178 protein-coding genes, 2 tRNA genes and 2 pseudogenes (2 of these 182 only partly in view) are annotated in these 230,686 nt (G+C 46.7%); 102 read left to right on the top strand and 80 right to left on the bottom strand.

Features of this window, described 5'->3' with window-relative positions:
- The 4 genes from D9Y29_RS05240 to D9Y29_RS05225 form a co-directional block, all read right to left on the bottom strand.
- Positions 1-1,710, bottom strand: partial view of an ABC transporter permease gene (locus D9Y29_RS05240; protein WP_127125708.1) — the 5' portion only. The gene continues 657 nt to the left of window position 1, outside the view; 1,710 of the gene's 2,367 nt are visible here — the first part of the coding sequence; it begins with the start codon at positions 1,708-1,710; its stop codon lies off the left edge, out of view.
- A 70-nt stretch (positions 1,711-1,780) separates the two neighbouring features.
- Entirely contained in the window at positions 1,781-2,458 is a 678-nt protein-coding gene (locus tag D9Y29_RS05235) for an ABC transporter ATP-binding protein (protein WP_127125706.1), read from the bottom strand.
- Positions 2,459-2,481: 23 nt separating this feature from the next.
- Positions 2,482-2,706 (bottom strand): hypothetical protein, encoded by a 225-nt coding sequence (locus tag D9Y29_RS05230; protein WP_127125704.1) that lies wholly within the window; start codon positions 2,704-2,706, stop codon positions 2,482-2,484.
- 11 nt (positions 2,707-2,717) lie between these two features.
- Entirely contained in the window at positions 2,718-3,974 is a 1,257-nt protein-coding gene (locus tag D9Y29_RS05225; protein WP_127125702.1) for an efflux RND transporter periplasmic adaptor subunit, read from the bottom strand.
- 333 nt (positions 3,975-4,307) lie between these two features.
- Here D9Y29_RS05225 and D9Y29_RS05220 point away from each other — a divergent pair, with 333 nt between their 5' ends.
- Together D9Y29_RS05220 and D9Y29_RS05215 are read left to right on the top strand one after the other, a co-directional pair.
- On the top strand, positions 4,308-5,666 hold the full coding sequence (locus D9Y29_RS05220; RefSeq protein ID WP_127125700.1) for a sigma-54-dependent transcriptional regulator: 1,359 nt from the start codon (positions 4,308-4,310) through the stop codon (positions 5,664-5,666).
- A 2-nt stretch (positions 5,667-5,668) separates the two neighbouring features.
- Complete coding sequence (locus D9Y29_RS05215; RefSeq protein WP_127125698.1) at positions 5,669-7,015, top strand: sensor histidine kinase; 1,347 nt, start codon at positions 5,669-5,671, stop codon at positions 7,013-7,015.
- Positions 7,016-7,141: 126 nt separating this feature from the next.
- Here D9Y29_RS05215 and D9Y29_RS05210 read toward each other — a convergent pair whose 3' ends face one another.
- Positions 7,142-7,651: a hypothetical protein gene (locus D9Y29_RS05210; RefSeq protein ID WP_127125696.1), complete on the bottom strand. Its 510-nt coding sequence runs from the start codon at positions 7,649-7,651 to the stop codon at positions 7,142-7,144.
- Between the two features lie 20 nt (positions 7,652-7,671).
- Positions 7,672-8,451, bottom strand: a complete 780-nt coding sequence (locus D9Y29_RS05205; protein WP_127125694.1) for a (Fe-S)-binding protein — start codon at positions 8,449-8,451, stop codon at positions 7,672-7,674.
- Between the two features lie 195 nt (positions 8,452-8,646).
- On the opposite strand from D9Y29_RS05205, the gene D9Y29_RS05200 reads away from it, so the two are divergent.
- From D9Y29_RS05200 to D9Y29_RS05185, 4 genes are read left to right on the top strand one after another with little or no spacing between them, the layout of a single operon-like run.
- Positions 8,647-9,147 carry a DinB family protein gene (locus tag D9Y29_RS05200; protein ID WP_127125692.1) on the top strand — a complete coding sequence of 167 codons (501 nt, stop codon included), beginning with the start codon at positions 8,647-8,649 and terminating at the stop codon, positions 9,145-9,147.
- Positions 9,135-9,863, top strand: coding sequence for an NRDE family protein (locus D9Y29_RS05195; protein ID WP_127125690.1), 729 nt, complete (start codon positions 9,135-9,137; stop codon positions 9,861-9,863). Before D9Y29_RS05200 ends, D9Y29_RS05195 begins: the two co-directional genes overlap by 13 nt.
- Positions 9,863-10,927 (top strand): ATP-grasp domain-containing protein, encoded by a 1,065-nt coding sequence (locus D9Y29_RS05190; protein WP_127125688.1) that lies wholly within the window; start codon positions 9,863-9,865, stop codon positions 10,925-10,927. The genes D9Y29_RS05195 and D9Y29_RS05190 overlap by 1 nt, the downstream gene beginning before the upstream one ends.
- Positions 10,928-10,970: 43 nt before the next feature.
- A complete protein-coding gene (locus D9Y29_RS05185) occupies positions 10,971-11,615 on the top strand; it encodes a LysE family translocator (RefSeq protein WP_127125686.1) in 645 nt (214 codons plus the stop codon).
- Between the two features lie 4 nt (positions 11,616-11,619).
- Here the strand turns inward: D9Y29_RS05185 and D9Y29_RS05180 are convergent, their stop codons facing one another.
- Positions 11,620-12,936: a 4Fe-4S dicluster domain-containing protein gene (locus tag D9Y29_RS05180; RefSeq protein ID WP_127125684.1), complete on the bottom strand. Its 1,317-nt coding sequence runs from the start codon at positions 12,934-12,936 to the stop codon at positions 11,620-11,622.
- A gap of 68 nt (positions 12,937-13,004) precedes the next feature.
- On the opposite strand from D9Y29_RS05180, the gene D9Y29_RS05175 reads away from it, so the two are divergent.
- The 4 genes from D9Y29_RS05175 (at position 13,005) to D9Y29_RS05165 (ending at position 15,131) form a co-directional block, all read left to right on the top strand.
- Entirely contained in the window at positions 13,005-13,499 is a 495-nt protein-coding gene (locus D9Y29_RS05175; protein ID WP_127125682.1) for a phosphoribosyltransferase family protein, read from the top strand.
- A 66-nt stretch (positions 13,500-13,565) separates the two neighbouring features.
- Positions 13,566-14,270, top strand: coding sequence for a DUF1016 N-terminal domain-containing protein (locus D9Y29_RS26750; protein ID WP_241237854.1), 705 nt, complete (start codon positions 13,566-13,568; stop codon positions 14,268-14,270).
- Entirely contained in the window at positions 14,271-14,714 is a 444-nt protein-coding gene (locus D9Y29_RS26745; RefSeq protein ID WP_277601112.1) for a PDDEXK nuclease domain-containing protein, read from the top strand.
- Positions 14,715-14,750: 36 nt separating this feature from the next.
- Positions 14,751-15,131, top strand: a complete 381-nt coding sequence (locus D9Y29_RS05165) for a response regulator (RefSeq protein ID WP_127125680.1) — start codon at positions 14,751-14,753, stop codon at positions 15,129-15,131.
- A 9-nt stretch (positions 15,132-15,140) separates the two neighbouring features.
- On the opposite strand, the gene argS is transcribed toward D9Y29_RS05165, so the two are convergent.
- Positions 15,141-17,030: an arginine--tRNA ligase gene (gene argS, locus D9Y29_RS05160; protein WP_127125678.1), complete on the bottom strand. Its 1,890-nt coding sequence runs from the start codon at positions 17,028-17,030 to the stop codon at positions 15,141-15,143.
- Positions 17,031-17,136: 106 nt separating this feature from the next.
- Here argS and D9Y29_RS05155 point away from each other — a divergent pair, with 106 nt between their 5' ends.
- On the top strand, positions 17,137-17,637 hold the full coding sequence (locus D9Y29_RS05155; protein ID WP_164735262.1) for a GtrA family protein: 501 nt from the start codon (positions 17,137-17,139) through the stop codon (positions 17,635-17,637).
- Here D9Y29_RS05155 and D9Y29_RS05150 read toward each other — a convergent pair.
- From D9Y29_RS05150 to D9Y29_RS05140, 3 genes are all read right to left on the bottom strand, one after another.
- Positions 17,634-18,080 carry a VOC family protein gene (locus D9Y29_RS05150; protein WP_127125676.1) on the bottom strand — a complete coding sequence of 149 codons (447 nt, stop codon included), beginning with the start codon at positions 18,078-18,080 and terminating at the stop codon, positions 17,634-17,636. The genes D9Y29_RS05155 and D9Y29_RS05150 overlap by 4 nt on opposite strands.
- An 80-nt stretch (positions 18,081-18,160) precedes the next feature.
- A complete protein-coding gene (locus D9Y29_RS05145; RefSeq protein ID WP_127125674.1) occupies positions 18,161-18,574 on the bottom strand; it encodes a helix-turn-helix domain-containing protein in 414 nt (137 codons plus the stop codon).
- 9 nt (positions 18,575-18,583) lie between these two features.
- Entirely contained in the window at positions 18,584-19,057 is a 474-nt protein-coding gene (locus D9Y29_RS05140) for a DUF456 domain-containing protein (protein ID WP_127125672.1), read from the bottom strand.
- A gap of 104 nt (positions 19,058-19,161) precedes the next feature.
- Between D9Y29_RS05140 and dnaK the strand changes: the two genes are divergently transcribed.
- On the top strand, positions 19,162-21,075 hold the full coding sequence (dnaK, locus tag D9Y29_RS05135; protein ID WP_127125670.1) for a molecular chaperone DnaK: 1,914 nt from the start codon (positions 19,162-19,164) through the stop codon (positions 21,073-21,075).
- 78 nt (positions 21,076-21,153) lie between these two features.
- Here the strand turns inward: dnaK and D9Y29_RS05130 are convergent, their stop codons facing one another.
- Entirely contained in the window at positions 21,154-22,053 is a 900-nt protein-coding gene (locus D9Y29_RS05130) for a hypothetical protein (RefSeq protein ID WP_127125668.1), read from the bottom strand.
- Positions 22,054-22,428: 375 nt separating this feature from the next.
- Positions 22,429-24,360, bottom strand: a complete 1,932-nt coding sequence (locus D9Y29_RS05125; protein WP_127125666.1) for a TonB-dependent receptor plug domain-containing protein — start codon at positions 24,358-24,360, stop codon at positions 22,429-22,431.
- Between the two features lie 117 nt (positions 24,361-24,477).
- Between D9Y29_RS05125 and D9Y29_RS05120 the strand changes: the two genes are divergently transcribed.
- The 9 genes and pseudogenes from D9Y29_RS05120 (at position 24,478) to D9Y29_RS05085 (ending at position 43,783) form a co-directional block, all read left to right on the top strand.
- Positions 24,478-25,050, top strand: coding sequence for an RNA polymerase sigma factor (locus D9Y29_RS05120; protein WP_127125664.1), 573 nt, complete (start codon positions 24,478-24,480; stop codon positions 25,048-25,050).
- A gap of 72 nt (positions 25,051-25,122) precedes the next feature.
- Positions 25,123-26,154, top strand: coding sequence for a FecR family protein (locus D9Y29_RS05115; protein ID WP_127125662.1), 1,032 nt, complete (start codon positions 25,123-25,125; stop codon positions 26,152-26,154).
- A gap of 56 nt (positions 26,155-26,210) precedes the next feature.
- Positions 26,211-29,453 carry a TonB-dependent receptor gene (locus tag D9Y29_RS05110; RefSeq protein WP_127125660.1) on the top strand — a complete coding sequence of 1,081 codons (3,243 nt, stop codon included), beginning with the start codon at positions 26,211-26,213 and terminating at the stop codon, positions 29,451-29,453.
- A 43-nt stretch (positions 29,454-29,496) separates the two neighbouring features.
- Positions 29,497-31,026 carry a hypothetical protein gene (locus tag D9Y29_RS05105; RefSeq protein WP_127125658.1) on the top strand — a complete coding sequence of 510 codons (1,530 nt, stop codon included), beginning with the start codon at positions 29,497-29,499 and terminating at the stop codon, positions 31,024-31,026.
- Between the two features lie 71 nt (positions 31,027-31,097).
- Positions 31,098-31,892, top strand: a complete 795-nt coding sequence (locus D9Y29_RS05100; protein WP_127125656.1) for a hypothetical protein — start codon at positions 31,098-31,100, stop codon at positions 31,890-31,892.
- Between the two features lie 96 nt (positions 31,893-31,988).
- Positions 31,989-35,300 (top strand): AsmA family protein, encoded by a 3,312-nt coding sequence (locus D9Y29_RS05095; protein ID WP_241237853.1) that lies wholly within the window; start codon positions 31,989-31,991, stop codon positions 35,298-35,300.
- A 412-nt stretch (positions 35,301-35,712) separates the two neighbouring features.
- Positions 35,713-39,195, top strand: a complete 3,483-nt coding sequence (locus D9Y29_RS05090) for a DUF5977 domain-containing protein (RefSeq protein ID WP_127125654.1) — start codon at positions 35,713-35,715, stop codon at positions 39,193-39,195.
- Between the two features lie 49 nt (positions 39,196-39,244).
- A pseudogene (locus D9Y29_RS27015) lies at positions 39,245-39,841 on the top strand (DUF6443 domain-containing protein); the annotation flags it as partial.
- Between the two features lie 48 nt (positions 39,842-39,889).
- Positions 39,890-43,783, top strand: a complete 3,894-nt coding sequence (locus D9Y29_RS05085) for an RHS repeat-associated core domain-containing protein (RefSeq protein WP_127125652.1) — start codon at positions 39,890-39,892, stop codon at positions 43,781-43,783.
- A gap of 723 nt (positions 43,784-44,506) precedes the next feature.
- On the opposite strand, the gene D9Y29_RS05080 is transcribed toward D9Y29_RS05085, so the two are convergent.
- Positions 44,507-44,923, bottom strand: coding sequence for an RNA polymerase sigma factor (locus D9Y29_RS05080; RefSeq protein ID WP_127125650.1), 417 nt, complete (start codon positions 44,921-44,923; stop codon positions 44,507-44,509).
- Positions 44,924-45,036: 113 nt separating this feature from the next.
- On the opposite strand from D9Y29_RS05080, the gene D9Y29_RS27010 reads away from it, so the two are divergent.
- Positions 45,037-45,276 (top strand): hypothetical protein, encoded by a 240-nt coding sequence (locus D9Y29_RS27010; protein WP_420902507.1) that lies wholly within the window; start codon positions 45,037-45,039, stop codon positions 45,274-45,276.
- Positions 45,277-45,296: 20 nt separating this feature from the next.
- On the opposite strand, the gene D9Y29_RS05070 is transcribed toward D9Y29_RS27010, so the two are convergent.
- Positions 45,297-47,078 (bottom strand): MutS-related protein, encoded by a 1,782-nt coding sequence (locus tag D9Y29_RS05070; protein ID WP_127125648.1) that lies wholly within the window; start codon positions 47,076-47,078, stop codon positions 45,297-45,299.
- 18 nt (positions 47,079-47,096) lie between these two features.
- A complete protein-coding gene (locus D9Y29_RS05065) occupies positions 47,097-48,365 on the bottom strand; it encodes an aspartate kinase (RefSeq protein ID WP_127125646.1) in 1,269 nt (422 codons plus the stop codon).
- 149 nt (positions 48,366-48,514) lie between these two features.
- Between D9Y29_RS05065 and fbp the strand changes: the two genes are divergently transcribed.
- Both fbp and D9Y29_RS05055 read left to right on the top strand, forming a co-directional pair.
- A complete protein-coding gene (gene fbp / locus D9Y29_RS05060; protein WP_127125644.1) occupies positions 48,515-49,531 on the top strand; it encodes a class 1 fructose-bisphosphatase in 1,017 nt (338 codons plus the stop codon).
- A 66-nt stretch (positions 49,532-49,597) separates the two neighbouring features.
- Positions 49,598-50,146 (top strand): CAP domain-containing protein, encoded by a 549-nt coding sequence (locus D9Y29_RS05055; protein ID WP_127125642.1) that lies wholly within the window; start codon positions 49,598-49,600, stop codon positions 50,144-50,146.
- A gap of 52 nt (positions 50,147-50,198) precedes the next feature.
- Here the strand turns inward: D9Y29_RS05055 and D9Y29_RS05050 are convergent, their stop codons facing one another.
- Positions 50,199-52,547, bottom strand: a complete 2,349-nt coding sequence (locus D9Y29_RS05050) for a hypothetical protein (protein WP_127125640.1) — start codon at positions 52,545-52,547, stop codon at positions 50,199-50,201.
- Between the two features lie 239 nt (positions 52,548-52,786).
- Here D9Y29_RS05050 and D9Y29_RS05045 point away from each other — a divergent pair, with 239 nt between their 5' ends.
- The 4 genes from D9Y29_RS05045 (at position 52,787) to D9Y29_RS05030 (ending at position 56,005) form a co-directional block, all read left to right on the top strand.
- The gene (locus D9Y29_RS05045) at positions 52,787-54,037 is read left to right on the top strand and encodes a hypothetical protein (RefSeq protein ID WP_127125638.1); all 1,251 of its coding nucleotides are present in this window, start codon (positions 52,787-52,789) and stop codon (positions 54,035-54,037) included.
- A gap of 84 nt (positions 54,038-54,121) precedes the next feature.
- The gene (locus D9Y29_RS05040) at positions 54,122-54,883 is read left to right on the top strand and encodes an ABC transporter ATP-binding protein (RefSeq protein ID WP_127125636.1); all 762 of its coding nucleotides are present in this window, start codon (positions 54,122-54,124) and stop codon (positions 54,881-54,883) included.
- 33 nt (positions 54,884-54,916) lie between these two features.
- Entirely contained in the window at positions 54,917-55,441 is a 525-nt protein-coding gene (locus D9Y29_RS05035; RefSeq protein WP_127125634.1) for a YfiT family bacillithiol transferase, read from the top strand.
- A 15-nt stretch (positions 55,442-55,456) separates the two neighbouring features.
- Positions 55,457-56,005, top strand: a complete 549-nt coding sequence (locus tag D9Y29_RS05030; protein ID WP_127125632.1) for an NUDIX hydrolase — start codon at positions 55,457-55,459, stop codon at positions 56,003-56,005.
- Between the two features lie 42 nt (positions 56,006-56,047).
- Here D9Y29_RS05030 and D9Y29_RS05025 read toward each other — a convergent pair whose 3' ends face one another.
- The 7 genes from D9Y29_RS05025 to D9Y29_RS04995 all read right to left on the bottom strand — a co-directional run bounded on the left by D9Y29_RS05025 (position 56,048) and on the right by D9Y29_RS04995 (position 62,948).
- On the bottom strand, positions 56,048-57,340 hold the full coding sequence (locus D9Y29_RS05025) for a bifunctional folylpolyglutamate synthase/dihydrofolate synthase (protein ID WP_127125630.1): 1,293 nt from the start codon (positions 57,338-57,340) through the stop codon (positions 56,048-56,050).
- 131 nt (positions 57,341-57,471) lie between these two features.
- Positions 57,472-58,338, bottom strand: coding sequence for a hypothetical protein (locus D9Y29_RS05020; protein ID WP_127125628.1), 867 nt, complete (start codon positions 58,336-58,338; stop codon positions 57,472-57,474).
- 89 nt (positions 58,339-58,427) lie between these two features.
- Positions 58,428-59,180 carry a sulfite exporter TauE/SafE family protein gene (locus D9Y29_RS05015; protein WP_127125625.1) on the bottom strand — a complete coding sequence of 251 codons (753 nt, stop codon included), beginning with the start codon at positions 59,178-59,180 and terminating at the stop codon, positions 58,428-58,430.
- A gap of 143 nt (positions 59,181-59,323) precedes the next feature.
- Positions 59,324-60,625, bottom strand: coding sequence for a radical SAM family protein (locus D9Y29_RS05010; protein WP_127125623.1), 1,302 nt, complete (start codon positions 60,623-60,625; stop codon positions 59,324-59,326).
- Between the two features lie 55 nt (positions 60,626-60,680).
- Positions 60,681-61,289 carry a hypothetical protein gene (locus D9Y29_RS05005; RefSeq protein WP_127125620.1) on the bottom strand — a complete coding sequence of 203 codons (609 nt, stop codon included), beginning with the start codon at positions 61,287-61,289 and terminating at the stop codon, positions 60,681-60,683.
- A gap of 34 nt (positions 61,290-61,323) precedes the next feature.
- Positions 61,324-61,890 carry a hypothetical protein gene (locus tag D9Y29_RS05000; RefSeq protein ID WP_127125618.1) on the bottom strand — a complete coding sequence of 189 codons (567 nt, stop codon included), beginning with the start codon at positions 61,888-61,890 and terminating at the stop codon, positions 61,324-61,326.
- Positions 61,891-61,904: 14 nt separating this feature from the next.
- Positions 61,905-62,948: an agmatinase family protein gene (locus D9Y29_RS04995; RefSeq protein WP_127125616.1), complete on the bottom strand. Its 1,044-nt coding sequence runs from the start codon at positions 62,946-62,948 to the stop codon at positions 61,905-61,907.
- Between the two features lie 168 nt (positions 62,949-63,116).
- Between D9Y29_RS04995 and D9Y29_RS04990 the strand changes: the two genes are divergently transcribed.
- The 13 genes from D9Y29_RS04990 (at position 63,117) to D9Y29_RS04930 (ending at position 85,231) form a co-directional block, all read left to right on the top strand.
- Positions 63,117-63,671: an RNA polymerase sigma factor gene (locus D9Y29_RS04990; RefSeq protein WP_127125614.1), complete on the top strand. Its 555-nt coding sequence runs from the start codon at positions 63,117-63,119 to the stop codon at positions 63,669-63,671.
- 85 nt (positions 63,672-63,756) lie between these two features.
- On the top strand, positions 63,757-64,917 hold the full coding sequence (locus D9Y29_RS04985; RefSeq protein ID WP_127125612.1) for a FecR family protein: 1,161 nt from the start codon (positions 63,757-63,759) through the stop codon (positions 64,915-64,917).
- A gap of 232 nt (positions 64,918-65,149) precedes the next feature.
- Complete coding sequence (locus D9Y29_RS04980) at positions 65,150-68,533, top strand: SusC/RagA family TonB-linked outer membrane protein (protein ID WP_164735261.1); 3,384 nt, start codon at positions 65,150-65,152, stop codon at positions 68,531-68,533.
- A gap of 14 nt (positions 68,534-68,547) precedes the next feature.
- Positions 68,548-70,017, top strand: coding sequence for a RagB/SusD family nutrient uptake outer membrane protein (locus tag D9Y29_RS04975; RefSeq protein WP_127125608.1), 1,470 nt, complete (start codon positions 68,548-68,550; stop codon positions 70,015-70,017).
- A gap of 20 nt (positions 70,018-70,037) precedes the next feature.
- On the top strand, positions 70,038-70,751 hold the full coding sequence (locus D9Y29_RS04970; protein WP_127125606.1) for a DUF4843 domain-containing protein: 714 nt from the start codon (positions 70,038-70,040) through the stop codon (positions 70,749-70,751).
- Positions 70,752-70,773: 22 nt separating this feature from the next.
- Positions 70,774-72,294, top strand: coding sequence for a PKD-like family lipoprotein (locus D9Y29_RS04965; RefSeq protein ID WP_127125604.1), 1,521 nt, complete (start codon positions 70,774-70,776; stop codon positions 72,292-72,294).
- A gap of 99 nt (positions 72,295-72,393) precedes the next feature.
- On the top strand, positions 72,394-73,326 hold the full coding sequence (locus D9Y29_RS04960) for an ABC transporter ATP-binding protein (protein ID WP_127125602.1): 933 nt from the start codon (positions 72,394-72,396) through the stop codon (positions 73,324-73,326).
- 18 nt (positions 73,327-73,344) lie between these two features.
- Entirely contained in the window at positions 73,345-75,651 is a 2,307-nt protein-coding gene (locus D9Y29_RS04955) for a Gldg family protein (protein ID WP_127125600.1), read from the top strand.
- Positions 75,651-78,347: a MutS-related protein gene (locus D9Y29_RS04950; protein ID WP_127125598.1), complete on the top strand. Its 2,697-nt coding sequence runs from the start codon at positions 75,651-75,653 to the stop codon at positions 78,345-78,347. The genes D9Y29_RS04955 and D9Y29_RS04950 overlap by 1 nt, the downstream gene beginning before the upstream one ends.
- Positions 78,348-78,362: 15 nt before the next feature.
- Positions 78,363-81,164: a M16 family metallopeptidase gene (locus D9Y29_RS04945; protein WP_127125597.1), complete on the top strand. Its 2,802-nt coding sequence runs from the start codon at positions 78,363-78,365 to the stop codon at positions 81,162-81,164.
- Between the two features lie 461 nt (positions 81,165-81,625).
- A complete protein-coding gene (locus tag D9Y29_RS04940) occupies positions 81,626-82,051 on the top strand; it encodes a cytochrome c maturation protein CcmE domain-containing protein (RefSeq protein WP_127125595.1) in 426 nt (141 codons plus the stop codon).
- A gap of 4 nt (positions 82,052-82,055) precedes the next feature.
- The gene (gene ccsA, locus D9Y29_RS04935; protein WP_127125593.1) at positions 82,056-84,479 is read left to right on the top strand and encodes a cytochrome c biogenesis protein CcsA; all 2,424 of its coding nucleotides are present in this window, start codon (positions 82,056-82,058) and stop codon (positions 84,477-84,479) included.
- A gap of 92 nt (positions 84,480-84,571) precedes the next feature.
- Complete coding sequence (locus D9Y29_RS04930) at positions 84,572-85,231, top strand: DUF4294 domain-containing protein (protein ID WP_127125591.1); 660 nt, start codon at positions 84,572-84,574, stop codon at positions 85,229-85,231.
- A 128-nt stretch (positions 85,232-85,359) separates the two neighbouring features.
- On the opposite strand, the gene rfaE2 is transcribed toward D9Y29_RS04930, so the two are convergent.
- From rfaE2 to panC, 4 genes are all read right to left on the bottom strand, one after another.
- Complete coding sequence (gene rfaE2 / locus D9Y29_RS04925) at positions 85,360-85,854, bottom strand: D-glycero-beta-D-manno-heptose 1-phosphate adenylyltransferase (protein WP_127125589.1); 495 nt, start codon at positions 85,852-85,854, stop codon at positions 85,360-85,362.
- A complete protein-coding gene (locus tag D9Y29_RS04920; protein WP_127125587.1) occupies positions 85,769-86,857 on the bottom strand; it encodes a lysylphosphatidylglycerol synthase transmembrane domain-containing protein in 1,089 nt (362 codons plus the stop codon). The genes rfaE2 and D9Y29_RS04920 overlap by 86 nt, the downstream gene beginning before the upstream one ends.
- A gap of 26 nt (positions 86,858-86,883) precedes the next feature.
- Positions 86,884-87,228: an aspartate 1-decarboxylase gene (gene panD, locus D9Y29_RS04915; RefSeq protein ID WP_127125585.1), complete on the bottom strand. Its 345-nt coding sequence runs from the start codon at positions 87,226-87,228 to the stop codon at positions 86,884-86,886.
- Positions 87,229-87,336: 108 nt separating this feature from the next.
- Positions 87,337-88,194, bottom strand: a complete 858-nt coding sequence (gene panC / locus D9Y29_RS04910) for a pantoate--beta-alanine ligase (protein WP_127125583.1) — start codon at positions 88,192-88,194, stop codon at positions 87,337-87,339.
- A gap of 107 nt (positions 88,195-88,301) precedes the next feature.
- Between panC and D9Y29_RS04905 the strand changes: the two genes are divergently transcribed.
- The 11 genes from D9Y29_RS04905 to D9Y29_RS04855 all read left to right on the top strand — a co-directional run bounded on the left by D9Y29_RS04905 (position 88,302) and on the right by D9Y29_RS04855 (position 102,675).
- Entirely contained in the window at positions 88,302-89,114 is an 813-nt protein-coding gene (locus D9Y29_RS04905; RefSeq protein WP_127125581.1) for a glycogen/starch synthase, read from the top strand.
- Between the two features lie 47 nt (positions 89,115-89,161).
- Positions 89,162-90,613, top strand: a complete 1,452-nt coding sequence (locus D9Y29_RS04900; protein WP_164735260.1) for a DUF4270 family protein — start codon at positions 89,162-89,164, stop codon at positions 90,611-90,613.
- Between the two features lie 43 nt (positions 90,614-90,656).
- Entirely contained in the window at positions 90,657-91,910 is a 1,254-nt protein-coding gene (gene metK, locus D9Y29_RS04895) for a methionine adenosyltransferase (protein ID WP_127125577.1), read from the top strand.
- A 300-nt stretch (positions 91,911-92,210) separates the two neighbouring features.
- A complete protein-coding gene (locus D9Y29_RS04890; protein WP_127125575.1) occupies positions 92,211-92,771 on the top strand; it encodes an NUDIX domain-containing protein in 561 nt (186 codons plus the stop codon).
- Positions 92,755-93,531 carry a 23S rRNA (guanosine(2251)-2'-O)-methyltransferase RlmB gene (gene rlmB, locus D9Y29_RS04885; RefSeq protein WP_127125573.1) on the top strand — a complete coding sequence of 259 codons (777 nt, stop codon included), beginning with the start codon at positions 92,755-92,757 and terminating at the stop codon, positions 93,529-93,531. The genes D9Y29_RS04890 and rlmB overlap by 17 nt, the downstream gene beginning before the upstream one ends.
- Positions 93,532-93,555: 24 nt before the next feature.
- Entirely contained in the window at positions 93,556-94,422 is an 867-nt protein-coding gene (locus D9Y29_RS04880) for a hydroxymethylglutaryl-CoA lyase (RefSeq protein WP_127125571.1), read from the top strand.
- Positions 94,423-94,429: 7 nt separating this feature from the next.
- A complete protein-coding gene (locus tag D9Y29_RS04875) occupies positions 94,430-95,443 on the top strand; it encodes a GSCFA domain-containing protein (protein WP_127125569.1) in 1,014 nt (337 codons plus the stop codon).
- 201 nt (positions 95,444-95,644) lie between these two features.
- A complete protein-coding gene (gene glk, locus D9Y29_RS04870) occupies positions 95,645-96,712 on the top strand; it encodes a glucokinase (RefSeq protein ID WP_164735259.1) in 1,068 nt (355 codons plus the stop codon).
- Between the two features lie 33 nt (positions 96,713-96,745).
- A complete protein-coding gene (locus D9Y29_RS04865; protein ID WP_127125567.1) occupies positions 96,746-98,857 on the top strand; it encodes a carboxy terminal-processing peptidase in 2,112 nt (703 codons plus the stop codon).
- Between the two features lie 67 nt (positions 98,858-98,924).
- Positions 98,925-101,459 carry a TonB-dependent receptor gene (locus D9Y29_RS04860; RefSeq protein ID WP_127125565.1) on the top strand — a complete coding sequence of 845 codons (2,535 nt, stop codon included), beginning with the start codon at positions 98,925-98,927 and terminating at the stop codon, positions 101,457-101,459.
- A 439-nt stretch (positions 101,460-101,898) separates the two neighbouring features.
- Positions 101,899-102,675, top strand: a complete 777-nt coding sequence (locus D9Y29_RS04855) for a Fic family protein (RefSeq protein WP_127125563.1) — start codon at positions 101,899-101,901, stop codon at positions 102,673-102,675.
- 27 nt (positions 102,676-102,702) lie between these two features.
- Here D9Y29_RS04855 and D9Y29_RS04850 read toward each other — a convergent pair whose 3' ends face one another.
- Positions 102,703-104,961, bottom strand: coding sequence for a patatin-like phospholipase family protein (locus D9Y29_RS04850; RefSeq protein WP_127125561.1), 2,259 nt, complete (start codon positions 104,959-104,961; stop codon positions 102,703-102,705).
- A gap of 58 nt (positions 104,962-105,019) precedes the next feature.
- On the bottom strand, positions 105,020-106,993 hold the full coding sequence (locus D9Y29_RS04845; protein ID WP_127125559.1) for an ABC-F family ATP-binding cassette domain-containing protein: 1,974 nt from the start codon (positions 106,991-106,993) through the stop codon (positions 105,020-105,022).
- Between the two features lie 84 nt (positions 106,994-107,077).
- Between D9Y29_RS04845 and D9Y29_RS04840 the strand changes: the two genes are divergently transcribed.
- The 3 genes from D9Y29_RS04840 to D9Y29_RS04830 all read left to right on the top strand — a co-directional run bounded on the left by D9Y29_RS04840 (position 107,078) and on the right by D9Y29_RS04830 (position 110,282).
- Entirely contained in the window at positions 107,078-107,674 is a 597-nt protein-coding gene (locus tag D9Y29_RS04840) for a DUF3347 domain-containing protein (RefSeq protein ID WP_127125557.1), read from the top strand.
- Positions 107,675-107,677: 3 nt separating this feature from the next.
- Complete coding sequence (locus D9Y29_RS04835; protein WP_127125555.1) at positions 107,678-110,026, top strand: TonB-dependent receptor; 2,349 nt, start codon at positions 107,678-107,680, stop codon at positions 110,024-110,026.
- 67 nt (positions 110,027-110,093) lie between these two features.
- On the top strand, positions 110,094-110,282 hold the full coding sequence (locus tag D9Y29_RS04830; protein WP_127125553.1) for a hypothetical protein: 189 nt from the start codon (positions 110,094-110,096) through the stop codon (positions 110,280-110,282).
- A gap of 1 nt (position 110,283) precedes the next feature.
- Here the strand turns inward: D9Y29_RS04830 and D9Y29_RS04825 are convergent, their stop codons facing one another.
- Positions 110,284-111,144, bottom strand: coding sequence for a hypothetical protein (locus tag D9Y29_RS04825; RefSeq protein WP_127125551.1), 861 nt, complete (start codon positions 111,142-111,144; stop codon positions 110,284-110,286).
- Between the two features lie 132 nt (positions 111,145-111,276).
- Positions 111,277-112,413: a hypothetical protein gene (locus D9Y29_RS04820; protein ID WP_127125549.1), complete on the bottom strand. Its 1,137-nt coding sequence runs from the start codon at positions 112,411-112,413 to the stop codon at positions 111,277-111,279.
- Positions 112,414-112,608: 195 nt separating this feature from the next.
- Here D9Y29_RS04820 and thrS point away from each other — a divergent pair, with 195 nt between their 5' ends.
- The 6 genes from thrS to D9Y29_RS04790 all read left to right on the top strand — a co-directional run bounded on the left by thrS (position 112,609) and on the right by D9Y29_RS04790 (position 119,538).
- Positions 112,609-114,546 carry a threonine--tRNA ligase gene (gene thrS, locus D9Y29_RS04815; protein WP_127125547.1) on the top strand — a complete coding sequence of 646 codons (1,938 nt, stop codon included), beginning with the start codon at positions 112,609-112,611 and terminating at the stop codon, positions 114,544-114,546.
- Between the two features lie 60 nt (positions 114,547-114,606).
- Complete coding sequence (gene infC / locus D9Y29_RS04810; protein ID WP_127125545.1) at positions 114,607-115,197, top strand: translation initiation factor IF-3; 591 nt, start codon at positions 114,607-114,609, stop codon at positions 115,195-115,197.
- A gap of 196 nt (positions 115,198-115,393) precedes the next feature.
- Complete coding sequence (locus D9Y29_RS04805; protein WP_127125543.1) at positions 115,394-115,726, top strand: ArsR/SmtB family transcription factor; 333 nt, start codon at positions 115,394-115,396, stop codon at positions 115,724-115,726.
- 241 nt (positions 115,727-115,967) lie between these two features.
- A complete protein-coding gene (locus tag D9Y29_RS04800; RefSeq protein WP_127125541.1) occupies positions 115,968-116,543 on the top strand; it encodes an RNA polymerase sigma factor in 576 nt (191 codons plus the stop codon).
- Positions 116,544-116,640: 97 nt separating this feature from the next.
- On the top strand, positions 116,641-117,726 hold the full coding sequence (locus D9Y29_RS04795; RefSeq protein WP_127125539.1) for a FecR family protein: 1,086 nt from the start codon (positions 116,641-116,643) through the stop codon (positions 117,724-117,726).
- Between the two features lie 945 nt (positions 117,727-118,671).
- Positions 118,672-119,538 (top strand): DUF6089 family protein, encoded by an 867-nt coding sequence (locus D9Y29_RS04790; RefSeq protein WP_127125537.1) that lies wholly within the window; start codon positions 118,672-118,674, stop codon positions 119,536-119,538.
- Positions 119,539-119,551: 13 nt separating this feature from the next.
- On the opposite strand, the gene D9Y29_RS04785 is transcribed toward D9Y29_RS04790, so the two are convergent.
- Positions 119,552-119,941 carry a response regulator gene (locus tag D9Y29_RS04785; protein WP_127125535.1) on the bottom strand — a complete coding sequence of 130 codons (390 nt, stop codon included), beginning with the start codon at positions 119,939-119,941 and terminating at the stop codon, positions 119,552-119,554.
- 413 nt (positions 119,942-120,354) lie between these two features.
- On the opposite strand from D9Y29_RS04785, the gene D9Y29_RS04780 reads away from it, so the two are divergent.
- Genes D9Y29_RS04780 through D9Y29_RS04770 form a run of 3 tightly spaced genes read left to right on the top strand, consistent with a single transcriptional unit; the run spans position 120,355 to position 124,813 of the window.
- The gene (locus tag D9Y29_RS04780; RefSeq protein WP_127125533.1) at positions 120,355-122,199 is read left to right on the top strand and encodes a sensor histidine kinase; all 1,845 of its coding nucleotides are present in this window, start codon (positions 120,355-120,357) and stop codon (positions 122,197-122,199) included.
- Positions 122,196-122,858: a response regulator gene (locus D9Y29_RS04775; protein WP_127125531.1), complete on the top strand. Its 663-nt coding sequence runs from the start codon at positions 122,196-122,198 to the stop codon at positions 122,856-122,858. Before D9Y29_RS04780 ends, D9Y29_RS04775 begins: the two co-directional genes overlap by 4 nt.
- Positions 122,859-122,884: 26 nt before the next feature.
- Complete coding sequence (locus D9Y29_RS04770; RefSeq protein ID WP_127125529.1) at positions 122,885-124,813, top strand: menaquinone biosynthesis decarboxylase; 1,929 nt, start codon at positions 122,885-122,887, stop codon at positions 124,811-124,813.
- Between the two features lie 8 nt (positions 124,814-124,821).
- Here D9Y29_RS04770 and D9Y29_RS04765 read toward each other — a convergent pair whose 3' ends face one another.
- The 7 genes from D9Y29_RS04765 to chrA form a co-directional block, all read right to left on the bottom strand.
- Positions 124,822-126,798, bottom strand: a complete 1,977-nt coding sequence (locus tag D9Y29_RS04765) for a DUF3857 domain-containing protein (protein ID WP_127125527.1) — start codon at positions 126,796-126,798, stop codon at positions 124,822-124,824.
- A 38-nt stretch (positions 126,799-126,836) separates the two neighbouring features.
- A complete protein-coding gene (locus tag D9Y29_RS04760) occupies positions 126,837-128,750 on the bottom strand; it encodes a DUF3857 domain-containing protein (protein WP_127125525.1) in 1,914 nt (637 codons plus the stop codon).
- 7 nt (positions 128,751-128,757) lie between these two features.
- A complete protein-coding gene (locus tag D9Y29_RS04755) occupies positions 128,758-130,677 on the bottom strand; it encodes a DUF3857 domain-containing protein (RefSeq protein WP_127125523.1) in 1,920 nt (639 codons plus the stop codon).
- A 131-nt stretch (positions 130,678-130,808) separates the two neighbouring features.
- On the bottom strand, positions 130,809-131,324 hold the full coding sequence (locus D9Y29_RS04750) for a hypothetical protein (protein WP_127125521.1): 516 nt from the start codon (positions 131,322-131,324) through the stop codon (positions 130,809-130,811).
- A gap of 8 nt (positions 131,325-131,332) precedes the next feature.
- Positions 131,333-132,361: a glycosyltransferase family protein gene (locus D9Y29_RS04745; RefSeq protein WP_127125519.1), complete on the bottom strand. Its 1,029-nt coding sequence runs from the start codon at positions 132,359-132,361 to the stop codon at positions 131,333-131,335.
- Between the two features lie 29 nt (positions 132,362-132,390).
- A complete protein-coding gene (locus D9Y29_RS04740) occupies positions 132,391-133,755 on the bottom strand; it encodes an oligosaccharide flippase family protein (RefSeq protein ID WP_127125517.1) in 1,365 nt (454 codons plus the stop codon).
- 219 nt (positions 133,756-133,974) lie between these two features.
- Positions 133,975-135,090, bottom strand: a complete 1,116-nt coding sequence (gene chrA, locus D9Y29_RS04735; RefSeq protein ID WP_127125515.1) for a chromate efflux transporter — start codon at positions 135,088-135,090, stop codon at positions 133,975-133,977.
- 147 nt (positions 135,091-135,237) lie between these two features.
- Between chrA and D9Y29_RS04730 the strand changes: the two genes are divergently transcribed.
- Positions 135,238-136,143 carry an SAM hydrolase/SAM-dependent halogenase family protein gene (locus D9Y29_RS04730; RefSeq protein WP_127125513.1) on the top strand — a complete coding sequence of 302 codons (906 nt, stop codon included), beginning with the start codon at positions 135,238-135,240 and terminating at the stop codon, positions 136,141-136,143.
- A 113-nt stretch (positions 136,144-136,256) separates the two neighbouring features.
- Here D9Y29_RS04730 and D9Y29_RS04725 read toward each other — a convergent pair whose 3' ends face one another.
- Entirely contained in the window at positions 136,257-136,943 is a 687-nt protein-coding gene (locus D9Y29_RS04725) for a uracil-DNA glycosylase family protein (RefSeq protein WP_127125511.1), read from the bottom strand.
- Between the two features lie 61 nt (positions 136,944-137,004).
- Here D9Y29_RS04725 and D9Y29_RS04720 point away from each other — a divergent pair, with 61 nt between their 5' ends.
- Positions 137,005-138,351, top strand: a complete 1,347-nt coding sequence (locus tag D9Y29_RS04720; RefSeq protein WP_127125509.1) for a Gfo/Idh/MocA family protein — start codon at positions 137,005-137,007, stop codon at positions 138,349-138,351.
- A 4-nt stretch (positions 138,352-138,355) separates the two neighbouring features.
- Positions 138,356-139,408 carry a phosphotransferase enzyme family protein gene (locus D9Y29_RS04715; protein ID WP_127125507.1) on the top strand — a complete coding sequence of 351 codons (1,053 nt, stop codon included), beginning with the start codon at positions 138,356-138,358 and terminating at the stop codon, positions 139,406-139,408.
- Here the strand turns inward: D9Y29_RS04715 and D9Y29_RS04710 are convergent.
- On the bottom strand, positions 139,405-140,016 hold the full coding sequence (locus tag D9Y29_RS04710) for a MiaE family protein (protein ID WP_127125505.1): 612 nt from the start codon (positions 140,014-140,016) through the stop codon (positions 139,405-139,407). The genes D9Y29_RS04715 and D9Y29_RS04710 overlap by 4 nt on opposite strands.
- Before the next feature lie 170 nt (positions 140,017-140,186).
- Between D9Y29_RS04710 and D9Y29_RS04705 the strand changes: the two genes are divergently transcribed.
- From D9Y29_RS04705 to trhO, 4 genes are all read left to right on the top strand, one after another.
- Positions 140,187-141,278 (top strand): aminotransferase class I/II-fold pyridoxal phosphate-dependent enzyme, encoded by a 1,092-nt coding sequence (locus D9Y29_RS04705; protein ID WP_127125503.1) that lies wholly within the window; start codon positions 140,187-140,189, stop codon positions 141,276-141,278.
- Between the two features lie 328 nt (positions 141,279-141,606).
- On the top strand, positions 141,607-144,066 hold the full coding sequence (locus D9Y29_RS04700) for a penicillin acylase family protein (protein ID WP_127125501.1): 2,460 nt from the start codon (positions 141,607-141,609) through the stop codon (positions 144,064-144,066).
- A 12-nt stretch (positions 144,067-144,078) separates the two neighbouring features.
- Positions 144,079-144,432 carry a hypothetical protein gene (locus D9Y29_RS04695; RefSeq protein WP_127125499.1) on the top strand — a complete coding sequence of 118 codons (354 nt, stop codon included), beginning with the start codon at positions 144,079-144,081 and terminating at the stop codon, positions 144,430-144,432.
- Between the two features lie 121 nt (positions 144,433-144,553).
- Positions 144,554-145,594 carry an oxygen-dependent tRNA uridine(34) hydroxylase TrhO gene (gene trhO, locus D9Y29_RS04690; RefSeq protein WP_127125497.1) on the top strand — a complete coding sequence of 347 codons (1,041 nt, stop codon included), beginning with the start codon at positions 144,554-144,556 and terminating at the stop codon, positions 145,592-145,594.
- Between the two features lie 67 nt (positions 145,595-145,661).
- On the opposite strand, the gene D9Y29_RS04685 is transcribed toward trhO, so the two are convergent.
- Both D9Y29_RS04685 and D9Y29_RS04680 read right to left on the bottom strand, forming a co-directional pair.
- On the bottom strand, positions 145,662-146,768 hold the full coding sequence (locus D9Y29_RS04685) for a lactonase family protein (protein ID WP_127125495.1): 1,107 nt from the start codon (positions 146,766-146,768) through the stop codon (positions 145,662-145,664).
- 372 nt (positions 146,769-147,140) lie between these two features.
- A complete protein-coding gene (locus D9Y29_RS04680; RefSeq protein ID WP_127125493.1) occupies positions 147,141-148,067 on the bottom strand; it encodes a phosphoribosylaminoimidazolesuccinocarboxamide synthase in 927 nt (308 codons plus the stop codon).
- A 103-nt stretch (positions 148,068-148,170) separates the two neighbouring features.
- Between D9Y29_RS04680 and D9Y29_RS04675 the strand changes: the two genes are divergently transcribed.
- Positions 148,171-151,047 carry a TonB-dependent receptor gene (locus tag D9Y29_RS04675; protein ID WP_127125491.1) on the top strand — a complete coding sequence of 959 codons (2,877 nt, stop codon included), beginning with the start codon at positions 148,171-148,173 and terminating at the stop codon, positions 151,045-151,047.
- 81 nt (positions 151,048-151,128) lie between these two features.
- Here the strand turns inward: D9Y29_RS04675 and D9Y29_RS04670 are convergent, their stop codons facing one another.
- A complete protein-coding gene (locus D9Y29_RS04670) occupies positions 151,129-152,520 on the bottom strand; it encodes a carboxypeptidase-like regulatory domain-containing protein (RefSeq protein WP_127125489.1) in 1,392 nt (463 codons plus the stop codon).
- Positions 152,521-152,690: 170 nt separating this feature from the next.
- Complete coding sequence (ychF, locus tag D9Y29_RS04665) at positions 152,691-153,788, bottom strand: redox-regulated ATPase YchF (RefSeq protein ID WP_127125487.1); 1,098 nt, start codon at positions 153,786-153,788, stop codon at positions 152,691-152,693.
- A 191-nt stretch (positions 153,789-153,979) separates the two neighbouring features.
- Between ychF and D9Y29_RS04660 the strand changes: the two genes are divergently transcribed.
- Complete coding sequence (locus D9Y29_RS04660) at positions 153,980-155,221, top strand: nucleoside recognition domain-containing protein (RefSeq protein WP_127125485.1); 1,242 nt, start codon at positions 153,980-153,982, stop codon at positions 155,219-155,221.
- A gap of 186 nt (positions 155,222-155,407) precedes the next feature.
- On the opposite strand, the gene D9Y29_RS04655 is transcribed toward D9Y29_RS04660, so the two are convergent.
- The 9 genes from D9Y29_RS04655 to D9Y29_RS04615 all read right to left on the bottom strand — a co-directional run bounded on the left by D9Y29_RS04655 (position 155,408) and on the right by D9Y29_RS04615 (position 167,492).
- Positions 155,408-156,199, bottom strand: a complete 792-nt coding sequence (locus tag D9Y29_RS04655; RefSeq protein WP_127125483.1) for a DUF4397 domain-containing protein — start codon at positions 156,197-156,199, stop codon at positions 155,408-155,410.
- A gap of 16 nt (positions 156,200-156,215) precedes the next feature.
- A complete protein-coding gene (locus tag D9Y29_RS04650; RefSeq protein WP_127125481.1) occupies positions 156,216-157,814 on the bottom strand; it encodes a SusD/RagB family nutrient-binding outer membrane lipoprotein in 1,599 nt (532 codons plus the stop codon).
- A gap of 25 nt (positions 157,815-157,839) precedes the next feature.
- Positions 157,840-160,932 carry a SusC/RagA family TonB-linked outer membrane protein gene (locus D9Y29_RS04645; protein ID WP_127125479.1) on the bottom strand — a complete coding sequence of 1,031 codons (3,093 nt, stop codon included), beginning with the start codon at positions 160,930-160,932 and terminating at the stop codon, positions 157,840-157,842.
- Positions 160,933-160,976: 44 nt separating this feature from the next.
- Positions 160,977-161,726 (bottom strand): DeoR/GlpR family DNA-binding transcription regulator, encoded by a 750-nt coding sequence (locus tag D9Y29_RS04640; RefSeq protein WP_127125477.1) that lies wholly within the window; start codon positions 161,724-161,726, stop codon positions 160,977-160,979.
- 178 nt (positions 161,727-161,904) lie between these two features.
- Entirely contained in the window at positions 161,905-162,363 is a 459-nt protein-coding gene (locus D9Y29_RS04635; protein WP_127125475.1) for a hypothetical protein, read from the bottom strand.
- Positions 162,364-162,461: 98 nt separating this feature from the next.
- Positions 162,462-164,453, bottom strand: a complete 1,992-nt coding sequence (locus tag D9Y29_RS04630) for an OstA-like protein (protein WP_164735258.1) — start codon at positions 164,451-164,453, stop codon at positions 162,462-162,464.
- Between the two features lie 4 nt (positions 164,454-164,457).
- Positions 164,458-165,450 (bottom strand): MlaD family protein, encoded by a 993-nt coding sequence (locus tag D9Y29_RS04625; protein WP_127125471.1) that lies wholly within the window; start codon positions 165,448-165,450, stop codon positions 164,458-164,460.
- Positions 165,451-165,550: 100 nt separating this feature from the next.
- Positions 165,551-166,429 (bottom strand): N-acetylmuramoyl-L-alanine amidase family protein, encoded by an 879-nt coding sequence (locus tag D9Y29_RS04620; RefSeq protein WP_127125469.1) that lies wholly within the window; start codon positions 166,427-166,429, stop codon positions 165,551-165,553.
- Positions 166,430-166,460: 31 nt separating this feature from the next.
- Positions 166,461-167,492 carry an N-acetylmuramoyl-L-alanine amidase family protein gene (locus tag D9Y29_RS04615; RefSeq protein WP_127125467.1) on the bottom strand — a complete coding sequence of 344 codons (1,032 nt, stop codon included), beginning with the start codon at positions 167,490-167,492 and terminating at the stop codon, positions 166,461-166,463.
- Positions 167,493-167,792: 300 nt separating this feature from the next.
- Between D9Y29_RS04615 and D9Y29_RS04610 the strand changes: the two genes are divergently transcribed.
- Complete coding sequence (locus tag D9Y29_RS04610) at positions 167,793-170,258, top strand: putative LPS assembly protein LptD (protein ID WP_241237850.1); 2,466 nt, start codon at positions 167,793-167,795, stop codon at positions 170,256-170,258.
- Positions 170,259-170,604: 346 nt separating this feature from the next.
- On the opposite strand, the gene D9Y29_RS04605 is transcribed toward D9Y29_RS04610, so the two are convergent.
- The 3 genes from D9Y29_RS04605 to D9Y29_RS04595 form a co-directional block, all read right to left on the bottom strand.
- A complete protein-coding gene (locus D9Y29_RS04605; protein ID WP_127125463.1) occupies positions 170,605-171,354 on the bottom strand; it encodes a lysophospholipid acyltransferase family protein in 750 nt (249 codons plus the stop codon).
- A 21-nt stretch (positions 171,355-171,375) separates the two neighbouring features.
- Complete coding sequence (gene ung, locus D9Y29_RS04600; RefSeq protein ID WP_127125461.1) at positions 171,376-172,050, bottom strand: uracil-DNA glycosylase; 675 nt, start codon at positions 172,048-172,050, stop codon at positions 171,376-171,378.
- A gap of 335 nt (positions 172,051-172,385) precedes the next feature.
- Positions 172,386-174,836 (bottom strand): outer membrane beta-barrel protein, encoded by a 2,451-nt coding sequence (locus tag D9Y29_RS04595; protein ID WP_127125459.1) that lies wholly within the window; start codon positions 174,834-174,836, stop codon positions 172,386-172,388.
- Between the two features lie 237 nt (positions 174,837-175,073).
- Between D9Y29_RS04595 and D9Y29_RS04590 the strand changes: the two genes are divergently transcribed.
- From D9Y29_RS04590 to D9Y29_RS04570, 5 genes are all read left to right on the top strand, one after another.
- On the top strand, positions 175,074-176,114 hold the full coding sequence (locus tag D9Y29_RS04590) for a sensor histidine kinase (protein WP_127125457.1): 1,041 nt from the start codon (positions 175,074-175,076) through the stop codon (positions 176,112-176,114).
- Positions 176,114-176,824: a LytR/AlgR family response regulator transcription factor gene (locus D9Y29_RS04585; protein WP_127125455.1), complete on the top strand. Its 711-nt coding sequence runs from the start codon at positions 176,114-176,116 to the stop codon at positions 176,822-176,824. The genes D9Y29_RS04590 and D9Y29_RS04585 overlap by 1 nt, the downstream gene beginning before the upstream one ends.
- A gap of 206 nt (positions 176,825-177,030) precedes the next feature.
- The gene (locus D9Y29_RS04580) at positions 177,031-178,836 is read left to right on the top strand and encodes a UvrD-helicase domain-containing protein (RefSeq protein ID WP_127125453.1); all 1,806 of its coding nucleotides are present in this window, start codon (positions 177,031-177,033) and stop codon (positions 178,834-178,836) included.
- Between the two features lie 107 nt (positions 178,837-178,943).
- Positions 178,944-179,510 carry an NfeD family protein gene (locus D9Y29_RS04575; protein ID WP_127125451.1) on the top strand — a complete coding sequence of 189 codons (567 nt, stop codon included), beginning with the start codon at positions 178,944-178,946 and terminating at the stop codon, positions 179,508-179,510.
- An 8-nt stretch (positions 179,511-179,518) separates the two neighbouring features.
- Positions 179,519-181,039: a flotillin family protein gene (locus D9Y29_RS04570; RefSeq protein ID WP_127125449.1), complete on the top strand. Its 1,521-nt coding sequence runs from the start codon at positions 179,519-179,521 to the stop codon at positions 181,037-181,039.
- A 191-nt stretch (positions 181,040-181,230) separates the two neighbouring features.
- On the opposite strand, the gene D9Y29_RS04565 is transcribed toward D9Y29_RS04570, so the two are convergent.
- Both D9Y29_RS04565 and D9Y29_RS04560 read right to left on the bottom strand, forming a co-directional pair.
- Entirely contained in the window at positions 181,231-182,037 is an 807-nt protein-coding gene (locus D9Y29_RS04565) for a hypothetical protein (RefSeq protein ID WP_127125447.1), read from the bottom strand.
- Positions 182,038-182,136: 99 nt separating this feature from the next.
- Entirely contained in the window at positions 182,137-182,559 is a 423-nt protein-coding gene (locus D9Y29_RS04560) for a secondary thiamine-phosphate synthase enzyme YjbQ (protein WP_127125445.1), read from the bottom strand.
- Between the two features lie 64 nt (positions 182,560-182,623).
- Here D9Y29_RS04560 and D9Y29_RS04555 point away from each other — a divergent pair, with 64 nt between their 5' ends.
- The 4 genes from D9Y29_RS04555 to D9Y29_RS04540 all read left to right on the top strand — a co-directional run bounded on the left by D9Y29_RS04555 (position 182,624) and on the right by D9Y29_RS04540 (position 185,594).
- On the top strand, positions 182,624-183,127 hold the full coding sequence (locus D9Y29_RS04555) for a cupin domain-containing protein (RefSeq protein WP_127125443.1): 504 nt from the start codon (positions 182,624-182,626) through the stop codon (positions 183,125-183,127).
- 35 nt (positions 183,128-183,162) lie between these two features.
- A complete protein-coding gene (locus D9Y29_RS04550) occupies positions 183,163-184,458 on the top strand; it encodes an MFS transporter (RefSeq protein ID WP_127125441.1) in 1,296 nt (431 codons plus the stop codon).
- A gap of 134 nt (positions 184,459-184,592) precedes the next feature.
- A tRNA-Ile gene (locus tag D9Y29_RS04545) sits at positions 184,593-184,665 on the top strand.
- Between the two features lie 170 nt (positions 184,666-184,835).
- A complete protein-coding gene (locus tag D9Y29_RS04540) occupies positions 184,836-185,594 on the top strand; it encodes a hypothetical protein (RefSeq protein ID WP_127125439.1) in 759 nt (252 codons plus the stop codon).
- Positions 185,595-185,596: 2 nt separating this feature from the next.
- On the opposite strand, the gene D9Y29_RS04535 is transcribed toward D9Y29_RS04540, so the two are convergent.
- Entirely contained in the window at positions 185,597-187,405 is a 1,809-nt protein-coding gene (locus D9Y29_RS04535; RefSeq protein WP_127125437.1) for an alpha-L-fucosidase, read from the bottom strand.
- Positions 187,406-187,519: 114 nt separating this feature from the next.
- On the opposite strand from D9Y29_RS04535, the gene D9Y29_RS04530 reads away from it, so the two are divergent.
- The gene (locus tag D9Y29_RS04530) at positions 187,520-188,158 is read left to right on the top strand and encodes a class I SAM-dependent methyltransferase (RefSeq protein ID WP_127125435.1); all 639 of its coding nucleotides are present in this window, start codon (positions 187,520-187,522) and stop codon (positions 188,156-188,158) included.
- 80 nt (positions 188,159-188,238) lie between these two features.
- Here the strand turns inward: D9Y29_RS04530 and D9Y29_RS04525 are convergent, their stop codons facing one another.
- Positions 188,239-188,631 (bottom strand): VOC family protein, encoded by a 393-nt coding sequence (locus D9Y29_RS04525; protein WP_127125433.1) that lies wholly within the window; start codon positions 188,629-188,631, stop codon positions 188,239-188,241.
- A gap of 115 nt (positions 188,632-188,746) precedes the next feature.
- Between D9Y29_RS04525 and D9Y29_RS04520 the strand changes: the two genes are divergently transcribed.
- Positions 188,747-188,820: transfer RNA gene (locus tag D9Y29_RS04520), tRNA-Arg, on the top strand.
- Positions 188,821-189,550: 730 nt separating this feature from the next.
- On the opposite strand, the pseudogene D9Y29_RS27005 reads toward D9Y29_RS04520, so the two are convergent.
- Positions 189,551-190,330, bottom strand: a pseudogene (locus D9Y29_RS27005) (recombinase family protein); the annotation flags it as partial.
- 364 nt (positions 190,331-190,694) lie between these two features.
- Here D9Y29_RS27005 and D9Y29_RS04505 point away from each other — a divergent pair.
- A complete protein-coding gene (locus D9Y29_RS04505) occupies positions 190,695-191,414 on the top strand; it encodes a hypothetical protein (protein ID WP_127125429.1) in 720 nt (239 codons plus the stop codon).
- A 25-nt stretch (positions 191,415-191,439) separates the two neighbouring features.
- Here D9Y29_RS04505 and D9Y29_RS04500 read toward each other — a convergent pair whose 3' ends face one another.
- Positions 191,440-191,958 carry a helix-turn-helix domain-containing protein gene (locus D9Y29_RS04500; RefSeq protein ID WP_127125428.1) on the bottom strand — a complete coding sequence of 173 codons (519 nt, stop codon included), beginning with the start codon at positions 191,956-191,958 and terminating at the stop codon, positions 191,440-191,442.
- A 561-nt stretch (positions 191,959-192,519) separates the two neighbouring features.
- On the opposite strand from D9Y29_RS04500, the gene D9Y29_RS04495 reads away from it, so the two are divergent.
- The 5 genes from D9Y29_RS04495 to D9Y29_RS26845 all read left to right on the top strand — a co-directional run bounded on the left by D9Y29_RS04495 (position 192,520) and on the right by D9Y29_RS26845 (position 195,640).
- Positions 192,520-193,302 carry a sensor histidine kinase gene (locus D9Y29_RS04495; protein ID WP_127125426.1) on the top strand — a complete coding sequence of 261 codons (783 nt, stop codon included), beginning with the start codon at positions 192,520-192,522 and terminating at the stop codon, positions 193,300-193,302.
- 94 nt (positions 193,303-193,396) lie between these two features.
- A complete protein-coding gene (locus D9Y29_RS04490; RefSeq protein WP_127125424.1) occupies positions 193,397-193,774 on the top strand; it encodes an ArsR/SmtB family transcription factor in 378 nt (125 codons plus the stop codon).
- Positions 193,771-195,039 carry a mercuric transport protein MerTP gene (gene merTP / locus D9Y29_RS04485; RefSeq protein WP_127125422.1) on the top strand — a complete coding sequence of 423 codons (1,269 nt, stop codon included), beginning with the start codon at positions 193,771-193,773 and terminating at the stop codon, positions 195,037-195,039. Before D9Y29_RS04490 ends, merTP begins: the two co-directional genes overlap by 4 nt.
- An 11-nt stretch (positions 195,040-195,050) precedes the next feature.
- Entirely contained in the window at positions 195,051-195,416 is a 366-nt protein-coding gene (locus D9Y29_RS04480; protein ID WP_127125420.1) for a glyoxalase superfamily protein, read from the top strand.
- Between the two features lie 8 nt (positions 195,417-195,424).
- Positions 195,425-195,640 carry a GDCCVxC domain-containing (seleno)protein gene (locus D9Y29_RS26845; RefSeq protein WP_127125418.1) on the top strand — a complete coding sequence of 72 codons (216 nt, stop codon included), beginning with the start codon at positions 195,425-195,427 and terminating at the stop codon, positions 195,638-195,640.
- A 14-nt stretch (positions 195,641-195,654) separates the two neighbouring features.
- Here the strand turns inward: D9Y29_RS26845 and D9Y29_RS04470 are convergent, their stop codons facing one another.
- From D9Y29_RS04470 to D9Y29_RS04440, 7 genes are all read right to left on the bottom strand, one after another.
- The gene (locus tag D9Y29_RS04470) at positions 195,655-196,191 is read right to left on the bottom strand and encodes a hypothetical protein (protein ID WP_127125416.1); all 537 of its coding nucleotides are present in this window, start codon (positions 196,189-196,191) and stop codon (positions 195,655-195,657) included.
- A gap of 19 nt (positions 196,192-196,210) precedes the next feature.
- Positions 196,211-197,263 carry a relaxase/mobilization nuclease domain-containing protein gene (locus D9Y29_RS04465; protein WP_127125414.1) on the bottom strand — a complete coding sequence of 351 codons (1,053 nt, stop codon included), beginning with the start codon at positions 197,261-197,263 and terminating at the stop codon, positions 196,211-196,213.
- The gene (locus D9Y29_RS04460) at positions 197,260-197,640 is read right to left on the bottom strand and encodes a plasmid mobilization protein (protein ID WP_127125412.1); all 381 of its coding nucleotides are present in this window, start codon (positions 197,638-197,640) and stop codon (positions 197,260-197,262) included. Before D9Y29_RS04460 ends, D9Y29_RS04465 begins: the two co-directional genes overlap by 4 nt.
- A gap of 119 nt (positions 197,641-197,759) precedes the next feature.
- Positions 197,760-198,707 carry a toprim domain-containing protein gene (locus D9Y29_RS04455; RefSeq protein ID WP_127125410.1) on the bottom strand — a complete coding sequence of 316 codons (948 nt, stop codon included), beginning with the start codon at positions 198,705-198,707 and terminating at the stop codon, positions 197,760-197,762.
- Between the two features lie 166 nt (positions 198,708-198,873).
- Positions 198,874-199,125 (bottom strand): DUF4143 domain-containing protein, encoded by a 252-nt coding sequence (locus D9Y29_RS04450; RefSeq protein ID WP_127125408.1) that lies wholly within the window; start codon positions 199,123-199,125, stop codon positions 198,874-198,876.
- 492 nt (positions 199,126-199,617) lie between these two features.
- The gene (locus D9Y29_RS04445; protein ID WP_127125406.1) at positions 199,618-200,934 is read right to left on the bottom strand and encodes an ATP-binding protein; all 1,317 of its coding nucleotides are present in this window, start codon (positions 200,932-200,934) and stop codon (positions 199,618-199,620) included.
- Between the two features lie 372 nt (positions 200,935-201,306).
- On the bottom strand, positions 201,307-202,263 hold the full coding sequence (locus D9Y29_RS04440; RefSeq protein ID WP_127125404.1) for a winged helix-turn-helix domain-containing protein: 957 nt from the start codon (positions 202,261-202,263) through the stop codon (positions 201,307-201,309).
- Between the two features lie 171 nt (positions 202,264-202,434).
- On the opposite strand from D9Y29_RS04440, the gene D9Y29_RS04435 reads away from it, so the two are divergent.
- The 3 genes from D9Y29_RS04435 (at position 202,435) to D9Y29_RS04425 (ending at position 206,255) form a co-directional block, all read left to right on the top strand.
- Positions 202,435-203,118: a YceI family protein gene (locus D9Y29_RS04435; protein ID WP_127125402.1), complete on the top strand. Its 684-nt coding sequence runs from the start codon at positions 202,435-202,437 to the stop codon at positions 203,116-203,118.
- Between the two features lie 151 nt (positions 203,119-203,269).
- Positions 203,270-203,818: a YceI family protein gene (locus tag D9Y29_RS04430; RefSeq protein WP_127125400.1), complete on the top strand. Its 549-nt coding sequence runs from the start codon at positions 203,270-203,272 to the stop codon at positions 203,816-203,818.
- A 235-nt stretch (positions 203,819-204,053) separates the two neighbouring features.
- Positions 204,054-206,255, top strand: a complete 2,202-nt coding sequence (locus D9Y29_RS04425; protein WP_127125398.1) for a B12-binding domain-containing radical SAM protein — start codon at positions 204,054-204,056, stop codon at positions 206,253-206,255.
- A gap of 195 nt (positions 206,256-206,450) precedes the next feature.
- Here D9Y29_RS04425 and D9Y29_RS04420 read toward each other — a convergent pair whose 3' ends face one another.
- From D9Y29_RS04420 to D9Y29_RS04395, 6 genes are all read right to left on the bottom strand, one after another.
- Positions 206,451-208,760, bottom strand: coding sequence for a Gldg family protein (locus tag D9Y29_RS04420; RefSeq protein WP_127125396.1), 2,310 nt, complete (start codon positions 208,758-208,760; stop codon positions 206,451-206,453).
- Between the two features lie 24 nt (positions 208,761-208,784).
- Positions 208,785-209,702 (bottom strand): ABC transporter ATP-binding protein, encoded by a 918-nt coding sequence (locus D9Y29_RS04415; RefSeq protein ID WP_127125394.1) that lies wholly within the window; start codon positions 209,700-209,702, stop codon positions 208,785-208,787.
- Between the two features lie 142 nt (positions 209,703-209,844).
- Positions 209,845-211,206: a RagB/SusD family nutrient uptake outer membrane protein gene (locus D9Y29_RS04410; protein WP_127125392.1), complete on the bottom strand. Its 1,362-nt coding sequence runs from the start codon at positions 211,204-211,206 to the stop codon at positions 209,845-209,847.
- A gap of 11 nt (positions 211,207-211,217) precedes the next feature.
- The gene (locus D9Y29_RS04405) at positions 211,218-214,772 is read right to left on the bottom strand and encodes a SusC/RagA family TonB-linked outer membrane protein (RefSeq protein ID WP_164735257.1); all 3,555 of its coding nucleotides are present in this window, start codon (positions 214,770-214,772) and stop codon (positions 211,218-211,220) included.
- 211 nt (positions 214,773-214,983) lie between these two features.
- The gene (locus D9Y29_RS04400) at positions 214,984-216,177 is read right to left on the bottom strand and encodes a FecR family protein (RefSeq protein WP_127125388.1); all 1,194 of its coding nucleotides are present in this window, start codon (positions 216,175-216,177) and stop codon (positions 214,984-214,986) included.
- Between the two features lie 122 nt (positions 216,178-216,299).
- Positions 216,300-216,884, bottom strand: coding sequence for an RNA polymerase sigma factor (locus tag D9Y29_RS04395; RefSeq protein WP_127125386.1), 585 nt, complete (start codon positions 216,882-216,884; stop codon positions 216,300-216,302).
- Positions 216,885-217,095: 211 nt separating this feature from the next.
- On the opposite strand from D9Y29_RS04395, the gene D9Y29_RS04390 reads away from it, so the two are divergent.
- The 3 genes from D9Y29_RS04390 (at position 217,096) to D9Y29_RS26635 (ending at position 220,142) form a co-directional block, all read left to right on the top strand.
- Positions 217,096-218,217, top strand: a complete 1,122-nt coding sequence (locus D9Y29_RS04390; protein WP_127125384.1) for a TlpA disulfide reductase family protein — start codon at positions 217,096-217,098, stop codon at positions 218,215-218,217.
- A gap of 140 nt (positions 218,218-218,357) precedes the next feature.
- Positions 218,358-219,566, top strand: a complete 1,209-nt coding sequence (locus D9Y29_RS04385) for a hypothetical protein (RefSeq protein ID WP_127125382.1) — start codon at positions 218,358-218,360, stop codon at positions 219,564-219,566.
- Between the two features lie 225 nt (positions 219,567-219,791).
- Positions 219,792-220,142: a hypothetical protein gene (locus D9Y29_RS26635; RefSeq protein WP_206513713.1), complete on the top strand. Its 351-nt coding sequence runs from the start codon at positions 219,792-219,794 to the stop codon at positions 220,140-220,142.
- A gap of 64 nt (positions 220,143-220,206) precedes the next feature.
- On the opposite strand, the gene D9Y29_RS04375 is transcribed toward D9Y29_RS26635, so the two are convergent.
- Positions 220,207-220,623, bottom strand: coding sequence for a hypothetical protein (locus D9Y29_RS04375; protein WP_127125380.1), 417 nt, complete (start codon positions 220,621-220,623; stop codon positions 220,207-220,209).
- A 242-nt stretch (positions 220,624-220,865) separates the two neighbouring features.
- Here D9Y29_RS04375 and D9Y29_RS04370 point away from each other — a divergent pair, with 242 nt between their 5' ends.
- A complete protein-coding gene (locus tag D9Y29_RS04370) occupies positions 220,866-222,050 on the top strand; it encodes a TlpA disulfide reductase family protein (protein ID WP_164735256.1) in 1,185 nt (394 codons plus the stop codon).
- A 533-nt stretch (positions 222,051-222,583) separates the two neighbouring features.
- On the opposite strand, the gene D9Y29_RS04365 is transcribed toward D9Y29_RS04370, so the two are convergent.
- Positions 222,584-223,399: a hypothetical protein gene (locus D9Y29_RS04365; protein WP_127125376.1), complete on the bottom strand. Its 816-nt coding sequence runs from the start codon at positions 223,397-223,399 to the stop codon at positions 222,584-222,586.
- A 496-nt stretch (positions 223,400-223,895) separates the two neighbouring features.
- Here D9Y29_RS04365 and D9Y29_RS26475 point away from each other — a divergent pair, with 496 nt between their 5' ends.
- From D9Y29_RS26475 to D9Y29_RS04350, 4 genes are all read left to right on the top strand, one after another.
- A complete protein-coding gene (locus D9Y29_RS26475) occupies positions 223,896-224,102 on the top strand; it encodes a hypothetical protein (RefSeq protein ID WP_164735255.1) in 207 nt (68 codons plus the stop codon).
- On the top strand, positions 224,089-226,932 hold the full coding sequence (locus D9Y29_RS04360) for an RHS repeat domain-containing protein (protein ID WP_127125374.1): 2,844 nt from the start codon (positions 224,089-224,091) through the stop codon (positions 226,930-226,932). The genes D9Y29_RS26475 and D9Y29_RS04360 overlap by 14 nt, the downstream gene beginning before the upstream one ends.
- A 12-nt stretch (positions 226,933-226,944) precedes the next feature.
- A complete protein-coding gene (locus D9Y29_RS04355; RefSeq protein ID WP_127125372.1) occupies positions 226,945-227,274 on the top strand; it encodes a hypothetical protein in 330 nt (109 codons plus the stop codon).
- Positions 227,275-227,487: 213 nt separating this feature from the next.
- The gene (locus D9Y29_RS04350; protein WP_241237849.1) at positions 227,488-227,691 is read left to right on the top strand and encodes a transposase; all 204 of its coding nucleotides are present in this window, start codon (positions 227,488-227,490) and stop codon (positions 227,689-227,691) included.
- Positions 227,692-227,747: 56 nt separating this feature from the next.
- On the opposite strand, the gene D9Y29_RS04345 is transcribed toward D9Y29_RS04350, so the two are convergent.
- A protein-coding gene (locus D9Y29_RS04345) for a ligand-binding sensor domain-containing protein (RefSeq protein ID WP_127125371.1) crosses the window boundary here: on the bottom strand, positions 227,748-230,686 show its 3' portion. The gene runs 118 nt beyond the window's last position; only the last 2,939 of its 3,057 coding nucleotides appear in the window; its start codon lies off the right edge, out of view; the stop codon is at positions 227,748-227,750.

The following is a 230,686-nucleotide window of genomic DNA, read 5'->3' as shown; positions in this document are numbered from 1 at the left end:
ACCGATGGGATCTTTGAAGCCCATTACTTTGGCGGCGGATTCATTCACGAGTGCGGAAAGTGAATCACCGGGAAATTCTTTGAGGTTGATGTCGCGCCCTTTGAGTAAGGTGAAGCCGGCAGTTTTCACGATGTTGCCATCGGAACAAAAACGGTCGAGTACGATCTTGGCGCTCTTATCTTTTCCTTCCCAATCGATGCCCCAGCTATTGCTCCAGTTTTGCGTGAGGGGGGCGCTGGTTTTGCTCATAGACAGTACGGCGCCGGAACTGAGCAGGGATTGAGAGATCACTTCATAATTCCTGTTGATCTCCTGTGTAAGGAAGAGATAACCAAGATCGCTCTTGTTGTAACCGGCATCGCGGTCCTGCGCATGTTTGATCTGCTGGCGGATGATGATGGTGGATACGATCAGTACAATGGCAATGGTGAATTGTGTTACCACCAGTAATTTTCTTGGTGTGATCAGCGCCTGCACTTTATGTACTGTTCCTTTCAGCACACGAATGGGACGGAAGGAAGATAGATAGAAAGCAGGATAGCTGCCTGCGAGCAGTCCGGTGAACAATACAAACCCCAGCGCCATCAGCCAGAAATAAGGATTGCTGTAAGGAACAAAGAGCGCTTTGCCCACAAGTGTATTGAAGGAGGGGAGACTCAGTTGCACTATGATCAATGCTACCAGGCCAGATGCGAGGGTGAGCATTACAGACTCTCCGAGGAATTGTCCGATCAGTGAACCGCGCTGTGCGCCCACCACTTTCCTGATGCCTACTTCGCGGGCCCTTTTCTCACTGCGGGCAGTGCTGAGATTCATGAAATTGATACAGGCGATCAGCAGGATCAGTCCTGCAATTACCAGGAATAATCTTACCAGTGCAATCCTTCCTCCCGTGTTCACACCATTCTCGAACGTGCTCCAAAGCCTTTGTTTTGAAAGGGGGTGCAGGAACACCTCTGTGTCTTCTTGTTTGTTGGAATGATTGATGGTTATATCCTTTATTTTCTCATTGAGCGATTGTGCATTAACGTTGGTTTTCAGCTTTACGAAAGTGGCTACAGAATTGTTGCCCCACCACTCATCGTCCTGGTCAAGCACTTTCATGAATTTCCAGGGCAGGAGGAATTCAAAATCGAACTGGGTATTGTAGGGAAGGTCTTCCAGGATGCCGGTAACAGTGAAGTTGCCGGGTTCGGTATAAGGGTTCATGGCAATCACTTTCCCCATGGGGTCTTCATCGCCAAAAAGTTTCTTTGCCAGTGTTTCGGTGAGCACTACAGAGTAAGTGCCGTCAAGCGCTTTGTCGATATTTCCGGCTTTGAGTTTGAAACTGAACATGTGCAGGAAATCCGGGTCTGCATACATGCCGCCGCTGTTGAGTTTTTTATCGCTCACTTTCATCAGCATATGAATATCGTTGGCGCGGCTCATGTATTGGATGTCCGGGTATTCCGCTTTGAGTGTGGGGCCAAGGATCTTAGGCGTAGAACCCCATACCTGGAGCTTACCATCAAAATCAGCCCTGTTCATGGCTTTATAGAGGCGGTCCTGGTCCTGGTGGAACCGGTCGAAGCTAATTTCATGTTGTGCCCAAAGGAGAATGAGGATAGCAGCGGCCATCCCGATGGAGAGTCCCAGTAGATTGATGGCAGAGAATCTTTTGTTCTTCCACAGATTGCGGAATGCAATGGTAAAGTAGTTTCTCAGCATGGTGGTCCGTTTGTTTAGTTCAGGGCAAAAAAATCATGGCTATACAGGTATGATCAGATCCCCTTGGTGATCATACCATAATGTTCTCTGTAACTGCCTGTCCGTCCAGCATACGGATGATGCGGTGACTGAAGCGGCTATCGTGTTCCGAGTGCGTTACCATCACGATGGTAGTACCTTGTTCGTTCAGGTCTGTCAGCAATGTCATTACTTCATTACCGTTGGAGGAGTCCAGGTTTCCTGTGGGCTCATCGGCGAGGATCAGTTTGGGGTTGTTCACCACGGCGCGGGCTACGGCTACACGCTGCTGCTGGCCACCTGACAATTGCTGGGGATAGTGTTTGCGGCGGTGCATGATCTGCATTTTGTCAAGCACTTCGTCCACACGTTTCTTGCGGTCTGCAGATTTCACGCCGGTATAGATGAGGGGCAGTTCCACATTTTCGTAAACGGTGAGCTCATCGATGAGGTTGAAGCTCTGGAATACGAAGCCGATATTGTGTTTGCGGAGATCAGCCCTTTTTCTTTCATTGAAATGCGCCACCTCGATACCGTTGAAGAGGAAGCTGCCTGCATCGGGATCGTCAAGCAGTCCCAGGATATTCAGCAAGGTTGATTTACCACAACCGGAAGGCCCCATCACTGCTACAAATTCCCCTTCCTTTACTTCGAGGGTGAGTTTGTTGAGGGCAACGGTTTCCACTTCTTCCGTGCGATAAACCTTTTCGAGATTGGTGATCTTGATCATATGATTTTGTTTGTATAAACGGTTTAGTGAATTACAAGGTTACAGGATGGCATTAAGTTCATCAGCGGCTCTATCAGATTCATTTCTTCTTTTTCTGTTTTTTCTTCTTCCATATCCGGCCGGATAATGAATGATGCCCTGGCAGACTGCTGCCCGTCGCATACAACTCCTGCAGTATTGGGCCATGCGAACAGTACGCAGCCGATAACGAGGAGGGAGGTATAGATGATCCTGCTTTGAATTTTCATAACAAGAGGCTTTATTCTTTTTTCAATATCAGTTCCTGCATTTTGTCGTAGTTCTCATAGCTGCTCGTGATCACTTTGTCGCCGGGCTTGAGTCCCTTCAGTACTTCATAGTAATCGGGATTCTGTCGGCCGAGCTGGATGTCTACCTTGTAGGCAGTTCCGCCATTATCGCTCAGTTTGAAAATGGAATTACCACCGGTCTGTTGATAGAAACCGCCTTTAGCCAGCAGCAGGGCTTCGGTTTCATCGCTGAGTGCGAGGCGGATCTGGAGTGTTTGTCCGCGGCGGATACCCTGGGGCTTTTCACCATCGAATTCCATATCCACCTGGAAGCGGCCATTGGTTACCTGCGTAAAGACCTTGATGATCTTCAGCTTATAAGTCTTGTTGGCGAAAGTGAATTCACCGCTGAGGCCGTTGTAGATGCGGGAAATATAGTGTTCATCGATATCTGCGCGTACCTTGAAACCGCTGAGCACATCTATCTGTCCAAGCCTTTCGCCCTTGTTCTTGTTCTGACCGATCTCTGCTTCGAGGGAAGTGAGCTGGCCGTCTACCGGTGCGCGTACGATCAGGTCGCCCACTTTCTTGCGCGTAAGATCGAGCGTGGCTTTGGAGCGCTGGTAGAGCTCGCGTGCCTGTTCAACGCTCTGGCGGGTGGTAACACTGTCCTGGCGCATGATCTCATCCGTTAGTTTCTTCTTTTGTACCTGGTAGATATAATTGTTTTCAGATTTCTTGAATTCCTGTGAGCCGATCACTTTCTCCGCGAAGAGTTTTTTGTTGAGATTGTATTCCCGCTCAGCTTCTTTCAGGGTATTCTCCACATCGGTGAGCTGGTTGAGTTTGGTAACTGTATTCTGTTGAGCGGCGTTGTTGGCGATCTGCATTTGGGTGAGCAGGTTGTACACGGAGGTTTCCTGGTTCACGAGGCTGAGGGCCAGGTCTGTATTGGAGAGGCGGAGGATCGGCTGACCTTTTACCATCACGGCGCCATCTTCCACGAACTTCTCTTCCACGCGGCCGCCTTCGAGGGCATCCAGGTAAATGGTAGTGATGGGCAGCACCACACCGTTCACCGGAATGAATTCCTGGAATGTGCCTTTACGGACCTCACTGATGGTGATCCTTTCCACGTTCACGTTCAGACGGCTTTTGCCGGAAGTAAAATAATAACTGGCGGTGATTAGAATAAGGATGGCTGCAATGCCCAGGATGGTCAGCAGCTTTTTAGTGGTCCATTTCTTTTTGGCAATAACTCGATCCACGATATGAAAGTTTTAGATTATCACTGTTTGAAAAAAGCCGCCCGGTGGTTCAGGCCGGGCGACCCTGAGTACTTAAAAAAACAACTTAGAGATAAAAACAACTGCATCTCCATTATCACAACGCTGTGCCAGTTTAAAAGGGTGATGAAAACCAGTTAGTTAGTGCCTGGGTTCAGGGCGCCATGTACAGTAGTGTTACACTTTGTGTCCGCTTTTGATACAGTGGGTGAACTCTGTCTTTCTGTTGTAAAAAATTGTTTGCCATGGCTTTGTATTTATGGTATAATTGTAGTTGTGTTTTGTTGCATAAAACAGAATATTTATTTTTTTACCATGTCGCTGAAGAATGCCTCGATATTAGTTATAGATGACGACCAGGATGTATTAACTGCTGTAAGATTGCTGCTGAAAACGGAAGCCAAAGAGGTGGTCACTGAAAAGAACCCTGAAAATATCCGCAATATTCTATCCAAACAGTCTTTCGATGTGATTTTGCTGGATATGAACTTCAACAGTTCCATCAATACCGGCAATGAAGGCATCTACTGGCTGGGAAAGATCAAAGAATTCAAATCCGAGGCTGCAGTGATCATGATCACTGCCTATGGCGATATCGATCTGGCCGTGCGCTCGCTCAAAGAAGGCGCAGCCGATTTCGTAGTGAAGCCCTGGCATAATGAAAAATTGCTCATCACTATCCGCGAAGCCCTCAAAAGGAAAGGGAAAGCCGCCGCCACACCCAGTTTCAGAACAGACTCCGTAGTAGGTTCCGAACTGTTGGGAGAATCCGAAGTGATGCAGGATATTTTTTATAAGATCGAAAAGATAGCGCCCACCGATGCGAATATCCTGATCCTCGGAGAGAACGGAACAGGGAAAGACCTTATCGCGAAAGCTATCCATCAGCAGTCACTCCGCTCAGACAAAGTGTATGTGAAAGTGGACGTGGGTGCGCTTACTGAGAGCCTCTTCGAAAGTGAATTGTTCGGCCATAAGAAAGGAGCGTTTACAGATGCGCGTGAGGACAGGATAGGAAGATTTGAAGCCGCCACCGGAGGCACTTTGTTTTTGGATGAGATTGGAAATATCGGCTTGCACCAGCAGGCCAAACTGCTCAGTGTGTTACAGAACAGGCAGGTTGTGAAATTAGGTACCAATACGCCGGTGGACATCAATATCCGCCTGATCTGCGCCACCAATGTGCCACTGACGGAGCTTGCCAATGAAAGCCGATTCCGGAAAGACCTGATCTATCGTATCAATACTGTAGAGATCATGGTACCGCCGTTGCGTAAACGCGGCAACGATATCATTCTCCTGGCCAAACATTTCTGCAGGATCTATAGCAACAAATACCTGAAACCTGTGCTGGAATTCGATTCCAAAGCAATGGACAAATTACTGAGCTATCATTATCCCGGTAATATCAGGGAGCTGCAATACACCATCGAGAGGGCCGTGATCATGGCTGACGGGAATGTGCTGCAGGCGCAGGACCTCATCTTTTCACCCATCGAATCTTCATCCGCTGCATCGCAGGATGAGCCCGATGAACTCAAGCTGAGCGCGGTGGAAAAGAATACCATCCTGCGTGTGATAGAAAAACATAATGGCAATATCACCAAGGCCGCAAAAGAACTGGGACTGACGCGCACTGCATTGTACCGCCGCCTGAGCAAATACGATATCTGACAATGAGCTTTTTCAATAAAACGGAATGGAGGGTGCTTTACCGCGTGCTGGCATTGTTCGTGACCATCACCATCACCTGTTTGATCGTCCTCAAGGGATGGTATGTTTACCTGGTACTGGCATTACCCGTGATCATCGCGCAACTGGTGGATTTTTATAAACTGCAGCGCAAAGCGCATGATGAACTCGGGCAGTTCGTGGAGTCCGTTCATTACCGCGACTTCTCCCGTTACTTCGACGTAAAGCATGCTCCTGTTGACTTACAACCATTGCGTAAAGGTTTCAATGAGATCAATACTACCATTAAGGATATCAGTCGTGAGCGCGAAACGCAGTACCAGTATCTTCAAAAAATTCTGGAGCTGATCGATACAGGTATCCTGATGTATCGTGAAGACGATGGTACCGTTGTATGGATGAATGAAGCATTGAAAAATATGCTGCAGCTGCCATATCTCAAAACCATTCATAGCTTGAATCGTCGGGATGCTGATCTTTATTCACAGGTAACAGGGCTCAAGCCCGGCGAAAGTAAGATCGGAACGGCACATCTTGAGAAATCGCCGTTCAAGGTATTGCTGTCTGCTACTGCATTTCAGACCGATGGCGCCAAATATAAACTCATTGCTTTCCAGAATGTGAATGAGGCATTGGATGAAACAGAATCCAAAGCCTGGCAGAAACTACTCAGTGTGATGACGCATGAGATCATGAATTCCATCGCCCCCATCTCTTCACTGGCGGCCACTCTGAAGAACAGGCTGCATGAATCGGCCCATGAGATCGATAATAGTTCCGGTGTGCTGGAAGACCTGGAACTGGGAATAGATACCATCAAAAGAAGGAGTGAAGGACTATTGAAATTTGCGGAGACCTATCGAAACCTCAATAAGATCACTACGCCGAACCTGCGCAAAGTGTATGTGCGCGATTTGTTCGAGAACCTGCATCATCTGATGCAACCTACATTGCAGGCGAAGAAGATCGAAGTGGAAGTGATCTTAAAAGATCCCGACCTGATGCTTGATGCAGACACCAACCTGGTGGAACAGGTGTTGATCAACCTGGTGGTAAATGCGATGGAGGCAGTGAAAGATCAACCCGAACCACATATTATCTTATCGGCATATCTGGCTTCCAACCGAAGGACCGTGATCCGTGTTTCGGATAACGGTACAGGTATGAGTGAGGAAGTGGTGGAGAAGATATTTATTCCATTTTTCAGTACCAAGAAAAGCGGGAGCGGAATTGGGTTGAGTTTGTGTAAGCAGATCATGATGTTGCACCGCGGACATATTACGGTGCAGAGTGTGGAAGGAGAGGGGACTGCATTTATTTTACAGTTTTAGATTAGCGGGGACCCCACTCGCTCGCCTCTGGCGAGTGAGGATTATTTGTTCGCCTCCGGCGAACACTGTGTCGCCGGAGGCGACAAAATATAAGTCACTCGCCGGAGGCGAGCGACTGGCAGCCCTCTACGCGTTTTTCAACACGCGCTTCCCCAGCCAGCTGTCTTTCAGCGGCACCATCCAGTTATTTTCCAGCTCTTCTTTCGTTTGTACAATATTGTTGAAGAAGATGGTATTCTCATCTATGAATTTATTCTCCAGCGCATATTTCACCTGCGACTGCGGTAACAACTGCACTTTGTCTTTGATGACAAACGCCAGGTTGAGCCTGTCGAACATATGTACTTTGAAAGCTTCTTCGATATTCTTGATAAGCCTTACAGAACTGTCTGTGCTGCAGCCGCTCACACCGGTAGCGCTTTCATCGGCCATCAATATGATAAACTGACCGAAGAACAGGGTACCGAATCCTTTCACGGGTGTGCCATGTGATTTCCAGGTGGAGGCAAAATGATTGAGCAGGTCTTCCAGTTGCAAAGCTTCACCCATAGAAAAGATCCTGCTGCTCTGGTAGATCCATACTCTTGACTCCGGGGCAAAATCTTCCGGCAGTAATTCTTTGTAATTCCAGTTCATGGGAGCAAAGATACGAAATGCTATTCCATGGATTGCGCAACCAGTTCGGCAACGTCCAGCACCTGAACATCATTCTCTTTTTCCTTGTTCTTGACGCCATCGGTGAGCATGGTATTGCAGAAGGGACAGGCGGCTGCGATAACGGCAGACCCTGTTTCGAGGGCTTCGTTGGCGCGTTCGAAGTTGATGCGTTCTGTGCCTTTTTCCTCTTCCTTGAACATCTGGGCGCCACCGGCTCCGCAGCAGAGACCTTTGGAGCGGCAACGTTTCATTTCCACCAGCTCTGCATCCAGGGTTTCCAGCACTTTGCGGGGTGCTTCGTAGATATCGTTTGCGCGGCCGAGATAGCAGCTGTCGTGGAATGTAATGCGTTTGCCTTTGAAAGCCCCGCCTTCTTTGAGACGGACCTTGCCCTCGTCAATCAGTTGCTGAAGGAGGGTGGTATGATGGACCACTTCGTAGGTACCGCCGAGTACGGGGTACTCATTCTTGAAGATATTGAAGCAATGGGGACAGGTAGTAACGATTTTCTTAATGCCGTAGCCATTCAGTATCTGGATGTTCTGGTAAGCCATCATCTGGAACATGAATTCATTCCCGGCTCTTCTGGCGGGGTCGCCGGTACACAATTCTTCTTTTCCGAGGATCGCGAAACTGATACCGGCCTTGTGCAGAATAGTGGCAAATGCTTTGGTGATCTTCTGTGCGCGCTGATCAAAACTACCTGAACACCCTACCCAGAACAGGATCTCCGGGTTCTGGCCATTTGCCATCATTTCGGCCATGCTTGGTACATGCATTCAAAAAAATTTTTGTAAATCTACAGTAAAAGTTCAAAAGCCGGTACATATTGCATAACATTGAGGCACAAATCAAAAGCTGGCACGTTATTTATAGAAGGTAGCTGAGGCTACAACCCCCTGTCCTCCGGAAAACCGCTGAATCCCCATGCCCGAGTTGTAGCAAAATAAACGCTAATACAAACTATCGAACCGATGCAATTACAACAGGCTGTCAACAACATTTTTGTTCAGCTTGCCGGGACGTTGAACCAATTGTCCGGGCAAGAGTATGTTCAGCCCTGCAAAACACTTTCTGATCATACCATTGGTCAGCATGTAAGGCATATCATCGAACTGTTTCAATGCCTGGAGCAGGGTTATGAGAGCGGGACCGTCAACTATGAAAAACGAAAAAGGGACCTCCTGATCGAAACCGATAAAGAACTGGCAGGCTCCCTGCTTCAATCTATCCACCGGAATCTTGCAAGGGCAGACAGGATGCTGGTACTGGAAGCAGCCTACGACGAGCATTCAGAAATCCCTGTTCGGATCGGCACCAATTATTATCGCGAAGTAGCCTATAACCTCGAACATACCATTCACCATATGGCATTGATCAGGATCGGCATCAAGGAAGTAGCGGATATTGTACTGCCCGAGAATTTCGGGGTGGCATCATCCACCGTTAAGCATAAGCAACAATGTGCACAGTAACTTTTGTACCCACAGGCGACCGCCTGTACATTACCTCTAACAGGGACGAGAAGAACTGGCGACCCTCCGCTGCGGCGCCCGCCATTACAGAATTCCCTTCAGGACATATTCTCTTTCCAAAAGACCCGCATGCTGGCGGCACCTGGATCGCTGCCCATGAGAACGGTAATGCACTCGTATTCCTCAATGGCGGCTTTGTTGCGCATTCACCACAACCTCCCTACAGGAAAAGCAGGGGACTGATTTTGCTCGATCTGCTCGACAGCAGTTCTCCCATCAACAGTTTCATGGCCATCAACCTGAATAATATCGAGCCCTTTACAGCTGTGCTCTGGGAAGATAAACTGCTCTTCGAATGCAGGTGGGACGGCAAACGAAAACACCAGCGGGATATGAATGACGCGAAATCACATATCTGGAGTTCCGTTACTCTCTACGATGAAACAGTGATCAATAAGCGCAAATCCTGGTTCGAAGACTGGTTGAAACGAAACGGGCAACCCGATGGGGAGTCCATCATGCATTTCCACCAGTTCACCGGCGATGGTGATCAGCATAACGATCTCCTCATGAATCGCGATGGCAAAGTTGGCACCGTCAGCGTAACTCAGCTGCAACTCGGTAATTCCGATACACTGATGCAGTATCTGGACCTGCAAAGCAATAAGACTGTATCCGTATCTTTATCACAGGAAAAAATAATGGCAGGCAGATAATGAATTCCTTTCAAAGGTTCTTCCATCAACCATTCTTCATCAGGCTTTTCAACTGGGAGTACTGGAGCTTCGGCGCAGTGTATGCCTGCATCTATCCCGTGTGGCTCCTGCTTTGTTTGCGCGCCCGTTCCTTTTTCTTTTTCGCAGCCGCCAATCCACGTATACGGAACGGAGGTTTTTTGAACGAATCGAAAGAAGAGATCGTTCCGATGATCCCTGCAGCATGGCATCCGCGCACTGCGTTTTTTGCCCTGCCCTGTAATGCCGATCATATACTTGCCGAATTGCAACGAAAAGGATTATCCTATCCGCTCATGGGAAAGCCCAATGTTGGCGGTCGTGGGCGGGGCGTGAAAGTACTTGGTTCGGATGATGACGTGCGCGCCTATGCGCAAACTTCATTTCTCGATTTCCATATTCAGGAATTTGTGCCTTACAAGAATGAAGTTGGCATCTTTTATTGCCGCTATCCAGACCAGGAGCGTGGAAGCATCACCGGTATCGTAGAGAAAGAATTCATGAGCGTTACCGGCGACGGTATTCACAGCATGCGTGAATTATTACTGAAGAACAAACGGGCCCTGATGTATATGGAAAGCTATGAAACCATCCATGGTGATTTCCTGGATACCATATTGCCCAAAGGGGAGAAGCATGTTGTATCACCATTCGGCAATCATGCACGTGGTGCTATGTTCCTGGATGTGAGCCACCGTACGGATGAAACGCTTACTGAAACCATCGATGCACTTTGCAGGCAGATCCCGGATTTCTATTATGGTCGCCTGGATGTCAGGTACCAGAGCTGGGAAGAGCTCAAAGCGGGAAAGTATTTTGCTATTATTGAAGTGAATGGGGCCGGCTCGGAGCCTACACATATCTATGATCCGAAACATTCCCTTTTCTTTGCATGGAAGGAGATCGTGCGGCACTGGATCATCCTGAACCGTATCAGTCGAATGAACAGAAGAAAAGGGCATCCGTATTTATCGCTTCGCGAAGGCATCGAAATGTTCAGGGAGAACAAAGCGCTTTCAGAGAAGCTGAACGCGATGACGGAGTAGAACGACTCATATCTTTTTTCAAATATCACATTAATTATCCTGCATGCAGTTACTCCGCATTTTTTGTGTTGGGCTTGGCATCAGTTTCCTGGGCACATTGCCGCTGGGAACCTTGAATGTTGCTGCCATGCAGATTGCTGTAACGGATGGGGTCCGCCCTGCGCTTGGTTTTTCGCTGGGGGCTTTATTGGTGGAGATCTGCTATGTGAGATTGTCGCTGGTAGCGATGGATTGGGTTCGGCAACAGGAAAGGATTTTCAGATGGCTCAACTGGATCACACTGCTGATCATCGTTGCGCTGGCAGTTTCCTCTTTTATTGCAGCTGCGCATCCTTCCGGTGAAGGAAAGAACGTGATATTGAGTAATACGATGCCGAGGTTCTTTTTAGGGATCACGATGAGCGCTATCAATCCCGTGCAGATCCCTTTCTGGTTTGGTTGGAGTACTGTGTTGTTTGCAAAGAATATTTTGTTGCCGAAAGTATCGCATTACAATGCATATATCGGCGGGATAGGATGCGGAACATTTATCGGCAATGCCGTTTTTATTTTCGGAGGAAGATTAATGGTGAATACGCTGAATGGAAATCAGAATGTGTTGAATTATGTGATCGGGGCTGTGTTTGCGATTACCGCCATCGTACAGGCGTATAGAATGATGCGGAAGAAGGCCGTAATAAATCAATGACCCTCTACATCGTCTCTGTCCATTTATCCCGGTCTTCAGGACTCATCTTCCAGGGAGCGAAATTGTTCTCGATATTACCGAACATGGTGTTCCATTCCTGCGGTGCATTACTTTCGTCCATTATCAGGTAACGGCGCAGTTGCAAAATGATCTCCAGCGGACTGATACTTACCGGGCATTCCTGTACGCAAGCATTGCAGGTGGTGCAGGCGCGGAGTTCTTCAGTGGTGATATAATCGTGAAGGAGAGATTTGCCATCATCAGTGAAGCTGCCATTCTTATCGATATTCTTTCCTACTTCTTCGGCGCGATCGCGTGTATCCATCATGATCTTGCGCGGAGATAGAGCTTTACCGGTTTGTGTGGCAGGACAGGCTGCCGAGCAGCGGCCGCACTCCGTGCAACTGTATGCATCCAGGAGATTGCGCCAGCTGAGGTCCATTACATCTTTCGCTCCGAATTTATCAGGAGCAACGGCATTGGCAGGAGCCAGTTCCGGCTGCATGGCATAGAGTACTTCGTTCTGAATGCTCTGCATGTTTTCCATTTTGCCTTTGGGTTCCAGTCTTGCGTAATACGCATTGGGAAAAGCAAGAATGATATGCAGGTGTTTCGAATATGGCAGGTAGTTCAGGAAGGCAAGTACACCCAGGATATGCAACCACCAGGTGGACCTTTCGAGCGCAACAAGTCCTTCATTGCTCATTCCGTTGAGTAATGGATGCATCCACTGGCTGATCACGAAATTACCGGTTGGATGCTCAGCAAAATGTCCGTATCCGCGCTGTTGCAACAATGTATCGGAAGCGTTTAGCGTAAGGAAAAGCGCCATGAGAACGATCTCGGTAATGAGGATGTAATTGGCATCGCTCCGAGGCCATCCATCCAGGTCATGGCTTATGAATCTTTTCAGTTTGATGATATTGCGGCGGATGAGGAACACGGCGCAGGCGAGCAATACGCCCAGGGCGAGGAGCTCAAATGCATCGATCAGGAAATTATAGAAACCGCCCAGCATGGGAGCGAAGAGACGGTGGGTACCGAAGGCGCCATCGAGAATGATCTCCAGCATCTCGATGTTGATGATCACAAATCCGGCATAAACCACAAAGTGCAATACGGCCACCAGGGGATTGCGGAACATCTTTTTCTGTCCGAATGCCAGTAAGAGCAGGTTACGCCAGCGAGCGGAGGGATTATCGGAGTAATCTTCATCTTTTCCCAGGAGGATATTGCGGCGGATCTTGCTTATATTTTTTGCAAAGAACCAGATAGCGAAACCTGTGATCAATACAAAAAGTATTTGCTGGATAATTGACATACGAACAAGTGTTAATACCTGCTAAGATACAAGTTTTCAGTTTTTTATTAGATTTGAAAAAAAATCAGATGGAAAGGAATTATATACTGGACCAGGAAACGGCTAAAAAGAAACTCCAGCGCATGGCCTATGAGATCGTGGAGAACAACCTCGACGCCAACAGGATCATCCTGGCTGGTATCCGTGAAAACGGCAGTGTGATAGCCACGATCATGCAGCAATTGCTGCAGCAGATCCATACTGCTACTATCGACCTCATCCATATCTCTCTCGATAAAAGGAATCCCGGGGAAGTTGTACTAAGTGAAACACCCGACTTCAATAATCAGGTGATCATTCTGATCGATGATGTGGCCAACTCCGGCCGCACGATGTTATATGCCATGAAACCCTTCCTGGCATTTCATCCCGCCAAAATGCAAACCCTCGCACTGGTGGACCGCACACATAAGACCTTTCCGGTTAATACGGATTATATCGGAATGAGTCTGGCAACAACATTACAGGAACATATATACGTAGAAACAGACGGAAAGAACGTAACAGGAGCATACCTGGAGTAACTTGCATTGAACTGGCAGCAGCACTAAGACAAGACGGGAAAAATTATTCACGTAAACTCACCATTTATGGAAGAGAAAGCTGCGCCATTTGAATACAGGTTAATGTTGAATGAAATTAAGGCAAGGATAAAAAGCAGTCAGTCAAAGGCTGCGCTTGCTGTTAATAGTTCGTTGATCCAATTGTATTGGCATATTGGAAAATTGATCTTGCAGAAACAAACTGAACACGCCTGGGGATCACAAATTATTGAGCGTTTGTCGAACGATTTGAAAGCTGAATTTCCAGGGATTTCAGGTTTTTCTATTAGGAATCTGAGAGATGTCAGACGATTCTATCTCTTTTACAGTAATGAAATTGTGCGACAAGCTGTCGCACAATTAGAACTGCCAAAAGGCATAACAGAAAATGTGACTAATAATGTTGGCGAAGATTCTGAAAATGAGGATTTTATAATTGTGCGACAACTTGCCGCACAAATTCCCTGGGGCCATCATCTTCTCATTTTGAATAAGGTAAATGATCCTAAAGCAGCACTATTTTACATCTGCCAGATCATTGAAAACAACTGGAGCCGATCTGTTCTTTCCCTTCATATCGAACAAAAATTATTCGACAGGCAGGGAAAAGCGCTTTCGAATTTCAAAGAGACCTTACCTGCACAACAAGCGCTATTGGCTCAGCAGATTTTAAAGGATCCCTACAATTTCAGTTTCTTAGCACTAGAGTCGCAGGTTCAGGAACTCGACCTGGAAAAACAATTAACGGAGTAGATCACCCGATTTTTATTAGAGCTTGGAAAAGGATTTGCTTTTTTAGGCAGACAATTTCCGATCAAGGTAGGAGAGAAGGAATATTTTATCGATCTTCTGTTTTATCATATCCGGCTTCGTTGTTTCATTGTGATCGAACTTAAAGTCAGGGAATTTGAACCGGAATATGCAGGTAAAATGAATTTTTATCTTTCTGTGATCGACGATCTGTTGAAAGATGCCAGTGGCCAGCCTACCATTGGGATCTTACTTTGTAAGAACAAAACATCCTTAGAAGTGGAGTACGCGCTTAGAGGTATCAACAAACCAATAGGAGTAAGCGAATTCACTTTAACAGAAGCTTTACCGGAGGAATTGAAATCCAGTATACCTACCGTGGAGGAATTTGAGGACGAGATCAATCGCATATCCGGCCAACAACCAGATGATAAGAACCTGGCATAACATTTTTATATCCTGCCTGTATAAACCAAGCAACGTATGAAAGCACAGCCCACGAAGACCAATACACGCAAAGTATTGATCATTGAAGATGAAGGCGATCTCTGCTTCTTGTTGAACCTGCTGCTGGATGGTCAGGATATGGAAATCGATCATGTTCCCAGCCTTGCCAAAGCAGGGGAATATCTTCTACAGGAACAGCCTGCACTGGTATTACTGGATAACCGACTCCCTGATGGTTTCGGGATAGATTATATTGGCGATATTAAAAAGCAACATCCGGCAACAAAAGTGATCATGATCTCCGGTCTTGATGCTGCAGCGAGAGATGTGGCTTTGGATAATGGCGCCGACGATTTTATTGAGAAACCGTTTACAAAGGCGGATATTTTCAGGTCCGTGAATCGATTGATAAATTGAAGAAACGATTTACATCCTCTCCGGCACCTTAATTCCCAAAAGCTTCATCCCTGTTGCAATGATCTGTGATGTGATGGCCGCCAACTTTAATCTCAGTTGTTTTTTCTCAGGCGACTCAGCATTCATCACGGAATGTTCCGTATAGAAAGAATTGAATGTTTGCGCTACCCTGAAAATGTAATTCGCTATTACGGAAGGGTTATGCTCTGCGTTTGCCTGCGCAATAATGGCAGGGAATTGTTCTGCCAGGGTGATCACGGACTTCTCTAACGGAAATAACTGACCGCTGTTCACAGCATTGCCTGTAAATCCAGCTTCCTCTTTACGAAGAATGGATTTGATCCGGGCATGCGTATACTGAATGAACGGCCCCGTGAATCCCTGGAACTCTATAGACTCCTCAGGATTGAACAACATTTTCTTCTTCGGATCCACACGCAGCAAAAAGAATTTTAAAGCACCAAGCCCAAGCGTATCATACAATTCCGCCAGTTCAGTTTCATTGAAGTCTTTTACTTTGCCGAGTTCTTCTGTTTTAGCCGCAGAGATCTTCACCATTTCAGCAATGAGGTCATCGGCATCCACCACAGTTCCTTCACGACTTTTCATTTTTCCACTGGGCAGTTCCACCATACCATAGCTCAGATGATAGATACCATCGGCGGAAGGCAACTGTAATTTCTGCGCAATCAGCTTCAGCACTTTGAAATGATAGTTCTGTTCATCGCCCACAACATAAATGCTCTGGTCGCATTTGTATTCTTCGTATTTCTGAACGGCCAGTCCAATGTCCTGCGTGATGTACACGGATGTGCCGTCTTTTCTTCTTACAATTTTTTCATCGAGGCCATCGGCGGTGAGATCGATCCAAACGCTGCCATCTTCCTTGGCGTAGAATACGCCTTTCTGCAAGCCGGATTCCACCAGGTCTTTACCTAATAAATAAGTATTGCTTTCGTAGTATGTTTTATCGAAATCGGAGCCGATACGTTTGTAGGTGGCATTGAAACCTTCATACACCCAGCTGTTCATTTTTTCCCAGAGTGCCATCGTTTCCAGATCGCCCTGTTCCCATTTGATCAGCATCTGGCGAACGGCTCGCATGGCTTCCGTGCTGTTGCGGGCGATCTCTTTGATCTCGTCTTCTGCTTCTTTCTTTTTCTCTCCGCTGAGCTCTGGTAATTTATTCAGGATGGCTATGAGCTTCGGCAACTCACTGGCATCCACATCCGAAGTGTCGTTTTTAGAGAATTTTTCAAGAATGGGAGCTGTTTGTTCTTTCAGCAGGTTCTCGAATTTCACATAGTAATCACCTACAAAATGATCGCCTTTGGTTCCGGTGCTTTCGGGAGTGGCGCCATTGCCAAGTCGTTGCCACGCCAGCATGCTTTTACAGATATGCACGCCGCGATCGTTCACGATACAGGTTTTCACCACATCAAATCCATTGGCTTTCGCGATCTCGGCAATACTCCAGCCGAGAAAGTTATTGCGGAGATGACCCAGGTGCAGTGGCTTGTTGGTGTTGGGGGAGGAGTACTCCACCATCACTTTTTGTCCATTGGCAGGATGGTATCCGAATTGGGCATTGGTGGCCTGCTGGTCCAGGAATTCAAGCCAATATGCTTCAGCAATGGTGAGGTTCAGGAAACCCTTGATCACATTGAATGCGCTGAACAGTTCCGGGTGGGCGGCCACCAGTTGGGCGCCGAGCTCCTGTCCGAGCCCTTCAGGGCTCTTTTTCAATGGTTTCACCAGCGCAAAGAGCACAACGGTGTAATCTCCCTCAAATTCAGGCTTGGTTTCGTTTACCAATACTGAAGCGGCAGGAAAATCTGCCTGGTATAATTCCTTTATCTGCTGATGAACGGCCGATTGAATTGCTGCAACAATGCCCATTTACATGATTTAAGGGGGCAAATTTAATGTAATAATCAACAAGACCCAGCCAGATGCGTATAATCCTCTCAGCTCTTTCCCCTAACTTCGCAGCGCGAATTCAAACATGATGCTGAAAGACTGGGTAAATAGTATTATCAATCTTTTCTATCCGCCATTCAAAAAGTGGATGCCCCTGCAAACCTTCAGATATGCCGCCTGTGGTGGTGGAAATACATTGCTGGACATCTTTATCTATTATATCAGCTACAATTTCATTCTCGATAAACAGGTAGTGCACACATTCATGGGGGCCATCAGCCCGCATATCATGGCATTCCTGATATCTTTTGCCGTGAGTTTTCCCACCGGTTATCTGTTGAACAGGTTCATCGTTTTTCCCGGCTCCACGCTGAAGGGACGGGTGCAATTGTTCCGTTACTTCCTGCTGGTAGTGGTATGCATCGGTCTTAATTATATCTTCATCAAACTCTTCGTGGAGCAATTCCATTTTTATCCCACAGTAGCCAAGATCTTTACTACAGTGATTGTGGTAAGCTTCAGTTATCTCACACAAAAACAATTCACCTTCAAAGTGGAAACGGTGAAGGGTAACGAGAATGCTTAGTGGGCTTTGGGTTCCGTCATACTGAACCAGTTGCCGCAACCATCAGTCATTATGCATTCGATGCCGTAGAATTGTTCGCGCGGCTCGGATTTGAATTCAACGCCTTTCGCTTTCAATTCTTCATAAGTGGCAATACAATTGGATGTATAGAAGACGCCGCATCCCATTACACCTTTGCTGAGTAAGTGTTCCAGCGCTTTTTTGTCGTCCGGCTCGAAGCTGTCAGTACTCATGAGTATGATCTCGAAATCCGGCTGGTCGGGCGCATTGAGCGTAAGCCAGCGGAACATTTTCGCGTCCGGTGGCGCTTCTCCTCCTTCACACCCATGCGGTGGCATAGTCACATCTGTGTTCACTTTGAAGCCGAGCTTGTTCACGTAGAAATCATAGGCTTTGTCCTGGTCAGTTACGAACAGGGAGGTATGCGTCATTTTTGTGATCATAAACGTTGATTTTAATAAGGGATAAAGCTAGGGAAGGGGCGGGCATTCCATTTCTCGGATCTTGCTTTTCAGAGTATGGGTTATTTCTTTTCTACCAGTTGATGAATGAAACAGTGAGGGATGAACGCTTTTGGTTGCTCCCGGGCTTTCTGTTTCCGCATGAGCATCATGTTGCGGAACATTTGAGGCCCCATGCCGGTTTCTTTTTTGAACAGAACACTAAAGGAGCCGATACTTTCGAATCCCACTTCGTTACAAACTTCAGTTACGGAAAGATCCTGCTGCAGCAGTTCCTGTGCTTTGAGCAGCCGCTTGCGCGTCAGGTACTGGTGTGGCGTTTTCCTGTATACGCGACAAAAGAGACGGTGAAAATGGAAACGGGAAAAGAAAGCACGTTCGGAAATGCCTTCCAGGTTGATGGGTGCATGAAAATTATCATCCATGTACATTTTGGCGGCAACGATGCGCTGGCAGGTATCCCTTGTCAGTTCCATGATTGTAATTTACCAAATAGATTTGATGAGATACCAGAGCATCATGAAGCAGACCACAATTTTCAGGAAGGAGCCAACGAGAAAACCGATAAAGGAGCCGAAAGCGGCTTTCAGGGAGCGGTTGGAATCCTGACCGCCGATCATCTCGCCCACGAATGCGCCGATGAAGGGACCGATGATCACGCCCCAGGGCCCCATCCAGAATGCCAGGAGGAAGCCGAGTGTACAGCCCCAGGCCCCGTACCTGGTGCCTCCGAATTTTTTGGTGCCGTAAATGGGGATCACATAATCGAGGATGATAGTCACTATCACAATGCCTGCCCAGATCACCAGGAATTGGGTGGAGAAAGGATTGGGATCGCGGAGATTCTGCAGCAGGAGCCCGAACCAGGCAATCGGCGGTCCTGGCAGAACGGGGAGCAGACTGCCCAGGATACCCAGAATAATTAGCACAAAACCCAGTATGATCCACAGCCATTCCATCAGAAAATGAATTTGAAAACGGAAGATACTGCCAATTTTTCACCTTTCCGCCAATGGGCATAATGATTGATAACCAATAAGCGAACATTAAATTCAGCACAATTATGGGAAAGATAATAGGAATTGACCTGGGTACAACCAACTCCTGCGTAGCAGTAATGGAGGGCAATGAACCTGTGGTTATCGCCAATGATGAAGGACGTCGTACCACTCCGTCTGTGGTGGCTTTTTTGAAGAATGGTGAAAGAAAGGTAGGAGATCCGGCCAAAAGACAGGCCATTACCAACCCGCACAACACCATCATGAGCGTAAAGCGTTTCATGGGACGCCGCTTCGATGAAGTGTCGGAAGAGATCAGCCACTGGAGCTACAAAGTTGCCAAAGGTGACAATAATACCGTACGTATTGACATAGACGGACGTTTATATACCCCGCAGGAAATTTCTGCCATGATCCTTCAGAAAATGAAGAAGACTGCAGAAGATTACCTCGGACAGGAAGTAACAGAAGCGGTGATCACCGTTCCTGCCTATTTCAATGACGCACAGCGCCAGGCTACCAAGGAAGCCGGTGAGATCGCTGGTCTGAACGTACGCCGTATCGTGAACGAGCCTACAGCAGCCGCGCTGGCCTATGGTCTCGATAAAGCCAAACATGACGAAAAGATCGCAGTATTCGACCTCGGTGGCGGTACCTTCGATATCTCCATCCTCGAACTGGGCGATGGCGTATTTGAAGTGAAATCCACCAACGGTGACACCCACCTCGGTGGTGACGATTTCGATAAAGTGATCATGGACTGGCTCGCCGATGAGTTCAAAGCTGATGAAGCTGTTGACCTCCGCAAAGACCCGATGGCTTTGCAACGTCTGAAAGAAGCTGCTGAAAAAGCAAAAGTGGAACTGTCTTCTTCCAGCGAAACAGAGATCAACCTCCCTTATATCACCGCTGTGGATGGCGTTCCCAAACACCTGGTGAAAAAACTTACAAGAGCAAAATTCGAGCAGCTGTCAGACAAACTGTTCGAGCGTTGCCTCAAGCCCTGCGAGCAGGCCCTGAAAGATGCAGGCCTCAGCACTTCACAGATCGATGAAGTGATCCTCGTAGGTGGTTCTACACGTATCCCCAAGGTTCAGGAGATCGTTGAGAAATTCTTCGGAAAGAAACCCAACAAAGGTGTAAACCCCGATGAAGTTGTAGCGATCGGCGCTGCTATCCAGGGAGCCGTACTCACTGGTGAAGTGAAAGACGTACTGCTGCTGGACGTAACCCCGCTCTCTCTTGGTATCGAAACTATGGGTGGCGTTATGACCCGTCTGATAGACAGCAACACTACCATCCCTACCCGAAAATCAGAAACATTCTCTACTGCCAGCGATAACCAGCCAGGCGTACAGATCCATGTTCTGCAGGGCGAGCGCCCGATGGCCAATCAGAACAAGAGCCTCGGTACCTTCAACCTCGATGGAATTCCACCAGCGCCACGCGGCGTTCCGCAGATCGAAGTGATCTTCGATATCGATGCCAACGGTATCCTGCACGTAACCGCTAAAGACAAAGGCACTGGCAAAGAACAGAAGATCCGTATCGAAGCCGGTTCCGGTCTGAGCAAGGACGAAGTGGAGAAAATGAAAGCTGAAGCCCGCGCCAACGAAGCTACCGATAAGGAAGCCCGTGAAAAAGTTGACAAAGTGAATGCAGCAGACAGCCTGATCTTCCAAACCGAAAAACAATTCAAAGAGTTTGGCGATAAGATCCCCGCTGATAAAAAAGCGCCGATCGAAGCTGCCCTCAATAAACTCAAAGAAGCACATAAATCACAGGATATTGCCGCTATCGATGCTGCCACAGCTGAGATGAACAATGCCTGGACAGCAGCTTCCGAAGAGATCTACAAAGCACAGCAACAAGGTGGCGCCCAACCTGGTGCTGACCAGGCTGGTGCTAACGGAGCTGGTCAATCGAATAACGGTGGTGGTGAAAATGTAACCGATGCCGAGTTCGAGGAAGTGAAGTAATTCAGACTTTCATTCTAGAAAATAAGAAAGCCGTCTTCTTTTGGAGACGGCTTTTGTTATGTTTATGCGAATCCTTCATTACTTCTTCACGCAGGTGAACCGCAATAAAGTATGCTCGGTATAACCATCTGCCACATGCCCATTTTCTTTTCTCTGGTAGGAGTATTTCAATCCGGTCTCTTTCAATGCTCCATTGGTATCAAAAGAATTGGTGAATTCCGAAGTGTAGCTGTTCTCAAGACTGTAAACAGGTACATCATTGTCTGCAATGATCGTATGGCCAAGCGTGGTTTTGGCATATACGGGATTGTTTTTGGAAAGCAATTGATTCACCAGGAAAGGCTCGTTGAAGTACACGGAGAAAACGTAGAGCCCAAGCCCCTTCGATGCAAATGGATTGGGTTTGTTATCGTAACGGAAATCATAGCTGTAACTGTAAACTTCATCATCGTTGATCTCCTGCAGATCATCAGGCATGAAATTGCCGCGTGCATCATATGAGTAGGCGTGATAATTCTCTCCGCTGAATTCAACACCCACGAGTTGGCTGCTGGCATTGAATGTGAACTCAACGGTATCTTTCCTGTCTACATTTCCATTTTCAAAATATAATGTCCTGGCTATATAGGCGATCCTCTTTTGCGCATCAGCCACGTATTTACAAGAAGTTCTTTTGTAGAACAGATTACCGGATTCGGATCTGTCGTAAAGATCAGCTTTGGTAACGATGCCATTTGTCCAGGTGAAGTTGGTATATTGATAAGGTTGGAAGACTGATCCATCGCCGATACGTTCCAGTTGCTCCACTTTGGTCAGCTGGTTTTGTTCATTGTATTGAAATCGGATGAGGCCGTTTTCATGTTCCATTTGCTGAAGCTGGATGAATTCCTCTTTGGGAAGATCTGAATGTTTGTCGCTTTTTTTACAACTGCCGGCAAAAGAAGCGGCAAAAAGAATGAGTAAGAGTTTTGTTTTCATGACTTGTTTTTTGCGCAAAACAAATCATTGGATTCTTAATATAATGCTAAAGGAAAATGACGCTGTTTGTCTGAAATGCTTTTCCAGACTGCATTTTACGGATCAGGTAGCCGGAATTACGGTTGATTCCCCGGAATTGACTGATCATACAGTATCTGGTATTTGTTTCTTTTCTTTTAATTATGGGGCTGACTAAAATGTTACCCTCTTAGAATTTCGGGGAGCCCACTCGCTCGCCTCCCGGCGAGTGAGCTTTATTCAGTCGCCTCTGGCGACGCGGTGTTCGCCGGAGGCGAACAAATACAAGTCACTCGCCGGGAGGCGAGCGACTGCCAGCTCTCTGACTTTTTAGTCAGACCCGTATACTATTTTCATTTATTTACGCCATCTCACCTGCAATCCGCCCATCAGCCATCTTCCCGGCATGGGGGTGCCCAACAGATCACTGTAACTTTGATCGAAAGCATTATCAACCTGTACAAACACACCCAGTCTTTGCTTCCAGAAAGCATATTGTGCGCGTCCGTTGATCAGGAAATAATCCCTGCTCACTGTTGCATTGATGGCAGGCAGGTTCTGTTTTTCTCTTTTCTTATACATGCCATTCACGCTGAGGCTGAGATTATTCAGGCTCCAGATTACAGAGAAATTCGTCAGCAGTTTTGCATGTGAAGAGATATAGAAGCTCGGTTTGCTTTCACTGCTTTCGCTGCTCAGCCAAACCAGGCCAAGGCTGGCCGTTAGTTTATGATGTGCAGAGAAAGGATGAATGTATTGCACATCGGTTTCCCATCCGGTTGTTTCAACCTCGGAGATATTCTTTGCCAGTGCGTATGTGCCTGAGGGTGAGAGATTATCTTTCCTCGGCATATCAGCATAAGCTGTATTGCTATAATCGATCAGGCTTTTGTGATAGCGCTGGAAAAAAGTGGCGGAAATTTTCAGGTGCTCGCCGTAAAACCAGTCTGCGCCTGCTTCATAACTCACCGATGTTTCTGAATTGAGATCAGGGTTGCCAATGCGTCCGCTGGTCACCAGCGCTTTGTTATAGTTGTTGTATCGCTCTGTGAAATCTGCATCGCGGATGGTCTTGCCTACACTGCCGCGGAGCTGGAATTGTCCTGCTTTCTGTGAGATATCGATCTGTGGCGCCAGTTCATTGGAGATGCTGCCGAAGAAAACCCATTGCAAGGAGGGTCTTACGGTAAATCCTTTCCAGAGTGACTGCGATATGGAAACAAAAGGAGAAACGATGAGGAGTGAGTGATTGCCCCTGTCGTTGCTCTCGATGTTCTTATCCATCAGATTTCCACCAGCCACGAGACTTGTGGAAGAAGAAAGTTTTCGCTGATAAATGAGACGGCTCTGGAATAACCTGGATGTACTGTTATTGGCAATGGACACCTTATTGTATTGGTAATGGTCGCTCACGGATTTGAAACCTGCGTCCAGGGAAAGACTTTGTTGTTCATCCTGGTAACCGATGCGCAGCTGGTGCCAGCGCGATGTAACCTCTTCGTTGGCTGTATCAGAGAGGAAAGTGGTGTAATAGTTCTGCGCGGCAAAATCGCGGTTATCGTATGCGAATCGATAAGCTACATTCCATTTGGAGCTGAGATGATAATTGGCAGAAACGCTGGCGGTAGTGTTGTTGAAGAAGCCTGTAGTACCACGTTGCTGCACGCCATCAGCCTGGTTATGAAGAAAACCTCCTGCGAGTGTAAGTTTATTTTTGCTATACAGGAATCCTGCATCGGCATTCCAGAAGCCATATTCGCCTGTTCCTGTGCCGGCAGACAATTGCAGTGCTTCTGCACCTTTTTGCGCTGCGAAAGATTTGGTAATGATATTGATCACACCGCCAACGGCATCGGGACCGTGAATGGCGGAAGATGCGCCTTTGAGTACTTCGATGCGCTCGATCTCTGCAGGTGCGATGGGAATATAACTATTGAAATGACCGGTGTTTGGATCGTTCAGTCGCATGCCATCAAGGATCACCAGCACTTGCTGGAAAGTGCCGCCACGCAGCACGATATCGCTTTGTGAGCCCATCGGCCCGCGGGCCTGGATCTCTACGCCCGGAAGATAGCGGAGCAGTTCATCCAGCGAATGCACTGGCAGTTGTCTGAATTGTTCGCCTTTGATAACGGTGATATTGCGGCCTGTTTCAGATGCACGCTGCCGGATCATGGAAGCAGTGACGGTTACAGGGTTCAGTTCATTCTCTTTTTCTACTTCCTGTGCGTTGAGTTGCAGACCACAGGCGCCGGTTGTAATGGTTAAAAGCAGGGCAATCTTTTTCATAGCGCGCAAAATTAGTAAAATCCGCATTAATCCTTAATGTATTGGTAATGCGTACACATACTGCTCTTTGGAAAAAGCGGCTACTTTTATAGGCACCAAAGATTCATCCAGCATTGTATGCAACAACTGGCTTTGAAAATAAAAAAAGGTGATGAGCAGGCATTCCAGACCTTCTTCAACCAAACGCACCATGCCGTGCTCAGGTATCTCAACAAACAATTGCCAGACAATCGTTTCATTGATGATATCATCCAGGAAGTATATATCAGGGTCTGGCAAAACAGGTTACAGATAGATCCTGAGCGTTCACTGGAAGGATGGCTCTTTACTATCGTTTACACCACTATGGTGAATCATCTGCAGAAACTTGTTGCCGAAAAAAAAAGGATCAATTCACTTACCTGGGCCATGGGACCTGCTCCGCCGGCAGATCATAATAAAGGGCCGGTACAACTGCTGCAAAAAGAAAGCGACCTGCTCTATCACCACGCACTTCAATCCATCAAACCGGCACAAAGGCAACGCTGTTTCCGTCTTCACCGGGAAGCAGGACTTACTTATCACCAGATCGCAGACCTGGAAGGCCTGGCTGTAAAAACAGTGGAAGGCCATATCAGTGCTGCATTGAAAGAACTGCGCAAACTGGTGTCACTTACACATTGTGTCTTTTTCTTCTTTTCTCTTTTTTGATGGTAACAATTCCGTAACCTGGTTTACTCAGGGTACAGGTTCTTCAGCTTTGTAATAGTAATAAAGGATATTTTGGAAAAGCGAGAACTGGACCTGTTACTGAAAAAACTGGCTGAAGGCAGTCTGCTGCCGGAACAGGCTTCTCAATTACAGGAAGCCCTGGCGGAGGAAGCTGCAAAACAACAAGGGAATTTGTATGCACCTGAAGTTTGGGAAAACCTGTTGAATGGACCTGCACCATCTATAGAAGAGAACTTGCGTGCTGCGCAGAATTTAGAAGCCATCTGCCAGCAATTGAATATGGGGCAGGATGCAAATGTTATTCCGCTGAAAAGCCGCCGCTGGTGGCAATCTGCAAGGTTCAGGGCCGCTTGCCTGGTGGGAGTGATTGTAGCCTGCGGAGCAGCCGGTGGGTACTGGTCTTACCGTAAACTCATATCTCCTGAAAAAGAACAACCAATTGCCTGGAATGAAGTGAATACACGAATGGGCGAAAGAAACAAACTTACGCTGGGAGACGGAACTGTGATCTATATCAACGGAGGTTCCTTGTTAAAATATCCTTCAGTGTTTGCGGGAAACAGGAGGGAAGTGGAATTGATCAAAGGAGAGATCTTCCTGGAAGTAGCACCCAATGAAGCTATGCCATTTCTTGTAAAGACAGATAGTCTTTCCGTTCAGGTACTGGGCACTTCCTTTACAGTCAGCAACCGGCCGGATGGCGGCCAGGTGAATGTAGCTGTAAAAACGGGAAGGGTATCGTTCGGTATGGGCAACAAATTACAGTCGCTTTTATTGACCCCGGGAAAGGGAGGCATATTCCACAAGAAAGATGGGCAATTGAAAGAAGTAACCCGCAATGCGGATGCCATTGCAGGCTGGACGAAAAATGAATTCATTTTTGAAGATGCAACCCTGGATGAAGTACTGTCTGCACTGGAAAGCAGTTTCGGATACCATTACAGGATCATGAACAGGGAGGCCGGCAGCAAACTGTACAGGGCAAGTTTCAATCAACATACACCACAACAGATCTTACATGCGTTGAGCATGTTGGGCGATTTCAAATACGTGATCAGGGATTCAACCATCATCGTTAAATAAAAAAGACCACGCTGGTTACATTATGTGATCTTTTCAAAAAGTAAAGCGTAATTATAATGTTCAAAACTATCAAAAGTTCCCTTGAAAGAGGGAAGAGGGGATTGTTTGCCCCGGGCCGATTCATTAAAACCTGCTTCCTGAGTACAATTTATTTGCTGATACTTTCACAGGCAGGCGCCCAGGCTCCCGCTAAAAAGATCAGCATCAGTTTCTCCAACACCGCACTCAAAGAAGTGTTGGTGGCTATTGAAAAACAATCCGGATATCGTATCAATTATTCCATCCCGGATGTGAACGACGCAACAAAGATCAATGTAAATATCAAAGATGCAGGCATCCGCGAAACGCTGAAAGCAACATTGCGCAATACCAGTTATCAATACATCATTGACGGCACCATTGTGATCATAAAACCCCAACCCAAACCGGCAGCAACGGCTGTTCCGGTTCCGGCCCCCGGCCTGGTTTCAGGTAAGGTGATAGACCAGGAAAGCGGGGAACCGATAGCAGATGTAAGCATCAGTTTCGGCAAGAAAGGCACCACTACAGCCATCGATGGCTCATTCACCATCAGCTTATCCAAAGGAAGATATGAAGCGGAGATCTCAGCCATTGGTTATGGAAAAAAAGAGATCACAGATATAGAGGTAAAGGAGAACCAAAATTTCAATCTGAATATCACCTTGAAAAAAGAGAAAGGATCATTGGAAACCGTTGTAGTGAAAGCCTCCGCCAGAAGAGAAAGTGTTGCCGCATTGTATGCAAGGCAGAAAAACTTTGCTTCCATCAGCGACGGCATCAGCGCAGAGCAGATCCAGAGAACGCCCGATAAGAATCTCGGTGAAACATTGAAACGCATCAGCGGCCTGGCTACCATGGAAAATAAATATGTGGTGATCCGTGGAATGAGTGAACGATACAACCAGGCCATGCTGAACGGACAGATCATGCCCAGTACCGAGTTGAACCGGAAGAATTTCAGTTACGATATGATCCCCACCAATGTGGTAGACAATATTGCCGTGATCAAATCCATCACTCCGGATCAAAGCGCTGAGTTCGGCGGTGGTTTGGTACAGGTAAACATCAAGGATATTCCTTCACAGGCATTCACTTCAATATCAGTGGGAGGAAGTTATAACGACAGAACAACGGGCAAATCATTCCATACCCTGAAACTGGAAGGGAAGGAGTATTTCGCAGCCATGTCTGATCATAGAAAACTCTTCGGCAGATCAGATTGGAACAATGTAAAAGAAGTGGCCGACTATTTTGATAATAAAGGAAAATCGCCTGCATCATTTGGTAATAACTGGGCAGTGCACCAGATGAACGCACAGCCTTCGCAGAATTATTCAGTTTCCACCGGCAGAAGCTATATGTTGGGAAACGAGAAAAAGTTCGGATTTGTGGCGGCCATCAGTTACCGGAATACACAGCAGACGCAGGACGTAGTATCGGGCAGAAATGGATTTGATGGGAATATGATCAATGGGAACCTGGATTCTGCCGGACTGCTTGGCAAACAATACGGGTTCATTACAAATATCGGTGCGCTGGCAGGTGCAGGTTTTAGCGGAAAAAAAATCAAATTGTCATGGCAGAACTTTTATTCGAGAGTGTTGGACCAACAACTATTGACAGGAACCGGAAAGCATGCGGATAATGCCCGGAATGCTTTATCGATGGGCTTTTTTGAGAATATGCAACATTCGTCGCTCTTTCAAAGCCAGCTGAGAGGTGAACATGCGATCGGTAGCAAAGGCATTAAAATCAACTGGATGGGAAGCTATATAGATCTGGACCGCCAGCGCCCGGATAACCATGCATTGTGGGGAGAAATTCAACAAACTTCCGGTAAAAGATCAGAGCTGCAGATCTACAATATCATCGATGCAAAAGGCCCCACTACTTCTTCTGCAGGAGATGGCGTTACCGGAGTATTACGCAGTTGGAGCAGGGTGAAAGAAAAGAACTATGCCTGGGATGCATCGGTTCAGGTCCCTTTCACCTGGAAACAAACAAAGAATATTTTTAAAGCCGGTACTGCAGGATGGTATAAGGAACGAAATTTTTACGTGATCAGGAGTGGTCATGGCGCCAGTGATGCAGGCGTTTATCCGTTCATCGGCAACTTGTTCACACCTGAATTTGATCATAAGGCAAACATTGCTTCCTATGGCGATGAATTCAGGAAGAAAGTGCCCTTGTATGCGGGTTATGGCATGTTCGATAATCGCATAGGTTCAAAGCTAAGGCTGGTTTGGGGATTAAGGGCAGAGTTCTTCGATATGGATAAAGTGAATGACCAGATCAGGGAAATAGCCAGGCAATATCCTGATAAAGATGCCTCCTCCCTGCACAACCGGGAAAAGAACTGGCAGTTTTTCCCATCTGCCAACTTAACCTATTCTCTTACCCCACAGATGAATCTTCGCCTGGCATTTTCCAAAAGTATTATCAGACCTGATCTCAGGGACCTGTCTTTCTTCGAAGAATATGATTTTGAATTAGGCGGCATGTATATCGGGGGGCTTGTGAGATCAACGATCCTGCACAACTATGATTTCAGGTACGAATGGTATCCCGGACCTGGAGAAGTGATATCAGCTTCTTTGTTCTATAAAAATTTCAAATACCCGATGGAGATCTACCAGCAGGCAGGTAACAGGGTATTTGAATTGAAGAACAACTATGATTCCAGGAATTACGGAATTGAGCTGGAAGTAAGAAAAACACTCGCCTTTACTGATCTTCCTGTGATCAGGAACATAACGCTGTATGGCAATTTTACTTACATGAACGCGAGAGTGCGACAGATGGTGGAAACAGCTTCGCTGAATCCTGCCGGAGACACCATCATCATCAAGCGCGAAGTGAAGCCGGAAGAAAAAAGACCATTGAGCGGACAAAGCAATTACACTTACAATGCCGGCATCTTCTATGATCATAAATTCATGGGACTTTCGCTCACCTATAACCGGACCACCAACAGGGTTTTCCGGCCTGCAGTAGCCTATTTCGACAGTTATTTTGAAAGACCGATAGAAGCATTGGATTTCCAGGTATCCGGTTATTTTTTACAGAAAAAACTGGAAGTAAGATTGTCTGTCAGCAACCTCCTGGATAGCTACAATGTAGTTTACCAGAAAGTACTCACCGCAGAAGAAGCGGAAAAGGCAATTAAGAATGAATTACCAGACAAAAACTATTTATTCGATAAGAACGGCAACGATATTATTAATCTCTTAAACAAACCTGGTAGAACATATTCTATTTCCCTCAATTACAGTTTCTGATACCCGCTTCATTTTTTCCTTATTCTTAAATAAAAATTGGGTTATGAAAAAAAGAACAAACATTCGCTTTGTTTCGGCTATGGCTATGTGCGCCCTGGCGGTGCTGGCTATTGCGTCCTGTAAAAAAAATGCAGACAAAGAAATCAGAAATGACCAGCCTGTAAGAGCTATGGTGGCATCCTGCGACACTTGTACGTATGCCAATGTAGACACACTTCGTGGAGTGATTTCTGCAAACAAGACACTTGATTGCAACACTATCTGGTATCTTGATGGATTGGTGTATGTGTCAGGCAACAGTACACTGACCATTCATCCCGGAACCATCATTCGTGGTCTTCCCGGTAACCTGTCAAGCAATCCCCGTGTCCCTGGTGGTGGCCTCATCATTACCAAAGGTTCTCAGATCAATGCTGAAGGTTCAGAAACCTGCCCCATCACCTTCACTTCTTACAGGGAAGATGGCGTTCAGACCCCTGCTTCCGGCGACTGGTCCGGTGTAGTTCTCCTGGGCCGTGCTTCCACCAACAACGGAACAGGTAACATTGTGGAAGGTGTTCCCAACAATCCACCCGCCGATGCTACTTATGGCGGCACCACAGACAACGACAACTCAGGGATCCTGAAGTATGTGGTGATCAAGTATGCCGGTTTCCCGCTGTCAGACAACAACGAGATCAATGGTCTCACCATGGCAGGTGTAGGTTGCGGCACTACTATCGACTATGTGGAAGTATTCAAAGCCAATGATGATGCATTCGAATGGTTTGGCGGCACTGTGAACGCAAAGCACCTGATTGCGGTAGACCCGCTTGACGACATGTTCGATTTCGACAATGGCTTTAAAGGTCATATCCAGTGGGCGCTGGGTCTGGCAGATCAAAGCCGCGCGGATATCAGCACTTCAAATGGTATTGAATCTGATAACAACTCCGGCGGTACTGTAACTACTATCGAAACACGTCCGGTAATTTCCAACCTCACCCTCATTGGCTACAGCAGTTCAACACTTGCCAATTCAAGCAACAGGGGAAGGGGTAATCACTGGCGCAGGAATGCAGGCTTCATGCTGCAGAACTCTATTGTTCTCGGATTCAGGGAAGGTTTGTACCTGGATGGTTCCGCTACCCAAACCAAATATCTTGGGACCTATCCAACACAGGTACTGGATTCTCTGAAAAGGAACCTGGTGCATGCGTATAACAGCCTCGGCGCTTACACAACCAGCGGTACTCCGTTCTCCAGCGCACAGTTCCGTACAAAAGCATTGTATACTTCTTCAACTGGTTGCAGTGATACACTCTTCCAGGAAAACAAAGAGTATATCAATGCCAATGCAAATCTGGACATCAAGCTGGTTAGTCCGTTCCTGCGCAGCACAACCGGGTTCTACCGCCCTCAGTCCACATCTCCTGCATTGTCTACCTCAGCAGGGTTTGGTTTCACCAATTGCGGTTTCCCCGGGTTGCCCAATGTTTGTTCCTTCTCCTTCAGTAACCTGAACTATGTTGGTGCATTCAGCAACAACTCAGGTGATGACTGGGCAGTGAACTGGGCCATTTTTGAAGATTAATCTTTCAGTTCCGCTTTATTCAGGTGGTTGGGTAGCGATACCCAACCACTTCATATCAACCCAAAACTTTTATGTACAAGAAATTTTTTCTTTTCACTTTTCTTTCCATTATTATTGTTTTTGCCGGATGCAAAAAAGGGACCGAAATAGAAACGCCTGCTTATACAAAAGTGGCTGTTGAAAGCATGCTCTTCTCCGATGTACCACAAATGACCGTTTTCATCAATGATGCGGAACTTGGTTTGCTGGATCCGGGCGTGTCTGTAAGTAAACTGCTGCAAAAGCAGGCCGGTGGCAATGCCATGACACTGCACATCAAAGATGCCGTCAGTGGTGAACTTTACCTGGACTCTACCTTTCAGCCGCAGAACCTGAACTCCTTCAAAGTACTGGTGGATAATACTCTTGGCATCAGGCAATTCATTGCTCAGGAGCAGGGCAATACAGAGCCCGTACCCACCGATTATCTTCGTATCCAGCTTGTTAACAAGATCAGGAAGAATGGTGTGGAAAGAAGAGTGCATTTTAAACTGTTCAGGGATTCTGTGAATACTTTTATAAACCTGAAAGAGCTTGAAGAGAAATTTGAAAATGTCGGATATGGAGAAATGAGCCAGCCTTTGGATATCCAGATCCTTTACTTCAAAAGAAGCCCGAGCCCGGTTGCTCCCAAATTTGCGAGGAATATCCATATTCAGGCAGTGGATGCCGTTACTGGAGAAGTGTTGGTTGAATTACAGCCCGAAGGTTATCTGGCGGCCAATAAGAACAAGCATTCCATCCTGGCCCCGGTTACAATTGAAGATCCGCAAACCGGCTCGCTTACCTGGGAATTGGCGCTTTCTTGGCCCAGGGTTGAATTGTAACCGGCAGGAAATGTTATTTTTAATTGAATCCTAATGGTTTTTTGAACATAAACCGGGCGATGCAACGTTATACATTGTTAAACAGTCCCATAACGTATGTCCATGCCCGAAAAGAAAAAGAGAAGCATAGCGAAACGTATACTGAGAGCACTGATGATTGTTTCCGGCAGTTTCCTGTTGCTCGTGATCATTGCAGTAGTGCTGCTGTTCACACAGCAGCAGCGCATCACCAATATGGCTGTTGAGGAACTCAACAAACAATTCAAAGGAGCGTTCGCTATCAAAAAAAGCAGTATCGATCTTTTCAGGAACTGGCCCAATGTGTCCATCGCTTTGCATGAGCTTCGATTCTTCCCGGATAAATCACGAACCGGCACACCCATTTATGAAGCCGAAAAATTATACGTGGGCTTCAGCCTGCCGGATCTCTTCCGGCAACAATACAATGTGCGCCGCATCTTTTTGAAAGGAGGGAAGCTGAACCTGGTAAGGGAAAAAAATGGACAATTCAATTTGATGGAGGCAAAGGATCCCGGTTCAGACTCAACCACTTCTTCTGAACCTGATACAGCAGCTGCATTGCAGATCGATCTAAAGAAAGCAGTACTGAAAGACCTGAATATTTCTTTCCTCGATAAAACCGATGGCCGCTACTACAATGCCATCATCAGCAAACTCAGTTCCAGTTTCAAGACCGATAGCGCCGCCATTCAGGTGGGCCTGGAAACCAGCCTGGAACTGGATCTTACCAGTCCAACCGATACTACATTCTTCCGACATAAGAAAATAGCACTTGATTTTCTGGTCAGCTATGATAAGCAAAAGAAATTCCTGCAACTGTCAGAAGGGGGCATCAAACTGGAAGAAGCGGAACTGTCCCTCACCGGCACTGCAGCTGCACTCAACAAAGCGCTGGAGCTGGACCTGGCCGTGAAAGGTAATAAGCCGGATATGGAATTTGTGTCTGCTCTGATTCCAGACAATATCAAAGAAATATTGAAACCATTCAAGTATGATGGCCGGCTTTATTTCGATGGAAAAGTGAAAGGCATTTTCGCAAAAGGGCAACTACCCCTCATTGAACTCAACTTCGGATTGGAAGACGCCTGGTTCCACAATACCAATGCTGATAAAAAAGTGGACAAATTCGGCTTTGCCGGATTCTATACAAATGGAAAAGAACACAACCTGAAAACCTCCGAGCTGCGCATGGCCAATGTGAGTGCAAGACCGGGGAAAGGGGTGTTCGATGGCAATTTCGTAGTGCGGGACTTTACCGATCCGCATGTGATGATGCAGCTGAAATCGATTCTCGAACTGCAGTTCGTGGGTGAATTTCTCGGCATCCCCGATCTCAAACATATCACTGGCACCGTTAAGCTGGATATGAACTTCAAAGAGCTCACCGATCTCAACCTGCCGGAAAAAGCTTTGCATAAACTGAAAGAAGGCGTACAGAGCGAACTAACCGTAACCGGTCTTAGTTTCCGCATCCCCAACTACCCGCATCCTGTGCGCGACATGAACCTTCATGCAGAGATGCGCAATGGAAAAATAGTCCTGGATACGCTCCGTCTGAAAGTGGGTAATTCCGATCTCCGCGCCAATGGCATGCTCAGTGATCTGCTGGCTGTATTACACGAAAACGAGAAACCTGTAACACTCGCACTTAATTTGCACAGCAATAAAATTGCGATGAAAGACCTGTTTGCGCACGATACAGCAAAGGCCAACAGGGTGCAGGAAGAGATCAATGGATTTGGCATCTCCGTGCAGCTGGCCACCACCGTGAAGGAGCTGCGCCATCCCAGGCCGCTGCCGCGCGGCGTATTTGAGCTGAGAGAACTGAAAGCATCTTTCAAAAAATATCCGCATGTATTTCATCACCTGGGCGCTACCGTTAGTATCAATGACACGGCGCTGCTGCTTCGTAATTTCACGGGCATGATCGATAGCTCTGACCTGCTGCTCAAAGGCAGGGTATTGAACTATCCCATCTGGTTCCAGCCGGTGAAGAAAGGAAAAACGCAGGTGGCATTCGATTTCAAATCTACCCGTCTGGCGTTGAAGGATCTTTTGGGCCCCGTGAGCAAAACCTGGGTGAGCGAGAGCTATCAGCAGGAGATCGGTAGCAATATCTGGCTCCGCGCCAAAGCCGATCTCCGGTATGATTCCGTTTTCAAATTTGCAAAAGTGAAAATCGCGAATATATCCGGCTCCCTGGAAAAGCATCGCCTCAAACTGGACAGCATCAGCGGCGGCCTGATGTATGGCAGTAAGATCCTCAAACTGGATACATTCAAAGGAAAGATCGGTAGGACTGATTTCGATCTCAATCTCCGCTACTACACTGGCGATAACCCCAAATTCAGGCAGAAGACCAATTTTCTTTATTTCAAATCACGTCTGCTGGATGCCAATGAACTGATGCGCATGGATTTTGAATCCATGGCAGCTTTCAGGTCTGCACCAGCACCTGTTTCCGATGCACCGGTGGTCACCAATGCGGTACTCCAGCCTGGTGTTCAAAAACCAGTAATCAGCCAGGCAGGCAATCCCGATACTACCGGCCATGCAAAGGCATTCAATATTTTCATGATCCCCTTCTCTGATTTTGAAGTGAAGGCGGAAGTGGGAAGACTCCGTTACAAAAGACTGGGCATTTCAAAGATCACTGCGCACCTGCGTATGCAGGAAGATCATATGATCCATATAGATACAATGGGTATGAATGTAGCGGATGGGAGCATGGGCATCAGGGGCTATCTCAATGGAGCTAATCCCAATAAGATCTTTTTCAGAAGCAGGATCACCGTGAATGACGTGGACCTGGAAAAAATGATGATCCGGCTGGATCACTTCGGGCAGGACCTCGTGATCAACAAGAATATCAAAGGCAGACTAACGGGCAAGATCAGGAGCCATGTACAGGTACACCCGGACCTGGTGCCGCTCATCAACGATTCCAAAGCCGAACTGGATGTGGAGATACGCGATGGCACGTTGGTTGACTTTGCGCCCATGCAGGCCATGAGCGGATATTTCAAAGACAAGAACCTGCGCATGGTGCGCTTCGATACACTGAAAAATGTACTCACCTTCACCAATGGAACACTGGATATTCCCAGTATGAATATCAACTCTTCGCTTGGGTTCATGGAAATATCAGGTAAGCAATCGCTGGACATGAAAATGGAATATTATATGCGCATCCCGCTGAAAATGGTGACGCAGGTGGGTTTCAGAGCGTTGTTCGGCGGAAAGAAACAGGAAGAAGTGGATCTTGATCAGGTGGATGATATCGAGTACAGGGATAAAGACAAACGGGTTCGTTTTATGAATATTAAGATCACCGGAACGCCGGATGATTATAAGATCGGGTTGGGGAAGGATAAGAGGAAGAAGTAATTGTTGCTCAACTAATAACAAATCGATTTAATAAGACCATAGGAATGATCCTGTGGTTTTTTCTTTGATAGAAAGCAGGGAATCACTAAATGGTTTTATGTATTTTTCAGAAATGAAAAATTTATATTAAGTGAAATTTACTATTTTACTTACATAAACCTAAACCTATCGTTATGAGAAAAAAATCCCTCTTCCTGGCAATATGCTTTTCCCCAGGTAAACAAGCGCTCCTTGCAAAGAAATCATTGTCCGGATAAGCCTTCCACATTATTCTTTCAAACTACAAGAACCAGCCCTGCAAATTCCAGTTCGATGTAAATGTTTAACAATCAGCTGGACTTACTCTAAATATTCCGCATGCTTTGTATGCGGAAGGATGCTATTATTCCATTGACATGTTAATTCAATTAAGATGTTTAATAAGTCATTCTATTTAGTAGGATTGATAACTTTTTTAACGATTTCCAATTTAGTTCAGGGCCAGCAATCAGTAAAGTTTGGAAGCGTTATTCCTCCATCGCCGAATGCAGCTGCCATAGAAAGGTTTGGTGAAACGCCGGTTGACTTATTCACAGGTATTCCTGATATAAATGTTCCCTTGTTTAAGTATGAAGGGAGTACAAATAAATTGAAGTTGAATGTTGCCTTGCGTTACCATGCTGGTGGTGTAAGAGTGGCAGATGTTGCATCGAATGTGGGTTTGGGTTGGGCATTGAATGCAGGAGGAGTTATTTCTCGAACGATCTATGGGTTGGCAGATTTCAATCCTTTGGGCTCAAGCTTTCCAACTTCTGACACACTACCAGACGGATCGGGCCCGGTAATGAAAGTCAGAGGATGTACGCAATGGTTTAGTGTAGGGAGTTATGCAGGTCACTCTGATAATTTGCCTTGCAATGGCCAACCAGATTGCATAGAGAATGTATCGGAATTCTATAAAATAGTGGATTTGTACAAGGGGGTATTTGATGGTCAATTTGATGTATTCTCATACAGTTTTGAAGGCTATTCAGGAAAGTTCATAATCGGAAAGAATGATAGCATTTTACAAATGCCACAGACTAATTTACGAATATCCCGGATAGCTGGATATAATCTACCAGGATTTATCATAACCACACCCGTGGGCGCTCAATATGTTTTCAAGGACCAGGAGTTTAATAATTATGAGATCAAGACTTGTTCGTGGCAGGCGGTGAATCCTTTAGGTTGCCCTTTGGGCGGGTTTAACAAAGATGTAAGCTCATGGTATTTAACTAAGGTTTATTCTCCTTCAGGAACAGATAGCATGAGTTTTACTTATGAGGGTGCAGTGTTGAGATATCAAGCGGATATGGGAGAGTCTTTTTATTATGGGCCTATTGGTTCTCCTCTTAATACTTATTCTAAATCGACCGCATATCATGGTGATGTAGGAGGGTATATTCCCAATGAAATGAGAGTGAGAACTGTAAAACTTCCCAATAATACTTCGATAGAGTTTGAATATGATAGTGAGATTGCAAGGCTTGATATGGATATCAATGGTAACCCGCGTGCGTTAAAGAAAATAATTGTAAAGAACAATAATAACCCGGTTTGTCAATATCAACTGTTTCACTCTTACTTCGGAACATCGGGCAGAGTTGCTTATGATGCAGCACGCACGAATGATTATTATAATCGTAGGTTGGTCCTGGATTCAATCAGGAAAGTAAGTGGATCTCAAATCTTACCCTTGTATAAGTTTGGTTATGAAAGCAACCCGCCGGGCAGATTCTCCAATGCTCAGGATCATTGGGGTTTTTACAATGGAGAAACTGGTAATACCACTTTAATACCTGCGCAATACTTGTTGACTGCCAACAGAAGTTCAAGTCAGTATTATGCAAAAAATGGCACGCTCAATAAAATTACCTATCCAACTGGGGGCACCACCAGTTTTGAATATGAAACCAATTTTGGGTCTATCGGTTACGTCGGGGGTATCAGGGTTGCAAAGACCATTGATTTTGATGGGATATCTCATGTCAACGATATAACAACAGAATATACTTATTCATTGGCAACCGCTACTTCTCCAATGTATGTATATGGTTTTGCAATGAGGGACGAACTGACCGGATTAACTTATTCTCAGGCTTATTCCAGCTTTTCTAATGTTACATTAGGGCAGGTTCGTGGTAGCCCTGCCACTTACGATGAAGTTACAGTATCCAGGATCAGGGGTACAACAAAGTTAGGCAAGGTTGTAAGTAATTTTCAAAACGAAGGAAGAACATTGTACAATGGTGGCTTTGATCCGGAGTATGTTAAAGGTTATCCTTATTTGCCAATACCTTATTTAGACTGGGCAGACGGTTTGATCAAAAGGCAAAGATACTATGATGATCAGGACAATCTTTTAAAGGAAGTTACCTATGATTATGATATCAAAAAGATAAAAGTAAAGAGCCCCTACTTTAAGGCAATGAAAGTAGCAACTCTGGCAGGGCCTTATGAATGCGGGAGTGGCTTTTGTAATAGTGATTGCCATATTTCACTTATTACATCGCCAACTGGCCAAAAAAACGAGGAGGATTACGTTATATATACCAGAAGAAATTATTATCCATATACAGGAAGAACGGATCTGATAAGGACAACAGAGATTGTTTATAGCGGAGGTGGAAACAGTATTACAACCGAGACCAATTTTACTTATCACGGAACCTATTTCCTGCCGGTAAAAAAAATAGTTGTTAACAGCAAAAATGAAGCTTTAAAAACTTCTTTTAAATATCCTTTTGATTTCCTGTCCACTACGGTTTACCAGAGTATGTTTCAGCGGAATATGATCAGCCCGGTTGTGGAGCAAAGGGATAGCATTGATAATAATTTATTACAATTCACAAGAACAAATTATTCCAACACAACAGGAAATGTGTTCGTGCCAGGTTCAATAGAGTCGAATTTAAAAAATTTTCCTTTAGAGACCTTATTGAAGTTCAATCTCTACGATAAAAAGGGAAATATACTGGAACGGCAATCTGCTACGAATGTAAAGGAGGTATTTGTATGGGGGTATAATGCTCAATACCCGGTTGCAAAGATCATAGGATCAGACTGGAATACAGTCAAGTCATTATTTGATACTTCGATACTTAATAATGGTTCGGAATCCCAGATCATTACACAGCTTACGAATTTAAGGGCAGCGCTCAACTCCAATCCTTTGGTTCAGATTGAAACCTATCTTTTTAATCCGCTCTCAGGAATAACAAGGGCAACAGACATAAAAGGATTGAACACTTATTATGAGTATGATCTGTTTAACCGTTTGCATTTGGTGAAAGATCACAATGGAAATATCCTGAAACGGATCTGTTATAATTATGCAGGTGAGGTGGAAGACTGTGGAATGCCGGTTTTTACCAATCAGGAGCAGAGCGGTTTTTTTACCCGTGACAATTGTGGAGCCGGTTATACTGGAAACGGCGTAACCTATACTGTTCCTGCCGGAACGCATGCTTCTACTATCAGCCAGGCTTATGCGAATCAGTTGGCGATCGACGATGTCAATGCAAACGGCCAGAATTTTGCCAATGCCAATGGTAGTTGTATACAGGTTTGTGGTATTAATATGGCAAACGGCTATTCCGCTCAAATGGTAAATGTTACCAAATCGGGGAGTACTGTAACATTCAATTGGGTTTTTTCCAGTACGTCTTTAATGTATCCCCTTACTACCTATACTATTGGGATATTGAATGGCTGCAAGCCGGCGCAGAATACCACGTTTACATATACGATAGCTGGGCGTACCTATCAGATCATTTTTGAGCAAACGGGAATCATTACCGGAAGGATCACCGCGGGTACAGCTTTGCCTATTGGTCAAACTCTGTATTTATCCGGATCCTATACCGGTATGTAGAGATCGTGAAATATATTCTGTTAGTCATCGAATAAATAATTGAATTACTATGACTAGTCAAAGATTTGTTCTGTTAATGTTCGCAATAGGTATGCCCGCGTTTTTATTTGCTCAATCGCCCCGTACGTTACCAGCGGCGTACAATACCGGCATTTCGGTGAACTATGTGCGAACATGGGATGCTGTAAAACCTGTAACGAGCCCTCATGACCTTGTGATAACTGCGGATGTAATGGTAGCTAAGATTACAACGCAATATTTGGATGGGTTGGGCAGACCGATACAAACTGTTGTGAAGAAAGGCTCCCTGATTACGGATCCTGGAAATCCTTCTTCAGCTGCCAATGCTGTTGATATGGTAAGCATGATCGAATATGATGAATTTGGAAGGGAACGATTTAAATACCTGCCTACTCCGGCCAGTATAACCGGTATCAGCACAATAGCTAATAACGGGCTTTTCAAAATTGACCCCTTCCAGCAGCAACAGGCTTTTTACAATGCTTATCTCGCTGAACAAACAGGTGAAGTAACTGCCGGTAAAAATTGGGGGTATGCCCAGGTTAATTTTGAAGCATCTCCATTGAACAGACCATTGGAACAGTTTGCACCGGGAGTTAGTTGGGTTGGCACTGAAGCGCAAATACTGGAAACAAACAGGAGATCGGTTAAAACAAAATATTGGACAAATACTGTGAATGATGATGTACGATTATGGAATGTTACACCCAATGCAACAATAGGGAACTTCAGTGCGTATGCAAGTCCTGCCGCATATCCAGCCGGCGTATTGCATAAAAATGTAACGGTGGATGAGCACAATACACAGATCATCGAATTCATGGATAAAGATGGAAAATTGATCCTGAAGAAAGCCCAGGTTGGCGGAACAGGTGATGCAGGAACAGGAGTAGGGCACACAGCGGATTGGTTGTGTACTTATTATTTGTATGATGACCTGGGTAACCTGAGATGCGTGGTACAACCCAAAGGTGTGGAAGTTATCAAAAGCAACTGGCTGCTGACTGATCCTACGATATTGGCAGAACAATGTTTCAGGTACGAGTATGATGAACGTAACCGGATGATCGTAAAGAAGGTTCCGGGTGCTGGAGAAGTGTATATGGTGTACGATAGCAGGAACCGGCTGGTAATGGTGCAGGATGCAAAGATGCGTGCAGCCACACCCCAGGCAAAGTGGATGGTGACTTTATATGATAATCTGAATCGCCCTGTGATGACAGGATTGATGACTAACAATAACACGATCGGAGGTGTTGCCAACCGTACCTTTGCGCAACATCGTGCAGCTGCATCGCCCACGCCAATTCCCGCTTCATTTTCAGACTATCCATTTGCTTCCACAGCAACACCTTCAGCCACTTACTGGGAACTGATGACACAAACCTTTTTTGATAACTATGATTGGCTAAGCAGTCATAGTAATCCATTTAGTGCTTCAAGAAATACAACTCATGATAATTATTTACTCACTGCCAGTAATACTACATTTCCATATCCGCAGGCTGTTACACAGAGTGCTGCAATAAAAGGGCTACCTACCGGTACAAAGGTCAAAGTGCTCGGCAGCAGTACTTATTTGTACAGTATCAGTTACTACGATGATAAAGGAAGAGTGATCCAGTCGATCAGTCAGAATATAACAGGCCCCAACGATTACGTAACCACACAATATGATTTTATTGGAAAACCTTTGCTGCGAATTTCTCTATCCGAAACAAATTTTGGGACTCTTCGATCAGAACTGGTCAGAACGGAGTTGATATATGACGAGCTGGGCCGGTTGATCAGTACAAAAAAGACTCCTTACAGTAAAATTGCCGGCGCCTGGAAAGGAGGCGTACAAAATGAAATTGCAAAGTTGGAATATGATGCACTAAATCAGGTAAAGAAAAAGAAACTGGCCCCCGGGTATAATTCAGGAAATGGCCTGGAAACTCATTCATTCGACTATAATATCAGGGGATGGTTATTGGGAGCCAACAGGGATTATATAAGGAACACAGGCGATGCGAACTTTAGGTCCTCCTATTTTGGTTATGAGCTAAGCTATGATAAATCCCAAAGTTTTGGAGGTTCTGCATATTCTCACCCTCAGCAATTTAATGGTAATATCCTGGGCACAGTTTGGAAGAGTGCAGGAGATCAGGTTCGCCGTAAATACGAATTCCGGTATGATGCGGCTAACAGGCTCGGGACTGCCGATTATACACAGAATATCAATGCTGCTTCCGGTGGAAGTTATGTAAACTCGGAAATGGACTTTACTGTCAGTGGTAATACCGGAGCAAATAATGGTTTTATTCCTTATGATGCTAACGGTAATATACTTGAAATGACGCATAAGGGATTTGTTATCGGCCAGACGCCCGTCGCAATTGACAAACTAACTTATACGTACAGCTCCAATAGCAATAAGCTATTAAGGGTTACTGATGCTATTACGGCGGATTATAAATCAGCCGATTTTAGAGATGGAGATAATGCTGCCAGCAACGACTATATCTATGATGTCAATGGAAGCATGATTAATGATCATAATAAGAATATAGGTAATCAATCCAATGAGGGGATCATATACAATCATCTGAATTTACCAACTGTTATTACGGTTAGATTCGGCTACGGAAATAACGCTACCAAAGGAACGATTACTTATTCCTACGATGCAATGGGGAATAAGCTGAAAAAAACAACGCTTGAAAATAATGCAACGGTCAATGGTTATACCACTAATATCACTACCACCACTACTTATATTGGTGGAGGGGTATATGAGAGTAAGGAATATAGTCATGCATCATTGAGCACCCTGAATTATTCAGGAAAACTGCAGTTCATCGGAATGGAGGAAGGAAGGATCCGTTTCAGAAACCCAGACGAAACATTTCAGTATGATTACATGCTGAAGGATCATTTGGGAAATGTAAGGATGGTATTGACGGAAGAACAAAAGCAGGACTTATATCCCGCTGCTACCCTTGAAGCAGCAACAATTACGGGAGAGGAAGTGTATTATGGAAACCTGAACAATACGCAATATCCTAAACCTTCCTGGTTCAGTGATCCGTTGTATAACACCAATGCAAAAGTGGCCCAGGTAAAGAATACCACCGGCATTCAAAAGATTGGTCCTAATATCGTGCTGAAAGTAATGGCCGGTGATAGTTATAGTTTCCGGGTAGCGAGTGGTTGGAGTAGCGCCAGTACAGCAATCAATAATAGTTCCAATGTATTGATAGACCTTTTAAGCTTGTTGAGTGCGAGTGTTTCAGGAGCCAGCGGAGGAAAAGTAGCTGCTGGTGAATTGCAGGCAACTAGTAGCGGGTTGAATGCAAGCCTCTTATCCTTTCTTGGTACTCAAACTACCGCTGACCCCAAGCCCAAGGCATATGTTAACTGGGTATTACTGGATGAACAGTTTCAGGTAGTACCAGGGGAATGTGGATTTGAGCAGGTCGGCGCCAGCGGTACAACTCAATTCCACACGCGAACAAATATGAATATATCCAGGAGCGGATATTTGTATATTTATACCAGCAATGAGGCAACGAATATAGACGTGTTCTTTGATAATTTACAGGTAACGCATAATCGTGGGCCTATACTGGAGGAAACGCATTATTATCCGTTTGGATTGACGATGGCAGGGGTTAGTTCAAAGGCAATTGGAACTCTGGATAATTTGTTTGAATACAATGGAAAAGAAAAGCAAGAAAAAGAGTTTAATGATGGAAGTGGGCTTGAATGGTATGATTATGGGGCCAGGATGTATGATGCGCAAATAGGAAGATGGCATGTGGTAGACCCTCTGTCAGAGAAATATAAGATGTGGTCTCCTTATTTGTATGCAATAAATAATCCTGTTAAATATCTGGACCCAGATGGTAAACAAATAGTTTTGGGAAACATGTCTGAAGCAGATCGAGACATGATAATTGCGGCTTTGCAGATGTTAACCAGTGATAGGATTAGCTACAATAATAAGACTGGAGGTGTTGATATAGTTAAACGAGTTAGTGATAGCAAAAATAAACAGTTGGAAGGTACGGGACTGCTTAGGGCGCTGATTGACAATAAAGATTTTACTGCAACAATAAATTTGGATAATAGAAAAGCTGGGTCAGGTAGTTCGCCAGAAAATGATGAAAATGCTGAAAATGGAATAGGATCAAATAGCAACATACTAATGTCAACAAATAACCCTCGGGTCCAAGTGGCCTCGTCGGAAACTGAAACTGAATCAGAAGCTCAGCCTTTTTTCCTTGTCTTGGGTCAGGAGTTGATTCATTCCCTTTCATATTTCGACGGAGTACGTGTATCAGATAAGAAAAGGAAAGGGGTCAATACTTATTTAGGATATGATGGAAATGGACATTATGAAATTGTATCCAAAGAAGAATTGTATGCGCACGGGATTGGCAAATGGATCAGGCCAGCAAGCAATAAACGAGCAAAGTATCCAACAGAAAACGGACTTAGAGCAGAACATAAAATGCGAAGGAGAGTAGCTTATGAAATAGTAGTAGGACAATTACAAATTAATGAACCATATGATACACCATAATGAGTTTTCTAAAATGAGATTATCTGGATTGGTATTGGTTTTCTTTTTATGTGTTGCATGTACTGACACCGTTAACTCGAAGAATAGCAATTCAGATAAGAATGAAATGAAATTCCATCTTCTTATTAAGAGCCCTTTCTCATGCAATAACATCATACAAATAGATGGAAAAGGGACCGGAACAATCGTTGTGGGTACCCCAAATGGAGATCAGATAGACTCGGTCTTAGGAAGAAAAGAGTTTGTTATCAGCTCTGAGAAAGACTTGAAGGTGCTTAAGAAAGCGGTTGATTCGATTCGCGCTAATCAATCAAAAAAAACTATTACAATGAGTGACTCATACCGGTTTGTTCTTACAATCGATAATAAGGAGGTATTAGACACGTATAACCAGGATTCTTTCCTGGGTGAAATTCTCATTATTTTACTTCCGTATGTTGAAGAACCTGAAAATGGACAATGCAACTTCTTTAATTTGTACCGGAAAGTGTATGATCAGTATATTAAATAAGAAGGGATGCAACGATATTGATAAATGAGAATAAGATTCCGGCTTCACCGAAAACATTCAGCAACATGGCAGCAGCCAACCGGCGTACTACTACAGACGCCGGCCACTTACTTACCATTGATACCACCCTTAATACCAGTTGAGAAATGTGAAAATTGAAATGTTTAGCCTCCTATCAGGAAACAGGTCAAAACTACACTCCAATCAAGTCGTCATTTCCCAAAACCTGGGTGAACAACGGGATTTTGTATGTGAACAACAAATCTATTGCGAACTACGCCTGAAATCGAGTTGCTCTTCAGTGAAGTTGGCATCAGTTCCTGCGAAATGGTGCTGCTAATATTCGATGATAGAACCCTGTGGTGCTTGCGCATCCAGTCGATGGCCTTGTGCAGCGTCATCCGGTTGAGGTAGGCGGCAGGGTTCTCTACCTGTGTGAGATTGGCGCGACTAGTCCATATTTGCAAAAAGATCTCCTGCACCACTTCTTCAGCCCATGCGGGGGATTTCAGCAGCTTCAGCGCATAAAAATGCAATGTACCTGCATACTTCAGGTAGACGGCAGAAAATGCGCCCTGGTCGCCTTTAGCAATACGGCCAAAGAGTGTATTATCGCTGACTGTTCTCATAATGTTGTTGGGACAGGAATGACCTGTTGGCTAAATTGAACAGGGATACCTGGGCAGGAAAGGTGATAATGGTAGGTATTAAGAGCCCGGTAAATATAAAACTTCCGAAGGGAATGGCCAACTGGTTCACCTTTCAGGCGGGATCATTTGAAATTGAACTGTTTCAAAAAATCTTCCTTGTAGCTTCTTCCGATGGGCAATTGCATTTTCGGCAGGTTCACTTCCTGGTCGGAAAAGGATTGGATCAAATTGATGTTGACGGCATAGGAGCGATGGGTGCGTACAAGCGGTTTGTAGCTGATCTTTTCCAGCAGTTGACTGAGTCTGTATTAGAATATGATAAGAATGGTTGAAAACACCCTCTAAACTATACCTAAATGATCTCCATCTTCTTCATCAGAAAGCTCGCATTCTTATTCTTGGCTACTCCGCGCTGCAATGTATAATCAAAGATCAGTTCTCCATCCCTAATGATACTTTCAAAGCAATAATTGCTGAGCTTCCCAGGCAGTTCATCTTCCAGCACACTCAGCGCCAGGTCATGTGTTGCGAAAAGTGTTAAACAACGGTACTGCAACAATTTCCGGATGAACTGTTCGGAGCCGTGGGTCTTATCTTCTGAATTCGTTCCCCTTAAGATCTCATCGATCAGGATCAGTGATGGATTGTTAGCCGATTGTAAGAATTTAATGATCTGTTGCAGTTGCTTCAGTTCCGCCATGAAGTAAGAAGTATGTTCCTGCAGTGAGTCACTGACTCGTATGGAACTGAGGATATTCATCGGCATGAACACAAACTTTCCGGCACATACCGGGGCGCCGCATTGCGCCAGTAACAGGTTAACGCCGATGGTGCGGAGGAAAGTGGTCTTACCACTCATATTGCTGCCTGTCACCAGCATCAGCTGTTCCTGTTCGCCGATGGTGAAATCATTGGCCACACGCTCATTGGCGGGGATCAATGGATGCGCCAGCGCTGTAGCGGAGATGATCATCTTTTCCGTTTGCACTTCCGGCCAGCTGAAATCAGGATTGTTGAAAGTGAAGCTGCTGAGCGAATTCAGGGTTTCGATGGTGCCTACGCCATGGACCCAGTGATCGAACTTCTCCTTGTTTACCATTTTCCATTTGTCCAGCGCATACATGCACTGGATATCGTACAAAAAGAAACTGTTCAGGAAGAAGTTCACCAGCAGGTTGAGCCGCTGATCGAAAAGCCCGGACAGTTTGGACAATTGTTTGATGGCTTTGTTCGCTTCCTGTGCTGTATCTTTTTCTTTTATCAGAACATTGGAATCTCCGGCCTCTATTTCGCTGAACAATTGCAGGATGCTGCCGTATTGATCAAGGATGCTTTGTTTCTTGCTGAGCAGGTTGTGTTGGTGGAGGATCCTTTTGGCAAAATTGCCTGTTATGATCCAGGAAATGATGATGCCGGGAAGGAGCCATTGGTAGATATCGGTTATTAGAAAAGCGATCACACCTGCAACGCTGATTGCCGGCATAATAAAACGAATAGCGCGTACCCATTTCAGTTGGTAGAGCAGGGTGGGCATTTGTAGCCAGCGTTGTACTTCGTGCAGGTTCCCCTCTTTTTCTCCGTGCAATAAACCATGTGCAGTGAGGAGTTGACGCGTTTCGGTTTGACCAGACAATTGTTTGATGGCTGCCTGGTTGTTGCGGATCACAAGCGGGTCCAGTTCTGGTGTTTGCAAGGCTGATTGCAATGCAGCAGCGCCATGCGTAGTGGTGGTGCGGTTCAGCAGGTGAAATAATGAGTTGGGGCCGAAAATATCCAGGTCTGCCGCATAACCCGCTTGTGCTGCGGCTTCCCGGCCATCGGGGAATTTGCTTTGCTGTTGTAGAAGGATACCCGCTTCATTGTGGTTGACGAACAATAGTTTACTGGTAAGGGCTTTTTCTTCATTCAACCTGAAGGCATTCTTTACAAAAAAGATGAACACCACCAGCATCAGCAATGCCAGGCCACCCAGTAATGCGGTATCGGATTTGATCCAGTAATAACCAGCTATCAGTACGCCGAGAAAGCTGAGCAGCCTTGCCACAGAAACGCCGATCAGTTGCTGCTGTACTTTTTTCAGGTGTTCCTGTAATTCCTGGATCCTTTGCTGGTAGTATGCTGCGGGGGATTGCATAGAATAGGTTTAAACGGATCAGGCGGGTTGCATGAGCACCTGCACTGTTTCCGGTGATTGTTGTTTCAGTTTGATACGATGGCCATTGGTGAGCTTCTGCAATTGCTCTTCCTGGTAATGGCGAACGGTGAGCAGCGTCAATCCTTTTTCCACCTGCACCTCGAAAAATTCAGAAGCATCGAGCGCGAGCTTCTGGATCTTTTCCGGCTTATCGTCCAAACAGACCTGGATGCTCACCGCGCCGGTCTGGATGATATTGGGTTTGATCTTGATATCGCTGAGCAGTTGGTAAAGATCGGCTACTGGTTTTTCGCCTACGAAAGAAAAATCGCGGGATTGCAGGGTTAGCAATGCCTGCTCTTTTTTCATCACGATGATGGGCGGCAGTCCGTGTACTTTTTTATTATGGATCACGGTGCCGGGCAGGTCTTTATCGAGAAAGCATTTCACGAAAAGTGGAATGCTTTTGTTTTGTAAAGGCTTGATGGTTTTGGGGTGGATCACCTGTGCGCCGTAGTAGGCCATTTCGATCACTTCTTCATAATTGAGCTCTGCAATGAACTGTGCATCGGGAAATTGTTTGGGATCGGCATTCATTACGCCTTCCACATCTTTCCAGATGGTCAGGCTTTCGGCATCCAGGAGATTGGCGAAAACGGCGGCGGAGTAATCACTGCCTTCGCGGCCCAGGGTGGTGCTCTCATTCTCGTCCGTTGAACCGATGAAGCCCTGGGTGAGTACAATATTAGTTTCCCTGAAAAGTGGAATAATGGAATCTTGTACACGCTGGCTGGTATATTCCCAGTTGATGGCCGCATCGCGGAAATTATCGTCGGTGCGGAAGATATCGCGTACATCCACCCATTGTGTGGGGATGCCTGCTTCATTGAGGTAAGCGCTCACGATAGCGGTGGAGAGGAGTTCGCCGGCGCAAACGATCTGGTCGTAGTAATAATCGTATTCGCGCACAGGCTTATCATGTAAGAGCCATTCCACTTCCGTGAAGAAATTGGCGAGCTGCTCCATCAGCGCGTTGAAATGCGTTACCAGCAAGTATTTCGCGGTGGTGATATGAGATTGTTTGATGAGGTCGAAGAGTTTCAGGGCTTCTTCCTGCCGTCCTTCGAAGAAGGCTTTGGTCACTTTTTCCAGGGCATTGGTGGTTTTGCCCATGGCGGACACCACTATCAGGGTCGGCTGATCAGGGTAGGAGCGGATGATATTGGCTACATTCTGGATCTTTTCTGTCTGCTGAACACTGGCTCCCCCGAATTTGAACACCTTCATAACTGGAACGATAAATAATGAGTTGGAATGTTTTAACCGTGGCAAATGTCGGTAAACCTTTGATAAAAACCCTTTCGTCAATCCGGAAAATGCCAATTAGCGGCCACTCCCTATATTTGTGGCCGACAAACCTTTAAAACTTGCCATCTATGAGTATTGTCAGCAGGAAAGTACTGACCCTTGACGAATTTACGATCCAGCAGTTGCGCGATTTCCCGCATGCCACGGGAGAGCTGAGCGGATTGCTGCGGGATATGGGCCTTGCCGCCAAAAGAGTGAATGTAGAAGTGAACAAAGCCGGACTGGTAGATATCCTCGGGGATGCCGGGGCCGTGAATGTTCAGGGTGAAGACGTGAAAAAGCTGGATGTTTTCGCCAATAACCAGTTCACCGGCGTATTGCAGCATGGTATCAGTTGCGCCGGTATCGCTTCCGAAGAACTGGACGATTTTGTAGCCTTCGACGACGCAGTCAGTAGAAATTCCAAATACGTTTGTTTATATGATCCGCTGGACGGTTCAGGAAATATCGATGTGAACGTTAGCATCGGCACCATCTTCAGCGTTTACCGCCGTGTAACGCCGCAGGGCACGCCGGTTACCAAAGAGGATTTCCTGCAGCCCGGACGCATGCAGGTAGCCGCCGGATACATGGTATATGGGTCATCCACCATGCTGGTGTACGCCACGCGCCGTGGCGTGAACGGCTTTACACTGGATCCAAGCATCGGGGAATTCTGCCTCAGTCACCCCGATATCAAATGCCCTGAATGGGGAAAGATCTACTCTGTGAACCACGGTAATTTCTTCCAGTACTCCAAGGGTGTACAGCAATATATCGATTCCTGCCAGCGCAGGACCAAAGATAACGGCGGCCCCTATACGCAACGTTATATCGGCAGTATGGTGGCAGATGTTCACCGCAACCTGATCAAGGGCGGCATTTTCATGTACCCCGGCACAACAGACAAGCCCAAAGGCAAGCTGCGCCTGCTTTATGAGAGCAATCCATTTGCGTTCATCGTAGAAGTGGCCGGCGGCCGTGCAACCAATGGCAAAGAGCGTATCCTGGACATCGTGCCTACTGAACTGCACCAGCGCACGCCGCTGTTCATCGGCAGCAAGGGCATGATGGACGAACTGGATGCCTGTATGGCGCAGTACTGATAGTTTTGTAACTTGTTGTTGTTTTCTGGTATGAAATTGGAATGGTGAGCCTTAAAATCAGTATCAATGACAAATAAACTGTTGAATGTGCGCCTGATCCTGTTTTTGTTACTGGGCTTCGGTCTGGTGGCAACTTTTGCCTGTGCAAGTAAACCTGCAGCTACTTCCAAATCCGGCGCAAAATCTACTTCGGGTAGTAGTACAACTGCTTCCAAACCCGTTGGCACCGCCAGCACCGCGCCCAAACTGGAAGAGGAAATACTGGTATTGATCAACAAACACCGGGTATCGAAAGGACTGTCTGCCCTTACCAATAACCTGGCGATAGAAGCTGAAGCCCGCCGCCACAGTATGGCGATGGCAACCAAAAGGATCAGTGTGGGGCACGAAGGGTTTAGTATCAGGAGTAAGATCGTTACCAGCAAAGTGCCCGGCACCAATGCCGTTGCGGAAAATGTGGCTTTCGGCAGCAACACCGCCAAAGAAGTGGTGGATGGTTGGCTGAAAAGTCCCGGACATAAAAAGAATATCGAAGGGAATTATAAGCTTACAGGAATTGGTGTGGCGAGGGACCAGCAAAGCCAGCTGTATTTTACGCAGATCTTTGCGAGATAAAGACTGTAATTCTATATTGTATTACCCGGAGAGATCAGCGATCTTTCCGGGTTTATTTTTTCTTCTGCCTTTTTTTTACTGCAGCTTGTGATAAGACATTCTTTTGTTCATGGCGCTCCCTGATCGCTCGAACCAACTCTTCCACTTTTCTGAAGGCTGGACTGGACTCATTTTGTAATTCCCTGATTATTCCCCCCTCATTGAGCAAGGGATATAATGAACCGTTTTCTCCTGCTTCAGTCTCCAATAATCTGATATTATTGAATCCATGCAGGAAAGCCTGGTAGAGGTGGGATACCGTATTGTTGATATTATTTTGTTTAGCCTGGTAACAGGCCGCATAAAAATGGATATTTACGAAGTCTTCCTGGTACATCCTGGTGCTATAAATCTTGTTCGGACTCCCGGGCGCTTTAAAAAGTCGGTCGTACCTGCCACCAAGCCAAGTAAGCAGGCCTCTCAAAGACTCATCTTCATGTTTAAATTCAGGGCTGCCTATTCTGAATGCAGACCAGACTTTTTTTATTCCTGAGCTAACAGGAACAAGTATCTTAATATGCGCTGAAGGGATATTATCAGGCGCAACCTGGGTGGAAACTCCGAAAGCATGCTGGAGCTCATTTTTGTGATAGGCCTGAATGCTGAATAAATGATGGGATACCGGAAAATTCGATTCTGCATCGAATCCTGTAAGCGCTAGGAATTTTTCATTCTTATAATGGGCAGTACCCAGGACCGTATGCTGGTTCTTTTCACTCCTGCCAGTCTGCATCACGAAATTTCCATCCGGAAAGATCTCTACTGGTATCCTGTTAATATGCGTCTGATTGTGAGACAGCTCATAGATATGATATTTCCCCGAATAAGAAAATGGTTGATTGCGGGCGTGATTCACTGCAGGCATGTTATGTTTGGTCACCAGCGTGTCAACGAAATCGAAATTTGGGTCCATGCCAGAAAACAATTGTACAAGATCTTCGTCATGCTTCAAAATGGTTTCTGTGATTGGCTCGGCTTTAACCAGGGAATTAATTTCCTCTTCTCTTAATGGAGACCTGGATTTTTTTGTCAACCTGATCCTTCCTGCCACCAATTCTTCTGAGCTATACTCGACGCCGGCATAAACACCATAGTACTGCGGCTCTTTGAGATGTGAATGTTCTTTTAGTCGCCTGTAAATATACATGGTGAAACGACTAACTCTATACTCGCTTGAAATGTCAAAAGAGCCAATGAGGTTATTATTGAATGGTTTTACAAGCCTTATTCTACCATGATACTTTCGTGTTTTGGTTTCTGGTTTGTCTGGGTCGGGTACGTGGATCACTGCCATAGTATTGGAGAATACTTCCACCACAATAGATTCAAGGAGTGGCTTCTCCGATTTTGATTTTGAAAGGATATGTCCTAAGTAAACGCCTGCATAGTCTTTCAGCTCATTCGTCTCCTGTTGTATCGAGTAAGAAGTCTTTTGAACTTTTGTGGACGGGCCAATTACCAATTTGGTGCCGAACAGGAAATGATATACTTCATCCGGCACCTGGTGGGTGGGGTCACTTATAGCAGCCATGGCTTCGTCAGGAGATTCCACCTGCTTCAGGTAGAGCAGTCCTGCCATGGGTTCACCGGTGGCAGACATATGTGCTACTGTGCTGTAAGTACCTTTGATACTTTTAGGTAAGTCTTTTCCCATGCTCATTTTCTGATTCATGGAAAAAGTGAACTGCGCTTTTATATCGGTATTATCCAGTCCTTCCATGCGCACGATCATCGATTGACCGAAGTAAGATATATCTGGTTCATTAGTGACCAGGGTGGTGGATAGCTCCGGTGCATACCTGAAGGATGGGTTTTTCTTCAATTCTTCATAGAACTCCATCCAGGCAAATTGCGGGTATTGTTTATCGTTATAATGGAAACTGAAATAAGAGGTAGAAATGCCGTGACGTTCTTTCTCTGCATAATTATCGTGCAGCCAGTAATAACAGAGATAATGGGAAGCGTGGAGATACCTGCTCCTGCTGTCTTGCAATGCCCGGAATGTTCCATCCCTGTTGTCTATAAGTTTCCATTCTCTTGAACCTTGCTCCATCAGGTCGTTGAAAAAAAGCGTAAGCAATTCCTGGTCGTCCTCTCCTAATTTGTTCCACCTTTTCAATGCACTATAATATCTCGCAAAGGTTGATTTGTTGAAGGATTCTCCGTTCTTTTTTCTGCCAGTTGAAGTCTTCAACTGGCTCTTTCTTGTATCGGAAGCAGGAACTTTTCTCCTCTTGATTTTGCCAATCTCTTCAGTCCAGTTTTGTTTCCGCTTCTTCAATACTTTGTCAGCTTCTTTCCTAAAGTTCTCAAATTTTTGAGGCAGGGAAATTTCTTTCCGCTCACTATTGTGAGTACCCATAAGAGCGTAATGGTTTGGTGATTAGTGACTGTTAATAAAGGGAGTAGGAGTTGGACTTTACAACTGAGTTCCCAAACATAACAATTTAATTCCCAAATGAAAACCCACATGAATTGGGGTAATTCTCAAAATGTGGTTATAGTTATAATTATCAGCAAGTTATACTCAATTAAATTTTTTCTGCGAATGTAGGTTTTATGAATTTTATCATGAATTGTGAACCCTCAAAAACGATTCTTATGAGCCATTATAATCAAAACCAACCGCAAACATCGATCGACAAAGTCGGCTTTTTGATGGAGTGTTTGAATGTCTTTGACCTGACTTATCGTAATTCGTCCAGAGCTGTTCCCTATCGCAGGAACAGCCTCGATCTTTCTGCTCCTGCCATGAATCTTCTGGTCTTCGGCGCCTCATTCTTTTTGCTACTCAACTATCTACCTTTATTTTCTTCGCCCAGCGTAGAAATCAGTTTGCACCAAACTTATTTCAGAACCAGTACATACCTGGAGCAGAATTCCATTCAATCGATCTTTGCCAGATATTGGACATCGATCATGTTCACAACAGCAGGCTGGGTGATCATCATTTTTTCTTTGCAGGCGGGTGACCGGGAACAGCAAACTTATATGCTCGGTGTTACTACACTCGCATTTAGTGTAATCCTGAATTATATTGCATTCCGTTACCTCGCAGGATTGTTTCTGATCAAACTTGAGCAGGTATTTCATGTGCCCAATTACCTGGGAAAGAAAAGCATTTTCGGTCTCCCGCTTTCCGAATATCTGTTCCTGGTAGCTTTATGGCCACTCCGGGGATTTTCCAAAAGGGTTTATAAAGAAGTGGGTGCAAGAGGACTGGTGACCTTACTGTTTTTCTTCATATTGCTTATGGGGGCTTATAAGATTACCAGGTATTATAACAATGGAATGGTTGTTGGCGCAGAACCCACAAAAGTTAAGAGCCAGCTTGTTCATAAAAATAAAAAGCCTGAAGTGAAGGAACCTGGAGACCTGGTTGTTATTGGATCAGGCATCACACCGGGCGCTGCAATTTTGTTCAGGACAAAAATTGCCGGTAAGAAAAAATACATAGTTAAAACAGCGATCGCCATTAGTAATAATTCTACATTACCACTGAACATGCCTTATTATCAATCGCTCCGGCTGAACCTGAATGCAGATTCTATAAAGTTGTTGCAGCAGGTCCAGGGATTTCCGGGAGATTTTGTGTTCAATATCGATGCAGGAAAAAAATGGAAAAATAAACAACTGACCATTCTGCCCGGCAAAACGCAGGTAGTACGCATATATTCTGTAATATCTGATTCCACCTACGATTACCTGCTCCGGTACCTGCGGGACCACGATGTAAATAAGTTTAGAGTAAGATTCATACTCGCAATGGACCATAAATACCAAACTTACGATGTAATAGAAGGTTGCAACTGGCGAATGAAATTTGTGAATGGACAAGAATTCGGAATTTGATAAGGATCCGCAGAGGAAACGTATTGCCTGGTACAATTGTGCCAGGCTTTTTTTCCCTAACTTGTGCCCTCAAATCCCCGCATCATGAGCAATGTGATCATCTCGGTAAAGGACCTGGTGAAGAAATACGGACAATTTGAAGCAGTGAAGGGCATCAGTTTCGACGTGTATGAAGGGGAGATCTTCGGCCTCCTCGGCCCCAACGGCGCCGGTAAATCCACTTCCCTGGAGATCATCGAAACCCTCCGCGATAAAACCTCCGGGCAGATTACTGTAGCTGGTTATAACCTGGACACGCATCCCGAAGAGATCAAAAAAATCATCGGCGTGCAATTGCAGACCTCCGGTTTCTATCCCGGTCTCAATCTCATGGAGCTCATCGGGCTTTTCGCAGGACTCTACAACCGTAAAGTGGACCCCAAAGTATTACTCCGCAGCGTGAACCTGGAAGACAAGGCCAAAGCCAAATTCAAAGACCTCAGCGGCGGACAGAAACAAAGGTTCTCCATCGCCACCACCCTGATCAATGATCCGCGGATCATTTTTCTTGACGAGCCCACTACCGGCCTCGATCCACAGGCCCGCCGTAATCTCTGGGACCTGATCAGGCAGATCCGCGCCAAAGGCACTACCGTGATCATCACTACCCATTATATGGACGAAGCAGAACTGCTCTGCGACCGCATCGCCATCATCGACTCAGGAAAAATTGTTGCTCTTGATACCACAGATAATCTCATCGATGCACTGGTAGCTACCGGTTTCGAGAGACCGAAAGATATCAAGAAAGCCAACCTCGAAGATGTATTCATCCATCTCACAGGCCATGCGCTGCGTGATCAGTAATCCACCATTCTCAAATTATCAACAAATCAAAAAATGGACCTTCGTTATCCGATCGGTAAATATGAGCCACAGCCATTCTCTTCCAACCAGAAAAGACTTTGGTTACAGGATATCCAGTTCCTTCCCGGACTACTGGAAAATGCAATCGAAAACCTGGATGAACCGCAACTCAATACACCTTACCGGGATGGGGGATGGACAGTGAAACAGGTTGTGCATCATGTGGCCGACAGTCATATGAATGCCTATATCCGTTTCAAACTTGGTCTTACTGAAGATAATCCAACTATCAAACCCTACGAAGAAGCCCGCTGGGCGGAGCTCAAAGATGTACAGGCCGTTCCCATCAATATGAGCATCACTTTGCTCTACACCCTGCACACACGCTGGCATGCAGCCATCCTCCACCTTACAGACCAGGAATGGCAACGCACAGTATTCCATCCTGAGCATAAAAAAGAAATGAGCCTCTGGCATTTGCTCGGCATGTACGCATGGCATGGCAAACACCATGTAGCGCATATCACTTCACTCCGTGAAAGAAAAGGTTGGGAATAATTAAAAGCAAAAAGAATGAAAGACCTGCGCTGGAAAAAGATCTCCTCGGAATACCTCTTCAAAGACATATGGTTCACGGTTCGCAAAGATGTTTGTGAAAGACAGGATGGCGCCATCATCGATCCATATTATGTTTATGAATTCCCTACATGGGTTACTGTTTTTGCATTAACGGAAGATGGAAAAGTGATCATGGAAAGACAGTACCGCCATGCACTCGAAGTTACTGCCTGGGAATTACCCGGTGGCTGTGTGGACGATACCGATCCATCTTACGAATACGCGGCTTCAAGGGAATTGCTGGAAGAGACCGGTTACGAATTCTCCAAATTTGAATACCTCGGCAAAACCTCCGCCAATCCATCCACCAACAATAACTGGATGCATATGTATCTCGCCACTGGTGGAAAGAAAGTGAAGGAGCAGGAGCTGGACCACAATGAAGAGATAGAAGTACAACTATTTACCATCGATGGATTGAAGGAATTGCTGCACAGGCAGGAGATTGTACAGAGTATGCATATCACCACCATCTTTTATGCAATGAAAAGACTCGGCTTATAGACCTTTAACCGGTCTCCAGTCCGCTGATAAAACAATTTTCAGCTACAATTCAGGCACTTCACCTACAACAAACACACTTCCGCAAACCAGTATTACATCATCCGGGTGTGCGTTCAGTTTTGCAGCCTGCAATGCATCCGGTACGTTGGGGTAGTGATGACCGTTAAGTCCGTAACCCGCTGCTCTTTCAGCCAGTTCCTCTTCAGGCAATGCTCTCGGGATCTGTGCGCGTGTAAAATAATAAAGAGCTTCTCTGGGCAAAAGCGCCAGTGCATGATCGATCTCTTTATCCTTCACCATACCGATCACGATATGCAGGTGACGGTATTGTGTCAGTTCCAGTTGCGCAACAATTTGTTTAATGCCATCCTCATTATGTCCCACATCCAGTACTATCACCGGCCTGGTGTGCACTACTTCCCAGCGGCCATGCAGCCCCGTTAGTTTCTTTACATGAGCCAATCCTTTCTGAACGGCTGCTGCAGGAATATTCCAATGTTTCAATTGCAGTTGATGGACTGCTTCCAGGATGGTCATCAGGTTCTTTGTTTGATAGAATCCCGGCAGGTCAAGTGTATAGCTTGTTCTGTCTGCGCTGGTATGGTTGGCTACCTGCACCACCAGTTGATGATGTTGGTATTGCCAGTCGGCCGCGTAGCGGAGGTGATCTGCGAAGTGGAGTGGAGATTGTTTTTCCGCTGCTACTTTTTCAAATACCGGTTTGGTGTCAGCATTGGTTTCGCCCACTATCACAGGTATGCCGGGCTTGATGATTCCTGCCTTTTCGAAGGCGATCAGTTCCAGTGTATCGCCCAGCAGGTTCATATGATCATAGCCGATATTGGTGATGATGCTGAGCTCGGGGCTGATCACATTGGTACTGTCGAGGCGTCCGCCGAGACCGGTCTCTATAACGGCAATGTCTACCTGTGCTTCCTCAAACCAGTCGAATGCCATGGCCACTGTGATCTCGAAGAAGCTGGGCTCTATCTGATCGATAGCGGGTTTGATTTTCTCTGTGAATTTCATCACAAATGCTTCGCTGATCATTTCCCCGTTGATGCGGAAACGCTCGCGGAAATCTTTTAAGTGGGGCGAAGTGTAGAGTCCTGTTTTATAACCGGCACTCTGGAGAATGGCGGCCAGCATATGACTGGTGCTGCCTTTCCCGTTGGTTCCGGCAATATGGATGGTTTTGACGCGCTGTTGCGGATTGCCCAGGAATTCACAGAGGGCAATGGTATTGTGCAGGTCTTTTTTATAGGCCGCAGCTCCAAGGCGGCTGAACATAGGCAGCCGGTTGAAGAGGTAGTCGATCGTTTCCTGATAAGTCATTTTCAGTATTGGATCACAAAACTAAGGAACCTGCAAAGCTGGCAAAATTTTAGATGCGCTACAAAATCAAAAGCCCGTCTCATCGGAGGCGGGCTTTTATAATAAAAATTACTGTGGTATATGAGTGAGGATTAGTTTTGAACCCTGAAATTGAATTTGAGTGTTCCAACTGATTCGCCATCCCCTGAATTGAATTTTACTTTTTTTGCTTTTTCTATGGCGATGCTTTTGTATTTCGCTTCCAAAGTAGTGGAACCTTTTGGCTGGAAAGTGGCGGAGATTACTTTCCCGGTCTCGTCGATACGGATATCAACGTATACTGTTGCGTTCTCATTGAAATCATCTGTGAAAGAGGGAAGGCTGATAGGTCTTCTTCCATTTAATCCTTTCGAAACGGTGATGCCATTGCCTCTGCCGCCACCGGTATAGCTGTCTGAGTTGGGATTGCCACCAGGTCTTCCCTGATCGCCGGTACCGCCTGCAACTCCCTGGTTGCCGCCTTTCTTGTAACTATCTGCTTCATTACCGCCTGTACCGGTGCCGCCGATGCCACGCATCGTTGCTTTTGGTTTGGGAGGTGCGGGAGCAGGGGGAGCTTCAACAGGTTTCTTTACAGGAGGCGTTTTTACTGTGGCCTTCTCAGGAATTTTCTTCACGGCTGTTTTGGTAACCTCGGGTTTCTTCACTTCCACAGGATCACTGGGAGCATCATCTGCTTCCACTTCTTTATCTGGTGCATCGGGGGTGGGTGTGGGAGGAGGAGGTGTGTAGCTTGCCTGTTCTGCCGGCGCAGGAGAGCCGGGCTCGAAGGGCTGGTCGTCGCCAAAGCCCTGATCACTACTACCGAGATTCACTTCAATACCTTCTTCAACCGGAGGTTCGGGTATCGGTGGCAGGGACCATCGTACAAACAGGAAGATCAGTAACAGTGCGCCGCAAATGATGGCAGTGTAAGTGCCCGCCTGCATGTTCTTCTTCGATTCAAAATTTTCTGTCATACGCCGGGAATTCTAAGTACGAATGTACCAATGTTTCGGCTAAACGTTGCAAATACTATGCTAATTGTTAAACGAACTCCTGAAATCGCCTATTTGAAAAAGATGTCATAGGCAAATCGAAGAATGGTGGCGCATACAACAACGAGGAAGAAGACCCTGATGAAGGTATTGCCTTTGAGCAGTGCCAGCTTTGCGCCGCACCAGCCGCCGATCATATTGCAGATGGCCATGGGAATAGCAACGGCAAAGATGATCTTACCACTTAATAAAAAGAAAAGGATAGAGCCCAGGTTGGTGCTGAGGTTCACGAATTTCGCGTTGGCGCTGGATTGCAGAAAATCGAAACCGAGTATGCCGATAAAGGCCAGTACAAGAAAGCTGCCTGTGCCCGGCCCGATAAAGCCATCATAGAATCCGATCACCAGGCTGAGGATAGCGGCATACCACCATTGCCGTTGTTGGGAATGTTGTTTTTCAGTATGGGAACCAAACTTCTTGTTGGAATAGGTATAAATGGCTACCACCACAAGCACACAAAGCAATAACGGTTTCATGAAACTGTTACTCACCATTGTCAGCAATTTGGATCCGCAGAAGGCGGCGCAGAAAGCGATGCCGGCCATCAGGGCCAGCATGGGATAATTCAGTTTTACTTTTTTCGCATATTGATAAGCAGCTACGGAAGTGCCGCTGAATGCCGGTATTTTTAGGGTACCGATCACCGTTGCTACGGGGTATTGCGGCAGCAATACCAATGCGGCGGGCGTCTGTATCAGTCCTCCTCCGCCAACAATAGCGTCAACAAATCCTGCCAGAAAAGCAACAATGCAAAGTGCGATCATGAGTGCTACAATTAATCAGGCTGTGCCCAGTCGCTCGCCTCTGGCGAGTGACTTTTATTTAGTCGCCTCCGGCGACGCGGTGTTCGCCGGAGGCGAACAAATATTACTCACTCGCCGGGAGGCGAGCGAGTGCTCTCCGCAGTTCAGTGTGCAAAATCAACTGCATAATCTCCCCTGATCCTTTCCATCGGTGGATTGAAATATCCGAATTTCAGATCGGGGAATTCTTCGCGGATCAACTCCTGCATCTGCTTTACACCGATCATTTCCACTTCGCCATGGAACCCGATCTTGCCCAGGTACCAGTCCGGATCGATATTGAAATTCCTCCACTGGATCATATTGAGACCAGTATCGATGATCAGTTTGCGCAGCGCTTCGTATTCTTCAACAGAGTCTGTCATGCCCGGGAATACAAAGTAGTTGATACTGGTCCAGCCGCCGAAGGAGCGGACCACTTTCAGGCTTTCGATGATGTCTTCGAACTGGTAATTATTGGGGCGGTAATAAGCTTCGTAAATATGTTTGCGCGCGGAGTTGGTGCTCACGCGGATGGAGTTGAGCCCTGCTTCGCATAAGGCTTTAACTGCATCTGGTTTTGAACCATTCGTATTGATATTGATGGAGCCTTTCTGCGTATGCTTGCGCATTTCGATGATGGAGCGGCGGATGGTCTCCCACATCAGCAAGGGCTCGCCTTCACAGCCCTGTCCGAAGCTCACGATGGGGTAGGGAGCGCTTTCCAAATGCGGCACCGTGAACTCCACGATCTCTTCAGCAGAAGGTTTGAAAGTTAAGCGGTCCTGCGTGCTCACGATCTCCTCATCGCCTGGCTGGAAAGAAATGCAACCAATGCAATTGGCGTTACAGGCCGGAGAACTGGGGATCGGGCATTCCCATCTTCCCATAAAATAATTTCGCGCGGCCGGGCAGTTGTATGTGAGACAACAATTCTCTGCCAGGTGTTTCACCAGTCTGTTATGCGGATAGGCTTTGAGGAATTCGGCAACACCGCCCTGGATCTTCACATCGTCGAAGCCGCCACATTCCTGGCGGATATCCTGTTCGATGCGAACAGCGGGAACATAGAATTTATCGTTATGCCAGGCGGCAGCAGTATAACAAAACAGGGGAAGCGTGGGGGCATCATGACCAGTCTCATATGCGGCCAGGTAAAGGCCTGTATGCGCGGGAGGAATGAAAGCGGCGGTAGCCCACCCCAGTTCACACAATCTCATTTCGCCGGTTTTCACATCGATGCCAATACCCCGGCGGCCGGGCAGCTCGTACAGGGTGCCTCCTTCGGGCAGTGGGATCCAGTCTTCCACGGGAATGGGAAATGCGTCCCATCCTGCACGGCCTACTGCGTAAAGGGAGGTATCTTCGAAAATATTTCCCTTTCCATCGGAATACAATAAATACGGACTCTCTTGTAATGCAGCCATCGGGATCCTTGTTTTTAGCGGGCGCCGGCAGGCCGGGCCATCCCGGGTCCATCGCTCAGAACCTGCTTGTTCCTAAATAATGCCTGCAAAATTCGTGAATTTGATCCAGTTCTTCGAATTCAAGATTCTTCCGGAGCTCGAAATGGTACGATTTATTGGAGGATGTTTGTACTGTAATGCTGTCGTACCGCGCATTTACCCCGTTGATATTGCTCCAGATAAAGAATTTCTGCTCAGGCAGATCGGGGATACTGATACCGGTATGGTGAATGGCGAGGTATTCTTCCGTGAGGAGTTGTTTTTCCAGGTAAAAAAGATAAAAATAGGCGGCGCTCAGGATCACATGCACGGAGCCGAAAAGCCAGGCTTTCTCCAGCAGGAGCGTGATGCCGATGCCGAGAAAAAAGAAGAACTCCACCAGCCGGAAGAAGAGGTTCACTTTGGGCATCGCCTTGAGGATATTGGAGCCCGCAAACACGAGTATCAGGATGTCCGCAGCAATCAGCAGCAGGCAACCGAGGTAAAAATAATTGGCATGATGAGAGAAGGCATGGGTCAGCGCATGAAGAAGGATAAAGCCCGCAGCCGCTAAATGAAGGAATTTACCGGAGCGTTTCAGTCTCTGGAAATCTGGATGCACTACCGGGAGGGAAAGGGAATTCATACAGTGCAATTTGGGGTGAGATGCAAAAATGGAATTATTCCACAGGGACCTGTCCGGCTTTTTTTAATTGTTCCTGGCAGTACTGATTGAACTCGTCTTCATCGGCTTCGTCCTCTTCATCATCTACCACTTCACGTTGGAGCAGTTTATTATTGGTAAAGTCAAGAGTTATAAGACCATCTTTCAGTACGATATTGTTGAACTGGTTCCAGGCATATCTTTTTTTGAAGAGGGAATTGATCACCACCTGGTTGTCTGTAAACCCGATTTCCAGCGAATATTTTGCCTGGTATTCCAGTAATGCAAGGATAATAAAAAGAAAACTGATCCATTGGAAATAGGGCATCTTCATCCAAACGAGCGCGGCCAGGAGCAGGGCGCGGCTGTAGTAGACCTTTCTGCCTTTGGAAGAAGCCCAGATATTGTATGCCAGTACTCCGGTAACAACAATGGAGCCAATGAAGTAAGCAAAACTGATATGTTGCTGAAGGATCAGCTCCCATACAAAGAACACTACTGAGCCGGCGCTCAGGAGGATGCCGAAAATATCGATGGTTCTGCTGTGCTGGTTCTTAAGGCTGACTACATATTGGTAAACCATGGTTGCCGGATAAGTTATGAATTGCTTGCCACCAGCAAATTACATAACTTCCACAATACACGGGCACTTACATTGGCATCCCATTCATTATCACCAACCCCTGTTTCGCAGAGATCGAAACCAATGATGGTGCGGCCGCTTTGCATCACTCTTTTCAAGAGATAGAACACATGGGCGGCTTCGAAGCCGCCGGCCACCGGTGTGCCGGTATTGGGACAAAGCTTGGGGTCCAGTCCATCAATATCGAAACTAACGTATACCTGTGAGGGCAGTTTGTCTACTATCTCATCTGCGATCGTCTTCCAGGTTTCGCCTTCGAACAACCTTTCTTTGATGTTTTTGTCGAAGTAAGTGGTTACGCGGTTGGTGTTGGCGCGAACGAAATCCCATTCTTCCTCGCAGTAGTCGCGCACACCTACCTGTACCAGTTTGCTGAGGGAAGGGACTTCCTTCAGAGCATTATACATGATGCTGGCATGACTGTAGGTGAAGTTCTCATAGCCTTTGCGGAGATCGCAGTGGGCGTCTACCTGGAGGATACCGAAATCATTGTGTTTTTCAGCGATGGCTTTGAAATAGCCGAGTGGCGTGCTATGGTCGCCGCCGAGCAGGGCTACCAGTTTGCCTTGCTGGAGCAGGCTGCGGGTTTGTTCGTATACCCAGTTGTTGAGGTAAACGGCGCCTTCGTTGATCTCCTTGAGGGATTTGCACATGAAGCTGTTCTTCTCCACCAGTTCTCCCTTGCTGGTATAATCGATGTAGAGCTCAGCTTCTTTGCGGAGATAATCGCTTTTCAGCAGTATTTTCTTATCCGGGCTCCGCATGAAGAAACCCTGTTTCCATGCCTGCCTGCAGTCTGCATCGAACAGGTCTACCTGCATACTGGCCTTGAAGATATGATCAGCTGCCCTGGCTGTGCCGGCGTTATAACTTACTGTCACTTCCCAGGGAACCGGCAGGATCACCAGCCTGGAATCCTCTTCGTTGGTGGGTAAGCCAAATATGTTGTTGTTCGGATTACTTGCCCCATTGGGATCGAAATGCGATAGGTCTGTCATGATTGAAGGAAACTCCCGTTTAAAAAGCCGTGCAAGTTAGCACAGTTCCTTTAAGATGCAAAATTATCTGAATAAGTTGCAGAATGGTGGCAAGTGGGCATCCGGGATATACACAATATTTCTTTATTATTGTACCCTTAACTGCTTAATCCCTAACCCGGAGACCCGATGTTATTGGAAAAGGAAATCATAGAAGCCTTCATACTGGGCGAGGAGGCCGCTTTTGAACAGGTGTACAAAACTTACTTCAAAAGGCTTGCTTATTTCGCCAATAAGCTGATCGGTGACCCGGAACAGGCGGAGGATATTACCACAGAGGCCCTGCTCAAATTGTGGGACCGCCGCCGGCAGTTCGATAATCCCTCTCATATCAAATCCTGGCTTTACCTGACCGTCCGCAATGCCTGTGTCAATCATTTGCAGGAAACCGAAAGACATAACCGTTCGCATCAGGAGATCGGTTACCTCACCACCGTTAATGAAGAAGACCACGACCGCCATCGCATCGATGCCGAACTGATCAACGAAATATACCAGCAACTACAAACCTTACCCGGACAATGCGCTCAGGTATTTGAGCTGATCTACTTCAGGGGGAAGTCTACCAGCGAAACCGCAGAGCTGCTCAACACCAGCACCAAGAACGTGCTGAATCAAAAGCTGAAAGCCATTAAGATCCTTAAAGCACTCCTCCTTAAACGGGGATTGATGCTCTTATTATAAGCATCGAAAAAAAACTTTGCCTTTCGCGATGGAAAAACCTTCCACTGCCTGTAATAGTATTAGAAACCTGCCTTAACACAATAGAATGGCGTATCAACCATCGATAGAAGAGTTATTAATAAAGCAATTGCAGCAGCCGCTCACCGCTGTTGAAGAGGAAATGTTGAACCAATGGTTGGAAGCATCCCCGCAGAACAGGGAACTGTACAACAGTTTTCAAAACAAGGAACAATTGGAATCGAAGCTGAATGAATTACAGCAGTTCGATGAAAATGCAGCCTGGAATAAAATGATCGCTGCCGGTAAATGGGAGCCTGTGAATAAGAAGAAAGTTCACCGCTTATTTTCTCAACGCTGGCAATATGCTGCAGCAGCTGTGCTGTTCCTGGCAATTGGTTCGGGTGTTTATTATCTGGTTGCAAAAACAGACAGCACAGAACAGCCTGTGGCGGTTGTGGAGAATACAGAGATACTTCCCGGTAAGAACCAGGCCATTCTTACCATCGGGGATTCCGTGATCAATCTCAGTGATCAGAAAACGGGCATCGTTACGGCTGGCAATGCCATCACGTATAATGATGGTGAAAAGATTGCCAAATCAAACAAGCTGATCACGCTCTCCACGCCGCGTGGCGGTCAGTTCCAGGCGGTGTTGCCCGATGGATCGAAGGTGTGGCTGAATGCTGCTTCGTCTATTGAGTTCCCTTCGAAGTTCAGCAGTAAGGAACGCGCAGTGAAAGTTTCGGGTGAAGTGTATTTTGAAGTGGCGCAGAACCAGCAGGCGCCATTCATGGTAATGGCCGGCAACACAACAGTACAGGTGCTGGGCACCAGTTTCAATATCAATGCCTACAATGATGAAAGGGTGGTAAGAACAACGCTGGTCAACGGAAGCGTTCGTGTGTTACCGTTAGAGGCCAATGGCCGGAATGTAATTTTGAAGCCAGGGCAGCAGGCTGTTTCATCTGACAATGGCGAGATCACCGGCGTGTTCAGTCCTGAGTTAGCCAATATCCTGGCCTGGAAGAATGGCTTCTTCAGTTTCGACAAGGCAGACATCGAAACAGTGATGAGGCAAATGGAAAGATGGTACGATATCAAAGTACAATACCGCGGTACAATACCCACAGTAAAACTGAATGGTGATCTCGACCGGCAGATCCCGTTGTCAGATGTACTCAAGTATCTTTCCCGCTTGAATATAAAGTTCGAAAGAGAAGGCAGGACCATTACAATCCTTCCGTAAACCAAAACTATGAGATGGCATTAAAAAACGAAACCGGAAGTGTTTGCGCCACTCCCGGTAGAGTTCAGGTTCATTAACTAAAAACAGGTCTCGCGAAAGACTGCTTATTACTTCACCCAAACGTACCAAAGTTATGCAAAATGTGGTTTCCTCCTCCCATAGAAGGGGGGAATCCGCTGCGTGCCGGAAACTGCTGCCGGCCGGGCGGAAATTAAAGCCAATACTATTAGGTATGAAACTGACTGTACTCTTACTGACTGCTGCTTTCCTCAACGTAAGCGCCAGGAGCTTTTCACAGAACATTAGTTTTACAGGAAGCAATGTGCCGATCGAAAAAGTATTTGCCGAGTGCAAAAAACAAACTGGCTACAGTTTCCTTTACCCCAGTTCCTTACTGACCATTGCACACCCCGTGACCATTCACGCCAGCAATGTTCCCCTGGAACAGTTCCTCAAAGAGCTGTTCAAAACCCAACCCATCGGATACGAGATCAACAACAGGAGCATTCTCCTGTTCCAGAAAACGGATATCCCTGCACCATTAAATCCTAAACCTATTGAAAGTATTAATATCGGTAATGCCGAACCCCAGGCATTCCCGGTAAAGATCAAAGTGATAGACTCACTGGGCGCTCCCATGGCAAGGGCATCCGTGATGGTGAGGAACAGGAAGATCTCCAAAGTCACCAATGCCGATGGAATTGCAGACTTACAGTTGGATATCGGGGATGTGGTTGAAGTGAGTTATGTAGGGTATGAAACCAGTACGATCACTATCAGGAATATGACGTCCGTGTTCATTGTAAATCTAAAACTATCTGCCAAAGGCATGGATGAAGTAGTGACCGGTTATACCAAACTCCGCAAAGAAAGTTTTACCGGCAATTCTATCCGGATCACCCAGGAAGAGATACTGAAAGTAGGCAACCGCAATGTGATCAGCGCCCTGCAGGTATTTGATCCTTCTTTCCGTTTGGAAGCGAACAATATCATGGGGTCCGATCCAAATACGCTGCCGGAATTCTATATCCGGGGGCGCTCAGGCATAGGCGTGAAATCGCTTGACCAGGTAGATGTGTCTGAGGCTGCGCTGGTGAATAATCCCAACCTGCCCATCTTCATCCTCGATGGATTTGAAATACCAGTTGAGCGTGTGTATGATTATGATATCACCCGTATTGCCAGCGTCACCATCCTGAAAGATGCAGCAGCTACGGCCATCTACGGTTCACGCGCCGCCAATGGCGTGGTAGTGATACAAACAGTGCCGCCTGCTCCCGGCAAACTTCGTATAGACTATGGCGTACTTACTTCCCTGAGTGTGCCCGATCTTTCCGACTATAACCTGATGAATGCAGAAGAAAAGATCAGGGCCGAAGAACTGGCCGGTTTTTACAAAGATGTGGGCGGGATCTCCGGCTACTGGATCACAAAGGAATTGCTGGCTAAAAAGAACCAGGTGGCCCGTGGTGTGAATACAGATTGGATCGCGCAGCCTCTGCGCAATGCCCTCAACCAGAAACATACGCTTGTTTTTGATGGCGGCTTCGACCAGTTGCGGTTCAGCGCCAGGCTGGCTTACGATCTTGAAAAAGGAGTGATGAAAGGAGCGCAGCGCGAGCGCAAAGGGGCCGCTCTTCAGATCGATTACCGCGTGAAGAATATCCAGGTAAGGAACGATTTCAGTTACGATATCATCCGCTCAAGGGAATCACCTTACGGGAATTTTTCGGACTATGCCCTGAAGAATCCTTATGATGAACCCTTCGATGCCAATGGGAATCCGGTGAAAAATACGAAAGAATGGAGCATCAATCAGAGCTTTGGCAGTCTGGTAAACCCATTGTATGAAGCACTAACCACCATGAACTTCAAAACAGGAGGATACCAAACCATCACCAACAATACCGGCCTTACCTGGAGACCATTCAATAAAGTGACCATCAGGGGAGATATCGCATTGACGCGTACCTCACGCCGGTCAGATGATTTCATCGATCCTGCTTCCGGCACACAGTCGTATGTGCTGGATCCCAATATGGCAGGAAAACTCACCATCAACAGAACAGAGGAATATTCATTCAATACCAACCTCACTGCCAATTACGTGAACAATATCGGCGGCCATAACATGAACTTTTCAGGTGGCATCAATATCAAGGAAAACAAAGCCACGCAGATCTCGGAATTCTATGCCGGTTTCCCTTCAGGATTTCTGAATTCCCCGAACTACGCCAGCGCCATGGAACGGAAATCAACGTATATAGATAATATCAATCGATTGATCGGCTCTTTTCTCGCTCTCAACTATACTTACAGGGATGTATACCTGCTGGATGTATCGGGCAGGGTGGATGGTAATTCAAGCTTCGGAGCGGAGCGGCGGTTTGCACCCTTCTGGTCTGTGGGTGGCGGTATCAATTTCCACAACTATGATTTCCTGAAAGGCAATGCCATTTTCAGCCGGGTGAAGCTGACAGGCTCTTTCGGTCAGCTGGGCAAAACGAATTTTCCTCCCTTTGCCGCCAAAGGCACCTACGGTGTGCAACAGGCCAGATACAGTACCGGTACCGGTGTACTGCTGAAAGCGATGGAGAATCCACTGCTCACCTGGGAGGTCACCAATACCACCGACCTGATACTTGATCTGGGATTGTTTAAAAATCGTTTGAACATCAACGTGAACTGGTACGATAAACTGACCAGGGACCTGGTAAATGATGTAGATATGCCCATGTCTTCCGGCTTTCCCACCTATAAAGACAATATCGGCAAGATCAGGAACCGGGGGATCGAATTCAGGTTACAGGCCGAACTGGTAAGGACGAAACAGTTTTATTTCAGCGTGTTCGGCAATATGGCCTCCAACAAGAATACACTCGTTGAATTGTCTAATTCCCTCAGGCGGTACAATGAGCTGGTGAACCAGGAATATGATGGCTTTACCGATGCCATTGCTGTACTGCAGAACCTGGATACCAGGAAGCGTTATTCAACGGCACATACCAAATTCATTGAAGGCGGATCTGTAACATCCATTTTCGGCATGCGCTCGCTGGGTGTGAATCCTGCCGATGGAAAGGAGATCTATATGCGCCCTGATGGCACCATCACTTATATATGGTCGGCGGGAGACCAGGTGGTGATCGGTGACGCGACGCCGAAAGGGCAGGGAAGCGCGGGCTTCAACGCAATGTACAAGGGCTTTTCATTATATCTGGCCTGCATGTACCAGTTCGGTGGTCTCGATTACAACTATACCCTGCTGAACAAAGTGGAGAATGTAGACCTGTACAGTCATAATGCTGATCGCCGTGTGATTGAACAGCGCTGGCAACAGCCCGGCGATCTTACACAACTGAAGGATATTGCTGACAGGATGTATATTACCAGGCCCACTTCGCGCTTCATTCAGAAAAATAATTCCATAACGCTTAGCGCCCTGACACTTGGCTACGAGTTCGATCAGAAAAAAATGGCCAGATACGGGCTCACCCGTTTCAAGATACAGTTCACCGGCAATAACCTGGTCACCATTTCTTCCATTCAACAGGAACGGGGTCTGAATTTCCCCTTTGCCAGAACCTTTGAAATGTCATTAAAAGTTGTACTCTAAAAAAGTTCCCGATCATGAAAAAAATCATTGTGCTTTTTTTTATCGCTTCCGCTTTTACCGGATGCAAGAAGTGGTTGGACGTACAGCCTTCGGACCAGATCGTAGACAGCGAGCTGTTCAGCAAATCGCTGGGTTTCCAGCATGCCCTGAACGGCATTTATATACAGGCTGCCACCAGGGATCTTTATGGACAGAACCTGAGCTTTGGCCTCAACAGCGCGCTGGGGCAGGAATATGCGATCGGCAGGATGGGCACCGGGCAACAACTGGTGCAGAACTACGACAAAACGCATTCAGAAAGCCAAACGCTTATCGACAATATCTGGAGCCGGGGATACAATACCATTACGAACTGTAATAAACTACTCAAAGAGATCGAAGCGTTGCCCGAAAGCGAATTCCGGCAGGGCCGTTCCGAGCGCAATATGATCATCGGCGAAACCATGGCCATGCGTGCCCTGATGCACTTCGAAATACTGCGTCTGTATGCCCCTGCGCCTGCGAAGGAACCGGGCGGAAAATATATTCCCTATGTAAGCAACTATCCTGCAAAATTGAACCTGCCGGTGGCTACCAGCCAGGTGCTGAAACAGGTCACGGCCGACCTGGAAAAAGCACAGGCACTGGTTGCTGAGAACGACACTATCGTGAACAAGAATGCATTCACCGGAAAACTGATGGTGATGCTCAATGGACTTGGTAATAAAGAGTACGGTGGTCCATTTTACAGCTTCAGGATGCATCGCATCAACTATGCGGCCATACATGGATTGCTGGCGCGCGTGTACCTCTATGCCGGCAACCATGAAAAAGCCATGCAACACGCCAAATACCTGTACGACAATTATGGTCCGCATGGAAGACTGAAGTACTGGGAATTCACTCCTGAAGCCAACACCAGCGGCAACTCCCAATATTACAAGATGGCCAATGACCTGCTGCTGGCTGTTTATGATGCCGATCTCATTGCAAACCTCAACACCGCCAACCATGCGAGATACCGGATCTCTCCTGATGTTGATCAATGGTTTCCCGCATCCGACCGCGATTACAGGGCCGGGTTACTCAGGGAATTTGAAACGGATATCATTACAGAAAAAGGAAAGATCACGGAGAAATGGATGGAGAACCGGTCAACAATAGCCGAAATAAAGAATCAGAACACCATCATTCCTGTACTGCGGCTGAGCGAAGTTTATTATATCTATAGTGAAACCTTGTACAAGAGCGGCAAAGTGATGGAAGCACTGGACGTGTTGAACCAGGTAAGGAATGCCAGGGGTAAGCTGACCACTTTTTCCCAAACCGATGAAGCGGCATTTTACGAGGAACTGCTGGCAGAATACCGCCGCGAATTCCTCACGGAAGGCCAGACCTTCTTTGCATTCAAACGCCTGCAGCGAAACCTGATGCGCGGCACACAGGTGATCACACTCGACGATCGCTTCATTTTGCCGGTTCCTCAGAACGAGCAAATTTTCTAGCACAAGGAAAAAAAGACTTCATGAAAAAAACACTCACCAATAAACTGATCACAGGAGCGCTGGCCTCCACGGCGCTTTTCGCTTCCTGCAAGAAGGATTCGATCGATCTGTACAATAGTGGACGCTATGTTCAATTCGTATCCGATATCAGGGATTCCATCCCCTTCTCTTTTTTCTATCACCTGGGAAAAGATGAAGTGGATATTCCACTGCCTGTTAAACTGGTAGGGCAACTGGCGCAACAAGATCAATCCTATCGCATCGAAGCTGTTGCCAGTGAAAGTACCGCTGCTGCCGGTAATTACAGCCTGCCTGAAGCGCAGGTTTTCAGGAAAGGCGTCAACCGCGACACTGCTTGGGTTACAGTGAAAAGAACCCCGGACCTCGACACCAAAGACCTGCGACTGGTGCTCCGCATCACAGGAAGCAATGCGCTGACGCCCGGCCAGACGGATTGCATTTACAAGATCATTCGCATAACCGCGCAGGTAAGTAAGCCTACCTGGTGGGATAACAATATGAACACCTTCTACCTCGGCAGGTACAGCGAAAAGAAGTTCCGCCTGTTCATGGAAGTGACAGGTGTGGGCGATCTGGGTCCTTACGACAATAACCAGCGCCTGGTGCTCATGCTTCAGTTCAAATATTACCTGATCCGGGAAAAGGAAAATGGCACACCCGTGTATATGGAAGACGGGGCAGATATGCTCAGCACCATCCCATTGATCGGATAATCATTCAACCCAACTCACTACAATGAAAACAATTCATATCACCCGGTTGCTGCTGTTGGCAGGCATGATCTGCCAGTTTTCCTGTGTGAAAGACAATAGCAACTTCGATTATAAAAAAGGCAATCCTGTAAAGATCACATTTGACGGCAATATGCAGGCCGTGGTTGATGAGCCACTATCGCTTACGCCTATACGAGAATATGAAAAGCCGGGCATCAGTTCCGGTGATTATGATCATGAATGGTACCAGGATGGCGTATTGATCTCGAAAGACTCCAACCTGGTCTACAATGCTACGAAGCCCGGATATTTTCTGCTGCACTATTATATGATCGAAAAAGCTTCCGGGATCAGGTTCGACTTCGGGGCAGGACTGACTGTGATCTCGCCTTATGAAACAGGCTGGGGTATTCTGTACGAAAAGGACGGCGTATCTGAAATAGCGCACGTTCGAAAAACGGCAACTGGGTATAAGGACCAGCTTGCTTTGTACAGCGATAAGAACAAAGGTGAGAGCCTGGGTAGTCAGCCGCTGCGGATCAAGGATTACTATGTGAACGGAGGAAGAGGACTGGCCGTTATCCAGCAGGGTGGGCAAGGCACTGTGGAAATGGATGGACGCAGCTTTGAAAAGAAGCTGGTGTTGAACGAATCCTTTACGGGGGGGACGCCGCAGGGCCTCAAGCCCGTCAATGCCGGCTATTACGAAACTTCCGATCTGCTGTTGAACGAAGATGGAAAATTATATGCCCGTCTCTTTCAGGCAAATCCTATCGCATTTACAGTCCCCTGGCTGAACATTCCCCTGGAGATCAGTAAAGGGATGAAAATAAAACATCTCTGGGATGTATGGACTACTTACACAGCTTTCACGGTAATGTATGATGAATTGAACAACAGGTTGCTCTATGCTTCCCTGAAGCTGGCGCAGACGATGCAGTCGGGCGGCGCCCTGAAGATCGATACTTTTCCTCCTCCGCCTCCCTTTATGCCGGCGCTGCCTGGGTATATCGATCCTTCCAAACCGTTGACCGGTTATGATTATATCTGGGGCGGCGCTTTCAAAGATGATGCCGGCTTCAGTGCTACCTGTATGTTCCTGGTGCGTGACCAGGCAACGGATGAGTTGTATTTGCAGCCATTCAATTTTTTCAGCATCCTGGGCATTCAAACCATCCATACTCCGGCTATGCGCCAAACATTTACGGGTAAACAATATATCACGCCAGCCTCACACTATGTGGCTGTCAAAAAAAGGAATTTCCTCTTTTTCTCAGGCAACTCCGATAACAGGGGATTGTACTATTACGATGTAAGCATCGGTGGTCCAACAAAAATGTACCATACCCTTCCTGCCGCCATCACGGTGCTGCGGCAGAGTGATGATGGCCAGGAACTGGCCGTTGGCATGGCAGATGGCACTGTGATCTTCTATGATATTTCTAACCAGGCAATGCTCAGCGGAGGACCGGTGGAACTGCACCGCCTTTCCGGACTGGGCCGCGTTGCCGATATCACTGTCCGGGGAGGGCTTCCGTTATAGCAATGTTCCGTTAACGAAAAAATGCTGTTCCTCTGTTGAAACGCCTGTTTATACAGGTGCAGGGGGACCGTTTGCTCAAAAAAAAACAAAAAGAAAATAATGAGTGAATCAATTGTAAAAATCGAAGGGCTTTCACACAGGTATAGTGTGCAATGGGCTGTTCGCGATATCAACCTCGAACTGAACAGGCGTGGCATCTTCGGATTGCTGGGCGCCAACGGCGCAGGAAAATCCACCATCATGAATGTTGTTTGTGGTGTGATCAAACCTACACGGGGCAGCGTGCAGATCAAGGGTATCGATATCCAGAAAAACCCTGTGGAAGCAAAAAAATTCATGGGCTTTCTTCCTCAGCAACCACCATTGCAGGGTGAATTCAACGTGGAGGAATTTCTCAGGTATGCCGCCAGTATTCGCCTCGTGCCAGATAAGGATATACCTGCCGCCGTTACGGAAGTGATGGAACGATGCGGACTTTCGCATATGCGGGAACGTTTGATCAAGAATCTTTCCGGCGGCTATAAACAACGCGTGGGTATTGCACAGAGCATCATCCACAAACCTGAATTTGTGGTGCTGGATGAACCTACCAATGGCCTGGACCCCAACCAGATCCTGGAAGTAAGGCAATTGATCAGGGATATTAGTGAATACTGCACCGTTATCCTTTCCACCCATATACTCCAGGAAGTACAGGCCCTCTGTGATCATATCTGGATGATCAATGATGGTTCCGTGGTCTTTTCAGGCGGTATCGATGAATTTGATAATTATATCGCACCCAATTCGCTCCTGGTCTCCTTCCTGGCGAAACCTCCGAAAGACGAACTGCTGGCCGTACCAGGCATTACCGCTGTGGAGGAACTGGATGGCAGCAAAGTGCGCGTGAGGTTCGCATCCTGGCCGGAATCAGCTGAAGCCCTTATCGGGACCAGTCAAGCCAAACGTTGGCGGCTTGTGGAGATCAATCTCGAAAAGAGCTCGATGGAAGCCATCTTCAACGAATTGTCCAACAAACAATCACAATCCTAACCTACAACGATTACAAAAATGAAAGTCATTTGGAAAATAGCAAAGGCGGAATTGCAGGCAATGTTCTATTCGCCTGTGGCCTGGTTGATACTTATTGTTTTTACCTTCCAGGTAGGCATAGGCTATTGCGGTAATTTCGATAACCTCATGCGCAGCGTGTCGATGGGATATATCAAATTGAGTCCGCCCACGAGCCAGACCCTGGCCATCTGGTCTTCGGCTTCAGGCCTGTTCAATAATGTACTCAATTATCTCTACCTGTACGTGCCATTGCTTACTATGGGCGTGATCAGTCGCGAGCTGAGTTCAGGCAGTATCAAAATGCTGTATTCGTCTCCCGTTACCAACAACCAGATCATCTTCGGCAAATACCTGTCGCTGCTCGTGTATGGATTACTGTTAATGGGCGTGCTTGCCATATTTGGTATCCACACGGCTATCAGTATCAAAAATGCAGATATTGCAGTGGTCCTCTGCGGCATCCTGGGTCTTTACCTGCTCTTCTGCACTTATGCCGCCATCGGTCTGTTCATGAGCTCACTCACTTCCTATACCGTAGTGTCTGCCATGGGAACGCTGGCCCTGCTGGCTTTACTGTCTTACACCAGGAGCCTCTGGCAGGACATTGAAGGAGTTCGGGAGCTTACCCTCTGGCTATCGATCTCGGGAAGGGTAGGACCTTTCATCGCCGGTATGATCACCACAGACCGTATCATCTACTTCCTCCTGATCATCCTCATGTTCATCGCCTTTACTGCTATACGCATGAATTCCATGCGGCATAAAAGTTCTTTCATTGTTTCATTCAGCAAATATGCCGGCTTGCTGGTGCTGGTGTTCGGGCTGGGCTATCTCACATCTCAACCCATCTTCAAGGGGTATATAGATGTAACGCGCACGAAGTTGAACACGCTTACCAAAGCCAGCCAGGAAGTAGTATCCAAACTGGGAGATGATGACCTCACCATTACCACTTACGCCAATATGCTGGATAAAAATTTCTTTTATGGATTGCCTGCCATGTACATGTTGGAAAGAGACCTGTTTGAGCAATATACCCGATTTAAGCCCAGGATCAAACTGAAGACCGAGCGCTATTACGAACTGGTGCCCAATCCTGTTTTCGATAAGCAATATCCCAACCTCAACGGGAAACAGCGTATGGACACCATCGCCAAAATAATGAACTTCAATTTCGATATCAAACCCTATAACGATATCAAACAGCAGGTGGACCTCTCCGGCGAAAAATTCCGTTATGTGAAACTCCTGCAGAAAGGCGATGGCAAACAAACCTTTCTCCGCGTATTCGAAGATAACCAGGTAATGCCCAGCGAAAGAGAGATCTCGGCGGCATTCAAACGACTGGTGATGGACCTGCCCACGGTAGGTTTCATTACAGGTCACGGAGAGCGCCAGAGCACTTCTTTCCAGGACAGGGGATACAATCTCATTGCACAGGAAAAAACTTTCCGTTACGCATTGCTCAACCAGGGCTTCGATGTGAAAGATATTCCATTGACCAATGATGTGCCCGATGATATCCGCATACTCATCATTGCCGAGCCGCGTTCTCCATTGAGCCAGGAAGAACTGGACCGCATCAACCGGTATATCGACCGCGGAGGAAATATGATCGTGATGGGAGAACCCGCATCGAGGGAGCATATCAATCCTTTGCTGGCCCCGCTGGGCGTACAGCTGGAGCCCGGTATTCTGGTGGAGCCTTCCACTAAATACCAGCCTGACCTGCTGACCGTGAAACCAACTGCTGCAGGTGCCGCATTCTCTTTCTACCTGGATGAAGTCAGGAAAAGGAATGCAGTGGTTACCATGCCCGGCGCCAGCCCGCTCTCAGTAAAACCTGCACAGGGATTTGCATCAACCATCCTGTTCACTTCCGATTCCACCAATTCATGGAACGAACTGGAAACAACCAATTTCATCGACGATTCAACCGTGCTCAACGATGGGGCTGGGGAGAAGAGTGAACCATTCCCAACAGTAGTGGCGCTCAGCAGATCTGTGAAAGGTAAAACACAGAAGATACTGGTAACCGGCGATGCTGACTGGATCAGCAATGGCGAACTGGGAACGCAGCGCTATGAACTGATGGCTTCCAATTTCAGCCTGATCCTTGCCAGCTTCTATTGGCTGTCTGACAATGAAGTGCCGATAGATATGACGAGGCCCGATCCCACCGATAACGATGCACGAACAGGTACAGGCGCCTGGACCGTATTCAAGATCTTCCTCAAATGGGTATTACCCATCGGACTACTTGCATTCTGTTTGTTACTGTGGATCAAAAGAAGAGGTAAATAATGAATTTTTATACAGACCAGCAAACGCTGAGCGATATCAGCATATTCAGCAAAAGCGGAAAGCCTTCCATTTATGCGTTCTTTAATCAGACCCATACGGCAGGGGGCGCGGAACTATTGGAACAAATGTTCCGCGCTCCCCTGTCTGACAGGGAAGCCATTAACCGCAGAAGCGCTATTTTCCGGCATTTCCAGCAAAGGAAACCGGAGCTGCCCTTTCAGCCCATGTGGTTTGATGCTGCCGCTCACTACCTGGAAAATTCGGATGCGCGTACACGTTTGACACATGAAGACAATAGCCTTAAACGGAAATTCTCCACCCTTATCGGGTCCGATACAGGTTATCAATTTGTGGTGAATGGAGTGGATGCTGTGTCTAACATCGTTACGGGTATCTATGCCTTTGCGAATTCGGATATACTGAAAGGAAATGAAGATATTGAAGCGGAAACTGCGCTTGTTCTTGAACGTATGGAAGACCCCACATTTGCACAGGTACTGCAACTGGCGGCATTGAAAAAAAGATCCTTTGAGGATACGGCGCTGCTGGACAGGTTCTACCGGTTCACCCTACGCGAAACCATTATGAAGATCGTGCATTACTGTTACACGATCGATCTCTACCATTGTGTGGCCAATGTTGCTTCCAAACTGGATCTTGCATTTGCAGAAGCCACCGAAGGAAGATCGGAACTGATGCTGGAAAAAGCTTATCATCCACTCGTGGATAAAGCAGTGCCCAATAACTTTGAACTCCTGCCCGGACAGCAGGTGATTTTCCTTACAGGGGCCAATATGGCCGGGAAATCCACTTTCATGAAAACGATGGGCATCTGCATGTATCTTGCCCATATGGGATTTCCCGTTCCGGCAAAAGCCATGCGCTTCTCCGTTAGGGACGGGATCTTTACCACCATCAACCTGGCCGATAACCTGAACATGGGGCATAGTCATTTTTATGCGGAAGTGTTGCGGGTGAAGCATATTGTTGAACAGGTCAGACTGGGGCATAATCTCTTTGTGATCTTCGATGAATTGTTCAGGGGCACCAACGTGAAGGATGCAGGCGATGGCACCGTGGCCATCACACATTCCTTTGCCATGCAAAAGCAAACATTGTTTGTGGTGTCTACCCATATTATCGAGGCGGCAGACGAATTGAAAAAGCGCTGCGATAATATCCGGTATGTATTCATGCCAACCTATATGGAGGGATCAGTTCCGCGTTATACCTATACGCTGGAAGAAGGTGTAACGGCCGATCGTCATGGCATGCTGATCATTCAGAACGAAGGTATGCTGGATATGCTGCGTGAGTCATCCGCTGTTCAGACCGCTGTAGAGCAGGAAGCATTCAAAACTGACCAGCAAACGATGGAAGATTTGAACATTACCGGCAAGTACAAACAAAATTCCATCTTCAGTATTTTCAACGCCACTAAAACCAGGGAAGGTGAACGTTTACTGGACCAGCTCTTCACGCATCCGCTCACCAATGCCACAGCTATCAATGATCGTGCTGCCATCTTTTCTTTCTTCAGCAGCCGTTCAATTCAGTTTCCCGTGAGCCCTGCACAGTTTGTACGCATGGAAGATTATGTGAAAGACCGGCCTTTCGATACAAACATTCAACTGTTATTGCGCGGCACGCGGCGGCAGGCAGTGAACCTGCTGGGAGTGAAAAAAGAAATGGCAGCAGCAGCCGAAGGACTATTTGCCACATTGCAGGTGCTGGAAGCGGTGCGCGTATTCCTCGATGACGGATGGGTGAAGGATGCACCGGTTTCTGTAAGATCAGCCATCGAATCAAAAGGAAGTTTTCTTTCCGGTCCCTTACTGAAAAAAGCAAAGTCCATCAAGAGCGCCTCAGAGATCGGGTGGAGGAAATTGATCAGCTATGAGATCTGGCTCTTTAATAAAATGAATAAGTCCATTGCAGGCCTGCTTCAGCTCCTGTATGAACTTGATGTATATATTTCCGTTGGCAATACTGCCAGGCGTTTGAACCTATCGTTCGCCAATGCATTGGATGATCAGGGAAATGAACTCGATATCTCCGGCGCCTTCCATCCAGCCATTGTCAATGCCAAAGGGAACGATATCCATTTTGGGGAAGCATCCAATTTCATGTTCCTCACCGGGGCAAACATGGCCGGCAAATCAACACTGATGAAAACGACCGGTGTTTGTGTTTATCTCGCTCATATGGGTTTTCCCGTACCCGCGCGCAGCATGCGTTTCAGCCCGATGGAAGGATTGTATACCAGCATCAATGTGGCCGATAACCTCAACATGGGCTATAGCCATTTCTACGCAGAGGTACTGCGTGTAAAACATATTGCAGAGCAGGTGTCTGCACAAAAAAGATTGTTCGTCATGTTCGACGAATTGTTCAAGGGAACGAATGTAAAAGATGCTTATGATGCCACGCTGGCATTCTCCAAAGAATTCCACGCATTCAACCGCTGCATCTTCATCATCTCCACCCATATCGTGGAAGTGGGAACAGCGCTGGGCCTTCATACAGCAGGCATACAATTCAAATTCATGCCAACCGTGATGCAGGGGAATACTCCTGGATACACCTATGAGCTCACCAACGGAATATCCAACGACCGTCATGGTATGGTGATCATCCGGCAGGAAGGCATCATCAATATGTTGTCTGAAATAGAAGAATATAACACTCATCCATAAGTGATATTGAAGATTATGAAATTACCATTGAAAAAAATATTACATTATTCCTGTTTACTGATTTTGACCGGACTTATCGGCTCTTGTAAGGAAACGGTGAATCCGTTGCCTGTTGACGCTTCAGTACGCACGGGTGTGTTGCCAAACGGACTCACTTATTATATCAGGAAGAATGCCGAGCCCAGGCAGCAGGCTTACCTCATGCTGGTGAACAAACTGGGTTCACTGGTTGAAACCGACAACCAGCGCGGACTTGCCCATTTTACCGAGCATATGGCTTTCAAGGGAACCAAAAATTTCCCGGAAAACAGTCTCATTGATACCCTGCAGAAAATGGGGGTGCGCTTCGGCGCAGACCTGAATGCGTACACCTCATTCGATCAGACCGTTTATAAACTCGACATCCCTGTAAATGATACGGCTTCGCTTAACCGTGGTATGCAGATCCTGCGGGATTGGGCCGGAGGCGTGGAAATGGTGAATGAAGACATCGAATCAGAAAGAGGCGTGATCCTGGAAGAAAAACGGCAGCGGAAAGGAGCAGGGGAGCGGATCAGGGAAAAGACCTTTCCCATCCTGCTTAATAATTCAAGGCATGTACAACGCCTTCCCATCGGAACGGAAGAAGTACTGACAACATTCAATCCCGATACCCTGCGGAAGTTCTATCATGATTGGTACCGTCCGGACCTTCAGGCAATCGTGGTGGTGGGTGAATTCAATGTGGAAGAAGTAGAGAAACAGCTCAAACAACTATTCGACGATCTTGTAAAACCCGCTGCTGCGCCGGATTTACCTGAATATCCCATTACACTCACCGGGAAGAAAACATTCAATGTGGTGCGCGATGAAGAGATCAAAACCGTTTCGTTGCAATGGTTCAGCAAGGAAAAAATATCGCCCTTACACACCGATAAAGACCTTCGTGATGGGATCGCTATCCAGCTTTTCAATGATATGCTGGGAAAAAGAATTGCTCACCTGCAACGCCAGAGCGATCCTCCATTCCTCAAGGCCAGCGCCGGAATCGGTCCGATCGCAGAAGGACTGGGCGGTCCCACTGTTCAGATCAGTTTTCTGCCTGACGGCATAGAGCGCGGATACAAGGCAGTAATGACTGAGCTTTACCGTGTTAAGGAATATGGATTTTTAGAGGAAGAGCTGAATCGCGCAAAGACCGCATTGGGAGAGGCGCAGAACAACCGTTACAATAACCGGGAAAAGATCAGCTCCGAAGCCTATGCTAACCAGTATGCACAAGCGTTCATGCAAAAAACGCCTTATCCTTCAGAGGAATTCCTCAACAAAACGATCCGCGAACAACTGAATTTGATCCGTCTCTCCGATGTAGACAAACTGATCGAATCATTTTTCACGTTGCCCGATCAGGATATGATCTTACTCGCCCCGGCAGATGACAGAGAAGCATTACCATCGGAAGCTGCAATAAAGAACTGGAAGACTGCCGTGGAAGACGGTAAGATCGAAAAATACAAAGAACCTGAAGTAGCTTCTGAACTGCCTGCGCCTGTTGCAAAACCGGGGAGCATAGTGGAAGCAATGCAACATGAAGAGATCGGCGTAACCGAATGGATACTGAGCAATGGCGCGAAAGTGATCCTGAAACCCACCAGTAACCAGGAAGACAAGATCCTGATCAATGCTTTCAGCTTTGGTGGAACTGCTTTATATGATCAACAGGATTATGATGCCGCATCGCTGGCGGCGCCCATTACATTGCAAGGCGGCGTGGCAGGACTGGACCCTGAGTCTTTGTCTAAGCTGCTTGCCGGTAAGATGGTGCAATACCAGCCTTTCATCTCGGATTATTCTGAAGGTTTCAGTGCCGGCAGCAGCAAGAAAGATCTCGAGACCTGTCTGAAACTGATCCATCTTTATTTCACAAAAACAAGCCTCAATGAAGGAGCTGTTACCGGCATGTTGCGCAATACGAGACTTGAACTTGAAAAGAGGAACCAGGTACCCGGAAATATTTTCATGGATAGTGTGAATGCTTTCATGACCGGCGGCCACTGGCGCAAACAACCGATGTCCGTTCAAAGGCTGGATGCCGTGAAACCTGCACGCGCCGTGGAGATCTACAAAGAAAGATTTGCAGACGCGGCTGATTTTACATTCCTTATTACCGGCAGTTATCAGCCTGATTCCATCAAAACTTTGGTAGAGCAATATATTGGCAGTCTGCCTGCATTGAATAAGAAAGAAGCAATAGTGGATATGGGCATTCATTTCGCTGACAAGAGCCATACCATCATGGTGAAGCAGGAGCTGGAGAACAAAGCCACTGTGCAGATCGTAATACCCGGCGATTACAAAGGCAGTCCCTGGGAGAATGTGCAACTGAATGCGCTACGTACCATCTTACAATACCGCATAACCGAAGCATTGCGTACAAAAGAGAGCGCCACCTATACGCCTTCAGTGAATTTGCAGAAATCGAATTATCCCGGGCCGCGTTTTGGTTTTGTCATTTCCTTTACCTGCGATCCGCTGAGAGCAAAAGCACTGACGGCAGATGTGAAGTCCGTGCTGGCGCAATTGGCGCAGCAGGGGCCAACCGATGATGAGCTGAGTAAGTTTGTGGCGGAGAGCAGGGCGAGTATTGCAAAAATGTCGGGGACTACTGATTACTGGCATAGCGTTCTTTTTGCGAGCCTGCAGAACGGATATGATCTGCATGAAGTGAATAGTATCGAGAAATATATCGGCATGCTGAGTACAGACCGGATCAAAAATGCCGCGAATGAATTCCTGACCACTAAACCCTTTATGGATTTTTATTTACTGCCTAAGTAGCGCCTTGAAAGATCAAAAGTAAAATGCCACCTCCCGTTCAATGTCATGATTGGTTGAATGGGATGGTGGCTTTTGCATTTGAGGGCTGGTTAATTGCCTGTTAGTGGTCTGATAGTTGCCTGTTAGTTGCCTGTTAGTTGCCTGTTTATTGCTGTGGGGGTGCTGCCGGAGGTATTGGAGAAGGTAGTAGGAGGTATTAGTCCAGGGATCGAATTGTTTGGCTCAAATTACCTTTTTTGCATTTCCAGTCCAGGACTGGGCAGGAATATTCAAAAAATATCTCCCATTCCCACAACAAAATCATCCACGGCTTGTTAAGTGCAGCGGAATCCCGCCTCTTCACCTAAGAGCCTGATAATAAACCCCCATTTATCCCCAGGTTAAAAAGTGGAAGGCTGATTAAAATCACCACCGGAATAGGTCTTTTTTGAGCTAACTTTGCCCGGGAATTGTTCCACATTATGAAAAAAACACATATCGTTATCCTGGTGGCTATCGCAGCCGGTATCATGATCCTCCTCAGTTTTATGGGAGATCTGTCTACTTATGAAACCCTCGCTTCAGCTCGCCAGAAAGAAGGAAAGACCGTTACCGTGATCACGCAACTGGACAGGTCCTTTGCCAATCCCATCGAATACGATGCAGTAAAGAACCCTAACCTGACCCGCTTCCACGTGATGGACTCTCTCGGCAATAAAGCCACCGTGCACTATTATTTCGAGAAACCTTTCGATATGGAAAAAAGCGACCGCATTGTGCTGAAAGGAAAAATGAAGGGTGATATTTTTGAGATCTCGCGCAAAGACGGCATCCTTATCAAATGCCCATCCAAATACAAGGATGATCCCAAAGCTGCCTACAATAATCTCACTACAAAAGTAAACTGACATCATGAACTATATCGGTGAACACCTGTTTCCCGGGCAGCTTGGTCATTTCCTGGTTGTGCTCTCTCTGATCGCGTCCCTGATTGCTACCATCGCTTATTTCAAAAGTGCGCAGGCTGTTGTACCCGATGAGGCCGCCAGCTGGAAGCGCATCGGACGTATCGCTTTCATTGTCGATTTCGCTTCTGTAGTGGTGGTGTTCGCACTCATCTTCTTCATCATCTGGAACCACTGGTTCGAATATTATTACGCATACAATCACTCAGATGTTTCTCTTGAACCCAAATACCTGATCAGTAGTATCTGGGAAGGGCAGGAGGGCAGCTTCATGCTCTGGACCGTTTGGCATGGCGTACTCGGCATGATCCTGATGAAGACTTCCAAAAAATGGGAAGCCCCGGTAATGACGGTGATCAGTTTTGCACAGCTCTGCCTGGCTACCATGGTGCTGGGAGTTTACATTTTCGATCTCAAGATCGGCAGTACGCCTTTCATGCTCACCCGTAACCAGTTCCAGGATGCACCGATATTTCAACGCGCAGATTACCTCAGCCTGCAAAGCATGCAGGATGGCCGTGGTCTCAACCAACTACTTCAGAACTACTGGATGGTGATCCACCCGCCGATACTTTTCCTGGGTTTCGCTTCTACCATCGTTCCCTTTGCTTACGCCATTGCCGGCCTCTGGAAAAAAGATTTCGGTGGCTGGATAAAAGACGCATTGCCCTGGAACCTGTTCTCCGCAGGCATCCTGGGCCTCGGTATCATGATGGGCGCCAAATGGGCCTATGAATCACTCACTTTCGGTGGCTACTGGGCATGGGACCCAGTTGAAAATGCTTCGCTGGTGCCCTGGCTGATCCTGGTAGCAGGCATCCACACACAGCTCGTGTACAATTCCACAGGCCATTCACTCAGACCAACCTATTTCTTCTTCATACTAACGTTCATCCTTATCCTGTATTCCACCTATCTCACGCGTAGTGGCGACCTGCAGGATACTTCCGTACACGCTTTCACCGGCTCAGGCATGAACTGGCAACTGCGATTGTTTGTGGCGGCATTTACCATTCCGGCTTTTTGGCTGTACATAAAAAGATACAAGCTCATTCCCTCAATCAAAAAGGAAGAAAGCACTTACTCTCGCGAATTCTGGATGTTCATCGGTTCGCTGGTGCTCTTCCTGTCTGGCATGTTCATCATCACCGCCACTTCATTGCCGGTGATCAACAAGATCTTCGGAACCAATTTCGTGGTGGGGGAAGACAGGGAGTTCAGCTACAACCGCATCCAGGTTTTTGTTGCCGTGATACTCGGTCTCCTCACTGCCTGTACACAATATTTCAAATACAAGAACACTGCAAAAAAGGAATTCGGTAAAAAGATCCTGGTCCCTACTGTAGTTGCGCTGCTTGCGAGCCTTGCCATCAGTCTCTGGGGCGGCATCGATTACGATAAATATGGACTGGGCTTCCTCATTGCCATCCACCTTGCCATTTTTGCCAATGTGTATGCAGTAGTGGCCAATGCCGCTTATATCCGAATCGGCCTCAAAGGCAAACTGAAAGCAGCCGGCGCCTCCGTTGCGCATATTGGTTTCGGTTTGATGGTTGCGGGAATGCTCATCTCATCTTCCAAAACCACTGTACTTTCCAATAACTTTCTCAACCCGCTGAACTTCGGACCCGAAGCAAAAGAAAAAGGCGTGGAGAACATGACGCTGTACCAGGGTGTAAAAATGGACATGGGCAAATACTGGGTTACTTATACGAAAGACTCTTCCACGGTAAAAGACAAGAAGATCTTCTTCTTCGTGGACTTTGAATCGAAAGATGGAAAAGAGAAATTCACCCTGAAGCCTGACCTGATCAAGAACACGAAAGGGCAGGAGCAGTATTCCAACAACCCCGATGCCAAACATTACCTGCATCGCGATGTATTCAGTTATATCAGCTATGCCGATAAAATGGTGGAAGGGCCGGATACCGCTCAGTTCAAGAGCCATATCGTGAAAGTGGGCGATACCATTTTCTATTCCGGCGGCCTGATGAAATTCGACAGTGTTACCGTAAACCCCAATAACGAAAAGCACAAATTCACGGCAAAGGACACCGCTGTTATGGCCAATTTCACACTCATCACCGGTGATCAGCGCAAGCTCGGCGCTTACCCTGTTTTCTATTTGGAAGACAGTCAGCCGCGTTATGTGATAGACACCGTGTATGCACAGGGAATGGCAGTGGCGATGGGGCCCTCCGACAAGGAAGGGTATTTCAATATCGGCGTAAAGGAGTCCAGCCGTATGGTGCCTTTCGTTGGATTGAAAGTATTACAATTTCCATTTATAAATCTCGTTTGGATCGGTACCGTGATCATGGTGATCGGTTTTGTGATGAGCATGTTCTGGAGGATGCGCCTGCTGAAATAGAATTTTCACAATTCTTTTACAGTCTTCCACTATCATTTCGAACCCATGCAGCTATATGCTGTGGGGGAATTGTCTTACTTTAGTAACCGGCAATGAACCCCGTGCGAAACATATCATTACATAAACTGGCTGTATCTGCATTTGTGTTATTCCTGGGCACTACCGCCCTGGCACAAACGCCGGATACTGCCGGGGTCCCCCCCACTGTAAAGCAGCCCGAACTGGGGCCGAATGATACCATCGTTGTACATGCCATGATCATCAACAATGAGCTGGTCCCTTCAGGATTTATGGACTGGTGCTGGATAAAGGCGCCATACCCCAAAGATAAACTGAGGAAGCGGCAGGAATGGACAAGGCTCCGCAATGCCATCTACGTTACCTATCCATATGCAAAGAGAGCTGGCGCGATCATGAACGATATGAACGCCAAACTCGCAAATATCTCCGACAAGGAGGCAAGAAAGAAATACATCAAGAGCCGCGAAGGTGAATTGAAGAAAGAATTTACCAAGCCGTTGTCTGATCTCTCCGTATACCAGGGCAAAGTATTGATGAAGCTCATCAACCGGCAAACCGGTAATAACTGCTACGAGATCATCAAGGAATATAAAGGCGGGTTCACTGCCCGTTGCTATCAGACAGTTGCTTTCTTTTTCAGCAGTAATCTCAAACAGCCATACAATGCCCAGGGCGACGAGCGCGAAATGGAATCCATCGTACTGGAGATGGAGCGGATGTACAGACTTTAACAAGGTGACGCCACTCGCTCGCCTCTGGCGAGTGAGTGCTATTTGTTCGCCTCCCGGCGAACACAGTGTCGCCGGAGGCGACGGAATATAAGTCACTCGCCGGAGGCGAGCGACTGCCAACACGCTGATTATTTACCCGACTTTAATTTTTCGATAGTGCTGGTGGTGGAGAATCCTTCCACGATGGGATTGATCACTACACGGCCACCATTGGCCATCACTTCTTTAGCGCCGGCGATCTGTTCAACGGTATAATCGCCGCCTTTCACCAGTACATCCGGCAATAAAGCTTTGATCAGTTCAAGCGGTGTATCTTCTTCAAAGATCACAACTGCGTCTACCATTACCAGTGAGGCCAGCACCAGTGCGCGGGAATGTTCATCGTTCACAGGTCTTGTGGGGCCTTTGAGCCGTTTACAACTGGCGTCGGAATTGAGGCCAACGATCAGGAAATCCGCTTCCATTGCGGCTTGCGACAAACTGAAGATATGTCCGCGATGGAGGATATCGAAACAACCGTTGGTAAAGGAAACGGTTTTACTGAGCAGTCTCCACTGGGCTATCTGTCGCTTTGCTGTTTCCAGGCTGATGATCCTGGTGTCTATTACCTGAGGTGATTTCATGATCGTCTTTTTGTTTGTTCAGCCAGGGCAGGAGTATGAGGGCAACAACACCGCAGAGCAGCATCTGGAAGAATTGAACAGTCCAGAGCAGCCATCCGAATGCTTGTCCATATGCTTCGTTCAGTCCGTACAGTTTCATCGTTTTCGATACCAGGATGGGGTAGGCGCCGATGCCGCTGGGTGTGATGATCATGGCGATACTTCCGCTGAAAAGTACGGCCATGGAGGCTTTGATGCCGAAGCCGGCAGTTTCTGTGAGGGCATACATTCCAATTTGAACACTCATCAGGTACATGGCCCAGATGAAGAGGCTATGGAAGATGAACCAGCCCTTCTTCTTCACGAAGCGGACGCTGGTGAGTCCCTGCCAGATACCATCGATCACTTTGCGGACCTTCTGGATGAAACCAATATGAGCGAATTTTTTGAATATGAAAATGGCGCCTGCACCGAGTGCGGCAAGGATACCAACGAGGATCAATATGCGCGAAATGGAAATGCCCTGCGTTTTGGAACCGAAAGTATCGGTCATCATCCCGTAGAGGAAATCGCCGATCAGATCGGTTTGGGTGATGATGGTGATCACCATTACGATCACCAGGCAAACCAGGTCGAATGCCCTTTCCGCCACGATGGTGCCCACCATCTTGTCTGCAGGGACCTTCTCATAACGGGCAAGCACAGTGCATTTTAGCACTTCGCCCAGACGGGGTACGGCCAGGTTGGCCATATAGCCGATAAGTACGGCCATATATGTATTGGAGAGACGGGGCTTATAACCCAGCGGCTCCATGAGGATCTTCCAGCGGATGGCGCGGCTCAGGTGACTGGCCAGCAGTGCAATCACTACGGGAAGCAGTAACCAGTAATTGGCGTTGGTAAGGGAATGTTTGATCATTGGCCATTGGTCAGGCTTGATGCTGGCCAGTGACCACCAAACGAGAAAAACCACCAGGGCCAGAATGATTGCGTATTGTATAAGGCTCTTGATCTTCTTGTTCATACGATGCAGACCCTGCTGTGTTTTTTTTACAAGATATTACCTTCCTTCGGAAATACGATCCAGGGTTTGAAAGTTTTTGCCTTTTCAAAATCCATTCTCGCATAGGAAATGATAATAACTGTATCGCCAACGGCACCCTGGCGGGCGGCTGGCCCGTTGAGGCAGCAAACGCCTGAACCCCTTTTACCTTTGATGAGATATGTTTCTATGCGGGTACCGTTATTAACGTTCACCACCTGTATTTTTTCATTCTCAATCATATTGGCTGCTTCCATCAGGTTTTCATCCAGTGTGAGACTGCCTACATAATTGAGGTTAGCTTCTGTAATTACTGCCCTGTGAACCTTAGATTTGAGCACTTCAATATCCATGATCGGTCTGTTTGTTGTTAGGTGTTGGCGGCATTTTTTGAAAACCGCCAATAATAAAACGGCCGCAAGCTAAAAAAGTTTGTTGAATATAAACTAACGAACGATCAATTATCCGTCAATTTCCGTGATAATCATATTGTCTATTAATCGAATATCCCCCAGGAAAGCGGCAACCAGGGCCACCAGCGGCGTTTTGCCATCCCAGGTTTCAACGGGCTCAAGGGTATCTGCATCGCAGATCTCCACATAATCCACTCTGAAGCCCGCCTGTTGCAGTTTTTCTGTTCCGGCTGCTTTAAGAGCGGGGAGGGATTCACCAGACAGATTATCTTTTATGAATTTCAGCGTTCCGGAAATCGCCACTGCTTCGCTGCGCTGGTCTGCACCAAGCCGCATATTGCGGCTGCTCATGGCCAGTCCGCTGCTTTCGCGCACTGTGGGAGAGGGCACCAGCTTTGTTTTCGATCCCATGATGGCCAGTAAACGTTTTACCACCATGCATTGCTGGTAGTCTTTTTGTCCCATGAAAAGTTGATCAGGTTGTACCAGTTTCAGGAGTCGGTACATTACCTGGCAGACACCCTGAAAATGCCCGGGCCGAAATTTTCCTTCCAAAATGGTTTCTAAATAGCCAAGATCGTATTGTTCAAGACTTGTTAAACCCTCCGGGTACATTTCGTTAACGGATGGTAAAAAAAGTATATCCGTGCCTGCTTTTTCCAGCAAAAGGATGTCTTGCTCAAGTGTGTTGGGGTATTTGTCGAAATCCTTCGGGTCATTGAACTGTGTGGGATTTACGAAGATGCTGCAAACCGTGATGTCAGCGTGTTTGCGGCTTTCCGCGATGAGACTGAGATGACCCTCGTGAAGGGCTCCCATGGTGGGTACGAAACCTGAAAGGAGGCCGCGGCTGGCTTGTTGCTTCAAATATTCCTGTAAGCGGGATGCTTGCTTGATAATGATCATTCGTTCTTGTGTTATGGGCTACGGTCCGGCTGTGGAACCTTGTTTAATTAAAAAACCTTAACTTTGCACCCTGTTTTTCAAGGGTGGCTTAAACAATTAATATCATAATGCTGACAAAGAAAAGAATTTTATTTATTGCCAACGAAATGTCTCCTTACCTGGAAATGACTGAATTTTCTGAAACGGTCAATCGTCTGGCGATAAAAGCAAATGAGAATGGTTATGAAGTACGTTGCATTATGCCCCGGTTCGGTGTGATCAATGAGCGTAGACATCGTTTACACGAAGTTGTACGTTTATCAGGGATCAATGTGAGTGTTGATAATGACGATTATCCGCTGCAGATCAAGGTTGCTTCTCTCCCCAATGCCCGCTTGCAGGTTTATTTCCTCGACAATGAAGACCTCTTTAAACGCAAATATATCTTTAATGATGAGCAGGAAAAATGGTTCGACGACAATGGTCTGAGATCTGTTTTCTTCTGTAAAGGCGCACTGGAAACCGTGAAAAAATTCGGTTGGCCGCCGGACATCATTCATTGCAGCGGCTGGATGACCGGCCTGATCCCGCTCTATCAAAAGACAGCATACAAGAAGGAGCCTGTTTTTGCCCACAGCAAAATGATCTACACCATGGGCAACAACACCTTCAAGGAGAAACTGGGCGCTGATTTCCTCAAGATCGCCAATATCAATCCCAACATCAAAGAGAAGGACCTTGAACCTTTCAGGGAAGCCAATAATCTCGCAATGTTCAGAGGTGGCGCTACCTATGCCGATGCCATCACATTCGGGGCAGATAAGGTAGACAAAAAACTGGTGGAGGAATTTGGTAAAGTGAAGGGAAAGAAAGTGTTGACCTATAACGCTGAATCTGATTTAACAGACTATTTACAATTGTATTCCGACCTTGCTAAATAAGCGTCCGAAATTCTGTAACCTACTTTACTTAAATAACTAACCACTGCGTGAATCGGAAAATCTTTGCTTCAGCTATTACGGTTCTTACCGGCATTTTCGTCTATAGTTCCTGTACAAAAGTTGATTCTACTGACCTGGGCAATGATCTGATCCCCGTGGTAGATAATGTTCATACGTTCGAAACCGTGCTGGATGTGGTTACGGACAATTTCCTGTATCCCGATTCCACCAGGACCAACGGAGGTGATCTGCATGCACTCGGTCTGATCGGTAATGATCCCGAATTTGGCGCCACTACCGCCAACATGTACACGGCATTCACTTACGGTTCGCAAAAAGTTCACCCCTTTGTGAACAAAGATTCCGTGGTGATCGATTCAGTGGTGTTATCGCTGGGATATGTAACTGCTTACGGAGATACCAACTCCGTTCAAACAGTGGAAGTATCGCAGATCGACAATTCAACGCCGGGTAATTTCAACGATACCTTTACTTATAAGTTGGACCATCCCCCTTTCCCTGAAATGGGTGGCGTGCGCGGTACAAGGAACTTTGCCATTAAAGACCTGAATGATTCACTGATGTATGTGAATAATGGAACGGATACCATCAAGTCTAATAATCAGCTACGGATCAAACTGGATAATTCTTTTGCGGACCAATTTGTGGATGGCGATACTACCAATATGTATATCAACGACAGTAGTTTCCGATCAAATTTCAGAGGACTGGCCATCAAAATGAGCGCTGCTTCTCCTACAAAGGCAGGACTTGCCTACTTCAACCTGCAGGCGGAAAACAGTCGTTTGACAGTGTATTGCAGGGTTACGGTGAACGGACAGGTGGATACGATCTCCCCTTATTTCCAGGCCAACCCTGTTTATACCGCCAACCTCATTAAGAAAACACCGGCCAATAATTACCTGGCATATCTTAACAATGGCAATCCGGATGATGATAAAGTGTACCTCCAAAGTTCTCCCGGTTCTTTTGCCACTATCAAGATCAAAGGACTGGATACTTTCCAGGCTAAGAACCGTGTGATCCACAGGGCAGAGCTCATAATGGAACAGATTGCATTGCCATCCAATGATACTTACGGACCAGTGCCCTTACTCTTCCTCAACGCCGTGAATGAACTGGGAGATTCATCCATCACCATCCGCAGTGATTTCACCTATACCGGCGACGGCAGCAACAACTATGATGTTGCAGGTTTCGGAGGAGTGTTCCAGACCAACAGGTATGTTTTCAATCTCACCCGTTATATGCAAACCGGGGTATCGAAAGGCTACAGGCTTTATAAAACCCTGCAGGTATATGCTCCCTTCTACACAAGACCCTACCTGGAGCAACCCAATGGGACCGTTTTGGCAATCCCGCCGGGCGCACCATCCTTCAATGTGAATTCACCTGTCGGTTACGGACGGGTAGTGCTCGGAGGTGGTAGTCATCCTACCCAGAAAATGAGGGTCAGAATAATTTATTCCAAAATTTAAGCCTGCCGCTTATATTTGCGGCCTACTAACAATAAAATTCAACATGCCTTATTTATTTACTTCCGAAAGTGTGTCTGAAGGTCATCCTGATAAGGTTGCCGACCAGATTTCCGATGCGTTGATCGATAACTTTCTTGCGTTCGACCCCCAGTCAAAAGTTGCCTGCGAAACACTGGTAACAACAGGTCAGGTGGTGCTGGCAGGTGAAGTGAAATCCTCTGCTTACCTGGATGTTCAGGATATTGCAAGAGGTGTGATCCGTAAGATCGGTTATACCAAGAGCGAATACATGTTCGAAGCGCATTCCTGCGGTGTGCTGTCTGCTATCCATGAGCAGTCTTCAGATATCAATCAGGGTGTAGATAAAAAGAAGAAAGAAGAACAAGGCGCAGGAGACCAGGGCATGATGTTCGGATACGCCACCAATGAAACAGAAGATTATATGCCACTGGCGCTTGACCTGGCACATAAACTCCTGCTGGAACTGGCTGTGCTCCGCCGCGAAGGAAAACAGATCAAATATCTGCGTCCTGACGCCAAGAGCCAGGTAACGCTCGAGTATGACGATAACAACAAACCCGTTCGTATCGACGCTATCGTGATCTCCACCCAGCATGACGATTTCGGTACCGAAGCAAAAATGCAGGAGAAGATCAAGAAGGATATGATCAATATCCTGATCCCGCGTGTAAAAGAAAAATACAAGAAATACGCACACCTCTTTGCAGGTAAGATCAAATACCATATCAACCCCACAGGTAAATTCGTGATCGGCGGACCACACGGAGACACTGGTCTTACAGGCCGCAAGATCATCGTTGATACCTACGGTGGAAAAGGCGCACACGGTGGTGGCGCATTCAGCGGAAAAGATCCTTCCAAAGTGGACCGCTCTGCTGCTTATGCAACCCGCCATATCGCCAAGAACCTGGTTGCTGCCGGTGTTTGCGACGAAGTACTGGTTCAGGTTTCATACGCTATCGGCGTTGCACAACCGATGGGCCTTTACATCAATACCTACGGAACTTCAAAAGTGAAGAAGACAGACGGACAGATCGCAAAGATCGTTTCCGGGCTTTTCGATATGCGTCCTTATTTCATCGAGCAGCGCCTGAAGCTCCGTAACCCCATCTATAGCGAAACTGCAGCTTATGGCCACATGGGCCGTAAACCTGAAGTGGTGGAAAAAACCTTCAGTACGCCTGATGGAAAAACGATCAAGAAAAAAGTGGAGCTCTTCACCTGGGAGAAACTGGACTATGTGAGTAAAGTGAAGAAAGCCTTCGGTATCAAATAATTTTTGTCGGCACAAAAGTAGAAAGCCTCTTCCGTTGTGAAGAGGTTTTTTCGTTTGGTGTGCCCAGTCGCTCGCGTCCCCGCGAGTGACTTTTGTTCCGTCGCCTCCGGCGACACGGTGTTCGCCGGAGGCGAACAAATATGGATCACTCGCCGGGAGGCGAGCGATTGGCCACACGCTGTGCATTCCAGCCGCCACACACGCTGCACATTCCAGCTGCCACACGCTGCACATTCCATTTGCCACACGCTGCACATTCCAATTGCTCCCTGATCGCATTACTTATCTTACTTTTGCGCCATGAATCAATCCGAAAATCCCTGGAAAATTCTTTCCTCGGAAGAAAAATACCTTAACCCCTGGATCAGGGTCACGGAATACAAAGTGATCAATCCATCCGGTGGCAATGGCATTTACGGTAAAGTGGGTTTCAGGAACCTGGCAGTAGGCGTAGTGCCTCTGGATGCCGGGCTCAACACCTGGCTGGTTGGGCAATATCGTTTTACACTCAACCAATACAGCTGGGAAATACCGGAAGGCGGAGCACCCGAAGGCACTGATCCCGTTAGCTCCGCTCACAGGGAACTGCTGGAAGAAACGGGTCTGGTGGCCGGATCCATGGAAAAGATCCTGGAAATGCACTTGTCCAACTCCGTTACTGATGAGTATGGAGTAATTTACCTGGCCAGGGACCTTACCCAACAATCCGCCTGCCCGGAAGAGACCGAGCAATTACAGGTAATCAAATTACCTTTCGAAGAAGTATACAAAATGGTGGAAGATGGCCGTATTACAGACTCCATGTCTGTGGCCGCCATCCTCAAAATAAAACTCATGATCGCAGATGGAAGGATTTCATAGAAGACAGGGACCCGGTATCAAAAAATCACAACTGATCATCGGCAGACAACCGGTTATCGAAGCCATCGAGTCCGGAAGGGCCATCGATAAGATATTCTTTCAGCGTGGTGTTACCGGCGATGCCATCGGCAAGATCAGGACCCTGGCCCGCGATAACAATATTCCCATCCAACAGGTGCCGCCTGAAAAACTGAATGGACTCACCAAAGCCAATCACCAGGGAACTATTGCTATTGCAGGACTGGTACAGTACATGGACCTCCAGCAGGTGATAGATCATATCGTCAGCGCCGGCGATACACCGCTGATGGTAATGCTGGATGGCGTTACCGATGTGCGCAATATCGGCGCTATCGCCAGGACTGCCGTCTGCTGCGGCGCACAGGCACTCATCATTCCTGACAAGGGAGTGGGGGCCCTCAACGAGGAAGCTATCAAGTCCTCCGCAGGAGCCCTGGAAAAAATCCATGTCTGCCGTGTCAACAGCCTCATGAAAGCGGTGGACACACTCCACCTCAATGGCATCAAAGTATACGCCAGCGAAATGACAGCCAATGAAACTGTTTTCGAACTGGAATACCGTGATCCTTGTTGTATCATTGCCGGCAGTGAAGACAAAGGGGTTTTTTCAGGATTACTGAAGATCAGCGACAGCATCTTCAAAATCCCCATGGCAGGGAATTTTGAATCGCTGAACGTTTCCGTGGCCACCGGCATGATCCTGTATGAAGCAATGAAGCAACGTATGCTGAACAAATAGTATCGTTAATACAAATCATTATCCATGTCAACAGTGCACCTCGTAGAATGCCCGCGCGACGCCATGCAGGGCTGGCCCGTGATCATTCCCGTTGAACAAAAGATCGAATACCTGAACAGCCTGCTGCGTGTAGGTTTCCAGACGCTCGACTTCGGCAGTTTCGTTTCTCCCAAAGCGATCCCGCAAATGGCCGATACCAGGTTCGTGATCCCGCAGCTCGACTGGCGCGATACTGATACCAAACTGCTGGCCATCGTTGCCAATCTCCGCGGTGCGCAGGATGCAGTTGAATATGAAGCCGTGCGCTATCTCGGATTTCCTTTCTCTGTCTCCGAAACATTCCAGCAACGCAACACCAATAGCTCCATCAAGCAATCACTGGAAACCGTGGCAGGTATACAACAACTTTGTATCCGCAAACGAAAAAAACTGGTGGTATATCTCTCCATGGGATTCGGAAATCCTTATGGCGATCCCTGGTCTGAACAGATCGTCTTCAAATGGGCAGAACAACTGGTGGAGATGGGCGTAACCATCATTTCTTTGGCCGATACGGTAGGGCTGGCAACGCCGGACCAGGTAGGCACCATCACGGAATATCTTGTGAAATCATTACCGGATACAGAGATCGGTGTACACCTGCATTCCACAGCCGTCAACTGGAAACCCAAGATAGACGCAGCTTTGCAGGCAGGATGCCTTCGCTTCGACGGTGCACTCAAGGGCATCGGCGGCTGCCCCATGGCTAATGATGAGCTGGTAGGAAATATGAATACGGAACTGATGGTCCAACATTTTGAATCACTCGGCATTTTGCCGCCTCTCGATAAAAAAGCATTGGTGGAAAGCCTGCAATTGGCAGACCAGATCTTTACCACTGCGCATAGCTGATACTGTTATGAACTTCATGGTTGATATAAATATTCCTGCGCCGGCCCAGACCGTAGCTTACCAGCAACCCCTCCTGCTGGTGGGATCATGCTTCACCGAGCATATGGGAAACAGCCTGCAGGAAATGAAATTCGAAGTGCTGCAAAATCCTAACGGCATTCTCTTCGACCCCCAAAGCGTGGCTGCCAGCCTGGTTTCTTATGTACAGAATAAGCAGTACAATGAGGATGACCTTTTTTTGTTGAACGAAGTCTGGCAGAGCTGGCAGCACCATAGCCGCTTTTCAGGTATGAACAAAGCTGAAGTGGTGCAAATGATCAATGCCTCACAACAGGCCGCTCATGATTTCCTCAAAAAAGCTGAATGGCTGGTGATTACTCTCGGCAGTTCCTTCAGCTACCGGACTACAGAAGCTGTTCCGGAAGAACAACGCGCCAATGCAGGGCCGGAAGGGGCCGTAGCCAATTGTCATCGTGCGCCTTCGCAGTGGTTCAGGAAACATATGATGACCATCGAAGAAACGAAATCTGTACTGGACAACGCCCTTCACCAGGTACGATACTTCAATCCGAAGATCAAAACCATCTTCACCATATCTCCGGTCAGGCATCTCCGTGATGGAGTGATCGATAACAACCGCAGCAAGGCAAGGCTGCTGGAGGTAGTGCACCACCTGGTGAACAAATTCGACAGACTTTACTATTTCCCTGCTTATGAACTGGTGATAGATGTGCTGCGCGATTACCGCTTCTATGATATCGATATGGCGCATCCGAATTATCCCGCCACTCAGTTTGTGCTGGAAAAATTCATGACAAATTTTGTGGATGAGCCATCTCAGCAACTGGCCGCGGAACTCAGGAAACTGGCCATCGCCCGCAGGCATAAACCTTTTCATCCGCAAACGGAAGCACATCAGAAATTCCTGCAATCGCAATTGATCAAAGCACAGGAGTTGCAAGCGCAGTACCGCTTTCTCGATCTCTCGGATGAGCTGAACTATTTTTCCGGAAAGCTTTGAGTGTGGCCCACAAACACAGGGTGTGCCCAGTCGCTCGCCTCCGGCGAGTGACTTCTATTAGTTCGCCTCCGGCGAACACCGTGTCGCCGGAGGCGACGGAATAAATCTCACTCGCCGGAGGCGAGCGAGTGGTCCCCGATGTTCAGCCACTCAACCATTTTACAGATATCCTGAAATAAATAATGCCGTATCTTTAATACGATGAATGTAATTAGTAAGGCACTGACGATCCCGCTTCATTTACCGGCAAAAGACAATATCCCCGCAGAGGGCATCACGATCCTCGCAGGAGATATTGGCGGAACTAAAACACATCTGGCCCTTTTTCGCGCAACCGCGGATGATGTACAACATCTTCATGACCAGAAATTCAGATCGCCCGCCTATGCCGGTCTTCATGAGATCATTACAGAATTCCTGCAGGTAAAACCCGGGTTAGTCCCGGACAGGATTTGTCTCGGCGTTGCCGGGCCTGTTCTCAACGGTGTGGTGGAGCTTACCAATCTCAACTGGACGCTCAGTGCGAAAGACCTTCAGAGTAAAACCGGTGTGAAAGACATCCGCCTCATCAACGACCTCGAAGCCACGGCCTATGGACTTGCCGCGCTGAAGCCCGATGATTTCCTGACACTCCATGAAGGTAGTCAGCCTGCCCGCGGCAATATTGCCATCCTCGCCCCAGGCACCGGTCTCGGTGAAGCAGGACTCTACTGGAACGGCAAATCCTATTTCCCATTCCCCACAGAAGGCGGACACTGCGATTTTTCACCCAGAACACCCTTCGATTTTGAGCTCAGTCAATACCTTTCCGAACAATATGGCGTTGTAAGTTGGGAGAAAGTGGTGGCCGGACCGGGTATCTACGATATTTACCGGTTCCTCCGCGATGTGAAAAAAGTAGCAGAGCCACAATGGCTTACTGATCTCTGGCCCTCAGAAACACATCCCAGTGCAAGGATCAGCAATACGGCAGCAGAGAACGGCGCTGCCATCTGCGTGGAAACCATGCAGCACTATGTGCGCTATCTGGGCCATGAAGCAGCCAACCTGGTGCTGAAAATGAAAGCCACAGGCGGCCTGTTCCTCGGAGGAGGCATTCCACCCAAGATCAGCGGCTTGCTGCAGCGGGAAAATTTTTATAGTCATTATATGGATAGCGACCGAATGCAACATCTGTTACAAACAGTACCTGTCCGCATCATAAGAAATGAACAGACCGGCCTGCTTGGCGCTGCCTGGTTCGGCGCTTACGGTCAGGTTACATTATAACGAACATCAATAACCGCCTAAAGAGGGTAGAGCATGAAGAGCACTTCTTTTTTTAACCGTACATTCCTGGCAGGCTCCGCTATTTGCCTGCTGTCCATTCCCGCCATAGCACAGAAAAGCAAAGTGGTGGACAATGTAGACCTCGTTTTCCATAACACCACCGGTATGTTGCAGCAGATCCATTACGCGCCACAGCCACTGAATGATCATTTCTCCGGGCAGGTGTTCACGGAATATCTTCAGCAGCTCGATGGCGGCAAAAGGTTCTTCCTCAGAAACGATATTACCCGGTTCAAGGAATTCGAATGGCAGCTCGATGATGAAATGCGCGGCAAAATTGTGCAGTTCTACAAAGTGGTGAACAACGTTTACAAACAACGAGTGAAAGAAGTAGAGCAGATCATCAAAGACCTGCTGGCCCAACCCTTCAGCTTCAATAACGACGAATATTTCAACGACTCTCCCAAAAATATCCTCTACTGCAGGAACAGCGATGAACTGAAAACACGCTGGAAGAACTACCTGAAATACCAGGTGCTGGTGCAGTACGACGATCTGCTGGAACAAAGAAAAAAAGATACAGCCAATCACTTAACAGATGCGCAACTGGAAGCTAAAGCACGCGAAACTGTTGCCCGCATCGAGAAGAGAAGTATGGAAAATATCCTCAAGCTCACCGCTGATGAGGAAGCATTCAATCTTTATCTCAACTCCATCATCAACCTCTATGATCCGCACTCAAGCTACTTCCTGCCGGTTGACCGCCGCGAATTCCAGGAAGGTATGAGCGGGATCTATTACGGTATCGGTGCATTGCTGCAGGAACAAAATGGAAAAGTGAGCATCGCTGAACTGATGATCGGAGGGCCCGCATGGAAATCAGGACAAGTGGAAAAAGGAGATGTACTGGTGAAAGTGCAACAGGGTGGAAGCACCGAAAAGGCTGACCTGGCAGGACTGGCCATGAGCGAAGTGATCAAACTCACCCGCGGTCAGAAAGGCACCACCGTTACCATCACTTTCCGCAAGAATGATGGCTCACTCAAAGACGTTACCATTCAGCGTGAAGCCCTGCAGCTCGAAGACACTTTCGTGAAATCTGCTATCATCAATGATTCTTCCGCGAAGATCGGTTATATCACTTTCCCTAAATTCTATACCAATTTCGGCGATGCCAATGGCAGAAGCTGTGCTACAGATATGGCGCTGGCACTGGAAAAACTCAAAGCGGAAAATGTTGAAGGTATTGTGATCGATATCCGCGACAATACCGGTGGCAGTCTCGGTGAAGTGATCAATATGGTGGGCCTCTTCATCAAGCAGGGGCCTGTAGTGCAGGTGAAAAGTTCTATCGGTACCCCTTATGTGAGTACGGTCAACAATCCTGCAGTGCTTTATGACGGGCCGCTGGTAGTGCTCGTGAATGAAATGAGCGCATCTGCCGCCGAGATCTTTGCAGCCGCCATCCAGGACTATCACCGCGGCATTGTGATTGGAGCTGCCTCCACTTACGGCAAAGGATCTGTTCAACGCGGTTTCGGTGTGGGCGAAACGAAGAACCAGATAGGTCCTGATAATCTCGACCTCGGCACTATTCACATCACCCTGCAAAAATATTATCGCATCACCGGCGCAGCTACACAACTGAAAGGTGTATCCCCTGATATCAAACTCCCTGGCATCTATGAGCCTTACAAGATGCAGGAAAAAGATAATCCTACCGCACTGAAATGGGATACCATTGCCGCCGCACCCTTTGCCCTGAGCAATCATAGTACGGAAGTGAGCAGGACCATTGCTGCTGCCGGGGGCAGGATCGAAAAAGATTCATCACTTCTGGCGCTTCGCAAGAATATTCACTGGCTGCAAAACAGGAGCAACCTGCATTCAATGAAACTGGACAAATACCGTTCGGAGAAAAAGCAATTGCAACAGACCATCGCCACCATCCGTAAACAGTTGATCACTACAGACAGCCTGCCCGTGATCAATACAGCCGATGTGCAGGAAGAACTGAAACACAAAGAGCAATTCCGTAACGACAGCAACAAGGCATGGCTCAACAGCCTGAAGAAAGATCTTTTCCTCAGTGAAGCCATCCTTGTGATGCAAACCTGGTTCAGGAACAGAACAGGACACAGCTGATGCGTTAATTCCAGCCCAATATTTCCAAATAGCGCATACTTTATAACTCATCGACGTCAAAAGCCAGATGAAGAAGCTACTATTACTCATTCCCTGTTTGTTTTTTGTATGGCAGGCTTTTAGTCAGGCTGTTACACATAGTGAAAAAAGTACAGGAAGATTATACGGAAAAGTGATAGATCCAAAGACCGGCAAGGGCGTGGAGGCTGCCAGTATCCGTCTTTACTTCGCAGCCGGGGCCGGTGATAGTCTCGCAGGTGGCATGCTTTCCCGCCAGAATGGCGATTTCTCTATCGATCAGTTACCCGTAAAAGCATCGTATAAACTCCAGATCACCGCTATTGGTTACAAAGAGGTCAATCAAACCGTTTCTTTTCCCCCTGTAAAAGGTAAGGGCGAAGGCCCGGTTGAAAAGGATCTCGGAAATATCAAACTGGAAGCTGAATCTCAAATGCTCAATACTGTTACAGTAGTGGGCACGAAGCCAGCCCTGCAAATGGGAGTGGACCGTAAGATATTCGACGTTGAAAAAAGTCTTACAGCCACCGGCGGTACAGCCATCGATGTGATGAAGAATATCCCCAGTATCAGTGTGGACGTTGATGGTAATGTAGCGCTGCGCAACCGCTCACCACAAATCTTCGTGGATGGCCGTCCAACTATTCTGACACTGGAACAGATTCCCGCAGATAATATCGAGAGAGTGGAACTGATCACCAATCCATCTGCGCAGTTCGATGCCAGCAGTACCGGTGGCGTGATCAATATCATTCTTAAAAAGAACCGTAAACTCGGATTGAACGGACTGGCGTCTGCAGGCGTAGGTACCCCGGGCATCCTGAACGGATCGCTCAACCTGAATCTTCGCCAGAACAAATTCAATTTCTTCGTAAGCGGTAATTATAACAAGAGAGGCGGTATCGCCAAAGGCGAAACTTATCGTACCAACAAAGAGAATGGCGAGCCCAGCAATTATTTCAACCAGTTCTCCCGGGCCGACAGAACAAGGGCTTTTGCCTCAGTGCGTTTCGGCGTGGATTATTTTCTCGACAATCGCAATACGCTTAGCTTCTCGCATAATTTCACGGACGGGAGATTCAGTACCGATGAAAACCAGGACCAGGTGTACCTGACAGCCGCAAAGCTGACTGATCACTTAGGGTATCGTACATCGGATAATGATGCCGATTTCCAGCGTAATCAGTCGCAGTTCCTTTTCAAACATAAATTCGCAAAACCCGGTAAGGAGCTGAATGCCGATGTGAACTATGCCTGGAGCAGGAACAATGATTTCACGCGCATTCTCAATACTTATCAAAACCCCGATGGCAGCCAGTTTGCGCCTGATAACCTCGTACATAATATCGGTAACAGCAAGAACAACCAGGTGACCATCCAGGTGGATTACACAGATCCGAGAGGCGAGGATGCCAAACTGGAAACAGGGATACGCACTTTCATCAACAATTACAGCAGTGTGTTCGATGCGTTGAGCCTCAACAACGGCAATTCCATCAAACTCCCGCTCAGCAATAATTACAAGTACCAGGAAATGATCAATGCCGCTTATTTCACGTATACAGATAAGATCGGCAGCATTGGCTACCAGGTTGGCTTACGCGCAGAGTATTCCAAATTCGACGGCAACCTGGTGGACAGCGCTTTTAAATTCGGTTATGAGTACCCGAAAGACTTCGGCAATCTTTTCAACGCACTTTTCCCCAGCATTTTCCTGAACAAGAAATTAAGTGATGATGATGAATTGCAGTTGAACTATACTCGCAGGATCCGTCGCCCGAACTTCTGGCAGATGAACCCTTTTGTGGATATCAATGATCCTTTGAACCTGCGTCAGGGTAATCCTTCACTTACGCCGGAGTTCACCAATTCCTTCGAGCTGAATTACAATAAGACCTATACCGGTGGTAATTTCCTGGGTGTGCTGTATTATCGTTTATCTACTGATGAGATCACGCAATACAGCGATACCATTACTACCGCGCAATTTGAGCAACTCAATAATGCGGCGGTTGATCCCAATGCGATCCTGAACACTTTCATCAATGCCAACAGTGAGCATAACTGGGGCGCGGAATTTACGCTACAGCAAAAGTTTGGAAACAATTTCGATATTACTCCCACTGTGAATATGCAATACACCAAAGTGAATGCAAAAGTGGAAGAGACCGATCTCAGTAATGAAGGTTTCAACTGGGAAGCCAAGCTCACTACCAATTACAGGATCATCAGTCCGTCGCCTGTATGGAACAAACTCGGGTTCCAGGTGGTGGGTGAATACGAATCGCCCGAAGTGATCCCGCAGGGCAAGCGCAAAGAGCGTTATAGCGTGGATGTGGCTTTGCGCAAGGATTTCCTGAAAGACAACAAAGCCTCTGTAACAATAGCCGTGAATGATGTTTTCAACTCGCACCGCTTCGGCGCCATCTATGATACTGAAAATTTCTACCAGGACTTCTATAGAAGAAGGAATGTGCGCTCCGCCAGGATCACCTTCACCTGGAAATTCGGTAAGAGTGATTTCAACCTCTTCAAGAAAGAAAGAGGTAACGGGGGAGGAGAGGAGATGTTCCGGGATTCCTAGATTTTTGTATTTTGGGGGGTATGAATACTTCTTTACCTTCTTGTGGCTGATGGCGATTAGTCAGCAACAGATTTCTGCGCAGGGAAGGCTGTTGAGGCTCGGAAAGGAAGATTGTTTTTTCGGATTAAGGGTTGAAACCAGTCATTTTTTTTGCCTAATTAAAAATCTTTAAATTTGTTAGGGCAAGCGGCCAAGCTGCTAAAATGGACAATATAAATATCATAACAAGGAGGCTGGAGGGGCTAATAAGTCTCTTAGAAAAGGACACAATTTATCTCGATGATTTAAGGGATGAATTTCGTCCCGACCTACAAAAATTTATTATAGGTGAGACATTGTCTATGCGGAGCGGAAAACCGGTGATAGGGAAATATCTTTATAGAAAATGGATTACCAAAATAAGTAAGATAGGATTTGACTACGAAATCGATTTCAAGAAATGAGCATTGAAGAAAAATTAAGTTTGATTGATTCGGAAAATGCCGAATTGAATAAGTTTAATTCATTAAAGGAATGGGATGATGACTTCTTCAAAAAAGTCAAATGGGATTTTACCTACAATTCAAATAAATTAGAAGGAAACACTCTTACTTATGGTCAGACAATTAAATTGCTAAGAGAACTTATAACTCCCCAAAATGCTTCTTTACGGGATGTATTGGATATGGTGAGTCATCAAAAAATCCTTGACACTGTTTTCAATAACTATCGATCACAACAGATTTCCGAGGAAAAGATTAAGGCATTGCACAGGGAATTAATGAAGTCTCCCTCGCAATGGGTTGAAGAGGGACTTTATAGTCCTGGATTATATAAGTCATTTGAAAATATGACGGTCAGGGCTTCCGGAAAGATACACTACTATTTGCCTCCAAATAAAGTTTCTCAGGCCATGGAATCTCTTATTGAAAAAACGAATCAATCTTTGGAGAGTCCCAGGGAACATGCGTTAATTATTGCTACCAGGTTTCATCAACAGTTTCTCAATGTTATTCATCCTTTCAGTGATGGTAATGGCAGAATTGGAAGGATATTAATGAATCTTATCCTGATGAAAAAAAAGTATCCACCAGTTTTTATAAAACCTGTGGACCGCAATTCATACCTGTCGATATTTGAATTGTCTGATAATGAGCTTGAACCAATGTTAGACTTTATGGCCGATAGACTATTAGAAAGTCTTGAGGAAAAAAAACAGTTTTTGAAGACGCTTTAGGGCGATAGTTGAAACCAGCCCACATCATCAAAAAGGTATCCCCAAATTAATATAGCTCTGTACTCTCTTCGTCTGATCACAATACATTGCCGAGATCTCCAGCGGCCCCAATGCAAAATTATATGCAAACGTCAATGCATAACCGGAGAAGAAATCCGGATAATCGAAATACTCACTTTTTGTGAATAGATTATTGAACAGCACATTGGCTCTTGCAGTGATATAGGTATTGCTGAACATCATCACGCGTGCGCCGCCCTGAAGTGCAACCAGGCTGGGGCTGTAGATAGTGCCTTCCTGCAATCCTGCAAATGTAACCTGGTTGCGGAATGTTTTGGTGAGTCCTCCCACAATGAATTCGTTCAACACATTTTGTTCATATCCGAAATTGGCGCCTCCCTGAACGTTGATCAAGCCTGTGGTTCTGCGGCTGAAAGGAATATAGCTTTCTAAATTGGCTGTGACCCTCGGATAGGAATCGCCTGAGATCATGTCTTCCGTGGCAGGAATGGTTTGATCGCCAACAATGAATTTGATGCGTGGGCTCTGCCTGGAAACATACCCAGCCTCGGCTTCAAACTTCACGCCCCTGCGGGGATATACGGCTTTATCAAGTGAATTGTGTGCTAAATAGGCGAAATTGGTGACCCAGCTGTTACTTCCCTTGAAATTGAAATCAGTTGAGATGGTGGGTGTATATCGAACCCAATCCCAGCGAGAACCTACACCGATAGAGAAAGTCCGTTTGGCAGAGAACTGGAACCGGCCACCCGTGCGGAAGAGGTTCTGTTTATACAACCCGTCCTGTTTGTATTTGTCGTAGGTGTAAGTGGCTACATCGAAGCGGTCGAATTGTAGATCGGCGATGAGCGCAAAGTTCTTGAGTCTTCCGAAATATTGCAGATGCTCACCTTTCACGCGCATGCTCTCGCCGATATTGAGCGATACCATGCTGCGCGAGTTTGTGAAGAAGAAGTTCCTTGTCGTAAGATTGGCGATCACACCGATGCCGCTGAAGCGATTGTAATGCAGGCCCAGTTTCGCAAAGGTTAGTGGGTTCTCCGTAACATCGAAAATGATCCGGGCAGTGCCATCGGGCTGTGCTTCCAGTGAATAGGTTACGCGTTTGTAGTAGCGTGTGCCAACTGCCTGACGGATCATATTGGCCAGTCGTTTCGCTGAATAATTTTGGTTGGTAACAAAGTTCATGGTATGCGTGAAGAAGTCGGGAGAAGTTTTCTCCGTTCCTCTTACTTCATAGGAACTGATCTTCACATGGTCAACATGCGGAAGACGGTTGGTTGTTGGAAGTTCAGCTCCGTAGATGGCGTCCAGAGAATCTTTCAGTTGTTTGAGACGCGGATAGAGCGCCCTTCCTTCTTCGATCCCCAGGTTGATGATGGCGCCGGCATCGGAGAAGCTGCCCATGCTGAACTTATCCATTTTGAAAGGGATGTAAATATCACATTGTGGCACTTCATGTTTATTGTCTTCCGCTTCGCGAAAGAATGCCACCTGCATCAGGATCTGGAAGGCGTTCCGCACTTTATCGGAAGGAAGTAGGCCGCTGGCCACATTGCTGCCGATCACATAATCGGCGCCCATTTCCTTTACATCGCGAACAGGGAAATTGCGGATAAGGCCGCCATCAATCAGTCTCTTGCCATTGTAGTCAACCGCTGTGAACACGGAGGGGATGGCCATACTGCTACGGATAGCCGAAACTATCTCGCCTTCTTTCATCACTACTGCTTCTCCATTGCCTACATCCGTTCCGATACAACGGAAAGGGATACTGAAATGATCGAAGTTCTTGATATTGTAAACAGGGAAAAAGAGCTCGGAGAATTTGATCCAGAGTTCCTGGCCTTCCAGTACGCCGCTGGGCAGGCGGAACCGGTGGTTCACCCAGGGAAGCTCGAGGATGTATTTCGAATATTCGTCTTTTTCTTCCATGAAGATGCTGCGGAGGGAGCTTTGATTACTGAGGAGCAGGTCCCAGTCGATACTCCTGGCGATCTTTTCGATGCTGTCTGCAGAATATCCGATAGAGTAGAGGCTGCCGATGATACTGCCCATACTGGTACCTGTTATATAGTCCACTTTGATACCGGCGGAATCGATGGCTTTGAGGATGCCGATATGCGCCAGTCCTTTAGCGCCACCACCACTGAGGGTGACGCCGATTTTCGGGCGTCCGGTGCGGGTCTGGGACTGGGCTAACAACAACGAACATACGCAGATTATCGTCAGCACGAATTTCCTGGCTAAGAGTTTCCACAGCATATCACCAATTTAAGAAGGAATGGGTAACCTTCAATGTACGGATGGCGAAAAATTTATGTTATTTATTCGCCTGTTCCTCCAGTTCCATCACTTTCTCGAATGCGGTCTCATATTGAACATTCAGGTCTTTCAGTGATGCATTGATGGTTTTGAGACTGCTTTCCGTTTCTATGAATTTGTTTTTATCTCCATATGTAGATGGATCGGCCAAAAGGGCTTCTTTTTCAGACTTCTGCTTGTTGAGGGCATCGATCTTCTGTTCCAGCTCACTGAGCGCCTTCTGTTGTTTCTGCAGTTCCTTCTTCAGTTCCTTGTTGATAGGTGCGTTCACCACGGGTTTTGCTGCCACGGGCTCGGGTTTGGGAGCAGGGGCGGGTTCGGTTTTTTTCTCCTGTTTTTTTTCGGTCTGACCTTTGCTTCCGGCAGCATTGCGCGCCATTCTTTCTTTCCATTCCACCCATTCTTCATAACCGCCGTCGAATACCTTGATGGCATGGTCGTCTATCTCCCAGATCTTATTGGCAACTTTGGAAATGAAATACCTGTCGTGGCTCACCATGATGATGGTGCCCTGGTAGCGATTGAGTGAATCGATCAGCAGATCAACCGAGTGCATGTCAAGGTGGTTGGTGGGCTCATCCAGCATGAGGAAATTGGCCTTGCTCACGATGGTTTTGGCGAGGGCCACACGGGCTTTCTCACCACCGCTGAGTACTTTGATCTTTTTGTCTGCATCGTCTCCGCTGAAGAGGAAACAACCGAGCAACGTGCGCAGTTCCAGTTCTGTTTTCTGCGCGCCGCAGGTTTTCATTTCATCCAGTACGGTATTGTTGAGATCGAGCGATTCCAGCTGGTGCTGTGCATAGAAACTTTCTTCCACGTTATGGCCCCAGCGGCGGTCACCTTCGAATGGTTCGATGCCTGCGATGATGCGCAACAATGTTGATTTACCCTTTCCGTTGGCGCCGATCAGCGCGATCTTATCGCCCCGGTCTATTTCTGCAGCCGTATGTTCAACAATGGTATTGTCGCCGAATTTCTTTGTAATATCTTTCAACTCCACCAGCACTTTACCGGGTATTTTGTCTACCTGGAAATTGATGCGGATATCAGGGCGCTCGATGATCACTTCTTCCACACGCTCGAGTCTGTCGAGACGTTTCACGATACTCTGCGCCTGTGCGGCTTTCGAAGCCTTGGCCTTGAAACGTTCGATAAATCTTTCCTGCTGGCGGATATAATCCTGCTGGTTCTCGTAAGCCCGTTGTTGCAATTCAGTACGGATCTCTTTTTCTTTCTGGAAGAAATCGTAGTTACCGTTGTAAATATGCAGTTGACGCTGGTAAACTTCCACGATCTTGGTGACCATTCGGTTCAGGAAATATTTATCGTGGCTCACGATCACTACGGAACCCTGGTAATGCACCAGGTATTTTTCCAGCCATTCGATGGAGGGAAGATCGAGGTGGTTGGTAGGTTCGTCCAACAGCAGCAGGTCCGGCGCCATAAGGATCATCTTGGCCAGGAGCACACGCATCCGCCAGCCACCGGAAAACTCTTTGTAGGGGCGTTGAAGAGAGGCATTGTCGAAACCGAGGCCCTGCAATACTTCTTCAGTCCGGTGGTGAATGGTGTAGCCGTCCAGGGTGTCCATTTCATGGAGCCTGTCTGTATAAGCGATGAGGGTGGTTTCGTCCCCGGTCTTTTCCAGTTCGATGCCCAGTTCTTCGATCTCCTTTTCCAGTTGCAGCACGCGCTCGAAAGCGCCAAGCGCCACCTGGAGGATGCTTTCATTGGTGTCGAAGCTCAGGAGGTCCTGGTGCAGGTAGCCGATTGTGGTGGTGCGGCTTCTTTCAACGGTGCCTTCAGAAGGGGAATACTGTCCAACCAGCAGTTTGAGCAAAGTAGATTTCCCGGTTCCATTGAATCCTACCAGCCCGATGCGTTCATTGGGCTGAATATGCCAGGTGGCATTTTCAAAAAGGATCCTCGCTCCAAATTCAAATGTTACATTTGTCAGTCCTGCCAGCATAAAGATGTTACTTTTTACGCCGCAAAAGTAACACAATCATGGCGTAACATGCAGAAATGTTACCTTTGAGAAATTTTTATTCTGATGAAAAAAGGAGTACTCGTAATTCTGGTCCTGGTGATCCTCGGCATTGCTGGATGGATGATCTGGGGCGGTAGCAAAGAAACCAGGCCCGAAGAAAAGCAAAAACCACTCAAACTGGCTGAAAATACCAATGCCTTCAACAGTTCCTTCGGTGTGATGCTTGATGCCTATTTCAAGCTGAAAGACGCGCTGGTGGCCAGCGATACCGCTAAAGCCTCCGCAGCCGCAATGGAACTGGCAACCGCTGCCGACAGCCTGAAAATTGATGAGATCAAGGCCGATACGATGGGAGTACTCAAACTTACGGCACAGGAATATGCCGGCACTATCAACGGCTCAGCAAAAGGACTGGCAGGCGAGAAGACCCTCGAAGCCAAGCGCCAGGAATTCAAAATGATCACCGATGCGCTCTATGTGCTCTTCCAGACCGTTCGCTACAATGAACAGAAAATATACTGGATCCATTGCCCCATGGCTTTCAACAATACAGGCGCCTACTGGATCAACCAGGATTCCACCGTTCGCAATCCTTATTTTGGCGACAAGATGCTCACCTGTGGAACAGTGGAAGGCCAACTGGACTTTACCCAACAATAATATGTGAAATCAGCCCTGTTCCTGGTATATGCTCTGATGACCTCACTGGCAGCCTTAACGCAAACAAAATATACGTTGAGCGGATTTGTGAGAGATTCCCTGTCAGGTGAATCCCTGATCGGAGCTACTGTTCAGGTGCAGGACGATGGTTCGGTTTCCAGCAATCAATACGGATTCTATTCCCTCACTTTACCCGCGGGGAATTATACCATACTCGTTTCTTTTGCAGGCTACCAGTTGCAGCAGTTGAACCTGAAACTGGATAGAAATATCAGTCAGCATTTTCAACTGCTGCCACGCGGCGTTTTGCAGGAAGTGATAGTCAGTTCCAAAAGAAAGGACGATAATGTGATGAATGCCCAGATGGGCAGGATCGATCTCAGCATGCAGCAGGTGAAAGCAGTGCCTGTGTTGCTCGGAGAAGTGGACCTCCTCAAAACACTGCAACTTTTACCCGGCGTGCGCAATGCAGGCGAAGGAAATACCGGCATGTACGTGCGCGGCGGCGGCCCTGATCAGAACCTCATTCTGCTGGATGACGCTATCGTATACAACACCGGTCATCTCTTCGGTTTCTTTTCTATTTTCAACAGTGATGCCATAAAAAATATTTCGCTGATCAAAGGAGGTATGCCCGCGCAATACGGAGGCAGGCTCAGTTCCGTGCTGGACATTGCCATGAAAGAAGGTAATATGAAACACTGGGAAGTGGAAGGAGGTATCGGCGCCATTGCATCGAGAATAAGTGTACAGGGACCATTGAAAAAAGATAAAGCTAGCTTCATCATTTCAGCACGCCGTACCTATGTAGACATGCTGGTGAAGCCCTTCATCAAAAAGAGCAGCAATTATCATGGATCAGGATATTATTTCTACGACCTGAACATGAAGGCGAACTATAAATTCTCGGATAAGGACCGCCTTTATCTCAGCGGTTATTTCGGAAGGGATGTTTTCGATTTCAGAAGTGCGCAGCGCGCATTCAGCGCCAATATCCCCTGGGGCAATTCCACTGCCACATTGCGATGGAACCATGTGTTCAACCGGAAATTATTCGCCAACACAACACTCGTATACAATGATTACAAATTCGCCTTCGGCGCTTCGCAGAATGATTTTGCATTGAACCTTTCATCCGGTATCCGGGATCTCACCGGTAAATTCGATCTCGATTTCTATCCTTCGCCTGTGCATAAGATGAAGATGGGATTCATGTACACCAGGCATCGCTTCACACCCAATATCCTCACCGGCAATCAGGGGGAAACTGACCTGGAACCCAATAACGAAAGCCCTAAATACGCTATCGAAACAGGCGTTTATGTTCAGGACGACTGGGCCATCAGTGATCGCCTGCAGGCCAGCGCCGGCCTTCGTTTCAGCAGCTTCACGCAAACGGGGCCTTACAAAATATTTCAAACCGATGAGGACGGTAACAAACTCGACAGTACTGTTTTCGGCAAGGGCAAAACTGTAAAAACATACGGAGGATTGGAGCCGCGGCTCACCCTTCGATATACCATCGATGATGCTACCAGCATCAAGGCTTCCGCCGGCAGGAACCTTCAATATATCCATCTCGTCAGCAATGCGGGTTCCACGCTGCCTACGGATCTCTGGGTGCCCAGTACCTACCGCGTGCGGCCACAGATCAGCTGGCAATATGCAGTAGGATTGTTCCGCAATTTCAACAACAATATGTTCGAGACTTCAGTGGAGCTCTATTATAAAAAAATGGAAAACCAGATCGAATACGGTGAGGGATATACGCCGAGCCTGAAAGATCCGGAAAGTGAATTCGTATTCGGGAAGGGATGGAGCTATGGTTCGGAATTCTTTTTCAATAAAACAAGGGGAAAGCTCACCGGCTGGCTGGGGTATACGCTCAGCTACACCTGGCGGCAGTTCCCCGGCCTCAATGATGGAGAAAAATACCCGGCCAAATATGATCGAAGGCATGATCTCTCTGTTGTGGGCATGTACCAGGTGAACCCCAGGTGGAAGCTATCCGGTGTGTTCGTATATGGCACCGGCAATGCCACTACTTTGCCTGAAAGATTTTACGTGGTGAGCGGTGTGCTTACCCAGGAATATGGGAAATTAAACACTTACAGGCTGCCTGCCTATCATCGTCTCGATCTTTCGGCAACGCTCACCCCAAAAAAGAAGGCTGGGCAAAAATGGGAGCAAAACTGGGTGTTCAGTATCTATAATGTGTATAGCAGGCTCAATCCTTATTTCATTTATTTCGACCAGGAAGGCAGCGCCTACAGTGGCGAGCTGAGCATCCAGCCAAAACAGGTTTCCCTGTTCCCCATCATACCCGCGGTGACCTGGAACTTCAAATTCTGATTTTTTTCGAAAGGCGCTAGTACAGTGATGACTTCCGGTTGTTTCTAAAGTATGTAAATGCTTACCTATGGAATACGTGATTCAGTCGAAAGCTGAGTATGATGCAGCTATGGAAACGATCAGGGAAATGATGCAGAGGGGAGAGGATAATTTGACGGATGCTGAGCGAAGTTCCTTTTTCCGGATCGCGGTTGCGCTTGAACGTTTTGAGAATTATTTCCTGGAAAAGAGTTTTTATTCTCCTTATATCTGCTGAGTTACAGATCATACCTGAAGCGCACTACAGCGCTCTTCATTTCATTGCTCGAGATCCTGATCTCATATTTTTTGCTGCCTGCCGTTACGATCATCAGTGAAGTATTTGGCGGGATGCGTCCCAGGTTTTCAGCATACATCATCAACTCATAATCAGTATTAGGCATGGCATTGATGTGCAGGGTGAGGGGTCGGTCGGTCAATCTTTTTTTGTGTAATAGCAGGGCGCCATTGAGGAAGATGCTAACTGTATCGTCATCTATTTCAGCATTGTCGTACAGATCGATTCGGATAAGTGATGTATCTACTTTGAGTGTTTGCACCAGGTCTTTTTCCCTTTGTTTAAGAGGGAGTTGTTGCTGGAGCCTGGCGAGACTATCATCCTGCTGGATCGTAACAGGAAAGATCGGTTGTGCTTCACGGTGAAGATCGATATTACCTGGCACGCAGGCGTTGTTATTACCCATTTCGTGACCACTCCATTGGCCTGTAAGCAGTTCATCTGCGCCCTGTTTCGCAAAACTCAGCTGATAGGTTTTGATACAGGGGATGCATTGTGGCGGCACATTGTAACTGAGCACACTGCTTTCTATCAGTACCAGTCTTTTCGTTTGTGCATTGTATCTGCCTTTGAAGATGGTTTTGGTGAATTGCTCCCTGCTCACGTAACTGTAGGCATTGCCCATGATCAGTTGCTCATTGCTGTAGTAGATATGCAGCTCCAGTCCATATTCCGGGAAACATCCCTGTGCGCCCTGCGTACGTTTGCCGCGCCAGATGCCGGTAAGGTTCTGGGCGATGGCCAGTTGGGAAATAAGTACCAGGGATAGAAGGAGAGCAGCCCGCATCAGGAGTATTTCCATTAATTTCCAACATCTCTATCAATTCCGCCATCAAAATTATGTAAGCGGTAATCAGGGTGTGGCCAGTCGCTCGCCTCTGGCGAGTGACTTGTATTTGCTCGCCTCTGGCGAGCGGGTGTGGACACGCAGTTCTTATTTCGGCTTTTCATATTTGAAAACCACCACGGCATTTTTTTGTTCGGTGGACGTGATGCGCACTTCGTAATATTTCTTGCCTGCATTCACTACCATCAATGATGTGTTCGGCGGGAATTCCCCGAGGTTTTCAGCCACCATCACCAATTCATGAAGGTCATCTTCTTCACTCAGTTCGATCTCGATGGTAAGCGGCTTGTCTGTCAACCGCTTTTTGGATAGCACCAGTTTTTTATTGTGGTAAACGGAAATGGTATCGTTATCGATGGTGCCGTTATCGTAAATATTGATAATAAGTTTTCTTGCGTCAGTAGTAATGGTTTGCACCAGTTCATTCTGCCTGCCGGAAATTACTTTCGGTGTGGGAAGCGTAATGCGGGGTTTCACATCCACTTTTTTGATGGTGTCCAGTTTCGGTTGAGGTGGAAGGCTGGTCAGTGGTTGCGGAGTAGCAGGTTTCACTACAGGCTGCTGCGTCTTTTTTGTAGTGTTGCTACTGGTTGTGGGCGTACTTTTTTTAGTACCTGAACTTTTTGTGGTAGTGGTGGTTTTGGCAGTTCCGGTGTTCGGTTTTGCTGCCGGATTTGATTTGGGTGCAGGTTTTGCAGGTGCAGCTTTGACTATTGGCGGTTTTTTCTCCGCTTCTTTTTTCAGCAGAAAGGGTTCCTTGTAGAAATCGGAAGTCTGCACTTTTCGCAGGAAAACCCTTCCACGTCCACAACTGGTGGAATCGGTAGTGTTCATGCTGCTGTAGGAACCTTCCAGGAATTCTTCATTGCCTATTTTGGAATACTGCAGAAAATACGTCATGATACAAGCATCGGACCGGCCGCTCATGCGGACTTCCACAATTTTCAATTCTTCAAGGAATACTTTGCCGGTGGAGGGATTCACTGTGCCCCGGCAGGTGGCTTTACCATAGAACACTGTAGTGAGGTAGGAGTAAGTGACCCCCTTAAAAGCTTTGGCGGACTGATCTACCTGTAATTCGATCTTGTACCGGCTTTCCTGTCCGAGCGCTTCCAGGTAACGTGCCTGCTCACCCTTAAAATTACCTCTCCAGATACCTGTAAGGTCCTGTGCAGATGCTGAAATGCCAATACCAATCAGAAGAAAGAATATAAATCGCTTCATGAATGTTCCCTCACTGTAGCAAATTAGTTAAAACCTTAGTTTACGACAAATATCGTAAGTGGCAGTCTGCAAATTCTTAGTTAAATTTGCAGACCCCGGTAGTGTTCAAGGGCAGGCTACGAAAAATCAAAGCCGCCAAGATACAGTATTCCGCGGGATCGGCCTCATAAAAAAAGATACACGGAGTTAAACATTATGATCAGGATTACATTCCCCGATGGAGCAGTACGGGAGTATCAAGAAGGAATTACTGCACTGGAAATAGCGAAATCAATCAGTGAAGGGCTGGCCCGAAAAGTGCTGGCTGCCAGCGTGAATGGCCAGGTGTGGGATGCCACGAGGCCGATCAATGAAGATGCAACGGTAAAATTGCTCACCTGGGATGATAAGGATGGGAAAGCTACTTTCTGGCATTCATCAGCGCACCTGATGGCTGAAGCCGTTGAAAGCATGTTCCCCGGCGCCAGGTTCTGGGTGGGGCCTGCACTCGATAACGGAGGTTTCTATTACGATATCGATCTCGGTGGCAGTTCCATTACAGAAGAGGACCTGGCAAAGCTGGAAAAGAAAATGAATGAACTGGCGAAGCAGAACAACCAATACGTTCGCAAAGCCATGCCCAAAGCAGAAGCCGTATCTTACTTCACTGAAAAAGGAGATGAATACAAACTCGATCTGATCAGCAATCTGAATGATGGCGAGATCACTTTCTATACCCAGGGCAATTTCACCGATCTCTGCCGTGGACCGCATATTCCCAGTACTGGCCCCATCAAGGCCATCAAGCTCACCAATATTGCCGGCGCCTATTGGAAAAATGATTCCAGCAACAAGATGCTCACCCGCATCTATGGTATCACTTTTCCGAGCCAGAAAGAACTGGATGAGCACATTCAAATGCTGGAAGAAGCTAAGAAGCGCGACCACCGCAAGCTGGGCAAGGAACTCGGCATCTTCACCATGGACGATGATGTTGGTCCTGGTCTTCCACTCTGGATGCCCAACGGAACCATCATCATTGAAGAGCTGGAAAAACTGGCCAAGGAATCGGAACAGGCTGCCGGTTACAAACGTGTGGTAACGCCACATATCGCAAAAGAAAGCATGTACCTGACTTCTGGTCACCTGCCTTATTACCAGGACAGTATGTATCCGCCCATGGAGCTGGATGGTACCAAATACTACCTGAAAGCGATGAACTGCCCACATCACCACAAGATCTTTGCGGCGGAGCCACGCAGTTACAAGGACCTGCCTTTGCGCCTCGCTGAGTACGGGACCTGCTATCGTTATGAGCAGAGCGGTGAACTTTTTGGACTGATGCGCGTGAGATGCCTGCACATGAACGATGCGCATATCTATTGCAGCCGCGAGCAGTTTGCTGCCGAATTCCGCGCCGTGAACGACATGTACCTGAAATATTTCAACATCTTCGGAATCGATAAATATGTGATGCGACTCAGTCTGCACGAGCCTTCCAAGCTCGGTCAGAAATACATCAACGAGCCGGAGCTCTGGCTGGAGACCGAAGAGATGGTTCGCCAGGTACTGAAAGAAAGCAATATCCCTTACGTGGAAGTTCCCGATGAAGGCGCTTTCTATGGCCCGAAGATTGATGTACAGATCTGGAGCACCATCGGACGTGAATTCACTCTCGCCACCAACCAGGTGGATTTTGCCCAGGGCAAACGCTTCCAGCTGGAGTATACCGGAACAGACAATACTCCCAGCACCCCGCTGATCATCCACCGTGCACCACTGGGTACCCACGAGCGGTTTATCGGCTTCCTGCTGGAACATTATGCCGGTAAGTTCCCAACCTGGCTGGCGCCGCTGCAGGTGAAGATCCTGCCGATCAGCGACAAGTTCCTGCCCTACGCAAATACTCTTTTAGAATCTCTGAAAAATGCGGATATTCGTGCAGAGGTAGATGATCGCAACGAAAAGATCGGTAAGAAGATCCGCGACACTGAGCTGATGAAAGTTCCGTATATGTTCGTTGTAGGAGAGAAAGAGATGAATGAAAATAAAGTATCCGTGCGCAGACAGGGTAAAGGTGACCTGGGAGCGATGGATATTGAAACCATGATCAACCAGCTCAGGCAGGAGATCAAAACGCGGAAATCAGAATAGAAGTGGCCCGCGACCAAAGTCCACTTTGAAACTTTAAAATTGTAAACGTAAAAATTGTAAATGGCATTTCCACCAAGACCACCGAGAGGTAACTTTAATCCGCGTTTCAGAAAAGAACAGCAACAGGAACATCGTACCAATCACATGATCAGGGTACCGCAGGTGCGGTTAGTAGGAGATAATGTGGAAGTTGGCGTCTATAACACGCAGGATGCTCTGCGTATGGCGCAGGAACAACAACTTGATCTGGTTGAGATTTCCCCGCAGGCGGATCCCCCGGTGTGTAAGATCATTGATTACAATAAATTCCTCTACGAAAAGAAGAAGAAGGAAAAAGAGATGAAGGCCAAAAGTAAAACGGCTGAGGTTAAAGAGATCCGTTTTACACCAGGTACCGATGATCACGATTTCGATTTCAAAGCACGCCACGCAGAATCCTTCCTGAAAGAAGGCAATAAAGTAAAAGCCTATGTTCAGTTCAAAGGCCGCGCCATCATGTTCAAGGAAAGAGGTGAACTGGTACTGTTGAAATTTGCAGAACGTCTTGCCGAAGTTGGCCAGCCCGAAGGGCTTCCCAAACTGGAAGGTAAGCGTATGCTGATGATCATCGCGCCGAAGACCGCCAAGAAGAAGAAAGAAGGTCAGGAATAATCCTGATCCCTTCCAATCAATGTATAGAAGGTTGTACCTGTTTCCAGGTGCAACCTTTTTTATGCTGCGGGCAGTCGCTCGCCTCCCGGCGAGTGACCTGTATTGGTTCGCCTCCGGCGAACATTGTACCGCCTGCTGCGAAATACTGCTTAAGAATCCGATCGGTTACATTTATTTTTGCAGCAAATACAGGAGCATGAGACGTGATGTTTTTCAGGCCATCGCAGACCCCACCCGCAGACAGATCCTTCAACTGCTGAGCAGACAACAACTGACGCTCAACGGTGTTACCGAACATTTCGATATGAGCAGACCCGCCATTTCCAAACATATCCGCATCCTCACTGAATGCGGACTGGTCACCATCAAACAACAGGGCAGGGAAAGATACTGTTATGGAGAGCTCAACAAACTCAAAGAAGTGGCAGACTGGCTCAAACCTTACCAGATATTCTGGAATAACAAAATGGATGCGCTCGAAAAATTCCTCCACAACACCAATGAAAAAAAGCCCAGATACAAAAAGTAAGAAACTTACTTCCTGATTTTGCAAATTTTTTTCTTCATTCCCGTAGTTAAACCGGCAGAAATTACATAGCAGAATTTTACGGGATTCTTCTTAGCTTCCATAGGTTATTAGCAAACTTTGATTACTTTTATTTCGTTGTAATCAGCCATTCACTTTCCCTTCATTCAAAATGCATCGCATCATTGTGCGATAACGGAGATCCTTATCCGTGTTGAATTTTATAAACTAACATGATTCTCTCATGGTCTATTCTGATGATGAACTCCTGCAATTGTTCAATGATGGTACGGAGCGGGGATTCAATGGAGTGTACGAAAAATTTTGCCTGAAAGTATATCACTATGTACTTCGGATGGGCATCGGTAAAGACGATGCAATGGATATTACAACCGAAACCTTCATCAGGCTGTTCAAAAGGAAAAAAAAATTCGAACGGCTCAATAATATTCTTGCTTACCTGCTCACCACTGCCCGGAATGCTACTATAGATATGGTCCATCAAAAAATGAAAATGGGACAAATGAAGGCAGACTTGCATGCATTAAGAAATGAAGACGCATCTGCAGAATTCTGCGAAGAAGTGACACAGGAAACCCTGAAAGCTGTGCTGGATGAAATAGACAGGCTGCCCAATCAGTGCAGGACCATTTTCATTCTAGCCTTCCTGCACGGAAAAAGCAACAGTGAAATTTCCTCTCAGCTTAATATCGTGGAAAAGACCGTGAGGAACCAGAAACATAAAGCAAGGCAGCATCTTCGCATGACGATCCCGCTGAAAAACTGGCTTAAGAACTGGGTACTCGGTCTTGTTGCCTGATAGTTATCCACTTTTCCAATTTTCCTTTTTGAAAAAACGGGACAAACGGCCCATTTCCCGGTTTTATATATGAGAGCATCCTTCTCAATGATACTTTATGCCGGAAACTGTAAAAAAGATAGCAAGCCTCATTTTGAAATACTGGAGGCAGGAACTGGAAGAAGATGATCTGAATGAACTGCTTGACTGGGCCAATCATACGCCCGCCAATAAGGAAGCATTTGCCAGGCTCATCAATCCGGACTTCATTGTTGGCAGGCTCCGTGAACTGACCCTGGTGAAGCAGGAAATGAAGCAAAGGGTCCGGACAGCACTGCAGCTCAGTGAACCGGAAGTGCAGGAAGAAGAGGAGATAACGGAAAAGGACAAACGACAATTTCGAATCTTTGATTTTCACTGGTGGAAATGGGTAGCTGCAGTAATCCTGCTGCTGATTGCCGTATTGTTGTTCTTATGGTTCAACCAGTCCTCTTCCCGAAGTAAAGTAAGCACTGCAGAAGCCAACATTGCGGTGGAGGCAGAAACCGCAGAGCTGCCGGCACGAAGCCAGGTCAGGTTTGAAGATGGCAGGCTCTTATATCCCGATACCATGCGTTACGGCACTGTGCTGGAATATGGTCGATTGAAGCTGACCAGGGAGCCAGGTGGTGTTCGCTTCATAACAATTGCTGCAAACGATATTGCTGACAGCGCATTGTTCGCTACCATTACCACACCACCGGGGGAGAAACTTACCGTTTGGTTGCCTGATGGCACGGAAGTGAAATTGAATGGAGCCTCCCTGCTGCGATTCCCTGAAAGGTTCAGTGCCCGGGGCCGTGCTGTGGAAGCCAGCGGCGAACTTTATTTTGATGTGTTGCAGCAGGGTGCCGGCGGAACCAGTAATCCCTTTTTCGTGCATACCTCAGGCATGAATATGGAAGCCCGGGCGGCCCGCTTTAACGTGCATGTATATTCGCAGGAAAAGCTGGCTGCAGCAACGCTGGAAGCAGGCAGCCTGCGTGTATGGAAACAGGTTTTGCATACAGGCCCGGGTTTAAACAGAAAAGACAGGCTTGATGTGGTCCTGGAGCCCGGACAACAGGCGCAGGTCAGCAACAGTACAGATGGATCGGATATGGGTGGGATCCGGGTGGACAAAGCAGACCTGAAGGAAGTATTATCATGGAAAAACGAACAGTAGAATAAATAAAAAAACACCGTGTAGCCGGTTAGCCATTGCAGGCAGCTCCGGTACACAGAGTGAAAACCAGGAAGGGGCTAATCATTGAATTAATTGCACATTGGTTCCGGAGGCGGAAGAGGCGGGAACGGTCTGTATATAACGCGGGTGCCGGTAGCACAGGGCAATTTTAACCACCCATATTTGGTTTGCCGGAGCGACAGGGCATTCCAATGTATAGCCCATGAATACCGGAAAGACATTTGATTATGCTGACCCTCTGCATCCTGAACATAATCAAAGAATCCCCCGTGCTTCATAGTTACGCACTACCAGCAACCCGGTTATTACAGCTACTTCTCAAGGGCCTTATAGTGTGATCGACATAAATGACAATATTGCTGAAAGCTCACTTTTCATATATGCTTCATTTCAAATTTACCTCCGTAGTTTCTGTTACCTTTATGAATTCGGGATAAAAACTTTCGTAAAAAATAACATTGAAACTCAGTGGCGTAGGAGGGATGTATGTAAGTGGTAACACGTAGATATTCGTATATGCTTAGACGTAAAGCCGGGTATTTACTGCATTTTTATTGGTTGATTCCCTATAGGTTCAGTAGATTTATAACCATTAGCATTCTTTGTTCCGGTCCCAGGCAAAACTTTTGGTTAAGGCTCTACTTTTTTCATTCTTCCGCTTATTGGTTTTTTCCCAACTTTTTTCCTGCTTTCCACGTACCTGTTGGTAATCTGAGATGAGTAACAGAAATCAGGTACTATGAACATTGGAACTTGCGTTGTATCTTGCCGCCAATTTCCCTCAAACGGGGTATTATTGGCGCGAATATTGCGTAATATGCCCGGATCCGGAAACGGAACTTCCCCCAATCTCCTTTGACCGAAATTGTCCAGGCCCTTATCGGAAAACTGCTTTACACTTTTCTGAAACCAAAAAATCTCTGTATGCGCAAGCTATTGCTATGTTGCTTACTCTTACCGTTGGCAGGTTACTCCCAGCAAAGACTTCATCTTACGCTCCTGGGTGGATTTTCCAATTACCAGGGTGATCTTCAAACAAAGTATTTCACACTCAACCAGGCCAACCTTGCTGTTGGCGCCGGTCTGCAATATGATATCACTCCTCATATTGCCGCCAGGATTGGTTTTCATTACGGCAGCCTGGAAGCAGACGATAAACAGAATACCGGCCTGCTCCGCGCACGTAACCTCAACTTCCACACAAAGCTTGTGGAAGGCAACCTGCTGCTGCAATACACCCTGTTCGATCTTTCAGAAAGGCGCCTCTCTCCATATGTTTTCGCCGGTGCGGCCATCTATCATTTCGATCCATACACTTACGATACCCTCGGTAATAAGATCTTCCTGAAACCCCTGAGTACAGAAGGGCAGGGGCTTTCTCAGTATCCCAACCGCAAAGAGTACATGCTCACTCAATTCGCCATTCCATTCGGTGGAGGCGTGAAGTTCCGTGTGTCTGAAAATGCCACGCTGGGTTTTGAAGTGGGTATCAGGAAACTCTTCACAGATTACCTGGATGATCTGAGCACACGTTACGTTGATCCCATGGTACTGGCATCGCAGCGCGGGTTGAAAGCCGTTGAAATGTCTTACAGGGGAGGTGAACTGAAAGGCGGTAATCCCAATTATCCTGCACTCAATACTGTGCGTGGAGGAGAAAAGAACAAAGACTGGTATTATATCACTGGTATTACACTCACCATCGGACTGGGAGGTAAAGGTGGCGGTGATTCCTATTCCGGCTGGAATGGAAAAAGGTCGCAACTGGGCTGCCCCAGGGTACGACAGTAGAAAAATACTGAACTCAATAATAGGTTGAACCATCTTGTATCGCATGCAGGGCTGTGATGATCTCACGGGTATCTGCATGCGATTTTACTATCATGCCTTCAACGCCCAGTTCCTTCAGTTCACCGGAAGGAATCCGTTCGCCAAACAAAGTGGTCACCAGTATTTTTACGGCAGGGAAATTAGTTCGAAGCCAGCGGAGAACAGTCATACTGTTATTGCGGCTGCTCTTAAAAGCGATGATGGCTATATCCGGAATCCCGGAATGATTCAAAGCCGTTTCAAAGCCTTCTTCCATCCTGATTGTGTTGATCACAGAAAAGCCGTTTCGATTCAAGAAATCTCTCAGCACTTCCCGATAAAGGTCATGATCATCCGCAATCATGATTTTGATCATGGTTAGCATACATTAATGGTTAATGATCCCGGAAATTTTAAAATAGGGTACGGATCATTTATGCCGATCAATCAACTGTGGATGATAAATAAGGATCAGTAATTAAATAATGGGATTATAAGAAGGAGAAGGTTTGCAATAGAAATGATGCACTGGAAAAAAAGGTCCGTGTAAAAACGGATACCAGATTGAAATTACTATTACTTTGGTAATCAGAAAAATAATATGTCGTTAATTGCATCAGTTCATTGTATCATGGTAATTCAAACTACATCGTCTGCTAACTGTTCAACATAATTATTGAACATGTTCAGGTATGGCCCAAATTCCTTAAATTGCCATACGCATCATCTTACTGTACAGGTCCAGGCTCTGGTAATAGGCATTAAACCTTTTTTACCATACTTACCAATTAGGAACCTATGAGATCATGGCTCCCTGTGACTCTTATTCTATCTGCATTGCTTTGCCGCCAGGGTTCAGCTTCCGCCAGCGATAAGGACAGCCTTCAGGTATTCTTCCGCCGTATATTGCTCCAGAACCAGCAACAAAAACTTCCGGATTCCAGCTACATCAAAAAAATGGATTCCACTGTTTTCCACTGCTTCGACAGACCGGATTTCCCACAACTCCTGGAACAATACCGGCATATCGTTTTCAATGACACTGCATTCAGAGAAAGACGGATCATTTATTTTCAATACCGGGGAATTCATAGTGTAAACAATAATAGTACCGGGCAGAGTATTTTCTGGTTCGGTAAGATGGCTGAAGAGGCAAAAGCCCAGCACAACACTGCACGCGAACTGGCTGCCAACCGCGCCATGATCACCATATTTGCCGATAATGAAGACTATGAAAAATGTTACCAGCGTTTCGATTCCATAGCTCCGCTACTCAAAACGCAGGCCGATTCTGCTGTCTGGGGAAAAGCCAAAGGCATCATGATCGAAAATGTTTGCGGTATCCTCGGAGCCATGACCAGTCTTTTTTATGAACAAAGGAAATACACGAAGGCATCAGAAGCCGAAGCGATGCTCCATCGGGTAATGGAAGCAGTGAGCAGTGCTCCTGCGAAATATGAGCCCTTCCTCAGTAAGATACGTATCTCTGCTACCGAAGCTGCTTTTGCCAAAGCACGATATGAACAGGAAGATCCAAAGCTGGCAGATTCAGCCTTCCATCAAACCCTTTACTGGATCCGTTCTTCCACCACCATGAGTGAGGCCATGAAACCATTCTTCGAATATGATGCTTACAAAGCAGCGATCGAATATTTCATGGAAACGGGGAGAACAGACAGCGCCGCCAAATACCTGGCCCTGTTGCACCAGATGGACCTGCCCATCATCCGCGCCCGCAAGCAACAGTTCTATCACGAACAAATGGCCCTGCTGCTGCGGGGCAAAGGAAAACTGGCGGAAGCCTATTCGCACAACCAACTGGCCCTGTCGCTGAAAGACAGTGTGCTCAAAGCCACCCTCACTGACAGGGATAATAACGTATACGCACAAACGCAAATGGAATATAGTCGAGCTTTGCTGAACGAGGCGGAAGATGCCCGCGCCAAAGCGGAGCAGAAGAATATCTATCTCATCCTGCTGATCGTTTCCAAGCTGGTGCTTTTTACAGTACTGTTCTTCTGGCTGAGGCAAAGGCAGCGAAATAAATTCCTGAATGCCAAACTGCGTATGGCGCGCAATATCCATGATGAGATCGGGCCTCAGCTGCTCTACATCAAATTGCTGGCGAGAAAGGAAAAAGAAAGCGTGGCCGCTGCTTCGCCCCACCTGGTGCAGATGGAAGGGGCCATTGGCACTGTAATGGAAACGGTGCGCGGCCTATCACACGATCTCAAGTCGGACCTGGAACTTTCCACCACGCAATTGTATGAAGATGTACGCGCGCTGCTTGAAAAAACGGAAGCGCTCACAGGCATCAATTATCAATTCTATTTCAATAAGAAAGACAAGCCCCTGAATTATTTTCAATACCAGCATCTGCGCAATATTCTCTCGGAACTGGTGAACAATACGTTGAAGCATGCAGAATGGAGCCGGATAGATACCATGCTGCAGGTATTATCCCGCAGGATCAGGATCGTATACACCGACAATGGACAGGGCTTCGAACCTGCCTACGAACAAAAGAACGGCATTGGTCTGGCCAATATCAGGGAGCGGGTACACAAGCTCCGTGGTGAACTGAGCCTGCGCAACAATTATCCCGAAGGTTATACTATCGAAATAAATATCCCATTTTCATGAAACCACCTTATCAATCAGTACTTGTGATAGATGATCATAAAATGATCATCAATGGCATCAGGGTAACCATCCAGCATCTCTTCGAACAATTTCACGAAGCTTATTCCGGTGAATCCGGCGTGGAGCAGGCAGTGAAGCACCAGCCGCAACTGGTGATCGTGGACTTCCGTTTGCCGGACATCGAAGGGAATATGGTAGTGAAAGAAGTCAGGTACAAATGTCCGCAGAGCCGGATACTGGCCTATAGTTTCAACTTCGACGAAAATGCCGTGAACAAGATGTTCTCCGTAGGTGTAAACGGCTATGTGCTCAAGAACGAAGATGAAGGCGAATTCCTTAAAGCCATTGAAACCATCATGCTGGGCAGGGACTATTATTGCCGCGAGGCCCGCAATCATATCATCAACCGCATTTCTTTCCAGGACGATAATACAAAGCACCTGATCCAGGACATGGAGTTCACCAGCAAGGAAGTGGAGATCATCCGCCTGATCTGTTACCAGAAAACCGCCAGGGAGATCAGTGACCAGGTCTATCTCTCCGAGCGCACCGTGGAACAGTACCGGAGCAATATCAATAAAAGGATCGGGGCCCGCAACCTGGTGGGCGTGATAAAATTCGCCCTGAAAAACGGCCTCATCCGGATCGAAGAGTTGTAGTAACTTGCGGGCCATAATCTGGAACCATGGCATTCAGCAATCAGCAGCAATTCATCAATGAACTGGAAAAGGCAGGGGAACTGATCCGCATCAAAACCTATGTGGACCCCAAACTGGAGATAGCAGAGATCACAGACAGGATCAGCAAAGAGCCCGGTGGCGGTAAAGCACTCCTGTTTGAAAATACCGGGTACGATTTTCCCGTGCTGATGAATGCCTATGGCAGCGAACGCCGCATGTGCCTGGCGCTCGGCGTGGAAAAACTGGATGATATCGCCGCAGATATCGAACATCTTTTCAAACTCCTCACAGGCCCCAAAGAAAGCCTGCTCGACAAGCTTCGTCTTCTTCCCAAGCTCAGTGAATTTGCCAGCTGGATGCCCAAAGTGAAAAAGGGCAGGGGCGCCTGCCAGGAAGTGGTGATGGCAACGCCTGATATCTCCAAACTACCCGTGATCACCTGCTGGCCCAATGATGGCGGCCCCTTCGTTACACTTCCCGTGATCCATACAAAAGATCCCAATACCAATATCCGCAATGTTGGTATGTACCGGATGCAGGTATTTGGCCCTACGCTCACTGGTATGCACTGGCATCGCCACAAAGTAAGTGCAAGACATTTCAGCGAATACAAAAAACTCAATAAGAGAATGCCCGTGGCAGTGGCGCTGGGCGGCGACCCCGCATATGCTTACGCTGCCACTGCTCCTTTGCCTGATAACGTTGATGAATACATGCTCGCCGGTTTCCTTCGCAAGAAAAAAGTGGAACTGGTGAAATGTATCACCCAGCCTGAAATTGAAGTACCCGCTGACGCAGACTTCATCATCGAAGGATATGTGGACCCCAATGATGAGCTGATCTGGGAAGGTCCTTTCGGAGATCATACCGGCTATTATTCGCTGCCCGACTGGTATCCTAAATTCCATATCACTGCTATCACTCATAAGAAGGATCCTGTATATCCCGCTACCATCGTGGGTATTCCGCCTCAGGAAGATGCATGGCTCGGGAAAGCGACAGAACGCATTTTCCTGGCTCCCATCAAAATGACCATGGTGCCGGAGATCCTGGATATGGATATGCCGGTGGAAGGCGTTTTCCATAACCTGGTGATCACGAAGATCCAGAAAGATTACCCCGGACAGGGGTTGAAAGTGATGAATGCCATGTGGGGGGCAGGTCAAATGATGTTCAACAAGATCCTGGCGCTCACTTCAGCCAACGAGTTCCCTTTAACTGATTACAAGAGACTGGCGCAGGATGTGTTCAGTAACCTGAACCCCGCAACAGACCTGAGCTTTACACAGGGGCCAATGGATGTGCTCGATCATAGCTGCAGCAAGCTTGGCTTCGGTGGTAAGATGTGCATCGATGGTACTTTCAAATATGAAGAAGAAACGGATACCAGGTACGCACTTGCCAAAAAGCAGGTGAGCATCAACGTTGGTGATCTCAAAAAATCATTCCCTGAGATCAGCAGTATCAATACAAAACTGCTGGCAATAGATATTCCCTGCATTGTGGTAAGTGTGAAGAAGAACCGAAAGGGGCATGTGAGATCCCTGCACCAGGAACTATGCAGCAATCCTGCACTCCAGGGAATCAAGATGGTCCTGTACGTGGAGCATACGGTAGACGCGAATGATCTGCCGGTAGCGCTCTGGCGTTTCTGCAATAATCTCGATCCCAAAAGAGATCATGTGCTTTCCGAACAACCATCTGCAGCGGAACCCGGCAAGGTCTGGGCCTGCATGGGCCTCGACGGTACGCTGAAAACGGCTGAGCTGGATGATTTCCACCGCGACTGGCCGAATATCATCGTAGCGGCAGACGAGACCATCGCTGCGGTAGACAAAAAATGGAATGAACTTGGCATCGGCAAATTCATTCCATCTCCATCTTTAAAATATAAAGACCAGGTTTACGGCCAGGAGGCTGTTGCCAGATCCTGACCAACTGATCATGCTTTCTTCTTGAATACGAACTGCTCACTCAGTTTGTCGAACAGGAGCTTGTAAAACTCCCTGAATGCAGGGTATTCCTGTACGTCATAGTAGGGGCGCTTGAATTCCAGGGTGATCCTGTATCCTGCAGTATTGCCTTTCACTTCTATGAAGCGACGGAAAATAATACTGGTGTCTGGCATGATCATACCAATATTCTTCGGTGGCGTTTCAAATTCGTAGCCCTCAGGTATGGTGATATTCCCGGTGAAAATATAATGCTGGTTATAACCGAAATCGATATTCGTCTGGCGCTTGTCGGCTGTGAATGGATTCTTGCTGAACCCGCCAAAGAGATTGGGTGAAAAGAACCTGTATTCACCGGAAGAATTCACCGGCAGCGAAAATTTCAGGTGCTGGTTCAGCGGCAGTGAATCCTCGGATTCTTTATCATTCTCCACAACAAGGTCTGTTACTTTCACATCGCCTTCACTGAAGAATTTTGCAGTAAATTTATCTTTTCCCTGCCTGTAGGTCCGTAACCTGGATACGCGTCCATAATCGAAAGAGTTTACCTGGCATTCGCCGGTGAGCAGCCCATCTTCATCGATCTTACCATTCACATTAATGAAGTGGCGTAAAGTGTTCCTGCTTGTCCAGAGCTGAATGAATTGCCCGCTCTGGCCTTCCAGCATATAGGCTTCCGTTCCCAGCACATCTTCCGGAATGAGATAGGGAGTGTTGGCTTTGTCCGAAGCGTCCAGCAAATAGTTGTTATCCCCGATGAAAACCAGTACCAGCACATTGTTGAACTGCTCCATGAAAGGGTAGGTGGCGTTCACCTGCCCGTGGTCCCTGGTGCTGGCCAGTACGGGTCTGGCGTCGAAGTCTGCATCGCGCAGGAGATTGAGCAGAATGAGGTTGATATCTCCGGAAGAACCCGCTTTCTTCGCATAGCTTTCTTTCACGCTGGTGCAGTAGAAATCGTTATGTCCGTCCCATGCCATGCTCTTCTGCACATGATAGAAAATGGCGCTCATTTTCTCGAAAGGTGTATTGGCTTTGGCTGTGATGGTGTTCATGGCATCATTCTTCAGCAGGTTCTTTTTGATCTGCTGACCAAATGCGGGGTGTTCCATCAGGTTCTTTGTAAGTCCAGCCCAGGTATTGGTAAGGTTTTGCGGCATCTGGTTGGGGAACTGTACGCTCGACAACTGGAAATTCACACGCTGGAGATAATCCCTTACTGCGCCCATATACGGTTCATCTTTCAGGGCGGGCACATTCTTCATTTTATAGAAGTATTCATGTGTGTTGTACTGGATGATCTCCCTGTTGTATTGAATGCTCTGACGGAACTCATCCCTTTTCTGTTCAACGGGATGACTCATATGTGCATTGGTGGTGAATTTGAAATATTCGGGTATAGCAACCCGGTAGGCGCTCACTTTAGTGGGGATCCTGTCCTGGAAGATCCAGGGCTCGATATTGGTAACGCTTTCACGGATGATGGTGTAACGGTATTCGAGAATGCTTTCGCCGATTTTCACATCAGGGAATGTGAATTTGAGTGCGGAAACATTCGAATTCACTTTTTCCCTGTACATGGATTTTTTGTCCACTTTTGTTTCCCTGATCTTTCCGGATGGGTCCAGGTTGTAAGTAACTGCATCTACGTCCAGCAGCTTTTCGTAGTTGTCGTCCGAATAATAAAGGAGCTTGATGGTGGCGCGGTCCATGCCTTTGTCTTTGAAGATCTTTAGTCTTACCCTTTTTTCGATCTTCATGGCAAATATCCAGTGGTTGCCACGCTGGAATTCTATCTCGCCGGATTCCAGCAGTATCATGGCTTCTGCATCTTTTTCCAGGTCACAGGCTTTGAGCTCCAGCTCGGCTTTGTCTATTTTTCCAAAACCGGGCAGGTCTTTGTCTTTCTGCGCATGCAATGCCAGTACCGGCCAGCAGGCGAAAGCCAGAAGTAATAATTTCTTCATGAGGTTTAATTTGTTTTAAGAGTACAGGGCTGGTACACTTATTCGCCGATGATCACCAGCCTGGCGCCATCGGTCTTGTTTACCGACTGAAAGAAATCAGCCAGTGCATGGTATTCCTTTGCAGGGATAATATGTTTTTTCAGGTTAAGCTGTGAGATGATGGTGATGCCGTTACCGGAGGCGTTTTTGATCACTTCTTTGCGATAGTAGCCATATGGAGTATCCAGCTCTTTCACGGGTGGCAATCCTTCCACGGTGAATCCATCTGGTAGCAGGTAAACGGTGGTATCGGTTTTTTCGTAAGGGAACTCGAAGATGAAATCTTTGGTGCGGTTGCTGTCAGGCTTGATGTTTTCATCGCAGATATTGTACATACGAGGGCGGAAGAAGAACTTGTTGCCGGCTTTGAAATCGTATACCTGGTCGTACGTAAAATTGATCCTGAAATTCTTGTTACCTGTTGCTGGCAGCTCTTCGAATTTGAAGTCTTCCGGTGATTTGTATTCGAGATACTGTACCAGGAATCTTTTCAGTTCTTCCCTTTCCAGTTGTTGAGCGTAATGGAAATGTTCCGAGAAATTGCCGGAGCAGGTGATATTGGCCGTCATTTCAGCTTCGCCATCCTTGTTCACTTTTATCTCGGATCTGGTGATGAGTTTGTTTTGATTGCTTTTGCTTTTGGGTGTTGCTACCAATTTCCCTCCTTCGGGCAGGAGCAGCAGCGCATACTTGTTTTCTGTGAAGGAACCCAGGTCATTCATTTCCCGCGTATTGCTGGTACATTCAAGCCACACGGTATCCTGCTGAAATGGCACGCAGAGGATCACGTGGTTGAAGCGGTTGGCGGCGAAGTTGGGGTCAACGGGTGGGTTATTGTATTCGGCATTGATCAGGGCCGGATAAGAATTGATGTCCACGGCTTTCAGCATGTAGCGCATGTAATTGGTAAGGGCCTTGCAATCTCCATACTTCTTGTCGTCCACAAAGGATACAGCAAAGGGTTTGAAGCCTCCGATACCCAGTTGGATACTCACATAGCGGTTATTCTTCTGCAAATGCCTGTAGAGTATTTTGATTTTTTCACGGGGATCAGTAACCGGAGCGATCATCTTTTTGATCTCTTCCATGCGAGAAGCGGTAAATGGTGTTGGGTCCTCGTATAACGGCCATGCCCATTGCCCAAATTCTTTCCATGTGTTGGAGCTGCCCTTTGTACCATCATATTCGAATTTGCCGGGAGCTACCTGGATATGCGGGTAATTGACAAAGGAACTCCAGCTATTCCTTTCCGAACGCATGGCTTTCAGGTTCTGCGCCTTCCATTGATAGGTGATGGCGTCGGCAGTTTTAGTTACTTCCGGCTTCAGTTGGGTATTACCGATTTTGTAATGAATATCCAGGTCCTTAGGCACTTTGATCTGGTAACTGAAATTTTCAACCGAACGGTTGGGCGACTGGATCACGGAAGCGGGCAGTCCGATATAGCTTGTCACTTTCCGGGTATAGCTGACCTCGATAGTACAGGGGTAATCTGCGGAAGGCACATAGAGCCGCATCAGTTTATTGTCTGTATGCAGGCTCACGTTATCATTGTAGGCAACGGTTTCGAAGTCTTTCTTTTTGAATTTCTTTATTTCCAAACCCAACGCATTGTAAAGTTTCACTTCGATATCATCGATCTTTTCGAACTTGTCGAACGCGTATTGCTGGTGCAGGTATCCTGCCGCATCTTTGTTCAGCAGGGTGATGATCTGGTGGCTGCTGAGATTGTAACGTGAAGGTGAAAAGATCTCGATGGATTCTTCATCGAGCCTGGAAACCGCGTCTGCGCCTTTTTTGAGGCTGTCCGGAATGGTGAGCGCAGAATAGCGCACCAGGTCAGCGGGTGTTTGAGCGGAGGTTCCGGTTGAGAAGGCAGCTAATATAAGGGCTGCCGCCAGGATTTTCTTCATAGTGGTTTTACTGATTTTTTTCTTTTAAGATGACCTGTTCATTCAACATATTGGTCATCTTCTTGAAGAATTCTTTCAGGGTGCTGTATTCGCCGGAATCGAATACGCTTCTGTTGAATTCTATCCTGAACAGTACGTTCAGTTTATTATTCGCAAATGTAATATATCTCGCGCAACTGATGCTATTATCCTGCGTGATCAGCCTGGTATCTTTGGGCAGGCTTTCCGGTACCCATCCTTCCGGCAGCGCAACCAGTTCCAGTATCTCCTGATGCTGCAGGTAGCCATAATTCACATCTGTGAACCGGATATCTGAAATAAAAGGATTGGAATGCAGCCCGGAGAACATATTCAGGTTCAGCAGGCGGTATTCGCCGCTGGCGTTGATAGGGACCTGGTAATTGAATCTCTGCTCCAGTGGCAGTGAATCATTGTCTGCATTCCTGACTTCGAAACTATCTGTTTTGATACCGGGATGCTCATTGGTAAAATATTCGGATAGCAGGAATTCCTTGCTTTTTTGCAATGCCTGTTTTCTCTCAAGCCTTGCATAGTCGTAACTCCTGGCTAACACTTGTCCATTGATCATTCCGTCTTCAGAAACGGTAGCAGTTAAAATGATCTTATTCCTGTTTTTCTTTTGCGTTTCTTCGAGATCGATAATGCCGCCTTTCTTCCTGTCTACAAGATATGCCTTCGAGTTCACTACATCCGGCGGGTACATATCTGGTGGTGTATAGATGCCTGCTGCATCCAGTACATATTTTTTATCGTTGATCACTACCCAGGCCAGTATTTTGTTGAACTGGTCGAGGAACGGATAGCCCTCCCTTACTTTACCGTGATCACGTTCGCTGACCAGCAGGGGATATACTTCCAGATTGGCTTCTTTCAGCAGGTTGATCAGCAGCAGGTTTACTTCAGCGCTGTTGCCTACTTTGTTTTTCCAGGCATCTTTCACGCCGTCCTGTATATAAAGCGTGCTGGCGCCTTTGCTGAAAATATTTTTATGAACGTATTGATAGATCAGGGACATCCTTTCATAGGGATCGGAAAGCAATTTTGCCTTGTTCAATAAATCATCTGCTCCCACATTGCGGTTGAGCTGTCCGCCAAAGTTTGCATCGCTTAACAATTCCCTGCTCAATTCAGCCCAGGTTGTCATATAACGGGTCCGCCCGCCGAATCTGCCGGCATAACCGGCGAGCTGGAATTCCACTTTCTGCAGGTAATCGCTTTTGGCATCCATGAATGGTTCATCGCGCAGTCCGGCAATATTCTTCATTTCAAAATAGGTGGTGCCATTGGCCTTATCAGTCTTCACAACAATTGGAAGCGATGGCGACTTGCTCACTTTGTAGGCGAACTCATAATTGGGAAGGATCGCCAGGTCATAACTGCTGAGCATGGTGGGTAGTTCAGTTTGGAAATACCAATCCCGAAGTCCGTTGTAATTTTTTGAGATCCTGCCGTATTCATATTCGATGATACTGCCCACGCGGACGCCGGGCAGTGCGAACTTCTTTTCGGACCATTTATCATTCACTTTGCTGTCGAAGATGGCAGAACTGGCCAGTTCTTTTCTTTCTTCACCACCATCGGGGTTTACGTTCACCACCACGGCGCGGATATCGAATAAACTTTCAAAAGCTTCTTTGGAATAATAATAGATGCTCACATCTGCAAGGCGGATCCCTTTTGGTTTCAGGATCTTCATCCTGATCCTTCTTTTGGTGATCAGGTTATGATCTTCATTGTGATTGGATTCAGCCTTGTCCAGGATGATCACTGCTTCTGCTTCGGGATCGAAGTCGCAAACTGTGATCGCTTTTTCATCCGCCATGAATTGCCCGAATTCAGGAACCTTCGTCTGACCTTTTGCATTTTGGACCAATGCAAAAAGCAAGATGGGAAGCACAAATCTCATAAGATGGTCTTTTAGTAGTTAGGGTCAGGGCTGATGACCGCAAGCTTAGGGATTAATTTACGCAAGTATAGTAAAAAAAATGTGAGGGTTCAATACAGGGGTGTTTGTGATTGACCTGGATCACTGTTTTTTCATCTTTTTAGGAATTTCAGCAATTTTCTGGCCCTGGATTGGAATGCCGGCGTTTCCTGGCTCCACCTGCCTTCGATGATAGTTATCAGCTCCGGAGCAATCTCCGGGTAATCCTTTGCCAGGTTTTGAAGAATAGAGAGTGAAAAAGCTTTCACGGCCGCTGCTTGATTGGGATCTGCAATGAAATCGAAGCAAATGCTCATCACGGTTCCCTGGTACTTTTCAGGAATGGTTACGTATTGCAAACTGCGAACAATATTACGTGTAACAGCATTATGTGTATCCGGCTCCTGCAGTTTGCGGAGTAGTTGTGCATACCAGGGTTTTATCAGTTCCGGGTATGCCTCCACGCAGCAGCTGAGTGGCCAGGCGGCCCTTTGCGTTACGCGGTATTCTCCATTGAGGAACAGCTTCATGAGTTGGGCAAATCGTTCCCTGTCATTACCGATATAAGCGGTAATGCGCATGCATTGGGCTTTGGAATGTTCTGCCAGTATGCTTTGTTCCAGGTCCATGGAATGATTTAGCTGTTGGCGAAATCCAGTAATTTCTTTTTCAGTTTTGCGCGTTGTTTGGCAGGGATCACACCTTTGAGCCAGAGCTTCATACGACCACTGAAACTGCTTTTCATTTTCTGTGTTACATGATTGTTATGCAGTTCCACATAATAGCAGCTGTAAGGATTGGTTTGAAGATAACCTTCGTCCAGTACCAGCTGGCGGTAAGCCATGAAAAGCTCCTTGTTCAGTGGAAGATCAGCATCGGTATACCTGTTCTGCTGTTTATGGAAGAGCAGTCCCTGCTTGATGCCCACACTGCTGAAATGGTAGATGCTGAGCGGGTATTGCTGGTTGATGAACCAGTTGTTATTGTTCTTGCTCAATGTTCTTTCCTGCAGGTTCCAGTAAGCCACATTATAGCCCGGATGTTTGATCACGAAAACTGATTCGAAGAACACAGGTACAAGGTTCACCCATTTCTGGTCTACGAACAATCCGGCCGGGAAATCGAAATAGCAGAAATGGCGCAGGCGTTCAGCCCACCAGTCGAGGAATGCCGTTGTATTGGGGCCCTGGCGCAAGGAGAGGAAACCAAGATTGAAAGTGCCGGTTGAAAGATAGGAGATCTCCGTAGGATGCTTGCCATCCAGTTCCATGGGATGCAGGATATGGGGTGTAAGCAGGATCTCGTAAGCCTTGTGACCATCTTCCAGTTCCTGGAGCTTACGATAGATAAGCATGTCAGGATCCAGGAAGGTGATGTATTCCGCGTCAGGGTATTGTTTGAAAAGATGCTGAAAATAGAAAGGTTTGAGCGCTGTATTGAATTCCGCGATGCTGTATTTGATCGCAATCTCTTCCAGGTCCGGGATCCCGATCTGATCGCAGGGGAGGATGGTAACATCTTTGTACCAGTCGGCCAGGCGATCATCCATTTTGTCTACCAGTCCGATGATGAAATGATAATCATTGCCGGTTGCTGCCAGTGATTTGGCCAGCGCACGCGCCAGGGAAAGGTAGTTGTTGGAACAGATTGTAAAAGCGATCTTCATACGTCTAAGTTATAATTATTTGAATGGCTTTAAGCCACTGGTTGTCTGATCAGTTTTTTCCGGAAAGCCCAGATATCTTTATAGCACTGTAAAGTGTAGCGGATAATATTCCTGCCTTCGAGTTGAATTTGTTTTTTCAATACGAAATACATGATACTGCCGCCAATGATACTGTTGAGCACAGTGGCGTAAGCAGCGCCGATACCATCCCATTTCAAAAGACAGAGCCAGGTGGTTACCAAAGCAATTACCATCATCACGGCGCTTGTCCAGAAGTTCACCACCGGTTTCCCGATGGCATCTAACGTTGATCCATACTGGTAGCCGATAGGTTTTACCAGGCTCGCGAAAATAGTGATCTGCAATATGGGAATAGCGTCGTAATAATTGGGGCCGGCAATGATGAAGATGATGAATTTCGGGAACAGGAAAATGAAAATACAGATAGGGATGATAACAGCCAGGATGGTGCCCACCATTCTCTCGAAATAGTATTTCACTTTTCCAATGCCATGCTCTTCCAGGCTTTCCACGTTTTTGGGAAAAAGTACATCTGCTGCCGCCAGTGAAGGCACATCGATCATATTGTTGATACGGGCCACGGTATTGTAGTAACTCACATACTGTTTGCCGCTGAGCGGGTTCAGTGTATTGGCCGTGATGAAATGATCGAAGCTGCGGGTAACATTGGAGCAGAGATTGGTGCCGAAAATATATTTACCGAAGTGGAACATCCTTGCGATAATACTTTTATCGTAATGGAATTTCTTCATGAGGAACTGCTTCGCTGAGTTGAACAGGATAACAGTACCAGCCAGTAATGATACCAGTTGCAGGATCATCAGGTTCATCAAGGTAAAATGTTCCTTCGCAAAGAAGAAGAGGATGAGAATACCGATGAAAAAACTTCCCTGTCTTACGAAATACGCCCAGAAAATTTGCTGGAAATGATAACGGGCCTGCAATAATATTTCAAAGTGATTGAATGGCACCAGCAATATGATAAAAGCTGCGCTCCAATGGAGCAGGGGAATGAGATCGGGCGATTTGAGCAGGTTGCTGATCAGTCCGCTGCCGGCCACCAGTCCAATGAGGGCCAGGGCAGAGAAGAGAAGATTGATCACCATGGAAGAAGACTGCACTTCCGCTTTACGGTTGGCGTATTCTGACAATCCCAGGAATTTGATGGTAGGATTACGCAGCAGTCCCTGTTTGACGGTTTCGAAGAGTGAGAGTATAGTGAGGTACAATGCCCAGATGGCCATCGATCCGCTGGCTGAAAGTCCCCTGGCCAGCACCATATAAGCTACTGCGCCGAAAAAGAACAGCGAAAACCGCTGAAGCAGGGTATAAAAAATGGAATGAAGCCAAAAGGATGATTTCAACAGTTTCAAGACATGTGCTTTGGGGCGTTATTGGTTTTTTGTGCCGGTTTGCTACCGGATAACGGTCAAAATCATAAATTATTGGATGGGAGGATATGGGAGCGGATATGGGATGTGGTTGGTAAGTACGCCCGATTTGTAATTGTGATTTCTGGTGCAATATTACACAATATTATGGGAAGATGAAAGCCTGCCACCAAAGTTATACTGGAAGATAACCTTCCTGCCTCAGATCGGGTAGAGGAGATAACCGCTGACAGCCCCGCCCAGTATGATCCAGGCGGTATTGAGTTTTTTGAAACGCCAGGTGATGACAAAACCGGCAACAGCTATCAGGATGGTTTTCCATCCCGTGATCGAGCCTTTGCCAAGTTCCACGCATACAGCCAGGATGATGGCTACAGACACGATATTCACCGTATCCAGGAATGCAGACATCAGTGCCGATCTTCTTAAAACTGGTATCAATGGATGAAGAAAAGCCACAAAAAGAAAGGAAGGGAGGAAGATGCCGGCAGTGGCTGCCAGCGCGCCTTTCCATCCGCTTATCTGCCAGCCCACAAAAGTAGCCGATGAAAAAACGGGACCGGGCGTGAACTGTCCAACCGCAATGGCATCCGTGAGTTGTTGTTTGTTGATCAGGCCCCGGGTAACAAGTTCTGCATCCAGGAAGGCAAAAAGCGCATAACCGCTACCGTAAAGTATGGAGCCGATCTTGAGAAATGACCAGAACAATTGCCAGTTAAGCACAGTAGCCGGCACCTGCAGCAATACCACCGGCATGAAATTATAGGTCTTTTGTTTTCCGGACTTCAGCAGATGTAGCAGAATGCCTGCCAGGCCTGCGAGGTAAAGTACAAGGATCTCATTGGCCCCGGCCAGTGTAAAAATTGCGGCCAGCGCCCCGATAACGCCAAGTTCCAGGTTCTTTAGCGATTTCTTCCCCAGCGAGATCATCAGGGCAACCACCACGGCGAGGATGGCTGGTTTGATCCCATAAAGGAATGGCTCCACCTCCGGTAATTGTTCATATCTCTGGTAGGCATATGCGAAAACAGCCGTTATGATCACGGCAGGCAGAATAAAACAAAGGCCCGCAACGATCAGCCCTTTCCAGCCCGCGCGAAGATAGCCGCAATGCATCGTCATTTCCGTGGAATTCGGACCAGGGATCAGATTGGTAGCGCCAACCAGGTCAAGGAAATGTTCTCCTGTCATCCATTTTCGTTTTTTCACCACTTCCTCTTCCATCATGGCAATATGTACGGCAGGGCCGCCAAAGCCTGTCAGCCCCAGTTTCAGGAAAACTGCAGCTACTTCTTTCAGTTCTTTGGAATTTTTCATCGCCGGTTTTATTGATGGACATTGCTCATTACCAAAACAAATATCAGCGATTATTCATTACGCTGACAGGAATTCGATGTTACACAGTTGCATCTCCCGGTCCTGAAACTGCTCATATTTGATTAATTTAAAGCCTCAAACAGATCTATGCGGACCCGCTTTCATTCCATACTGCTTGTAGTAATTGTAGTTCTTATTTGTTCCTGCACTCAAAAAAAGCCGCCGGCGCTTGTCTTCCAATCCGATTTCGGATTGAAAGACGGTGCGGTCAGCGCTATGAAAGGAGTAGCGATCGGCGTATCGCCTGATCTCGGTCTGTACGACCTCACCCACGAGATCCCGGCCTTCAATATCTGGGAAGCGGCTTACCGCCTGGAACAAACAGCGCCTTACTGGCCTGCCGGCACCGTATTCGTTTCGGTTGTAGACCCCGGCGTAGGCACCAGCCGGAAATCAGTGGTGATGCGCTCCAACAGCGGTCATTACTTTGTAACACCTGATAACGGAACGCTCACGCTCGTTGCAAAATCCCTCGGCATCAGTGAAGTTCGCGAAATAGACGAAGCCATCAACCGCCGACAGCAATCCGGACAATCCTACACTTTCCATGGGCGCGATGTATATGCTTACACCGGTGCAAGACTCGCCGCCGGCATCATCCGTTTCGAAGAAGTTGGAAAGCGGTTGCCCGATTCCGTTATCAGTATCCCATTTCAGCAAGCCATCAAAAATGCCGACACGCTCTCTGGAATGGTCCCGGTCCTCGATGTGCAATACGGCAATATCTGGACGAATATCCCGCAGAGTCTCCTCAGCAGTCTTTCCATTCATCCCGGGGATTCAGTACTGGTCCGTATCAATCACAGAGACAGCACTGTCTTTCAGCAGCGCATCCCTTTCGTTCATACGTTCGGCGATGTTCCCGAATCCCGGCCCATGGCCTATCTCAACAGCCTCATGCAATTCTCCTTGGCTATCAATATGGGGAACTTCGCAAATACTTATGGCATTCAGAGCGGGCCAGATTGGGTCGTAAAAATCTCAAGGCCGTGAGAGATAGGTAAGTCAGGCTGCGAAACGAACCAGCGCATTTGAATAATATTTGAACAGGGTTTGGTTGGATGGGGCGGTGTGGGTGCAAGGGCACCCACCCAAAACCAATAAGATCAAACTTCTCTCAATCTCCTCACATATTCATCCGTAAATTCTCCCACCTGCTTCCTTTTGTATTGCATGATGAACCTCGGATGTGGCAAAGGAATGATCTTTTCAAAGAGCTGATGCTTTTTGTTGAGTTGCCGGAATATTTTGAAGTTGGTGCCTTCGCCGAGACAGAAGCAGGTATTGGTTTCCGTTAGTATTTCTTTTTTTGTTTTCAGAATGGTATCGATGATAAAGGGCTCGCTGGCTTTCAGGAGCTCTTTGTCGTCATAGTAGTTGAGGTTGAGGCCGTTCTTTGTGAAACCGAGCGGGGAGAGGGCAGTGATGAAGAAATCTTTATAGAAGGCGTGGACGCCGCCATAGCGTTTGATCACATCATAAATGAAGATGGAGCTGAGCTCTGCTTTTTTAGGGAGATCATTTGGGATACCGCAATCTTCCTGTAATCGGATGGGATCTGTGAAGGGGACACCTGTAACACCGGCGCCGAAGCGGCCGGGGTTGATACCAAAAATAAATTTTCTGGGATGATGATCGTTGTAGAATTTGTTGTAGAAGATGGTGGCTAGTGCGCTGGAATCGTTGTTGGTAAAGGGATTCATGATGGCCACACCTTCCGGTAAATGGAAATCCGGACGAAGATTTTTCAGGAATTTAAGTATCGCATACGATTGCGTAAGTTTTGCTGTCATGACGCTGGTATCCTCAATTATGGTTATTATTGCCTCCTACAATTTTACTAAAATTTAAAGCATGGATCGCAGGTCATTTGTAAGAAATACCGGGATCGCTACCGCAGGGTTTGCCATACTTCCCGCTTCGCAACTTTTTGCTCAGCAACAAACAGTAAAGATAGGCATGATTGGTGTCGGCCTGAGAGGACAAAATCATCTTTCCAATCTTCTTCGCAGAAAGGATGTGGTATTGGCAGCGATCTGCGATATAGATGACAATATGTTGAAGCGTTCGCTCGACATGATCAAAAAAGCGGGCAAGGCAGAACCGAAGATCTTCAAAACGGACCCCTATGCCTGGAAGAAGCTCCTGGAGTTGAAAGAACTGGACGCCGTGATCATTTCCACACCCTGGGAATGGCATACGCAGATGATCATCGGATCGCTGGAGGCAGGTATCAAATATGTAGGCACAGAAGTGATGCTGGGTATTACGTTGCAGGACCACTGGGATGTGGTGAAAGCTGCAGAGCACCACAAGGGGCATGTGATGATGCTGGAAAATGTCTGCTACCGCCGTGATGTGTTGGCAGTTTTGAATATGGTGCGGCAGGGAATGTTCGGCGAGATCATTCACCTGCAGGGCGGCTATCAGCACGATCTTCGTGCCATCAAGTTCAATGATGGCAAGAGCAATAATACAGGCGTCGGGTTTGGTGAGAAAGGATATTCCGAAGCACGCTGGAGAACAGCGCATTCCATCCATCGTAACGGTGATCTGTATCCGACACATGGCATCGGGCCTGTTGCTGAAATGATCGATATCAACCGCGGTAACCGTTTCATCTCCCTTTCATCTTTTTCTACCAAGGCAAGAGGATTACATAATTATATTGTTGATCACAGCAGCGAACAACATCCCAACGCAAAAGTGAAATTCAAACTGGGGGATGTGGTCACTACCATGATCAACTGCGCCAATGGCGAAACCATCCTGTTGCAGCATGATACCAACCTGCCGCGTCCGTACTCTCTCGGTTTCCGCGTTCAGGGAACGAAGGGGATCTGGATGGATGTGAACGATAGCATTTACCTGGAAGGCACCAGTCCGAAAGGACATGTTTGGGAAGCGGCCCAGCCATACCTGGAAAAATACGATCACCCGCTCTGGGCACGCTGGAGCAAGGATACGGAAGGCGCTGGTCATGGTGGAATGGACTTCTTTGTGCTGCATGCATTTGTGGAATCCATCAAACGTAAAACAGCCACGCCGATGGATGTATACGATGGGGCCGCCTGGAGCGCTATCACCCCGCTCAGCGAAACCAGTATCGAACTGGGAAATCAGACTGTTGAATTCCCCGACTTCACAAGCGGCCAGTGGATGTTAAGGAAAAATGATTTTGCTTTGACCGACCAATATTGATCTGATGGAAAATATGCAGGCGATGGAGGCTGCCCTTCAGTTTGGCAAGGGCAAGCCTGTGATACAAGTTTTGAAAGGCGGTCTGATACACCACACTTACAAGGCTTCTTACGATGGTCAGGAGGCGCAGGTGGTGCTGCAATGCATCAACCGGACCATGTTCCATCATCCGGAAGATATCATTCATAATTACCAGCTCGTGTACGAGGCAGTACATGGAAAGGAAGGCATCACCATTCCTCCCATCATTCCCGCAAAAGATGGAAAACTGTACTGGATCGATAAGCATAACCAGTTCTGGCGCGCCATCCATTTTGTGGATGGTTCCTATACGGCGCTGGTGCCCATAGATGCGGCAGCAGCAAGACTTACGGCCAACTGCTTCGCCAATTTCACCAGCGCACTGGCATCGGTGGAGCTGAACCAGCTCCGCCCGGTGATCCCGCGCTTTCACGATCTGGCCATGCGCTACGAACAGTTCGAAAGGGCTGTACTAACGGCCACGCAAGACCGATTACTAACGGCCACGCATGTGATTGCAGAACTAAGGCAGCGTTATCACCTGGTGGAATTTTATAACGAAGTGGTGCGCAGGCCGGACCTCTTCCTGCAAAGAGTGATGCACCACGATTGCAAACTCAGCAATATCCTCCTGGATGTGAACACGCACCAGGCCATTTGTCCGGTTGACCTGGATACCGTGATGCCGGGCCTTTACTTCTCTGATCTTGGCGACATGATCCGCAGTATGGCCTGTTCGGTTGATGAGAACAGCACAGACTGGGAAGCCATCGCTATCAGGCCGGATTTTTATGACGCCATTGTGGAAGGTTATGCCAGCGGGATGGGAGACCAGTTAACGTCCGAAGAATTGAAACATCTTCATAAGGCAGGTTTGATGATGGTGTACATGCAGAGCCTTCGCTTCATTACCGATCATCTCAATAACGATGTGTACTACCAGATCAGTTACCCGGAACAGAACCTGAACAGGGCGCTGAACCAGCTGTTACTCCTGGAAAAACTGGAAGAATATGTGCCTGTAATGGTTGATTAGTGCATCCTGTCGCCTCGTACTTCGAGGCGTTGCATCAGGTCTGCCTCATAGGTCAGCCATTCTTCCCAGCGTTTTCTCACTTTATCTTTATTCACGTAAGTATCTGCAAGATCGATGAAGAGGCGGTAATGACCGGCTTCGCTTTCCATGAAGCGGCGGTAGAAATTGCGCAGGTATTCATCGTCCAGGCCCTCGCTTAATCTTTTGAAACGCTCGCAGCTGCGGGCTTCAATGAGGGCGAAGATGAGCAGCCTGTCGAGCAGTACATCTTCCTGGTTTCCTCCTTTATTCTGGAATACCATCAGTGCGTTCACGTATTCGTCCTTGCGTTGCTTGCCCAGGCGGAGTTTGCGCTTATCGAGCTCTGCGATCACAAGGCGGAAATGTCCCCATTCTTCCGTAACGATCGGGCTCAGTTCCCGCACCAGTTTATCTTTATCACTGTAACGTTGTATCAGCGAAATACAGCTGGTGGCTGCTTTCTGTTCACACCAGGCGTGGTCAGTAAGGATCTCTTCCAGGCTCATGCCGGCCAGGTCCACCCAGCGTGGATCGGTGGGCAACTGCAGGCCCAGGATATTTTTAGTATCTGTAAGCGGCGTACTCATGATGCAAAGGTAGCACAGAAGCCTGAAACCACAGACTGTGGCTGTCGCTCGCCTCCCGGCGAGTGACTTCTATTTGTTCGCCTCCGGCGAACACCGCGTCGCCGGAGGCGACTAAAAAAAAGTCACTCGCCGGGAGGCGGGCGACTGCCATCACCCTATACCTTTGTTGCATGCGCCAGGAAAACTTCCTCGAAAAAAAATTGCAGGAGCGGAAAGACCAACAGGCTTTCCGCTCATTGAAACTGCCTTCCGGTAAAACGGATTTCTGCTCCAATGATTATCTCGGCATCATTCATTACGGATTGCTGGAAACCTCCGAAGCGCACTGGCTGAAGCACGGTTCCGGCGGTTCCCGCCTGCTCGCGGGTAATGACGCATTAACGGAAAGCACGGAACAGCAACTCGCCGGTTTTCACCAGTCCGATGCAGCCCTGCTCTACAATTCAGGATACGATGCCAATCTTGGATTGCTGAGTGCTGTACCACAACGTGGAGACACTATCATTTACGATTCCCTCAGCCATGCCAGTATCCGCGATGGCATCCGGCTCAGTTTTGCACGATCATTTTCTTTTCGCCATAATGATCTGGCTGAACTGGAAAAAAGGTTACAGGCGGCCAGCGGCAATGTTTTCGTGGTAACCGAATCTGTATTCTCGATGGATGGGGATCAGGCGCCGCTGGAGGAAATGACAACCCTTTGCGAAAAATACAATGCTCACCTGATCGTTGATGAAGCCCATGCCACCGGCGTGATAGGAGAGCGGGGTGAAGGACTGGTGCAGCCCCTGCAATTGCAGCACCGCATTTTTGCAAGGGTGGTCACTTTCGGAAAGGCAGTGGGGTGTCATGGCGCCGTAGTCCTTGGCAGCCGCCTGCTGCGCGATTATCTCATCAATTTTTCCCGTTCGTTCATTTATACAACGGCGTTGCCGCAGTCGAGTGTGCGTGCTATCAGAGATGCCTATGCGCTTTTTCCGCAGATGAAAAAAGAGCGTGTCCTGCTGGCATCCATGATCAAAATGTTCCAGGAATCTACGCTGGCTTTTGAGAAGCTCTTGTCTTCCACACCTATCCAGGTGGTGGTGGTCCCCGGCAATGACGCAGTGAAAACTATCGCAGGCAAACTCCAGGATGCGGGTTTGGATGTCCGTCCGATCTTATATCCCACGGTTCCTAGAGGTGGAGAAAGGCTGAGGATCGTATTGCATGCTTTCAATACGGAGGCTGAAGTGAAGAAATTGCTAAGTCTTTTGCAGTAACATGGTGCTGCAGTCGCTCGCCTCCGGCGAGTGACTTTTATTTAGTCGCCTCCCGGCGACGCGGTGTTCGCCGGAGGCGAACTAATATGAGTCACTCGCCGGAGGCGAGCGACTGTCCGCATCCCGCTGCCCGACCTCCGCATCCCGCATCCCGCATCCCGCATCCCGCACCCCGCACCCCGCACCCCGCACCCCGCATCCCACACTCCGCATCTCAAGCAAATGCATTATATTTAATACGTGTATAAAATTCGGATAGTGATGATGGAGAGAACATCTACCAAAAAATTGATTACTTTTATCCGATTCTTTAAACCCTTCCGAGTTTATGCGACTTGTTCCCTTGCTGGTATCCGGCATTATTACGATTGGATTGATCGTTGCATTGAACAGACCATGGGGCCCTGTGCCGCCACTGGGAAGTTTCCTCAGCCCACAGCACGGCTGCTGGCAAAATGCTGAACCTGCCGATCAGTCTTTTTCCATCGACCTGAATTTTCCTGCGCTGAAAGAAAAAGTGAATGTGTACCTGGACGATCGCATGGTCCCCCATGTGTTTGCTCAGAATGACCACGATCTCTATTTCGTGCAGGGATACCTGCATGCCAAATTCCGCCTCTGGCAAATGGAATTCCAGACGCATGCCGCAGCAGGACGCCTCAGCGAGGTCCTCGGAGTAGGCCCGGACTCAGCTATCCTGAACAATGACCGCAATATGCGCCGTATCGGAATGGTTTTCGGCGCAAAGAACTCACTGAAGGAAATGGAAAGCGACCAAAGCACCAAAGAAGTGCTGGACGCCTACACAGCCGGTGTGAATGCTTTCGTGGAAAACTGTACTTACTCCGAGCTCCCGCTTGAATACAGGCTGCTCGACTATACTCCCGAAAAATGGAGCAATCTCAAAACAGCTCTTTTCCTGAAATACATGAGCTATGATCTGTCGGGAGAAGAAAATGATATCGAATACACCAACGCCAAATCCGTTTTCCCGAAAAATATTTTCGATAAACTTTATCCTGTTCAACCGGATTCGCTCGATCCCATCATTCCGAAGGGTACGCATTTCCAAACGCCTTTGGTGCATTCCGTTCAACCGGTGAATGCAGATTCCCTTTACTTCAACTGGAAGACGCCCGCACCAGTGCAACCGTTGAACAAGCCCGACAAAGACAATGGCAGCAATAATTGGGCAGTCAACGGCAGCAAGACCGCCAGCGGTTTTCCCATTCTCTGCAGCGATCCGCACCTGGGCCTCAACCTGCCTTCGCTCTGGTTCGAAATGCAATTGCATACGCCACAAAGCAATGCTTATGGCGTGAGCTTCCCCGGGGCGCCGGCCATCATCATCGGCTTCACAGACCAGATAGCCTGGGGCGTTACCAACAGCAGCCGCGATGTGAAAGATTATTATACCGTTCAATTCAGGGACGCATCCAAACAACAATACTGGTTCGACAGTGCCTGGAAAAGCTCCCTGATAGATGTTGAAGTGTTCAAAGTGAAAGGAGGACCTGATTTCAGGGATACCGTGGCTTACACCACCTGGGGGCCTGTGCAGTATGATGCCAGCTTCACCGGGGGACATCGCACATCAGGTGAAGTGAATTTAGCTGTAAGATGGAAAGCGCACGACGGCTCCAATGAGCTCAAAACATTCTGCCTGCTCAACCGCGCTACCAACTACGATGAATATCTTGCTGCCATCAAAAACTTTACCTGTCCTGGCCAGAACTTCGTGTTCGCGGCCAGGAACAATGATATCGCCATCTGGCAACAGGGAGAATTCCCTGATAAATGGGAGCGTCAGGGAGATTTCGTTATGCCGGGAGCTGATAGTACCTATCGCTGGCAGGCAATGATCCCGCAGGACCAGAACCCGCATATGCTGATCTCCGGTATGGTGCCGGAACGCGGCTTCGTGAGCAGCGCTAACCAACTGCCTGCTGATTCCACCTATCCCTGGTATCTCGGTGGCAGCTACAATCTCTACCGCGGACTGCTGATCAACCGGTATCTCCGCGAAATGAGCGGCATCACGGTAGACCAGATGAAGGAATTGCAAACGGAGAATTACAATGTGATGGCTGAAATGGCCATGCCATTGCTGTTGAAGAATATCGATGAAGAAAGCCTGATCGGGGAGGAACTCACTTATCTCAACCTCATCCGCAGCTGGAACCTGCGCAATGATCCAAAAGAAAAAGCAGCGTCCATTTTCAGTGACTGGATGGATCTGCTGGAAGCAGAAGTATGGAGCGATGAATTTGCGGCGGTCCCCAAGCCCTACAATTTCCCTGAACGCTATACAATGCTGGAAGGTATGTTGAAAGACACGGCCTTCCCGTTTGCCGACAATATCATTACACCGCAGGTGGAAACCATCCGCGATGTGGTTACTTCCGCTTTCAAAAAAGCTGTGCCCCGGCTCTCCAAAATGGAAAAAAATGGAAAACTGGAATGGAGTAAATACAAGGATTCAGGCATCAGGCACCTGCTTCGCCTGGGAGCGCTGAGCCGTTTCCATTTGACAACCGGCGGTGGCGCAGACATCATTAACGCCACCAAACAATTCCATGGACCGAGCTGGAGAATGGTTGTGCATCTCACTGAGAAAACAGAAGCCTATGGCATCTATCCCGGTGGACAAAGCGGCAATCCCGGCAGTAAATACTATGACAACATGGTAGACGATTGGGCCAAAGGCGCGTATCAGCCTCTCTGGATCATGAATGCCGAAGAAGCTAAAAGCAAGCAGGTTAAACACAAAATGACATTTCAAAAATAATTCACTCAGCGTATGAAACTCATTATCTCCATTCTGATCACTGCATTGCTGAGTTTTGTGGCAGGGCTTTTCCTGCCCTGGTGGACCATCGCTCCGGCCGCACTGGTAGTGGCTTTGTGCATCCATCAATCTCCATTCAAATCCTGGCTCACAGGTTTTCTCGCACTCTTCCTGTTATGGGGTGGACTGGCACTGGGCATCGATACAAAGAACCAGCATGTGCTGTCCGCCAAACTGGCTGAGATCTTTTCATTAGGCGGATCATCTTTCCTGCTCATACTGGTAACGGCCCTGGTAGGTGGGCTGGTAGCTGGTTTCGCAGCACTTACGGGAAGCTATATCCGTAAAAGACCAGCCGGGGAATAATGAAATAATGGAATGAAGGATTGCTGTGCCTTCTTATGATTAAAACTTTTCACAACAGTTCGTATCTTTGCCCTGTTTCAAAATTTTGACTGTCAGGCAAACGGTCGCAAAATTTTAAAAGATGGCATTACTACACAATCGCGTCTCCCAGAAGGAGTTGAAAGAATTATTGTATCAGGAAACTGATCCCCGCACCACCATTTCATTTTACCATTATTTTCCCATTGAGGACCCGCAAACGTTCAGGGACGAGCTGTATAAGGGATTGCATGCGCTGAAAGTGTTTGGAAGGATCTATGTGGCCAATGAAGGCATCAATGCCCAGATCAGCGCGCCTTCCGGCAATTACGGCGCTTTACAGGCTTATCTTTATTCCATTCCCCACCTGGATGGCCTGCGATTGAATATTGCCGTGGATGACGACGGAAAATCTTTCTGGGTACTCAAGATCAAAGTGCGCCCGAAGATCGTGGCGGACGGGATAGAAGATCCCTCTTTCGATATGCGCAATAAAGGGAAATATGTGACCGCAGAGCGAATGAATGAACTGCTGCAGGACCCCGATACCATTGTGGTGGATATGCGTAACCACTATGAATTTGAAGTGGGTCATTTTGAAAAGGCCGTTGAAGTGCCCAGTGATACTTTCCGGGAACAATTGCCAATGGCGGTGGACATGCTGAAAGACCAGCGCGATAAGAATATCGTGATGTACTGCACCGGCGGCATCCGCTGCGAAAAAGCCAGCGCCTACATGCTGCACAATGGATTCGACAATGTGTTCCACCTGGAAGGCGGCATTATCAATTATGCCAAACAGATCAAAGAAAAAGGACTGGAAAGTAAATTCATCGGAAAGAATTTCGTGTTCGATAACAGGATGGGAGAGCGTATCACGGAAGACGTGATTGCACATTGCCACCAGTGCGGACAACCGGCAGATGTTCACGTGAACTGCGCCAATGATGGTTGTCATCTTCTCTTCATTCAATGCACTGCCTGCGCTGAAAAATACCAGGGCACCTGCAGTGATGCCTGTCATCAAATGATCCAGCTTCCGGAAGAGGAGCAGAAAGCGGCCCGGCGCGGCGTGGAAAAAGGTGTACACACTTTCAATAAATCACGCTCAAGATTACGGCCACGTCTCAACGAAAAAGAATAAATAAGAAAGCTGTTGCCAGTCGCTCGCCTCCCGGCGAGTGACTTCTATTTGTTCGCCTCCTGGCGAACTACCTGATCCATTTCAGGCAAACAGGGTTTCCCACACTGAACTCATTACCGGTTGCTGTGAGCAGTCCTGTTTTTGAATTCCTGTTGTACACTTCCACTTTATCTGACCGTTGGTAAGCAACCAATAGAAAACGGCCTGTTGGATCGATAGTGAAATTGCGCGGGCCTTTGCCATTCAATTTTGCATTATCGATCAGTGTGAGCTTCCCGGTGCGCTGATCTATTTTGAAGATGGCGATATCATCCGATTGCCCCCGGTTAGACGCGTAAAGGAATTTTCCATCGGGGGAAACATGGATATCCGCACTGCCGATATCGCCTGTATAACTTTTAGCAATAGCCGAAATGGTCTGGAAAGTGTCCAGAATGCCGTGATGGTATTTCAAGGCCACCACATTGCCGCTCATTTCTTCCATCAGGTAGGCCCAGGGTTGGGTAGGATGGAAGTCGAGATGCCTTGGGCCTCCGCCGGGATTGGTGGTGGTGAAGGGATCTGCCGCCGGATGTACTTCCCCGGTTATTGGATCGAAATTATAGTTGAAGATCTTATCGAGTCCCAGGTCCTGAACAAAAAGATGTTTGTTGTCCGGAGAGAAAACGGTGGAATGCACATAAGGCTTTGTCTGTCTTTTGGGATCGATACCCCTGCCTTCATGCTGAATGGTTTGCGATGCAGGCTGCAGCGAGCCGTCTTCATTGACAGGAAATACAGAAAAATTTCCACCTGAATAGTTGCCAGCCGCCACCCACTTGCCTGTTTTATCAACTGAAATATAACAGGGATGGTCACCCCGTGTATTCTGCTGGTTCAGCAATTGTAAAGTGCCGGATTGATTGTTGAATGTAAAGGCGCTCACATTGGGTTTGTCTTTCCCCTCTTCATGCACGGCATATACATGTTTATTGTCGGGGCTCACTGCCAGGTATGAAGGATTATTGCAAGCTATTTTGCTCACCGGTTCACATTTGCCGTTGTCGAAACTATACACGTAGATGCCTTCGCTCTTGCCGGACGTATAAGTTCCGATGAGCAGGTATTGTTTGGCCTGGGAAAATCCCTGTATGGAGGTTGACATGATCAGCGCTGTTGTGAGTAGGTGTTTCATAACCGTAAAATACATAAAAAAAGCCGCTCCGGAGTTATGAAGGGCGGTTGTCGAAACGAACCGGCGCGGGAGGATCTTTTAGGGGCTTTTGGTTGGAGGGATTGGGCGGTTGTGCAGGGATGAACTGCTGTGCTTACGTTTCGAAGACCGGACCTTCGTAACCCATTCGCTAAGAGAAGCCGCGGGTGCAACTTTCGTTCTTGAATATTTTTTTGGACAGGGATCTGATTAAAATAAAATAGGGCATGGCTGATCGAAATTTTCATTTCGGGTAGCCATGCCCGCGCTTATGTTTTTTGTTCCATTTTATCAGGCGCATTAGAAGCTCAGGAGGAAAGGAATAGTTACAAACGAAACTGTTTCATTTTGTACTTACGCGTATTTTTTGAGGGCTTCCTCTGTTTTCTCAAAAGTGGCAGCCTCGCTGAGATTGCCGGGAATGAATTTTTCACCGATCACCTGCTCATATAATTCGATATAACGTTTGGAAATGGTGTTGATCCATTCGTCGGACATGGTGGGCACTTCCTGTCCTTCCTTACCCATGAAGTTGTTGGCGATCAGCCATTCCCTTACGAATTCCTTGCTGAGCTGCTTCTGGCGTTCGCCGGTCTGCTGGCGGGCTTCAAAGCCTGTAGCATAAAAATAACGGGAAGAATCGGGCGTATGGATCTCATCCATCAGGTAGATGGTATCACCGATCTTTCCGAATTCATATTTCGTATCCACAAGGATCAGTCCGCGCTCTGCGGCAATTTCCTTTCCTCTTGCGAATAACTGCAAGGCGTAACCGGAAAGTGCTTCCCATTCTTTTTCTGTAGCGATACCCTGGGCAATGATCTCCTCCTTGGAAATATCTTCATCATGTCCCGCCTCGGCCTTGGTGGATGGTGTTATGATGGGGGTGGGGAAGTAGTCGTTCTCTTTCAGTCCCTCAGGCATCTCAACGCCGCAAAGCGTGCGCTGGCCGCTACTGTAGGTTCTCCAGGCATGTCCTGTAAGGTTGCCTCTTACCACCATTTCAATCTTGAATGGAACGCATTTTTTACCAATGCTCACATTCGGTGCAGGAACTTCCAGTAACCAGTTTGGACATATATCTTTGGTTGCATTCAACATCCATGCAGCGATCTGGTTCAATACCTGTCCTTTATAAGGGATGGGCCTGGGAAGAATAACATCAAACGCAGAGATCCTGTCGGATGCAACCATCACGAGTAGTTGATCGCCGATAGTATATACATCACGGACCTTGCCTTTATAAAAGTTTGTCTGACCTTTGAATTCATACGCTTTCATGGCGCGAATATACTGACGATATTAACATTGGGACCACAAATAAAATTTTCGATTGACAAATACTATTGTTATTTTCAGGTATACGCTCACAAAATCTGCCATTATGAGAAGATTGCTATTTTTTCTGGCGGTACTCACCTTTCTAACGACCATCTCCATTGCCGCCGAAGCTCAACAAACTTATACAATTAGCGGAATTGTTAAGAACAGCCTGAGTAAAGACATTGTTCCTGCCGTTTCTGTGATTATCAAAGGCACCAATATCGGAACCTTCACTGATGAACGCGGGAACTTTAAGATCACCAGCAGTCAGGCGCCGCCATTTACGTTGGTGTTTACTTCCATCGGTTATGAACCACAGGAAGTGATAGTAACCAGTACCAGCGCACCGTTGCAGGTGAGCTTCGAACCTGCTTCTTCGCTCGGCGCTGAAGTGGTTGTATCTGCAAGCCGTGTTGCTGAAAGGATCCTGGAGTCTCCAGTTTCCATCGAGAGGATGAGTGCCGCTAATGTGCGCGCTTCCGCTGCTCCCAACTTCTACCAGGGCATCGCCAACCTCAAAGGTGTGGACATGACTACTTCGTCCATCACTTTCAATACCATCAGCACCCGTGGTTTCAATGGTAGCGGTAATCTCCGCTTCAATCAACTGGTGGATGGAATGGACAACCAGGCGCCTGCCCTCAACTTCGCCGTAGGTATTATCCTCGGGCCTACTGAACTGGACGTGGATAATGTTGAATTGCTGCAAGGCGCTTCCTCCGCACTCTATGGGCCGGGCGGTATGAACGGCACCCTGCTCATGACCAGCAAGAACCCTTTCAAATACCAGGGCCTCAGCTTCCAGGTGAAACAGGGTATCATGCATACAGACCGTAAACAACGCAGCGCCGCTCCGTATTACGACTGGGCCTTCCGGTGGGGAAAGAAATTGTCTGAAAAATTCGCCTTCAAGATCGGCGGCCAGTTCATCCAGGCCAAGGACTGGCAGGCGCAGGACAGAAGAAATCTTAACCGCAATAACGTACTGAGCTCCGTAAAAGAAGGCACACGTGCTTCCGATCATAACTATGATGGTATCAATGTCTATGGTGATGAAGCCAGCGCCAGCATGGCCGGCGTTTCCCAACTCGCCATCCTGAATCCCGCTTCCAATCCATATTTCAACACAGCCGTAACGGAGCTGGTTGGTATGCTTGGCAGGGCGCCTACTGCACAGGAGATAGTGGGTTACTTTGCCCAATATCCGCTGCAGGGCAGCCCCCGTGACGCTTTTAAAATGATGGGCGTAGGTCTCGTGAATGGTTTTTACGGAAATCAACTCGTAAGCCGCACGGGTTATGACGAAAGTGATATCGTGGATTATAATTCATACAGCGTAAGATTGAATGGTGGATTGTATTACAAGATCACCAACGATATTGAAGCTTCACTGGTGGCTTACTGGGGAACCGGTACCACGGTATATACCGGCGCCGACCGTTATGCACTGAAGAATTTCAAACTCGGTCAGTACAAAGCTGAAGTGAGAGGAAGGAATTTCTTTGTGAGAGGTTATACCACACAGGAAAATTCAGGCGACTCTTACACCGCCACTACCGCTGCACTGGCAGTGAACAACGCATGGCTCAGCAACTCTGAATGGTTCGCTACTTATTCAGCAACCTATGCCGCAGCCAGGGCGCAGGGGGCGCCGGATGCAGTGGCGCATATGACTGCCCGCGCCGGGGCCGACCAGAACAGGGCGCTACCCGGCTCTGACGCCTTCAAAGAATATTTCGATAAAGCCATCTCCACTGATATCAATTCCGGGGGTGCAAAATTCGCAGATAAATCATCTCTCTACCATGTGGAAGGACAATACAATTTCTCTGAGCATATCAAATTATTTGAGCTGGTAGTGGGAGCCAACTACCGTTCCTATCATCTCAACTCCAATGGCACCATCTTCGTGGATACTGCCGGAACCATTAAAATAGATGAATACGGTGGTTATGTTCAGGTAGCCAAAAAGATGTTCAACGATGTGCTGAAACTTACTGCCAGCGGTCGTTACGACAAGAGCAAAAATTTCGAAGGCCGCTTCACGCCCAGGGTTACCGCCCTGATCCAGGTAGCCAAAGACAATAATCTCCGTTTGTCTTATCAGAATGCTTACCGTTTTCCATCCACGCAGGACCAGTACATCAACCTGAAAACGCCCGGCGCCAGGCTGATAGGTGGATTACCTTCTTTCCAGGACTATTTCAATTTCGATACCAATCCGGTGTATACAGCAGAAAGCATCGGCGCTTACCGCGCTGCGTTAGCTGCAGGTCAAACACCCCCTCCGCTGGAAGAAGCGCCTTTTGCTCCGCTGAAACCTGAGACTGCCAATTCATATGAATTCGGTTATCGTGGTTTACCGGTCAGGAAACTGCTGATCGATGCGTATGTGTATTACTGTGAGTATAAGGATTTCATTGGCCGCCGCGCCGTAGGCCGCGCTATCATTCCCAATGGAATTGGTAATCCCCTGACCACAGAGAATTTCTCTTATCCCGAGAATTCATTCCAGAAGGTGAAAGCCATCGGCTGGGGCTTCGGATTCGATTACCTGTTACCGAAAAGATACAGCCTGAAGGCAAATATTTCCGGCGATCAACTCAATGATGTGCCCGCCAATTTTGTTACCTTCTTCAATACACCGAAAGTGCGTTACAATATCGGCCTCAGCAACGATGGGATCAACAACAGCAACTGGGGCTTCAATGTATTGTTCCGCTGGCAGAGCAAGGTTGACTGGGAAGGAACATTTGCATCCGGACAAATCCCTGCCTTCAGTACCCTGGATGCACAGATCAGTTATAAATTCCCTGCTATCCGCAGCATGATCAAGCTCGGCGCATCCAACCTTTTGAACAAATATTATGTAAGTGCTTTAGGTAATCCCGAGATTGGTGGCGTATACTACCTGAGCTTCGGGTACAATGTTTTTTAAATAAGTTTCTGAGTACCTTAACCAATAAAAAAGCCTCAGTGTAATGCTGAGGCTTTTTCTTTTATGCGATAAATGCTTCTTTTACGGAAGGCAAACTTTAATGGGATCAACTGTAACGTTTCCTGTTGTTACCGTTTCATTGATTTCTTTGAATTGTGAATCGGAAAGATCTACAACTTTGATAGTGGCGTTGGTGCTGGTTCCGCTGCAACGGATGATTTGCAAACTGTAATTGCCATTGGTTACTGCGGAAGTGTAAGTCTGGTTGTCTAACGTAATGTATACCTGACCGTTAGCAACAGGATTATCGCTGCAATTCACGGCAGTACCGGTGAAGGTGACAGCTCCGGGAGCATAGGCAATCCGGATAGTGTCCAGCGTTTTATTGACGCCCGTTTTACCAATATTGGCTTCATGCAATACATCTCCGCAACGGCTTTTGATCATCAACTGGGTGATAGCATTTCTTGGTACGATCAGTTTTGCAACACCTGCCGTATCAGAATAGCCATAGGTAACGCTATTCCTGCCTTCGAATTTGTATGCAAGTGAAACGAATGCATGCGGAACAGAAATGTTATCCGGAGTTTTGATAATAGCCGTTATTTCTGCATAGTTGAAGTTGGTATGGAAATTCCAGTAGGAAAAATGATTGACCTTTCCCACGTAGCCATTCAATTGTTTCAGCATAACGCTTTCTTCCTGCCACACACCGGTGGAATCATTCAGGCTGCTGATGGTCAGTGTTGCAGGAGCAGTATCGAATTCAGCAGGTGCAACAGGCAGGGTAAAAGTAGCAGGCATTGCTTCGTTCAATTTCAATTTCTCACCACTGCTGCCGGTGAGTTCCACATATATCAGGTTGCGTGCAATGGCGCCATAGAGGTTACCGGCCTTGCTTCTTGCCAAAACAGATCCTGGTTGGTTTTCAGCAAAATCAGGACCGGTGGGATCGATGACCTGGAAAAGAATAGTCACAGTTCCTGTATAGTTGGCATTGTTGCCGGCTATGAGAATGGAACCGGGCTCGAATTTGAGTGTTGTTCCATCAGTTGCAGTGATCGTTCCTCCTGATCCTGCATTGAAAGTTTGCGTTGCTTGTTTTTTGATCAGGCGGATGCTTACATAATGCTGGTCTTTGGCTTCTACCTGGAAAGTTCTTTTACCGGTTAAGTAGCCAGTTTTTTCTACACTGATGAATCCGCCTGATTTATAGAGGGTGGCATCCTTGAAACTGAATGAACCGTTGATATCGGTTGTGGCAGTACTGGTACCCGCGGTCACAACAGCGCCGTTCACCGGTAATCCGGCTTCGTCTAAGATCCTGCCGGAAACACTGGTCACTACTTTCTCCCAGGGAGAAGGAGGTGGTTCTACAGGGGCCGGATTGGCAGCGGAATCGGATTTGTTACAGGCGATCCCCTGTATAAGGGTATAGGCGAGGAGGGCCGGGATTAACAGTTTACTTTTCATGGTAGTTTAGGAATTATGATAATGATGGTGGTACCTTGATTAACAGGTGCCGGGGCCGGTTCATCGTTCGCAAAATTGCGAAAGTTCGCTGGTATAGAAAAGTTTGTTTTGGTAATAAAACAAAACCCCGGCCAACGGGCCGGGGTATGCGAATATAGTTGTAATTGTTTTTATACGTTGAAACGGAAATGCATCACATCTCCATCTTTCACGATGTATTCTTTTCCTTCGATCCTCAGCTTACCGGCATCGCGGGCTGCTGATTCGGAACCATACTGGATATAATCGTCGTAACCGATCACTTCTGCCTTGATGAAGCCTTTTTCAAAATCGGTATGGATCACACTGGCGGCCTGTGGCGCTTTCCAGCCTTCATGAATTGTCCAGGCCCTTACTTCCTGCACACCTGCCGTGAAATAGGTATAGAGGTTAAGTAATTTGTAAGTGGAGCGGATCAGCCTGTTGAGCGCGGGTTCAGTCATTTTATATTCTTCCATGAACAGGGCGCGGTCGCCGGGATCTTCCATTTCCGCGATCTGTGCTTCGATGGAATTGTTCATCACAATCACCTGCGCATTTTCATTGGCAACGGAAGCCTTGAGGGCTTCTGAATATTTGTTACCGGTGTGCATGCTGGCTTCATCTACATTGGCCACATAGAGAACAGGTTTTTCCGTGAGGAGGAAGAGATCGGCAATGGCTACACGCTCTTCTTTGGCGAGATCCAGTCCGCGGATGCTTTTGCCTTGTTCCAGGTGAGCTTTACAACGAAGGAGCACTTCCAGTTCAGCTTTCATTTTTGGATCGGTGCGCGCCATTTTTTCTGTGCGCTGGATCTTTTTTTCCACGCTCTCGAGGTCTTTGAGCTGGAGTTCGGTATCGATGATCTCTTTATCGCTTACGGGGTTGATAGCGCCTTCTTCGCGCAGCACATTCTCATCTTCGAAGCAGCGGATCACGTGGATGATGGCGTCCACTTCGCGGATATTGCCGAGGAATTTGTTACCAAGACCTTCACCTTTGCTGGCGCCACGCACCAGTCCGGCAATGTCTACAATTTCGATCTGTGTAGGAACGATCCTGTCGGGGATCACCAGTTCCGCCAGTTTGGAGAGGCGATGATCGGGTACATCCACCAGACCAACGTTGGGGTCGATGGTACAGAAACGGTAATTGCTGGCCTGCGCTTTGGCGCTGGTGCTCACCGCATTGAACAAAGTTGATTTTCCTACATTCGGCAATCCTACGATACCTGCTTTTAAACCCATGATTATTGATTTGCTGTTTTTAGCCGCGCAAAGATACATTAATGCATCGATTTTACATTTTCCTGATGCTAAATGCCTGTATTCCGGGGGTTTCTACTATCTTAGGCAATAATTCCGGAACGGTCGTCACCCGCACTCAGGGCTGTTCCGCAGCTCCTTTAACCAAACCGTAAACAACAAACCACCGGCAAATGGTATTAAACTTTCTCTGGATCGCATTTTTCCTGATTGCTTTTATTGTGGCTTTGATCCGGTTGCTTATGGGCGACACGGATGTGTTCAAGAACCTGATGGACGGCGTTTTCGAGTCTGCCAATACCGGGGTGCAGATCTCCATCGGGCTGATCGGCATCATGGCGCTTTTCCTGGGATTCATGAATGTAGGGGAGAAGGCAGGCGCTATCCGTTTCCTGAGCCGCATTGTAGGACCTTTCTTCAATAAGTTATTTCCTGAATTGCCGAAGAACCACCCGGCGATGGGACATATGATGATGAACTTCTCGGCCAATTTGCTGGGCCTCGATAATGCAGCCACGCCCTTTGGTTTGAAATCGATGGAGAGCCTGCAGGAAGTGAACCCGCAAAAGGATACCGCCAGCAATTCACAGATCATGTTCATGGTGCTGCATGCTTCCGGGCTTACCATTATCCCGGTGGCCATCATCGCGCAGCGCGCTATCCTCAAATCGAATAATCCCACAGAGATATTCATTCCGGCCATCATCTGTACATTCACGGCCACCATGGTGGCGATCTGCGTTACAGCCATCTGGCAAAAGTTCAACCGCAAACAATGGACTACCATCATCATTGTAGGAGCAATCGGTGCGGTGATTCTCGGAGGACTGGGATTCTATCTCCGTTATTATCTTAGCAATGAATCGGCCACAGCATTCTCGAAGATCATCAGTAATGGACTGATCATGCTGTTCTTCATCATCATGATCCTGGGCGGGGTCTGGAAGAAAGTGCATGTATATGATGCCTTCATTGAAGGCGCGAAACAAGGCTTTGAAGTGGCGGTGAAGATCATTCCTTATCTCGTGGGCATGCTGGTTGCCATCAGCGTGCTGCGTAATTGCGGCGTGTTTGAATATATGGTGGATGGATTGAGGTACATCGTGGAGTCGATGGGCTTCGATTCCAAATGGGTGGAAGCGATGCCCACTGCGTTGATGCGTCCATTCAGCGGTAGCGGATCCAGGGCCATGATGATCGATGCGATGGCGGTGAACGGCGCCGATTCATTTATTGGAAGGCTGAGCTGTTTGTTCCAGGGTTCTGCCGATACTACTTTTTATATTGTGGCATTGTATTTTGGATCGGTGGGAATAAAGAAAACGAGGTATGCGATCCCGGCTTCATTGATTGCGGACCTGGCAGGGATCATTACAGCGATATTTTTGGCGTACAACTGGCCCTGGAGTAGTTGAGACTAAATTGCATATTTGATCATATTCATCCCGGCTTTGCAAGAGCCGGGATTTTTTTTCTTTCGTGTAATCCTGCTAGCTAGAATAAAGTTGGCCGTTTCGAAAGTAGAAGGCCGCCTCTGTGAAGGCGGCCCGTTTTCTCATGTTACCGATGAATGTAGTGTGTCTAACCAGGAAATTTTATCATTATAAATTAAATACGAAAGAAAGGTATGGCCTTCTTGTATCAGGTGATGCAAGTCCTGCATAACCTGAAGTGAAAACCGTGAATACCCGCTGATTGGATTGTGAACTGTTGACGCCGGAACTTGAAGTGTAAGACACGAGTGCCGGAGCCGATGTGCCGGCATTGGCGTCTCTTACCCACCATCCTTTGGCCGCTGCTGTTGTGCCGGAAGGCTTGGAGAACTCAACAGTCCCTTTATATGGGACCTTTTCAGCCATCAATGTAGCGTCATAATAAAGATTCAATTCAGGAGAATTGGGGATCAGGTTGATGAAACGATAACGTACCTCACCTGAATCCGGTCTTGTGAGATCGTCCACCACCAACGTGCTATAAGTGTTTTCAGCGGTATCGGTGATATGTAGTGTCTGGTACTTGCCTGCCTCCAGAGAGATATTTGTCTTGTACAATTCCAATGAGTCCAGGTTGGTGATTTTGGATGGAACCATTACTTTAAATTCATGGCTGCCAGCATTGAACACCATATAGTTTGCCGTGGAGCCGCCACCGGTATTCAGGCCGCCACCGGGAAATGGGGTACGGGCCGATATCGGGTTATTCACCCGTTTGCCATCGATAATGAAAACAACACTGGGGGCAGATTTGTATTGCGACAAATAATTCACTTTAAACAGGGCCTGATTGGCGCCCACCAGGTCAAACTCTCCGTATTTGATTTCATTCTTTTTACAACTGCTGAACAGCATAATGCCGGCCAGAACGCTGCATGATATTTTGAGTATATGCTTCATGATGATGTTATTTTGGTTACTGGTCAGGAGTCATTGCCCAGGTAGGATAGGTGTTATAGTTAGGATCAGTTCCTTTCCATTTCGCAAGCTCTGTTTTATTCCAAACTACTTCGGAATTGTACCGGGGTCTGAAACGATAACAGAGTTTTCCCAGGTTGGTGGGGTACAGGTCTTCAGGCTGATAAAAATACAGGTTCTTGAAAACGGCCGTATCATAATCGTATTTGCGAAGGTCATTGAAGGTTTCCATGCCTGCCCAGCCCCATTGTGCGATGTACTTCTGCGTCATGATATCGGAGAGTTGTAGTTCTCCGTCAGTTTGCGCCACTTCAGAGCTGCTCATATAATCGTCGATCTCCGTTTGGGTGATCTTCGGATCAACTGGCGAACCATAAAGGTTTACGAATTGCATATGACCATTGATGCCATTGATGTATGCCTGATGAGCCGCTCCTGTTTCGTTCTTGATAAAAAGTGCTTCAGCTTTTGCAAACTGGAGCTGGGAGTAAGAAAGGATTGGGTAGGGGCTGGCAGGGTAGTAGAGATATTTGCCATCATAAGTGTTTTTTTCAGGTGGGATGTATCCCCAAACCAGCGGCACTCTTTTTCCCGCAGTTGCATCTCCCATTGTAGGTACGATTGCTTTGTAAATGCCATCAACAGGATCTGCAGCTATCATTCTTTTTAGCCTGGGGTCTGTGGATGCTGTGGGTGAAGGAGTGGGGGTGCCTCTTACACCTCCGGTAAGCATGCTCAGGATCGGTTGGCTGATCCTGCCTGTCAGGGTTTGCACTGCTGTAGGGTTTACCAGATTCAATGCGGCGCCTGGTGAAAAAACATTCATATCGCTGGAGCTGGTATTACCGGCCAAAATGGTGGCGTCTTCCTGTGCACTGGTGAAAGAAAGATCTACGTATTTCACTACGCTGTCTGCATACTGCGTGGCAAAGTTTGCCTTCTTAACCAGGTGGCTGTATTGCTGCGCCAGGATTGCATATGCAAACTTTCTCCACTTATCGCGGTCTCCTTTATAGATGAGATCTGCTGAAGCCAATGAAGAAGAGTAATTCAGAGCATCGGTCCTGGTGAAACAGGCAATGGATGAATCTACCCATTCACGAACGCGTGCATAAACTTCGGGCTGATCCTGGTAGTTGAAGAAAAGGCGCGTTGTATCGAAAGCCTGATCCAGGATGATGGGGCCATGTAAGTCAGTGGCAAGCTGAAAGCCAAACGCTTTGAGCGCATAGCCGATACCTGCAAATGTCCACTTTTGATTTTCTCTTGCTTCTTTGATCAATAGTTCGAGGTTGGGACCGCTGGTTATGTACAACATTCTCCAGATGGCGCCGCCATTATCCAGTGTTGGTTCGTAGCCATGTGTTTCCCAGTTATTGTCAGCGCTGATGCTGGACCAGTTTTGAACGGTTTTGAACAAAAAGCGGTAGTCATTGGCGGTAGTAGCTGAGATCTGCCATTGGATGGGAGATAGCAGCATCTCGGCCGTAGCCACCTGCGGGTTCGACGGATCGGTATTGATGTCGAGCCATTTCTTACAACTGCCTGCAGTAAACAGAACGGCTGTGGTAAGTATAATGAGATGTATCCTTTTCATAACAAAGTACTTTAATACTGAGGAATTAGAGTTTTACGCGCATTCCGAAATTCACACCCAGGGGCCTGCCCATGTTCCCGAAATCGATACCATAACCTCCAAGGCCGCCTGTTGAAGGATTAGTTCCGTTACTGTCCGGGTCCATGCCGGAATAGTTGGTAACCAACAGCACATCCGTGGCAGTTATATACAGGCTGAGGTCTTTCACCCATTTTACTTTGGTAAGTGATTTCTGTGGGAAATAATAACTAAGTGTTATATCCCTTACGCGGAACGCATTGATATCCTTTTCTACAAAATTTTCAGGTGAAATACCATTGGATGTGGAGGTATAAAAGGCGGAATTGTTATAAGGCGTTACAACAATTGTATTCTGGGTAGGTGTTTTTGTATTTTCCAGTCCATCTTTCAGCACTCCTTTGACAATACGGGGTGTTTCCCTGTCGAGGGTTTTGGTACTAAGGCCGGTTGTATACAGCGTATATTGGGTAGCGTTATATACATCGCCTCCTTTCCTTACATCTACAAGGAAAGATAATGACCAGGATTTGTAATTGAATTTGTTCACAAGGCCCACCAGGAAATCCGGCGTTCTGTCGCCAATTGGGTAAAATGTACCATCAGTAGTCAGTAAAGGAAGGCCATTGGTTGGACTGATCAGCAGGTCGCCATTTTCGTTGCGCTGGTTAACCCAGCCCCCGATAGCGCCCGTGCTGGCGCCGGGATAAACTGACCCGCGCACGCCGTTCTGCAGCCAGGTGTCGGAATTATAGTACTCCGGCAGTTCATCGGCCACGCTGATTACTTTACCTCTATTTCGTGTAAAGTTCACTGTTATGTCCCATGAAAGATCTTTCTGCTTGAGGGGGGTACCTGTGAGCTGGATTTCCATGCCCCTGTTCCTTACCTCACCTCCATTCAGTGCTTTGATGATAAACCCTGTTCCATAGCTGAGCCTTGGAGAGATGATCTGGTTTTCAGAAAGCATATTATACCAGGTGAAGTCCACACCCAGCCGGTTGTTCAGGAACTGTAATTCAAAGCCGGTTTCGAAGTTCTTGGAAAATTCAACTTTAAGCCTGTCGTTTCCACCAACAGCCGCGTTGAAAGCAAAGCCGCCGCCGGTTCCTGACTGAGGCTGAAGTGCTGTTTTAGTAATATAGGCCGATCTCGGTTCTTTACCTGTATATGCGTAGGATGCTCTCAGCTTGCCGAAACTGAGCCATCCCAGGTCTTTTACTGCTGAGAGTTCACTGAAATTGAAGGCAAAGCTGGCTGCGGGATAATAGAAATAAGGAGTGTTGGGCATCAGCCTGGAAGATGCATCCATACGACCTGTAAGGGTCAGGTACAATAAAGACTCATATCCCAATACCGCCTGTGCAAATACGCCCAGTCCCCTGTAACGTGTAAGCGTTGTTTTGGTACGCTGGGTGGTAGGCGTGGTATTGTTCATACTGTAAAAGTTCGGATCATACATTTTTTCACCGAGCTGTGCAGTAGTGGTGTGATTATAATCGTTGAAATTGGTACCAACGATATAGGTGTTATTGAATTTACCAAAATTATGCGTAGCAGTAGCTGTAAGGGCTCCGTTCAGGATCCTTCCCTGAACCTGGTAGGCTTCAATGCGGCCGCCTGTTGGCGAGCCTGCGCTTCCTGAGCCTTTGTAGGATTGGGCATGGTATACCATCATCCCAGTGTTGGTAGAAACGTCTGCGCCAAAAGTACCGTTGATGGTCAGCCATTTTAACGGCTTGAGGGTAACCGTGGAATTAGCCAGTAAACGATTCACTCTTTCATCCTGCGTATTCCTGTAAACATCCCAGAATGGGTTATCGGTTTCATTGTAAATGGTGCCGGTGTTAATGACGCGGTTACCAAATTCATCCACCCATTTGTTTATATCGTAAATAGATGGAAAAGTGAGTAACCCCATCAGGTAACCCCTGTCTCCTTTGTTTGCTTTCTTATTATAGGTATTGATATAATTGAAACTGGTAGTTACGGAAAGGATGGGATTGATGGTGGCAGTGGCAGACAAACGGGAAGAGAATCTCCTGTATAATGTATTGGGGATGGTTCCGGTGTTGTCTGAATATTCATTGGCCCAGCGATAGCTCAGGCCGCTACTGCCTCCTTCAAGCGCCAGGTTATGTTTTTGGCTGAAACTGGTTTGAAAGAACTGGTCTACGTTATCAAATCGCTGCACGGTATCTGCATATTTGGGACCAAAGTAGTTGCGGGTGCCCCCGTTGTAGATCCCATTGCTGATCCCCTGGCTGTATACATTTTGTACTTCAGGGAAATTCAATTGTTTTTCGAGCCTGAACGCATTGTTATAAGTAACGGAACCGAATCCCGCTTTTGCTTTCTTAGTGGTGATCACGATGGCGCCCGATGCACCGAGGTTACCATAAAGTGCAGTGGCTTCGGGGCCTTTCAGGATCGTGTAAGTTTCAATGTCAGCCGGATTGATATCGATGGCGCGGTTGGAATAATCCTGGTCGCGGTTGTTACGGTTCCCAACGAGCGCGCTGCCAGACATAATGGAGTTGTCGATAGGTAGACCGTCAATTACGATCAGGGGAGAGTTATCTCCATCCAGCGAAACGATACCACGGAGTATGATCTGCGTGGAAGCGCCGGGGTTACCTGAGGTCTGGTTCACCAATAAACCAGGTACGCGGCCGGCGAGGCCATTGATGAAGCTCTCGCGCTGTGTTTGCGTTACTTCATCGCCAGCCACGGTGGGGGTGGAGTAACCGAGGCTTTTCTTTTGACGTGAGATACCATGGGCAGTCACTACCACTTCACCCAGTTGTTTGTCGGAAGACAACAATTTTACATTCACCACATCACTGCTTACCGTTACTTTCTGTGGCGTGAAACCAACATAGGTAAACAGCAGTACCTGCCCGGAGCGGGCAGCAATCTGATAATTACCATTGGCATTGGTGAGTGTTGATCTCTGAGTGGTTTGGTTTGTTACCGTAACACCCGGTAATGGGGCGTTATTTGCATCAGTAACGGTTCCCTTGACGGAACCTTCCTGGGCAAAAAGGGTACTGAATGGCAATACGAGTAGCATTACCACCAGCCGGAGTTTTTTTCTCATAGCGAGTTAGTTTGTCGTTAATTAGTCAGCAATATGTATGGAACCTAAAGTACTTCTATGCCAGCGTCTTTGTATGGTTTAAGCAGAGGATCGTCGGGTGGTAATTCAGTGATCAGCGTGTGGATCTTGCTGATGTCGTCAATGTGAATCGGCTGCAGTGAATTGATCTTTTCGGCAATTGTCAGGCAAACCACTTTCTGTGCCGATTCGATCATCGCCTTCTTCAAAGTGACCACATCCCAGTCGTTATCTGTAATTCCGTTCTTGATGTCGATAGCATTGATGCCGAGGAAACAGAGATCAGCACGGATCCTTTTGATCTGCGCTATCGCTTCCGCACCTACCGTGATCTTGGAGTTCTTGTTCACTTTATCTCCAATCAGGATCACTTCAATGGAAGGGTGATGCATGTATTCAAGCACCACTGGAATGCTGCCGGAAATGAAAGTGGCTTTCAACTGTGGAGGCAGGGCCCGGGCCAACTCAATGATGGTGGTGCCACCGGTGGTCAACACAAACATACCATCCTCGATCAGCGATGCCGCTTTCTGGGCAATGATTTTCTTGTTATCGAGAGAATAAACGTTGTTGGAAGGATAATAAACCTGGCTGAAGCTATGGGAAAGCGCCCCGCCATGTACTTTGATGATCTTGCCTTCATCCGCCAGTTCCTGCAAGTCTCTGCGGATTGTATCTTCAGACACACTGATCTCCTGGCTCAATGATGAAGAGAGCACCTTGTTATGGAGATTAACCTGATGTAAAATGTACGCCTGTCTTTCTTTCTTGAGCATAGCGTTAGTTGGTTACCAAGTAAAATAAAGTAAATTCCTGCATAAAACCGCATGAAGTGTTAAAATTATTGGCAAAATCGGCATTATTTTTTTTGCTACCGCAAGTAATTGCAGGTATTTTCTGGAATAGGCCGTCTTTTTGCCGGTACGATTGCAGTTTGTTGCAGACTGAAGGTACTTATTTTAAGGTAAACCGCACAGTAATGGCAAAAGCGTCGGGAACAAAGTTGATATCGGGGATGATATCGAGTTCGGGTTTCCAGTCTGCGGAAATATTGATCGGGGCTTTCGGGAAGGTATACTCGATACCGAGAATACCGGTTGGCCCCAGATAGGTTTCTTTATCCTGCCATCCGGCAAAGAAACCGGCGCCATAGAACCAGCGCAGCCCGGGAGTTGAGAAATTCTGGTGCAGTTCAAGCAATGCACCCAGTCCAAAACGTGATCCGAAGGAAACCATTCCTTCCACAGCGCTTCTCTCAGTTACATTGTACTTGCCGGTGATGGAGTTATTGAGTGTGGGAGTGGAGTTGCTCAGGCGAAGACCGATCCCAAACCTGTAGTCCTGTGCTTTCGCATGCTGGCTGCTGATCACAAAAGCGCCCGCCAGGAGCAGGGTTACAATGATCCTTTGCATATTTTCAGTTTATATGGAAAAAACGAAAATGATGCCAGTGTGCAGATGTATGCCCTGTTAAAGTTGATGCAAAGGAAAGTGAAAAAAATGTGAAGCGCTTAGTTACCGAAGAGCTCGAATTTTGTTTTGGGCCTGCGTGCATCACGCCATTTGAAATTGCGCAGGAATTTTTCCTGCTCGGAAGCCTGGCTAACGGGCAGCATCACACCTTTCGGTTCACTGATCACCACCACTTTGTCAAGCTCCTTATTCAGGAAACGAAGATCGATAATATCTCCGGTCACATTATTTACCCCTACCAGCGCGCTGTCTTCATCCTTCACCCAATACACGCTTTCTGCATTGCCTTTGGCACGCATATAATCGAGCGTTCCATCGATGAACATCCCGGTGAGGCGGTTGCCTTTAAGCTGGTTGTACATATCGATACCCGTCTTGTTTACGGCCAGTGCATTCTCCCATACAAAAAGTTTGTCGGCCTTCTTGTTCTTCGTATAGAGGAAGATAGTATCCCCGGTCAACTGATTGTCTCCGGACCAAACGATGGGATCAGTAAACAGCCGGAATATGGAATCCTTTCCGGAATAGAAAAGACTATCTGAAACAGCCTGCAGCGAATCGGAGAAGATCCGCACATTGTGATATGCCTGGAAATAGCGGTCAGTGCTGTCATTGGCATTGGCGGTATCATTGATCACAACGGGATTGGCTGGTTTCTTTGAGGGTGGTTTGGTTACCGGAGTATCTTTTTCCGGAGCAGTGGCAACAGGAGGGACCCTGGTTATTTGTGCCGCCTGCGCCGTATCCGGTGGCAGTTTTGCTACGGTGTCCGCAACAGCCGCGGCCAGGGTGGAATCTGCCATATCCCGCAATCGCTGCACATGCGTTTCCTGATCTGAAGCTGTATCTTTCAGCGGGATCTTTTTCGTGGCGCTGTCCGCCACAGCCGCCATGGCGCTGTCGATCATATTGGAGGCAGGGACCAGCGCAGAATCCTTTCCGGTATCTTTTCGAACATTGATCTGCGTTAGTGCCGTGGAATCCCTGATTGCTTTCCTGCGGGCAGCTTCTGCGCGAACCAGGCTATCCCTTTTCGCATTCACGGCTGCGATCGAATCCAGGTCTTGCTGCAATTTGCTCAGTCTTCCCGAGAACAAAGTATCAGCTGCAATATATATGGAGTCGGATTCCTGTTTTAAGATCATTAGTGGTTGCCGGGTGGCGAAGAATGTTCCTTCATTTCCGTTGGCCCTTATGTAGTTTGCCAGCACGGAAACGCCCTGTGCTGAATCGATGTACACTGCGTTACCAGTGAGGGTGCTGATGCCGGTTTCATCGTTCCGGTCTATCTGGTTGGCTACAATACGGGTGCGGGCCCTGGCGTCTGTGATCACGGGGCGGCCTGAAAAATAAGCCTTCCTGTTCTTCACATCGTATGTGCCTTCCCGTGTTACAATATTCTTATCGGTTGTGTCAGTGATAGTGGTCTTTGTAATGAAGGTGGCGATCTCTGTTTCCGTATTGTAAAGGAGCGAGTCTGACCTGAGTGTGGATCCGGGATCTTTCAGCACCACATCCTTTTTGAAATATACGTCTTTCATTTCACCATAATAAGTGCCTTCCTTGCTGGTGAGTACGGTCTTGCCATTCTCTACGCGGCCACCATTATAATAGTCGCCGATCTTTTCATTGGCATCGTAGCGAAGCTCTTCTGTATGGAGTGTGATCTTGCCGTCTGTGAGCTTTACTTTTTTCTTCAGGTTGGCAATTCGTGTATCGATGTAGTAGAGCAGGTACTGGCTATAGGTATGTACGCTGTCGGCATCATTGATATGTACGTTCCCAAAGGCTTCCAGGGTCCTGTTCCTTTTATTGAAGATGGCAGAGTCGCAGTAAAAAGTAGTGTTGTTCTGTTTTACGATAACATTTCCTACCCAGATATTGAGTTCAGTAACGGAGTCTTTCTTTTCAAAGCGGAATTTTTCGGAGTTCAGCCATTCCACCATTTTACCTGTAGTATCGGTGGACTGAGCAAAACCTTTGAAGCAAAAAAGCAGCGTCAATACCAGCAGGGCTGAATATTGCTTCATGAGTTTAGTTGCCTTTATTGGAGACAGAATCATAAATAGGTGCCTTTAACGGTCCGCTTTTGTCCTTACGGCCGAACACGGAAATGTTCACGTAACGCTTGGGATGAGTGCGGAAATCGTCGAGCAAAGTAGTCAAACTCCTGTTGGTCTGGCGAAGCTCGTCGTACAATTTGCGATCATTTAACAGGAGGCCCATCGTATTGTCTTTCTGGGTGGTTTTGCTCACAGCCGTGCTGAGTTTGCTGGTAACAGACTCCAGGTTGTCGATGGTTTCTTTGATCTTCGCATTGGCGAGACTGTTAGAAGTCTTTTCCAGGTTATCTACAGTAGCAGTGATCTTCTCATTGCTTTTGGCGAGATTACCGGTTACAGATTCAACATTGGAGAGGCTTTTGGCCAGCATGCCGGTTTGCGCGTCCAACAGTTTGTTGAGGTTTTGCGTGGAGCGGGTGAGGTTGGCGATGATGGCAGCCAGGTTATTTTTAGTATGGGGATCGAGGAGGCTGTTAAGATTATTGACCAGTGTATCCAGTGAATGCAGCGTTTGAGTGGCGCTGGCGAGAGCAGGATCGAGGCTGGCCTGGAGCTTATCGGTGAGTCCTTTGATGGGCCTTGTGCTCAGCGTATCCCCATCGTTTACCAGGGTGGAAGAATTACCGAGGAACACTTTCAGGGTAGTGGAAGAGCCCAGCAGGTCAGTACTTAAAGACGCTACAGAATTGTTGGGGATATTCACTTCCTGTGTAAGGGTGATGCCTACGATGATGCCGGTCAGGCTCTTGTCTTTCGCCTCAATGGAGGTAACTTTTCCTACCTGCAGTCCATTCACGGTTACAGGGTTTGAGATCATCAAACCTTCTACGGCAGGAAATACGGCGAATAATTTATGCTTGGTGGTATTGAAATCTTTTCCCTTCAGGAAGTTAAATCCTAGGATCAGCACGGCAATGGCAATTGCTGTAAGCGATCCAACCTTAGTCTCATTAGAAATTTTCATGCTAGTGAATTTTAGCGCTATATCCTTTCAAATCAGGCAGCAAGATGCGTTTTTTTGATGGCCGCAGCAAAAATAAAACAATTGGAACAACTGCCGGGGCCTATTTGGCATCCATCGAGGATTTGTAACGCTTTACAGCCTGATAAATTTGTTTGGCAATGGCTTCCTGTCCTTTGGCGCTGCTCAGGTAGATCTCTTCATTCCTGTTGGAGATGAAGCCGGTTTCCACAAGGATACTGGGCATTGCCGTGGCCTGCAGGATCCAGATGCCTTCATTGTTCCTTTGTTTCACTCCACGACTGGTCCGGCCTCCTTTCACGAATTCCTGTTCCACCATCGTGGCCAGGCTAAGGCTTTTATCGAAATATTTTTTCGTCCACAACATCGATTTCACCCTGAATTCCGGGCTTTCGATATCCGGCGTATATTCTTCATCGGAAGAGATCCGTTCGCCCACATATTCTCCTTTAGCATCTGTACGGTCAGCGGCCCAGATATAGGTTTCGGTACCGCTTGCAGCATTAGGGTACTTGTAGGTCTTGTATGTAGGAACGATCTTCGTTCTTTTCTTCCTGTTCTTACCTTTTCCGGTGTAGTAAGTTACTTTCCTCGAACCTACTTTTTTCTTCACTACTCTGGGCGGGGCTGAATTGGCATGGATGGAAATATAAAGATCCCCCTTATGCTTATTGGCCAGTTCCGCCCTGTAACGGTTATCCACATATACATCTGTGGTTCTGGTGTATACCACTTTCACACCCGGGATTTGGCTCAGGAGTTTCCCCAGTTTGAGGGAAATGGAAAGACAAACTGCTTTTTCTGTTGAAGTTTTTCCACGCGCACCGATGGCTTTTCCGCCATGGCCGGGATCAACTATGATAGTTTTGAAAGATGGCTTCTGCTCCTGAGCCTGCTGGAATGAGGTGAGTGCCGTAATTACAACACAAATGGTAAGGCCTTGAAGGATTGTTTTCAACATGCTATACTCATCGGTTTACAAACGGGGAAATTTATTTCAGACTGTCTTTAACAGGTGCTGACTGTGACTGGCTTTCCGTACCGGCCGGAGCGTTCTGCTCGCTTGACGGATGTTGCTTGCCTTCCAATGCAGCTTTGTAACGGACCAGCGAAGCGAGAATGCTGTTCACGACCTCCGCCTGGCCTTTTTCGCTTATGATATATTGTTCTTCTTCAGTATGTGTTACAAATCCTGTTTCGATCAGCACACTGGGCATGCCCGTTGCCTGCAGCACCCAGATGCCTTTTTCATTTCTCTGTTTCACACCGCGGCTAACACGTCCGCCCTTCACAAATTCCTCTTCAACAAAAGTGGCCAGCGTCAGACTCTTGGCGAAATATTTCTTTTCATATAACTGGGCGCGGATACGCGCTTCAGGAGAATTCAGGTCCAGGATATTCGTGCTGTCCTCCACATTCTCACCACCTTCTTCCTGGCTTTGATTGATGGCTTCACCCTTGAAGCCGCCACGGTCGGCTGCCCAGATATAGGTCTCGGTGCCATGTTGCCAGTTCTTTACATAATAACTTTCATATATAGGAGACTTCACCACTTTCTTTCTTCTCTTCTTTCCTTTTCCAACATAAATGGTCTTGTTCTTATGTCCCACCACGCGCTTGGCATACCAGCCCCCGGCTTTGACGCCGGCGGCATTGCAGTGGATGCTCACAAAGAGATCACCCTTTGCTTCATTGGCCATATTGGCCCTGTAGCGGAGACTCTGCTGAACATTGGTGCCGCCACCAGCCAGTACATCGGTGGTACGGGTATAGATCACCTTCACACCGGGCATCTCTTTTTCGATGGCTTTTCCCAGCTTGAGGGAGATGCTCAATGCGATTTCCGCTTCGGTGGAATGCTGCCCCAATGCGCCGGGGTCCACGCCGCCATGACCCGCATCGATAATAATAGTACTCAGTGCAGGCTTCTGCTGTTGCGGTGTAACGGGGGGATTAACCGTGAATGCCGCAAGGGCAATCAGCGAAACGAGAAATAACGATACATAATAAACTCTCTTAATCATTACATGTTCAATTTTTCAGGAAACGAAACCTTCACAACATCTTAATGCTTTTCTGTTTATTTTTGCTCCCACTGCATTATGACTAACGGACGCAAAAATAGCTTAAAACAGAGTTCAGCATGGATTTTATTCGTATCACTTTTGCTAATAACGTCCAATCTACGCGCGAATTACAATTCAGATTATGATTTTTACAATTCATTAACTGCTTTTCAGGACACATCTAAGGTTCCGAAGAGCGATACGATCCCCCAACGTAAGGACTCTCTCATAACAAAGACGGATACTTTCAGTATAAAGATGTCAAAGGACTCGCTCGATGCCCCCGTGAATTATGCCGCATCCGATTCCATGGTGATGGAGGTGAAAACAAAAAAGATCATCCTCTTCAGTAAGGCATCGGTGAAGCAGAAAGATATGGAGCTGACGGCAGACAGCATCGAGCTGGACCAGCCCAGTAATATGGTGATTGCCGTATTCCGTCGCGACTCTACCGGTAAGATGATCGGCCGCCCCAAAATGGTGCAGGCAGATACCAAGATGGAGTCTGACATGATCCGATACAATTTCAAGACCCAGCGCGGTCTTACCAAATCCACCACCACCGCCCAGGGGGAAATGTTCGTGCACGGGGAAACCATCAAGAAGATCAATGAAACGGATTACTATGCACTCCGTGGACAAATGACAACCTGTAACCTGGACACACCGCACTTTGCCTTTCGAACGAAGAAGATGAAACTCGTAAACAAGAAACTGGCAGTGTCTGGCCCCATCCACCCGGAATTCGAAGGGGTCCCTGTACCTATTTACCTGCCATTCGGATTCTTTCCCATCTCACAGGGAAGGCATTCCGGTTTGCTCCCGCCACAATTCGCGGCCAGTGAACAGTTCGGTATCGGACTTGAAGGTCTTGGTTATTATAAGGTACTCAACGATAATTTCGATGTTACCCTCCGCACCAATATCTATTCCTACGGAGGATATAATATTTATTTATCTCCCACTTACCGTAAGCGTTACCGTTATAACGGAAGTATGAACCTATCGTTCCAGAATACACGAATTCTCAGTAATACGGCAAAACAGGAGTATACTACTTCGCAAACCTTCAATATCAACTGGAGCCATTCGGTAGATAGCAGGGCCAGGCCGGGAACATCATTTTCCGCCAACGTGAATGCAGGATCTACCAAGTACAACCAGTATGTGGCCAATAACCCAACGCTCAATTTCCAGAACCAGCTGAGCTCTTCCATTTCTTATCAGAAGAACTGGGACAATAAGTTCAACCTCACCCTGAGCGCCAACCATAGCCAGAACAACGTATCCACACTCATCAACATGAGCCTGCCTACGGCTGCATTCACAGTGAATACTTTTTATCCTTTCCAGCCGAAGGAAATGGTAGGCACACCAAAATGGTACCAGAAGTTGGGTATCGGTCTCAATACCAATTTTGCCAACCAGATCAGTGTATATGAAAGGGATTTCAACGTGAGCAAGATCCTGGACACCATGCAATGGGGTGCACAGCACAATATTCCTATTCAATTGTCATTGCCTCCGCTGGGACCTATTCAGATTGCACCGGGCATTAGTTATTCAGAAAAATGGTATTCGAGAAGACTGATGAAGAGATTAGACACGGTTACCAATAAGGTGGATACCGTTACCAATGCTAATGGTTTTTATCAGGCGCGGGATATATCATTCAGTCTTGGTTTGAATACAGCCCTTTTTGGTAAATACGAAGGTTTTGGAAAGAACAGCAAGTTCCAGGCGATCCGCCACGTTATTCGTCCTAACATTTCACTGAGCTATAAACCTGATCTCGCCGCAAATGACTGGTATGATTTCAATGTTGATACTGCTTCCAAAAGAACGGTTCGTGCGTCTTATTACGAGGGCAGCATTTATGGTCCATTTTCCGAAGGTGTGTTCGGCGGTATCGGTTTCGGAATCGATAATAATATCGAAGCTAAGGTCCGCAGCAAAAAAGATACAGCCAATGGCGGTATCAAAAAGATCAGGCTGATCGATGGTTTCGGTTTCAACAGTAGCTATAACCTGGTAGCCGACTCCTTCAAACTGGCGCCATTCAGTCTCTATGCGCGCAGTACCCTTTTTGAGAAGATCAATATCACAGCGGGCGCCGTACTGGACCCTTACCAGGTAGACAGCTCAGGTTACAGAATTAATAAATACATGTGGGCCGGTGGCGGTGGCTTCAAACCCGGTCGCATCACCAGCGGCAGCGTATCTATCTCCACTACTTTCCAGAGTAAACCGAAAGATGAGAAAAAGGCCAAGGAACAGGAAGAAGCCGAAAAAGACCTGGGCCTGCCGCCACTTACACTGGAAGAACAACAGGCGCAACTTGAATATGCCAGGCGCAATCCTTCCGAGTTTGCCGATTTCAATATTCCCTGGTCAGTGAATCTTTCATTCTCCTATAATTTCTCACGACAGTTCCGTCCGGATTACAAAGGCTGGGAAACGGTTTCCAATGCCAGTATCAACGTGAACGGAGACTTCAACTTAACGCCCAGATGGAAAATGGGCGCAAGCAGCTATTACGATTTCAAGTCTTCATCCATTCAGTCGCTAACCCTCTCGCTTAGCCGAGAAATGCACTGTTGGCAGATGTCCATCAACGTTACACCCGTTGGTTTGTACAGGACCTTCAATATCACCATCAATCCGAAGAGCGGATTGCTGAGGGATCTGAAGATCAATAGGACGCGCTTCTTCTACGGACAATAAGCGGGGAGGGGGTGTGCTGTAGCAAAGAGGTATTGTTTTGCGTTTTCGCAAAGGGATATTGTCTTTGCCGGCTGTGAAACGAACCGCGCGTTTGGTTGATTTTATGGGCAGTGGATTGGTTGGATGGGGCTGTGGTACAAAGATGAGCTGTGGGGCTTACGTTTCGGAGGCCCGGAAAAGACAATATCCCTTTGCTACAGCACACTGAGAGGGGGAGGGAAAGGTGAGGGTGCGTCAGTGTTTGTGAATGGGAACAGTGGGGTGCGTGATGTTGATGCTGACCGTTTATAGGGAGAATGTTTGTTGGTGATGCTTCTGTTTATTTTTTTTCAATTCCACTTTTTTATTATCTGTTTTTATAGTGCTGCACGTAATGGGCTTCCATTACCTGGTGGACGCGGTCGCGGAACTCAGCGGTGCTTTCGGAGGGGAGTGCTGACATGGGGGGAAGGAAATCGAAATAGAGACGATGAGGCATTACGTAGAAAGTAGGTGAGCTGGGGAGTACCTTACGGGTGTTGAAGATGAGAGCGGGAATGATGGCTTTGCCTGTTTCGATACTTAGCCTGAAAGCGCCGTCGTGGAAGGCTTTGATGGGTTGCTCAGTTTTGTTGCGAGTGCCTTCGGGGTAGAGACACATGTGAAGTCCCATCGCTAAAACATTCTTCATTTTTGTATAACTGCCTTTACGGCTTTGCTCACTTTTGCGGTCTACCAGTACACTGCCGGTTTGATAGATAAGACCGAAGATGGGGATCTTCTTCATCTCGATCTTCGCAATGGTCTTATTACCGCCGGGAATGAAGGGAGAACTGATGGGAACATCCATGAAAGAATTATGATTGCAGACTACGATGTAATTCTCTCCGTTCTTGAAATGATGCTGGCCGGTCACGCGGAGCGGACAACCGATACCGTTAAGGAATACCTGCATCCATACACGCGCCATCTTCAGAAAGCGATAGGTTTTCTTTGGGTCCGGAAGGAAATAGCAGAATAATAGAAAGGGGATCATGAAGATCAGCAGGGTTACTGTAAATAGTAAAGCGGCCCAGGCGGCCATGATCCTTCCTATGATGGCTTTGAGAATATGCATAAGTAAAAGGGCAAAGATAGATCAAAGCGCCCAATCGATTGGGTCGATACCGTTTTGCACAAGGAACTGGTTGGTTTTGGAAAAATGCTTACAACCGAAAAAGCCGGAATCTGCTGAGAACGGCGACGGATGCGCAGCTTTCAATATCAGATGATGACGCGTTACATCTATCAGCTCCTGCTTCTCCTGCGCAAACTTTCCCCAGAGCAGGAATACCACATTCTTTTTTTCATCGGATATTTTCCTGATCACGGAATTAGTGAATTGCGCCCAGCCGATCTTGGCATGGCTCATCGGTTCGCCGGCACGCACTGTGAGACTGGCATTGAGCAGCAACACACCCTGCTCCGCCCATTTGGTGAGGGTGCCATGATTGGGGATGGGCAATCCCAGGTCTGATTGCATTTCCTTGAAAATATTCACGAGCGAAGGAGGCGGCTTGATGCCCGGCGCTACCGAAAAGCATAAGCCATGCGCTTGTCCGGCACCGTGATAGGGGTCCTGCCCCAGGATCACCACTTTCACATTGTCGAAATGGGTCAGGTTGAAAGCATTGAAGATCTGCCCGCCCGGAGGATAGATGGTCTTTCCGGTCATCTTTTCTGTACGCAGAAAAGTAGCGATCTCAAGGAAATAGGTCTTGGTGAACTCATTCTTCAGTGCAACCTTCCAGCTTTCATCGATTTTTACATCCATGCGAAAGTAAGTTTCGGGTAAAAATAGAAAATATTATTTACTCCCTGAGCAATCCTGGCATATGCACAGGCGTAATCACAATCGGATATTTCTCTGCTGTTACATTGCTTGGGGGCCAGTCCGAAGGGCGGAGAGTTGGCAGTCGCTCGCCTCCCGGCGAGTGACTTCTATTTGTTCGCCTCCGGCGAACACCGCGTCGCCAGAGGCGACTAAACAAAACTCACTCACCGGGAGGCGAGCGAGTGGGCACAGCGAAATAAAATGTAACAACCTTTTTAGCCAGCGCCATCGTGTTTTCGAGAGCGGGAACAAAAAAAATGGAATCAGGAAACCCTTTACTGCGCCCGCTCTTTCAATTCATCGGCCGCATCATCATTGTATTTACGTTTACGACTAAAGATCTCCTTGCCGAAATTATAGCTGAAGGAAATGGCTATGCGCCTTGTATCGGGATCATTGGTGCGGAAGGAATATGCATTCACCAGGCCTCTGTTCTCTTCCCTGGTCCCCATGGAATGGAAGATGTCTTCCAGGTTGAGCTTGATGGAACCTTTGTTCTTCAGTACTTTCTTTTGAACGGCTGCATTTACCCAATGCCTGGATTTCACGTAGGTCTGGAAATTGATATTCGGCGCCTGATATGTGGCATAGAGATCTGCGCTCCAGGTTTTGCTTATGCTGAACTGATTCTGAATTTGTGTTCTCCAGGTATAGAGCTGAAGGTTGATCGACTGGCTGTACAGTTTTCCATTTGTACTGAATCTTGCTCCTGCAATATGAAAGTTCAGGTTCCACCATTTGGCGGGTCTCACACTCAGGTTGATCAGCAACGCCAGCAGATCGCGGGAAGCGAAATTTTCCGGCCTGTTGATCTGCGTGTTCTTATCGATCCTTGTGGCATTCGCTATCCCATCATCCTGCCTTTCGTACAACAACCGGGTGGTGAGTAATTGTTTGTACCGCCAGTTCAGTTCAAAGCGATGGGCGATTGTGGGATTCAACATAGGGTTACCTGTGGAATAGCTGTACTGATCAATAAAGAACAGGAAGGGATTGAGCTGTTGATAGCCCGGCCGGTTGATCCTCCTGGCATAACTGAGTGCCAGTGTGTTTCTCCCAACACTATCCAGTTTGTAGGAAGTAAAGAAAGATGGAAAAAGGGAATGATAGTTACGCCTGAACACAGACGGGGCCACTACCTCGTTACCCAGCTGGTTGCCTTTTGTTTGCGTGTATTCCCATCTCAGGCCGAGCTGCAGACCGAACCGTTTCCAGTTCTTTCGCCCGTTTGCATAAACTGCGTGTATATATTCACGATAGATGAAGTGGTTGGATTTACTGTAGTCCGGAACAGGCTTGCTTTCGGGAATAGAAAAATAGTCGGATTGATGATTGTTCTTTACCAGCCCTGATTTGAGGCCAGTACTGAAGCTTGCCTTGTTTTTCAGCGGTAATGAATAATCCATTCTGGCGGTGAATACATCCGTACTGTAAGGAAGCATGTAAAGGAACCTGTTGATATCGCCCACCTGGCCGGACTGGTCCTCTACATAATTGTTCAGGTCCTGTGTACTCCTGTTATTGTACCGGATATAATTGAGGTCCGCCGTTATTTCTTCTCCTTTTTCTGTAAACCGGTGCTGCATATTGGCATTGGCTCCAAATTGTTCCCACCTGCCATGGGTGGAGTTATTGCCCCTGCCGGTGGAATCGGGAATATTGTTGGTACTGAACATTCGTGTTGTGTATTCCGATCCGTCATTCCTTTTCCTGGTGTTGCCATTCAGGATAAAGCCCAGTGTTGTTTTCTTGTTGAGGTTGTAGTCCATTCCCAGTCTGGCAGAGAACTCATCACTGCGGGTATCGTTATCGTTTTCCACTTTGGTGGCGGCAGTGCGTTGCCCGCCGGATGTGAAGAATGCCCTGTCGTCAGCACTTTTGTTACGTTCAGTATATCGGCTGTAACTGAAGTTGCCGAAATAGTTGACCTTCCTGTTGAGATAATTCAGATTGATGGAATTGTATGTCCTGTATCGTTTTCCAATATTCGAATTGTGGGTGGCGCTGCCTGCGTAACCCTGTGTTCTTTTCTTTTTCAGTTTTATGTTGATGAGAGTACCGCCATTGGCATCATATTTTGCCGGAGGGTTGGTGATCAGCTCGATCTTTTCAAGCAGGCTGCCTGGCAGGGAGCGGAGATAGGCTGCCAGATCGCGGCCGCTCATATAGGTAGGTCTTCCGTCTATCAGCACAGTAACGCTCTGCATACCGTTCATGGTGATCTCCCCATTATTATCTACGGTTACTCCCGGTGTTTTTTCCAGTACTTCCAGGGAACTGCCTGCTGCTGCGCCGATCATCGATTCCACATTCACGATGGTTTTGTCCAGATCGTATTCCAGCAACGGTTTTTTTGCAGTGACCACCACTTCTTTCAGGGTGGACTTTTTCTGTGGACGAAGAATGATGGCCGGCCACTGCAGCTTTTTGCCCGCACTGTCGATAGTGAATGGGAGACTGATAAAAGGCTCCATACTGATTGCTGATACAGCCAGAAGGTAAATACCAGGGCTGCCGACTTTTAACTCGAAACTGCCATTGTTCGCCGACGTAAGGCGCATCACTACAGTGGAATCTCCGGCCATCAATAAGTTTACCGTTGCTCCGGAAACGGGTTCGTTTTGTATATCTTTGATCTGACCACCGACCGTTGCCCGGAACCTGCCCTGGGCCACCAGATCAGAAATTGAAATAGTGAAAAAGAGGAATAAAAAGATTGTTCTCATGACGTTAGCTGTTAAAGCGATGAAGGTTTCAGCAAATTTGGCAAAGGGTTACAGCGCCAGGAAATAATCATGTTGAACAAGGCTTATGGCATGACGGAAGCCCGGCTGAACATGACAAAGGTTTTCGTCCATCCATAATGGTATTCCATCAGTGTACGGTCAGTATTCGTCAGGAACTTTTCGTGGTCTGGATTTACCTGTCCAGTTTTGTGTTACCACCACTGAAAAAAAAACATTATGAAGCTCAAAGGAAATACAGCCAATCCAAAAGCGCCCACTGATCCGAATTATCTCTGGCTGGCCATCGGGGCCGGTATCCCCATTTTCATGGCTGCTCTTTTCTACACGAAGGAACGGATGCACAATAATGAAGAGGTAACAGCTTTCCTGATCACCGTGTTTTTTATTCTCGGCATTTTTATGGGCAGGTATGTGTCTTTGCTCTGGGCCAGCAGGGAATATAATATTCCCAGGCGGATCTTTTTCTGGCTGGGTGTGATCATTTTCTTTACCATCATCCTCGTGTTCATCATGGCTGGCGCCACTTTGCGCCTGAGCTCGGATTTCATGGCCTTCCTCTTCATGGGAGTGCCATTACTGATCCTGAGCATCACTTCCGGAATACTCATTAAGCTGATCCGTGTAACGGTGAAAGGGCAACTCACTGAAGCCAAAGTATCCGCTGCTCAAAGCCAGAGCGAATTGCAGTTGCTGCAAAGCCAGCTCAGCCCGCATTTCCTATTCAATACCCTCAATAATATTTATGGCATCAGTCTTACACGCCATGATAAAGTGCCGCCGCTTTTACTGAAACTTTCGGACCTGCTTCGCTATTCCGTGTATGATGCGAAAGAACAATTCGTTCCGCTGAAACATGAGCTCGACTATATCAATAACTATATCGAATTTGAAAAGATCAGGGTAGGAGAGAAACTGCTGTTGTATGTGGAGATCGAACCCAATATCAACCCTCAGATAAAAATTGCACCACTGCTGTTGATCGTGTTCATCGAGAATGCTTTCAAACATGCAAAGAATACAACCAGCCAGGAAATACAGATCAGCATGCAATTGAAAACATGGAAAGACACCATCTTATTTGCAGTCTGGAATTCCAATAGCAACCAGCAGGGAAGCCCGATGTTGAATTCACATAGCGGCTTTGGCCTGGAGAGTGTACGAAAAAGACTGGCCTTGCTGTACCCGGGTGAATACGATCTCAATATCGAAGACAAGGATAATTCCTATTCCGTGATGTTACAACTAAAAGCAAAATAATGGCCAGGTACAATTGTGTGATCGCAGATGATGAGCCTATTGCCCGCGAGATCATAGAAGGTTATTGCAGGCATCTTCCGGCCCTGCAGGTAGTAGCCGGCTGCTCCAATGCACTGGAAGCTAAAGCAGCTTTGCAGGAACATGATGTGCAGATCCTTTTCCTCGATATCAATATGCCTGTACTTGATGGCATTGCTTTTCTAAAGACGGTGAAAGAGCCACCACAGGTGATCTTCACTACCGCATACAAAGAATATGCAGTGAACGCTTTCGATCTCGCCGCCTGCGATTACCTGCTCAAACCTTTTTCCCTGGAGCGTTTTATTGTGGCCGTTGACAAAGCCATAGAAAATATGCAAAAAAGGAATCCTGTAAATGGACAACAGGAATCCGAAAAAGGAGAGGATGCCCTTTTCATCCGCACCGATAGCAAGATCTTCCGTGTTCCATTCAAAGACATCCTGTATGCGGAAGCCAGCGGCAATTACACCAGGATCGTTACGCCGCAGCATACACATATGCCTGCTATTACTTTCTCCGGATTTGAACAACAATTACCGGTTACACAATTCATCCGGGTGCATCGATCCTTCATCATCAACAAATCCGCCATCTCACATATCGAAGGCAATCGTGTATTTATCCATCGAATTGAAATTCCCATTGGCAGTAATTACAAAGATGCATTTCTAAAAGAGCTTGGCCTCTGAGCAAAGATGTTGCCAGTCGCTCGCCTCTGGCGAGTGACTTCTATTTAGTCGCCTCCGGCGACGCAGTGTTCGCCGGAGGCGAACAAATACAGGTCACTCGCCAGAGGCGAGCGACTGCTCCCTGAGTAAACTCAATAGCCCTTTTTAGTCAGCCCCTGGCCACACCCTGATCAAAATGATCTACATTTGCCGCCCGCAGGTAAATTATGAGTACGAGTAAAAACAGTGTGAGCAAAAAGAAGGAACTGACCGGAGAACAACTGGCTGTGATACGTAGCAGGGGCGATGTGGCTATCAATGCTGTTGCCGGATCCGGCAAAACCACCACCATTATCGAATACGCAGTGAGCAGGCCTTCTTCCAGTTCCATCTTATATCTTGCATTCAACCGCTCCGTGAAAACTGAAGCCGCTAAAAAGTTTGAAGCACGCGGCCTGAAGAATGTAAGAGTGGAAACCGCTCACTCCCTCGCTTTCGACTATATTGTGAGAGGTTCAGGTTATAAGATCAGGCAAAAAGATTTCACTACACATGAAATAGTGGAACTGCTCGGACTGCGCAGCAGCGGCGAAAAACACAATGAGTATATTCTCGCCAATCATATCAGTAAATTCATTTCCTTTTTCTGTAACAGTGATAAAAAGAAAGTACAGGAACTGAACTATCTTGACCTGATCACCGATCCCACGGCCAAAACTTTCGTCCGAAAACATTATGCCGAAATAGAGCTGGGCACCCGTCAGCTACTGGCGAAAATGGAAAAAAGAGAAATCGAAATTCCGCACGATTTCTACCTGAAGAAATTCCAGTTGCTCTGCCCGCAACTTCCATTCGATTATATCCTTTTTGATGAAGCACAGGATGCGTCCGCAGCCATGCTGGATGTTTTTGTAAAACAGAAAGCCACCAAACTGATCGTGGGCGATACACATCAGCAGATCTATGGCTGGCGACATGCCGTCAATTCATTGGAGAAGACAGGCTTCAAAACATTGCAACTCAGCACCAGCTTCCGTTTTCCGCAGGATATTGCAGATCTGGCAACAGAAGTCCTGTACTGGAAAGAACACCTGGGAGATCATCAGCCAGTGCCCATCACCGGTAGAGGCGGCGCTACAAAAGTGAAGACCAATGCCACCATCGCACGCACCAACCTGGGACTTCTGCTCAATGCCATCGATTTCATCACCAATAACCGGAAGATCAAAGGCATTTATTTTGAAGGGAACTTCAACAGTTATACTTATGCCGATGAAGGTGCATCACTCTACGACGTTCTGAACCTTGCCAATAACAAACCTGATAAGGTCCGCGATAAGCTCATCGGCTCTATGCGCAACCTGGAAGAACTGGAAGAGTACATAGAAAAAACAGAAGACCCGCAGCTTGCCATGATGGTGGAAGTAGTGAAGGAATACGGAAATGAGATCTACGATATCATGCGTTCCCTGAAAAAACTGCATATTGGAGATGAAGAGAGGGAAAAAGCGGATATGATCTTTTCCACCGTACACCGGGCAAAAGGAATGGAATACGATACCGTGCACCTGGTGAACGATTTTGTTTCCGAAAACAAACTGAAAAAGGCAAAAGGTGAAGCAGCTTCCAAAAATGAGAAGCCTGACCTGGTAAGGTTGAACGAAGAGATCAATCTTTTATACGTGGCGCTCACCCGGGCAAAACATCATTTACATATTCCCGATACACTGGTGCCCGAAGGATTCAGGAATTCCCCTGTGATCTTTCGTACCGATACAAAAGAAGAAAAAGCGAAAAAGAAACCTGCCGGGCCACAGAAGCCTTTACGAACGGTGCCGGTTAACCGGGCATTTGATCACTCACGCAGAAAGGATCCAGCCAATGAGGTGGGTAAACCCTGGACTGCCTTCCAGGATGAAGAACTGACAATACTTTACGAGAACTTCAATTCCATTAAGGACATAGCGGACCATTTCGGAAGAACAAAAGGCGCTATCATCGTGAGGTTGAAAAGACTGGGGCTTATGGATTAATAAAATGCTATTTAATCTGTAACAAAAGGTCCATTTCCTCCACTAATGGTAAAAATCCTTATCTTCCATTCTCCAGCCCAGGAATTCAAACCCCAACTCAATCGTGTATGGAATTACTCGACAACCTTAGTCCGTTGCTGAAAATGTTCTGGTTTATCGCCATTCCCGTCAGCGTTATCTTTCTCATTCAAACCATCATGACCTTTGTTGGTGCAGATGCTACCGACGGACTGGATGCAGATTTCGACAGTGACCTGAATGGAGGGGATACGCCATTCCAGCTATTCTCATTCCGCAACCTCATCAATTTCCTGCTGGGTTTCAGCTGGGGCGGTATTTCATTTTACGGGATCATCTCCAATCCAACGCTGCTGGTTTTAGTAGCGCTGATCATCGGCATTAGTTTCCTTTTTCTCTTTTTCCTCATTATCCGCCAGATCGTAAAACTGGGTGAAGACAATTCTTTCCGAATCACAGATACGATCAATAAAACTGCAGAAGTGTACCTGGCCATCCCCGGTAGTATGGAAGGCAGGGGGAAGGTCCTGATCAGTGTTGGCGGCTCCACGCGCGAGCTGGAAGCGATGACAACACAGGAAAGAATTCCTACCGGAGCCACTGTGAAAATTGTAAAAGTGGAAAATGGACATATCCTTATCGTAGAAAAAATCTAGAACCCCATATGTTATCTCCAATTATGACTATTGTGGTCGGGGCAGTAGTGCTGTTCGTGACCATCCTCGCATTGGTATCGAGGTACAAGCGATGTCCGAGTGATAAGATTTTAGTGATCTATGGCCGCACCGGCGGTACATCAGCCAAATGTATCCACGGCGGTGGCGCATTTATCTGGCCGGTGATCCAGGACTATGCTTTTCTTGACCTGAAACCATTGAGCATTGAAGCCAACCTCACCAATGCCCTGAGCCGGCAGAATATCCGTGTGGATGTGCCCTGTAGGTTCACCATCGCCATTTCCACGGAAGCGGACAATATGAATACCGCGGCAGAACGGCTGCTGGGGCTCAGCGCCGAGCAGATCCAGGAACTGGCAAAAGATATCCTTTTCGGCCAGCTCCGCCTGGTGATCGCTACGATGACCATCGAAGAGATCAACTCTGACCGCGACAAATTCCTGGAAAACATTTCCAAGAACGTGGACAGTGAACTGAAGAAGATCGGCCTGAAACTGATCAACGTGAACGTGACCGATATCAAGGATGAAAGCGGTTATATCGCAGCGTTAGGTAAGGAAGCTGCTGCCAAAGCCATCAACGAAGCCAAGATCAGCGTAGCCGAGCAGGAGAAGATCGGTGAAACCGGTAAAGCTCTTGCCGACCGGGAAAAAGATACACAGATCGCGGAAACGCACAGGGACCGTGATGTGAAGATCGCCATCACGCAAAAAGACAAAGAGATCAGCATCGCTACCGCTGTAAGGGATGAAACTATCGGTAAGGCTGAAGCAGACAGGGACACGCGTGTAAAGACTGCAGAGGCCAATGCCATCGCCATTCAGGGTGAGAACGAAGCAAAGATATCTATCGCCAACTCGGAAGCATTAAGAAGGGAGAAAGAGGCGGAAGCGCTTCGCGTTGCGATATCCGCCGAAAAAGTGCAACAGGCAAAAGCGCTCGAAGCTTCTTATGTGGCAGAACAGAAAGCGGAAGATGCCCGTTCACAAAGAGAGCGAGCCACACAGGTAGCCAATATCGTGGTGCCTGCAGAGATCGCCAAACAACGCGCCATCATTGAAGCGCAGGCCGCTGCGGAAACCATCCGCGAAAACGCGAAAGGTGAGGCCGATGCCATCTTCGCCAAAATGCAGGCTGAAGCGAATGGTTTGTACGAGATCCTCACCAAACAGGCGGAAGGTTACAAACAGGTAGTAGCTGCCGCCGGCGGCGATGCCAACAAAGCCTTCCAGCTGCTGCTCATCGAGAAGCTGCCTGAACTGGTGGCCACACAAGTGGAAGCCGTGAAGAATATCAAGATCGATAAGATCACTGTATGGGATTCCGCAAATGGAAACGGAACAAATGGAACATCCACCTCCAATTTCGTATCCAATATGATGAAGACGGTTCCGCCGCTGAACGACCTCTTCAATATGGCAGGGCTGAACCTTCCTGATTACCTGAAGGGTAATGGCCCACAGTCGAACGACGACAATAAGATCGACCTGCCGGTAATTAAAGAATAATAGAAAAGAAGAATAATGAAAACGGCCGGGCTGGTAAGGGGCAGATCAATTCTCTGCGAATGGCTTCCTTTTCCAGTCCGGCCGTTTTCTTAATATCCAGTTATTGAATGACGGATTGATAGTGCTTTACGGATTTACCCGTACAAAAAAAGCCTCCCTAAGGAGGCTTTGACAATAATATTGCCAGGGGATCAAAGGCTATTGATCTTCACATTGGAGATCAGGAAAGCCGCTGGATTGTTGTACTCCGCCCCCAGCTTGAATGTGCTGTATGTTCTCTTGCCTTCAAATGCGTTGGTGATATCGAAAGTTTTTTCTTCGTTGATATAAACCTGCAGACGCTCACCCTGTTTGCGGATGGCGATATGGTTCTTTTTTCCACCCTCATTATATGTGCTGCTGGTAACATGAGCATCCAGGTCCCTGGCTTTATTATCCGCATATGCCATACCACCATCATAAATCCTCAATTGCAGGTATGGATTTTTAGGATAGAGGTCAAAATTGCCATTGAGGGCATCTTCGAAATCAATATACAGCGTATGACTATTACTGCTATTGGCAATGATCAGATCAAACTCAATAGTGAAGTCTTTTGTTATACCTCCTTTGATCTTTGGAATGTACACTGCGTCGGAAGCAAGGGAGAACCATTTTCCATCGTATTCATCTATGGTTACTACTTCTCCGCTACCATTGGTTTTCCAGCGTGCGGGGAATTTACCGTTTTCCGTTTCATTGAAATTGTCCGCAAACAAGAGAGAATCTCCTGCAACAAAATCATATTTTGAATGGATGGTAATCTTGTTATTACCCTTGCCGGCAGTAGAGGAAGTGCTTGTGGCTGTAGCTTCCGGATTCTCTTTTTTCTTCTTTTTGAAGAGTTTTCCGATTTTTTCTGCTGCATTACCTACTTCCTCCACGGTTTGAGCTTTCAGCATTACCGGGGTGGCCATCAAAAGCAAAACCCCGCTTAGTTGAATAAAGTGTTTCTTCATGGGTGTGACTGATTTCTGATTTGAGCTACAAAAATAAGGTACCTGTTTGAGACAGGAGTACCTGAAAGCCGGTAGTTTTCTTAATTTAATATGAACCGGTTATTGTCCCCACGCTGTGATCACTACAGTTCTGCTTCCGCCGTGGTTGCGGTGCTCGCAAAGATAAATGCCCTGCCAGATGCCGAGGGCAAGCCTGCCATGCCGCACAGGCACCATAACCTGGTTGCCCAGCAGTGCTGCTTTGAGGTGTGCAGGCATATCATCCGGGCCTTCATCGTTGTGGAGAAAATCAGGGTCGTTTTCCGGAACAGCTTTGTTGAAAAAGGTTTCAAAATCTGCACGCACTGTTGGATCTGCGTTTTCATTGATGGTGAGAGATGCGGACGTGTGCTGAATAAATACCTGGCACATACCTGTCTTCAATTCTGATAATTCCGGAATTGCCCTGCTGATCTCTGCCGTAATGAGATGAAACCCTCTTTTTTTCGGCGGCAATGAAATGGTTTGTTGGAACAGTTTCATGAGGGTAAGATACAGGATTTGGCTATATTGATGCCGAATAGTGGAAAACTGAACAAATAGAATTATGAACACTGCAGCTCAATTGATCAGCCTGTATCAACTGCTTCCGCACCCGGAAGGAGGCTACTACAAGGAAACATATCGAAGCAGCGAAATGGTGGCTATATCTGCATTACCTGAAAGATTTGGCGGCAACCGCTCATTCTCCACAGCTATTTTTTTCCTGCTGGAACGTGGTAATTTTTCTGCTTTCCACAAAATAAAGAGTGATGAATGCTGGCATTTTTATGCAGGACAAACCTTACTGGTGCATATCCTGCAATCCAATGGAGAACTGCAGACCGTATCGTTGGGCGCCAATGCAGCAGCGGGTGAATTGTTCCAGTTTGTTGTGCCTGCCAATTGCTGGTTTGCAAGCGAGCCTTCAATAGATACAGAGTTTACTTTCACCGGATGTACCGTATCGCCGGGATTCGATTTTGAAGACTTCGAACTGGCAAAAACAGAAGAGCTGGTCAGCAAATTCCCGGCTCATGCAGCGCTGATCAGAAGGCTCTGCAGGCAATGATCGTATTGAATGGTTCCGGCAATTAAGAAAACTGTATGTTCAATCAACAAGAAAAAATTTCAGGATCAAGGTTGAAAGCCATCATCGGGGGCACAATCGGTAACCTGGTGGAGTGGTACGACTGGTATGCTTATTCCGCTTTTGCATTATATTTCTCTTCTTCTTTTTTCCCTACGGGCAATGCCACGGCACAATTGCTGAACACTGCCGGAGTTTTTGCGCTGGGCTTCCTGATGCGACCGATCGGGGGCTGGTTATTCGGTATGCTGGCAGATAAAAAAGGCCGCAAAGTGTCCATGACCTGGTCTGTACTTTTGATGTCTTTCGGGTCCCTGCTGATCACATTTACGCCTACCTATGCGCAGATCGGTATCATGGCCCCGGTGGTACTGTTGCTGGCGAGGCTGCTGCAGGGACTCAGCGTGGGTGGGGAATACGGCGTTTCGGCTACCTATCTTAGTGAGATGGCCAGCCGCAACAGGCGTGGCTTCTATTCCAGCTTCCAGTATGTGACGCTGATCGGAGGGCAGCTTATAGCCCTGGGTATCCAGATCATCTTACAGAAGTTCCTGCTTACTGACAAACAACTGCACGATTGGGGCTGGAGAATACCTTTCGCCATTGGCGCTGTACTTTCCGTTGTTGCGCTCTACCTGCGTTCCAATCTCCATGAAACACCCAGTTTCGAAGCCAAAAAACAAACCAGTACAACAAAGAAAGGTTCTATCCGTGAATTGCTCAGGCATCCACGCGCCGTGCTCACGGTAGTAGGACTAACGCTCGGGGGTACACTGGCATTCTATACCTACACCACTTACATGCAGAAGTTCCTGGTAAACACAGTTCAGCTTTCCAAAGAGCAATCCACCAATATTTCTTTTATTACACTTTTATTGTTTGCATTATTGCAGCCTGTGTTGGGAGCATTGTCAGACAGGATCGGCCGTAAGCCGCTGCTGATCAGTTTTGGCGTATTGGGAGTTCTGTTCACTGTGCCTTTGCTGGAAGCGCTCAGCCAAACGGATTCAAGTGTTGTGGCCTTTCTGCTGATCATGGTTGCGCTGGTGATTGTCAGCGGATATACAAGTATCAATGCCATTGTAAAAGCAGAGCTGTTTCCGGCTGAAGTCCGTGCATTGGGGGTGGGGCTGCCATACGGACTTACTGTAGCGATCTTTGGCGGCAGCGCGGAATACATTGCACTTTGGTTGAAAAAGGCCGGGCATGAAAATTATTTTTACTGGTATATCACCGGTTGCATCGCCATCTCACTGACCGTTTATTTATGGATGAAGGATACGAGGAAAACTTCCAGGATAAACGAAGAATAAAGAGATTGATCATAATTGCTATGAACAAATAGTTTATACAAAAGATTAGCCCCCGGAGCAGAAACAGCACGGGGGCTTTGCGTTTTATTCGCTCCAACTGTCTTATTCTTCTCCGCAGGACTGATCTCTCCATTGATGCTTAGCTCAACTGGTCAGAGCAGGTGCCTTATACGCACAAGGTCATCGGTTCAAATCCGATAGCATCTACAGTGGCATCCCTTAATTTGAAATAAGAAAAATGAAATCCTTAACAGCATAGCTGATGACCGAGTGGCTCACAGGGTGATCTTTCCCATTTATTAAATATAGAAAAAATGGATTCATTTAATTTCGTAACTTTCTCGGGCATTAATTGTAATCCTGAAGCTAGAAATTATATGAAAACATCCGCATTACTTATTTTAGTATTCTTTACCGTTACTACTTACGCGCAGAACTCCCTCAACAATTACAAATATGTGATTGTTCCTTCAAAGCTCAGCTTCTCCAAAGAAGAGAACCAGTACGGTTTAAGTACACTGGCGAAATTATTGCTGGAAGAGAAAGGCTTTTCAGCCTACGTGTCAAATGAAAACATGCCTGCTGAAGTGGCTGCCAACAAGTGTAATGCGCTCAATGCGGAAGTTACCGAAAGGAAAGGTTTGTTTGCTACCAGGCTTACAATCACGTTGAAAGACTGCCAGGGGAATGTACTCTTCAAAAGCAAAGAGGGGAACAGCCGTGAAAAAGAATTTCAACCTGCTTATGAAATGGCTTTGAGAGATGCTTTTACTTCGTTCAATGATGTTGAGTATAAATATGATGGAACCAAATTTGCTCAGCCTCAGCAGGCTATAATTCCAACAACCACACCCGCTGCTCCGGCGCAAGCATCCGCGCCTGCTCCAGCTCCAACTACCCCTTCTGTAACTGAAAGCACCGGCGTATTGTACGCGCAGGCTACTCCAAATGGATATCAGTTGATAGATACCACTCCGAAAAAAGTATTATCGCTTTTCAAAACTTCTGTACAGGATTTTTACATTGCAGTTGATGGAACAACAAGCGGTGTGGTATTCAAGAAAAATGAAGAGTGGTTATATGAATATTACAAAGACAATAAACTTGTTTCACACAAGTTACAGATCAAGTTCTGATCTTACTTTCCCTCTTTGTTGATCCAGATATTATTGAAAAATAATAGTTCCCGGTCTTTTGGACTGAACTTTACGGAGACCTGGTAATATCCTTTTTTCGGGATATTGATGATGCCCATCCTTGTGTTTACAAACTCATCGGTATTGTAGTCATGTGGCTCTACCACCACCTGGCCTGTGGGTTTCAATTGCTGACTAAGGGTTTGGCCCGGAACGCTTACCGTACATTCGATGTCGTTTCTTATAGCGTTGTGAAATGAAAGATCAACCTTGTATTTTCCTGCTTCAGCGGCATAAAGCTTCCAGGTTAATTGCCCGGGTGTATTGATCACCAAATGCGCCGGTCGCGTGCCATCAAAATCTTTCAATTCATATTTTGAGGAGCTATCGCTGTTGTTTTTTCCATTTAGCGAAAAACCGCCAAAACCGGATTCTGCCACAACCTGTTCATCCAGTTCAAGCGGCTGCGCATACTGAACAACGATAGTTGAAACAAATGGATTTCCTTGTTCTTCGGGTAAATGAATATGTGTCAATGGCCCATTTTGGGTAAACTTCAACTGTTTTCTACCTGTTGGTGTGACCAGCTCAATACGCAGTGGTGTGGAGAGAATGCCGGTGAGTCTTAAAACATGATCGAGCGGCCAGTTGTACACCTGGAGGAAAACGTTCTGCCGGGCGACATCGAGTTTTTTGGTGGTGATACGCCCCCAATCGTTCTGATCAGCACGCAATGGTAATCCTGTACTTCCATAGATCGATTCTCCCTGTTTCGAAAGCCAGGCCCCCATATCTTCCAGCCTCCTGGTCCCTTCATATGGAACTGTGCCGTCTGCACGCGGACCGATATTCAGTGTGAATCCACCGTTGAGACTTACATTATCGATCAGGGATTGTAATAATTGACTGGTGGATTTCCATTGATTTTCCAGCGCATTGTACCCCCAGCTATGGGCGATGGTGCCGGAGGTTTCCCATGCATAGTTTTGATAATAGGCGCCAAACTGGTTGTCGCCCATCGTTTCAAAATCTATATCCGGATTACTCACTGCGAGGCCCAGCCGGGAGTTGATCAGGCAATTGGGTTGCAATTCCCTTATCAATTTGATCACCTGTTCCAGTTGTTCCTTTTTTACGATGGTAGTTTTGTAATCAACCCACATATCGAACCATAGCATGGCGATATCGCCGTAATTGGTCAGTAGTTCACGTAGCTGAGGTAATACTTTTTCCTGCCAGTACTGGTTGTACTGTTCGTCGCTTACTTTGCCGGTGATTTCCTGGTTATGGTCCCAGCCATAAGGGTGTTCCCAATCCAGCCAATGTGAATAATAGAATGCCAGTTTGATGCCGTTTTTCCTGCATGCATTGGAAAGTTCTTTTATCACATCACGGTCGGTATTGCAGAGCTTACTGAGATTGTAATCGCTGGTTTTAGAATTCCAGATAGCAACCCCATCATGATGTTTGGCTGTGATGATGATGTATTTCATGCCGGCTTTCTTTGCGAGTAAGACCCATTCTTCCGGGTTGATCCTGCTCCAGTTGAACCGGCTGGCAAGTGTTCCATATTCTTCCCTGGAAATACGGTTTCGGTAACGGATCCATTCCGCATAGTTGTTACCGTTCCTCAGGCGTTCTCCTTTCCAGATGCCTTCGGCCGCGCTGTACAGGCCCCAATGGATGAACATCCCGAAGCGGGCATCTGTAAACCATTTCACGCGTTCTTCCCTTGTATTTAGGGGTTGGGCGGATATCATGTTTGTTGTCAAAATCAATGAAAGCAGGAGGGTGGTTATGATCAGTTTCATATTTTAGGAATAAGCGTTACTAAAATAATGAAAACGGCTGTCAGATTGTGTTGAATTCTATTTTTACATTGTAGCCAAAGGGTTCACAGGCTAAAAAGTATTACTTTGAACCTCATGGAAATTAAACTCGAATTACAACAGGTTGTGAGGGCGGGTTATTCGATTGAGTTGTTTGTACCCGATGCACAGGAAGTGCAGGAAAGATATTTTCAGCAAAAGAAGACGAAGGATGATATTCCATTTCCTCACTGGACCAGGTTATGGCCCTCAGCATTTGCGTTGGCTGATTTTATTCATCAGCATTCAGGAATTGTAGAAAACAAGAATGTGCTGGAACTTGCAGCGGGGCTTGGATTGCCAGGGCTTGTAGCTGCTCGCTATGCAAAATCCGTTTGTTGTTCCGATTACCTGGAAGAATCGGTACTTACTATGGACAGATCGGCAATGCATTTACAATTATCAAATCTAACCTGCAGGGTCCTTGATTGGAATAATCTCCCGGAGGATCTCACAACAGAAGTATTGTTAGTGAGTGATATCAATTATGATCCAGAGCAATTTGACAGGCTTTACCTGGTGTTGCAGGGTTTTCTTCATAAGGGAACAACTATATTGTTGTCTTCACCCCAACGTCTGATGGCGAAGCCTTTTATTGAAAGATTATTGCCGGATTGTAAAGAGCAATATGAAACGCTGGTGGAATTTGAAGGGCATCAGGTGATGATCAGTTTGCTGGTAATTAGAGAGCCGTGATGATCCGGCAAAGAACGCTGCCGCCATAAATGCAAAATCCCTGCAATATGCAGGGATTTAAACTATGATTCTTTAATTCGCTATTTTTTTGACATGAGCGATACTTTATTTCCTTCTGAGTCTACAAATGTGGCCATGTACCCAATCACTTTTGAAATAAAAGTTTTTGGGGTAAGTATTACCCCACCTTGTTTCTCAACGCGGGCAAGTTCCTGTTCAATATTATTGAACCGGGAGTTGAGGTAAACCATCGCATCTCCGGGTGTGTTCAAGGTTTTGGACTGGTAAATGAGGGCTCCATTTTGGCCGGGTTGCTCGTCAGATTCCGGAAAACATGCCATATCTACTGTGCCGGTGGGGAAATCCAGCATCTTTCTGGACAACTTGATATTGAACACCGATTCATAGAACTTAATGGCTCTTTCCATTATTTTCACCGGGATCTCGAACAAGAAATTCAAGTTTTCTTTCATTTCCAGGAATTTAACCTAATGAACTGCAAAAATTGTACCACCAAAAATTAAGACAGGAATTTTCAATTTGAGTTGTTAACTTGTTGAGGATTCATTACTTTTGCAGCCCTCAGCAGGACCGGTAGCTCAGCTGGATAGAGCAGCTGCCTTCTAAGCAGCAGGTCATTGGTTCGAATCCAATCCGGTTCACTGAATTGGACAAATCAGTTTTTAAGCTGGTTTGTCCTTTTTTATTTTCGCTGAAACCAGCGCCCAGACTGTATATCAGCTTCACAGCTTCATTGAGTCGAGCGGTTCGATAATTAATCCCGTCAAAAACGATTTTTTCCGGATATATCGAACCAATTATCTGACGCTTTTTCTTCATATCCCCATCCATGTAAAGGCAATCAATCCTTTGTATGGTTTTAATGGCTTTGTCCAACAACTCACTGATGTTTTCAATGGTTTTACCGGCTTCAAATAGTTTGGCTTCAAGGATAGTGATTTTCTTTTCGCATTCGGCCTTTATATCCCTGTATTCTGCCGCCTCAATCTCACTATTAAGTAATAAGTCCCTCGCCTTCACCAACCGCCTATTTTCCGTCTCTAATTGGTCTTTCAAGAGTTTAAGGTCTTCCCGTTGCCCCTGTGTTTTTTGCTTGTAAAGCTGATTAATATACTCTGTATACAATTCAGTCATTCCTGGCCTAGGCACAAACTTCTTTAATTCCTTTGCAAAAAGCTGGTTTGCTTCGGGGGCTTTGAATCTCGTTTTGCAAGGTGAAATACAGTGATAATAGTAATACCGTTGTGATCTACCTCTAGACGCACTACCGGTCAAAATTTTGCCGCAACCCGGACAAATAAGAAATCCCCTCAACTGTAAATCAGATGATTCATTTTTGAGTTTATACAATCTTCTTTTCCCATCCAGAACATCCTGAACCTCGTAAAAAAGAGATTCAGATATTAGACCTTCATGCTGTCCATTCACATATTGGCTTCTCTCGTCTTTATGTGCTGAAACATAAATTTTACCACAGTAAACAGGATTACGGATAATAACCCAAAGGCTGTTTTTACTACATTTAAGTCCCTTTTTACGGGCTACCTCCCAAATAGTATTAATAGATTCCCGACCAGATAATACCTCATTAAATACCCATCTGATAATGCCAGCTTCCGGTTCTTTTGGGGCAATGTATTTCCGGCCGTTCTCTGTAGATTTGTTGCAATATCCAAAAGGGGCCGGCCCCATCCATCGCCCTTCCTTTCTCGCTCTCCGCATTCCGTGTAACACATTTAAAGCCCTGCGGTCATTTTCAACTTCGGGCGCTGCCAGGTAAAAGGCAAGCATCATCTTATTTTCGGGGATAGATAAATCAAGTGGTTGTTCTATTGCCTGTGGCTCTACATTCAACTTACGGAGCGTATTGATCATTTGGTAGGCATCTCCGGCATTACGGCTAAACCTGTCCCATTTTGTAAATAAAACCAGATCAACCTGCCCTTTCCGCTTCCTTAGAGTAGACAATAATGCTGCCCATGCTGGCCGGTTAAACGACTTGGCTGAATGGTCCTCATAGATCACATTCCGGACTGCAATCTGATTAATGACGCAAAACTTTTGCAACATTTCCTCCTGGTTACGCTGACTGTAACCTTTATCAGCCTGTTCGTCGGTGCTCACCCGGATATATAGGTCCGCTACTTTCATCGTTCAAGTATTGGTTTAACGCAATGTTTGCTAAAATATACATGAAGCCCAATATTAATTGGGCTTCCTCTACTGTAACATTTGTTCCATGCCTCGCCAGTATCTCTACCGCTTTTTCCGGCGTCAGTTTTTCCTGCTGCACTTGTCACTCTTTTAATCGTGTTCACAATTCTAAGTGCGGGGGCAATCACTCTATGCTAATATAATACTTTTGTTTTGATGCTATTTGTTTTACCAAAACTTTTTTAATAAATTAGCAAGAATTTACTTGGTTGTACTTATTTGAACTAGAAAGTATAACTGGTCTACCCTTATACGATTTTTGTGCACAAATAAGTGCAAGAGCGTATAAAACCGATTAAAAATGACTAAAACGTATAAAGTCAGTTACAAGGCCTACCTGAATGACCGGCTTAAGGAGGTTTTCTTTCATGGGAAAATGACCTACCCTCTGTATATCCAGGTGACCTTTGACCGAAAAACTATCTTTTTCAAAAGCTACTATTTCGAGTTATTCTCAAAACCTCGGTATGCAATCTTTATGGACGGAAAGCCCAATGGCCCCTCCATAGATGACATTATTAAGAAGGAATATGAACTGATTGATTACGTAATAGATAAAACACTGCCCAACTTCTCGTTAGATCTCTTTAAGCAGGAATACGCCTTTTATAGCCAAGATCTGTGTGATGTAACCGAGGAAGGTTTCATTGACTACCTCTTTCTTTTCTTCCAGGACAAAGGGATGCCTGCCCTTGCTACAACCATCCAGCAAGGCAGTAAATTTCGTATTCTGCATGAAGTGGTGAGGGATATGAAAAGAGCGTTTAACAAACCGCTGTATGATGAACTGGTAGAAAACTCCTTTTACTATGCACCACCCTACTTGCCCCTATATGGTTTTATGCAGCAAACAAAAAAATGGCCAATGCTAAGCCTATCTGTGATGGAGTGGGAAGATATAAAGACGAAAGCCCGCTTTGCAGATTACATTTTGAAATATTATCCAGATAAAGATGCTTCGGAGGCAATGACACAGATTGATAAGTGGTTGGCTTACTTAAGAAAGGAGAATAAGGGTTGACCTTATGATCAACTCCGCTCTATCATTAAACTTGGGACGACTTACCATCATAATCGAATAGCTGCCATGCCTGAACTTTCAGACCTCTTGCTATACCAAGGATGGTGATCAATTCTGGTTTAATTTCCGCACGCTCATAATGACTAATACTGGTTTCGCCGATTAAGGCGTCCAAAGCCACATCTAACTGAACCATGCCTTTAGCTTTCCTTACCTCCCGAAGCTTCTTGCTGAATTTATACAATTCGCTTTTTATCCATTTTTCCAGACTCCCCGAATGCTTAATATTTTCTATGGGGAATTGGCCGGCAAAATCAAACAAACTAAATAGTGAGGTATTCAAAATACGTGTGAGCCTAACTATTGTTATGAAATCTACATTGGCTCCATTCTCTATTCTGCTAATAAGCGATGATCTTTTAGCCTGGCCGGTATATTCTCTAACAAATGCTGCCTGCGTATTAAATCCTCTTTCTATCCTCAATTGTTTAACCCTTTCTCCAAACGCCAATTTCTGTTCCTTGAGATGCTTTTCCTTATCCAATTTTTTGCAGCAATGATTTCATTTCCTATCAATTAATAAATCCAGTTATAATTGATCATTTGTTAATTTTTCATATATTTGAAGTAGATATATTACTGTATACCCAATAACCGGGTTAATTCGCTCAAATAGGTCTCACCAGACGAATCTGACAAAATTCAACACGTGTGAGGCAAGGTGGGCTTCAATCACTATCTTGGAATAGGATTGGGCCTGCTTTTGTCCTTACCTACGTGGCCGCCTTCGGGTGGTTGGCTTGTCAGAGCCAGTCTGCGGTAAGGCGGGCAGGCTCCAGTCCGTTTTTTAGCAAACCTGTCACCTTCACCTTTGTAGAGACTTACATTTCATCATCAAAAATGTAAGTTCAGATGTTACAGCAAGGTTTTACCCTGAATTTAAGCTATCAATTGCTCGATAATTTACCCACACCAGTAACCTTCAACAGGTTGCTTTTTGTTTCACCTCCCTTTGCATACGCTGGCACTCTCTCATGCACTCAAATAAAACCAGCTTTTAATTCCACTGGTCTACAAACAAATTCCGCCATTAAAAGTTGCACCAATGAGTTGGCAGCATAATACTAGATCTACACCCAGTGAACAGGAACTCCTAAAAGCCAATAAACTCCTGGAAACCGAAAACAAATCCCTTGTAGAAATGGTGCAGTACCAAAGGGATTTTATCGCTAAAACAGTCCACGAAGCCAGGAGCCATGTGCGGTTCATATTTATGGGTCTGAAAATTCTTTTCCAGATAAAAAACGACCCGGGAAGGGAAGCCGAATACGGGCGAATGTTGTATACACTAAAGGAAAGCACACTAAAATATAAAAACCTGCTCTACAACCTCACCGATTACTCCTTTAATGAATATGGCAGGAAGATTCTGGTGAAAATGGAAACCGTTCCGGTTAATGATTATATCCAATCCGTCGTGGAGGATTTACATTACTATCTCGCTGAATCCGGGCAACCACTTAAAGTCTACTTTGCTTCATCTTCTTTTGAAGTGACATTGGACACCATGAAATTCAGGCAGGTCATTCATAACTTAATTTTCAATGCCACCCAACACGGTGAAAATGGCATCATCAATATGGTTGTTACGTCTGATGCTCTTGATGGCACCTGGACCCTCTCACTTAGCAACCCCTATAAGCTAAAACGCAAGAATGAGGGCAGTCACAATTCAAACCTGGGCCTTGGATTGCTGATTGCTAAACAACTGATTGAATGCATGAAAGGCAAATTAGATATCCAAAGGGCAGAGCAATTATTCACTGTCACCATTCGCATGCCTTTACCTACTTCGGAAACCCCTACTTCTGTTATCCTCCCCCACTGATTAGATGAAATAGAATCAACCTCATATATTATCCTTTGCTAATCAACATATTTAAGAATTTGCTTAAATACTTTATTAGCTCTACATTTGGATAATGGAAAGCAATACCTGTATTCGCCTTTACGCTGATCAGGCACAGATTGAGGCATGTAAGGGTAAACTCAAAAATGCCCAAAAAACATTTAGTAGCCTATCCAATGTGCTTGCACTGGCTGGCAATGAGGTCCGCCTGAAAATCCTCTATTTACTGGAAGAAGAAAATGAACTGTGCCCTTGTGACCTGTCAGATATTTTAGGCATGACCATTCCTGCCGTATCCCAACATTTAAGGAAACTCAAGGATGGCGGGATTGTTCATACCAGGAAGGAAGGACAAACCATCTATTACTCACTTACCCAAGAAAACTTAAAAATAGTAAAGCCCTTCTTTAAACATATCAATAAAGAAACCGAAAAAATGGAAATGCCATGAATAAAGCAAAACCTTCCGGTGCTGTTGTAGGTACAAGCCTGCTTTCAGCTATTGCAGCTTCACTCTGTTGCATTACTCCGGTCATTGCCATGCTTGCAGGGAGTAGCAGTATCGCAGCCAATTTCTCATGGCTGGAACCTGCCAGACCTTACCTGATCGGCTTGTCAATTATTGTACTTGCCTTTGCCTGGTATCAACAATTAAGACCTGTCAAAACCTCACCCGCGGATTGCAATTGTGAAACGACCAATAAAACCTCCTTTTTGCAATCCAAAGCCTTTTTAGGTATCATCACCTTTTTTGCCATCCTGATGATGACTTTCCCCCTGTATGCCAAAGTATTTTATCCGCAACCCAAAGGACAAGCAATAGTCAGTACGGCAGTGGAAGATAAACAACAGGCCAAATTCACTATTCAGGGGATGACTTGCAAAGGATGCGAAGATCATGTCAATAATGAACTGTCCAAGGTAACTGGTGTAATAACTTATACGACCTCCTATGCTGCAAAAAGCAGCCTTGTCACTTTTGACCCCTCAAAAGTTGATATAAAGGTGATCGCAGCAGCTATTAGTAAAACTGGCTACAAAGTCAAAAACTATGAACTTATGGGTGCAACAAATACAGCCGTTTCATTTTATGAAGCGCCATTAGTTTGCCACGCAGCCCCCTCCATTGGTTGTGGCAGCAAAGCCAAATTCCTATTAGTTGATTTAGAAAAAAATAAGGCGGCAGTAGAAAGCGCCTGGCTGAACAGGAAGGGAACAGTGGTGGCTGTGAAATGGGTTACAAACACAGACGAAAAGCAAAAGACAGAACTGATTAAAACAATCAGCGCCAGTCATAATATTGAACTTATCGCATTGACGAGCACAGAAGCGGCTGATCATGCGGGGACCTTTCCGGATAACAAAAACTGGTTTAAAGGAAAAGAGGTAGATAAACTAAGTAAAGAAGAAGCCACTATTATTGCCCAAAATACCATTGAAGGTTATAAAAAGGATGGAATCGTACAAGCATCCTTTGAAAAACAATTCCAGGCTGATATTGAAAAAATATACGCCGATCTGTTTCTTTCGATTTCTTCCTACCAGGATTTAACCAAAGAAGCGTACAACAAAGTGGAGGAACAAATTCAAAAAGCTGGTGAGAAATATGTCGGCAAAGGTAAAATGCCAAAAGTAGAACTTTGTGTTGCTGGGGAATCCTGTGAAAAAGACAAATCATGCTCCGAAGGGGAAAAATCATGCTGTGAGAAAAATTGAAAACCTCCAATATGGATACTAAAGTAATACCCGTTTTACGCATTTTCGACTACGATAAAACAGTCGAATTTTACATTGACTGGCTTGGCTTTAACATTGATTGGAAGCATCGTTTTAGTGATGATGCACCTCTCTATATGCAGGTTTCAAAGGGGTCGATTCTTTTTCACCTTACGGAGCATCATGGCGACTGCTGCCCAGGTTCTAAAGTGTATATAGAAACTACTGGTGTGCGCGATTATCACAAAGAGTTACTTGGGAAAAAGTATAGATACAACCGGCCAGGCATCGAGCAGGCGCCCTGGAATGCTCCATGTATGACTGTTAATGACCCGTTTGGAAACACCATTATGTTCACAGAAGAAGGCAAAAATTAAATAGGAAAATGCAAACAACATTCGTACTTGAATCGACGCTTACCTGTCCGCACTGCGGCTTCCAGAAAGAAGAAACCATGCCAGTAGATGCCTGCCAGTATTTTTATACCTGCACTAGCTGCCAAACCCTGTTAAAGCCCAAACCAGGGGATTGCTGTGTATTTTGTAGCTATGGAACGGTGAAATGCCCGCCGATACAGATGAATAAATCTTGTTGCGCATAGTTATCTCCTAAACGTCATTGATGGATTTTATGATATATACTATCCATCAATTTCTTTCCTTGCTTGCCTTGATGTTCATATAGGTAGTTCCATGCCACGTTGGTTCTATCATTTTCCAATTGTCGAAGTTCTATTACTTTTTGTGCTTCGTTCCAATGGACAGTAAACTTATAAAAATGGGCTATGAAAAACATAATTACGAGGAATAGAAACCAACGCCCAAAAACCACCTTATAAAACAGCTTGGCGTCCCGCTCCGGAAATAACAAAATCTGGAATTTCCGGATAATATTCTTCGGCTGACCGGCCACAATCAACCTGGCATCAATAAGCCCCTTTTTCACAATTTCCTGAATTGGCCGGGTGTCAGCAGCAACTGTTACGCCCTGCGGATTTTCTAATTTTCCTTCTATTTGCTTTACCCGGTCAGTTAGCCCATTAATAGCGGTAACCAGGTCGTCAATTGTTTTTTGCAATAATTTCTGGTCCTCGCCAAATTCTTCCAGCACCAGTTCAATACTTTCTTTTTCAATATTATTTGTTGTGTCCATGTTTTAATATTTTTTTGGTTTAACGACTGTGTTTCCTACTTTGGATTAATTCTTTCTTCTTCCTCCGTTTATACCCCTCATAAGTAAACTCGTAAGGCATGGAATCGGAGGTATATTCAGGCTTTAATAGTTCATCCAATACTTTGCAAAATCCCTCTATTACAGGCAGGAGGGGCGACCGGTCAATCAGAGCATCCTGTCTGGTCTGTTGCAATAATCTCTGGGAAACTGTCGCTACTCCAGAATTTTCAATTTTCTGTTCAACGCTCTTTTCATACAGTTTTTGTTCAGTCACCTTCATTTCAAGCTGCTGTTTAATGGCCAGGATTTTTTCAATTTTAGCCCACGCAAAGCCCACCTCACTACCTTTTATCTTGACCTTCTTTTTGTCAATAAATGAGATCCCCCGGCCTTTAATTACCTTGTAGCCTAACTCCTGCATTTTGCGCTCGAACTCGCCAAAGCAGTGAACTTTTTCCAAAGTCTGCCGGATGTCCGTTTTCAACTTTTCCTTCCGGGAATCGTGGCGGGGCAATAGCCTTTCCTTGGGGGAAAGAAAAGCCCGTGGACTTAATACTTCCTTCAGGTTATATTGCTTTTCCAGCCTCCGGCAAAGGGCTGCCATTCTTTTATAATTGTTGCTATCACTGGCCACCTTGCCATCAAACCCCACCCTGTTAGCTGCAATATGGATATGCTGCTCCTTCGTGTCTTTGTGTAATACACAGATATATTGGTGGTCTGCAACCCCGAATTCTTTGGCGCATTCCCGGCCTATTTCCATCAGTTGATCTTTGGAAAGTTGCTCACCTGGGGCCAGGCGTAGGGACATATGCAGCACAGGTTTTTCTACCCGTTTACTTAGCTTCTCCACTTCCCGGAACTGACTTGCCAGTTCGTATTTATTACCGAAGCATTTATTATAAAACAGGACTTCCGCCCGGTCCATGTGCTGCAGATCATCCTGCCGGGATAGTTGTTCTTTCTTTTCAGCGGACAGTTCTTGCTTATCTTCCAGGCAATAACTGATACAGTGAAAAGCAGATGCTCCTGTTGAAACATGCCCAATCATTGTAGGTAGTTTTTGATCTGTAAGGCCAACTCTTTTAGTTGCTTTGATTGGACTGATAGGGTGGCCCGTTCCATTGCACTTAATTCTTCTACCCCATTCCTTTTTTTGGCGATCTGGTTTAGGTTTGCAGCCAGGTGATTCAGCATCGCCGTAAAGTCTAAAATTTCTTTCGGCAATGCTTTTTCCCGCCTGTCAATTTTACCGGTGAGGCCAATTTCCCGCAGGTATTCTGATACTGTTATGTTGGCAATCTTTGCCCTTCCTTCAATTAAACGGCGTTCCTCAAGGGTGCATTTAATAGCCATGAGCTGATCTTTCTTAATCGCTTTTTTCGGACGACCTCCCTTGTTTTTAATTTGTAATTGCTGCTGCTCCATATCTTATTCCTCCTTATTTTTTGAATGCGATAGCATGAAAAAAACACCTCCCTGAATGCGGTAGCATGAAGGGAGCCAGCCGTTTTGGTTTTACCAAAACATAGCTGGCTACGCAAACGTCAAAGGGCCTTCCCTGGCCTTTGACTTTGCCCTCGATTGTGCTTGTGGTGAGTTAGCCAGTCGTTCAGGTCTTTGTGGGGATGGTAAAAATCACTGCGGTCTATGTACTTTTCTTTATCCCATTGAAGCGCCAGGCTGGTGCAATTTTTACCGGCAGTATCCCGGTCTAAAACCAGATGAACTTGTTTATGTTGCTCCAACAATGGGCGGCTCCTTTCCAGAAAAGCCAGGGAGTTTAAGACAAGGCAATTTGACAGTGGGGGCTGCTGGTTTTGATTAATTGCTTGAAAAGAAAGGAAGCTAAAGAGCCCTTCAAATACAGCAACCTGATCTCTGCCGTTGTCTAAAAAAGTAATGTCTTTGGGAGCGCTGCTGCCTTTAAAATTTCCGCTGCGGAGTTCATACCCTCCCGCGTTATTCTGGAACCCGATAGCGGAATGCTTTTTCCCGTATAAAAGGAAGTCAACTTCTTTGCAAAAGCGGGCGGCAATTTTTACTGGGATTTGTCTTTTTTCCAGGTACTGAATCAGCCCTGGCAACGCCAGCGGGCGGGTGTCCAGTACAACAATTTTGCCGCTGGCATTCTCTTTCTTTTCACCAGCAAAAATTGCCGGGGCAGGTTGCGGGTTGCGGGCCTGAATGGGCGGGTGAAAAGAAAAATTTGTCGTGGGCTGGTAACCGGCGAGGCGTTGTAAAAGATCGGCAATGCTGCAATGGTAATAGAGGATTCCAAAATCTACCAGCGTGCCACCCTTACCGGTGCCGTGATCATACCATACATTTTTCCGGCGGTCTACCTTAAAGGAAGGCGTCTTTTCCTGGCGGTGCGGCAGCGGGGATATGTACCAATAGTCGTTATTCCTTATCTTTTTAGGGGAATGACCTAACCCGGCTAAAAAATCCACGAGGTCAAGCTGGTTAACCTCCTTGCATGTTACTTTTTCCATATACTTCAATTTTCTGTTCACAAGTAGGCATACAAAAACGGCCTAAACCGTTCCCGGTCAGGCCGCTAAAGCTGCTAAAAGTTTTAAATCTTCAATAAAATAGTTCGATATTTGCCAAATCCGGTTCACTTTGCATTTCAAACCCGCGCTGGTCGCGGGTTTTTCATTATTGAGATAACCATTCCCAATAATTATCCCGATTGATTACTTGTGTTTGTGGGGGATGGTATTCTTCCAAAAAAGCCTTCGGAAACTTTGCTTTCGCCTTTGGATTCCATTTAAATTCAAAGGCTGAAATTTTTCCATCCTGTTCCTCTATGTAATCGATTTCAGCTTGACTGGTATTGCGCCAGAAATAGCTGTTTCCATAAAATCCACTATAGGCTAATTGTTTTTTTCTTTCACTGATAAGGTACATTTTATCATATTCAGGGAATGTATTCCCTTAATTAGGTATTTTTTAGGGATTACAACCACTAAAATAGAAGTATTTGTTGAAAACTAAGTTCAATACTGAATATCTAAACCGCTTTAAAACAGGTGACTGATGCAATATTTTGGTTGATTTCGCTTGTTTTTGCTCTAAAATGTATATACTCAGACATTACTTCTATGTAGGAGCATCTTTTTAATTTAACCAGTTATTGCTATAGAATTGAAAAAAAGAGAGCCAGGTTTGCAAGTCGAACCTAAGCAGATTCGAAAACTTTCCACTGTCGTTCACACGATATTTCAAACCCGCGCTAGTCGCGGGTTTTGTATTTTTCAACTTGTTCAAGTGTGCGATTTTTGATACGGATTTCCGGATTTCAAAAAAATCAGGATCGAAACTGATCGGGTTCTTAATTATGATGTCAGCTCATAAATTGCTTTGTACGCCTGTTGGAATTTCGTTCTGTCAATAGCTCATTCATGAAAGCCCAAGTAGTTTCTCAGTATAATCAACCATAAATAAAGGGATATTGATTAATCCATCGTCTTTTTTTAAGTTTTTTAATGAATACCTGATACGCACAGAAGGTTGATAAAGGTCGTTATAAACAGTAAGGCTTTTACTACGTATGCTTTCGTCTGATTTTACCTCTATTGGAATAATTTCATTCCTCATCTGAATAATGAAGTCAACTTCTGCCTGATTTCCAGACGTCCAGTATCGTGGTGTGCCTTCGAAATTCGCGATGAGATGTTGTAATATGAAATTTTCACTCAACGAACCTTTAAACTCCGTAAATAGCCTGTTTCCCTCTCTTATTGCTATTGGATCCAAAAGGGAAAGCCTGCGTAGCAATCCTACATCGATCAAATAAAGTTTAAAGGCAGAAAGATCATCATAGGCAGAAAGAGGCAGACCAGGTTTTGATATCCGGAAAATGCGATGCACTAAACCCGCATGTGAAAGCCAGAGCAGCGCATCTTCATATTCACGGGCACGTGCCCCAGTCTTTGCAGAATGGTAAAGGAATTTTTTGTTCTCCCTCGCTAACTGAGAAGGTACGGAAGACCAAAGGTGATTGATTTTGGGAATATCCTTATTTTCAGCATGTTTTGAAAAATCAAAGGCATAGGCATTGATTATATTTTGCAGCACCTGCTGCGTTTTATCCATGTCCTGTTTTTCTAATAATGCTACTACGGCTTCCGGCATTCCTCCGCAGATGAAGAACATTTTTAGCTTTTCAACCAATGGATGAAAGAAAATATCAGGCAGTGGCTCAATTTTATTAATACTTTCAAGGAAAGTAAATAATCTGGGATCTGCAGCAGATAAAAACTCTGAAAAACAGACCGGATTTAATTGCAGAAAATCAACTTTTCCGACTGGGAAGGAGTTGCCCCTTGACATCGTCACGCCCAATAACGACCCGGCACATGCGATCGCAAATTCAGGAGTATTTTCACAAAAGTACTTTAGCGCATTCAGTGCATCATTGCATTCCTGTATTTCATCAAATATGACAAGTGTTTTTTGCGGTAATATAGCTTGCCCATGAACCAAAGACAAGTTTTGTATTATTCGTGGTACATCTTTTGTGTTTTCAAAAAACTGCTTTAGATCAGGTTGTTCTTCGAAGTTAAAATAGGCCACCGAATCAAATTCAGAGGCACCAAAATGCTTCAATAACCAAGTCTTGCCTACTTGTCTGGCTCCTTGCAAGATGAGTGGTTTCCGATCCGGGGCGTGTTTCCAGAATATTAGCCTTTTTTGTATTGTACGCTTAATCTCCATTTCACGAATTATCTGCGGTTTGTGTGAAAAAAATCACATAATTGACATATAAGTCTGTTAAAGGTAAGAAAATTAGGGCTATTTGTGGAATTAATTGGTGTGTCTTAATGTGCAGAAATTGCCCATTTGTCAGGTAAATTTAGAAGTTTCAAGATACGAGAAACGGCATTGGTTGAATTTGGCAGTCAACAGGTTCAACTCGAAGCGAATTCGGTTCGAAAACTTTCCACTCTCGTTCACAACGTAAACAAAAAATCTCGCTGGTCGCGGGTTTTTGTTTTCTAACTTAATCAAACGGACAATACCTGGTCCGCATTTTTCTAACTTGACTATGATACTGCTGGCATATCTTCCGGGAGCATTACCAGGCCACTATTCTGTTTGCATAGATATTGCTTTTGTAATCGCCAGCTTATAGCCTTTTCCGTGTACATTCAGGATACTGATGCGTGGATCGGCCTGCAACTTTTTTCGCAATTTCGAGACGAACATATCCAGGCTACGGCCAACTATGACGCCTTCATCTTCCCACACTTCTTTCATCAACTGATCACGATCTATTACTTCCTGCTGGGCTTTGGCAAAAACGTGCAACAATTTGGCTTCTTTTGCAGTGAGCGTGATGATGGATGGACCCGCTACCAGTTGTTGACTTTCCCACAAAAAGAGCAGGTTGCCAATAGCAATACCGGATGACACAGGCAATTCCTCCTTTACTTCTTCCCCTGGCAGATTTGATTGAATGTTTTGATGCCCATGACTATCCATCGCAGCTTTTCTTCTTTTTAAATACAGCGCACAGAGTAACAAACTTACCAGGATAACCACCAGGCTTCCTGTCAGCAGGCCACTTGAAAATGGACCGATGCCGGCGGTTTCGGTTTCAGTAAACCCGATCAGTATATTGTAGCAGGCTTTTTCTTGCATGCGCCCCAGGCAGGGTATTATGTTTCGTGCACTGTCCTGATATATCTGGAATCCGTAAACAACTTCGGCTGATGGGGTACAGTAGATCACTTGCACCCGGTAACTGGAGGGGAGGTTGTTGGCTGCTATTACACGGCGAACTGTAGCCAGCAATGTATCGGGCAAAAAGGTAAAAGGTGCCCCAGGCCGGATGAGGTATTCCCTGTTTGGCCGCTCTTCCACAGGAAGGACCCGTGAAGAGGAATCACCAGACTGCAACAACAATTGATGACCAATTTGCCGGATCACCAACTTTTCAGTTGCCCTGTCTGTAGCGGGCAGGATAGCGCGGCTACGAATGGCGGTCCAGGAAACAATGATCATAAGGGCGGCTCCCATCGCCAGTAAGGCTTTCCAACTCATACTTAAAATTACAGCATTCCACCTGAGCCCTGGTGACGCTCATCAGATTTTACATTCGTTTACAAAGTTTTTACCACGCTTTTACTACTCCTTCTTACGGGCAATTTAGGTTTGTGTCAGCAACCCGGGTTACTTATTCCATTTTTTTCAAAACAAAAAAATCAACATCAAATGCGATCAGTTTTATTGTTCGTCTGCGCAGCTTTATGCCTGACGGGAGCCATTGCATGCCGGGATCGATCAGCCGCTATTGCTGAAACTAAAATTACAGCAGCTTTACAGTCGGATTCCATTCAGACGGGAAATGTAGTAAGGTATTTGCTCGATATACCTGGAAGCTTTGTCAATTGGAAAGGCATGAATGTTATGGGAGGGAACGGACATCAGGGTTATATTAAACCCTTGATGGGTAACCTGGCCATTGATGCCAATGGCAGGATCGCAGGAGGCTTTTTTGAACTGGATATGAATACTATTACCACCACGGATAAGAAAGATACAAGCAGCAATAACGGACTGGTATCGCATCTGAAAGACCCTGACTTCTTTGATGTGAGCAAGTATCCCCGGGGTATTTTCCGGTTGACTAAAGCAATCAAAATATCCGGTGATTCTTCTTATTCTATTACCGGTGAACTGACCTTGCGGGCTATTACACAAGAGATCCAGTTCCCAGCCACTCTCATTTGGAATGGTGAGGATATTGTTGCTACTGCGTCACTCTCAATAGACCGTACTAAATGGGGCATCACATACAAATCAGGCAGTGTATTGTCTCTTATGAAAGATGAGCTGCTGGAAGATCTGGTACAGGTGTCACTGGATTTACGTTTCCGCCAGAAGCGCGGTTGTTGAGGAACAAGCGTAAAGCATGCTTTGTGAACAGGTCCATAACTTTCCACTAACCTCCAGGTTACTACTTACCTTTTGGATAGTTTGCACTTCCCACTGCCGGCTCAAAGTAATTTTGTTTTGTCAAACGATAATCAGATTCAAAAACAATCTTATGGCAAATACAAAATGGACGCTGGACCCTTTGCACAGCGAATTAGGTTTCAAGATCAAACACCTCATGATCACGAATGTTTCAGGCTCTTTCAAAAATTTCAATATCGAAATGGAAACAAAAGAAGAAGACTTCTCTACTGCTCAGGTCCGCCTCACCGCAGATATTGCTTCCATCTCCACCAATAATGAACAAAGGGACGCACACCTTCGAAACGGGGATTTCTTCGATACAGATAATCACCCTCAATTGGAATTCAGTTCAACGAAAGTGGAAAACAAAGGAGACGAGAACTTTACACTGGTAGGTGAACTTACATTGAAAGGAATTTCCAAACCTGTTCGCCTGGATGTTGAATACAGTGGTGTAACCAAAGATCCATGGGGTGGAGAAAGAGCCGGCTTTACAGTAACTGGCAAGATCAAACGAAGCGATTGGGGCATCAACTTCAATTCCGTTCTGGAAACAGGTGGGGTGGCTTTGAGTGATGAAGTGAAGATCAGTGCCGAAGTACAACTGGTTAAACACCCGGCGGAAGCAACTGTTTAGTGAAGAAAGCACAGGAGCAGGACTGACTATAATGGGTTATTGAGTTTACCCGGGGAGCAGTCGCTCGCCTCCCGGCGAGTGACGGATATTAGTTCGCCTCCGGCGAACACTGTACTCGCCAGAGGCGAGCCAATACAAGTCACTCGCCAGAGGCGAGCGACTGCCGGCACGCTACCTTTTTAGTCAGCCCCTAACTCCGGCCAATTTCACCTAATTTTGCCCGAAATTACCCGATTTGAGCGCTACTGTTTTTTTACTGACGCCACCTTTTACACAATTGAATACGCCTTACCCGGCAACGGCATACCTGAAAGGATTCCTCAATACGCGGAATATCTCCTCGTTTCAGGCCGACCTGGGCATCGAAGTTACCCTGGCTTTATTCAGTAAAGAAGGTCTTCAGGCGCTTTTCAATCATATCAACAAGCATCAGCCGGAAACGGTTTCAGAAAATATTGCGCGCATTATCGCATTGCAGGAGGACTATATCACCACCATCGATGATGTGATCAGCTTCCTCCAGGGCCATAATCCAACACTCGCGCACCGGATCTGCAAAAGGGATTTCCTTCCCGAAGCAAGCAGATTTGCCCAGCTGGAAGACCTCGACTGGGCCTTCGGCTCCATGGGCACACAGGACAAAGGCAAACATCTTTCCACCATGTACCTGGAAGACCTGTCTGATCTCATCCGGGAATGTGTAGACGAACATTTCGGTTTCAGCAGGTATGCAGAAAAGCTCGGCCGCTCCGCCAACAGTTTCGATGAGCTCTACAAAGAGTTGCGAAAAGAGTACACGTACATAGACCATCTGTTGATCCATCTCCTGCAATCGCATATGCAATCCGTGCAACCAAAACTTGTTGCTATTTCTGTTCCCTTTCCCGGAAATCTTTATGCTTCACTACGATGCGGACAGTGGATCAGAAAAAATTACCCCGGTGCGAAAGTGGCTATGGGCGGAGGTTTCGCCAATACTGAGCTGCGCTCGCTCTCGGATCCCCGTGTTTTTGAATTCTATGATTACATTACTTTGGACGATGGAGAAGCGCCTATCGAAAACCTCATCCATCATATAGAAGGCACTAAAACACAGGAAGAACTGAAACGGACTTTTGCACTGGTCAATGGTGAAGTGAAGTATTTCAATAACAAAGCCTGTTCCGATTACAAACAGGGACAGGTTGGCACTCCAGACTATCGCGATTTTCTGCTCGATAAATACATCAATGCCATCGAAGTGGTGAATCCCATGCACCGCATGTGGAGCGATGGCCGATGGAACAAACTAACGATGGCGCATGGTTGCTATTGGGGTAAATGTACCTTCTGCGATATCTCTCTCGACTATATCAGGCTCTATGAGCCAATCGCGGCCTCCTTACTGGCAGACAGGATGGAAGAGCTTATTGCGCAAACAGGGCAGAATGGTTTTCACTTCGTGGATGAAGCGGCTCCGCCTGCACTCATGCGCGCACTCGCACTGGAAATCATCAAACGAAAACTGGTGGTGAGCTGGTGGACGAATATCCGCTTCGAAAAAAGTTTCACCCGCGATCTCTGCCTCCTGCTCAAAAGATCGGGTTGTATCGCCGTTTCAGGTGGACTTGAAGTAGCCAGCGACCGCCTCCTGGAACTGATCCAAAAAGGGATCACCGTGGCCCAGGTAGCGCAGGTAAACCGCAATTTCACTGAAGCTGGCATCATGGTGCATGCTTACCTGATGTATGGGTTCCCTACACAAACAGCACAGGAAACCATCGATTCCCTGGAAATGGTCCGCCAGATGTTTGCCGCTGGCATACTCCAATCGGCGTTCTGGCATCTCTTTACCATGACTGCCCATAGCCCTGTAGGGTTACAACCGGAAAAGTTCAATGTAAAAAAGGAAAACGATACAACCGGCACCTTCGCCAATAATGATATCGTGCATATCGATGAATCCGGCGCTGACCATGAAGCATTCAGCTACGGTCTTAAAAAATCCCTGCTCAATTTTATGCACGGGATCGGACTGGAAGAACCTTTGCAAAAATGGTTCGATTTTAAAGTACCGAAAACCAAAGTAGCTCCGGACCATATCCAGCAAGTACTTACGCATGACCTGTATACTGCAGCCAAACCCAACTCTAAGATCGTTTGGCTAGGCAGAACGCCTATGGTAGAACATTTCACCAAATCCAAAAAAGGTAACCAGTGGGAAATGACGGAACTTTCCTTCCAGGACAAAAAAGGAAAATTCAGCATCAGCGTGAACCGGGAGCAGGGCGACTGGCTGGCAGGTATGCTGAATAAATTATCTGTATCTAACGCTAAGACCTATACGCTCCAGGAAGTAATGGATAACTACCGGGAAAGTGGTTTTGAAGATTTTGAATTGTTCTGGGATAATAAGCCCGTGAATACATTGCACAAAGTTGGATTATTGAAATTGTAGCACCCGTTCAATATGGCCAAAGGCATGTCAGTTGAAATTTCAACTGAACCGCTGAATGATTAAAAGCAGAGTGCCGGCAGTCGCTCGCCTCCCGGCGAGTGACTTGTATTTGTTCGCCTCCGGCGAACACCGCGTCGCCGGAGGCGACTAAACAAAAGTCACTCGCCGGGAGGCGAGCGACTGCCGGCACCCTGATTATTTCCTTCTTCGGAAGAACAGCAGTAATATGCCACCGAATAAGATCACTGCGGGCAGGCCATACAGGTAGATTACCTTCAGCCAGTTCACTCCTTTTGCCGTGAGTGTGATATCATTGTCTACCGGATCTTTCGCGGGGATCACAACAGGATATTTCCCGTTACTGAACCAGTTGAACAGTCCGTTGTAGAATTGTGTATTCTTGTTTCCCCCGGTTTTCCTGAATGTGCTCAGCTCCAGGTTGCTGATGAAATCAGCATCGGAGGTCACAGCAATCTTTTGCTGTTTTCCATTTACCGTACGGGTCAGTGCAATGGCAGTATTTACGGGAATATTCAGATCACCTTCAGCGGCATTGAATGCCAGGCGAAGCGAATCGGGTTCTATTTTTTTCGCTTTCAGGAAACTCTTGTCAGTATGCGTTCCCAGTAATGGGATGGCCTTGAAATCACCGGCGGGACTGTATTCCATCGCGCCGGCGCCATGCATTACCACCTTGAAAGTGGAGTCCTTCCACTTGTTATTGAATTCAGCGCCAAGGATACCAGCATCCTTGCTGAAATAGCTGTACACGATATTGGGCGCCATGCCGTCATTTATCTGTGCAACAGTGCCTTTGAGAAAATGGATGCCCATCGGTTCGAGAACAGGTTTCAGGTATTCCTGGAACTCGCCTTCGGCCGTTACCAGCAGGTTGCCACCATTGTCTATATACGTTTTGATCTTTGCCAGTTCTTCCGGAGAAAAGGCGCTGCGCGGGTCTGCTATCACGAGAGCGTCTATATTATTGGGTATCTCTGCCTGTTCAAGATCTACACTTACCGGCTCGAAGCCGTTGTTGACGAGCGTATTCCGCTGCGTTTTTTCGCTTGTGCTTGCGCGATAGCCACGGTCGCTATTGTCTTTGATGCTCCGGAGATCATTGCCGGTAACGAATGCGATGCGGGAAGGGCCTTCTTCAAGCAGCTTCACAGCCACCACGATATTAGGCTCGCCGGGATGTTTGAAGAAATCATTGTACAGCCTGAGCCAGGTTTTCTTTTCTCCGCTTTTCAATACGCGCACAAAACGGTTGCCTTCTTCTTTCAGGCTGATCTGTTTGCGGATTTCCTGCGGAGTGAGGAAATCACGGATATCGAGCTTATTGGATTCAGCTACGTTTTCGGCCACTGCTTTCAGGTCGAGGCCATTATTGATCTTGTTGGTGAAAAGCGATTTGTTATCGGTGGTATCGTAATAGTACACGTAGTTCATCTTCAGTTCAGGATGAAAGCGCTGGTACTGTTCGAAACGCGCGAGATCATTATTGCGTTGTTTTTTTGCGCCTATATTGTAATCCTTGTCCAGCAGGTTCACGTACGTAGTGATCTCCAGTGGTTCTTTCAAATTCTTCATCACTTCCTGGCTGATGGGATGCAGCGTTCGGATATGTTGTGAAGTGGTATCCCGGTAAGCGGTATACTTAGGTAACGCACTGATATAACCGATACCTATGCAAACAGCAATAAGCAACAGGTAACGGCTTGCCGTGAAGGTAAAAGACCTGCTTTCCCTGCCTGATTGAAGTTTCAGCATGGTAAGTCCGAGGAAAAGTGAGATCACTACAAGGAAATAAACAATGTCTTTACTTCGGATCAGTCCATAGATCAGGCTGTCTGCTTTTCCACTTACGGAAAGAAAATAAGTGATATGGCGAACAAAATCGATATCCTGCCAGAGGCTGCCGATATAATGTAAAAATGTAAGCACGGCCAGTGTGCTCAATGCAGCCACTACCTGGTAGGCAGTAAGACTGGAGAGAAAAAGTCCGATAGCCGCATAAGCGCTCAGCAACAGGAATATGCCGAGGATACCACTGAGCATCCATGACATTTCGAAGTTGGGAATGAAAAAAGATGCTGTAACAACATAGGCCAGCAGCAGCAGGATGAGTAGCAATGCGTAGGCCATGATGCCCAGGTATTTTCCGAATACGATCTCGGCCACACTGATAGGTGAGGATTGAAGCAGCTTGATGGAACCGCTGCTGATCTCGCGACTGATCAGTCCCATCGTGATGAGGGGAATGAAAAGATAGAGCTGGCTCTGCACAGTGAGAAGCAATCCCGGTGTTTGTCCGTTCGTGAAAATATAATCGGTAAGATTGAATGTATTGTACCCAAGGTTCTTGTAAGACACATACATTTCCATTTTGCCGGTGAAGGCAATACCGAACTGTACGGTGAAGATCACGAGGATGAACCAGGCGATGGGTGAGTAGAAGAGTGATGCTAATTCCTGTTTAGCGATCCTTAAAGAAACACGCATAAATAAGTTGAGATTTGCTGCCCGCTAAGAAGACAATTGTTTAAAAATATCATCGAGAGAGCTTTTTTCCAGGCCGATCTCTCTCATCTTCCATCCTTTTTCCACGCTCACTTCTATGATGGTTTCGCAGATGGCAGGGTTCCTGTCTATCACCAGCCTGGCGCTGTTTTCAGATTGTATCACTGCCTCCTTTACACCGGGGATCTGCAACAGCGCTTCTTTTGAAGGCATCTTGCTGAACCATACCTGCACTCCGTTGGGCTCGATATAATTGTTGAAGGCTTCCATGGTATCGGCAAAAACGATCTTTCCTTTTTCGATCATCACAATATCACGGCAGAGTACCTGTACTTCACTGAGGATATGCGTGGAGAAGATCACGGCGCGTTCTTCTGCGATCTCGCGGATGAGCTTGCGTACTTCCAGGATCTGGTTGGGGTCCAGGCCATTGGTGGGCTCGTCCAATACTACCAACTGTGGTTTGTGGATGATGGCCTGTGCAATGCCCACGCGCTGGCGATAGCCACCGGAGAGGTTCTTCAGCAGCCGGTCGCTGAAATGTGCTACACCGCATTTTGTTTTTACTTCTTCCACGGCCTGCTTTACCATATTGCGCGGGATCCTGCGGAGGTGCGCGCAATGAGTGAGGTATTCATGAATGGTGAGCTCCAGGTGGAGCGGTGGATGCTGTGGCAGGAAACCGATCTGTTTCTTTGCTTCCTTTGGATGCTTTCGCATATCGATACCGCAAATGATCACATTCCCTTCAGTCTGGTTGAGTACGCCACAAAGGATATTCATAGTGGTGGATTTGCCGGCTCCGTTGGAACCGAGCAGTCCGAGAATACCTTTCCTGTGGATCTGCAAATTGATATCCTGGATGGCCCAGGCACGCGAGTAGCGGTGACTGAGGTGCTCAATCCTTACAATATTATCGCTCATGAAATAAATTTTATCAGAGGTCCGGCCAGTCGCTCGCCTCTGGCGAGTGACCGGTATTTGTTCGCCTCCGGCGAACACAGCGTCGCCGGAGGCGACTAAATAGAAGTCACTCGCCAGAGGCGAGCGACTGGCGGCACTCTGATTATCTTGGGTTTTGGGGATAATTGTTTAGCTGGATCTCGTTGTCCGGTAACGGTAATGTATACCTGATATCATTGGGAGGCAATGAGTAGGTTTTTCCCTCGAATGTATGCGTAAGCGTAGTGGCGAAACGCGGATCTTTATTGAACCTGCGCAGATCCTCCCATCTTGTACCTCTGAAATACAATTCACGAATACGTTCTTCCATGATGAATTGCAGGGCTTCGGTCTCGTCAGTGATATTTAGCGCTGGTTTGGTATCCGGGAACCTGTATTTGCGCAGTTCATTCAGATCATCCATGGCAAGGGACATCTGTCCTTTTCTCACATTCGCTTCTGCGCGGATCAGGTAGAGTTCGGCAGATGTGTAGCCGCTGAAGATCGCATACAATCCGGCAAAAGAGCCTTTGAAACCTCCCGCAGCATTGAAATAGAGCGTTCTTCTGTAATCGTCGGCTTCATACAGGGCCAGCACTTCCGGGCTTACCACCATTCCTGCGAAGGTGGAACTTGGTTTGGCTCCCTGCGCCCAGAAAAAGATCTCAGGAACCGAGACGCCGTAGTCGGCCTTGAACATTGCCTGACCCATGATGGGATAGAAATCCAGGAGCACGCTATGGATCTTCAGCGCCTGATCTGCATACTGGAATACTTTATCCCAGTTACCCATCTGCATATGAACTTTAGCGAGAAGAGTTGCTACCGCTGCCTTACCCGGGCGTGCCGTATGCACTGGTTTCTCGGGAAGCAGTGGCAGCGCTTCTTCCAGGTCTTTGATGATCATTGCATACAGTTCAGCCACAGTAGACCTGGTAGGCATCACTACTTTTACATCGTAGTCAGTTTTCAGCGGAACACCGGGGTCGGATGATGCTGTAGCAGCATCATAGGGTTTGCAGAACAGCTGTGCCAGCTGGTAATAAGAGTAGGCGCGGATGAAACGCGCTTGTCCTTTTACGTTATCATATACTGTTTTTTCTGCAGCATTGGCCGGCGATGTTTTTTCTACATCGAGCGCCAGGTTGGCCAGCAGGATACGATGGTAGGAATTATTCCAGTCCAGCGATTCCCGGGTTTCCCATATTTCTTTTTCCCAGAGATAGGAATTGACTTCGTAAGGGAGTTGCCCTTTCCAGGTATTGATGTCCTTATCAGAAAGCACATACTCGGCAGCTGATGTGAGGTTCAGCCCGATGGCAGCGGCTGTATTCACAACCGTGAAATTGTCCAGCACCGCCTGGTAGTCCGCGATGGTGCGAACGATCACTTCTTTAGAGTCCCTTTTCTCCTCCAGGAAATCTTTTCCACAATTGCTGAATGCCAGGGATGCAGCAATCAGTACGCTATATGATTTGAGTCTCATTGTGAACAGTTTTAAAAGTCAAATTGAAAGCCCAGCGCAAAAGTGCGTGGAGTTACATACTGTGCATTGGCGAAGTCCGGATCGATGCCGAAATCATTGGCTTTCCAGAGCATGCCCACATTCCTCACGTTGGCCACGATATTGATACGCTCCACCGGCAGGCGGGGAATATTGAATTTCGTAAGCGCATAGGAGAGGCTGATATCCTGCAGGCGGACCACATCTCCTTTGGTGATGAGTACATTGTTGAAATTGTAGAATGTGTTCAGACCTGTATTCACAGCATTGGCATATGCCGGAACATAGGTGGTGAGCTCATCTCCGGGTTTCTGCCATCTCTTGAAATAGTCCATATGGTAAGTGCCATTGTATTCCGCGCCGGAAGCGATGGAGTTCCTGCGGAATACATGTCCTGTTTTCCAGGTGATCAGGAAAGAGAGGCTCAGGTTCTTCCAGGTAAGATCATTGCGAAGTGATCCGAACATGGTAGGTACCGCAACACCTGCATTCACCAGGTCTTCCTTCTTCATGGTGTTGATGTATTTGGTGTAGTCGACAGACTTCTCTCCATTCAGGTACATAATTGGCATACCGGTTTGGGGATCGAGGCCGAGCCATGGCGTAGCATAGATCATATCCCTGCTTACACCTGTTACAGGAGGCACTGCAGCTGAACCACCGAAATATTCCTGTGTTCTTCTGCCGGGATTTACAAATACGTTGGTGACTTCGTTCTTCACGGTACTGAGTAAGATGGTGCTGTTCCAGCTCAATTCACCAACCAGGTTCTTGGTATTGATCCTGAAATCGAAACCTTCCGTTTTCATATTGGCATAGTTCACTTTCTTGCTGTTGCCAGCAGTGCCGCCGGGGGTGGTAATGATACCTGAACTGGGCGCCAGGTAATCATCTCCGATCAGGTCGCTTGATTTTTTTGCATAGTATTCAATGCTGCCACTGATTCGGTTGTTCTTCAACGTGAAATCCACTGCCAGGTTGAGTGTGTTCACCTGTTCCCAGCGGAGGGAAGGATTACCCACGGTGCCGAGCCTGATATAAGGCAGGTTGGAAGTACTGCCCTGGCTCAGCAGGTTACCGGCAGGATACCTGCTCAGGAGGTTGGTGACATTACCAGCAATACCATAAGTGGCGCGGAGTGTAAGCCCGGGGACCCAGCTGCTATGGTAGAAATCTTCACGATCGATATCCCATTTACCACCCACAGACCAGAGTGGTGTCCATTTCTGGTTGGTTTTAACGCCAAAGAGGTTGGAACCATCCCAGCGTGCAGAACCACTCAAGGTATACCTGTTCTTGTAAGTATAGCTGGCATTGGTGTAGTAGCTGAGAAAACGGTCTGTGTATTTGGACAGTCCTTGTTCAATCGGGAACTGGCTTGGGATCATTTGTGTGCCACCGGGTCTTACTGGTTTTGGAGTGAGAATGTCCAGCTCTGTAAGTTTCCCATACATGGTGGTGGGGTCATAGCCGTAGAGATAGAATCCCGGGCTGCTTTCGCGCACCATTTCCCTGATTTCAGCACCAGCCAGTGCAGACACGGAATGGTCGCTTCCGAATTTCTCACTATAGTTCAGCTGGCTTCTGAAAGTGTTTGAATGTGTTTTGTAAGGATTGCCTTCGATAAAGATATCACCATACGGGATTTGTTGTGTACCATCTGGTAAAGTGAACCTGTTTACATAGTTCCTTACAAAGTAGCTTTCTTTATAATAGTGATTGGAACTACTGTTGGAACCCGTTGTATTCTGGTATTGAACATTCAGATCGAAGCGGTTGAGGAAGCGATAATTGACGGAAGCGTTGAGACGAAGCTCCTGTCCTTTTGCTGTGCGTTTGCGGAGATCGATCTCATCTACGGGGCGAAAATTCCAGTCCATCAATCCTCCTGCCATTTGTTCATCTTTATAATACTGGCTTAGGTCTTTTACAACGGAAGCAGCATTACCCTGTTCATCAACCAGGCGCATGTAAGGGGAGAGGCCCATATAATTAGCGCCGCTCAGATCGCCTGTGGTAACGCCATTGTTGTACCTGTTGGCATGAGAGTATGCGATGCCTGCCTGCAGTGTCAGGTTCCTCACCGGGATGAAACTGTTGTTCATACTGATATTGAATCGGTCATCACGGTCACCGATATTCGTAGAACGGTTCCTGTCGTATCCGGCAGATAGGTAGTAGTTGTAGTTCTGACTGCCGCCTCTTACATTGAAAGAATATTGCTGGAGTATGGAGCGTTGCATCAGGTATTTTTCGATATCGTTCCTTACCTCGGTATTTTTCAATCTTGCTTCTTCTGCATCGAAAGTTGCCTGGTTTATTTTTCCATCTTGCAATTGTTGCAACAGGTAAGCGTATTCCGGGATCACTTTCCTGTCAGTGGAATTGGGATCATAGATGGAAGTATTTTCAAACCTGTATTTCTCGATCTCCATGATAGTGGCGGAAGGGAGCCTGTTCCTGTCGTACATCAGGTCCGGGATATCTCCGATGGTGGTGGTGGAGTTGACAGTGATCTTAGCTTTCTGATTGAACCTTCCTTTTTTAGTGGTGATCACTATAACTCCGTTTGCTGCGCGCGCACCCCAGATAGAGGCTGCTGCTGCGTCTTTCAGGATGGTAATATTTTCTACATCATTTGGATTGATGAAGCTGAGGTCAACACGATTGCTGAAGTCGGTACCAGACCTGGTGGAGTAGTTCCCTTCGTATGGGAAATTATCGATCACGATCAGTGGACGGGAATTGGCTTCGATGGTAGACAAACCGCGAACCCTGATATTGGCAGGATCATTGGAGCCTGGTGTTACGAATTGTACGCCATTGGCAATGCCTTCGAGCCTGGAGAGGATATTGGCGCCGGTAGTTCTGTTGAGGAGTTTGTTATCGATCTGCTCAAATGAACCGGTAGCGCGTTCTTTTGGGATGCTTTGATATCCGGTTGAGAAGGCGGTAACCACTACTTCCGTTTCGCCGGTCACTTTGGGCGCCATCATCAAGGATATGGAGCGGGTGCCTGCTTTGAGACGATAAGTGAGTTGTTCATAGCCCACATATGTGATCTGCAGTACATCGCCATCTTCAGCGTTGATGGTGAACTGACCGTTATTGTCCGTCATCGATTTCACTTCTTTACCCCGGATGCTCACTGTTGCGCCAACCAATGGAGCGCCTGTGGAATCAGTTATTTTACCGGTAACAGGGTCCGGAGCGGGAGGAAATAAATTGATCGGCTCCGGTTTTCCGGTGATCGTTTTCTTCTTCAGCACAATCGTTTTGTCTTTGATGAAGAAATCGATGGGCTGGTCTTTCAGCACCTGTTTCAGGAATGCGTCCAGGGGCATGTTCTTCACATCCAGTGATACAGTGCGCGAGTTTTCAAATACGCTCTGGTTGGCGAACAGTACGTAGCCTGTTTGCTTTTCCACAATATTGAAAACAGAGAGCAGGGGAAGGTTTTTCCCCGACAAGGAAACTGTCTGTGATTTTGTAGTGGCAGACACCGTTAGAGCGGCTGCCAGCATGAAAAACATCGTCAATTTCATCATTAACCAGATTTTTTTTCCAGGGTTTAGCTGGAATGCCCGGCAGCGGGGACCAGTCCCGCCTGCCAGCACCGGGCAGGGGTTTAGTGCTTTTTCCTTACATTGCATTGTTTGGTTATTTAATTCGTGAAAGCCGAAATACAGATCACCAGACTCCGCCGCTTTAGTGGACCAGACTAAGGCGGCTTTTTAGTGACCTTACAGATCTAAAAGTTTATTTAGTTACAATTACTTTTTTTCCTTCAATCCTGAAATTCACTTCCGAGCTTTCGAGGATCTGGAAGAGATCCTGAAGGCTGATATTCCTTGTCATTTTCCCGATGAATTGTGGATTGGGCACATCTTTTTCGTACACCACTTCTATATCGTACCATCTTTCCAGTTGGCGCATCACTTCTCTCAGGCTGGCTTTACCGAAATTGAAATAACCGTTCTTCCAGGCCACGGCTTTATCCAGGTCCACATCGTTGATCAATGAAATGCCTGCTGATGCTGTGTTTCCGCTGTTGCTGATCCTGGCCTGCTGACCTGGTTTCAATACTACAGTTGAGCCATTTGGCTGATTGGTTGCACCGGCAGAGACTTTCACGCTGCCATCGATCAGGGTTGTATTCATCTGTTCTTCGTTCTCGTAAGCGTTCACGTTGAAGCTGGTGCCCAGCACTTCGATGCCTGCGCGGTTGTTCACACTCACGATGAACGGGCTTGCCTGGTTGCGCGCCACTTCAAAATATACTTCACCTGTGATGTACACTTTTCTTTCGTTGCTGCCGAACACGGCAGGGAAACGGATGGAGCTGCCTGCATTCAGCCAGATCCTGGAGCCATCGGCCATCGTCATATGGAACTGACGGCCCTTGGGAGTGCTGAGTGTATTGTAGACCAGCTCTGATGAAGCCTTGCCGCCGGCGTAGCTCAATTGTCCGTTTGCGAGCATGGCATTGGCGCCTTGCTGTGAAGCCACTATGCCATCGCGGGAACTGTCAAGCGAAACCTGAGTTCCATCTGCCAGCGTGAGTGTGGCGCCGTTAGTGCCGGGAAGGATGGGCTTTGCAGCCATCGCTTCCGGCTCAACGGTGGTAGGTGTTCCCTTGTTAATGGTAAGGAAAAAATAAGCACCTGCTGTAAGGACAATCACGGCCGCTGCGGCCCAACTGATCCTTTTCAGCGAACGGAGCCGGCCAGTGTGCGCCGCATCCGGTATTGTGTTTTCACGGGTTTTGTAAGCTTGCAGCACCTCGTGGATGCCTTCTTTCCAGGAGCTGCTTTGCAGGTCTGGCCTGGGTTCCAGCACCGGCCTGGCTGCATGGAAAGCATTGATGCTTTCGATCACAGTCCCTGTTTCATCACTGTTGATAAGGTTTATCAGTTCCTGGCATTCTTCTTCGGAAGCAGTATGCTGCTCCATTCGGGTTAATAAATATTCAAGCCTGTTTGACGTTTCCACAAAATGGTATTTAATAATGAGGATGGTTTAATGTACATACGTACGCTGTGCTTTCAAAAAGTAATCATCGATCTGAAAAAAAATCATAAGCGGGAGAGGAGAAGGGCGATGGGCACCACAATGCCCCTGGTGGCCAGCGCAGCTTTGAGCGTTTTTCCGGAGCGGTAAAGGGAGTTCTTTACGGCCTGTACATCCATGCCCAGCTGGTCCGCGATGGCAGCGGGTTTCAGGCCGGCTTCACGACTAAGACGATAGATCTGCTGTGATTTTGGAGGAAGCTCATTGATGGCGGCGAGCACCAGCCTTGAAGCTTCAGAAAACTGAACGGCTTCTTCTGTGGCATTTACTGTTTCCTGTGTACTCATTTGCTGTGCGGCGCGTTCGCGCACGATCTGTTTTTTGAGCCAGGAATAAGAGCGGTTGTAAGCGATCTTAAAGATCCAGTTGCGGGGATGGTCAACGCCTTTAAGTTTTTCGCGGTCCATCCAGAGGTAAAGGAAAAGTTCCTGGATGATGTCCTTCACCAGCAGTTCTGATTTCACGATACTGAAAATTACCGGGTAAAGCTCAGGCAGGTAGAGGTTATACAATTGTTCAAATGCGGCCTCATCGCCATCAGCAATGAGGGCAAATAGTTCAAGGTCTCTATTTGTATTGTTTTCCTGCAAACTTTTCTTGTACGGATTGGGTCAACGCCGAAATTAAGGATAAATAAAGATGTATTTCCTATAATTATGAGAACGGTATGGCTTTAACAATGCTTTTATGTAGCTGGAAAGGCTTCCGGTGGTTAACTATTGACCGTTCGTACTATTCTGCCGCAAATAAACCATCTTTGGCCTTAAATTGGCAGTCCTGAATTTTTAAAAAAACTACAGAATGAAAACAATCATTTCCGCATTACTGCTGGCTGCACCCGCCGCAGTCTTTGCTCAACAGGACCCCGCTTTTACCATCAAGGGTAAAGTGGGCAAACTGGAAGCTCCGGCCAAGATCTATCTGAACTACAGGGAAAATGGCAATAACGTTCTCGACTCCGCTATATTCAAAGGAGGCGCTTTTGAATTCAAAGGAACATTGGGCGGCCCCACAGGCGCAAGGCTCATTGTTGATCATACCGGTGAGGGTATGAAAAGGATGATGGACATGATCGTAGTGTATGTAGAGAAAGGGAACGTAACAGTAGAAGCAAAAGATTCTGTTAAAAATGCAACCGTGAAAGGTTCTCCTGTTCACGACGCTTACCTGGGTTACAAGAAATTCCTGTCTGGTCCTGATGCCGTTCTGGAATCCATCAACAAGGAATATTATGGCGCTCCTCGCGAAAAGCAACAGGACACTTCTTTTGTAAATGGACTGATCGCGAAACAAAAACCTGCACAGGAAGAGAAAGAAAAACTCCAGGGCGAGTATATCAAAAAGAACCCAGGTTCTTTCTTTAGTCTTGCTGCCATGAGTGAGCTGGCGGGCGCCAATTTCGATCCTGCTGAGATCGAACCTAAATTCAATGCGCTCTCTGCTGACCTGAGAGCTTCCAAAGCTGGTAAGGAATTCGCTGAGCGTATCGATATCGCCAAGAAAACTGCAATAGGAGTTATGGCTCCGGACTTCACCCAGAATGATCAGAACGACAAACCCGTGAAGCTTTCTGATTTCCGTGGTAAATATGTACTGGTTGATTTCTGGGCAAGCTGGTGTGGCCCCTGTCGCGCTGAGAACCCCAACGTAGTGAAAACCTACAATGAGTTCAAAGACAAAAATTTCACTATCCTCGGTGTTAGCCTGGACAACAAAAAAGAAAACTGGCTGAAAGCTATCGATGATGATCAGCTGACCTGGAGCCATGTATCTGATCTGAAGTTCTGGCAGAATGCAGTGGCTGTACAGTACGGTGTTCGCGCAGTGCCTACGAATCTGCTGATCGATCCTAATGGAAAGATCGTAGCGAGAGATCTGAGAGGTGAAGAGTTAGGTAAGAAGCTGAAAGAATTTATCAATTAAGATGAATTTGTTTTTATAGGAACGGGGCTGCCTGAAAAGGCAGCCTTTGTTTTTGTTGTGGCGTAAAAGAGGGCAATTACCCTCTTTTTTTGTGTAGAAGCATTTCTTTGTATAATTTAGTAGGGTAATTACCCTAAAATATGTCGGATTTCAGTATAGATCAGTTGTTGTCCAATGTACTTCGAGGAGATTCCTCTATCGTTGATCTGCGTACAATTTTCGAGCAAAAATTGGAAGAATATGGAATTTCAAGATCCCATGCATTAAAAATGCTGGCTATCGATAAGGATGTATTTGAAGACATTCTGAATGGTTCTGCCAGGCAGCCTAATCTTGTTCATGTATTGAAGCTGGCTGAGTTTTTAGGTATCAGCATTGAAGCAGCAGTGGGGGCAGTAATGAAGGAGCAATCGGGGGAAACAATTGCTTCCCTGGATCGTTCGCGCAAGGCTACTTTTTTGCTCAGGCATTTCGATATAAAAAAACTTTCGGCCGCGGGTTTATTGGAAAAAAAAGCTGACCCCACTGAATCGATAGATCGCATACTTCAGTTTTTCGATTATGATTCAATGACTGCTTTTGAAGAAAGGTTGGAAACTCCTTTATTCAGTAAAACAAAGCGATTGTTTTTTGATAAGATGATGAAGTTCTGGATCGATGCTGCTTACCGGATGTTTGAAATGATAAACAATCCAAATCCTTTTGACCGGCAGGGAGTTAAGGATGTAGTAGCAAAAGCAAAACCTTATTGTCAGGATGTTGATGGCGGTCTTTTCACTGTGTGTAAAGCGCTGTACGCTCATGGTGTAACCGTGATAACGCAAGACCTGTTAGCGGGTACACAAGTACGCGGCGCTACTTTTTTGGTTCATGATAAACCATGCATCGTTCTTACTGATTTCAGAAAAAGCTATCCTACATTATGGACTACGCTATTGCACGAGTTGCACCATGTATTGTTTGATCTGGAGGTAATAAGTGGCTGGAAATTTCACCTGACAGGTGATGGAAGTTCTGATCTTTTACTGATAGAAGAGAATGCCAATGCTTTCGCAATGGATTATTTTTGCAGCCGTGATGAATATGAGTATATCAAGCGGCAAATTCATAGCAAGTACCATGTTGAGCGTTTTGCGCAACAACGAAACTTGCATCCTGCTTTGATCTACAACGCTTATCAATTCTATGAACAACAGCTGTCAGGCAAGAATTATTGGGCTGCTTTCAAAAATGAAATCCCTAAAAGTGACGTTGCTCTGAAAAAGTTACAACCAGTAACATGGAAAGAAGATACAATTCATGAAATTGCAGTTAGATTGAAAAAGAATTTCTCCATTTCAACCATTTAAACCATATCTGAAGAGAAAAAAGAATTGACCCCGGAAGAGTTGCGTGCTCAGTTAGCTGCACAATATGAATCCGAACGTGAAGAGTTGCTCCGTCGGTCCAAAGAAAACAACCGCATTCAAATGGAATTTGATAGCTCTACGTACTAGCTAAAGGAAGTAGACGAACTCCAACAGTTGATCGGGCAGCAATTTGAAAATCCCCGGGATAAATACAACGCTTACTACATGGGCATCCAAAAGGTGATGATGACCTATCTCCCTAAAGGGAAAAGCTTTAAAGAAGCCAGGGATATTATCTATGATGAGAAAAACGTTTTTCTCAATTTGGGCAAGAAGAAGTCCGATAATAACGGTATTCGCGGCAGTGATGGACGCATGACCTATCAGCCGGTAATGAACGAGATGGTAGACCTGTTAGTAAAATGGGTGGCTGAAAGTCAGAATCCTTTTAAATTGTATAACATGCTGTACGATCTTAATGAAAAACACGGGTACGGCCATGAGCTATATGATAGTACAGTACTTCGGTTTGCAAATGCGATGCGCACAATGCGCGAGCAGGATTCAAATGAATAAACAGTTCTCTTGTACTCATTTTCCTGAAGCATATTTAATTGATGGAGAATATTCAATTGTTTATTTATTTTGATTGGGATTTCTTTTGCGATTCTGCGTTTATCAAATTATTTTTTGTCTTCCCCGTTAACCTCTGTGGTGGAATAAAAAGATGATCATCAAACAATGCAAACCACAATCTTTGTAATTGATGAATGTAAGTAAGTAGCCTGATCCTTTTGCTCTCATCGATACTGAATTCCCAATGTCCATTTTTCAAAGGACGAAGCAGGAACTCAACAGGACCCTGTTGCCGGTAATAGATCCCATTCGGATGCCGGAGAAAACCCAGTCGTTGCAGCTTTTGCGAGTCAATGAGGATAGGGGTTAGGTCATTGGCAAGCTTTGTAATATTTACAAGATCATTTTCCTGGATCAGTATTGTCCGGTTATTCAGCTTGAAGAAGCCGAACAATGCGATTTCTTCCAATTCTACCGCCATAATCAGCAATGTAAATTACTAAAAATATTAGTATCAGGTAGTGCGCATTAAAATCATCAGGATAATTTTCTGTATGTGAGTTGTTAATGTAAATGAAAAATCGACTGTTTCTGAAAATCCGGATAGTCCTTTTCCATGCGAGCGGTTACTATATTGAATCCGGCTGTTAAGCACTTCGTACATCCATGCCGGGGAGAAATAATAAAAATGAAATTGCTACAAAAAACGAAACAATCAGCAGTATGAAAACTCAGCTTTATCTTTTCTGTCTGGCTGCGCTGGCGGCCAGTTGCGGCGAAACAAAACAATCCCGGGGGTACAGCATCGAAGGGAACATAAAAGGCGTTGATACCGGTTTGGTTAAACTGACTTCCTATGATGAAGAGACCCGCTCCAGTAAAGTGCTGGACAGCGTACCGCTGACTAATGGCGCATTCCACATGAAAGGTACGGTCCCGGCCCCTGAGATGGTTTCCATAACAATCGGGGAAGGCAACTGGGGACTTTCCTTTTTTCTTGAAAACAGTAATATTATCATCAAGGCAGATACTACCGGCGCACAGCATTATGATTATCTTGCTTACGGTGGCGCGAAAGGAGCTATGCTGAAGGATTTCACGATAACAGGCTCTGCTAATCATGATCAATATATGGCTTTCCAGAACAATCCGGGACTGAAACAATATGAGGCTATCCAGGCTGAGTTGGGAAAAGCATACCAGAATGCTCCCAATAAAGAAGAAGGTTATAAGATCAAGCAACAGCTGGATTCCATTAGTGATCTGTCTATGGCTGCCAGGAAGAGGATCATCGATAGCTTTGCAACCGCCAGCCCAACTACTGCTGCCAGCGTATACCTGCTATTCGATTATTACAGGTACAACGAAGCAATGACTGCAGCTGATCTGGAATCAGCCATTTCAAAATATAGCGGTCCTGCGCAATCCACTGTTTATTTCAAAAGTCTGTCTAAAGACCTGGAAAGAAAGAAGGGACTGCTGCCTGGCAAACTGGCGCCTGACTTTACATTGTTGAAAAGAGACAGTTCTCAGTTCACTTTGTCTTCACTGCGCGGCAAATACGTAATGCTCGATTTCTGGGCCAGTTGGTGTGTGCCTTGTCGCAAAGCCATTCCACACTGGAAAGAAGCCTATGCGAAATATCAGCCAAAAGGTTTTGAAATAGTAGGCATCACCAATGATAGTCGCTGGTCTGATTGGTTCAAAGCACTCGATGAAGAAAAGATGCCCTGGTTGCAGGTAGCTGATGAGTTTCCGGAGAAGTTCATGCCTTCACGGGTGGGAACAATGTACATGACACCATATTTGCCTTGTTATATTTTGCTGGATAAAGCAGGCAAGATCATTCTGCACAACCCATCTAAAGAGGAGCTCGATGCGAAGCTGAAGGAACTGATGGGAGCGTGAGTTACAGGATTGGGGACCGACCAAAAAGGCAGAGAGCTGGCAGTCGCTCGCCTCCCGGCGAGTGACTTCTATTTGTTCGCCTCCGGCGAACACCGCGTCGCCGGAGGCGACTAAACAAAACTCACTCGCCGGGAGGCGAGCGAGTGGGCTCCCCGAAATTCTAAGAGGGAAGCTTTATAGTCAGCCCCATTGTCTAAGTGCTATCTAAGCGGGAACACTGGGAGCTCATACTAAGTACATTATGAATATTGTCAGGAAATAGGTAGAGAAAAGGTGGACTTGATCCTGAGTTTAGCCGGTGAAGAGGTGGTCTGTTGCTGATAAGTAGAAGGTAGCTGAATCATACGGCTATTAATAGCATGAAATATGCGTTTACGCGGTTTGTATGTTGAGAGCTGATACAGGAAGATGGAATTTTGGAAAGAAATCATCCAAAAACACGGAGAAAGACAATGAGCAGCCTGGAGCTATTGCTCAGAAGTCTGTTATCGAAAAATAGCATCAAAAATATTGCCAGGGAACTCAGGGCTTTATTATTCTTTTTGCTTTTTCAAATGGGATGGGTGATTGTGAAGTTTGCCTGGAGCACCAGGCTTTACCAGGTCTTTAGCAGGTAAGCGCTGTGTTGTTTTTGTTTCTTTCCGGTGGATTGTTGGTTTGGACGTTGCCTGCTTCCCTGATTTTTGTTTTCGCTTTTTCTTGCTGATTGTTTGTGCAGGTGGCATTGATACGGCTATCAGGTCTGTAGCAAGATAGCGTTTGTCGTAGAGCGGTAGTGCTTGCTGGTAAGGATTCACCTGCAGGGCAATCATCAATGTGCCATTACCCGGGACTGAGGTATCGAATTCTATTCCTCTGAATTCTTTTTTCAGATCATGCATATAATTGTGGCTAACGGTATTGGTCACCTGTCCGGAAACCGTATCCAGTCTGATTGCAATAACTTTGATCTCTATATGAGTGATCTTCCGGTGACCTGGCTTGTGAAGTTGTGGAATGCGGAGGATATTATCCGGCCCCAATACCGGTGATTGCAGGAATTGTGCAATACCTGCCTGCTGATTGAAGCGATAGCCTTTAAGCTTTTCGATTCCCGGGCCAATCAGAATTTTATTGAGCCGGTTACCCCAATCTCCATCATGTTTTCCTGAGAGGTAAGGAGAGAAAGCCTGCCTTATCATTTTACCCGTTCTGCTGGCGATACCAAACCGGTGAGCTGCCTGCTTCGTATTGGCTGTCTGTTTCACCTCCAATGGCCTGCTGCGTAAACAGTGTACCCCTTTGCGATAGTAGCCGATCAAATCACCAATGCTGCCGGTGAAGCGGATCTTGCCTGATTGGATAGCCATAGAACAATGGTTTTAATGATTAAGGAAATGGATTGTAATCTACGAATAAATTTACAGGAAAGAATAAGCGGATGTTGTTAAAATGTAGTAGCAATAAGGGGTTGCGGGTTTCTGTTACAGCGTTGATAGAACATGTTTTTGTTTAAGCTTTCCATTCGTTTTTACAGGATGAAAATTTTGATGGATAATCGGGAGCTGCATAGGAGAATGAATTTTGCACAATACGTGATTTCTTCTTTTCATGCCCTTGATACTAAGCAGAAATACTTAGCGTCACTCAAAAGATTCTATTGCTGTTTGAAAATTGTTAAAAACACAAGCTGAATTTTTTTGCCAGTTGACGGTACTGGAGTTCCAACTACAACTGACAAGCTCGCTACTCTAACCAGCATTGGTAATCTCTGGAATGCACAGACGAGTAAGTCGATTGAAATGTGGTTATATTCAGGAGAAAATACTACAGACAGGCAAGTTGGTAACTTCGAATGGACAATATATGTTCCAGGCAGCTATTCATGATCATATCCCACTTCAGACCTGGAGTCATCTGGTAGCTCAATCAACTGATTTTACAGCTGCTGAATGGACTGTTTATCTCGATGGTAAGAAACTTACATTGAGCAATTCTACAAGTGCTCCAGCTTATCCATTCTCTTGGGAAATAGCTCCTGGGCCTACGGTTCCGGAAGATGATCTGGAATAAGGTAATTAAACAGGTTTCTCCTGATGGTGGCACTTCGGAGTTTTGGTATGATAAATTAAGCAGGATAGTGGCTTCACAGAACAGTGAGCAAAAGGTGCCGACCGATCCTGCAGATCCAGTTAACAGATATTCTTTCACAAAGTATGATGCCTTGGGCAGGATCGGGGAGGTAGGAGAGAAGACTGCCGGAATTGATATTACGACTATCAATCTTTCCAATCAAACAGAACTTTCTAACTGGTATGCTCAGGGTACAGACAGGTCTCTTACTCAAACAGTATATGATGCTGTCCCTGTTGAGGCCCCTGCAGGAGCCATATTGGAAAACCTCCGGCATAGAGTGTCCGCAAGCATTTTCAGGGAAACCAGAGCTGAGCAGAAAATAAACGCAACTTATTTTTCTTATGATATTTCTGGGAATGCCAAAACTGTCTACCAGGAAATCGGCGAGTTGAAAGCTCTCGATAATACAACTGGAATTAAAAAGCTGGAATATGATTTCGATCTGGTCAGCGGCAAGGTGAATATGCTTACCTATCAGAAAGATAAGGGAGATCAGTTCTTTTATAAATATGAATATGATGCAGATAATAGGATTAAAGAGGCATTGACAAGCAGGGATGGCGGCACCTGGAATCTCGAAGCCAGGTATTCATATTACCTGCATGGGTCACTTGCCAGAGTAGAGTTGGGTAAAAATGAAGTGCAGGGTATCGATTATGCCTATACATTGAGTGGATGGTTGAAAGCCATCAATGGAAAGGATCTGATTCCAGGAGAAGATATGGGAGGAGATGGTACCACAGTCTCCGCTGCGAAAAACTTCAGTCGGGATGAGCTGGCATTTACACTTGGGTATTTCAATGGCGATTATGTTCCAATAGGAGGGGAAGACGCAAATGCAATTTCAAGAAAATTCGAGCCTGAGGTTTTCCCTGCTCAAACGCCATATGCAGGAACCGGAGCGCCTTTATACAATGGCAATATCAGCAATTCAACCGTGCATATGGCGCCGGAAATCCTTGGTGCCGCCAAAGGATATACTTATCGGTATGATCAATTGAACAGGCTGTTGACCATGCGTCAGCATACGGGATTGCCAACAGAACATGGGTCAATATGGAATAAGACAAGTGAAACTGATGATTACAAAGAAGCAATCACCTACGATGCCAATGGGAATATTCTCAGTTTCCTTCGCAATAGTTACGGCGCAACACAAATGGATGATCTTGCATATCATTATAACAAAGATGCGAAGGGAAATTTATTGAATAATAAACTCAGGCATGTAGGCGATGAAGTTTTGGCTTCGGCCTTTGACGTTGATATCGATGATCAGCCAGTTGATAATTATGCTTATGATAAAATTGGCAATCTGATCAGTGATGTTTTTGAAGGACTTCAAAAAGTTAAATGGACTCCGTATGGAAAGATTAATAGCATTCAGAAAGCTAATAATGTAATTCAATACGAATATGACGCAACAGGAAACAGAGTCTGGAAGAGTTCAAACAATGCTGAAAAACGATCTTATTATGTTCGTGATCCCCAGGGGAACGTCCTGGCAATTTATAAGTACAATGCTCCTTCCGGTAGTGGTGGACAAGGCGGAACATTAAGTTGGGCAGAACAACATTTGTATGGAAGTCAAAGGTTGGGCTTATTGACACCCGAAATCACCGTAATTAATGACTGGCAATACCCGCAGAACGGGCCTAATTCATTTGTTGAAGGGGAACGGACTTATGAATTAACCAATCACCTGGGTAATGTGCTGGCTACTATCAACGACAGGAAAATTGCGGTTGATCAGGATAATAATGGGATAAATGACTATTTTAGAGCTGAGCTACTTTCTGTGACGGACTATTATGCTTTTGGTATGCAAATGCCTGGTAGGAAATGGTCGCTAGGGAACTACAGATACGGGTTTAATGGAAAGGAGAATGATAATGAAGTAAAGGGAGAAGGAAATTCAGTGTCTTTCAAATACCGTGTGCATGATCCAAGGTTAGGACGATTTTTGAGTGTAGATCCTATTGCGTCTCAGTATCCCTATAATAGCCCGTATGCGTTTGCGGAAAACAAAGTGGTTCAGTTCTTGGAGCTAGAAGGATTGGAGTTAACATTGCCTCGGTATTTAGGGCCAACATTTAGATGGCCAACATTAACGTTGCCTAAAGCACCATCAATTCCGATTCCTGCTCCTCCTGTAATACCAAAGGTGCCTACTGCTCCAAATGGAAGTTTGAATCCTTCTTATCCTAGTTTGCCTGTAGAACCTCTTAAGTTTGAATCAGCGATTGATTGGTCAAACCCTCCTTCTTCACCTGATGAGCTAGGTGATGGATGGAATGACGTAACTGATCCGAGGAACAAGAGTGGAAGTAAAGAGTATCAAAACCAAGAAACAGGGGAAAAGATTAGGTGGGATCCAGGAAAACAAGGAGAAAATGGATGGGAAGGAAAAAATCATTGGCATAGGTATAACCCTAATAGTACTGGGAAAAAAGACCTGTATTTAGATAAGTCTGGTAATCCTGTTGCCAGAGGTTCTCATCCTTCACACATTGCTGCTAGTGTAAATTTCATAATGAGAATACCTGGATTAATTGAAACTGCTAATGAAAAAATATTTGACTTAAACCGGGAAAGAGATAAATTAAGCATTTGGCGTATAAGCGACTGGAAGAAAATCAAAGAAATTGGCGAACGGGTTAACAAGCTAGAGAATTATAAGAAAGACTTAGAGAATTATCAAAGGAAAATTGAAGAGCATAAGCAAAAAACAAAGGAATATAATGAGAGCTGTAACTGTAGTGCATAAAATAATTAACCTATGAATTCTGGAATAAGAAATTTTCATGATAGTGGATTGATTAAACTTAATTTAGATTTCGAACAACGACTCATCGAAATTGTGATTGAAGAAGAGGTTGGGGGTAAAAAATGGGATTTAAGGTTTAGCAATGTTTCGAATATTAGTATAGATAATCTAAATTCTTTAAGCGACTTTGATCTAGTAGAAGTAAATAGTATTAGTATACTTGAAACTAATAATGGTTTTAATGTGAAGATTATTTTGTTGCTTGGTTTTGGAAAGCCGAGTTGGGAACTTTCCTTTAATTATAAAGATCTTTGGACGGAATTAATTGATAATGGAGGTTAGTTCTTGACACTATAACAAAAACTGTGTAAACATATAAAATCGGAGTTCATAAGAGCTCCGACTTTTTCCTTTTAAACTTTACACAGATATGAAGCCAGAGGATTTTTTATCAGACGACTTTTTGAAGCAGTTCAAGACTGATCAGTAACTCAACGACTTTCTGGGTCAGATCCAGAAAAGAGCGATTTGAAAATGCTAAAAGATCCGTAATAGTTGACTAATCTGATTGAAAACCTCAATGGCAAGATCAGGAAGTACACGAAAAACAAACTCTCGTTCCCTACAGATGACGCCGTACTTAAGTCCGTGTACCTGGCTTTGCGGGAGGTAACAAAAAAATGGACAATGCCGATTAGAAACTGGGGCATTGTCCTCGATCAGTTTTTAACTATTTTTGAAAACAGGATCAAGATATAGGTCCTACGAACTCTGGTTTTTGAAACTTACACAGTTAGTGAGATAGTCCCTAGCTTTTATAATACTGACTCTTCAAAAAGCCCGATCTCCACCCTCGTACCTTTTGCGATCCCCTCTTCACCAATCAAATCAACCACCGCCGGCTCAATCTCCACGCCATGCTCCTTATTAAACAAAGCCACCCGTTTCCACGTAATATCTGTCCCATGTGATTTCTGCAATGCCTGATGATCCGCGCGAGACGCCGCTGCAGCGGCTCTTCCCACACCATTATCCTCAACTGCAATCAAAATGAGATTGTCTGTTTTCGAAATGGAAATTTTCAACAAGCCAGGCTGCTTAGCCGGCAACAGCCCATGCAAAATCGCGTTCTCAGCAAATGGCTGGATCAGCAGACCCGGAATAGCGGTATTACCCGTATCAATTGAATCATCAACAATAATAGAATAATCGAATCTTCCCTCGAACCTGACCTGCTCAATTTTCAAATACAATTCCAGCGCCTCCAGTTCTTCTTCCAAAGATATTTTCCTTTGCCGCGAGTGATCCAATATCATCCTGATCAATTTACTGAACCTGCTGATATATTGGTTCGCCAGTGTTTTCTCGTTCCTGCTCACAAAAGCATTGATCGTATTCAGACAATTGAAAATGAAATGCGGGTTCATCTGCGCCCTTAGCGCGCTGTTCTCCAGGTCGTTCAGCCTGATCTCGTAATCGGCCTTCATTTGCGCCTGCTTTCGCACCTGCCGGATCCTGAAATTATACCAGGTATAGGCAAGCAACAGCACTCCAACGAGCACCACTATCCGAAACCAGGTCGTATTCCAGAATGCGATCGCGATATGCAATTCCAGCGGCTTTGCCGCATACCAGTCTTTTCCATTAGCAGACACTTCCACATTGAAAGTGTAATCGCCGGGTTTGAGGTTAGTGTAGCGGACAGTTCTTTGCCGCCCTGCATATACATAACTGCTATCGATTCCGGTAAGCTTATAACGGTATTGCAAATACGGACCTGTTTTATGATCAACTGCCAAATACCTGAACTGCAGATTATTTTCATGCCAGGGGAGAAGTAACTTTTCCATCGCCATCGTATTGATCAGTGTGTCCTGCAATACAAGCTCCGTGATATAAGCTTTCAGTGGCGGTGCGGTTGTGCCCAGTGAATCGGGATGGAAATAATTGTAGCCATCTTCAGAACCGAGATACACCGTTCCGTCTGAAGATAAATAATAAGAAGAGAATTTATGGTTCCCTGCCAGCAGTCCATCTTTTTCATCGAAGCTTTGCAACTCCCGTGTAACCGGACGATACCTTGCCAACCCACGGTTGCCAATGATCCACATATCGCCTTTTTTATCGCAGATCAGTCCGGTGATATTGCTGCTGCTGAGTCCATCTTTCTTGCGGATGATCACCGGGTCTTTGAAATAACCATTGCGATAAATATACAGCCCGGTATAGCCGCCGGCGTAAACGTTACCCAGACTGTCTTCCGCCACTGTCTGGATACTTTGATCACCCTGCTGCCCGGGAACCGGAACAGTGGTGAGTTGATGCGTATACGTGTTGTAGTGAAATAATCCTTCGCGTTGCGCCAGCCACCAGTTGCCGCGGGAATCGATCAATGCATAGTAGGTGCGATGCCGGGCGATGGCGCCTAATGCAGGATGGTCAACATAGGACTCAGGCTGACCTGTCAGCGGATCGAAAGAGGTGAATCCATAATTGGCGCAAAGCAGGAATTTATTGTTGTAAGGTATGATGGCATAGATATCGGAAGGGTAGGGCGCAGGAAGTACAGGAGAGGATTTGGTGAAAGCAGGAATGAATTTGTCGTTTTCCAGTTTTCCCAAACCTGCTCCGAATGTGCCGGCCCAGATCCTTTGTTTTGCATCCATTGCAATATGGCGGATGGTCTTGGCGCGCTGTTCTCCGTCTTCTTTCACCAGGAAACGGATAGTGTTACCGGGATTTCCATTTTTATCCTGCTGATACAATCCTGTATTGGTGCCGATCCATAAACGTTGTTCATGGTCCTGTAAGAAGCAATTCACTACTGCGCTGTACCGAAATCCATTTTTGTCAGTGAGCTGAGAAACGGCACGCAACCTGGAAGCCTTGATGGGCGCATAACTCAGACCACGGCTATGTACAAATAATGTTCCGTCGCGGGAGATAAACAGGCTGCGGCAATAATCTGTAAGGATGGAACTGGCATTGCCACCATCATGCATCAGGTGTTCAGCGGATTGATTTTTTATATCGATGATATATATACCGAAATACCTGCTGGCTATGGCGAAGCGATGATCATCTATGCGCTGGATGGCGCCTGCATATGCGCCGATGGGTTTATTGTCATTCGTTTTCCAGTGATTGATGTATGAGAGCTCTCCTGTACTGAGAGAGAGCAAAGCGAGATCATCGCGGGAGAAACTGCCAACCATCCACTGATCATCATTCACGCGGCGGAGTGCCCAGGAATTGGGGAAAGGATAGGAGCGAAGCGCCTGCTGGGTGCGCACATTCACTACCCGGAGACTGTCTACACAACCCCAGAGCCACTCGTCGCCGCTGATCTGTTCCATGCAGGTAGGCACTTTGAATTGTTGTATCAAAGCAGTAAGACCTTCAACTATACTGCACCGGTAGTTATTATCTATTATGAAACTCCCTGATCTCGACACGATCAATATCCCGCCGGGGATCTCCGCAAAGATCAGCCCTTCGTTATTCACCGGTCCCGGCAAAGTCACCGAATGGAATGCCTGTTCACCTTCCGGCAGGAACTGAACGCCCATATTATGGCTGATCCAGATCGTACCCTTGCTATCACAGAAAATGCTGGTGACATTATTGTGCAGTAATCCGGAATTGTCGGGGTAACTGTAGCTGATGAGTTCCTGTCCATCAAATACATTCACGCCTTCATCGGAAGCGATCCAGATGCGGCCGATCCTGTCTTCCGCCAGGTTGATGCGTTGAT

The sequence above is a fragment of the Pseudoflavitalea rhizosphaerae genome, from assembly GCF_003991355.1.
Classification (GTDB): domain Bacteria; phylum Bacteroidota; class Bacteroidia; order Chitinophagales; family Chitinophagaceae; genus Pseudobacter; species Pseudobacter rhizosphaerae.
Note: the sequence above shows the minus strand (reverse complement) of the source record. Positions and strands in the feature narration are given on the sequence as shown.

What these genes read in the sequence shown, in the direction of transcription:
- D9Y29_RS04710 (WP_127125505.1), bottom strand. Translation starts at nt 140,016, where the DNA reads ATGAGTACGCCGCTTACAGATACTAAAAATATCCTGGGCCTGCAGTTG.
- D9Y29_RS04685 (WP_127125495.1), bottom strand. Translation starts at nt 146,768, where the DNA reads ATGAAACACCTACTCACAACAGCGCTGATCATGTCAACCTCCATACAG.
- D9Y29_RS04955 (WP_127125600.1), top strand. Translation starts at nt 73,345, where the DNA reads ATGAAAGTCATTTGGAAAATAGCAAAGGCGGAATTGCAGGCAATGTTC.
- D9Y29_RS04505 (WP_127125429.1), top strand. Translation starts at nt 190,695, where the DNA reads ATGACTAAAACGTATAAAGTCAGTTACAAGGCCTACCTGAATGACCGG.
- D9Y29_RS04730 (WP_127125513.1), top strand. Translation starts at nt 135,238, where the DNA reads ATGCGGACCCGCTTTCATTCCATACTGCTTGTAGTAATTGTAGTTCTT.
- D9Y29_RS04680 (WP_127125493.1), bottom strand. Translation starts at nt 148,067, where the DNA reads ATGAAAGCGTATGAATTCAAAGGTCAGACAAACTTTTATAAAGGCAAG.
- D9Y29_RS05055 (WP_127125642.1), top strand. Translation starts at nt 49,598, where the DNA reads ATGACAAATAAACTGTTGAATGTGCGCCTGATCCTGTTTTTGTTACTG.
- D9Y29_RS04695 (WP_127125499.1), top strand. Translation starts at nt 144,079, where the DNA reads ATGAAACTCATTATCTCCATTCTGATCACTGCATTGCTGAGTTTTGTG.
- D9Y29_RS05200 (WP_127125692.1), top strand. Translation starts at nt 8,647, where the DNA reads ATGCAATTACAACAGGCTGTCAACAACATTTTTGTTCAGCTTGCCGGG.
- D9Y29_RS04820 (WP_127125549.1), bottom strand. Translation starts at nt 112,413, where the DNA reads ATGAAGCGATTTATATTCTTTCTTCTGATTGGTATTGGCATTTCAGCA.
- D9Y29_RS05195 (WP_127125690.1), top strand. Translation starts at nt 9,135, where the DNA reads ATGTGCACAGTAACTTTTGTACCCACAGGCGACCGCCTGTACATTACC.
- D9Y29_RS04415 (WP_127125394.1), bottom strand. Translation starts at nt 209,702, where the DNA reads ATGAGCGATAATATTGTAAGGATTGAGCACCTCAGTCACCGCTACTCG.
- D9Y29_RS27010 (WP_420902507.1), top strand. Translation starts at nt 45,037, where the DNA reads ATGGCCAACTGGTTCACCTTTCAGGCGGGATCATTTGAAATTGAACTG.
- D9Y29_RS04385 (WP_127125382.1), top strand. Translation starts at nt 218,358, where the DNA reads ATGTCGGATTTCAGTATAGATCAGTTGTTGTCCAATGTACTTCGAGGA.
- D9Y29_RS04840 (WP_127125557.1), top strand. Translation starts at nt 107,078, where the DNA reads ATGAAAAAAGGAGTACTCGTAATTCTGGTCCTGGTGATCCTCGGCATT.
- D9Y29_RS04480 (WP_127125420.1), top strand. Translation starts at nt 195,051, where the DNA reads ATGGATACTAAAGTAATACCCGTTTTACGCATTTTCGACTACGATAAA.
- D9Y29_RS04990 (WP_127125614.1), top strand. Translation starts at nt 63,117, where the DNA reads ATGTTATTGGAAAAGGAAATCATAGAAGCCTTCATACTGGGCGAGGAG.
- D9Y29_RS04905 (WP_127125581.1), top strand. Translation starts at nt 88,302, where the DNA reads ATGCTGACAAAGAAAAGAATTTTATTTATTGCCAACGAAATGTCTCCT.
- D9Y29_RS04975 (WP_127125608.1), top strand. Translation starts at nt 68,548, where the DNA reads ATGAAAAAAATCATTGTGCTTTTTTTTATCGCTTCCGCTTTTACCGGA.
- D9Y29_RS05050 (WP_127125640.1), bottom strand. Translation starts at nt 52,547, where the DNA reads ATGGGTACTCACAATAGTGAGCGGAAAGAAATTTCCCTGCCTCAAAAA.
- D9Y29_RS04655 (WP_127125483.1), bottom strand. Translation starts at nt 156,199, where the DNA reads ATGAAGCATATACTCAAAATATCATGCAGCGTTCTGGCCGGCATTATG.
- panC (WP_127125583.1), bottom strand. Translation starts at nt 88,194, where the DNA reads ATGATCATTATCAAGCAAGCATCCCGCTTACAGGAATATTTGAAGCAA.
- D9Y29_RS04855 (WP_127125563.1), top strand. Translation starts at nt 101,899, where the DNA reads ATGAGCATTGAAGAAAAATTAAGTTTGATTGATTCGGAAAATGCCGAA.
- D9Y29_RS04535 (WP_127125437.1), bottom strand. Translation starts at nt 187,405, where the DNA reads ATGAAACTGATCATAACCACCCTCCTGCTTTCATTGATTTTGACAACA.
- D9Y29_RS04985 (WP_127125612.1), top strand. Translation starts at nt 63,757, where the DNA reads ATGGCGTATCAACCATCGATAGAAGAGTTATTAATAAAGCAATTGCAG.
- D9Y29_RS05110 (WP_127125660.1), top strand. Translation starts at nt 26,211, where the DNA reads ATGTTCAAAACTATCAAAAGTTCCCTTGAAAGAGGGAAGAGGGGATTG.
- D9Y29_RS26475 (WP_164735255.1), top strand. Translation starts at nt 223,896, where the DNA reads ATGTTCCAGGCAGCTATTCATGATCATATCCCACTTCAGACCTGGAGT.
- D9Y29_RS04370 (WP_164735256.1), top strand. Translation starts at nt 220,866, where the DNA reads ATGAAAACTCAGCTTTATCTTTTCTGTCTGGCTGCGCTGGCGGCCAGT.
- D9Y29_RS05080 (WP_127125650.1), bottom strand. Translation starts at nt 44,923, where the DNA reads ATGAGAACAGTCAGCGATAATACACTCTTTGGCCGTATTGCTAAAGGC.
- D9Y29_RS04390 (WP_127125384.1), top strand. Translation starts at nt 217,096, where the DNA reads ATGAAAACAATCATTTCCGCATTACTGCTGGCTGCACCCGCCGCAGTC.
- D9Y29_RS05125 (WP_127125666.1), bottom strand. Translation starts at nt 24,360, where the DNA reads ATGAAAAAGATTGCCCTGCTTTTAACCATTACAACCGGCGCCTGTGGT.
- chrA (WP_127125515.1), bottom strand. Translation starts at nt 135,090, where the DNA reads ATGAAAAATTCCAAAGAACTGAAAGAAGTAGCTGCAGTTTTCCTGAAA.
- D9Y29_RS05015 (WP_127125625.1), bottom strand. Translation starts at nt 59,180, where the DNA reads ATGATCGCACTTTGCATTGTTGCTTTTCTGGCAGGATTTGTTGACGCT.
- D9Y29_RS04960 (WP_127125602.1), top strand. Translation starts at nt 72,394, where the DNA reads ATGAGTGAATCAATTGTAAAAATCGAAGGGCTTTCACACAGGTATAGT.
- D9Y29_RS04950 (WP_127125598.1), top strand. Translation starts at nt 75,651, where the DNA reads ATGAATTTTTATACAGACCAGCAAACGCTGAGCGATATCAGCATATTC.
- metK (WP_127125577.1), top strand. Translation starts at nt 90,657, where the DNA reads ATGCCTTATTTATTTACTTCCGAAAGTGTGTCTGAAGGTCATCCTGAT.
- D9Y29_RS04605 (WP_127125463.1), bottom strand. Translation starts at nt 171,354, where the DNA reads ATGCATATTCTCAAAGCCATCATAGGAAGGATCATGGCCGCCTGGGCC.
- D9Y29_RS04445 (WP_127125406.1), bottom strand. Translation starts at nt 200,934, where the DNA reads ATGGAGATTAAGCGTACAATACAAAAAAGGCTAATATTCTGGAAACAC.
- D9Y29_RS04745 (WP_127125519.1), bottom strand. Translation starts at nt 132,361, where the DNA reads ATGAAGATCGCTTTTACAATCTGTTCCAACAACTACCTTTCCCTGGCG.
- D9Y29_RS05025 (WP_127125630.1), bottom strand. Translation starts at nt 57,340, where the DNA reads ATGACTTATCAGGAAACGATCGACTACCTCTTCAACCGGCTGCCTATG.
- D9Y29_RS04645 (WP_127125479.1), bottom strand. Translation starts at nt 160,932, where the DNA reads ATGAGAAAAAAACTCCGGCTGGTGGTAATGCTACTCGTATTGCCATTC.
- D9Y29_RS04875 (WP_127125569.1), top strand. Translation starts at nt 94,430, where the DNA reads ATGAACTTCATGGTTGATATAAATATTCCTGCGCCGGCCCAGACCGTA.
- D9Y29_RS04800 (WP_127125541.1), top strand. Translation starts at nt 115,968, where the DNA reads ATGGTCTATTCTGATGATGAACTCCTGCAATTGTTCAATGATGGTACG.
- D9Y29_RS05010 (WP_127125623.1), bottom strand. Translation starts at nt 60,625, where the DNA reads ATGGCTGCATTACAAGAGAGTCCGTATTTATTGTATTCCGATGGAAAG.
- D9Y29_RS04765 (WP_127125527.1), bottom strand. Translation starts at nt 126,798, where the DNA reads ATGAAGAAATTATTACTTCTGGCTTTCGCCTGCTGGCCGGTACTGGCA.
- D9Y29_RS05210 (WP_127125696.1), bottom strand. Translation starts at nt 7,651, where the DNA reads ATGAACTGGAATTACAAAGAATTACTGCCGGAAGATTTTGCCCCGGAG.
- D9Y29_RS04890 (WP_127125575.1), top strand. Translation starts at nt 92,211, where the DNA reads ATGAATCAATCCGAAAATCCCTGGAAAATTCTTTCCTCGGAAGAAAAA.
- D9Y29_RS04880 (WP_127125571.1), top strand. Translation starts at nt 93,556, where the DNA reads ATGTCAACAGTGCACCTCGTAGAATGCCCGCGCGACGCCATGCAGGGC.
- glk (WP_164735259.1), top strand. Translation starts at nt 95,645, where the DNA reads ATGAATGTAATTAGTAAGGCACTGACGATCCCGCTTCATTTACCGGCA.
- dnaK (WP_127125670.1), top strand. Translation starts at nt 19,162, where the DNA reads ATGGGAAAGATAATAGGAATTGACCTGGGTACAACCAACTCCTGCGTA.
- D9Y29_RS05220 (WP_127125700.1), top strand. Translation starts at nt 4,308, where the DNA reads ATGTCGCTGAAGAATGCCTCGATATTAGTTATAGATGACGACCAGGAT.
- D9Y29_RS04570 (WP_127125449.1), top strand. Translation starts at nt 179,519, where the DNA reads ATGTTATCTCCAATTATGACTATTGTGGTCGGGGCAGTAGTGCTGTTC.
- D9Y29_RS05130 (WP_127125668.1), bottom strand. Translation starts at nt 22,053, where the DNA reads ATGAAAACAAAACTCTTACTCATTCTTTTTGCCGCTTCTTTTGCCGGC.
- D9Y29_RS04365 (WP_127125376.1), bottom strand. Translation starts at nt 223,399, where the DNA reads ATGGCTATCCAATCAGGCAAGATCCGCTTCACCGGCAGCATTGGTGAT.
- D9Y29_RS04610 (WP_241237850.1), top strand. Translation starts at nt 167,793, where the DNA reads ATGTCAAAGGACTCGCTCGATGCCCCCGTGAATTATGCCGCATCCGAT.
- D9Y29_RS04860 (WP_127125565.1), top strand. Translation starts at nt 98,925, where the DNA reads ATGAAGAAGCTACTATTACTCATTCCCTGTTTGTTTTTTGTATGGCAG.
- ccsA (WP_127125593.1), top strand. Translation starts at nt 82,056, where the DNA reads ATGAACTATATCGGTGAACACCTGTTTCCCGGGCAGCTTGGTCATTTC.
- D9Y29_RS04430 (WP_127125400.1), top strand. Translation starts at nt 203,270, where the DNA reads ATGGCAAATACAAAATGGACGCTGGACCCTTTGCACAGCGAATTAGGT.
- D9Y29_RS04440 (WP_127125404.1), bottom strand. Translation starts at nt 202,263, where the DNA reads ATGAGTTGGAAAGCCTTACTGGCGATGGGAGCCGCCCTTATGATCATT.
- D9Y29_RS04945 (WP_127125597.1), top strand. Translation starts at nt 78,363, where the DNA reads ATGAAATTACCATTGAAAAAAATATTACATTATTCCTGTTTACTGATT.
- D9Y29_RS04465 (WP_127125414.1), bottom strand. Translation starts at nt 197,263, where the DNA reads ATGATTGGGCATGTTTCAACAGGAGCATCTGCTTTTCACTGTATCAGT.
- D9Y29_RS04575 (WP_127125451.1), top strand. Translation starts at nt 178,944, where the DNA reads ATGGAATTACTCGACAACCTTAGTCCGTTGCTGAAAATGTTCTGGTTT.
- D9Y29_RS04530 (WP_127125435.1), top strand. Translation starts at nt 187,520, where the DNA reads ATGGAAATTAAACTCGAATTACAACAGGTTGTGAGGGCGGGTTATTCG.
- D9Y29_RS04775 (WP_127125531.1), top strand. Translation starts at nt 122,196, where the DNA reads ATGAAACCACCTTATCAATCAGTACTTGTGATAGATGATCATAAAATG.
- D9Y29_RS04590 (WP_127125457.1), top strand. Translation starts at nt 175,074, where the DNA reads ATGAAGCTCAAAGGAAATACAGCCAATCCAAAAGCGCCCACTGATCCG.
- D9Y29_RS04490 (WP_127125424.1), top strand. Translation starts at nt 193,397, where the DNA reads ATGGAAAGCAATACCTGTATTCGCCTTTACGCTGATCAGGCACAGATT.
- merTP (WP_127125422.1), top strand. Translation starts at nt 193,771, where the DNA reads ATGAATAAAGCAAAACCTTCCGGTGCTGTTGTAGGTACAAGCCTGCTT.
- ychF (WP_127125487.1), bottom strand. Translation starts at nt 153,788, where the DNA reads ATGGGTTTAAAAGCAGGTATCGTAGGATTGCCGAATGTAGGAAAATCA.
- D9Y29_RS05030 (WP_127125632.1), top strand. Translation starts at nt 55,457, where the DNA reads ATGAAAGACCTGCGCTGGAAAAAGATCTCCTCGGAATACCTCTTCAAA.
- D9Y29_RS04460 (WP_127125412.1), bottom strand. Translation starts at nt 197,640, where the DNA reads ATGGAGCAGCAGCAATTACAAATTAAAAACAAGGGAGGTCGTCCGAAA.
- D9Y29_RS05105 (WP_127125658.1), top strand. Translation starts at nt 29,497, where the DNA reads ATGAAAAAAAGAACAAACATTCGCTTTGTTTCGGCTATGGCTATGTGC.
- D9Y29_RS04970 (WP_127125606.1), top strand. Translation starts at nt 70,038, where the DNA reads ATGAAAAAAACACTCACCAATAAACTGATCACAGGAGCGCTGGCCTCC.
- D9Y29_RS05140 (WP_127125672.1), bottom strand. Translation starts at nt 19,057, where the DNA reads ATGGAATGGCTGTGGATCATACTGGGTTTTGTGCTAATTATTCTGGGT.
- D9Y29_RS04805 (WP_127125543.1), top strand. Translation starts at nt 115,394, where the DNA reads ATGAGACGTGATGTTTTTCAGGCCATCGCAGACCCCACCCGCAGACAG.
- D9Y29_RS04715 (WP_127125507.1), top strand. Translation starts at nt 138,356, where the DNA reads ATGGAAAATATGCAGGCGATGGAGGCTGCCCTTCAGTTTGGCAAGGGC.
- D9Y29_RS04850 (WP_127125561.1), bottom strand. Translation starts at nt 104,961, where the DNA reads ATGCTGTGGAAACTCTTAGCCAGGAAATTCGTGCTGACGATAATCTGC.
- D9Y29_RS04830 (WP_127125553.1), top strand. Translation starts at nt 110,094, where the DNA reads ATGGAATACGTGATTCAGTCGAAAGCTGAGTATGATGCAGCTATGGAA.
- D9Y29_RS05035 (WP_127125634.1), top strand. Translation starts at nt 54,917, where the DNA reads ATGGACCTTCGTTATCCGATCGGTAAATATGAGCCACAGCCATTCTCT.
- D9Y29_RS04620 (WP_127125469.1), bottom strand. Translation starts at nt 166,429, where the DNA reads ATGTTGAAAACAATCCTTCAAGGCCTTACCATTTGTGTTGTAATTACG.
- D9Y29_RS04650 (WP_127125481.1), bottom strand. Translation starts at nt 157,814, where the DNA reads ATGAAAAGGATACATCTCATTATACTTACCACAGCCGTTCTGTTTACT.
- D9Y29_RS05020 (WP_127125628.1), bottom strand. Translation starts at nt 58,338, where the DNA reads ATGACAGAAAATTTTGAATCGAAGAAGAACATGCAGGCGGGCACTTAC.
- D9Y29_RS04400 (WP_127125388.1), bottom strand. Translation starts at nt 216,177, where the DNA reads ATGGAGCAGCATACTGCTTCCGAAGAAGAATGCCAGGAACTGATAAAC.
- D9Y29_RS04565 (WP_127125447.1), bottom strand. Translation starts at nt 182,037, where the DNA reads ATGAAGAAACACTTTATTCAACTAAGCGGGGTTTTGCTTTTGATGGCC.
- D9Y29_RS05000 (WP_127125618.1), bottom strand. Translation starts at nt 61,890, where the DNA reads ATGGTTTACCAATATGTAGTCAGCCTTAAGAACCAGCACAGCAGAACC.
- D9Y29_RS05005 (WP_127125620.1), bottom strand. Translation starts at nt 61,289, where the DNA reads ATGAATTCCCTTTCCCTCCCGGTAGTGCATCCAGATTTCCAGAGACTG.
- D9Y29_RS26845 (WP_127125418.1), top strand. Translation starts at nt 195,425, where the DNA reads ATGCAAACAACATTCGTACTTGAATCGACGCTTACCTGTCCGCACTGC.
- D9Y29_RS04845 (WP_127125559.1), bottom strand. Translation starts at nt 106,993, where the DNA reads ATGCTGGCAGGACTGACAAATGTAACATTTGAATTTGGAGCGAGGATC.
- D9Y29_RS04920 (WP_127125587.1), bottom strand. Translation starts at nt 86,857, where the DNA reads ATGAACAAGAAGATCAAGAGCCTTATACAATACGCAATCATTCTGGCC.
- D9Y29_RS04405 (WP_164735257.1), bottom strand. Translation starts at nt 214,772, where the DNA reads ATGATGAAATTGACGATGTTTTTCATGCTGGCAGCCGCTCTAACGGTG.
- D9Y29_RS05180 (WP_127125684.1), bottom strand. Translation starts at nt 12,936, where the DNA reads ATGTCAATTATCCAGCAAATACTTTTTGTATTGATCACAGGTTTCGCT.
- thrS (WP_127125547.1), top strand. Translation starts at nt 112,609, where the DNA reads ATGATCAGGATTACATTCCCCGATGGAGCAGTACGGGAGTATCAAGAA.
- trhO (WP_127125497.1), top strand. Translation starts at nt 144,554, where the DNA reads ATGGCATTACTACACAATCGCGTCTCCCAGAAGGAGTTGAAAGAATTA.
- argS (WP_127125678.1), bottom strand. Translation starts at nt 17,030, where the DNA reads ATGGGCATTGTTGCAGCAATTCAATCGGCCGTTCATCAGCAGATAAAG.
- D9Y29_RS04355 (WP_127125372.1), top strand. Translation starts at nt 226,945, where the DNA reads ATGAATTCTGGAATAAGAAATTTTCATGATAGTGGATTGATTAAACTT.
- D9Y29_RS04755 (WP_127125523.1), bottom strand. Translation starts at nt 130,677, where the DNA reads ATGAGATTTGTGCTTCCCATCTTGCTTTTTGCATTGGTCCAAAATGCA.
- D9Y29_RS04750 (WP_127125521.1), bottom strand. Translation starts at nt 131,324, where the DNA reads ATGGACCTGGAACAAAGCATACTGGCAGAACATTCCAAAGCCCAATGC.
- D9Y29_RS04790 (WP_127125537.1), top strand. Translation starts at nt 118,672, where the DNA reads ATGCGCAAGCTATTGCTATGTTGCTTACTCTTACCGTTGGCAGGTTAC.
- D9Y29_RS04560 (WP_127125445.1), bottom strand. Translation starts at nt 182,559, where the DNA reads ATGAAACTGTTCCAACAAACCATTTCATTGCCGCCGAAAAAAAGAGGG.
- D9Y29_RS04495 (WP_127125426.1), top strand. Translation starts at nt 192,520, where the DNA reads ATGAGTTGGCAGCATAATACTAGATCTACACCCAGTGAACAGGAACTC.
- D9Y29_RS05215 (WP_127125698.1), top strand. Translation starts at nt 5,669, where the DNA reads ATGAGCTTTTTCAATAAAACGGAATGGAGGGTGCTTTACCGCGTGCTG.
- D9Y29_RS04675 (WP_127125491.1), top strand. Translation starts at nt 148,171, where the DNA reads ATGAGAAGATTGCTATTTTTTCTGGCGGTACTCACCTTTCTAACGACC.
- D9Y29_RS04825 (WP_127125551.1), bottom strand. Translation starts at nt 111,144, where the DNA reads ATGGAAATACTCCTGATGCGGGCTGCTCTCCTTCTATCCCTGGTACTT.
- D9Y29_RS04785 (WP_127125535.1), bottom strand. Translation starts at nt 119,941, where the DNA reads ATGCTAACCATGATCAAAATCATGATTGCGGATGATCATGACCTTTAT.
- D9Y29_RS04360 (WP_127125374.1), top strand. Translation starts at nt 224,089, where the DNA reads ATGATCTGGAATAAGGTAATTAAACAGGTTTCTCCTGATGGTGGCACT.
- D9Y29_RS04980 (WP_164735261.1), top strand. Translation starts at nt 65,150, where the DNA reads ATGAAACTGACTGTACTCTTACTGACTGCTGCTTTCCTCAACGTAAGC.
- D9Y29_RS04930 (WP_127125591.1), top strand. Translation starts at nt 84,572, where the DNA reads ATGAACCCCGTGCGAAACATATCATTACATAAACTGGCTGTATCTGCA.
- D9Y29_RS05235 (WP_127125706.1), bottom strand. Translation starts at nt 2,458, where the DNA reads ATGATCAAGATCACCAATCTCGAAAAGGTTTATCGCACGGAAGAAGTG.
- D9Y29_RS05040 (WP_127125636.1), top strand. Translation starts at nt 54,122, where the DNA reads ATGAGCAATGTGATCATCTCGGTAAAGGACCTGGTGAAGAAATACGGA.
- D9Y29_RS04780 (WP_127125533.1), top strand. Translation starts at nt 120,355, where the DNA reads ATGAGATCATGGCTCCCTGTGACTCTTATTCTATCTGCATTGCTTTGC.
- D9Y29_RS04725 (WP_127125511.1), bottom strand. Translation starts at nt 136,943, where the DNA reads ATGACAGCAAAACTTACGCAATCGTATGCGATACTTAAATTCCTGAAA.
- rlmB (WP_127125573.1), top strand. Translation starts at nt 92,755, where the DNA reads ATGGAAGGATTTCATAGAAGACAGGGACCCGGTATCAAAAAATCACAA.
- D9Y29_RS04375 (WP_127125380.1), bottom strand. Translation starts at nt 220,623, where the DNA reads ATGGCGGTAGAATTGGAAGAAATCGCATTGTTCGGCTTCTTCAAGCTG.
- D9Y29_RS04940 (WP_127125595.1), top strand. Translation starts at nt 81,626, where the DNA reads ATGAAAAAAACACATATCGTTATCCTGGTGGCTATCGCAGCCGGTATC.
- D9Y29_RS04770 (WP_127125529.1), top strand. Translation starts at nt 122,885, where the DNA reads ATGGCATTCAGCAATCAGCAGCAATTCATCAATGAACTGGAAAAGGCA.
- D9Y29_RS04580 (WP_127125453.1), top strand. Translation starts at nt 177,031, where the DNA reads ATGAGTACGAGTAAAAACAGTGTGAGCAAAAAGAAGGAACTGACCGGA.
- D9Y29_RS04640 (WP_127125477.1), bottom strand. Translation starts at nt 161,726, where the DNA reads ATGCTCAAGAAAGAAAGACAGGCGTACATTTTACATCAGGTTAATCTC.
- D9Y29_RS04865 (WP_127125567.1), top strand. Translation starts at nt 96,746, where the DNA reads ATGAAGAGCACTTCTTTTTTTAACCGTACATTCCTGGCAGGCTCCGCT.
- D9Y29_RS04540 (WP_127125439.1), top strand. Translation starts at nt 184,836, where the DNA reads ATGAAAACATCCGCATTACTTATTTTAGTATTCTTTACCGTTACTACT.
- D9Y29_RS04470 (WP_127125416.1), bottom strand. Translation starts at nt 196,191, where the DNA reads ATGGACACAACAAATAATATTGAAAAAGAAAGTATTGAACTGGTGCTG.
- D9Y29_RS05100 (WP_127125656.1), top strand. Translation starts at nt 31,098, where the DNA reads ATGTACAAGAAATTTTTTCTTTTCACTTTTCTTTCCATTATTATTGTT.
- ung (WP_127125461.1), bottom strand. Translation starts at nt 172,050, where the DNA reads ATGGATGTAAAAATCGATGAAAGCTGGAAGGTTGCACTGAAGAATGAG.
- D9Y29_RS05205 (WP_127125694.1), bottom strand. Translation starts at nt 8,451, where the DNA reads ATGCATGTACCAAGCATGGCCGAAATGATGGCAAATGGCCAGAACCCG.
- fbp (WP_127125644.1), top strand. Translation starts at nt 48,515, where the DNA reads ATGAGTATTGTCAGCAGGAAAGTACTGACCCTTGACGAATTTACGATC.
- D9Y29_RS05090 (WP_127125654.1), top strand. Translation starts at nt 35,713, where the DNA reads ATGTTTAATAAGTCATTCTATTTAGTAGGATTGATAACTTTTTTAACG.
- D9Y29_RS04555 (WP_127125443.1), top strand. Translation starts at nt 182,624, where the DNA reads ATGAACACTGCAGCTCAATTGATCAGCCTGTATCAACTGCTTCCGCAC.
- D9Y29_RS04585 (WP_127125455.1), top strand. Translation starts at nt 176,114, where the DNA reads ATGGCCAGGTACAATTGTGTGATCGCAGATGATGAGCCTATTGCCCGC.
- D9Y29_RS05190 (WP_127125688.1), top strand. Translation starts at nt 9,863, where the DNA reads ATGAATTCCTTTCAAAGGTTCTTCCATCAACCATTCTTCATCAGGCTT.
- panD (WP_127125585.1), bottom strand. Translation starts at nt 87,228, where the DNA reads ATGGATATTGAAGTGCTCAAATCTAAGGTTCACAGGGCAGTAATTACA.
- D9Y29_RS05145 (WP_127125674.1), bottom strand. Translation starts at nt 18,574, where the DNA reads ATGGAACTGACAAGGGATACCTGCCAGCGCATCGTTGCCGCCAAAATG.
- D9Y29_RS04720 (WP_127125509.1), top strand. Translation starts at nt 137,005, where the DNA reads ATGGATCGCAGGTCATTTGTAAGAAATACCGGGATCGCTACCGCAGGG.
- D9Y29_RS26750 (WP_241237854.1), top strand. Translation starts at nt 13,566, where the DNA reads ATGGAAGAGAAAGCTGCGCCATTTGAATACAGGTTAATGTTGAATGAA.
- infC (WP_127125545.1), top strand. Translation starts at nt 114,607, where the DNA reads ATGGCATTTCCACCAAGACCACCGAGAGGTAACTTTAATCCGCGTTTC.
- D9Y29_RS05150 (WP_127125676.1), bottom strand. Translation starts at nt 18,080, where the DNA reads ATGATCACAAAAATGACGCATACCTCCCTGTTCGTAACTGACCAGGAC.
- D9Y29_RS05175 (WP_127125682.1), top strand. Translation starts at nt 13,005, where the DNA reads ATGGAAAGGAATTATATACTGGACCAGGAAACGGCTAAAAAGAAACTC.
- D9Y29_RS04635 (WP_127125475.1), bottom strand. Translation starts at nt 162,363, where the DNA reads ATGCAAAGGATCATTGTAACCCTGCTCCTGGCGGGCGCTTTTGTGATC.
- D9Y29_RS05065 (WP_127125646.1), bottom strand. Translation starts at nt 48,365, where the DNA reads ATGAAGGTGTTCAAATTCGGGGGAGCCAGTGTTCAGCAGACAGAAAAG.
- D9Y29_RS05155 (WP_164735262.1), top strand. Translation starts at nt 17,137, where the DNA reads ATGATGCTGAAAGACTGGGTAAATAGTATTATCAATCTTTTCTATCCG.
- D9Y29_RS04435 (WP_127125402.1), top strand. Translation starts at nt 202,435, where the DNA reads ATGCGATCAGTTTTATTGTTCGTCTGCGCAGCTTTATGCCTGACGGGA.
- D9Y29_RS04670 (WP_127125489.1), bottom strand. Translation starts at nt 152,520, where the DNA reads ATGAAAAGTAAACTGTTAATCCCGGCCCTCCTCGCCTATACCCTTATA.
- D9Y29_RS04625 (WP_127125471.1), bottom strand. Translation starts at nt 165,450, where the DNA reads ATGAAAATTTCTAATGAGACTAAGGTTGGATCGCTTACAGCAATTGCC.
- rfaE2 (WP_127125589.1), bottom strand. Translation starts at nt 85,854, where the DNA reads ATGAAATCACCTCAGGTAATAGACACCAGGATCATCAGCCTGGAAACA.
- D9Y29_RS04550 (WP_127125441.1), top strand. Translation starts at nt 183,163, where the DNA reads ATGTTCAATCAACAAGAAAAAATTTCAGGATCAAGGTTGAAAGCCATC.
- D9Y29_RS04705 (WP_127125503.1), top strand. Translation starts at nt 140,187, where the DNA reads ATGCGCCAGGAAAACTTCCTCGAAAAAAAATTGCAGGAGCGGAAAGAC.
- D9Y29_RS26635 (WP_206513713.1), top strand. Translation starts at nt 219,792, where the DNA reads ATGGGCATCCAAAAGGTGATGATGACCTATCTCCCTAAAGGGAAAAGC.
- D9Y29_RS04700 (WP_127125501.1), top strand. Translation starts at nt 141,607, where the DNA reads ATGCGACTTGTTCCCTTGCTGGTATCCGGCATTATTACGATTGGATTG.
- D9Y29_RS04615 (WP_127125467.1), bottom strand. Translation starts at nt 167,492, where the DNA reads ATGATTAAGAGAGTTTATTATGTATCGTTATTTCTCGTTTCGCTGATT.
- D9Y29_RS05070 (WP_127125648.1), bottom strand. Translation starts at nt 47,078, where the DNA reads ATGCAATCCCCCGCAGCATACTACCAGCAAAGGATCCAGGAATTACAG.
- D9Y29_RS05120 (WP_127125664.1), top strand. Translation starts at nt 24,478, where the DNA reads ATGCAACAACTGGCTTTGAAAATAAAAAAAGGTGATGAGCAGGCATTC.
- D9Y29_RS04795 (WP_127125539.1), top strand. Translation starts at nt 116,641, where the DNA reads ATGCCGGAAACTGTAAAAAAGATAGCAAGCCTCATTTTGAAATACTGG.
- D9Y29_RS04630 (WP_164735258.1), bottom strand. Translation starts at nt 164,453, where the DNA reads ATGAAGCAATATTCAGCCCTGCTGGTATTGACGCTGCTTTTTTGCTTC.
- D9Y29_RS04760 (WP_127125525.1), bottom strand. Translation starts at nt 128,750, where the DNA reads ATGAAGAAAATCCTGGCGGCAGCCCTTATATTAGCTGCCTTCTCAACC.
- D9Y29_RS04995 (WP_127125616.1), bottom strand. Translation starts at nt 62,948, where the DNA reads ATGACAGACCTATCGCATTTCGATCCCAATGGGGCAAGTAATCCGAAC.
- D9Y29_RS05185 (WP_127125686.1), top strand. Translation starts at nt 10,971, where the DNA reads ATGCAGTTACTCCGCATTTTTTGTGTTGGGCTTGGCATCAGTTTCCTG.
- D9Y29_RS04525 (WP_127125433.1), bottom strand. Translation starts at nt 188,631, where the DNA reads ATGAAAGAAAACTTGAATTTCTTGTTCGAGATCCCGGTGAAAATAATG.
- D9Y29_RS04410 (WP_127125392.1), bottom strand. Translation starts at nt 211,206, where the DNA reads ATGAGACTCAAATCATATAGCGTACTGATTGCTGCATCCCTGGCATTC.
- D9Y29_RS05230 (WP_127125704.1), bottom strand. Translation starts at nt 2,706, where the DNA reads ATGAAAATTCAAAGCAGGATCATCTATACCTCCCTCCTCGTTATCGGC.
- D9Y29_RS04420 (WP_127125396.1), bottom strand. Translation starts at nt 208,760, where the DNA reads ATGCGTGTTTCTTTAAGGATCGCTAAACAGGAATTAGCATCACTCTTC.
- D9Y29_RS05165 (WP_127125680.1), top strand. Translation starts at nt 14,751, where the DNA reads ATGAAAGCACAGCCCACGAAGACCAATACACGCAAAGTATTGATCATT.
- D9Y29_RS04660 (WP_127125485.1), top strand. Translation starts at nt 153,980, where the DNA reads ATGGTATTAAACTTTCTCTGGATCGCATTTTTCCTGATTGCTTTTATT.
- D9Y29_RS04455 (WP_127125410.1), bottom strand. Translation starts at nt 198,707, where the DNA reads ATGGAAAAAGTAACATGCAAGGAGGTTAACCAGCTTGACCTCGTGGAT.
- D9Y29_RS05095 (WP_241237853.1), top strand. Translation starts at nt 31,989, where the DNA reads ATGTCCATGCCCGAAAAGAAAAAGAGAAGCATAGCGAAACGTATACTG.
- D9Y29_RS04965 (WP_127125604.1), top strand. Translation starts at nt 70,774, where the DNA reads ATGAAAACAATTCATATCACCCGGTTGCTGCTGTTGGCAGGCATGATC.
- D9Y29_RS04595 (WP_127125459.1), bottom strand. Translation starts at nt 174,836, where the DNA reads ATGAGAACAATCTTTTTATTCCTCTTTTTCACTATTTCAATTTCTGAT.
- D9Y29_RS04450 (WP_127125408.1), bottom strand. Translation starts at nt 199,125, where the DNA reads ATGTACCTTATCAGTGAAAGAAAAAAACAATTAGCCTATAGTGGATTT.
- D9Y29_RS05045 (WP_127125638.1), top strand. Translation starts at nt 52,787, where the DNA reads ATGAGCCATTATAATCAAAACCAACCGCAAACATCGATCGACAAAGTC.